At 38.6% G+C, this 230,686-nt stretch carries 197 protein-coding genes, 1 tRNA gene and 2 pseudogenes (2 of these 200 only partly in view); 102 read left to right on the top strand and 98 right to left on the bottom strand.

The annotated features are described in order from the left end of the window. From secY to H3R28_RS01100, 7 genes are all read left to right on the top strand, one after another. A protein-coding gene (gene secY / locus H3R28_RS01070) for a preprotein translocase subunit SecY (protein ID WP_198209300.1) crosses the window boundary here: on the top strand, positions 1–969 show its 3' portion. It extends 381 nt beyond the left edge of the window; only the last 969 of its 1,350 coding nucleotides appear in the window; its start codon lies off the left edge, out of view; it ends in the stop codon at positions 967–969. After that, entirely contained in the window at positions 966–1,622 is a 657-nt protein-coding gene (locus tag H3R28_RS01075; RefSeq protein ID WP_198209299.1) for an adenylate kinase, read from the top strand. The genes secY and H3R28_RS01075 overlap by 4 nt, the downstream gene beginning before the upstream one ends. A gap of 194 nt (positions 1,623–1,816) precedes the next feature. Next, entirely contained in the window at positions 1,817–2,194 is a 378-nt protein-coding gene (gene rpsM / locus H3R28_RS01080) for a 30S ribosomal protein S13 (RefSeq protein WP_198192683.1), read from the top strand. Positions 2,195–2,246: 52 nt separating this feature from the next. Continuing rightward, complete coding sequence (rpsK, locus tag H3R28_RS01085) at positions 2,247–2,639, top strand: 30S ribosomal protein S11 (protein WP_110438383.1); 393 nt, start codon at positions 2,247–2,249, stop codon at positions 2,637–2,639. A gap of 122 nt (positions 2,640–2,761) precedes the next feature. After that, positions 2,762–3,781 (top strand): DNA-directed RNA polymerase subunit alpha, encoded by a 1,020-nt coding sequence (locus tag H3R28_RS01090; protein WP_110438382.1) that lies wholly within the window; start codon positions 2,762–2,764, stop codon positions 3,779–3,781. A gap of 29 nt (positions 3,782–3,810) precedes the next feature. Further along, positions 3,811–4,236 (top strand): 50S ribosomal protein L17, encoded by a 426-nt coding sequence (gene rplQ / locus H3R28_RS01095; RefSeq protein ID WP_155565775.1) that lies wholly within the window; start codon positions 3,811–3,813, stop codon positions 4,234–4,236. Between the two features lie 163 nt (positions 4,237–4,399). Beyond that, complete coding sequence (locus tag H3R28_RS01100) at positions 4,400–4,579, top strand: DUF1328 domain-containing protein (RefSeq protein ID WP_198209297.1); 180 nt, start codon at positions 4,400–4,402, stop codon at positions 4,577–4,579. A 343-nt stretch (positions 4,580–4,922) separates the two neighbouring features. On the opposite strand, the gene H3R28_RS01105 is transcribed toward H3R28_RS01100, so the two are convergent. The 4 genes from H3R28_RS01105 to H3R28_RS01120 all read right to left on the bottom strand — a co-directional run bounded on the left by H3R28_RS01105 (position 4,923) and on the right by H3R28_RS01120 (position 14,122). Beyond that, entirely contained in the window at positions 4,923–6,470 is a 1,548-nt protein-coding gene (locus H3R28_RS01105; protein WP_198209295.1) for an efflux transporter outer membrane subunit, read from the bottom strand. Beyond that, on the bottom strand, positions 6,448–9,717 hold the full coding sequence (locus H3R28_RS01110; protein WP_198209293.1) for an efflux RND transporter permease subunit: 3,270 nt from the start codon (positions 9,715–9,717) through the stop codon (positions 6,448–6,450). Before H3R28_RS01110 ends, H3R28_RS01105 begins: the two co-directional genes overlap by 23 nt. Then, entirely contained in the window at positions 9,714–12,869 is a 3,156-nt protein-coding gene (locus tag H3R28_RS01115; protein WP_198209291.1) for an efflux RND transporter permease subunit, read from the bottom strand. The genes H3R28_RS01110 and H3R28_RS01115 overlap by 4 nt, the downstream gene beginning before the upstream one ends. A gap of 65 nt (positions 12,870–12,934) precedes the next feature. Beyond that, complete coding sequence (locus tag H3R28_RS01120; RefSeq protein ID WP_155565770.1) at positions 12,935–14,122, bottom strand: efflux RND transporter periplasmic adaptor subunit; 1,188 nt, start codon at positions 14,120–14,122, stop codon at positions 12,935–12,937. 271 nt (positions 14,123–14,393) lie between these two features. On the opposite strand from H3R28_RS01120, the gene H3R28_RS01125 reads away from it, so the two are divergent. The 4 genes from H3R28_RS01125 (at position 14,394) to H3R28_RS01140 (ending at position 16,878) form a co-directional block, all read left to right on the top strand. Beyond that, the gene (locus tag H3R28_RS01125; RefSeq protein ID WP_198209289.1) at positions 14,394–14,555 is read left to right on the top strand and encodes a hypothetical protein; all 162 of its coding nucleotides are present in this window, start codon (positions 14,394–14,396) and stop codon (positions 14,553–14,555) included. A gap of 33 nt (positions 14,556–14,588) precedes the next feature. Continuing rightward, positions 14,589–14,996, top strand: a complete 408-nt coding sequence (locus H3R28_RS01130; RefSeq protein WP_110438375.1) for a hypothetical protein — start codon at positions 14,589–14,591, stop codon at positions 14,994–14,996. A 150-nt stretch (positions 14,997–15,146) separates the two neighbouring features. Beyond that, positions 15,147–15,782 carry a ribonuclease HII gene (locus tag H3R28_RS01135; RefSeq protein WP_198209288.1) on the top strand — a complete coding sequence of 212 codons (636 nt, stop codon included), beginning with the start codon at positions 15,147–15,149 and terminating at the stop codon, positions 15,780–15,782. After that, complete coding sequence (locus H3R28_RS01140; protein WP_110438373.1) at positions 15,775–16,878, top strand: site-specific DNA-methyltransferase; 1,104 nt, start codon at positions 15,775–15,777, stop codon at positions 16,876–16,878. Before H3R28_RS01135 ends, H3R28_RS01140 begins: the two co-directional genes overlap by 8 nt. Positions 16,879–16,893: 15 nt before the next feature. Here H3R28_RS01140 and H3R28_RS01145 read toward each other — a convergent pair whose 3' ends face one another. Next, positions 16,894–17,490, bottom strand: coding sequence for a hypothetical protein (locus tag H3R28_RS01145; RefSeq protein WP_198209286.1), 597 nt, complete (start codon positions 17,488–17,490; stop codon positions 16,894–16,896). Positions 17,491–17,886: 396 nt separating this feature from the next. Here H3R28_RS01145 and H3R28_RS01150 point away from each other — a divergent pair, with 396 nt between their 5' ends. The 4 genes from H3R28_RS01150 (at position 17,887) to H3R28_RS01165 (ending at position 23,672) form a co-directional block, all read left to right on the top strand. Continuing rightward, positions 17,887–19,086: a CCA tRNA nucleotidyltransferase gene (locus H3R28_RS01150; RefSeq protein WP_155580733.1), complete on the top strand. Its 1,200-nt coding sequence runs from the start codon at positions 17,887–17,889 to the stop codon at positions 19,084–19,086. A gap of 117 nt (positions 19,087–19,203) precedes the next feature. Then, the gene (locus tag H3R28_RS01155; protein WP_155569622.1) at positions 19,204–20,961 is read left to right on the top strand and encodes an ABC transporter ATP-binding protein; all 1,758 of its coding nucleotides are present in this window, start codon (positions 19,204–19,206) and stop codon (positions 20,959–20,961) included. A gap of 27 nt (positions 20,962–20,988) precedes the next feature. Next, entirely contained in the window at positions 20,989–22,095 is a 1,107-nt protein-coding gene (locus H3R28_RS01160; RefSeq protein ID WP_198209285.1) for an HlyD family secretion protein, read from the top strand. Then, positions 22,092–23,672 (top strand): DHA2 family efflux MFS transporter permease subunit, encoded by a 1,581-nt coding sequence (locus H3R28_RS01165; RefSeq protein WP_198209283.1) that lies wholly within the window; start codon positions 22,092–22,094, stop codon positions 23,670–23,672. The genes H3R28_RS01160 and H3R28_RS01165 overlap by 4 nt, the downstream gene beginning before the upstream one ends. On the opposite strand, the gene H3R28_RS01170 is transcribed toward H3R28_RS01165, so the two are convergent. From H3R28_RS01170 to gpmI, 4 genes are all read right to left on the bottom strand, one after another. Next, positions 23,673–24,140 (bottom strand): RNA pyrophosphohydrolase, encoded by a 468-nt coding sequence (locus tag H3R28_RS01170; protein WP_155567172.1) that lies wholly within the window; start codon positions 24,138–24,140, stop codon positions 23,673–23,675. 10 nt (positions 24,141–24,150) lie between these two features. Beyond that, a complete protein-coding gene (locus tag H3R28_RS01175) occupies positions 24,151–25,710 on the bottom strand; it encodes a S41 family peptidase (RefSeq protein WP_198209281.1) in 1,560 nt (519 codons plus the stop codon). 117 nt (positions 25,711–25,827) lie between these two features. Then, complete coding sequence (locus H3R28_RS01180) at positions 25,828–27,006, bottom strand: murein hydrolase activator EnvC (protein WP_198209273.1); 1,179 nt, start codon at positions 27,004–27,006, stop codon at positions 25,828–25,830. A 285-nt stretch (positions 27,007–27,291) separates the two neighbouring features. Then, a complete protein-coding gene (gene gpmI / locus H3R28_RS01185) occupies positions 27,292–28,818 on the bottom strand; it encodes a 2,3-bisphosphoglycerate-independent phosphoglycerate mutase (RefSeq protein WP_198209271.1) in 1,527 nt (508 codons plus the stop codon). A gap of 366 nt (positions 28,819–29,184) precedes the next feature. Here gpmI and msrB point away from each other — a divergent pair, with 366 nt between their 5' ends. Further along, positions 29,185–29,568: a peptide-methionine (R)-S-oxide reductase MsrB gene (gene msrB / locus H3R28_RS01190; protein ID WP_198209269.1), complete on the top strand. Its 384-nt coding sequence runs from the start codon at positions 29,185–29,187 to the stop codon at positions 29,566–29,568. A 5-nt stretch (positions 29,569–29,573) separates the two neighbouring features. Here msrB and H3R28_RS01195 read toward each other — a convergent pair whose 3' ends face one another. From H3R28_RS01195 to greA, 3 genes are all read right to left on the bottom strand, one after another. Then, positions 29,574–30,749, bottom strand: coding sequence for an MFS transporter (locus tag H3R28_RS01195; RefSeq protein WP_198209267.1), 1,176 nt, complete (start codon positions 30,747–30,749; stop codon positions 29,574–29,576). A 359-nt stretch (positions 30,750–31,108) separates the two neighbouring features. Further along, entirely contained in the window at positions 31,109–32,311 is a 1,203-nt protein-coding gene (locus H3R28_RS01200) for a threonine ammonia-lyase (protein ID WP_198209265.1), read from the bottom strand. Between the two features lie 18 nt (positions 32,312–32,329). Beyond that, positions 32,330–32,803 (bottom strand): transcription elongation factor GreA, encoded by a 474-nt coding sequence (greA, locus tag H3R28_RS01205; RefSeq protein WP_198209263.1) that lies wholly within the window; start codon positions 32,801–32,803, stop codon positions 32,330–32,332. Positions 32,804–32,947: 144 nt separating this feature from the next. Between greA and H3R28_RS01210 the strand changes: the two genes are divergently transcribed. Next, positions 32,948–33,514: a chorismate lyase gene (locus H3R28_RS01210; RefSeq protein WP_198209261.1), complete on the top strand. Its 567-nt coding sequence runs from the start codon at positions 32,948–32,950 to the stop codon at positions 33,512–33,514. Positions 33,515–33,536: 22 nt separating this feature from the next. Here the strand turns inward: H3R28_RS01210 and carB are convergent, their stop codons facing one another. Together carB and carA are read right to left on the bottom strand one after the other, a co-directional pair. Next, positions 33,537–36,785, bottom strand: a complete 3,249-nt coding sequence (gene carB, locus H3R28_RS01215) for a carbamoyl-phosphate synthase large subunit (protein WP_198209259.1) — start codon at positions 36,783–36,785, stop codon at positions 33,537–33,539. Between the two features lie 10 nt (positions 36,786–36,795). Continuing rightward, on the bottom strand, positions 36,796–38,187 hold the full coding sequence (gene carA / locus H3R28_RS01220) for a glutamine-hydrolyzing carbamoyl-phosphate synthase small subunit (RefSeq protein ID WP_198209251.1): 1,392 nt from the start codon (positions 38,185–38,187) through the stop codon (positions 36,796–36,798). Between the two features lie 148 nt (positions 38,188–38,335). On the opposite strand from carA, the gene H3R28_RS01225 reads away from it, so the two are divergent. The 7 genes from H3R28_RS01225 (at position 38,336) to H3R28_RS01255 (ending at position 45,825) form a co-directional block, all read left to right on the top strand. Then, a complete protein-coding gene (locus tag H3R28_RS01225) occupies positions 38,336–38,791 on the top strand; it encodes a GatB/YqeY domain-containing protein (protein ID WP_198184566.1) in 456 nt (151 codons plus the stop codon). Positions 38,792–38,808: 17 nt separating this feature from the next. Further along, positions 38,809–40,635: a DNA primase gene (gene dnaG / locus H3R28_RS01230; RefSeq protein WP_198209249.1), complete on the top strand. Its 1,827-nt coding sequence runs from the start codon at positions 38,809–38,811 to the stop codon at positions 40,633–40,635. A gap of 254 nt (positions 40,636–40,889) precedes the next feature. Then, positions 40,890–42,845, top strand: coding sequence for an RNA polymerase sigma factor RpoD (gene rpoD, locus H3R28_RS01235; RefSeq protein WP_198209247.1), 1,956 nt, complete (start codon positions 40,890–40,892; stop codon positions 42,843–42,845). A gap of 264 nt (positions 42,846–43,109) precedes the next feature. Beyond that, positions 43,110–43,592, top strand: a complete 483-nt coding sequence (gene rpsF, locus H3R28_RS01240) for a 30S ribosomal protein S6 (RefSeq protein WP_122123875.1) — start codon at positions 43,110–43,112, stop codon at positions 43,590–43,592. Between the two features lie 3 nt (positions 43,593–43,595). Continuing rightward, entirely contained in the window at positions 43,596–43,871 is a 276-nt protein-coding gene (gene rpsR, locus H3R28_RS01245; RefSeq protein WP_110438356.1) for a 30S ribosomal protein S18, read from the top strand. Positions 43,872–43,885: 14 nt separating this feature from the next. Continuing rightward, a complete protein-coding gene (gene rplI / locus H3R28_RS01250) occupies positions 43,886–44,452 on the top strand; it encodes a 50S ribosomal protein L9 (RefSeq protein WP_110438355.1) in 567 nt (188 codons plus the stop codon). A gap of 173 nt (positions 44,453–44,625) precedes the next feature. Further along, a complete protein-coding gene (locus H3R28_RS01255; RefSeq protein WP_155565751.1) occupies positions 44,626–45,825 on the top strand; it encodes a cyclopropane-fatty-acyl-phospholipid synthase family protein in 1,200 nt (399 codons plus the stop codon). 16 nt (positions 45,826–45,841) lie between these two features. On the opposite strand, the gene rsmA is transcribed toward H3R28_RS01255, so the two are convergent. From rsmA to cysQ, 9 genes are all read right to left on the bottom strand, one after another. After that, the gene (gene rsmA / locus H3R28_RS01260; protein WP_198209245.1) at positions 45,842–46,693 is read right to left on the bottom strand and encodes a 16S rRNA (adenine(1518)-N(6)/adenine(1519)-N(6))-dimethyltransferase RsmA; all 852 of its coding nucleotides are present in this window, start codon (positions 46,691–46,693) and stop codon (positions 45,842–45,844) included. After that, positions 46,632–48,113: a peptidylprolyl isomerase gene (locus H3R28_RS01265; RefSeq protein WP_155567159.1), complete on the bottom strand. Its 1,482-nt coding sequence runs from the start codon at positions 48,111–48,113 to the stop codon at positions 46,632–46,634. Before H3R28_RS01265 ends, rsmA begins: the two co-directional genes overlap by 62 nt. Further along, positions 48,110–50,488: an LPS-assembly protein LptD gene (locus tag H3R28_RS01270; RefSeq protein ID WP_230880515.1), complete on the bottom strand. Its 2,379-nt coding sequence runs from the start codon at positions 50,486–50,488 to the stop codon at positions 48,110–48,112. Before H3R28_RS01270 ends, H3R28_RS01265 begins: the two co-directional genes overlap by 4 nt. Continuing rightward, positions 50,488–51,606 (bottom strand): LPS export ABC transporter permease LptG, encoded by a 1,119-nt coding sequence (gene lptG / locus H3R28_RS01275; RefSeq protein ID WP_110438351.1) that lies wholly within the window; start codon positions 51,604–51,606, stop codon positions 50,488–50,490. The genes H3R28_RS01270 and lptG overlap by 1 nt, the downstream gene beginning before the upstream one ends. Positions 51,607–51,609: 3 nt before the next feature. Then, a complete protein-coding gene (gene lptF / locus H3R28_RS01280; RefSeq protein ID WP_198209243.1) occupies positions 51,610–52,770 on the bottom strand; it encodes an LPS export ABC transporter permease LptF in 1,161 nt (386 codons plus the stop codon). A gap of 176 nt (positions 52,771–52,946) precedes the next feature. Continuing rightward, positions 52,947–54,368, bottom strand: a complete 1,422-nt coding sequence (locus H3R28_RS01285) for an FAD-binding oxidoreductase (RefSeq protein ID WP_198209241.1) — start codon at positions 54,366–54,368, stop codon at positions 52,947–52,949. An 11-nt stretch (positions 54,369–54,379) separates the two neighbouring features. After that, a complete protein-coding gene (locus H3R28_RS01290; RefSeq protein WP_198209239.1) occupies positions 54,380–54,916 on the bottom strand; it encodes a hypothetical protein in 537 nt (178 codons plus the stop codon). An 8-nt stretch (positions 54,917–54,924) separates the two neighbouring features. Then, positions 54,925–55,890 carry an L-threonylcarbamoyladenylate synthase gene (locus H3R28_RS01295; RefSeq protein ID WP_155569489.1) on the bottom strand — a complete coding sequence of 322 codons (966 nt, stop codon included), beginning with the start codon at positions 55,888–55,890 and terminating at the stop codon, positions 54,925–54,927. A 5-nt stretch (positions 55,891–55,895) separates the two neighbouring features. Further along, the gene (gene cysQ / locus H3R28_RS01300; RefSeq protein WP_110438346.1) at positions 55,896–56,699 is read right to left on the bottom strand and encodes a 3'(2'),5'-bisphosphate nucleotidase CysQ; all 804 of its coding nucleotides are present in this window, start codon (positions 56,697–56,699) and stop codon (positions 55,896–55,898) included. A gap of 196 nt (positions 56,700–56,895) precedes the next feature. Between cysQ and H3R28_RS01305 the strand changes: the two genes are divergently transcribed. The 8 genes and pseudogenes from H3R28_RS01305 to H3R28_RS09015 all read left to right on the top strand — a co-directional run. Beyond that, positions 56,896–58,374, top strand: a complete 1,479-nt coding sequence (locus H3R28_RS01305; protein ID WP_198209237.1) for a leucyl aminopeptidase — start codon at positions 56,896–56,898, stop codon at positions 58,372–58,374. A gap of 9 nt (positions 58,375–58,383) precedes the next feature. Next, positions 58,384–58,839, top strand: coding sequence for a DNA polymerase III subunit chi (locus tag H3R28_RS01310; protein ID WP_155565745.1), 456 nt, complete (start codon positions 58,384–58,386; stop codon positions 58,837–58,839). Between the two features lie 582 nt (positions 58,840–59,421). Further along, positions 59,422–60,807: a hypothetical protein gene (locus tag H3R28_RS01315; protein ID WP_198209235.1), complete on the top strand. Its 1,386-nt coding sequence runs from the start codon at positions 59,422–59,424 to the stop codon at positions 60,805–60,807. A 410-nt stretch (positions 60,808–61,217) separates the two neighbouring features. Then, entirely contained in the window at positions 61,218–61,754 is a 537-nt protein-coding gene (locus H3R28_RS01320; protein WP_155580710.1) for a hypothetical protein, read from the top strand. A gap of 19 nt (positions 61,755–61,773) precedes the next feature. Then, positions 61,774–62,307: a hypothetical protein gene (locus H3R28_RS01325; protein ID WP_155565742.1), complete on the top strand. Its 534-nt coding sequence runs from the start codon at positions 61,774–61,776 to the stop codon at positions 62,305–62,307. Further along, positions 62,291–63,589, top strand: a complete 1,299-nt coding sequence (locus tag H3R28_RS01330; protein ID WP_198209233.1) for a hypothetical protein — start codon at positions 62,291–62,293, stop codon at positions 63,587–63,589. The genes H3R28_RS01325 and H3R28_RS01330 overlap by 17 nt, the downstream gene beginning before the upstream one ends. A gap of 13 nt (positions 63,590–63,602) precedes the next feature. Next, positions 63,603–65,135 (top strand): hypothetical protein, encoded by a 1,533-nt coding sequence (locus H3R28_RS01335; RefSeq protein ID WP_198209232.1) that lies wholly within the window; start codon positions 63,603–63,605, stop codon positions 65,133–65,135. Positions 65,136–65,146: 11 nt separating this feature from the next. Further along, positions 65,147–65,584 (top strand): annotated as a pseudogene (locus H3R28_RS09015) (NADH-quinone oxidoreductase subunit B); the annotation flags it as partial. A gap of 28 nt (positions 65,585–65,612) precedes the next feature. Here H3R28_RS09015 and pssA read toward each other — a convergent pair. The 3 genes from pssA to H3R28_RS01355 are packed head-to-tail and all read right to left on the bottom strand — an operon-like array spanning position 65,613 to position 67,928. Further along, on the bottom strand, positions 65,613–66,437 hold the full coding sequence (gene pssA / locus H3R28_RS01345; protein WP_110438616.1) for a CDP-diacylglycerol--serine O-phosphatidyltransferase: 825 nt from the start codon (positions 66,435–66,437) through the stop codon (positions 65,613–65,615). Positions 66,438–66,465: 28 nt separating this feature from the next. Beyond that, a complete protein-coding gene (locus tag H3R28_RS01350; RefSeq protein ID WP_255518685.1) occupies positions 66,466–67,146 on the bottom strand; it encodes a phosphatidylserine decarboxylase in 681 nt (226 codons plus the stop codon). A 32-nt stretch (positions 67,147–67,178) separates the two neighbouring features. Next, the gene (locus H3R28_RS01355; RefSeq protein ID WP_198209227.1) at positions 67,179–67,928 is read right to left on the bottom strand and encodes a hypothetical protein; all 750 of its coding nucleotides are present in this window, start codon (positions 67,926–67,928) and stop codon (positions 67,179–67,181) included. A 62-nt stretch (positions 67,929–67,990) separates the two neighbouring features. On the opposite strand from H3R28_RS01355, the gene gloB reads away from it, so the two are divergent. Beyond that, positions 67,991–68,716 (top strand): hydroxyacylglutathione hydrolase, encoded by a 726-nt coding sequence (gene gloB, locus H3R28_RS01360; protein WP_155569481.1) that lies wholly within the window; start codon positions 67,991–67,993, stop codon positions 68,714–68,716. A 324-nt stretch (positions 68,717–69,040) separates the two neighbouring features. On the opposite strand, the gene H3R28_RS01365 is transcribed toward gloB, so the two are convergent. Genes H3R28_RS01365 through H3R28_RS01385 form a run of 5 tightly spaced genes read right to left on the bottom strand, consistent with a single transcriptional unit; the run spans position 69,041 to position 72,432 of the window. Continuing rightward, the gene (locus tag H3R28_RS01365) at positions 69,041–69,736 is read right to left on the bottom strand and encodes a 1-acyl-sn-glycerol-3-phosphate acyltransferase (RefSeq protein ID WP_232351183.1); all 696 of its coding nucleotides are present in this window, start codon (positions 69,734–69,736) and stop codon (positions 69,041–69,043) included. 17 nt (positions 69,737–69,753) lie between these two features. Further along, complete coding sequence (locus H3R28_RS01370) at positions 69,754–70,368, bottom strand: YdcF family protein (protein ID WP_198209225.1); 615 nt, start codon at positions 70,366–70,368, stop codon at positions 69,754–69,756. A 1-nt stretch (position 70,369) separates the two neighbouring features. Continuing rightward, positions 70,370–71,320, bottom strand: a complete 951-nt coding sequence (locus tag H3R28_RS01375) for an ABC transporter permease (RefSeq protein WP_196424523.1) — start codon at positions 71,318–71,320, stop codon at positions 70,370–70,372. After that, a complete protein-coding gene (locus tag H3R28_RS01380; protein ID WP_122123853.1) occupies positions 71,301–71,972 on the bottom strand; it encodes a cell division ATP-binding protein FtsE in 672 nt (223 codons plus the stop codon). Before H3R28_RS01380 ends, H3R28_RS01375 begins: the two co-directional genes overlap by 20 nt. Positions 71,973–72,006: 34 nt before the next feature. Beyond that, positions 72,007–72,432, bottom strand: coding sequence for a hypothetical protein (locus tag H3R28_RS01385; RefSeq protein ID WP_155572088.1), 426 nt, complete (start codon positions 72,430–72,432; stop codon positions 72,007–72,009). Positions 72,433–72,691: 259 nt separating this feature from the next. On the opposite strand from H3R28_RS01385, the gene H3R28_RS01390 reads away from it, so the two are divergent. From H3R28_RS01390 to H3R28_RS01415, 6 genes are all read left to right on the top strand, one after another. Continuing rightward, positions 72,692–74,263: an ATP-binding protein gene (locus tag H3R28_RS01390; RefSeq protein ID WP_198209223.1), complete on the top strand. Its 1,572-nt coding sequence runs from the start codon at positions 72,692–72,694 to the stop codon at positions 74,261–74,263. 255 nt (positions 74,264–74,518) lie between these two features. Continuing rightward, the gene (locus H3R28_RS01395; RefSeq protein WP_122123850.1) at positions 74,519–74,914 is read left to right on the top strand and encodes a response regulator; all 396 of its coding nucleotides are present in this window, start codon (positions 74,519–74,521) and stop codon (positions 74,912–74,914) included. A gap of 51 nt (positions 74,915–74,965) precedes the next feature. Then, positions 74,966–75,547: an ATP-dependent protease subunit HslV gene (hslV, locus tag H3R28_RS01400; protein ID WP_198209221.1), complete on the top strand. Its 582-nt coding sequence runs from the start codon at positions 74,966–74,968 to the stop codon at positions 75,545–75,547. 3 nt (positions 75,548–75,550) lie between these two features. Further along, complete coding sequence (hslU, locus tag H3R28_RS01405) at positions 75,551–76,873, top strand: ATP-dependent protease ATPase subunit HslU (RefSeq protein WP_122123848.1); 1,323 nt, start codon at positions 75,551–75,553, stop codon at positions 76,871–76,873. Positions 76,874–76,912: 39 nt separating this feature from the next. After that, a complete protein-coding gene (locus H3R28_RS01410) occupies positions 76,913–77,347 on the top strand; it encodes a SufE family protein (RefSeq protein WP_198209532.1) in 435 nt (144 codons plus the stop codon). Between the two features lie 115 nt (positions 77,348–77,462). After that, a complete protein-coding gene (locus tag H3R28_RS01415) occupies positions 77,463–79,160 on the top strand; it encodes an alpha-keto acid decarboxylase family protein (RefSeq protein WP_198209219.1) in 1,698 nt (565 codons plus the stop codon). Positions 79,161–79,244: 84 nt separating this feature from the next. Here the strand turns inward: H3R28_RS01415 and minE are convergent, their stop codons facing one another. The 3 genes from minE to minC all read right to left on the bottom strand — a co-directional run bounded on the left by minE (position 79,245) and on the right by minC (position 81,131). Next, positions 79,245–79,520 carry a cell division topological specificity factor MinE gene (gene minE, locus H3R28_RS01420; protein WP_155567319.1) on the bottom strand — a complete coding sequence of 92 codons (276 nt, stop codon included), beginning with the start codon at positions 79,518–79,520 and terminating at the stop codon, positions 79,245–79,247. Continuing rightward, entirely contained in the window at positions 79,520–80,332 is an 813-nt protein-coding gene (gene minD / locus H3R28_RS01425; RefSeq protein WP_110438326.1) for a septum site-determining protein MinD, read from the bottom strand. Before minD ends, minE begins: the two co-directional genes overlap by 1 nt. 91 nt (positions 80,333–80,423) lie before the next feature. Then, a complete protein-coding gene (gene minC, locus H3R28_RS01430) occupies positions 80,424–81,131 on the bottom strand; it encodes a septum site-determining protein MinC (RefSeq protein ID WP_198209217.1) in 708 nt (235 codons plus the stop codon). 264 nt (positions 81,132–81,395) lie between these two features. Here minC and H3R28_RS01435 point away from each other — a divergent pair, with 264 nt between their 5' ends. From H3R28_RS01435 to H3R28_RS01460, 6 genes are all read left to right on the top strand, one after another. Next, on the top strand, positions 81,396–82,064 hold the full coding sequence (locus H3R28_RS01435) for a glutathione S-transferase family protein (RefSeq protein WP_198209215.1): 669 nt from the start codon (positions 81,396–81,398) through the stop codon (positions 82,062–82,064). 16 nt (positions 82,065–82,080) lie between these two features. Then, complete coding sequence (locus H3R28_RS01440; RefSeq protein WP_198209213.1) at positions 82,081–83,253, top strand: glycosyltransferase family 4 protein; 1,173 nt, start codon at positions 82,081–82,083, stop codon at positions 83,251–83,253. Then, a complete protein-coding gene (locus tag H3R28_RS01445) occupies positions 83,243–84,157 on the top strand; it encodes a glycosyltransferase family 9 protein (protein WP_230882769.1) in 915 nt (304 codons plus the stop codon). The genes H3R28_RS01440 and H3R28_RS01445 overlap by 11 nt, the downstream gene beginning before the upstream one ends. Before the next feature lie 42 nt (positions 84,158–84,199). Continuing rightward, positions 84,200–86,167 carry a threonine--tRNA ligase gene (thrS, locus tag H3R28_RS01450; RefSeq protein ID WP_198209211.1) on the top strand — a complete coding sequence of 656 codons (1,968 nt, stop codon included), beginning with the start codon at positions 84,200–84,202 and terminating at the stop codon, positions 86,165–86,167. A gap of 176 nt (positions 86,168–86,343) precedes the next feature. Next, positions 86,344–86,865: a translation initiation factor IF-3 gene (infC, locus tag H3R28_RS01455; RefSeq protein WP_198209530.1), complete on the top strand. Its 522-nt coding sequence runs from the start codon at positions 86,344–86,346 to the stop codon at positions 86,863–86,865. Between the two features lie 137 nt (positions 86,866–87,002). Continuing rightward, positions 87,003–89,519 (top strand): glycosyltransferase family 2 protein, encoded by a 2,517-nt coding sequence (locus H3R28_RS01460; protein WP_198209209.1) that lies wholly within the window; start codon positions 87,003–87,005, stop codon positions 89,517–89,519. Positions 89,520–89,524: 5 nt separating this feature from the next. Here H3R28_RS01460 and glyS read toward each other — a convergent pair whose 3' ends face one another. Together glyS and H3R28_RS01470 are read right to left on the bottom strand one after the other, a co-directional pair. Beyond that, a complete protein-coding gene (gene glyS / locus H3R28_RS01465; RefSeq protein WP_198209528.1) occupies positions 89,525–91,588 on the bottom strand; it encodes a glycine--tRNA ligase subunit beta in 2,064 nt (687 codons plus the stop codon). 1 nt (position 91,589) lies between these two features. Beyond that, complete coding sequence (locus H3R28_RS01470; protein WP_110438318.1) at positions 91,590–92,480, bottom strand: glycine--tRNA ligase subunit alpha; 891 nt, start codon at positions 92,478–92,480, stop codon at positions 91,590–91,592. A gap of 201 nt (positions 92,481–92,681) precedes the next feature. On the opposite strand from H3R28_RS01470, the gene H3R28_RS01475 reads away from it, so the two are divergent. Beyond that, on the top strand, positions 92,682–93,566 hold the full coding sequence (locus H3R28_RS01475) for a DUF2076 domain-containing protein (RefSeq protein WP_198209207.1): 885 nt from the start codon (positions 92,682–92,684) through the stop codon (positions 93,564–93,566). A gap of 143 nt (positions 93,567–93,709) precedes the next feature. Here H3R28_RS01475 and H3R28_RS01480 read toward each other — a convergent pair whose 3' ends face one another. From H3R28_RS01480 to alaS, 3 genes are all read right to left on the bottom strand, one after another. Next, a complete protein-coding gene (locus tag H3R28_RS01480; protein WP_198209205.1) occupies positions 93,710–94,624 on the bottom strand; it encodes an endonuclease/exonuclease/phosphatase family protein in 915 nt (304 codons plus the stop codon). After that, positions 94,572–95,261, bottom strand: coding sequence for a carbonic anhydrase (locus tag H3R28_RS01485; RefSeq protein ID WP_198209203.1), 690 nt, complete (start codon positions 95,259–95,261; stop codon positions 94,572–94,574). Before H3R28_RS01485 ends, H3R28_RS01480 begins: the two co-directional genes overlap by 53 nt. 147 nt (positions 95,262–95,408) lie before the next feature. Further along, a complete protein-coding gene (gene alaS, locus H3R28_RS01490) occupies positions 95,409–98,060 on the bottom strand; it encodes an alanine--tRNA ligase (protein ID WP_198209526.1) in 2,652 nt (883 codons plus the stop codon). Between the two features lie 162 nt (positions 98,061–98,222). Between alaS and tenA the strand changes: the two genes are divergently transcribed. Next, positions 98,223–98,918: a thiaminase II gene (tenA, locus tag H3R28_RS01495; RefSeq protein ID WP_155580694.1), complete on the top strand. Its 696-nt coding sequence runs from the start codon at positions 98,223–98,225 to the stop codon at positions 98,916–98,918. Position 98,919: 1 nt separating this feature from the next. On the opposite strand, the gene H3R28_RS01500 is transcribed toward tenA, so the two are convergent. The 3 genes from H3R28_RS01500 to aroB form a co-directional block, all read right to left on the bottom strand. Further along, complete coding sequence (locus H3R28_RS01500; protein ID WP_155569465.1) at positions 98,920–99,342, bottom strand: GtrA family protein; 423 nt, start codon at positions 99,340–99,342, stop codon at positions 98,920–98,922. Between the two features lie 103 nt (positions 99,343–99,445). Then, a complete protein-coding gene (locus H3R28_RS01505; protein ID WP_110438312.1) occupies positions 99,446–100,603 on the bottom strand; it encodes an OmpA family protein in 1,158 nt (385 codons plus the stop codon). 301 nt (positions 100,604–100,904) lie between these two features. Next, positions 100,905–102,557: a 3-dehydroquinate synthase gene (aroB, locus tag H3R28_RS01510; RefSeq protein WP_198209201.1), complete on the bottom strand. Its 1,653-nt coding sequence runs from the start codon at positions 102,555–102,557 to the stop codon at positions 100,905–100,907. A gap of 163 nt (positions 102,558–102,720) precedes the next feature. Here aroB and H3R28_RS01515 point away from each other — a divergent pair, with 163 nt between their 5' ends. From H3R28_RS01515 to H3R28_RS01525, 3 genes are all read left to right on the top strand, one after another. Next, the gene (locus H3R28_RS01515; RefSeq protein WP_198209199.1) at positions 102,721–103,029 is read left to right on the top strand and encodes a hypothetical protein; all 309 of its coding nucleotides are present in this window, start codon (positions 102,721–102,723) and stop codon (positions 103,027–103,029) included. 14 nt (positions 103,030–103,043) lie between these two features. After that, entirely contained in the window at positions 103,044–103,937 is an 894-nt protein-coding gene (locus tag H3R28_RS01520) for a tyrosine recombinase (protein ID WP_198209197.1), read from the top strand. Positions 103,938–104,043: 106 nt separating this feature from the next. Next, on the top strand, positions 104,044–105,000 hold the full coding sequence (locus H3R28_RS01525; RefSeq protein ID WP_198209190.1) for an acetyl-CoA carboxylase carboxyltransferase subunit alpha: 957 nt from the start codon (positions 104,044–104,046) through the stop codon (positions 104,998–105,000). A 13-nt stretch (positions 105,001–105,013) separates the two neighbouring features. Here H3R28_RS01525 and H3R28_RS01530 read toward each other — a convergent pair whose 3' ends face one another. Further along, a complete protein-coding gene (locus tag H3R28_RS01530) occupies positions 105,014–105,772 on the bottom strand; it encodes a molybdopterin-binding protein (protein ID WP_198209188.1) in 759 nt (252 codons plus the stop codon). A gap of 201 nt (positions 105,773–105,973) precedes the next feature. On the opposite strand from H3R28_RS01530, the gene H3R28_RS01535 reads away from it, so the two are divergent. Further along, positions 105,974–106,885 (top strand): SMP-30/gluconolactonase/LRE family protein, encoded by a 912-nt coding sequence (locus H3R28_RS01535; RefSeq protein ID WP_198209186.1) that lies wholly within the window; start codon positions 105,974–105,976, stop codon positions 106,883–106,885. On the opposite strand, the gene H3R28_RS01540 is transcribed toward H3R28_RS01535, so the two are convergent. From H3R28_RS01540 to H3R28_RS01580, 9 genes are all read right to left on the bottom strand, one after another. Continuing rightward, complete coding sequence (locus H3R28_RS01540) at positions 106,874–107,881, bottom strand: bifunctional GNAT family N-acetyltransferase/(deoxy)nucleoside triphosphate pyrophosphohydrolase (protein ID WP_198209184.1); 1,008 nt, start codon at positions 107,879–107,881, stop codon at positions 106,874–106,876. The genes H3R28_RS01535 and H3R28_RS01540 overlap by 12 nt on opposite strands. Before the next feature lie 63 nt (positions 107,882–107,944). Continuing rightward, the gene (locus tag H3R28_RS01545) at positions 107,945–108,694 is read right to left on the bottom strand and encodes a TlyA family RNA methyltransferase (protein WP_198209182.1); all 750 of its coding nucleotides are present in this window, start codon (positions 108,692–108,694) and stop codon (positions 107,945–107,947) included. Positions 108,695–108,722: 28 nt separating this feature from the next. After that, positions 108,723–109,631, bottom strand: coding sequence for a polyprenyl synthetase family protein (locus H3R28_RS01550; protein ID WP_198209180.1), 909 nt, complete (start codon positions 109,629–109,631; stop codon positions 108,723–108,725). A 17-nt stretch (positions 109,632–109,648) separates the two neighbouring features. Beyond that, a complete protein-coding gene (locus H3R28_RS01555) occupies positions 109,649–109,879 on the bottom strand; it encodes an exodeoxyribonuclease VII small subunit (protein WP_110438302.1) in 231 nt (76 codons plus the stop codon). A gap of 101 nt (positions 109,880–109,980) precedes the next feature. Then, positions 109,981–110,205 (bottom strand): sulfurtransferase TusA family protein, encoded by a 225-nt coding sequence (locus H3R28_RS01560; protein ID WP_155565706.1) that lies wholly within the window; start codon positions 110,203–110,205, stop codon positions 109,981–109,983. 67 nt (positions 110,206–110,272) lie between these two features. Next, positions 110,273–111,694 (bottom strand): amino acid permease, encoded by a 1,422-nt coding sequence (locus H3R28_RS01565; RefSeq protein ID WP_198209178.1) that lies wholly within the window; start codon positions 111,692–111,694, stop codon positions 110,273–110,275. 331 nt (positions 111,695–112,025) lie between these two features. Further along, on the bottom strand, positions 112,026–113,843 hold the full coding sequence (gene aspS, locus H3R28_RS01570; RefSeq protein WP_198209176.1) for an aspartate--tRNA ligase: 1,818 nt from the start codon (positions 113,841–113,843) through the stop codon (positions 112,026–112,028). 152 nt (positions 113,844–113,995) lie between these two features. Next, positions 113,996–114,424 carry an Rrf2 family transcriptional regulator gene (locus tag H3R28_RS01575; RefSeq protein WP_110438610.1) on the bottom strand — a complete coding sequence of 143 codons (429 nt, stop codon included), beginning with the start codon at positions 114,422–114,424 and terminating at the stop codon, positions 113,996–113,998. A 136-nt stretch (positions 114,425–114,560) separates the two neighbouring features. Further along, a complete protein-coding gene (locus H3R28_RS01580; protein WP_232351180.1) occupies positions 114,561–117,080 on the bottom strand; it encodes a ribonuclease E/G in 2,520 nt (839 codons plus the stop codon). 506 nt (positions 117,081–117,586) lie between these two features. Here H3R28_RS01580 and H3R28_RS01585 point away from each other — a divergent pair. Both H3R28_RS01585 and H3R28_RS01590 read left to right on the top strand, forming a co-directional pair. Further along, positions 117,587–118,492 carry an N-acetylmuramoyl-L-alanine amidase gene (locus tag H3R28_RS01585; protein ID WP_198209175.1) on the top strand — a complete coding sequence of 302 codons (906 nt, stop codon included), beginning with the start codon at positions 117,587–117,589 and terminating at the stop codon, positions 118,490–118,492. Between the two features lie 292 nt (positions 118,493–118,784). After that, positions 118,785–120,359, top strand: coding sequence for a 2-isopropylmalate synthase (locus H3R28_RS01590; RefSeq protein ID WP_198209173.1), 1,575 nt, complete (start codon positions 118,785–118,787; stop codon positions 120,357–120,359). A 31-nt stretch (positions 120,360–120,390) separates the two neighbouring features. On the opposite strand, the gene H3R28_RS01595 is transcribed toward H3R28_RS01590, so the two are convergent. Beyond that, a complete protein-coding gene (locus H3R28_RS01595; RefSeq protein ID WP_198209171.1) occupies positions 120,391–120,720 on the bottom strand; it encodes a hypothetical protein in 330 nt (109 codons plus the stop codon). A gap of 479 nt (positions 120,721–121,199) precedes the next feature. Between H3R28_RS01595 and H3R28_RS01600 the strand changes: the two genes are divergently transcribed. From H3R28_RS01600 to H3R28_RS01625, 6 genes are all read left to right on the top strand, one after another. After that, positions 121,200–122,246: a rod shape-determining protein gene (locus tag H3R28_RS01600; RefSeq protein ID WP_110438296.1), complete on the top strand. Its 1,047-nt coding sequence runs from the start codon at positions 121,200–121,202 to the stop codon at positions 122,244–122,246. Between the two features lie 136 nt (positions 122,247–122,382). Continuing rightward, positions 122,383–123,291 (top strand): rod shape-determining protein MreC, encoded by a 909-nt coding sequence (gene mreC / locus H3R28_RS01605; RefSeq protein ID WP_198209169.1) that lies wholly within the window; start codon positions 122,383–122,385, stop codon positions 123,289–123,291. A gap of 2 nt (positions 123,292–123,293) precedes the next feature. After that, positions 123,294–123,875, top strand: a complete 582-nt coding sequence (locus H3R28_RS01610; protein WP_232351179.1) for a hypothetical protein — start codon at positions 123,294–123,296, stop codon at positions 123,873–123,875. 13 nt (positions 123,876–123,888) lie between these two features. Continuing rightward, on the top strand, positions 123,889–125,814 hold the full coding sequence (gene mrdA / locus H3R28_RS01615) for a penicillin-binding protein 2 (RefSeq protein WP_198209167.1): 1,926 nt from the start codon (positions 123,889–123,891) through the stop codon (positions 125,812–125,814). Positions 125,815–125,826: 12 nt separating this feature from the next. After that, positions 125,827–126,984, top strand: a complete 1,158-nt coding sequence (gene rodA / locus H3R28_RS01620) for a rod shape-determining protein RodA (protein WP_155565699.1) — start codon at positions 125,827–125,829, stop codon at positions 126,982–126,984. 2 nt (positions 126,985–126,986) lie between these two features. Continuing rightward, positions 126,987–127,379 carry a DUF3293 domain-containing protein gene (locus H3R28_RS01625; RefSeq protein ID WP_198209165.1) on the top strand — a complete coding sequence of 131 codons (393 nt, stop codon included), beginning with the start codon at positions 126,987–126,989 and terminating at the stop codon, positions 127,377–127,379. 5 nt (positions 127,380–127,384) lie between these two features. Here the strand turns inward: H3R28_RS01625 and H3R28_RS01630 are convergent, their stop codons facing one another. From H3R28_RS01630 to hrpB, 4 genes are all read right to left on the bottom strand, one after another. Then, positions 127,385–128,458: a hypothetical protein gene (locus H3R28_RS01630; protein WP_198209163.1), complete on the bottom strand. Its 1,074-nt coding sequence runs from the start codon at positions 128,456–128,458 to the stop codon at positions 127,385–127,387. Positions 128,459–128,608: 150 nt separating this feature from the next. Beyond that, positions 128,609–129,676 (bottom strand): hypothetical protein, encoded by a 1,068-nt coding sequence (locus tag H3R28_RS01635; RefSeq protein ID WP_198209161.1) that lies wholly within the window; start codon positions 129,674–129,676, stop codon positions 128,609–128,611. A 264-nt stretch (positions 129,677–129,940) separates the two neighbouring features. Beyond that, a complete protein-coding gene (locus tag H3R28_RS01640) occupies positions 129,941–131,113 on the bottom strand; it encodes a S1C family serine protease (RefSeq protein WP_155580677.1) in 1,173 nt (390 codons plus the stop codon). A 40-nt stretch (positions 131,114–131,153) separates the two neighbouring features. After that, positions 131,154–133,616: an ATP-dependent helicase HrpB gene (hrpB, locus tag H3R28_RS01645; protein WP_198209159.1), complete on the bottom strand. Its 2,463-nt coding sequence runs from the start codon at positions 133,614–133,616 to the stop codon at positions 131,154–131,156. A gap of 88 nt (positions 133,617–133,704) precedes the next feature. On the opposite strand from hrpB, the gene H3R28_RS01650 reads away from it, so the two are divergent. The 4 genes from H3R28_RS01650 to H3R28_RS01665 all read left to right on the top strand — a co-directional run bounded on the left by H3R28_RS01650 (position 133,705) and on the right by H3R28_RS01665 (position 138,671). Next, a complete protein-coding gene (locus H3R28_RS01650) occupies positions 133,705–135,786 on the top strand; it encodes a protein-disulfide reductase DsbD (RefSeq protein ID WP_198210967.1) in 2,082 nt (693 codons plus the stop codon). Between the two features lie 98 nt (positions 135,787–135,884). Next, positions 135,885–136,628: a (Fe-S)-binding protein gene (locus tag H3R28_RS01655; RefSeq protein WP_110438287.1), complete on the top strand. Its 744-nt coding sequence runs from the start codon at positions 135,885–135,887 to the stop codon at positions 136,626–136,628. After that, the gene (locus tag H3R28_RS01660) at positions 136,625–138,100 is read left to right on the top strand and encodes a lactate utilization protein B (RefSeq protein ID WP_198209521.1); all 1,476 of its coding nucleotides are present in this window, start codon (positions 136,625–136,627) and stop codon (positions 138,098–138,100) included. The genes H3R28_RS01655 and H3R28_RS01660 overlap by 4 nt, the downstream gene beginning before the upstream one ends. Further along, entirely contained in the window at positions 138,093–138,671 is a 579-nt protein-coding gene (locus tag H3R28_RS01665; RefSeq protein ID WP_155568302.1) for an LUD domain-containing protein, read from the top strand. The genes H3R28_RS01660 and H3R28_RS01665 overlap by 8 nt, the downstream gene beginning before the upstream one ends. 3 nt (positions 138,672–138,674) lie before the next feature. On the opposite strand, the gene H3R28_RS01670 is transcribed toward H3R28_RS01665, so the two are convergent. The 4 genes from H3R28_RS01670 to H3R28_RS01685 all read right to left on the bottom strand — a co-directional run bounded on the left by H3R28_RS01670 (position 138,675) and on the right by H3R28_RS01685 (position 143,177). Beyond that, a complete protein-coding gene (locus H3R28_RS01670) occupies positions 138,675–139,547 on the bottom strand; it encodes a hypothetical protein (protein WP_155568301.1) in 873 nt (290 codons plus the stop codon). Positions 139,548–139,988: 441 nt separating this feature from the next. Beyond that, on the bottom strand, positions 139,989–140,909 hold the full coding sequence (locus H3R28_RS01675; RefSeq protein ID WP_198209155.1) for an Hsp33 family molecular chaperone HslO: 921 nt from the start codon (positions 140,907–140,909) through the stop codon (positions 139,989–139,991). Positions 140,910–140,993: 84 nt separating this feature from the next. After that, positions 140,994–141,977, bottom strand: coding sequence for an ornithine carbamoyltransferase (gene argF, locus H3R28_RS01680; protein ID WP_198209153.1), 984 nt, complete (start codon positions 141,975–141,977; stop codon positions 140,994–140,996). A 9-nt stretch (positions 141,978–141,986) separates the two neighbouring features. Next, complete coding sequence (locus H3R28_RS01685) at positions 141,987–143,177, bottom strand: aspartate aminotransferase family protein (RefSeq protein ID WP_198209151.1); 1,191 nt, start codon at positions 143,175–143,177, stop codon at positions 141,987–141,989. A 118-nt stretch (positions 143,178–143,295) separates the two neighbouring features. On the opposite strand from H3R28_RS01685, the gene H3R28_RS01690 reads away from it, so the two are divergent. From H3R28_RS01690 to fumC, 10 genes and pseudogenes are all read left to right on the top strand, one after another. Continuing rightward, entirely contained in the window at positions 143,296–143,880 is a 585-nt protein-coding gene (locus H3R28_RS01690) for a regulatory protein RecX (protein ID WP_155567105.1), read from the top strand. 6 nt (positions 143,881–143,886) lie between these two features. Beyond that, the gene (locus H3R28_RS01695) at positions 143,887–144,354 is read left to right on the top strand and encodes a CHAP domain-containing protein (RefSeq protein ID WP_230873441.1); all 468 of its coding nucleotides are present in this window, start codon (positions 143,887–143,889) and stop codon (positions 144,352–144,354) included. A gap of 166 nt (positions 144,355–144,520) precedes the next feature. After that, positions 144,521–144,694 (top strand): annotated as a pseudogene (locus H3R28_RS08985) (twin-arginine translocase TatA/TatE family subunit); the annotation flags it as partial. A 140-nt stretch (positions 144,695–144,834) separates the two neighbouring features. Beyond that, on the top strand, positions 144,835–145,785 hold the full coding sequence (locus H3R28_RS01705) for a bifunctional riboflavin kinase/FAD synthetase (RefSeq protein WP_198209149.1): 951 nt from the start codon (positions 144,835–144,837) through the stop codon (positions 145,783–145,785). A 106-nt stretch (positions 145,786–145,891) separates the two neighbouring features. Then, positions 145,892–148,768: an isoleucine--tRNA ligase gene (ileS, locus tag H3R28_RS01710; protein WP_198209147.1), complete on the top strand. Its 2,877-nt coding sequence runs from the start codon at positions 145,892–145,894 to the stop codon at positions 148,766–148,768. 20 nt (positions 148,769–148,788) lie between these two features. Continuing rightward, complete coding sequence (lspA, locus tag H3R28_RS01715) at positions 148,789–149,295, top strand: signal peptidase II (protein WP_155567101.1); 507 nt, start codon at positions 148,789–148,791, stop codon at positions 149,293–149,295. Between the two features lie 74 nt (positions 149,296–149,369). Further along, complete coding sequence (locus H3R28_RS01720; protein WP_198195825.1) at positions 149,370–149,894, top strand: DUF3035 domain-containing protein; 525 nt, start codon at positions 149,370–149,372, stop codon at positions 149,892–149,894. Between the two features lie 61 nt (positions 149,895–149,955). Next, entirely contained in the window at positions 149,956–151,779 is a 1,824-nt protein-coding gene (gene mutL / locus H3R28_RS01725; protein WP_198209145.1) for a DNA mismatch repair endonuclease MutL, read from the top strand. A gap of 131 nt (positions 151,780–151,910) precedes the next feature. Then, the gene (locus tag H3R28_RS01730; protein WP_198209144.1) at positions 151,911–153,452 is read left to right on the top strand and encodes an NADH-quinone oxidoreductase subunit M; all 1,542 of its coding nucleotides are present in this window, start codon (positions 151,911–151,913) and stop codon (positions 153,450–153,452) included. Between the two features lie 119 nt (positions 153,453–153,571). Next, the gene (fumC, locus tag H3R28_RS01735; RefSeq protein ID WP_198209142.1) at positions 153,572–155,017 is read left to right on the top strand and encodes a class II fumarate hydratase; all 1,446 of its coding nucleotides are present in this window, start codon (positions 153,572–153,574) and stop codon (positions 155,015–155,017) included. A gap of 112 nt (positions 155,018–155,129) precedes the next feature. On the opposite strand, the gene parE is transcribed toward fumC, so the two are convergent. Both parE and H3R28_RS01745 read right to left on the bottom strand, forming a co-directional pair. Further along, positions 155,130–157,151, bottom strand: coding sequence for a DNA topoisomerase IV subunit B (parE, locus tag H3R28_RS01740; protein WP_198209519.1), 2,022 nt, complete (start codon positions 157,149–157,151; stop codon positions 155,130–155,132). Between the two features lie 68 nt (positions 157,152–157,219). Continuing rightward, positions 157,220–157,777: a hypothetical protein gene (locus tag H3R28_RS01745; protein WP_155568290.1), complete on the bottom strand. Its 558-nt coding sequence runs from the start codon at positions 157,775–157,777 to the stop codon at positions 157,220–157,222. Positions 157,778–158,153: 376 nt separating this feature from the next. Between H3R28_RS01745 and H3R28_RS01750 the strand changes: the two genes are divergently transcribed. Further along, positions 158,154–158,732: a hypothetical protein gene (locus H3R28_RS01750; RefSeq protein ID WP_232352089.1), complete on the top strand. Its 579-nt coding sequence runs from the start codon at positions 158,154–158,156 to the stop codon at positions 158,730–158,732. A gap of 21 nt (positions 158,733–158,753) precedes the next feature. Here H3R28_RS01750 and H3R28_RS01755 read toward each other — a convergent pair whose 3' ends face one another. Then, entirely contained in the window at positions 158,754–159,203 is a 450-nt protein-coding gene (locus tag H3R28_RS01755) for an Rrf2 family transcriptional regulator (protein ID WP_155567095.1), read from the bottom strand. A gap of 196 nt (positions 159,204–159,399) precedes the next feature. Here H3R28_RS01755 and cysK point away from each other — a divergent pair, with 196 nt between their 5' ends. Further along, positions 159,400–160,377 (top strand): cysteine synthase A, encoded by a 978-nt coding sequence (cysK, locus tag H3R28_RS01760; RefSeq protein WP_198209139.1) that lies wholly within the window; start codon positions 159,400–159,402, stop codon positions 160,375–160,377. 68 nt (positions 160,378–160,445) lie between these two features. On the opposite strand, the gene H3R28_RS01765 is transcribed toward cysK, so the two are convergent. From H3R28_RS01765 to gltX (H3R28_RS01800), 8 genes are all read right to left on the bottom strand, one after another. Further along, on the bottom strand, positions 160,446–161,603 hold the full coding sequence (locus H3R28_RS01765; RefSeq protein WP_198209137.1) for an OmpA family protein: 1,158 nt from the start codon (positions 161,601–161,603) through the stop codon (positions 160,446–160,448). Between the two features lie 298 nt (positions 161,604–161,901). After that, entirely contained in the window at positions 161,902–163,458 is a 1,557-nt protein-coding gene (locus tag H3R28_RS01770; protein WP_232347479.1) for a S41 family peptidase, read from the bottom strand. Positions 163,459–163,678: 220 nt separating this feature from the next. Beyond that, positions 163,679–166,249, bottom strand: a complete 2,571-nt coding sequence (gene topA, locus H3R28_RS01775; protein WP_198209135.1) for a type I DNA topoisomerase — start codon at positions 166,247–166,249, stop codon at positions 163,679–163,681. A gap of 172 nt (positions 166,250–166,421) precedes the next feature. Continuing rightward, the gene (gene dprA / locus H3R28_RS01780) at positions 166,422–167,591 is read right to left on the bottom strand and encodes a DNA-processing protein DprA (RefSeq protein ID WP_198209133.1); all 1,170 of its coding nucleotides are present in this window, start codon (positions 167,589–167,591) and stop codon (positions 166,422–166,424) included. Positions 167,592–167,596: 5 nt separating this feature from the next. After that, complete coding sequence (gene plsY / locus H3R28_RS01785) at positions 167,597–168,241, bottom strand: glycerol-3-phosphate 1-O-acyltransferase PlsY (RefSeq protein WP_198209127.1); 645 nt, start codon at positions 168,239–168,241, stop codon at positions 167,597–167,599. Beyond that, positions 168,238–169,530: a dihydroorotase family protein gene (locus tag H3R28_RS01790; protein ID WP_198209126.1), complete on the bottom strand. Its 1,293-nt coding sequence runs from the start codon at positions 169,528–169,530 to the stop codon at positions 168,238–168,240. Before H3R28_RS01790 ends, plsY begins: the two co-directional genes overlap by 4 nt. Continuing rightward, entirely contained in the window at positions 169,527–170,462 is a 936-nt protein-coding gene (locus H3R28_RS01795; protein WP_155565670.1) for an aspartate carbamoyltransferase catalytic subunit, read from the bottom strand. The genes H3R28_RS01790 and H3R28_RS01795 overlap by 4 nt, the downstream gene beginning before the upstream one ends. After that, positions 170,455–171,858 (bottom strand): glutamate--tRNA ligase, encoded by a 1,404-nt coding sequence (gene gltX / locus H3R28_RS01800; protein ID WP_198209125.1) that lies wholly within the window; start codon positions 171,856–171,858, stop codon positions 170,455–170,457. Before gltX (H3R28_RS01800) ends, H3R28_RS01795 begins: the two co-directional genes overlap by 8 nt. Positions 171,859–172,038: 180 nt before the next feature. Between gltX (H3R28_RS01800) and H3R28_RS01805 the strand changes: the two genes are divergently transcribed. Continuing rightward, positions 172,039–174,087 (top strand): ComEC/Rec2 family competence protein, encoded by a 2,049-nt coding sequence (locus tag H3R28_RS01805; RefSeq protein ID WP_198209124.1) that lies wholly within the window; start codon positions 172,039–172,041, stop codon positions 174,085–174,087. Between the two features lies 1 nt (position 174,088). Here the strand turns inward: H3R28_RS01805 and nth are convergent, their stop codons facing one another. From nth to hisB, 9 genes are read right to left on the bottom strand one after another with little or no spacing between them, the layout of a single operon-like run. Beyond that, positions 174,089–174,772 (bottom strand): endonuclease III, encoded by a 684-nt coding sequence (nth, locus tag H3R28_RS01810; protein ID WP_230873077.1) that lies wholly within the window; start codon positions 174,770–174,772, stop codon positions 174,089–174,091. 13 nt (positions 174,773–174,785) lie between these two features. Further along, positions 174,786–175,151, bottom strand: a complete 366-nt coding sequence (locus H3R28_RS01815) for a histidine triad nucleotide-binding protein (protein ID WP_110438259.1) — start codon at positions 175,149–175,151, stop codon at positions 174,786–174,788. An 11-nt stretch (positions 175,152–175,162) separates the two neighbouring features. Next, positions 175,163–175,507, bottom strand: a complete 345-nt coding sequence (locus tag H3R28_RS01820) for a phosphoribosyl-ATP diphosphatase (RefSeq protein ID WP_110438258.1) — start codon at positions 175,505–175,507, stop codon at positions 175,163–175,165. A gap of 26 nt (positions 175,508–175,533) precedes the next feature. Then, positions 175,534–176,292 carry an imidazole glycerol phosphate synthase subunit HisF gene (gene hisF / locus H3R28_RS01825; RefSeq protein WP_198209115.1) on the bottom strand — a complete coding sequence of 253 codons (759 nt, stop codon included), beginning with the start codon at positions 176,290–176,292 and terminating at the stop codon, positions 175,534–175,536. After that, positions 176,286–177,050: a 1-(5-phosphoribosyl)-5-[(5-phosphoribosylamino)methylideneamino]imidazole-4-carboxamide isomerase gene (gene hisA, locus H3R28_RS09020; protein WP_370552811.1), complete on the bottom strand. Its 765-nt coding sequence runs from the start codon at positions 177,048–177,050 to the stop codon at positions 176,286–176,288. Before hisA ends, hisF begins: the two co-directional genes overlap by 7 nt. Before the next feature lie 28 nt (positions 177,051–177,078). Next, positions 177,079–177,633 (bottom strand): GNAT family N-acetyltransferase, encoded by a 555-nt coding sequence (locus H3R28_RS09025; protein ID WP_347400684.1) that lies wholly within the window; start codon positions 177,631–177,633, stop codon positions 177,079–177,081. Between the two features lie 19 nt (positions 177,634–177,652). After that, the gene (gene hisH / locus H3R28_RS01835) at positions 177,653–178,312 is read right to left on the bottom strand and encodes an imidazole glycerol phosphate synthase subunit HisH (protein WP_198209113.1); all 660 of its coding nucleotides are present in this window, start codon (positions 178,310–178,312) and stop codon (positions 177,653–177,655) included. Next, a complete protein-coding gene (locus H3R28_RS01840; protein ID WP_155567085.1) occupies positions 178,309–178,671 on the bottom strand; it encodes a hypothetical protein in 363 nt (120 codons plus the stop codon). The genes hisH and H3R28_RS01840 overlap by 4 nt, the downstream gene beginning before the upstream one ends. After that, positions 178,668–179,264, bottom strand: a complete 597-nt coding sequence (gene hisB, locus H3R28_RS01845) for an imidazoleglycerol-phosphate dehydratase HisB (RefSeq protein WP_155568280.1) — start codon at positions 179,262–179,264, stop codon at positions 178,668–178,670. The genes H3R28_RS01840 and hisB overlap by 4 nt, the downstream gene beginning before the upstream one ends. A gap of 246 nt (positions 179,265–179,510) precedes the next feature. Between hisB and H3R28_RS01850 the strand changes: the two genes are divergently transcribed. Together H3R28_RS01850 and ubiM are read left to right on the top strand one after the other, a co-directional pair. Beyond that, positions 179,511–180,101, top strand: a complete 591-nt coding sequence (locus H3R28_RS01850; protein WP_198209111.1) for a nitroreductase — start codon at positions 179,511–179,513, stop codon at positions 180,099–180,101. A 20-nt stretch (positions 180,102–180,121) separates the two neighbouring features. Beyond that, entirely contained in the window at positions 180,122–181,363 is a 1,242-nt protein-coding gene (gene ubiM, locus H3R28_RS01855) for a 5-demethoxyubiquinol-8 5-hydroxylase UbiM (RefSeq protein WP_198209109.1), read from the top strand. A gap of 88 nt (positions 181,364–181,451) precedes the next feature. Here the strand turns inward: ubiM and H3R28_RS01860 are convergent, their stop codons facing one another. Then, complete coding sequence (locus H3R28_RS01860; protein WP_198209107.1) at positions 181,452–183,770, bottom strand: helicase-related protein; 2,319 nt, start codon at positions 183,768–183,770, stop codon at positions 181,452–181,454. A gap of 305 nt (positions 183,771–184,075) precedes the next feature. Between H3R28_RS01860 and H3R28_RS01865 the strand changes: the two genes are divergently transcribed. Both H3R28_RS01865 and gorA read left to right on the top strand, forming a co-directional pair. Further along, the gene (locus tag H3R28_RS01865; protein ID WP_110438251.1) at positions 184,076–184,906 is read left to right on the top strand and encodes a ferredoxin--NADP reductase; all 831 of its coding nucleotides are present in this window, start codon (positions 184,076–184,078) and stop codon (positions 184,904–184,906) included. A 3-nt stretch (positions 184,907–184,909) separates the two neighbouring features. Beyond that, on the top strand, positions 184,910–186,307 hold the full coding sequence (gene gorA, locus H3R28_RS01870; protein WP_198209105.1) for a glutathione-disulfide reductase: 1,398 nt from the start codon (positions 184,910–184,912) through the stop codon (positions 186,305–186,307). An 8-nt stretch (positions 186,308–186,315) separates the two neighbouring features. Here gorA and H3R28_RS01875 read toward each other — a convergent pair whose 3' ends face one another. From H3R28_RS01875 to H3R28_RS01890, 4 genes are all read right to left on the bottom strand, one after another. Further along, entirely contained in the window at positions 186,316–186,717 is a 402-nt protein-coding gene (locus H3R28_RS01875) for a hypothetical protein (RefSeq protein ID WP_110438249.1), read from the bottom strand. A gap of 196 nt (positions 186,718–186,913) precedes the next feature. Then, positions 186,914–187,567 (bottom strand): methionine ABC transporter permease, encoded by a 654-nt coding sequence (locus tag H3R28_RS01880; protein ID WP_198209517.1) that lies wholly within the window; start codon positions 187,565–187,567, stop codon positions 186,914–186,916. A gap of 40 nt (positions 187,568–187,607) precedes the next feature. Next, positions 187,608–188,645 (bottom strand): methionine ABC transporter ATP-binding protein, encoded by a 1,038-nt coding sequence (locus tag H3R28_RS01885; RefSeq protein WP_198209103.1) that lies wholly within the window; start codon positions 188,643–188,645, stop codon positions 187,608–187,610. Positions 188,646–188,685: 40 nt separating this feature from the next. After that, positions 188,686–189,498 carry a MetQ/NlpA family ABC transporter substrate-binding protein gene (locus tag H3R28_RS01890; protein ID WP_232351177.1) on the bottom strand — a complete coding sequence of 271 codons (813 nt, stop codon included), beginning with the start codon at positions 189,496–189,498 and terminating at the stop codon, positions 188,686–188,688. 258 nt (positions 189,499–189,756) lie between these two features. On the opposite strand from H3R28_RS01890, the gene H3R28_RS01895 reads away from it, so the two are divergent. From H3R28_RS01895 to yegQ, 5 genes are all read left to right on the top strand, one after another. Then, positions 189,757–191,148 carry a class II 3-deoxy-7-phosphoheptulonate synthase gene (locus tag H3R28_RS01895; RefSeq protein WP_122123782.1) on the top strand — a complete coding sequence of 464 codons (1,392 nt, stop codon included), beginning with the start codon at positions 189,757–189,759 and terminating at the stop codon, positions 191,146–191,148. A gap of 39 nt (positions 191,149–191,187) precedes the next feature. After that, positions 191,188–192,399 (top strand): nicotinate phosphoribosyltransferase, encoded by a 1,212-nt coding sequence (locus H3R28_RS01900; RefSeq protein WP_198209101.1) that lies wholly within the window; start codon positions 191,188–191,190, stop codon positions 192,397–192,399. Between the two features lie 31 nt (positions 192,400–192,430). Continuing rightward, a complete protein-coding gene (locus H3R28_RS01905; RefSeq protein WP_122124282.1) occupies positions 192,431–192,823 on the top strand; it encodes a hypothetical protein in 393 nt (130 codons plus the stop codon). Between the two features lie 39 nt (positions 192,824–192,862). Beyond that, entirely contained in the window at positions 192,863–194,200 is a 1,338-nt protein-coding gene (gene gltX, locus H3R28_RS01910) for a glutamate--tRNA ligase (RefSeq protein ID WP_198209099.1), read from the top strand. 116 nt (positions 194,201–194,316) lie between these two features. Continuing rightward, the gene (gene yegQ / locus H3R28_RS01915) at positions 194,317–195,675 is read left to right on the top strand and encodes a tRNA 5-hydroxyuridine modification protein YegQ (protein WP_198209097.1); all 1,359 of its coding nucleotides are present in this window, start codon (positions 194,317–194,319) and stop codon (positions 195,673–195,675) included. 159 nt (positions 195,676–195,834) lie between these two features. Here yegQ and H3R28_RS01920 read toward each other — a convergent pair whose 3' ends face one another. After that, the gene (locus H3R28_RS01920; protein WP_198209095.1) at positions 195,835–196,836 is read right to left on the bottom strand and encodes a DUF563 domain-containing protein; all 1,002 of its coding nucleotides are present in this window, start codon (positions 196,834–196,836) and stop codon (positions 195,835–195,837) included. A 383-nt stretch (positions 196,837–197,219) separates the two neighbouring features. Next, the gene (gene recG, locus H3R28_RS01925; protein WP_198209094.1) at positions 197,220–199,334 is read right to left on the bottom strand and encodes an ATP-dependent DNA helicase RecG; all 2,115 of its coding nucleotides are present in this window, start codon (positions 199,332–199,334) and stop codon (positions 197,220–197,222) included. Between the two features lie 63 nt (positions 199,335–199,397). Here recG and H3R28_RS01930 point away from each other — a divergent pair, with 63 nt between their 5' ends. The 5 genes from H3R28_RS01930 (at position 199,398) to H3R28_RS01950 (ending at position 205,308) form a co-directional block, all read left to right on the top strand. Further along, positions 199,398–199,694 (top strand): succinate dehydrogenase assembly factor 2, encoded by a 297-nt coding sequence (locus H3R28_RS01930; RefSeq protein WP_110438242.1) that lies wholly within the window; start codon positions 199,398–199,400, stop codon positions 199,692–199,694. 11 nt (positions 199,695–199,705) lie between these two features. Beyond that, positions 199,706–203,176 carry a transcription-repair coupling factor gene (mfd, locus tag H3R28_RS01935; protein WP_198209092.1) on the top strand — a complete coding sequence of 1,157 codons (3,471 nt, stop codon included), beginning with the start codon at positions 199,706–199,708 and terminating at the stop codon, positions 203,174–203,176. A 189-nt stretch (positions 203,177–203,365) separates the two neighbouring features. Continuing rightward, on the top strand, positions 203,366–204,253 hold the full coding sequence (locus H3R28_RS01940) for a LysR family transcriptional regulator (RefSeq protein ID WP_198209090.1): 888 nt from the start codon (positions 203,366–203,368) through the stop codon (positions 204,251–204,253). A gap of 107 nt (positions 204,254–204,360) precedes the next feature. Further along, on the top strand, positions 204,361–204,837 hold the full coding sequence (locus H3R28_RS01945; RefSeq protein WP_198209088.1) for a hypothetical protein: 477 nt from the start codon (positions 204,361–204,363) through the stop codon (positions 204,835–204,837). Positions 204,838–204,852: 15 nt separating this feature from the next. Beyond that, complete coding sequence (locus tag H3R28_RS01950) at positions 204,853–205,308, top strand: DUF805 domain-containing protein (protein WP_155567073.1); 456 nt, start codon at positions 204,853–204,855, stop codon at positions 205,306–205,308. A gap of 19 nt (positions 205,309–205,327) precedes the next feature. On the opposite strand, the gene H3R28_RS01955 is transcribed toward H3R28_RS01950, so the two are convergent. Then, the gene (locus H3R28_RS01955) at positions 205,328–206,281 is read right to left on the bottom strand and encodes a hypothetical protein (protein ID WP_155567072.1); all 954 of its coding nucleotides are present in this window, start codon (positions 206,279–206,281) and stop codon (positions 205,328–205,330) included. 144 nt (positions 206,282–206,425) lie between these two features. Here H3R28_RS01955 and H3R28_RS01960 point away from each other — a divergent pair, with 144 nt between their 5' ends. Further along, positions 206,426–207,400, top strand: coding sequence for a bile acid:sodium symporter family protein (locus H3R28_RS01960; protein WP_198209084.1), 975 nt, complete (start codon positions 206,426–206,428; stop codon positions 207,398–207,400). Positions 207,401–207,587: 187 nt separating this feature from the next. Beyond that, positions 207,588–207,678: transfer RNA gene (locus tag H3R28_RS01965), tRNA-Ser, on the top strand. 44 nt (positions 207,679–207,722) lie between these two features. On the opposite strand, the gene H3R28_RS01970 is transcribed toward H3R28_RS01965, so the two are convergent. Then, positions 207,723–208,166 carry a GNAT family N-acetyltransferase gene (locus H3R28_RS01970; RefSeq protein ID WP_198209083.1) on the bottom strand — a complete coding sequence of 148 codons (444 nt, stop codon included), beginning with the start codon at positions 208,164–208,166 and terminating at the stop codon, positions 207,723–207,725. A gap of 191 nt (positions 208,167–208,357) precedes the next feature. Here H3R28_RS01970 and H3R28_RS01975 point away from each other — a divergent pair, with 191 nt between their 5' ends. The 3 genes from H3R28_RS01975 (at position 208,358) to xylB (ending at position 213,273) form a co-directional block, all read left to right on the top strand. Next, positions 208,358–209,656 (top strand): tetratricopeptide repeat protein, encoded by a 1,299-nt coding sequence (locus H3R28_RS01975; RefSeq protein WP_198209082.1) that lies wholly within the window; start codon positions 208,358–208,360, stop codon positions 209,654–209,656. 152 nt (positions 209,657–209,808) lie between these two features. Beyond that, a complete protein-coding gene (locus H3R28_RS01980; RefSeq protein WP_155566980.1) occupies positions 209,809–211,776 on the top strand; it encodes a tetratricopeptide repeat protein in 1,968 nt (655 codons plus the stop codon). Positions 211,777–211,818: 42 nt separating this feature from the next. After that, entirely contained in the window at positions 211,819–213,273 is a 1,455-nt protein-coding gene (gene xylB / locus H3R28_RS01985; RefSeq protein WP_198209081.1) for a xylulokinase, read from the top strand. Positions 213,274–213,342: 69 nt separating this feature from the next. Here xylB and H3R28_RS01990 read toward each other — a convergent pair whose 3' ends face one another. Next, the gene (locus H3R28_RS01990; RefSeq protein ID WP_198209080.1) at positions 213,343–214,707 is read right to left on the bottom strand and encodes an AarF/ABC1/UbiB kinase family protein; all 1,365 of its coding nucleotides are present in this window, start codon (positions 214,705–214,707) and stop codon (positions 213,343–213,345) included. Continuing rightward, positions 214,708–216,531 carry a M3 family oligoendopeptidase gene (locus tag H3R28_RS01995; RefSeq protein WP_198209079.1) on the bottom strand — a complete coding sequence of 608 codons (1,824 nt, stop codon included), beginning with the start codon at positions 216,529–216,531 and terminating at the stop codon, positions 214,708–214,710. A gap of 209 nt (positions 216,532–216,740) precedes the next feature. Here H3R28_RS01995 and uvrB point away from each other — a divergent pair, with 209 nt between their 5' ends. From uvrB to gshB, 4 genes are read left to right on the top strand one after another with little or no spacing between them, the layout of a single operon-like run. Further along, a complete protein-coding gene (gene uvrB, locus H3R28_RS02000; RefSeq protein WP_304515638.1) occupies positions 216,741–218,930 on the top strand; it encodes an excinuclease ABC subunit UvrB in 2,190 nt (729 codons plus the stop codon). 13 nt (positions 218,931–218,943) lie between these two features. Beyond that, positions 218,944–219,831 (top strand): aldose 1-epimerase, encoded by an 888-nt coding sequence (locus tag H3R28_RS02005; protein WP_110438228.1) that lies wholly within the window; start codon positions 218,944–218,946, stop codon positions 219,829–219,831. A gap of 29 nt (positions 219,832–219,860) precedes the next feature. Then, the gene (gene greB / locus H3R28_RS02010) at positions 219,861–220,346 is read left to right on the top strand and encodes a transcription elongation factor GreB (protein ID WP_110438227.1); all 486 of its coding nucleotides are present in this window, start codon (positions 219,861–219,863) and stop codon (positions 220,344–220,346) included. Between the two features lie 15 nt (positions 220,347–220,361). Beyond that, a complete protein-coding gene (gene gshB / locus H3R28_RS02015) occupies positions 220,362–221,321 on the top strand; it encodes a glutathione synthase (protein WP_198209078.1) in 960 nt (319 codons plus the stop codon). Between the two features lie 17 nt (positions 221,322–221,338). Here the strand turns inward: gshB and H3R28_RS02020 are convergent, their stop codons facing one another. Further along, complete coding sequence (locus H3R28_RS02020) at positions 221,339–221,521, bottom strand: hypothetical protein (RefSeq protein ID WP_146206645.1); 183 nt, start codon at positions 221,519–221,521, stop codon at positions 221,339–221,341. A 204-nt stretch (positions 221,522–221,725) separates the two neighbouring features. Here H3R28_RS02020 and H3R28_RS02025 point away from each other — a divergent pair, with 204 nt between their 5' ends. Genes H3R28_RS02025 through H3R28_RS02035 form a run of 3 tightly spaced genes read left to right on the top strand, consistent with a single transcriptional unit; the run spans position 221,726 to position 224,732 of the window. Beyond that, positions 221,726–222,400 carry a class I SAM-dependent methyltransferase gene (locus H3R28_RS02025; protein WP_370552816.1) on the top strand — a complete coding sequence of 225 codons (675 nt, stop codon included), beginning with the start codon at positions 221,726–221,728 and terminating at the stop codon, positions 222,398–222,400. Between the two features lie 38 nt (positions 222,401–222,438). Beyond that, positions 222,439–223,770 carry a cbb3-type cytochrome c oxidase subunit I gene (locus H3R28_RS02030; RefSeq protein ID WP_198209074.1) on the top strand — a complete coding sequence of 444 codons (1,332 nt, stop codon included), beginning with the start codon at positions 222,439–222,441 and terminating at the stop codon, positions 223,768–223,770. After that, positions 223,767–224,732 (top strand): heme o synthase, encoded by a 966-nt coding sequence (locus H3R28_RS02035; protein WP_155565948.1) that lies wholly within the window; start codon positions 223,767–223,769, stop codon positions 224,730–224,732. The genes H3R28_RS02030 and H3R28_RS02035 overlap by 4 nt, the downstream gene beginning before the upstream one ends. Before the next feature lie 150 nt (positions 224,733–224,882). On the opposite strand, the gene H3R28_RS02040 is transcribed toward H3R28_RS02035, so the two are convergent. The 5 genes in view from H3R28_RS02040 to H3R28_RS02060 are tightly spaced (at most 30 nt apart) and all read right to left on the bottom strand, a layout consistent with a single transcriptional unit that may run on beyond the window. After that, a complete protein-coding gene (locus H3R28_RS02040) occupies positions 224,883–225,953 on the bottom strand; it encodes a TIM44-like domain-containing protein (RefSeq protein ID WP_230882850.1) in 1,071 nt (356 codons plus the stop codon). A 30-nt stretch (positions 225,954–225,983) separates the two neighbouring features. Beyond that, positions 225,984–227,321, bottom strand: coding sequence for a TldD/PmbA family protein (locus tag H3R28_RS02045; protein ID WP_198209072.1), 1,338 nt, complete (start codon positions 227,319–227,321; stop codon positions 225,984–225,986). Further along, the gene (locus H3R28_RS02050; RefSeq protein WP_198209070.1) at positions 227,318–228,583 is read right to left on the bottom strand and encodes a pitrilysin family protein; all 1,266 of its coding nucleotides are present in this window, start codon (positions 228,581–228,583) and stop codon (positions 227,318–227,320) included. The genes H3R28_RS02045 and H3R28_RS02050 overlap by 4 nt, the downstream gene beginning before the upstream one ends. 13 nt (positions 228,584–228,596) lie before the next feature. Continuing rightward, a complete protein-coding gene (gene thrC / locus H3R28_RS02055) occupies positions 228,597–229,997 on the bottom strand; it encodes a threonine synthase (RefSeq protein WP_198185195.1) in 1,401 nt (466 codons plus the stop codon). A 24-nt stretch (positions 229,998–230,021) separates the two neighbouring features. Next, on the bottom strand, positions 230,022–230,686 hold the 3' portion of the coding sequence (locus tag H3R28_RS02060; RefSeq protein WP_198209068.1) for an L-dopachrome tautomerase-related protein. The gene runs 475 nt beyond the window's last position; the window shows 665 of its 1,140 coding nt (coding positions 476–1,140); the start codon falls outside the window, past its right edge; its stop codon occupies positions 230,022–230,024.

A 230,686-nucleotide genomic window follows, 5' to 3' on the forward strand; every position in this document is an offset into this window, starting at 1 on the left:
ACGGTTTTCATTGCTTTATTCCAGGCTTATGGAATTGCCATTGGGTTGGAAAGTATGAAAAGTCCCGCAGGTTCTGCCGTTACCAATCCGGGGATGCTTTTTCTGTTAACCTGCGTCATCACGCTGGTTGGGGGAACAATGTTTTTGATGTGGTTGGGGGAACAAATCACGGCACGCGGGGTCGGTAATGGAATATCATTGATTATTTTTGCCGGTATTGTCGCCAATTTACCAACGGCTTTGGCAAGTTTATTTCAATTGGGTTACACTGGCGCTTTGTCTCCATTTTTTGTCGTTGCATTTCTTGTATTGGCAGCGGTTACAATCGCCTTTATCGTGTTTATGGAACAGGCGCAAAGAAGAGTTGTCATACAATATCCCAAACGGCAGGTTGGGCAACGCATGTATGGTGGTGATTCAACACATATGCCATTAAAAGTTAATACCGCTGGGGTTATACCGCCTATTTTTGCGTCTTCAGTTTTATTGATACCTGTAACAATAGCTGGATTTCTATCAAATGAATCGACACCTGGATGGTTGTTATATCTAGGACAGGAATTCGGTCAGGGTCATATTTTATATATGCTCTTTTATGCTGCCATGATTATTTTCTTCTCATATTTTTATGCGGCTGTATCCTTTAATCCCAAAGAAACGGCAGATAATTTACGAAAACAGGGGGGATTTATTCCCGGTATTCGTCCAGGTGCAAATACAGCAACCTATTTTGATAATATCTTGACACGATTAACAACAATTGGAGCGCTATATCTTGTTATTGTCTGTTTATTACCACAATTTTTAATCAATCATTACAATGTTCCCTTCTATTTTGGTGGAACCAGTTTGATAATCATAGTTTCCGTGACAATAGATACGGTAACGCAGGTTCAATCCCATTTGGTTGCGCATCAATATCAGGGTCTATTACGCAAATCTCGGTTTGGAAAAGGAAAAAAACGGTGAAGCTAATATTTTTGGGCCCGCCAGGGGCAGGTAAAGGGACGCAGGCTCAACGTTTGTCAGAAAAATATCATATCGCGCAAATCTCCACGGGAGATATGCTGAGGGCTGAGGTGAAGTCAGGGTCAGAAATCGGGAAAAAAGCCAAGGATATTATGGATAAGGGGTTATTGTTTCCTGATGATCTGATGGTTGAAATGATTGCAAAAAGAATTAAAAAGGATGATTGTAAAAACGGTTTCATCCTTGATGGTTTCCCTCGCAATGTGGATCAAGCAAAAGCGTTGGATAAAATGTTTGTCTCTGAACATCTGAAACTTGATGCTGTATTACTATTAAAAGTGGATGAGGAAATACTTGCAGAGCGAATTTCAAACCGGTTTAGCTGTGCAAAATGTGGTGCCAGTTATAATAAACTTTCTAAAAAACCAAAAAAAGACGGAGTCTGTGATGCCTGTGGTTCAACGGAATTTGTCTCAAGAGCTGATGATAATAAAGATACCGTTCTGGAACGTTTAAGGGTCTATCGCGGACAGACCGCTCCCTTATTGCCATATTATGAAGAAAAAAAATGCTTGTATCCCATTGATGGTATGAAAAATGTGGATGAGGTGACAAAAGATATTGATTTAATTTTAAAAAAAAATAAAATGTAAGTCTATATTTTTGTGAAAAAATTATCATACTATATTGACTCTGTTAGTATGAAAGTTATATTGATGCTTTTAAAAGTATTTCAAACACGTTAGCTATTAATGAAACAGTTATTGATCTCGTAACTGTTGCTTTTTTAGTGGCTAGCTGTTAAGAATAGACCTAAATTATTAAGGCTAATTAAGGAGTATTGGGCGTGGCGCGTATTGCCGGCGTAAACATCCCGACGAATAAGCGGGTAACCATTGGTCTGCGTTATATATACGGCATTGGGCCGACAAAAGCGCAGGAAATTTGTAATAAATTGTCAATTCCTGACGAACGTAGGGTGAACGAACTTTCAGATGATGAGGTTCTGAAAATCCGTGAGTTAATTGATAGCGAGTATCAGGTTGAGGGTGATCTTCGTCGTGAAGTTTCGATGAATATCAAGCGTTTGATGGACTTGGGATGTTACCGTGGATTGCGTCATCGTCGTGGTTTGCCTGTAAGAGGCCAGAGAACTCATACAAATGCTCGTACACGTAAGGGTAAGGCGGTTGCTATTGCTGGTAAGAAAAAAGTAACACGTTAACCCTTGGTTTGTTTTAATTTTTTATAACTAAACGGACAGGATAATAAAAGCCATGGCGAAACCCGCCACACCGCGTCTCAGAAAAAAAGAACGCAAAAACATTACTTCTGGCGTAGCGCATGTTTTGTCTACGTTTAATAATACGATGATCACTATCTCTGATGTTCAAGGAAATGCAATTTCATGGTCTTCAGCGGGTGCTCAGGGATTTAAAGGTTCACGCAAATCTACACCTTATGCAGCACAGGTTGCAGCTGAGGATGCGGGACGTAAAGCTCGTGAACATGGTATGGAAACTCTTGAAATTGAAGTGTCTGGACCGGGATCTGGACGTGAAAGCGCATTGCGTGCTTTGCAGGCGGTAGGTTTTACGGTTACTTCAATCCGGGATACCACACCAGTGCCACATAACGGATGTCGTCCACGTAAACGTCGTCGCGTTTAATCGTTCGTATATTATTTTCAATCAATAATGAATGGAAATAATATTCAAGTAACAAAAGCTGACTTCGAGGTTAAGATTTTGTTACTTTTTTTGGTAATAATTTGAATTGAAAGGCCACCACCTTGGTCCTCCAGAAAAACTGGCAATCTCTTATTAAGCCGGAGAAGCTGGAAGTCGAACCGGGCTCGGCGTCACAAAATGTGGCGACCGTGGTGGCGGAGCCGCTTGAACGTGGCTTCGGCATGACGCTCGGTAATGCGCTTCGGCGAGTACTTTTATCTTCTCTTCAAGGGGCTGCTGTTACAGCTGTTCGTATTGACGGCGTTCTTCATGAATTCTCATCAGTCAATGGTGTGCGGGAAGATGTCACGGATATTGTCCTGAATGTTAAGCAACTGGCCATACGTATGCACAGTGATGGTCCAAAACGGATGATTTTGTCCGCGGTAGGTCCGGGGCAAGTTACAGCTGGACAGATTCAGACAGATCATGATATTGAAATCATGAATCCTGATCTTGTGATTTGTACACTTGATGATGGAATAAAGTTGGGTATGGAATTTACCGTTGAAATGGGTAAAGGTTATGTACCTGCCTCTACTAACCGTCAGGAGGATGCTCCGATTGGGATGATTCCAATTGACGCGATATATTCACCTGTTCGTCGTGTTTCCTATAAAGTTGAGCCAACCCGTGTTGGTCAGGTAACAGATTATGACAAGCTGTTATTGACTTTGGAAACAGATGGTTCTGTAACGCCTGAAAATGCCGTAGCTTTGGCTGCGCGTATTTTGCAAGATCAGTTCCAGCTTTTTATCAATTTCGATGAGCCTAAACCAGTCGTGACGGAAGAGCCTAAGGAAGAGCTTCCATTCAATCGTAATTTATTGCGCAAAGTTGATGAGCTTGAATTGTCAGTTCGTAGCGCCAACTGTCTCAAGAATGATAACATTGTGTATATTGGCGACCTAGTGCAGCGGACAGAGCAAGAAATGTTACGCACTCCTAATTTTGGTCGCAAGTCATTGAATGAAATCAAGGAAGTTCTTTCTTCAATGGGATTGTCATTGGGAATGAATGTGCCTGCTTGGCCACCAGAAAATATTGAAGAGTTAGCTAAACGGCTGGATGAGCTGTTTTAAGCATAGTATGATAGAAGAGGATTGAAATTATGCGTCACGGTATATCCGGCCGTAAATTGGGTGTGACTTCATCGCATCGCCTTGCAATGTTCAGAAATATGGCCGTTGCATTAATTAAGCATGAACAGATTACAACGACTTTGCCAAAAGCTAAGGAATTACGTCCTGTTGTCGAGAAACTTGTGACATTGGGAAAACGTGGTGATTTGCATGCACGTAGACAGGCTTATGCCATGTTGCGTGACGAGACTATTGTTGCCAAGTTATTTTCTGTTATTGCTGATCGTTACAAAGCGCGTCAAGGTGGATATTTGCGTGTGTTGAAAGCGGGTGTCCGTTATGGTGATGCTGCTGATATGGCAGTTATCGAATTTATTGAACGTGATGTAAATGCAAAAGGGCTTGACAGTGGACCAAAGCCCACTGATGAAGATTCAGACGAGTTAGCTGCATAATATTAAAATACCCTTTTGATTTTTAAAAAGAGATAGAAACCTATCTCTTTTTTTGTTTGTAATGAATAAAATTGGGATTATAATTAAGTTGTAAAAAAAATATATGTTAACGCGTTAGGCTTTTGGAAGAATCTTGGGATAGATTGAAAAGGAGAGCCGGGATATGCTTAAAATTGCATTTATTTGTCTTTTAATTGCTTTATTGGCTTGGCTTCTTGGTTTTACAAGTGTGGCAATTATAGCAGCAGGAATTGCTAAGATTATATTTTTTATTGCACTGTTATTCGCTTTTTTATTTTTTATCCTTGCGTTTTTGGTTGGAAGAAAATTACTTAGTAATTAATTTCTTGAGATGTTGGGTTGTAAATTATTTTTAGTGATATGTTAAAATAATTTATTTGTTTGTTATTTTTTAGAGACTTGAAACAAAGACAGGGAAAGAGTTTGCAGTATTAAGCTTAAAATATCATCGATTTAAAAATATCTTAAATATTGGCTTTTTATAAGAAACCAATTTTATTGTGTAAATTTTTTATGGTTGTTTAATATAATTTACATGTTTGATTTTAAATCAAATATTTTAGGATTTTGGAATTGTTCAAAATTAAAAACTTTCTTCCTGAAAAAAATGAAATCACTAACAAATTATTATTTATTAAAATGATTTCATTTTTTGTATAATAGAACTAGTTTTTGTTTTGCTGTAATACAGGAGGTATAAAAGGTATATTGGAGGTTAAAGAAGATTTGCTTGGCAATCGATCATCTTTCCAGCCACCTCCAAGGTTTTCGATCAACAAGACGCTGTCCACCATTTGCTGTTGCCGTATTCCAAGAGCTGTTTGCTTATTATTTAATAAAGCGACTTGTTGAGTTACAACAGTGGTATAATCGTGAGTGCCGCTCATATATTGCGCCAGGGATACTTTAAGGGCTTTGTCAGCGTATTCAATCGCTGCTTGTTGCTGGATTTTTTGATTGGCCAGGATATTAAGGTTAGATAGTTGATCTTCAACAGATTGTAAGGCTGCAAGAATGGTTTGCCTATATTGAGCCACAGAAGAATCATATTGTGCCTCTGCCTGTTTGACCATTGAACTTCTTACCCCGCCATCAAACAAGTTTTCTGAAGCGGATGCCCCCAAAGACCAGATGCGGTTGGCAACTTGAACAAGGCTGCCCACCGGATTGCCACTATAGGATAAATTGGCTGATAAGGTTACATCGGGGAAAAACGCTGCAATAGCAGCTCCTATCTGGGCATTTTTTTCTTGCATATGGCGTTCGGCTGAAGCTATATCAGGCCTTCTTTGTAATAAAATGGATGGAACACCTACTGGAATTTGAGGTATGTTGTCATTTAAAATACCGTGAGGAATTGATAAATTTGCTGGGGGCTTTCCAATTAGAGTGGCAATAGCATGTTCGTATTGGGCTCGAGAAATACCTGCAGCAGTCAATTGTGCCCTGGTTTGCTCAAGCTGTGTCTGTGCCTGTAATAATGCCGTGGGTTCAATAACACCGGCATTATGTTGATCCTGGGTTACTTTTAAAGATTGCTCATAGGCTTTAACGGTTTTTTGCAATAAATCGATTAATGAATCTTGATATCGCAAGTTAAAATAGGTCTGGGCCAACTGGCTTTGATAAGATAGTCTGGCATTGGCAAGATCTGCAGCACTGGCTTGTGCAGCAGCAACCTGACTTTCCGTGTTACGTCGTATTTTTCCCCACAGATCGAGATCCCAGCTCGCAGAGGTTTGTAATGCATAAGTATTTCTGGTCATCCCGGTCGAATAATTAATATTTCCGCCCCCATTACCAATACTTCTTGCACCACCGCCGTTACCTTGACGATCAAAATTCGTGCCAAGATTTAATGTTGGGTATAGAGCTGCCTTAGTTTGGTCAATCAAGGCACGCGCATAACGATAATTTGCTTCTGCCTGTTTTAAATTCTGGTTGGAAATATCAACCTGTTCTTCCAGCTGATTAAGAACAGGATCATTATAGATAGTCCACCATTCACCTTTAGGAAAGGCGGCGGCACTGGGATTGGCTGTCTGCCATCCGTTAACTGGTTTTAATTCCTTGAACCGTTGTGAAATGATTGGAGCGGGGCGATGATAATTTGGTCCAACCATACAGCCGCTTAGCAAAAAAAAGAAAGTGGTCCCCACATATCGTAAGGAGAGCAGGTTGATGCCCCTATTATGCACGTTGTTGTCCCCCATGAAAAAATAGTCTCTTTAACAGACGGTTATGTCGTAATCGATCCATATAGATATAAATTACTGGGGTTGTATACAAGGTCAGAGCCTGACTGACCACTAAACCCCCTACAATCGCGATTCCAAGTGGACGTCTGATCTCGCAACCATATCCATTGGAAAGAATAAGGGGAACTGCACCAAATGCAGCTGCAACGGTAGTCATGAGAATGGGACGAAAGCGTAATTTACATGCTAGTAAAATTGCTGATTTTGTATCCATGTTTTCTGACTCTTCTGCCTTGATAGCGAAATCAACCAAAAGAATGGCATTTTTTTTGACAATCCCAATAAGTAGGATAATGCCAATCATGGTTATAATAGTAAATTCTTCCCCGAACAGATCAAGCGCCAGTAATGCGCCAACACCTGCCGAGGGAAGGGTGGATAGAATTGTTAAAGGATGGATGTAGCTTTCATATAATATACCCAGTGTAATGTAAACGGCGGCAATTGCGGCAAATATGATAATGATATTATTTTTGATGCTGCTCTGGAACTGGGCTGCATTGCCAGAAAAACTTCCTGCTATATTTTTTGGTAAATGAATTTTGACGGTTTCCGTTTTGATGAGCTGAATGGCATCGCTCAGTGATTTTCCTTTTGCCAAGTTAAATGATAAAGTCGCGGCAACGAACATACCCTGATGATTGACTGATAATGAGGTCAATGCTTTGTTCTGGTTAGTGACAAAAGATAATGGGATCATGGTTTCATGATTGGTGGAGACAGCTGAACCATTGGATGCACCATTACCCCCGGCAAGTCTATTCGCGATCTGGTTTCTAAAGTTTTCCTGCTCGATTTTATCCTCTTGACTTAAAAATGCATTCGATTTGACACGGATTGTATTTGATACGGTTCCGCCACCGGGTGATCCTCCTGCAACACTGACCCATACCTGATTCAAGGCACCGGTATGAGGGGCGTAACGCGGATCCGTTTCCATAATGACTCGATATTGGTTTAACGGATTATAAATAATTGAAGCGGCACGCTGCCCAAAAGAATCAAACAACGTATTTGAAATAAGTTGTGGTGTTAAGTTAACTCGTGCGGCTGTATCCCGAAGAATATCAATATTGATTGCCTCACCTCCCTGTTGGACATCGGAAGAGACATCTGTGATGATACCGGGATGCTTTTTTAGTGCTTCAACAAGTTTGGGCATCCATTTATATAATTCGCTAGAGGAATCTGATTGTAAAGTATATTGATAGTTTGCGTTACTTGAACGCCCGCCTACATGTAATATATTGGGAGGGAAAATATAGAATTTCGCGCCAACCATATTTTGTAATTTTTTAGAAAGTCGTGCTTGAGTTTCAAAAATATTGTTTTTTCGTAATTTTTTATCTTTTAAGGAAATAAAGATATTTCCCTGATTGACTGCTTTGCCTCCAGTAAAGGAGGAAATGGATGCAATATCCGGATCATTTATAAGTATTTTCTGAACAAACTGGATTTTTTCTTTCATGTTTTGAAAGGAAATGGATTGATCGCCCTGAAGATGGCATAACAAAACCCCGATATCCTCATTAGGCATGAAACCTTTAGGCATGGTTATAAAAAGGAAAATCATAAGGATAATCGTTGCAGGAATTGATAGGGCAACGAGAAGGGGAAATTTAAGGATGTGCGAAAGAGTGCTTTGATAGAGTTGATCACAATAATCAAATAATTTTATAAAATAATGATTAATTTTATATCCCCGTTTATTATTGTTTCCTTGGTGTCGCATAAGAATAAAAGCACACATCATGGGAGTTAGAGTCAGGGAAAGGATCATCGAAATAATCAGGGTTATGGAAAGGGTCATGGCAAATTCATGAAACAATTTTCCTATCAAACCACCCATCAGCAATATCGGCAGGAACACGGCAATCAAAGATATAGTGATCGAGATTACCGTAAACGAGACTTCCTTTGCACCATATAAAGCGGCAGCTTTGGGAGATATACCATTCTCCAAATGCCGGTTTATATTTTCCAGCACAACAATGGCATCATCCACGACAAAGCCGGTTGCGATGGTTAGCGCCATTAAGGAAAACGTATCAAGTGAATAACCCAATAATTTAAGAATGGCAAATGTGGAGATAATGGAGGCTGGCAAAACAACGGCAGGAATAATAATGGCTCGAATGTTTCTTAGAAAAACCAGAACAACCGTTATGACTAGAACAATAGATATGACCAATGTCATTTGGGTATCAAACAGGGTGGCCCTGATTGTGGTTGAACGATCAATGGCAATGTGCAGATTCACATCGGTAGGTAAGGCAGCCTTTATCAATGATAACTTTTTATGAATCAAACTGGTTGTCTTGATGACATTACTACCGGCTTGAGGGAAAATAACCAGAATGATGGAGCGTTTATCGTTATAATATCCCGCATGATGTAAGTCTTCAACGTCGTCTTTTACTGTTGAAATGTTCTCTAACATGACAGGGGCATGATTTCTGTATGCAATTATGAGGTTTCGATAGGCTTCAGCCTTTGTTGCCTGGTCATTGGTTGCTAATTGATAGCGTTTGTCACCTTCCTCAATAAAACCTTTGGGTGTATGAGCGTTGGTTGATGCCAGTGCCGCCCTGACATCTTCAAATCCAATACCGTATTTGTAAAGGGCATGCGGGTTTAGTTCAATTCTGACTGCCGGTAGTGAACTTCCACCCAGTTCAACTTGCCCGACCCCTTTGATACTTGAGAGCTGGTGTTGCAAAACAGTTGTCGCATAATCATAAAGCTGTGGCAAGGTTTTGGTCTTGGATGTCATGGCCAAGATCATGATGGGAGAGGTGGAGGGATTCATCTTGAAATAGGATGGATTGGAACGCATAGAAGAGGGGAGGTCGGCACGTGCGGCTTGTAAGGCGGCTTCTACATCCCTTGCCGCATTATTGATATCTTTGGAAAGATCGAATTGTAAAATGATCCTGACCTGGTTTTGGGTTGATTGTGAAGTCATTTCATTGGTGCCAGATATCTGTCCCAGCCTTCTCTCCAATGGTGCAGCAATCGAGCTGGCAATTTCCTCTGGTGTGCCGCCCGCTTGTTGGGCACGTATCATGATTACAGGAAAATCCACGTTGGGGAGATCAGAAACCGGTAATAGTTCGTAACCCAGTATACCTGTTAGAAATAATGTAACTGTGAGTAAAATTGTTGCAACAGGCCGTTGTATAAAGGGTTTTGCTATATTCATGATTCAGGTTTTTCATCAATTGGTTGGTGATTGGATAATGATGAAAAAAAATGATGCCCCCAGTTTTTAAATCTTTCCATATATAGATAAATAATGGGAGTTGTAAAAAGAGTGAGCAATTGGCTGGCAAGAAGCCCCCAAAAAATGCTGATACCCAAAGGATGCCTTAGTTCAGATCCGGTTCCTGTTCCCAGCATCATGGGAATAGCCGCCAACATGGCCGCCAGGGTTGTCATCAGAATGGGCCTGAATCGTAGAAGTGCCGCCTGATGAATTGCCTCCAGTGAGGATTTCTTGTCTTTTCTTTCAGCCTCCAGCGCAAAATCAATCATCATAATGGCATTTTTTTTGACAATTCCAATTAATAGAATGATGCCAATAATTCCCATAATATCTAAGTTGCATCCATCAATCCATAGTGCAAATAGTGCACCAATCGTGGCCGAGGGAAGGGTTGACAAAATAGTTATGGGATGAATGAAGCTTTCATAAAGAATGCCAAGGATAATATAAACAGCAATAATGGCCGCTATAACAAGAAACAATTCATTTTTAAGGCTCTTTTCAAATGCAGCCGCTATTCCTTGAAAACTGACCTGGAAGCTTGAGGGAAGATTCAGTTCCTTGTGGATGGAATTGATGATTTGTGTTGCCTCCCCCAGGGAATGACCCTTGTTGATGTTAAAGGAAATTGATATGGCTGGAAACTGACCGAAGTGGGTGACTAGAAGGGGTGCGGTGTCATGAGTGATTCTTGTCACCTGGGATAAAGGAACCAGACCAGAGGTTGGATTTCTTGTTGGACCAGAAGTTGAAGCGGAATTGTTGCCACTTATTCCGGGAAGATAAAGCTGGTTCAAAGAGGTCAAATGTTTTTGAAATTTTGGATCGGCTTCCAGAATGATCCTGTATTGGTTTGATTCTGTAAAAATAGTGGAAATTTGGCGTTGGCCAAAAGAGTCATATAAAACATTATCAATTGTTTGAGGTGTGATGGAATAACGAGCACCTGTGGCACGGTCAAGGGTGATATTGGCAACCAATCCCTGTGATTGCAGGTTTGAGGAGACATCGGAAAGGGCAGGTTCTTTTTGCAGACGGTTAACAATTTTAGGTACCCAGAGTTCAAGTTGCCTGTAATCCGGATTTTCGATCAAAAGTTGATATTGGGTGGCTGAAAAAGTTGTTTCTAGCGAGAGATCTTGTATGGGTCGAAGATAAAGTTGTGTTCCAACAACCTGTTTTGATGCCCGGGTTATTCTTTTGATTGTTTTTTCAATAGATGTTTTACGTTCCTTTCGGTTTTTCAAATTGATCAAGAAACGTCCCTGATTAAGGGTCATATTCTGTCCGTCAATGCCGATAAATGATGAAAGGTTATCCACGTCTGGATCGTTTAAAATTGTGTTTGCCAGAGCTTTTTGCTTGTTTGCGACCGCTTTCAGCGAGGCATTTTGAGGCATGATGGATATGCCTTGTGCCATACCGTTATCTTGAACGGGAAAGAAACCCTTGGGGATGTAGTAAGCCATTATGAGGGTTATGACAAAGGTGCAACAGGTGATAAATAAGGTTAGAGGCTGGTGTTTGAAGACAAATTGTAGTCCGGTATTGTAAAATTCTATTATTCTGTCTATCACACGATCAAAAAAATAGTTGTTCTGTTTTTTTTCGATTTCGGTCAGAATATGCGCACACAACATTGGAACCAGGGTTAGGGAAACAATGGCGGATATGATGATTGTAATAGACAGGGTAACTGCAAATTCGTAAAATAAACGACCAATAATATCCCCCATGAATAATAGAGGGATAAGGACAGCGATTAAAGAAATCGTAAGCGATATGATTGTAAACCCTATTTCTTCTGACCCTTTTAAAGCGGCTTGAACCCGGTTTTCGCCCATTTCGATATATCGTGTAATGTTCTCTATCATAACAATTGCATCATCCACAACGAAACCGGTCGCTATTGTCAATGCCATCAAGGATAAATTATCTAGTGAGAAATTAAAAAGATACATTACCGCCAAGGTTCCGATCAAGGATAGGGGAACGGAAAGACTGGGAATAATTGTTGCAGAAATATTTCTTAAAAAGATAAAGATGACCAAAATAACCAAGATAATTGATAGAATGAGCTCAAATTTTACATCATGAATTGAAGCGCGAATGGATGTCGTGCGATCGGTCAATGGCGTTAATGTTATACCAGAAGGCAATGATTTTTTTAATTGTGGTAATATTTCATTGATATTGTTAACAACCGAGATAATATTGGCCTTGGGTTGCCGTTGTACATTTAAAATCAAGGCTGGTGTTTTATTTGCCCATGCCATCAATTGACTATTTTCTGGACCGTTTATGACGGTGGCCACATCACGTAATCGAACAGGTCCATTATTGTTATAGGCGATAATTTGGCTAAGTAACTGTTCCGGATTTTTTATTTGTCCATTGGTCTGGATGGTGACGGCGCGTTTTGGGCCATCCAAATTTCCGGTGGGGGAATTGACATTAACGTTACCGATTGTTGTTCTGATACTGTCCAGATCAATTCCATATGAAGTTATTTTAGGAATATTGATTTGTACACGGATTGCCTTACGTTGTCCTCCTGATAGGGTAACCAGTCCTACCCCATTAATCTGGCTTATTTTTGTGGCCAACCTGTTATTAACGTAATCCTCAACCTCGGTCAGGGGTAGAGATTTTGAAGTAATGCCAAGCGTAAGGATAGGTGTATCAGCAGGATTTACTTTTGCATAAACAGGAGGTGCAGGCAAATCAGTGGGCAAAAGGGAGTTGGCCTGATTGATAGCTTCTTGCACTTCCTGGGCCGCGACATCCATGGAGACTGAAAGATTGAATTGTAACGTGATGACTGAAGCCCCTCCAGAGGATTGGGAAATCATTTGATTTAATCCAGGGATGGATCCCAATTCACTTTCCAATGGTGCTGTGACCGAGGTCATCATGACATCCGGACTTGCGCCCGGATAAAATGTTGAAACGGTTATTGTTGGATAGTCAACATCAGGTAACGCGGACAGGGGTAAGAAACGATAGCCTAATATTCCGCAGATCATGATGGCAATCATAAGCAGGGTTGTTGCCACGGGGCGCAAAATAAAAAGGCGTGATGGATTCATAAAAATCTCGATTTATTTATAAACTTGACAAAATTAGGAAACTGTTATGATTTTCAAGTTAATTATTATTCAGAAGATTGCGTATTTTCGGGAATGATGACTTTTGAACCTTCATGTAAAGTATCAATTCCGTCAGTAACTATTTTTTCATTCTCAACTAAACCAGCGGTTATAACCGTATGTTCACCATCATTATATCCTGTTTTGATTGTCTGTATTTTAACCGTTGAATCTTTTTGAATAACATACACAAAGGAACCATTTGGTCCTGTTTGAATAGCATTATTTGGTAAAATCAAAGCATCCTTAATAACCTTGACTAGTAAATGGGCATTTACAAATTGGTTTGGAAAAAGCTCCCAGTTTTTATTTTCAAAAATGGCTCTCAACCGAACGGTTCCTGTTGATGTGTCAATCTGACTGTCTATCACGCTTGTTTTTCCTGTGGCAAGTTTGGTCGTATTATCGGTGTTCCAAGCCTCAACGGTTAGTTCTTTTTTATTTTTCAAAGCTTCCAAGACAATGCCCAATTGATTTTCAGGTAAGGTAAAAATAACCGACATGGGGGTCATCTGGGTTAAAGTGGCCAATCCTCCGCTTTGGCCTTCGGTAATATAATTTCCCGCATCAACCTGTCTGATCCCGATGCGGCCGTCAACAGGTGCACGGATGTGACAGTAGATAAGATTTAATTCTTGCTGTTTGATTAGGGCCTGATCTGTTTTGACCTGTCCTTCAAGCTGGGCAACCTTATATTGCTGATCTTGAGCCGTCATGGGGGCTATACTGTTTTGTTTTAGAAGGGTTTGATAGCGCTTATTATCCAATTTTGCCTGTTGCAGTAAGGCCGTGTCGGCTTTTAAATTGCCTTCATATTGTGCCTTCAAAGCTTCTGAGGGACGTGGGTCAATAAGGGCAAGTAAATCATTTTTCTTAACCAATTGCCCTTCCGTGAAAAATACTTGTTGTAAATAGCCGGAAATTCGTGTTTGTACGGTAACATTGGAAATGGGAACGACTGTTCCAAGTTCAGTTAGAATAACAGGTAGATGGCTTTTCTTTACAATTGTTGCTGCAACGGGTTGTTCAACAACATAATGGGAATGCTCGGAAGTTGATGAAAATACACCATAAAAACGATATGCCACCCCAATAATGACAGCTATTAGACCGATATATAAAAATATTTTTAACCATGGATGCAAACGTGAGTGAGATTTATCAGAATTTGTTGTATTTTGGGGTAAAGTCATATGCAAGAAACTTATTTTTAATGGCAATATCTAAATTTATATAATTAAAAATCAAAATAACAAAACTAATTGTGACAAAATAAATCATTGCAGAATTTAATCAATATTAAAGTTGATTACTTCATTTTTTAATATTCCTTAACCCTGAAGATTTTATATCTCTAAAAAGCGGTATTGTAATCTAAGTGATTGATAATTTTATAGACTTTTTGGTTTGGAGTTGTCATAATTACCAATAGTCTATGAATTGTTGTTATAAAAGGTGCATAATATGAGTAATGTAAAAGATTTTATTAAAAATACTGCTGAAAAAATTGAAAATACATTAACGGATGGAAAGGCGAAATTAAAGGACGCGGTTGACCATGCCAAACAAAATTATGAAACGGTGAAAAACGAAGCAAAAGATACACTTAAAAACATAAAAAAATGATAAGATTGCAATCCTTTTTTAAAGGAGGGAACAATGTCAAAGAATATGGAAGATACTTTAAGGGAAGTTGGTGCAAAAATTGGCAGCTCGATTGATGATGCCAAAGATAAAGCACAGGATGCCTTTTCTCGTGCCCAGGATAAAAAACAGGATACTATTGATCAATTAAAAGACAAGGTTCAAAACGTCGCGGACCAGGCCAGAGAAAAAGGTCAGGATTTAAGAAATAAAGCATCTGATCAAAAAGGAAAACGTTTTGAGGATTTTGCGGGTGTTGCCGATAATGAATTTTCGCGTCTATATGGTTCTGAGGGAAAAATGGAATGCTTGATGAATTTCATTCGGAACCGTCCTGTTGCAGCATTGGTTATAGCTTTGATTGCCGGAACATTTTTATCAAGGATGTTTAAATGTTGTTGTAAACATCGTAAATGTAAATAAGCTAATAATTAAATTTAAAATTTAGACTTAAAAAAGCTGTTAATCAGAAGTTATTAACAGCTTTTTTTATTTTTTTCATTTTAGGGCTATTCATTTGCGACTCGTTGAGTATAGTAGGTTATTGGTTTAGAAACGAATTATTTGAGTAGAATGCATCATAAAGTATCAATTGCAGGCGTGGATGAAGTGGGAATGGGTTGTCTTGCTGGTCCTGTTGTTGCTGCCGCTGTAATGTTTCAGGAAAATATTCCTGAGGATATTTCAGAATTGCTTGATGATTCAAAGAAAATCAAATCTGCATTGAGACAAGAAATTTATGTGGTTTTAAATCAAATGCCGCATGTCAAGATTGGTGTGGCCGCGGCATCAGTTGATGAAATTTTCCATTTAAATATCAGGAAATCTGCCAGCTTGGCAATGCAAAGGGCTGTATCAAAACTAAATATTCTTCCTGATCTTATATTGGTTGATGGAACGATCGCTCCTGATTTTGGATGTGCCACGCAAACCATTATCAAGGGGGATGGATTTTCATATTCAATTGCTGCGGCATCAATTATCGCAAAGGTTTTGCGCGATAAGCTGATGGTTGGTCTGGCACGGAAATGGGATCGGTATGGATGGGAGCATAATGTGGGGTACCCAACGGTTATGCATCGTGAGGCCTTGAGGAAATATGGTTGTTCTCCACATCATCGCCAAGGATATATCACCGTAAGACAATTTTCGTTTTCAATGGATGTAGAGCAAAAAGAGCAAGTAAAAGGTCAAGGATTTTATGAGTGAAGCAGTAAAATTAAATATACCTTTGGATCAGATTTTGAATGGTGAATGTATTCAGGTCATGAAAACCATACCTTCTGCGTCAATTGACTGTATTTTTGCCGATCCCCCATATAATTTGCAATTACAGGGAGAATTGCGTCGTCCAGATGATACAATTGTGGATGGGGTTAATGAAGATTGGGATAAATTTAAGAGTTTCCAACTATATGATCAATTTTGTCGAAGCTGGTTGAAGGAATGTCATCGTTTATTGAGAAAAAATGGAACAATTTGGGTTATTGGTTCCTATCATAATATTTTCAGAATTGGAGCAATTTTACAGGATCTTGGTTTCTGGATCTTGAATGATATTGTTTGGCGGAAATCCAATCCCATGCCAAATTTTAAGGGAAGACGATTTACCAATGCACATGAGACATTAATATGGGCAGCCAAAGATGCTGATAGTAAATATTGTTTCAATTATCAGGCCATGAAAACCTTAAATGATGATATTCAGATGCGTTCTGATTGGTTTCTGCCTTTATGTACTGGACATGAAAGACTTCGAAATGAACATGGACTAAAATTACATCCGACCCAAAAACCAGAAAGCTTGTTATATCGCGTTATCTTGTCCTCTACAAATATTGAAGATGTTGTATTGGATCCTTTTGCTGGAACTGGAACAACCCTTGCCGTGGCAAAAAAACTTCAGCGACGTTATATCGGGATTGAGCGTCATCCAGACTATATGAAAGCCGCCCTTCGACGTGTGAACAATGAAAAGCCGTTATCGATTGAAGATATTAAAGTCACCCCTTCCAAACGAGAGATTCCTCGTGTTCCTTTTGGAAACCTGATTGAACAGGGATTTATTCAGCCAGGAACAATCTTGATGGATCGAAATAAACGCGTTTTTGCTACAGTAACATCCGATAGCACTGTTATCAGTGGAAACAAAAGAGGTTCCATTCATAAAATTGGGGCCCTTGTAACAAATTCACCTTCTTGTAATGGATGGACCTTTTGGCATTTCGAAAGAAATGGAGGATTATATGCTCTTGATATATTGCGTAATGAATATAATGCAATGACTAAATTGGCCAAATCTTAAATTCAAATGTAAAACCTAGCTTTTGTTAAAACCGAGAAAGCCGATTTCAGGTTTGGAAATATTGTTATAATGTGAATATGTGTTTGATTGGTTGAGATTTGAAACAGTTTTACGTTGATTTTGACCTTTAATGGATAAATATCCTTTTTCACTTTTAACCGAAACCGTTGATATTTCTCTATCACCATTTAGTTTTTGAGGTGAGTTATTATAGCCACGCATTGACAAAAGCAAAAAGGTGATGCGATCGCGATTAAGATCAATGGACATTTCCAGAGGTGTTTGACCCAAGACGTTGGTTGCATGTAAATCGGCACCACGGTTTAAAGCATCTTGTGCAGCGTAAAGGTTTCCGACATTGATCGCTTCAAAGAGGGATTGTGTTGGATTTTTGCTATCATCATCATTTGAATCATCATCGTCATCATTTGTTGATGTTTTGTTTGCTTGACTATTTTGCTTGTTGTTTTTGGATGAAGAAGTTACTTTTGATGTTTTTTGTTCAGGGTTGTTTTTTGCTGTCTGGGCAACGCCAGACAGGACAGGTAATGTAAAATATCCGCTGAACGCAAGGCAGAATAGCAAAGATAATAAACGAGATTGATAATTCATGTGATTATTCTCTTGATAGAAACCAAAATCCTAAAGCTAATATTTCTTTTATCAAATCAATCATGAATAAGAAACACTTTCTTTATATCATATTTCAAAAGATATTTTGCATATTAAGTTCATGGATATGCATTTACAGTTTATTTGTTATGACATAATGATAAAATTCAGAATAGGAATGATGTGGACATGATAGATTTATAACATAACCATTATTCATCAAGAAAGAATTGAAATGGGAATGATATAAATTTTCAAGAAAATAATTTTAATTTTGTATAGTTTACTGACAGGTTTGCAAAGCCGCAAAGAATTATTGATGGGTCTGTTGTTGAATTAATCTCTAAGGAATAGGATGGGTCGTTTCAATAGAATGATTATAAAAGTGACTGTTTCATGAATATTTTGGATAAATTACCCGATCAATCCAAAAAGGATTTAAAAAAATTATGGGATATTTTTCCTAATGCACGCTTAGTTGGCGGTGTGGTTCGGGATTTGCTTGTTCAGAAACCAATTTCTGATATTGATATCGCAACCATGGATCCCCCTGACCGTATAATTGAAAAATTAAGTCGGGCAGGGATAAAGGGGATACCTACAGGTATTGAACATGGAACAGTTACGGCAATAATAAATCATCATTCATATGAGATAACGACATTACGTAAGGATATTAAGACTGATGGGCGACATGCCAAGGTTGTTTGGACACAAGATTGGCAAGTGGATGCTGCCAGACGTGATTTTACAATTAATGCTTTATATTGTGATAAAAACGGAAAATTATGGGATTATTTCCATGGACAGGAAGATCTTTCATTAGGTCATGTTCGTTTTGTAGGAACGGCACATGAACGTATTGCAGAAGACTTTTTAAGGATTTTAAGATATTTTCGTTTTTATGCGCGCTATGGAAAAACTCAACCGGATTTAGATGCTGTGAATGCCATTCAGTTTTATGCGACACAGCTTGATACTTTGTCGGCAGAGCGAGTTTGGTCAGAATTAAGAAAGATTATCACGGGTCCAAGAGCGGGGGATGTATTAAATTTGATGGATAGATATGGGGTTTTAACCGTTTTAATGCCTTTTGGGTATCGTCTTGATCCGTTTCTTAAACTTATCGCGGCAGGAGTGCCTGATAATGCAATTATCCGCTTGTCTGCCTTAATTAAGGGGTCTGCCACATTAGGTACAAAAAAGTTTAAATTGTCCAATAAAGATGCTAAATTCTTATCAAGATTGGAAAAACCGTTATCCTTAAAAGCCGATGCATCGGATAAGCGGCTTGTTCAATTAAAGGCATTATATTCTCTTGACGTTCTTATTGGTCAAAGCTGGCTAGAACAGATTAAACACCAGGATGATGATTTCATTCTATGGGATAAATGGCGTAAACGGGTTATTGATATACCAACACCAGTTTTCCCCGTAAAAGGTAGGGATTTAATTGAACTGGGAGTTGAAAAAGGTCCAATAATGGGGAAAATTCTTGAATCGGTTAAAATATGGTGGATTGATGGTGGATGTTATGCTTCCGCCTTGGATTGTATAGAGTGGTTAAAAAGACACAGTTTGAAAAATACAGATTAAATATTCGATTTAATATTTTAATTTGGGTTAAAAAGCTTTCATATCATTTGCTCCATGTAAAAGTATCAAAGTGTGAATCAAGAACAGAAAAACAATAAGAAACAAACTAAAAGAAAGATGATTTTATCCCTGATACTGGGGGAAGATAAAAGTTGGCCTTTTCTTCAACGTTTATGGAGAGAGCAAATACGTTTTTATCCGAAACGTATTTTATTGATTGTTATCTCGACAATTTTTATGGCCGGATTGACAGCTTTATATCCTTTGGTGATAAAGCGCGCATTGGATATGTTTAAGGATAATGATCCTCGAATTTTGTATCAGATCCCTGCCCTGGTTGTTATGGTGACGGCCGCAAAGGCCGCATCACAATATATTCAGACGCTTTCCGTACAAGATTTGGTTTTACAGATTATACGGGGGCTGCAGAAAAAAATGTTTTTGCATCTGGTTCATGCAGATATCTCGTTAGTTGAAAAGGAAGCCCCCGCACAGCTTTCCGCTCGTTTTACTACTGATGCATTATCCATACGTGAAGCTATGATAAGAATGGTTAATGCGTTTGGAGATGCAATTACGGTTATTAGTTTGATTGTTTCGATGTTCTATATGGATTGGGAGTTGAGTTTAATCGCGGCTCTATTATATCCAATCGCTGCTGTACCTATTCAAAAATTGGGAAAGCGAGTGCGCAAAGCTTCCGGAAATATGCAGGAACAGGTTGGAAAAACCGCAGCGTTATTGAATGAGACTTTTTCACAGGCCAGAACCGTTCGTGTCTATGGAATGGAAAAGCGTGAAATCAGACGGTTAGGTCAATCATTTGATCAATTATATGATGCTACTCTAAAAATTATTCGAGGTCGTGCAAAAGTTGATCCAATTATGGAGGTTTTGGGAGGAAGTGCCGTTGCAGCGGTTTTAGGATTTGCTGGCTGGCGTGCCGCGATGGGCGGTGCAACCTTGGGGGATTTTTCAGGCTTTGTAGCGGCTTTGCTTTTGGCGGCAAGACCGTTGCGAGCCCTGGGATCTTTAAATGCAGCAATGCAGGAAGGTATATCTGGTCTAAACCGTATTTTTAATATTATTGATCAACCTATCAAAATAAAAGATAAAATGAATGCACTGCCTTTACCTAATGGAAAAGGGAAAATTCAATTTCAAAATGTGCATTTTATTTATCCAGATCGTGAAGTCGGATTGCATGGTTTGAATTTTGAAATTGAACCGGGTCAGACTGTTGCCCTGGTTGGGCCCTCGGGCGCTGGAAAATCAACGGCGTTGACTTTGATCCCTCGTCTACACGATATACAGCAGGGACAGATCATTTTTGACGGAGTTGACTTGCGGAACATCAAAATTCATGAATTGCGTTCAGCAATCGCCTATGTTCCACAAGATCCGTTGTTATTTGATATGTCTATTATCGATAATATTCGGATCGGTAATCCGTATGCAAGCAAAGAGGAGATCGAAAAAGTCTTGGAAGGGGCAGCTATCAATCGTTTTCTTGGAGATTTACCAAAAGGCCTGGATACAAATGTTGGTCATGGTGGACAATGTCTTTCAGGAGGTCAGCGTCAGAGAATTGCCCTTGCACGTGCGTTAATAAGAAACCCTCGTTTATTGTTATTGGATGAAGCGACAAGTGCATTGGATACGGAAAGTGAACATGTCATACAAAAAGCCTTGGCTAAACTGCGAAAGGATTGCACGACTTTAATTGTGGCTCACCGTTTGTCTACTATACGAACAGCCCATGTCATTATCGTTGTTTCGGATGGAAAAGTTGTAGAACAGGGAAATCATGATTATTTAATGAAACAGCAGGGCATGTATGCCAGATTGATACAGACGCAGAATCTGGATTATTAATAATTTTATCATTGTGGATGGACATTTATGACAGCGGATACAACTGACTCGAAACAGGATCTTGATTCATCTGAAGAAAAAAAATCCACCAATCCCAAAAATAAAAAAAAGGCAATCCGGTATCTAATGTTTGTCATTATGATCATTGTTGTCATTTTGATTGGTTTATATTGGTGGTTTACACGTAATGATGTTAGTACGGATGATGCATTTACCGCCGGGCGTGCCATTACGATCGCACCGCATGTCAATGGTTACGTGACTGAATTATTGGTCAATGATAATCAGTTTGTCCATAAGGGTCAGGTTTTGTTGAGGGTTGATTCAAGGGATTACAAAGCATCTCTTTTACAGGCGCAAGGTAATTTGGAAAGGGCAAAAGCCCAGTATCTTGCCTCACAATATTTATTGGAAGTTGCAAAAAAGAATTATCCAGGTCAGCTAAAAGTTGCCGAGGGACAACTGGAAGCCGCGAAAGCGCAATTATTCAAGGCCAAAACGGATTATGTTCGTCAACATAATATTGCGCGTCCTGCTACAACCCAGCAGGCGATTGATTACGCTACTTCCGCTTTTAACCAGGCAAAAGCGGAAGTGGACAGAGCTGAAGGTAATTATTTAATTGCCACTCCAGTCGAAGCCAATATTGGCAATGTCAAAAGTAAGGTTTCTGATCAGGGTGGGGCTGTCAAGGCAGCGGAAGCACAATTGGAAACGGCCGCTTTAAATGTTGGATGGACTGAAATCAGGGCACCGCATGATGGATGGATTTCCAAACGTAACGTTGAGCAGGGCAGTTATGTAACCGTTGGTCAATCCCTTTTATCCATAGTTGAACCAGAGGTTTGGGTAATTGGAAACTACAAGGAAACACAGATTACCAATGTTCGTCCGGGTCAAAAGGTTAAAATTGAGGTGGATGCATATCCATTTATGAAACTAAAGGGGCATGTTGATTCAATCCAGGCAGGAACAGGATCTGTCTTTAGTGCTTTTCCACCAGAAAATGCTACGGGTAACTATGTCAAGATTGTACAGCGTGTTCCTGTTAAAATATTGATTGATGAAGGACTGGATCCCAAGGTTCCCTTGGCCATAGGTCTTTCAGTCGTGCCAACGGTTTACACGAAATGAGTCAATCCGCTACCTTAAATACCGTAAAAGAGGAATGGAAGCCAAAACATAATCCATGGTTAATTGCCATTGTCGTAACTCTTGCCGCTTTTATGGAAATTCTGGACACGACAATTGTCAATGTATCTTTGCCCCATATCGCCGGCAGTTTATCAACAACCTATGATAATGCGACTTGGTCATTGACCTCCTATCTGGCGGCTAACGGAATTGTTTTAACAATTTCGGGATGGTTAGGAAGGATCCTTGGAAGAAAACGTTATTTTCTTATTTGTATATTCATGTTTGCCGTATCTTCTTTTTTATGTGGTATCGCGAATAGCTTGGCGCAGCTCGTTTTATTCCGTCTAATGCAAGGATTTTTTGGGGGGGGGCTTCAACCAAACCAGCAATCGATAATTCTCGATACCTTCCCACCAGATAAACGGGGGGCAGCTTTCGGACTAACGGCAATTGCCACTGTGGTTGCACCTGTATTGGGTCCATCCTTGGGCGGATGGATCACGGATAGTTATTCCTGGCGATGGATTTTCTTTCTTAACGTTCCTGTCGGAATCATAACAGTGTTTGCGGTGGCCATGCTTGTTGATGATCCGCCATGGGCCAGAAAGCGTAGTGAACGAATTGATTATATTGGAGTCAGCTTAATAACACTGGGACTTGGTTGTCTGGAAGTCATGGTGGATCGTGGGGAAAATGCTGACTGGTTTGGTTCGGGTTTCATCTGTTGGTTGGGTTTTTTTTCGGTAATTGGTATCATAGGCGCAATAATATGGTTTCTTTATACAGAAAATCCTGTTGTTGATCTAAAAGTATTCAAAGATCGTAATTTTGCAATAAGCTCAATTTTAATGGCTGGATTGGGTGGATGTCTATATGCATCAGCTGTAATTGTTCCACAATTTACGCAGCAGATTATTGGATACACGGCTTTTCTTTCTGGATTGGTTCTGACACCAGGTGGGATTGCCATCATTATTTTAATTCCTGTTATTGGCAAAGTGATCAATGTTGTTCAAATACGTTATGTAATAGCGATGGGTTTTTTCCTATTCGGCTGCGCGTTGTTTTATTCAGCCAATTTGGTGCCAAATTCGGATTTTTTGCATTTGGTCATGTACAGGATATCACAATCGGTTTGTCTCGCTTTCCTATTTGTTCCTCTCTCAACCATTGCCTTTATGACAATTGAAGAAAAATATAATGCAGATGCTTCGGCATTGTTTAGTATGACAAGAAACGTGTTGGGAGCCTTATGTATTTCTGGAGCAACAGCTTTAATCACTGAAAGAAGGCAGGTAAATCAGGCACACATGGTACATTGGATGTCTCCTTTCCATCAGCCTTTTAATGATTATTTGGCACATATGCGTGCAGTGGCTCAGCAATTGGGATATGCAACACAGGATCATGCAGAAACAGCCATGAAGTATCTTTATCAGGATTTCATTAAACAGGTGGCAATTTTGGCCTTTAACGATGTATTTATGATTTTAGGTTGTTTGGCTTTTCTTCTCGTACCATTTTGTTTTTTTCTGGATGGCTATACAGCAAAGAAAAAAAAGGCAGATAGCTAATTATATGTATTTATGAAAATATTCGGCTATTTTTTGATAAAGATCATGTTTGAACCCGGTGTTGATTTTCGCCAATTCGGAAGATGAAATCCATTTCCATTCATTGAACTCTTTTTCATTATGGGTATTTAGATCAATATCGCTATCTTTCCCCAGAAATCTAACAGCAAACCATTTTTGGGTTTGTCCTTTATACTTACGTTTAAGAGGATTGCCAATCATATTGGATGGGAAATCATAGGATAACCATTCGGGATATTCCTCCAGAATTTCTATGTTACTTGTACCAATCTCTTCCAACAATTCACGTTTAAGCGCTTCTTGCGGGGTCTCATTTTTGTCGATCCCACCTTGGGGAAAGGCCCATATCTTATCTTTTGCCAGATCATGGCGTAATGCAATGAAAATTTCTCCTTTTTTGTTAAGGATAAAAGCTGCAACATTACGACGATAAGGTAGGGCTTTCATGATAAAATCCTTATTTGGAATGGATAGCAGGATGATCGGGAACAGACTTGTCCTGATGATTGGGCTGCTTTTGTTCTTGTTTTGAAGAATTGGCTTTGTTATCGTTGGAAGGTTTTTGCTGAACGGTGTTTTTACCTTTACTGTCCAAAGAGGCCGATTTTTTTAATGGGATAGGAAAAGGTTTATCATTGGATAATCCGGCCATGGATCTTACAACTTTTAGACCCTGTTGTAACTGGAAATCAGTTGAGGGGTTCGTATAATCAAATTTTGCCCAATCTTTAGGAGGCTGGGCCGGTATTGATTTGGCAATTGCAGGTAGATCATTTCTGATGGGAGCTTTGGTTTGGTTTCCGCCTTCATTTTTGATAATATGATTTAGGTCAGCTTCACGAATGCTAAATTCTGGTGTATCGTAACTATCTTGCACCTTGATATCGGGGCTGATACCCAACCCCTGGATTGAACGGCCAGATGGTGTGTAATATCGCGCTATCGTTAGGCGGATTGCACCATTTCCAGGAATAGGCATGACAGATTGAACAGATCCCTTACCAAAGGTTTTTTCCCCTACGAGCACAGCACGATGATGATCTTGCAGAGCTCCAGACACGATTTCACTTGCCGATGCTGAACCTCCATTAATAAGAACGACAATAGGCAATCCATTGGTAATATCTTTCCCCTTGGCATTCCATCTTTGATTATCTTTAGGATTGCGTGCTTTGGTTGAAACAATGGCACCTTCCTTAATGAAGTCCCGGCTGACAGAAATAGCCTGATCAAGTAGCCCGCCTGGATCATTACGAAGGTCAATGACCAGACCTGCAAGTTTGTGGTTGCTTTCTTTTTGTAGTTTATCAAAGGCCTGACGCATATTTTTCTCTGTTTCTTCGTTAAACTGAGAAATTCGAATATAGCCTATACGATCATAAAGAGCTGACTTTATTACTTGAATGTGAATGATTTCACGGATCAGGGTTACTTTAATAGGTTTCGGTTCTTTCAGACGGATCAAAGTCAGGGTGATTTGTGTTTTAGGTTTGCCACGCATTTTATCGACGGCTGCATTAAGGGTCATTCCGTCAATATTTTTGCCATCAATCGCAATGATATAATCCCCGGGTTTTATACCGGCCCGTGCGGCAGGTGTTCCATCAATTGGTGAAACTACCTTAATATGCCCCTCATCTTCTTGTACCTCCAAGCCAAGGCCACCAAATTCACCTTTGGTTTGAATCTGCATGTTGGCAAATTGTTTTTCCGTCATATATGAACTGTGGGGATCAAGTCCTGTCAACATTCCATTCAACGCATTGGTGATCAAGTCCTTGTCCGCAACAGGCTCAACATAGCCGGCTCGAACGCGTTCAAACACATCTCCAAATAAGGTGAGTAAGCGATAGGTTTCAGCACTGTTATTTTGTACCTGATTTTTTTTTACATCTTCGGCCAATGCTTGAATGGTCAGTTGGTTATCCGACCGTATACAATTTTGAATCTGTGGTCCCAATCCAATGCCAGCGATAAAAAGTGTCGTACCTAGCAATAATCCTGTACGGAACTTCATGCTGATTTTCTCCTAATACTTGATCCTAAAGTGGAAATGTTAACCTGTCTTTTATAAATAAAATCATGTTATATGTTAAGAAATATCTTTACCATTATAAAATTAAACGAAATTATCTTATAAAAAAGGAGATGGATTGATTGCTCTCTCGCCCCGTCGTAATTGCACAAAAAGGGTGGGACGTCCGGTTTTTCCGCCTGACCAGGCCGGCATTTGACCGATCATAATCCCTTTTTGGATCGATTGTCCAATGGCTACGGATAAACTATCCATACCAGCCAACACGAACCGGTAGCTTTTTCCACAATTCAGAATGATCATGTGCCCATACCCTCTAAAAGGTCCAGCGAACTCGATTAATCCGCTGCAAGGGGAACGGACTGTTGCTTGAGATTGGGGGGCATAGGTAATTCCCTGCGCTGGACCAGTTTCTGTTTTACTTCCCCATAATGAGACAATGGGTCCGATGACGGGTGCATTGGCCTTGGATGTGGTTCTTGAATTGAGACCAGGACCGTTGTTGGCTGATGAGATCATGGCTGACTCTTTCCGTGCTTTCTGCAATCGTGCCATATTATGTGCTCTTTGCGCGCGGATAATTTCAGCTTTTAAAGCGTGTTGTGCCCTGATTTTTGTTAGATTGATCTGTCGAATTGCATCATTAAGACTTTGCGCCTTCTGAGCTGCATTAGCGGCATTCTGGGAAATCTCAAAAACCGTTTTGGCAGATTCCTGTTGAGTGATGCGGGCCTGCTTTAAAGCCTTGGTTAATTGATTTTGTTCATTTTCCTGTTTTTTGTGAAGTTGGGCAAGATTCGTGATCTGAATTGTAAATTGATTTTGTAGCTGATTGATTTCCTCTTTATGTTGCTTAAGAACTTTTGCCTGATTTTCCAGCTGCTTGGATAGGTTCTGTATGATGGACAAACCTATTGTTGCATGGGAGGATGGCGAAGGCGCCGCGAGTAATGTATCTGAGGGATATAGGGATAACCGTTCAATTAAGGGGAGGAATTTTGAAAAATTTTTTGATTCGTTTTGCAACTGTATATTCAAGGTTACAATCTTAGATTTCAGATTTGTTATTTCCTTGTTAATTTCCTGAATTCGGGTTTCGGTTGTCTGTAGTTTTTCAGTTGCCTGAACCATATTGTTATTGATTTGATGCGTTCGCTTTTTATCTTGCCGGGCTTTTAAAATTGCACGTTGTTTTTCTTTTTGAATAGTTTCCAAATTTGAATTTATTTTTTCTTTTTCTTTCAAAAGCTTTTTTTGTGTTTGTTCGCTTTTATTCAAAATTTGCTGTAATCTCGTTTGCTTTTGCTGTTGAGCACAGGCATGATGGGGTAATCCGGTAAGGAAAATACTTATCTGGATTATAAATATAAAAACATGAAATTTAAAAAATGAAGATAAATGACAGAGTTTCAGAACGGCCTCGATAAATTCAATTTATGTAAAAATATTCAATCATTGATATATTAAAATTTTACAGTGATAAAATGAAGATTATAAAAAACCTTTAGAATGAATCATTCTAAAGGTTCGTTAATGACATGCAAAACTCGGTTGATAAATATTTTATTCTTTGATCAGCACTTTACCTGTCATTTCCTTGGGCTGTGGTAAATTCATCAATTTTAAAATCGTTGGTGCCAGATCTGCCAAACGGCCGTCATGCAGTTGAACATTTTCAACACCGTCAAGGATAACGGGAACTCTGTCAAGCGTATGTTGAGTATGAGGTTCACCAGTTTTTTCATCAACCATCATTTCACAGTTTCCATGGTCAGCCGTAATAATTAGGGCTCCATGTTGTTTCCTGATGGCTGGAACAATTTTTCCTATAGCTTTGTCAACCGCTTCAACCGCTTTAATGGCAGCATCAATCTTACCTGTATGACCCACCATGTCAGGATTTGCGAAATTGACAACGATCAGGTCATATTTTTCACTGTTGATGGCATTTACAACTTTTTCAGTTAATTCGGGTGCCGACATTTCAGGTTGAAGGTCATAAGTTGCAACTTTTGGAGAGTTGATCAGAATACGATCTTCGCCAGGGAAGGGGTCTTCACGACCACCATTCAAGAAATAAGTGACATGAGGATATTTTTCCGTTTCCGCAGCCCTGAGCTGTTTCAATCCAGCGTTGGAAACGATTTCACCCAGAACATTGGTTAATGTTTCTGGTGGGAATAGCACGCCCATTTTCTTGATTAATGTATCGCTATATTGTGTCATCCCCAACACTTTAGAAAATTGGACGGTTTTCGTACGTTTAAAACCTTTAAAATCAGGTTCCAATAACGCGTCCATTAACTGACGGATACGATCAGCTCTGAAATTAAAGGATAAAACGGCATCTTGATCTTCCATTCCCTTATAATCACCAATAACTGTTGGCACGATGAATTCATCGGTAACTTTTTGATTATATGATTCAGAGATTGCAGCTAACGCATCCGTTGTGTGAGGACCCCTCCCCTCTACAATAACATCATAGGCTTTTTCAACACGATCCCAACGTTTGTCACGATCCATTGCATAATAACGTCCTGAAACAGTGGCAATCTTTACATCCTTTGGTAGTTCATTTAAAGCCGTCTCAATATAGCCCCTCGCAGATTCAGGAGGAGTGTCACGTCCATCAGTAAAGACATGTAGTGCAACTTTAATGCCATAATCGTGTAAGGCCTTGGCCAGACCAATGGCATGTTCCTGATGGGCGTGCACGCCTCCTGGTGAGAAAAGTCCGAGTAAATGGCAAGTCTTGCCATTTTTCTTCAGGGTTTCAACAAAATCCTTAAACAATGGTTTTTTCAGAATGTCTCCAGTTTTAATGGCATGGGTAATTTTTGGAAGTTCTTGCATAATGACACGGCCAGCGCCGATATTCATATGTCCGACTTCAGAATTTCCCATTTGTCCATGAGGCAAACCAACATCTTCATTACTTGCATCAAGAAGAGCATGTGGAGAATTTTTAAAAAGTGCATCAATATTGGGAATACTGGCATTGGCAATAGCATTATCTTTTTTATTTGGATTATATCCAAATCCGTCAAGGATTGTCAGCATAACGGGGCGATATTTTTTTTGAGTCATTTTTATGTCCTGTTTATTTGTTCATGGATCGTTTTGATTTTTGTTTTTGATGAACGTTATATAGTTAAAAGTTAGTTAAGTAGATAAATGAATGCAACCAGAATTTAAATTTTATCAATGATTGACTATGATCGTATAAGCTAACCATATTTTGGAAAATCATAGTATTATGATTCATAATCTGATTTCATGGGGATATTTATTTAATGCTTGAAATAATATCAGTAATTTTAATGAAATTATATAAAAATAATTAATAAATATAAGTATAATTGTTTAGATAAATTAAAATTATTTATTATTATTGAAATAATTTGCAAATAATAGATTTTTTTATAAAAAATTAAAAATATAAAGGTTTTAAAAATGAAAAAAGAGAATTCATGGATGATGAATCTAACTCCAGAGCAATTACACGTTATCAGAGATCATGGTACTGAAGCACCCGGCAGCAACCCTTTGAATTATGAATGGAGAGAAGGGGTGTATCAATGTATTGCCTGTCATGCACCCCTGTTCAAGGCAAATATGAAATTTGAAAGTGGTTGTGGCTGGCCATCTTTTTTTTCTGTAATAAATGGTGCGATCGAAACGGAAGTAGATACAAGTCATCATATGAAAAGGATTGAGGTTTATTGTGCCAGATGTAAGGCACATTTGGGTCATTTGTTTCAGGATGGACCTGCGCCAAATGGGGAAAGGTATTGTATCAACGGGATCGCACTCAATTTTGAAAGACAAATAAAATAGTTCATTTAGCCAAAAGATACGTCTTTAGTAAAAACCAGCCAGAAAAGCAGGGCACAAAGGGCAATCAGTGAAAGCGTGAGAAAAGCCTGATCATAACCATGGTATTTTGCTATTGTTCCTGCAAGATAATGACTGCATGATGCGCATAATCCCTGACATGTGAAGATGATGCCTAGTCCCGTATTAAATCGTCCTGATCCTTGCATTATCTTGGCAACGATTCCAGGGATGGCAACACCGATCAGACCAGCACCAACACCGTCAAGAATTTCGGCAGGAAGCAGAACAAGGGGATGTTGAATTGTTCCAATCAGTAATCCTCTTGCAGGTAGTGCAACAAGGGCTAAAACAAGCAGAATTCTATATTCATGCCGTTTTGCAAAAAACGCGGCAAAAATGGCCATTGGGATCATTGTTGTCTGAGCAATTATGATCGTCATGGCGGTATAGGATCCCGGTTTATTGATAATATTTTTTGCGACCATTGATTGACTTAAAAGTGGAAGCATCGCTGCATTGGCAAGATGGAACAAACCGATCGTAACAGCAAGAATAAAAAGTTTTTTATTTTTTAAGAGTTTGAAAAAGGGTTGGGGACTGGTTTGGTTGACATTTAATCCCCGTGCAATTTTATTGTCAATTTGTCTGGATGGGATTAATGCAAGGGCTGTAATAGCCAGGAATGCTGAACAGCTCATTAAAATAAAAATAGCCTTTAATCCAAAATAATAACTTGCTATTCCGGCTATAAGGGCTGCACAAGCATTTCCTGCATGGTTAAATGATTCATTATACCCAATTTGTTTATCAAAGAGATCGGGTCCCACTAATCCCATTGTTATGCTGACTGTTGCTGAAATAAGGGTTGCTCCGGCAATGGCAATTAACATTTGAGAAATGATTGTCATTGGCAAATTGGGATAATGATAGATAAAATAGCAGCCGATAATGATACTGATTGTGGCAATAATACCTATATTTTTTTTGTAACGAATATGATCAATCAGCATACTTACGGGTGTGGTGATGATTATGCTGGTTAACCCAGCCAATGTCATGACAAAACCGATTTTATTAACTTGCCAATGATTTTGCTGCAGAAACACACCTAGGAAAGGTCCTAAACCGTCCCGAACATCGGCTACAAGAAAATTAAACAGATTAAGAAAATAAAGTGGCATAAAATCTTGAAATTGTCATTGTTATGAAGAATTGATTATATATGATTTATTTTCTTTAAAAAGCAGCTTAAAAAAAATAATTAAGTTTAAAATTACTTTATTTGGTGAATACTCAATATTTTATAAATAATTTGATGAATAATAAAAGTAATTTAAAAGTGTTATAATTAATTGTATTAATTTTTATATAAAAGTTTAAGTATGACTATGAATTTATCAAAAAATATTTTTGAGTGTTTAATTCAACAGCTTTAAATAAATTTTAAAATAAATGTTTATACAGGATTTAAAATCATTGAATTAATTAAGGTGATTGAATACGAATTGGTTGAAATATATCCGTATTCAATCAATTCAGACTAAATTCTTTCGACAGTATATTTTTCTCGAAGGCTTTGTATAATTTCCTCTGCATGTTCTGCACTGCGTGCTTCCGCCATAATTTCGAGAATGGCCGATTGAACGCTTGAGGTCGAGAATAACCGTTGATGTGATACCTCTATGATATTTCCACCCTTTTCAGTTCCAATAATGTGGGAAATGTCAGCCAATACACCTGGACGATCAGGAATTGAGAATCTTAGACGTAATAGTCTTCCTTCCCGTAGGAGGGTTCGAAGTAGGGTGTTGGCCAATATACGTGTATCAATATTTCCCCCGCTGATGGGAAAGGCAATATTTTTACCCTTAAACCGTTTTGGATAGGTTAGAATGGCAGCCAGACCACTTGCCCCCGCTCCTTCGGTAATTTGCTTGGCATGTTCCGCTACAAGGGTTATAGAATCCTCAATGGCCTCCTCTGGGACGGAAATGATATCTTCCACATATTTTTCTATGATTTCAAAAGGATAAAAACCTAGTTTGCGAACGGCTATACCTTCCGCAATGGTTGCACCGCCAGGTGGTTTTAACACTTTATGGGTGGCAAAGGAATATGAAAAATAACGATCGCTTTGAACACCAATTATTTTTGTATAGGGTCTTAAAGCGGCAGCTACAACAGCACATCCTGAAATCAGTCCACCCCCGCCAACGGGAACAATCAGGTAATCAAGATCTGATTTTGTATCCTCGAAAATTTCCAGTGCCAATGTTCCCTGTCCAGCCATGACTGCGGGATCATCATAAGGATGAATGAAAACACGTCCATCTTCCTTGGCGAGTTGATTGGCATATTGGGTGGCCTCGGTAAAATCTTCACCTTCCAAAACAATCTTGGCACCCCAGGCCGCGGTTCGGTTGATTTTTGTCACAGGTGTGAATTTCGGCATGACAATAATCGCATCAATGCCTAGTAATTGTGCATGGCGTGCAACGCCTTGGGCATGGTTGCCGGCTGAAACGGTGATAACCCCCCGTTTTTTTTCCTCTTCAGTCAGCAGGGCAAGTCGGTTGGCAGCGCCACGTTCCTTGAAAGAGCCAACGGCTTGAAGATTTTCAAGTTTCAAGGTGATATCTGCATTTACTCTTTTTGACAGAGACTGACAAAATAGGGTGGGAGTGCGGATAATATTTTTATTTATCCGTTGCGCCGCATCATGGACGTCGTTAATTGAAATCATAATAGTATAAATCAGGGGTTAAGCGTAGATAACATCAAGGATTTCATAAGATCGATCTCCCCCAGGTGCAGGGACAGAGATCGTTGCTCCTTTTTCCTTACCGATCAGAGCCTTGGCCAAAGGGGATGAAATTGACAATAGACCTAATTTGATATCGGCTTCATGAAGTCCAACAATTTGAAAGGTGGACTTTTTTTCTGTTTCTTCATCAATCAAAACAACTTTTGCGCCAAATTTAACAGTGTTTCCTGATAGGCTTGATGGATCGATAACCTGAGCCGATGAAATTATCTGTTCAAGTTCCAGTATGCGTCCTTCAGTAAAAGACTGGCGTTCACGCGCCGCTTCATATTCTGCATTTTCAGAAAGGTCGCCATGACTGCGTGCCTCAGCGATCGCACGTATAATTTCTGGCCTTTCTTTATCTTTAAGTCTGCGTAGCTCTTCTTCCAGACGTCGTAGCCCTTGAGCCGTCATTGGAAATTTTTGCAAAGTTGAATGTCCTTTAAGAAACAAATTAAGAATATTATATAAATACAATTGTTATTATAAACATATTTTTCTATAAAGAAAATTTTTGTAGCATATTACATTATTTTATTTCTAAATCAATTCTCAATCTCTATATTTGATTTCATGTATCATAAAAAGTTATGCTGGGCAGATCATTCCCGATGGAAATCCCGTCTTTCAACCCATGAAGATGAATGGCTGTTCAATTCGGAATCTTTGACAAAACGGTTAATTCGTTTAAGTCAAAATCAATTTTCATTAAAGCGTCTGTCTGAACAAAAACAAAAAATCAGGGAAGATGAATGCGGGATATTAGAGGTTGGTTATCCAAGTCTGAAACAGGTCAGGCAGGTTGTTTTGGAGGGACAAGGTCAAGCCTGGATATATGCCCGTAGCATTATCCTGTCCAAAGGGGAGGATCGCAGGAGAAACCTTTTTCAGGCAATTGGCAATAAACCGCTCGGGTCTGTATTATTTCAAAAAGATGTTTTTGAAAGGTCAAAAATTGAAATAACAAAATATCCTAGAGAACTCCTGCCAATAGATTATCGCCATGTTGATTTATGGGCAAGAAGATCGGTATTCATTTGTTCCAGTCAATCAGTACTTGTGCAAGAAGTATTTTTACCGGATTTATGGAAACATATAGTTAATAAAAAAAAGCAGGTTTATAATAATCCCCTGCTTTAGTTAAGAAAATGACCTTAGAATTTTAATGATTAAAATAAGATTGCAGCGGGGCCACGTCCAGTTTGCCTTCACGCAAAGCCGCAATGGCATGGACGGCGGCGGCGGCACCTGCCATAGTTGTATAGTGGGGTATATTATGGGTCAGCGCGGAATGGCGTATGTCGAAACTATCGGCGGTTGCCTGTGCACCCTGAACAGTATTGATAATTAGCTGGACTTCTCCGGAAAGGATCGCGTCGACACAGTGTGGACGACCCTCCAATACCTTGTTAACCACCTTGGCTTCAATACCAGCATTCTTTAAGGTTTCGGCTGTTCCACGTGTGGCCAGAATTTTAAATCCCATTTCTGTCAGTTTTCTTCCCAGAGGCAATAGAGAGGGCCGATCACTATGACGTACCGAAAGGAAAACATTGCCTGTTAAGGGTAAGGTTACGCCGGCACCCAATTGAGATTTTGCAAAGGCACGTTCAAATGACGTGTCAATACCCATGACTTCACCTGTAGATCGCATTTCAGGGCCGAGAATGATATCTACATTGGGAAACCGCGCAAAGGGGAACACCGCTTCTTTAACGGCGACATGACCTCTAACAGAACGCTGTTTTAACGAAAAGGATCTCAATTTTTCCCCGGCCATGATTCTTGCCCCAATCTTGGCAATGGGTACCCCGGTTGCCTTTGCAACAAATGGAACAGTTCTTGAGGCGCGTGGATTGACTTCCAATATGAATATTTCATTATTCTTGATTGCATATTGTACATTCATCAATCCAACAATCCCCAAAGCTTTTGCCAGGGTCGTGGTTTGTGCCTGCAATTCTGTTACCAGGGCGGGTGAAAGGGTGTAAGGTGGAATAGAGCAGGCACTGTCACCAGAATGAATGCCGGCTTGCTCGATATGTTCCATTACACCGGCGACATAGACATCCTCTCCATCGGCCAGACAGTCTACATCGGTTTCAATGGCATCATTAAGATATTGGTCAATCAATAATGGGCCGGAAGATACATCGACACCAGCAGAGGAAAGAACCTCATTCAGATAACGATGCAGACTATTTCTATCATGGACAATTTCCATGGCTCGTCCGCCCAGCACATATGAGGGGCGAATAACCACTGGATAACCGATTTTTTCCGCAATTATTTCGGCATCTTCGGCATTATGAGCAATTCCATTTGACGGTTGCCGTAAACCAAGTTTTTGTAACAGGGCCTGAAAACGTTCCCGATCTTCTGCAAGATCAATAGCATCCGCTGGAGTACCCAATAGGGGGATGTTAGCTTCTTCCAGTGCTTTGGAAAGTTTAAGTGGCGTTTGTCCACCATATTGCACGATACATCCCTTTAAGACCCCTTTTTCCTGTTCGCGACGAATAAGCGCAATGACATCTTCTGCCGTTAGAGGTTCAAAATAAAGACGGTCAGACGTGTCATAATCGGTTGAGACAGTTTCAGGGTTGCAATTGACCATAATGGTTTCATATCCCGCTTCCCTTAAAGCATATGAAGCATGAACACAGCAATAATCAAACTCAATGCCCTGTCCAATACGGTTGGGGCCACCCCCCAAAATGACGATTTTTTCACGATCAGTTGGATGGCTCTCGCAAATTGGTGTATTAAAACCACCCTCATAGGTTGAGTACATATAAGAAGTGGAAGAGGCAAATTCACCCGCGCAGGTGTCAATTCGTCTGTAAATTGGATTAACGTTGAGTTTTTGACGATATTGCGCGATTTCCTTTTCTGACTTTTGTGTCAATTCTGCAAGCTGTTTGTCAGAAAATCCCATAGCCTTGATATTTCTTAGTTCAAATGGGTCAGAGGGCAATCCGTTTTTCTCGATCTGATTTTCAACAAGAATAATCTGTTGAAGTTGTTGTAAAAACCATGGATCAAAATGGCAGGCTTCATGGATATTTTCCAGTGAGATTCCCGCACGGATGGCTTGAGCGGCCACTAGAATTCGATTGGGTCTTGGTTGGGAAAGAGCTGCACGGAAAGAATCTTCGTCACCATCTCCGGGAATGGTTACCGGATTAAGTCCCGTCAAGCCGATTTCCATAGAACGCAGACCTTTTTGAAGTGCTTCCGGGAAGCTACGTCCGATAGCCATCGCCTCACCAACAGATTTCATGCTTGTATTGAGCAGGGCTGGGGTACCAGGAAATTTTTCAAAGGTAAAGCGGGGAATCTTAACTACAATATAATCAATGGTTGGTTCAAAAGAAGCAGGTGTTGTTTTGGTTATATCGTTTTTGAGTTCGTCAAGGGTGTAACCTACCGCCAATTTGGCCGCAATTTTGGCGATGGGGAAACCGGTGGCCTTTGAAGCCAGAGCGGATGAACGCGAAACCCGGGGATTCATTTCAATAATGACCATACGTCCATTTTTTGGATTCAGACCGAACTGAACATTTGATCCACCTGTATCAACCCCAATCGCTCTCAGGCATGCAATCGAGGCATCCCGCATGCGTTGATATTCTTTATCGGTGAGAGTCAGTGCCGGTGCGACGGTGATTGAATCCCCGGTATGAATTCCCATGGGGTCAATATTTTCGATGGAACAGATGATGATACAGTTATCCGCCTTATCACGGACCACCTCCATTTCATATTCTTTCCATCCAACAATACTTTCCTCAATCAGGACTTCTGTTGTTGGAGAGGCATCCAAACCCGCACTGATGATATTTTCAAATTCATCCGTGTTGTATGCAATACCGCCCCCAGAACCACCCAGAGTAAAAGATGGACGGATGACCACAGGTAATCCAATTTTCTTTAAGGATTCTCTTGCCTCTTCCATAGAATGAGCAATGGCGCTGCGAGGGCTTTCAATACCAATGGCATCCATGGTCTCACGAAATTTCAAACGATCTTCCGCCCGGTCGATAACATCGGCTTTTGCGCCAATCAACTCAACATTATTTTTTTCTAGAAAACCTGATTTTGCAAGGGAAATGGCGGTATTTAAAGCTGTCTGTCCCCCCATGGTTGGTAAAATGGCATCGGGTTTTTCTTTCAGAATAATGCGTTCTACCGTTTCAGGAGTAATTGGCTCGATATAGGTTGCATCAGCCATATCAGGATCTGTCATGATTGTCGCGGGATTCGAATTCAATAAAATTACGCGATACCCTTCTTCCTTCAGGGCCTTACAGGCTTGGGCACCCGAATAGTCGAATTCGCAGGCCTGGCCAATAACAATTGGACCAGCACCAATAATCATGATTGAAGATATATCAGTTCTTTTAGGCATATTGGTTACTCTATGATCTTTTATGGGAAGAGGAATGCTGATCCATCAATTCAACAAAGCGTTTGAAAAGATAATGGCTATCGGTTGGGCCGGGGCTTGCTTCTGGATGATATTGTACGGAAAAGGCCGGATAAATCTTTGAGGCAATCCCTTCGTTGGAATAATCGAACAAATTGATATGCGTTTCGTGTACGGTATCGGGTAAGCTTTTGGGATCAACAGCAAAACCGTGATTTTGGCTGGTAATTTCAACTTTGCCCGTCTTTAAATCTTTAACAGGTTGATTTGCCCCGCGATGTCCCTGATCCAGTTTGTAAGTTTTACCGCCCAAGGCATGAGCCAAAAGCTGATGGCCAAGACAAATTCCGAAAATTGGAATATTTCCTTTTAGCAACTCCCTTAAAACTGGAACTGTATAATGAGCTGTTGCCGCTGGGTCGGCAGGCCCATTCGAAAGGAAAACACCATCAGGGCTATAGCTCAATATTTCCTTAGTTGATACTGTAGCGGGAACAACGACAAGGTCACATCCGACATTGACAAGATTACGAAAAATATTATATTTTGCACCGTAATCAATGGCCACGACTTTATAGGCAGGCTTGTTTTGATTTTTTTTATCGCTTTTCCAGCACCAGACATCTTTTTTCCAGGAATGGGATTTTGGACAAGTAACCTCTTTTGCGAGATCCATTCCCTTTAATCCAGGCCATCTTTTAATTTGTTTCCGTAAAAATTCCAGATCAAAATTTCCGTCTTCAGGCCAGAAGATCAAAGCATTTTGTGGGCCTTTTTCACGGATAAGGAGGGTAAGGGCACGAGTGTCAATTCCATAAATTCCTGTCACATTTTGCTTTTTAAGCCAGCTGTTTAAATGACTGGTCGATCTCCAGTTGGAAGGTTCAGTAATTTTTTCTTTGATGATCAGTCCTTTTGCAACAATTGTATCTGCCTCGTTATCATCGTCGTTAGTACCTACATTTCCAATGTGTGGAAAGGTAAAGGTAATAAGCTGGCCAGCAAAAGATGGATCTGTGAGGGTTTCTTGATATCCCGTCATTCCGGTAGAAAAGCAGATTTCTCCAAGGGCAAGGTTGTTTTTTGAAGAATGGGCACCAAATCCCATTCCCCACAAGACGGTTCCATCCTCCAGTAAAAGGATGGCATTTGCTTTTGATGGGCGTTGGGTCTTTAAGCTGATAGAATTATCGTCATAATTATTTTTTTCAGGTTGCAAATCTTTTAAAGTTAATCCTGTTGCTTGTATTATTGTAGCCCAGTGTTTAGAAGGAATGGCATGAGCCTGCTTCCATTTGCGAATTGCTTCGGTAGAGACTCTGGCAATCTTGGCCGCCTTTTCAATACCGCCGAGCTTGGAAATAACTGTGTCAATATCTGTCATGTCCCTAGACCTTATGTTGGACGAATATAATTATTAATATATGTATATAGGATTGGGAAAAAAAATCCCAGCACTGAATGTAAATAAATATGATGGGAATTTTTTTCCTTATAAAAAAATGCTATACAATTTAAGAATGGAGAAAAAAATGAGTTTGCGTGAACGTTTTAAAGAAGAATTGAAAACCGCCATGAAGGCTAAAGAGGCAGGCAAAGTCACCACGTTACGGATGATTGGGGCCAAATTGAAGGATCTGGATATTAATGCTCGTCCAAAGGGCATTGATCAGGTTGGCGAAGATGAAATTATCACAATGCTTAAAAGTATGGTAAAGTCCCGTCGTGAATCTGTGGAAATGTACCAAAAGGCAAATCGTCAGGATTTGGTTGAAAAGGAACAGGGGGAAATCACGATTATTGAAACGTTTTTGCCTGCGCAACTAAATGAAGATCAAATGCGGGACGTTGTAGATGAGGCAGTGGAAAAGACAGGAGCCTCGTCTATTAAGGAAATGGGCAAGGTTATGGGTTACCTAAAGGAAAATTATGGTTCTGTTCTTGATTTTTCTAAGGTAAACGGATTGGTAAAGGCTAAACTCTCTTAATTTATTTAGGGTGATTTGTGGCGTTTGATCAAAGATTTCTGGAAGAATTGCGGCAACGTATCCCGATTCATACCGTTATCGGACGGAAAGTAAAACTTACTCGTTCAGGGCGTTTCTGGAAAGCGTGTTGTCCTTTTCATGGGGAGAAAACACCTTCATTTTATATTTATGAGGATCATTTTCATTGTTATGGATGTGGTGTCCATGGTGATGTTATTTCCTTTGTTATGCAAAGTGAGGGAAGAACCTTTGGTGAGGCAATTAAAGAGCTTGCCGCGCTGGCAGGATTGGATATTCCTGAACAGACATATCAGGACAGGCAAAGGATTGAAAAGCAGCATAGTTTATACGATGTTATGCTTGCCGCACAGGATTATTATCGTTTGGCCCTAGATACACCTTTGGCTAAGACAGGTAAGCAATATCTACTTGAACGTGGAATTCTGAAAGAAACTTTTGAAACATTTAAACTGGGATGGTCTGGAGATGGTCGTGGAGGTCTTATCCATTTCTTAAAGGAAAAAGGATATGATCTTGAACTTATTGGAGAGGCTGGACTTCTACGAAAAAAATCTGATACTGAATGGGGTGGGGAGCTATTTTTTAATCGAGTAATTTATCCCATTCATGATCGTAAGGGTCGACCTATCGCTTTTGGCGGAAGAATTATTGGCGATGGACAGCCGAAATATTTGAATAGTCCAGAAACCCCTTTATTTTCAAAGCGTCGTACCTTATTTGGGCTAAATCGTTTATCATCACTTTTTGTGAGAAAGGAGGTGGATCCATTATATAATACAGTTCTCGTTGTTGAAGGGTACATGGATGTCATTGCGTTATATCAGGCAGGATTTCATGGAGCGGTTGCACCATTGGGTACGGCTTTGACAAAAGATCAGATGGGTTTGTTATGGCGTGTAACCCCCGAACCCGTTCTCTGTTTTGATGGGGATAGGGCTGGGCACAAGGCCATGTTGCATGCAGCTGAGGAATCTTTACCGATTTTAACTTCTGAACATACATTGAATTTTTTGACACTTCCCGAAGGTGAGGATCCTGACAGTTTTGTTAAGAATCAGGGTGGAGAGGCATTTTTAAAGCTTATTCCTAAAAAACAATCCTTATGTGATGCCATATACGGGATTGTATCGGCTCATGTGGATATAAAATCTCCTGAACAACGGGCTGCGTTGAAAACGCGGCTAATTTCAATTGCTCAGCATATTGATGACAAGATTCTGTCAAAGGAATATCGCCGTATTTTATTGGATCGCTTTTATCAGCAATTCTATCCAAAAGCCGACCGATATGGAACATTTGCAAAAAAAACTGATGTAAATTTGTCAAATCGGATTCAAAAAATTGATAAGGAACAGATTGATTATAAAAGGATTTGCATTTTATTCGCTATCTTGCTGCATTATCCAGAACTTCTTTTTTCTGTGGAGTCCGCTTTTTGTCAGCTATACTTGCCTGCAAAATTTATTAAGTTGAGAGAATTTTTTGTTGGAATTCCTTTTGAAGGAACGACCTTAGATGATAGAATAAATTTCCTTGAAAAAGAGGGTTTTTCTGATTTAATTAATGCAATTAATGATGAATTTTCTATTTCTTCTTCAGATCAATTATCGCAAAAATTTGATTTACATTTAATTGAAAAACAATGGTGGCATTTCTATGGGTTATTGAATATTCAGGAACTTGAAAACCAGGTTGAGCTGGCTCGCAAAGCATGGGTTGAATCTCCAGATGAACAGCATCAGAATATTTTTGTCGCACGTGTAAAAGCCCTTGAAATTGCCAGGACAGGTTCAAACAATGAACAGGAGGATGATTTCTTATAATAATTGTTAGCTAGGGATATGATAAAGACTTGATTTATCTTTCTGTAGATATCATGTCTAATATATGTTGCTTTAGATTTGGCTGTAAATGTTGTTTAGTAATTCTTTATAGTATTCATCGTGCGAAAGTCAGTTTTGTGAGCCAATGTTAATATTAGCAAGCATATAAATTTTATAAATAATTTAAAGCATACCTTAAAGGTAAGTTTGAAGTTAAGGTTTAGGTAGAATTAGGAAGCTTTTTTGAGGCAAAAATGGCAGTCACAACACCATCTAAAATTGAAGAAAATTCAAGTGATAACGATACAAATGTTTTGGATACACAATCCGCTGTTGTAAAACGTTTGATAAGTAAAGGGAAAGAGCGCGGTTACGTAACTTTAGATGAATTGAATGCTATCTTGCCCCAAGATAAAATGTCTTCTGAACAGATTGAAGATGTTATGGCTATTTTTTCAGAAATGAACATCCAGATTATAGAGAATGAAGAAGAGGATGCGGATGGTGAAGAATCCGAAAATGAGTCAGATAAAGATGATTCGGAAGAAACGGTTGCAACTGAAACAAATACAGGTCGAACCGATGATCCCGTTAGGATGTATTTGCGTGAAATGGGGGCGGTAGAACTTCTTTCGCGCGAGGGGGAAATTGCCATTGCCAAGCGGATTGAGGCTGGACGGAACCAGATGATTGGAGGATTATGTGAAAGCCCCCTGACTTTTAGGGCAATCATTGGGTGGTATGAACAGTTAAAAACCGAAGAGGTGCTGTTAAGGGATATTGTTGATCTGGAAGCAACTGAGAATGAATATGATCAGGTTGAATTGTCAAATATGGATGATTCTTTGTCCGCTTCGCTTGATCATGATACTTCTGGCGACAGTGAGGAGGAAAATGAGGATGGTGAAGAAACGGAGAGTGGCGCAGATGAAGAAAATAATCTTTCTCTTGCAGCTCTAGAGGAAAAGCATAAGGACGAGATCCTCAAACATTTCAGTGAAATTGAAAAGAACTATCCTAAGTTATATGAGTTACAGGCTCAGCGCTTGGAAACGATTCAGGCCGGTGAAAAACTTACCAGTAAATTTGAGACAAAATATGAGGCTTTAAGGGATAAGCTTATTGAAGAGGTTCAGCAAATTCATTTGCAAAGTAATAAAATCGAATTTCTTGTGGAACAGTTGAAAACGGTTTCCAAAAAGCTTGCCAGCCTAGAGGGAAGTATGTTGCGTGCAGCGGAAAAATGCAAAATTTCCCGTGATGACTTTTTATCAAAATATCATGGTCATGAATTGAATCCTGACTGGCTTGAAGCGGTTGGAAATTTACCTGGCAAATACTGGAAACTTTACGTTGAAAAATACGGTAAAGAAATTGGTCAATATCGTGATCAAATTGCCGAGCTTTCTCAAAAGGTGGGATTGCCGGTAACAGAATTTAGACGGGTTTTTTCTACAGTTTCGTATGGTGAGCGCGATGCGTCTCGTGCCAAGAAAGAAATGATCGAAGCGAATTTGCGGTTGGTCATTTCAATTGCAAAGAAATATACGAATTGTGGATTGCAATTTTTGGATTTGATTCAAGAAGGCAATATTGGTTTAATGAAAGCGGTTGATAAATTCGAATATCGTCGAGGATATAAATTTTCAACCTATGCAACTTGGTGGATTCGTCAGGCAATTACTCGTTCAATTGCTGATCAGGCTCGAACAATTCGTATTCCTGTTCATATGATTGAAACTATAAATAAATTAGTGCGGACTTCACGACAGATGCTGCATGAAATTGGCAGGGAACCAATGCCGGAAGAGTTGGCGGAAAAACTCGGGATGCCCCTGGAAAAGGTAAGAAAAGTATTAAAAATCGCTAAGGAACCTATTTCACTGGAAATTCCAGTGGGTGATGAAGAGGATAGCCATTTAGGGGACTTCATCGAGGATAAAAGTGCTGTTATTCCATTGGATGCAGCAATCCAGACAAATTTACGAGAAGCGACGACACGTGTTCTGGCTTCCTTGACCCCAAGGGAAGAACGCGTTTTGAGAATGCGTTTTGGTATTGGAATGAATACAGATCATACGCTGGAGGAAGTTGGACAGCAGTTTAATGTCACACGTGAACGTATTCGCCAGATTGAGGCAAAAGCCTTGCGTAAATTAAAACATCCAAGTCGTAGTCGCAAATTACGGTCATTTTTGGATGATAACTAAGATCCAATAAGATTTTTTCAATTTGATACAACTCTTAAAATTGTAGTCTTCTATATAGATATTTTCTAATAAACAATAAGGAAACTAATTATTTATGGAAGATTATAGTTTATAGGACTTGCATTTTTTTATTTTTTATGGTTTCTAGAAATCTTCTTTCCTGCCAAGGTTTAACGGCTATGCCTTGGCTATACCCGCTAGATGAAAGAATATATGCCAATAATTTTTTGGTAATTGGGTTGAAGTCAGCCGAAGGGAGATATTATGCCATTATATGAATGCGTGTTTATTGCACGTAATGATGTGACTCAACAACAAGTTGAAGACATTGCTAATGGAATTGCTTCTTTGATTGAAAATGAAGAAGGTTCCGTTAAAAAACGCGAATATTGGGGATTACGCAACCTTGCTTATAGAGTCAAGAAAAACCGTAAAGGTCACTATATGCTCTTGGGCATTGATGCTAAACCAGAAACCATCAAGGAAATTGAACGTCAATTTAATCTGAATGAAGATGTTTTACGTTTTCTGACCCTAAGGGTGGAAGAAATTGATGATACACCTTCTCCAACGCTTTCACGTAAAGGGGATGAAAAGGAACGTACTTCAAATCGTTCTGTATCAAAAGCATCCGGTCGCTTTGACAGCGGTCGTAAACATGCTTCAGAAGATGAAGATGCTTCCGATCTGGTTGACGAAGAAGTGGTTGTTTCTTCAATCGAAGTTGAAGAGGATAGGGAGGCTTAATTCATGTCAGAAGAAATTCAGGTAAATATAGCTGCACGTCGTATTGCTGTTGGTGCTCGTCGTCCTTTTCATCGCAGACGCAAAACATGTCCTTTTTCATCAGCAAATGCACCAAAGATCGACTATAAGGATATTCGTTTGTTATCTCGTTTTCTATCAGAAAGCGGTAAAATCGTTCCAAGCCGTATTACAGCCGTATCCGCAAAAAAACAGCGTGAATTGGCACAGGCAATCAAACGTGCCCGTTTCCTCGCTTTATTGCCATTTGTTCAGGATTGAGGAGGAACATTAATATGTCTGCAACTGAAGTTATCCTACTTCAAAGAATAGCAAAATTGGGGCAAATGGGGGACGTTGTTAAAGTTAAGCCTGGTTATGCCCGTAACTATTTGCTTCCTCAAGGTAAGGCCATTCGTGCAACAGCGATAAATCGTGAACGTTTTGAGAGGGAACGTAGCCAGCTTGAAGCACAAAACATTAAACATCGTGAAGAAGCTGAACGCCTCTTGGAACGTTTGGAGGGACTTTCTGTAACGATTATTCGTCAGGCAGGTGAAAGCGGAAACCTTTATGGATCTGTTTCCGCACGAGATATTAGTGAAGGTGTTTCCAAGGAAGGGTTAACGATTTCCCGTCAACAGGTTGAAATTCACCATCCAATTAAGATGTTGGGATTATATCAGGTGAGAGTTCAACTTCATCCTGAAATCCATTTGGATGTTAAAGTTAATGTTGCCCGTTCCGTCGAAGAGGCTGAACGTCAGGCACAAGGTGAAGCAACGGCTGTGGAAGTTTTTGAAAATACACCACAGGATGACCCAACTGAAGCGGTTTCAGAGGAAAAAGCTGTTTCTGAATAAAACATTTTGAATATATTCTTTTTTCATGGAATTTTGATAAAACGAGAGGTTTATCCTCTCGTTTTTTTATCTGTTAATGAATAATTTTTTGCGATATCATTGATTTACAAATGGAAATAATTTTTCTCATATGATTATTCTATTTTTTCAAAATGATAAGAAATAAGCAAGATATGATGAAATTAATGGATTCAATTTTTAAGCATTTGATAAAAAAAGGATATTTGGAGGTTATTTATCCTGATAAGCATAGTAAATTTTATGGACATGCACAAAGTAAGCATTATGCTTGCGTTGAATTGCTAACACTTGAAATATGCAAACGATTACTCATAAATCCTGGGTTGGCTTTTGGTGAGGGTTATATGAGTGGCGAAATCCGTCCTGTCAATTGTTCAATTTACGATGTTCTGAATATTTTAATGAGTAATGATTTATCTCATGATCATATCGGTGAAAAAATTGCTTCCATATGGCGATATTGCAAACGGTTCTGGTCACAACTAAATCGTATTCAGCAATCCCAGAAAAACGTTGCACATCATTATGATTTAAGAAAAAATTTATATGAGCTTTTTCTGGATCAAGATTTGCAGTATTCATGTGCTTATTTTAAAAATGGAAATGAAAATCTGGCGGAGGCTCAGAAAGCAAAGAAAATACATATTGCCAATAAGCTTTTGTTAAATAAACCCAATCTAAAAATTTTGGATATCGGTTGTGGTTGGGGCGGCATGGCTTTATTCCTTGCCAGAGAATATGATGTGGAAGTAACAGGGATAACACTTTCCCAGGAACAATTGCAAGTTGCCAGAAATCGAGCCAAAGAGGAAAAGCTACAAGATAAAGTTCAATTTTATTTAACGGATTATCGGCTGGTCAAGGGATCTTTCGATCGGATTGTATCAATTGGTATGTTTGAACATGTGGGTATACATTACTATACGGATTTTTTTAAGGAAATTAAAAATATATTGATGCCTGACGGAGTTATGCTTCTTCATTCCATAGGTCGATCAGATGGTCCGGGTTCAACAAATGCATGGATTAATAAATATATATTTCCTGGCGGTTATTCTCCTTCATTGAGTGAGACATTTGCTGCTATTGAAAAAAACGGATTATGGGTAACTGATTGTGAAATCCTGCGTTTACATTATGCAAAAACCATTCATTTTTGGTTAGGGAATTTTAAAAACCATCAACAGGATATAATTGCTATGTATGATGAAAAATTCTATAGAATGTTTGAATTTTATTTATCAGCAGCAGAATTGTCTTTTTATTACCATAATCATATGAATTTTCAGTTGCAAATTTCCCCTTCCTTAACCGCCGTACCTTTGACACGAAATTATATGTTTGAAAAATAAGTGTCCAAGTTGAATTTTATGAATGTTGCTTATCAAGATAAAGACGGGCTAGCAGGTCGAATTCATTAATACTCAAAGTTTCCGCTCTTCTTGTTTCATCAATACTGGCTTTTGCAAGTAGGGTTTTTCCGTTAATTGATTTAAGAGAACTTCGTAACATCTTTCGACGTTGGCCAAAGGCGGCGGCAGTAATGGTCTCCATTGCTTTAAATAAGGCAAGGGAAGGTTGTTTTTTATATGGAATAATTTGTATCACGGATGAATAAACCTTTGGTGGAGGAAAAAAAGCACCCGGTGGAATTTGCTTAAGAATGGTACAGGACGCAATCCATTGAGAAATAACGGATAACCGACCATAAAATTCAGTATTCGGTGCCGCACAAATTCGATAGGCAACTTCTTGCTGAAACATCAAGGTAAAGCGTTCCCAGTGATTTGCCTGTTTTAACCAATTTAGTAAAAGAGCGGTTCCAACATTATAAGGTAAATTTGAAATAATTTGTCTTGGTGCTTGACATAAAGTGCTTAAATCAAACTTCAAAGCATTTCGTTCAACAATTTTAAATCGTTGCGGGTAATATTTTTTTAATTCTTGTAATAGGATAACGGCACGATTATCAATCTCTACACCTGTGACAGTTTCGGCATTACTTGATAAAATAGCACGTGTGAGTCCCCCTGGGCCTGGACCAACCTCGATAATGTTCTTATTTTCAAGATCTCCAGCAAGACCAATAATCTGTTCGTTGATTTTTGGATCAAGCAGAAAATGTTGTCCCAGTGATTTTTTAGCCAAGAGATTATGTTTATGAATTGTTTCCTTTAGAGGGGGAAGAATGTTGTTTTGATTGTTTTTTGTCGGGGTCATTATTTTGTACAGAGGTGTGATATTCGATAATAGCTTGTCTATGTAAATCGCGATCTAATTGTTGAGAGGCTTGTTCAACACGTTGATTCAATAACTGATTGGCAATTTCACTTGCAGAAATGTCGGAAAGATTTTTGCGTTCCTTTGAACAGACCATAAGCAATGAGATACCGTCAAGGGAAACTAAAGGTTTACTGATTTGACCCGGTTGCAAATCTTTAAGTATGTTAGCCATTTCAGGATTTAAGCGTTCAAGTTGAAGTTCTCCAGGATCGGAAGGTCTTATGTTTCCAGCCTTTTTATTGGCATCTTCCATTTGTTGGCATGAATGTAAAGTGTTTTTATATTTTGTTGTTTGGTTTAATGTGGCAACCTGTTGCGGGGTTGGTTGTTGAGGGTTCAGTTTGGAACTAAAAGGTAAGAAAACCTGTCGTATTTTCATCAGGGTTCCCATCTCATTACCAATGGTTCTGCGTCCGCTAAGCATTGCGATAATATAGCCGCCTGCTACCTTAATAGGATTTGAGATTGCACCAATAGGCATTTTTCTTGCAATAGCTACCACTTCTGGATCCAGATTGTCTTCTTGAACCCATCCCAATGCACCACCCTGTAATGCACTCTGGGATTGTGAAAATTGGGCCGCTACAATCGGAAAAGCAGCACCATTACGTAATTGCTGAATAATGGTTTCAGTAAATTGCAATTCTTGTTCAGGGTGACGAGCATTTTCAACCGGTACGAATATTTCGTTGATAAGATATTCAGGTTGTCCCACTTCTTGTTTAAGGGCTTTTTCACGCTGTTCAACTTCTTTCGCAGTAATTCGCGATTGGGTGCCCAATTCTTGTTGCACCACTTTTCCCCAACCAATTTGCAATCTGATTTGATCAATTAAAGTGGTTAAAGAAACTCCATCCTCAGCCAATTTATCCCTTAAGGCGTGTTCAGGCATATTATTTTGTTTTTCAATTCCTGAAATTGCCTTGGCAATCTGTTCAGGGGAAATGTTGACGCTGCGTCTTAGCATTTCTTGAATATGCAGGCGCTCGGTAATCATCTGTTTAATCAGTTGTGGACGCATATGTTGCATCACTTCAGGACTTAAATGAATTCCGGCTGTTAATTCAAAGAGTTTCTCACGATTTGCTATATCGCGCTGTGTCAATAATTGACCATTAATAATGGCGATAATTTTGTTTTCATCATCAGATGAGGTTGCTGTAGATGAGAGATCTTCACCATCATGCAAAGTTGTTGGAGGTATTGGGGAATTGGAAATGGCGTGATGTTTTATATTTGCCATGGTATGTGCAATACCGTGACCTGTAAAAACGTAACCAGCCAATAGGAATGATATGATATATTTTTTATATTTTAATACAGTTTCTGATAGCATAAACATAATAATTGTCATCATCCGTTAATTCCAAATACGCCAATTGTCTTGAAGTTTAGCATAAATAGGACCATGTCACTATTTTCTTCACCGTTAATCATTGTTTTTTGTTTGAAATAAATTACATCGGCACTAAAACAGTCGTTTCGATAACCAACAGTACCTCCATAGGCAACTGTTTCCTTTCGTGAAATGCTTCTTCTTCCAAAGGCGGAGGCATGCCAATGATCCCAATCGGTTGAAACACCCAATGTCAATTCGTTTGTTTTCTGCCAATATAATTTGGAGGCGCCCTCATGATCATATGGATTTCTATAGAAGTAATAATAAGGGGTTACAGGTTCATATATATATCCACCATTAATGCCAAAATGAGAGAATCCAAAATTGAATAAAGCGTCTGCAAAATTGACTTTACCGTCATAAGGGTCAACACGAGTTCTTCCTGTTGCGGTTAACCATTGGACAGGGGATATACGCAGGCGAGAGACTACATCAGACATATGATGATCGAGACCTGAACGTGCTGGCATGTGTCCTTGAATATGTTCCTGATAGCTTTGCCCGACAAGAAAATCGACTTGATGGCCATTCCAGGTCCAATTCCCATGTACACCAACATTGGCACGGGCGCCGCCATCCAAACGATCAGTGCCTTGAAAACGGTTTAAGGCAAAAAGGGTTGTATCTGTGAATTCATAATTCCAGCTGTCTTCATTGGGCATATAGAAATTGCGGCCACCTTTTGAATGAGGAGCGGCAATTAATTGAACAATAGGTTCTATGATTTGAGTTCCTGTTGAGTCACCTATGTGAAACTCTCTCAGGAAGGGCCAATTCATTTTAACGGCAAATGTAGGAAGTGCTTGTCCTGTAAATTGGCTTTTTCTGGTTCTGTAAAACCCGGGCTGTTCATTGAGATGTGTTCCTCGATATATATTTGAATCAACATGTAGTGTAATAAGCCATTTTCTACCTGCACTATCATCAAAAGGTCTATCCCAATTCAAGGCAACTTCACCACGTTGGTCATTAACACCACGTGGACGATAAAGAACAAAATCAGTGGTGTTTAATGAAAATCTTCCGCCTAGTGCATCAGGTTGTCCAAAATAGCTATAAGTATATCGAGGTAAAGAAAAAGGAAGATCAGAATTGTTGATAACCCCGCGATTTAATCCTTGAAAGGCTTGTACGCTAACTTTTGAATAGGATCCTTCACCAAACCCTTCAAGATACAAATCAGATTCTAAAGTATCTTGTCCATAACCGTTAATACGGTAATCACGCATGTAATTTGCAGAACTTGCGACATTGATATTTCCACCATAACGCCAGTGATCGTTTAATGCCCATTCTGTTTTTAGGAATAAATAGCCTTGTGCACCTTTTTTAAATTTATCTACAGATCGGTCGGCATAGGAATTATACCAGGCATGTTGACCAACAGTATCATCGGCAATGCCACCTTCCACTCTTAACATTCCCTTGTTGAAACGGGCGCGATAGACTGTGGAAAGCTGTGGTCCTGTTTTGGTCGCAAAAAGAGGAATAAAGGTTAGGTCAGACCATTTATTTATAGCCCAATAATAGGGAATGGTTGTGTAGGCCCCGATATATTTACTGCTCCAATTGATACTGGGAATTAGGAAACCACTACGCCGTTTTACAGATGGATCCGTAATTGAAAAGAAAGGCATGTAAAATACCGGAATTCCCCAGAAATCAATGAAAGTATCTGAGAAATCAATGCGTTGATTTTCCATATCACGGATAGCCTGATAGGATCGAAACTGCCAAAAAGGTGATTTTTTGGGGTTTTTCGCGCAAATGGGGCAGGCGGTATAAACTGATCGACTAAAATCATGGACTTTACCTCCTGTCCGACGTGCCCCGTTGGCAGCAAGTTTGCCTCCATCAGCAAGCAGGGCATAGACCTGATCCATAATTCCCTCCTGCATGTTATTTCCCAGTTGTGTATGCTGGGTAAACAAGATTTCACCATCGGGTTCGACCATGGCGACATTTCCTGATGCAGTAGCGATGTTTGTTGTCTTGTTAAAAGTAACCTTATCAGCCCTCAAGGTGTGATCATTTTGCCAAATATGCACGTCACCTTCCCAAACAACCTCTCCAGCCTTGGAATCATAGGAAACTTTGTCAGCCTGAAATGTGATGGGGTCTTTTCCACTGAAAGGTGCCGCATTGGTTTTTCCAATATTACTATGAGCCATTTGCATTTGTTGTTGGGCATTGGTGACAGAACAAAAAATCCATAAATTAGCGATAAAAGAACTGCTTAAAATACTGAATGCAAGAAAAGAGTAATATTGATTTTGAAGGATTCTTGCTTTCATGATTTTTTGAACAAGTAAGGAGGATAAGGATCTAGACATTAGCCGTCTTCCAGATGAATAAGTAGGGATATTGCGAGACACAAGCCGGCTACGGTCGGAGCCCATGCCGCGATAAAAGTTGGCAAGGCACCTGATTCTCCAAAACGTTCAGCTATTTTGGAAATAGTGAATAAGGCAAATCCCGCTGCAATACCAGAGCCTATCATTCTTGCAACACCTCCGCGTCGAGTTGATCGAGTGGCAAACCCCGCCGCAACCAACGCCATTGTACTTGCAAGTAAAGGTTGGGCTAAAAGCGCTTGAAAATGAAGCCTGTGGCTAATGGATGAAAAACCTGATTTGTCTAGCAATTTAATAAATCCTGGTAACGCCCAAAATGATAAGGTCTCTGGAGATGAAAAACTATCTTCGATATTATGTAAAGTTAAATCAGTTGGTATTTTAATAGTTCCTAATTTAATCGGGAACTTATTCGGTTTTATAGAATAAGCATTGTATAATACCCAGTAAAGATTATGTTGCAAATATCCTGATGGCGATTCAATACGATCCAGTAAATGATTCGCTTCATCTAATCTTAGAACACTAACATCGCTTAAATGTAAATTGCGGTTGATAACATGAACTTGTTGGGCATGCAAAATTGCCACACCTCGAGAGGTTAATTCTTTATCAGATTGTCTTATCCATAAAGAGCCACCTGACATATTCGTGAGTTTTCCACCACCGGTTGTTAAATAGGTTTGATCCAGAATTTCTGCCTGCCTGTAAAGTGTGGAAGAAATTGGGGATATGATTAGTGTGGAAAATAACCCAATTATAAAGGCACAGGCAGTAGGTGCCATTAGGAACTGCCATACGGAAATTCCTGCTGCCCTGGTTACAATAAGTTCAGAAGATCGTGTAAGCTTCCAAAAACAGATTATTCCCCCCAAAAGAATTCCAAAAGGAAGGATCTGCATGCAGAAGTTGGGAATATGATCCAGGGCAATATACGCAACAATACTTGTTGAAACTCCTGGTCTTGTGGCAATGCGACGTAAAAGGTCAATAAAGTCGAATAATGATACCAATCCTGTCAAGGCCAGAATCATGGAAATGGAAGCCGAAAAAAATTGTCGAGCGATATAGATCGAGATTGTATAAGCGGTGAGCATAATCTATAACTTTCGGCCGTATGAGGAAGGATGGAATGATGCATTATGATGTAATTTAGCCATCATTTCAGATCCGAATAAAGTTACACCAGCGATTATTCCTGGAAGTATGGCAATAATCCACATTAAAAAAATCAGGTTGGTATTGCGACTGGCCAAATTTTGCATAATCAGTGAGGCGGCGAGCAAACCCACAATCGTAAAAATTGCTGCCAGAGGTCTTAGAATGTTGCCAAACCGAGCAAAACTTCCTTTTAAAACACTGACAAGAGCAATGAGTGTAAAAGACATAATTGTCAGAGGTGAGGTTAATCGTCGGTGAGCCTCTACGGCAAGTTTCCCGTAATCTTTATTGGCAACCTCTTCTGGATCGGGATGTAATAACTCGTAAATTGACATTTCTGTTGCATCACGGGATCGTGCGGCATCGTTACGATTGGAGGACAAATCAATGGTATTACGTTCGAAATTTAGAATATTCAAACGGCCGGTTTTGTGATCAATGACCTCTCTGGATCCGTTAAATAACACAACTTGAGGTTGATCATTTAGAATGACCAGATTTCCTCTTTCTGCCAGAATGGTTGCCTTATTATTGGGTTGGCGATCATCTTCAATTAGTATTCCTTGTAGATTGCCGTTACTGTCTTTGGATTTAATATAAACGGTTAAATTATCAGAAGCGTTAGTGAATACTCCTTCCTCCAGCATGAATGCCGCCATTTTATTGCGAATTTTGTATTCAAATTTCCGGAAAGTGTGATAAGAGGTTGGAACAATCCAAACATTTAATAAATAACAGAAAATCATTGAAATAATGGAGCATATCAAACCTGGTCTCGCCAAGGAAAAAGAGGATATGCCAGCCGCGCGCATAACAATGATTTCACGATCACCATCCAGTCGCTGATAAATGAATTGGACAACGACAAATGTTGTTATCGGTAAAATAACGGCGACAAAAGATGGGATTAACAAACCGGTTAATTGTAGGAAAACTTTAAGGGACAGTCCTCTTTCAACAACCAAAGAGACAAAACGTAAAGACTGGGTTAGCCAGATTAGAGCTGCCAATCCACCCGTGGTGGCAATCAGGGCAATTAGTAATTGCCGTAAAATATAACGGTCAATCATAGGTAGACGCAAGAATGTAAAAAATTGCATTAGTTAATATCCTGCTTTATACCTAAAAGGCTTTCTCTAATTAAATACAAAAGTAAAATTAATTATAATAACGAATGATAATAGCAATATTTTATTCTAGGCAGATATTGCAAGAATAAAATATTACTAATTTATTTTTTTTCTGAATAAGTTGCAGATGATTTTATTCGTGATCTTTAAGATTTGGGGAATATTTTTCCAGGATTTAAAAGATTATCGGGGTCAAGTGCCTTTTTGATTTTTTGCATCAAATCAAGTTCAGTTTCGCTTTTCCATTCGGACATCATATAATTTTTAAGTTGCCCCACACCGTGTTCTGCTGAAAAAGAACCGTGTAGATCAAACACGATTTTGGATACAATATTCATTAAATTGTGACTTTTTTGCATAAATTTATCAGGATCTTCATGTTCAGGCTGAACAAGGTTAAAATGGATATTTCCATCCCCCAAATGACCAAATGGTGCGACGCGGATACCTGGATACGTTTCCTGGCAAGCTTGGGTAGCACGAACAATAAATTCAGGAATGGCTGAAATTGGAACGGAAACGTCATTTTTGATATTTGCACCAGCTCTTTTTTGGGATTCGGCTTGTTCCTCTCTCAATTTCCATAGGTTTTGCCGTTGAGTTTCACTTTCGGCCAGAACTGCATCCAATACAATTCCCTTTTCAAAAGCCTCTTCAAGAACGGTTTCCAGTAATGCTTTTAATTTATCTCCTTTTTCAGGCAGAGCCAGTTCAACCAAAATATAAGTTGATGTTTCTGTTTCAAGGGGAAAATAGATGTCCTCGATATTAGAACGAACTAATTGCATTCCTGTTGATGAAATATATTCAAAAGCTTGTAGTGCAGCAGGATTATAATTGTGAAAAAGTCTTAAAAGTTTCAAGGCTTGATGGATGTCTGCAAGGGCGCATAACGCAACTTCAGTTGATTTTGGTTTCGCATGCAGCTGGATAGCTGCCGCCGTTATAATGCCAAGCGTTCCCTCTGATCCTACAAATAATTGTTTAAGATCATAACCCGTATTGTCTTTTCTCAAATGCCGCAAAATATTTAAAATTTCGCCTTTTGCTGTAACTACTTCCAATCCTAGAATGAATTCACGTGTATTACCGTAACGTAAGGTGTTGTTACCACCTGCATTGGTGGCGATAATTCCGCCTATTTGGGCTGATCCTTGTGATGATATCATGATTGGGAGATATAAATCAGATTTGAGAGCAATATTTTGCGCCTCTTCAAGAACAAGACCCGCTTCGACGGTCATAGTGTAGTCAATTGTATTGATATCCCTGATTTTATTCATACGATTGAGGCTAAGCACGATTTGCTTTTTATCTGGAGTGGGGGAGGCTCCTCCCACCAGACTTGTATTTCCGCCCTGAGGTACAATTGCAATTTGGTAATCATTGCATAATTTTACAATTTCAGCAACCTGCTCTGTTGTTTTTGGACGGACAACGGCAAGACTGTTAGCGTGAAAAATTTCGCGCCAATCCGTATCATAGGAAATTTTTTCATTAGGATCTGTAATTATTCCTTGTGTGTCAAGAATAGAGGTCAGGTTATTGATAAAATCAGAATTATCCATAAAAACTCACATTAATTTAAATAAATTGAATTATTTGGAGGGGGTGTTGAAGAAACAGAGTGATAAATAGCGGTAGTGGCAATGCCAATTAATAAACCACAAATGAAAAAAATGATGCCAAGAATTTTTTTAAAGGGTTCCTTGGCCTGATTACTATAAAGTACTGATTGGATTTCTGCCCGTGATTGTTGCGTCAACAATAATTCGGAACGTAACGATTCGTTTTGAATCCGTAAGCTGCGAATGACAGTATCCAATCGATTAATATCTTGAGTAAGGCTGGTAATCTGTGATCGTGCTTTGATAAGATCAGCATTGTTAGTAGTGCTTTTACGACTGCGGGATGATGATTTTGTTTCAGGTTTTGGTGGGTTTTCTGCAATGGAATAAAAAATGTTTTTTATTGCTCCACCAGTAACCATATTCTTTTTTGCCCTTTTTTTCAGGGTTTCAAGGGCATTTGCTGATTGACCTGGTTCATTTTCAAGAACCAAAGCCAGGATATCGGCCAGTATTTTCAGCTCTTTTTTATCAATGTTTTCAGTCATGATTCCAACTATGGTCTAGGTGCGGCAGCACGTTGAAGTCTATCACAAATAGCCCGACCGATGCCATAATCGGGAATAGGCATAACGGCAATTTTTTGCAATCCGAGTTTTTTCCCTTCTGTATCAAGAAACCTTAAATTTGCAAATAAATTCCTCGCAGCTTCTTCAAGATTTGAAGTCGGACTTAGGTTAACCGAAAGAGGGGCCTGTAAGGTGGTTTTACCGAAGGCAAGCAATGCTTCATTTACCAAAACATGTGTGCAATTCAGACGAACTTTTAAAGAAGGTGCATAATGCGAACTTAATTGCCCAGGTGCGGTAATTTTTGTTTCTACAGAATCTTTAAAAGATAGCGGTCCGCAAATGGAACTCAGAGATTCAGCAGAAATTCCGCCAGGTCGAAGTAATTTGGGATAATCATCGCTTACATCCAAAATTGTACTTTCGACACCAATTTGACACGGACCAGAATCAAAAACAGCATCGATTTTTCCATTAAGTTCCTGATAGACATGTTGAGCTGTTGTAGGACTGACGTGGCCCGAAACATTGGCGGAAGGTGCGGCAATCGGCTTTTGACTGTATTCAATAAGCTGACGGGCTGTTAACGAATTTGGAATACGGACGGCCATTGTTGACAGATGAGCTGTTGCGGCTTGGCTGATTTGTGTGTTTTTTTGCTTGTTTAAAATAAGAGTTAATGGACCAGGCCAAAATTTAAGACCCAATTCATATGCCAGATCATTCTTTTCAACAAATTGGAAAACATGCTCAAGTTGTGCAAAATGGATAATAAGCGGATTAAAATTTGGACGTCCTTTTGCCTGATAAATTTTTGCGATAGCCTGGTTATTGGTGGCATCGGCGCCCAATCCGTAAACTGTTTCAGTTCCAAAGGAAACCAATCCGCCATCATGTAAAATCGAGGCGGCTTTGTGGATATTGAATGGCGTGTTGGTAAGTAAAAGTGTCATTGAAATTAAAAGTCTGTATTTTTTAAATAAGAATCAATCGGTATGCTTGAACAGTAGAAATTGTGATTTCTCCAATTTTTTTTACCATATTGCAATGGCTGATTATTGAAATCGTGAATAATTCCACCTGCAGCCTCGAGAATTGCCTGAGGTGCAGCGGTGTCCCATTCCATGGTTGGACTGAAACGAGGGTGTAAATCTGCCTTTCCCTCTGCAATGCGCAGGATTTTTAAGGTTGAACCAAAACGTTCAACAGATGAAGTGTTAAATAATTTCAAAAATTTTTCAAAGGATGGATTTTTTATGCATCGAGGTGAAAAAAGAACACGAAACTGTTGATTGGGTGGGGAAAGAACATGAATGGGTATAATTCGGCCAGTTTTATCAATTTTCCAAGCCCCTTTATTCACAACACCAAAAAAATATTCGTGATAAGCAGGACAGGCCACAACACCAAGAACAGGTTTATGATCCCTTATCAGACCGATATTAATCGTGAAATTGTCACTATGTTGAATGAAGCCTTTTGTTCCATCCAGGGGATCAACCAACCAGAATTCGGATTTTACCGGAATTTGTATCCCTGAAGCTATTTCCTCTTCAGCAATAACGGGAATAGAGGGAGTATATTTTTTCAGCCCCTGAATAATTATTACTTCTGAAGCTTTATCAGCCTCGGTAACAGGGCTTGAATCGTCTTTGATTTTTATGTCAAAATTCGTTTTACGAATAGAATTGATCTCGTCAGCAGCCTGTTGAGCAATGGAGATAACTCTCGATACAAGTTCTGTATCAGAAAAATGGGTCATTAAATAAAATCCAACACTAGGGTCAATTGATCTGATAAGATAGGCAGAAAGCTGAGAAAAATACTTTATAATCAGTGACAGATTGATTTCCGGTATCTTTTTTTCAAAAAATGGACGTAATTTATAGTCATAAATACTACGATCAATGATAAATTTGAATAGAATATAGTAACTTTATTTTAGGGGAGATAATTTCGTGACACTCGATATTCAGTTTACGAACCTGCATAAACCAGAAAAAGGTAATATTGTGTTATTCTCGTTTGAGAATGATGAGGGTGGTGATTCTGTAAAGGTTATTAATAAGATTATTCATAATGCCCTGGATCGGGCGATGAAGGCAGATAATTATACGGGTAAGTTTGGACAGGTTTGCAAACTTGTTTCTCCTGATGAAAATCATGATTATATCCTGGTCGTTGGTCTGGGAATGAAGGATAAGTTTTCCGTCAGTAAAGCCAAAGAAGTGGGTGGAATTGCGCTTCAGGCTTTGCAAAGGAAAGTGGAATCTTTTCATATTATGGCGGATTGGGATTTCACGGAATATGCGGGGTATCTTGTTTTAGGCGCCGTTTTGAAAAATTATGAATTTAAAAAATATTGCCTTGATAAAAGTAAAAAAGATGAATTCAGGCAATTAAAAGCGATAAAAATTATGGCTTCTGACTATGAAGGGGCGCAAAAACAATGGACCGGCTTGTCTGCGGTGGCTGACGGGGTCTATTTGACCAGGGATCTTGTTAATGAACCCGCTAATCAGTTAAACCCTGCCGAATTTGTAAATCGTATCAAAAAGCTTGAATCATTGGGCCTTATGGTTGAAGTTATCAATAAAGAGAAAATGCAAGAATTAGGTTTTGGTGCCCTTCTGGGTGTGGCTCAAGGTAGTAATAACGAACCTTATACGGTTGTAATGCAATGGAATGGAAATCCTGATGATAAAGATCCGCCTCTCGCCTTTCTTGGAAAGGGTGTCACTTTCGATTCCGGAGGGATTTCCTTAAAACCAGCGAATGGCATGGAAGACATGAAAATGGATATGGCTGGCGCCGCGACTGTAACAGGATTGATGTCTGTTCTGGCCAAACGTAAAGCCAAGGTGAATGTCATTGGTGTTGTAGGTCTGGTTGAAAACATGGTATCTGGTCATGCGCAACGCCCCGGAGATATAGTTCGCAGTGCCTCTGGACAGACAATCGAGGTTTTGAACACGGATGCAGAGGGACGATTGGTACTGGCAGATTTACTTTGGTATACGCAGGATCGTTTCAAACCGCGTTTCATGGTCAATCTTGCAACATTAACCGGAGCCATGGTTGTTGCACTTGGATATGAATATGCTGGTCTTTTTTCAAATGATGATGAACTGGCAGGTAAATTGTCGACAACCGGTCATGATTCCGGAGAAAAATTATGGCGTATGCCAATGGGCGATGCTTATGATAAAGCGATCAATTCTGATTTTGCGGATATGAAAAATATTGGTGGGCGTGATGGAGGATCCATTACCGCCGCACAATTTTTAAAACGATTCGTTAATGATACTCCATGGGCTCATTTGGATATCGCCGGAACAGCCTACACGGCAAAACCCAATTATTGCGGTCCAAAAGGGGCGACAGCTTTCGGTGTAAATCTTTTAAACCATTTTGTTGAAACTTATTACGAAAAATAAGGGAATTCGATGACCTCTGTTGGTTTTTATCATTTGACCCGAACAAGTATGGAGCAGGCGCTTCCCTCTTTGCTGATACGCACAAGACAACAAAAACAAAAAGGGATTGTTCTATGCAAGGATGATGAACAGTTGGAAAAACTGACAGAGATTTTATGGAATGTTATAGACCCTATTTGGTTACCACATGGTTGTCATGCAAAAGACTATCGGGATGAATATCCTGAATGGCAACCAATTTGGTTGACGACTTTTGAGGAAAATCCAAACCAGGCAGCCTATCTGTTTGTTGTTCATGGTCAATCAGTGAATGATATCAGTCAATTTGAACGGGTGTTCGATTTATTTGATGGAAAAGAGGAACAGTTTGTATTGGCGGCTCGTGAACGGTGGCGTAAACTGAAAAAGGCTGGACATGATTTGACTTATTGGAAACAAACAGAAAAAGGGTGGGAAAAAGGTTGATACAGTTGATCAAGCGATTATGAAATATTATTCGTAAATCATATTATTTGAAATTACTATGAGTCTTGAGGGGGTAAAATTCTGTCAACGTTAATTTTGTGTTTGATCATATTAGGAATCATTTTATTGCTTTATCAAACAAGTATACTCTATCTTGTTAACGTTGGGTTTATAAAATCTGAAAAATATTACTTTCCTAAGTTATCTTGTAGTTTTCCACTTTATGGATCTATCACTGGGGCTTTTCTTGCCTTTCTTGCACTGGTATTTCATTCCGATCCATTATCATTTTATCCTTTTATTCTAAGTGACGTATATAAAATCAGTTTCTATTTAGATGGACTATCTTGTTTTTTCCTTTTGTTGTTGTTTACGACTGCCTTTTTATTCTTATATTATCAACCGTTGTTGTCTAAAAATTGTTATTTCCTCTTTTTAAATATTATCGCCATATCCTTTTTTGTTGCAGGAAATTTCTTTTTTCTGATTTTTCTTTTATCATTAGTTTTATTGATTATTTATCAGGCAGATCAGAAGAAAAATTTGGTTTATTGGATTGCTTTTGCATGTTTGTTGGGGGTCATGAGCTTTTTACCTGTTATGAGTGATAACCAGTTTAGTCCAAGAGATATTGATTTTTCTAGGATTATGCAATCCAATAATATAGATTGTCTGTTTTTTTTATCGCTTTTGCCTATATGTTTTCTGCTTGGATTATTTGATTTTTTTCATAACGAAAAATCTGATGAAAAACTTAATAGAATTGGTGATATTTCTTTCTATTTGATTTGTTTAAAAAGCTTGATTGGATTTTATGCATTATTAAGATTTATCATCAGTGTTAATGATTACAAATTTTCCCTTATCTTGATTTTATTTACTGGATTTCTAGGCTTAACATCTGCATTGCGTTTGGGTTGGTCCAGTTTAAAAAGTGTAACTGTATACGATCGGTTACGATATTTATATTCTTTGAACAATGCATTATGGCTTGAGCTTGTTTGCATCCTTTTATTTTCAATTCATTTTCAAAAATTAGCCATACTGTCTTTGACGTATGATTTTCTTTTCTTTGGATTACTAATTCAGAATTTAGGATTTGCACTGGCTTTTCTATTAACTTTTTTTTTGAAAAGACATATCAATCAGGCACTTTCAATTTGTACCTTTTTTTGCCTAGCACTGTTGTTGTCTGGTTTTCCTCCATTTCCCGGATTTACGCTGTTATGGGGGAATTTGCAACTAGGCATGAATGTCATATTCAGTCATTATTTATTCAATATGATATTTGCATTATTTTTTATAGGATGTAATTCTGTTATTTTTCTTTTTTTGGTTCTGGGATGGATCAACTTACTTTTAAATCTTTATAAAAAAAATCGGCATCAATTTAATCTATCGTCAAAACTATCATTTAATTTTTTACAAAAAAACGGAAAAGGGATCAGGATTTATTTATCCGGTCTATTTCTTTTGTCCTTTTGCCCGGGAATAATATCGTTTCTAATCTATCCAATAAAAAAAAATCTAATTCACACGGAAAAATTATACTGGTTTGCATTCAAAAATGATGAATTGCAATTTTCGTTTTCCCCTGTTTTTCCAATGATATATTTATTAATCTTGGCGGGTTTATTTTATCTTGTGAAAGAGAAAATTAAATTTAAAGCGTTGATAAATCACACAAAAAAATATGCTGTTTCAGAACAGGATGTCTATGAGGATCATGTTGATAAAACCAGTTTCGGTTTTGGTGAAAAAACATTTATCTATATATTGACTGATATTTTACTTTTTAAAAAATATTTGGTTATAAAACGTAAAGGATATGTAAAAAGTGTAAAATTTTATCGTTGCTTTTATAATTATAGAAATTATTTTAATTTATTGATTTGGGAAAATGAGCAGAAAGTCTTTATATCTATAATTATTATCTCTTTGTTATTAATAGGATTTTTTGCTAGATGATATTTCTGTATTGGTTGATGTCCCTATCAATGATCCTATTTCATGTATTATTGATTTTAGGTATGGCACCTTTAATTATGGTGTTTATGGAAAGGTTGAATGGAAAAATTCAGGGAAAACCTTTGGAATCATCCCAATATGTATTACAAAATATCAAAATTATATATTCACGAATTTTAAATTTTCTTTTTAAAAAAATATTGTCTGTCAATACCCTGATTTATTTAATAATTATTGGATTATTAGTAACTGTGGCAATATCTATTCCGATATTTTCAACAAATATTCTGGTTAACAATAATTCCGATTTTATCTTTGTTACGATATTGTTAATATTTGTACCTTTTTTGATATTTTTTCTTGTTTTTCAAGATTGCTCTCTTTTATGTTTCAAAAAATCGCAGCGGATTATGTTCCAAACCTTCATGTATATTCCTGCAATTTTACTGATCGCTATGGTTTGCCGTTTAAATACAAAAAGTACAGAGCTTTCGCATATTGTCCTTTTTTTTCATAATTCCACAAGTTTAATAAATTTGGCCCTATGCCCTCTTTTTATATGTGCATGTTCTCTATTTTTTCTTGTTCTAGATATACCGGATTTTTTGAATTTTATTGAGAAAGATGGTTTTGATGGAGACGAAAAGGCAATCTTGTTTTATATTTCCAGTCTCCAGTTTCTGATCTGGCTATCCCTGATTGCGTTTTTAATATGGCCCCAGAGTATTGCTATCTTTGATTTACAGACAAAATCCTTGATGTATTGGTTGTTAACCGCTTTTTTTGGATTATTGGCATGGAGTGGTAAAATTGTCATAGAATGTATTGTAATTTCTATAATGAGAAATTTCTTATTTTTGTCCAAGGGTTATTACAAAATTGGTATCGCAACAGTATTGAATTTTGTGGCCGTTGTCATTTATTTTGCAGGTTTGGGCGGAATATAGAATGGTATTTGCCTTTTTTATGAGTCTGCTATTACTGATTACGATAAGCGGCATTTCCTCGTCTTCGTTACAGGCAGTTATTCATTCTATACTGACGGGATGCTGTCTTTTATCTGGTTGGCAGAATGCACTTAACAGTAAAATTACGTTATTGAGTTTTTTTATGCTTTTCACTGTGGCAATTTTTTTTACGGTCATTTTGAAAGGACAATATTTCCAGTATACTTTGAAAACCTTATTTACAGGATTATTCTTGACCATTCTTGCTGTTTCCCTTGTTGTCCATGTATTGCCGCCTTCATTGTTCCGCTTGGAATATGGAATAGTTTTATCTATAATTCTGGTTGGGGTATTTTATAGCATGAGCAGTCAAGCAATCGGAGGACAAATTGCTGGTATGCTATGTGTATTGAATGCTTTAACCCTTGTCGTTGGATTGAATAGTCAATTCTATGCATTTTTTACTCTTTTTGCTTTTTATGTTGTGTTTTTGCTAGCTTCTATTTTTATCATGCAACGTTTTGGACAGGTTGACTGTGTTCGGAAATGGTGATTTAGCAAAAATTTTGTATTGGAGTTGTGTTCTCTGGCCCGTGGCAGGAATCATAGGAATTTATGCCTGTCATCATCAGCGTGCAAAAATCCTATGTCATTTTATTGTAACAATAATCCTTTTTTTTATTACGGTTGCATCGGCATTTATTCATGATGATTTTTATCTTTCCGTTATTTGGAAACATGACGAGTTAACAAGTTTTTTAAGGGTTATGATCGCTATAGGTAGCATTATTGCATCAATAGTTTTGAAATTCATGGTTCCTGGCCAATTAAGTTCATCTGGAAAGCAAAAAAAATTATCCTATAGTCTCGGCCTCTATCAATTAATTATCTGTACCGCCATGATGGCTGTAGCTATTAATAATTTTTTTATAGCGCAGATTTGTTTGCATAGCATGATTTTCCTGTCTTTTTTGGCTTGTTTTATTCATGGTGGGGGAGAACAGATACAGGCGGCCTGGGAATACTTCCGCTATATGCTTTTTTTTATGATAATGGCTTTGATGGGTGTTTTCATTCTTGAGTTATCTGTTGGACAAACCTATCCCTTGTTACCCCGTTTTGGCAGTTTTATCCTGGCGTTTAGTATTGTTCAAATGATCGGGTTGTTTCCCGTATTCATTACTTTTCTACGTTTTGTCAATCATTTGCCCACTTTAATTGGCAGTATTATCTTTTTTATCATCCCAGTTGCTTTTCTCTCCTTATTCATAAGATTATTTCAAATCTCATCTTATCAAAACCCTCAATCATTTCTCATGATATTAGGGTTGATCAGTTTCATTATCATTATTATAAAGGAGAATGATGATCCTTTTTTGTATTCCCCGTTTTTGATCACTATTTTGGCAGCTTTGGCTGGTATTTTTTCCAATGGATTTCAGGGTTTATACAGTTTTTGCCTTTTCATAACCGTTCTGGTTATTTATGCACCGTTAGGGTATATTCTTCGAAAAAGTCCTTTTGCTGTGGATTCTAGAGGTTGGTTTGTCATTGCCATATCTGCATTTCCGCCATTTGGCATATTTTTTGCATGTGCAATTTTGATTGCGAGTTTGTTTGCACAGTTTCCCTGGTTGGGATCATGCTTGTTTTTATTGTTTTTTGTAAGAGGCTTTTTTCTGTTTAAAAAAAATAATATTCAATTATTTTCTCGAAATATTTTTACAAAAGAGGGTGGATGTTTATTGAGCCTGATTTTTTTACCCTCTTTGGTTATTCCTATCATTGCCAAATATTGGCTATTTCAAATTGCAATGCAGTTTATACAAAAGTGATTGTTTCTGAAAAATGGTTGATAAAAAAACATTTGTTCAGCGTTCCCTAAAATTAATAGATTGTCTTAAAAACCATCAAACAGATAGTAGGTTTTTCATTTCTCTTGATGAACAAGAATGGACGGAGATGCTTGCAGCATTAAAAACTGATCGGCTTATGTTTCTTACGATGTGGTGTAAGGAGGATACTGTTTTTGTTTTATTTCTTGAGAATGGATACAAGCCCATTGGCGTTCGTATTTCCGCATCAATGAACCGTTATCTGGCCTTGTCTTCTGTAAGACCCGCTGCCATTATATATGAAAGAATGATCTGGGAGTTATGGGGTAAGGAAGCAATGAATGCTGTTGATTTACGCCCATGGTTGGATCGGGGTTTATGGAATAATTGCTGGCCATTGTCAGAAAAACCAGGGCCTGTCTTATGGCCTCCGGAAAGACAAGAAAATCCATCTGTCTCTCATTTACTGAATAATGGAGGGGAGATAACGGTTATTGATCCCTCCAATGCGACAGAAAAATTGCCTGTGCTGTGGCGTTTTCTTAATATGGGTGAGCGGATTATCCGAGCTGAATCAGTGTACGGATATACGCATAGAGGAATTCTATCCAATCTGTATAATAGAAATAGTTTGGAAATATTACCTTTAATAAGCCGTATTAACGCACTTGATTCCGTTGCGCATCAGATTGCCTTTTCTCATGCGATTGAAGATATTGCAAATTTTGTCCCTTCCTTGCCTGTTTTGAGAAAACGTATCTTATATTCTGAATTATCCAGAGTTGCAGCCTATCTGCTTTATTTAACACGCTTATTTCGCGTGTTAGAAGTAGAGTTGGTTGCCAGCCGGTGTGATTTGGCGCGTGAACTTCTTATGCGTTGGAATATACATTATTTTGGGCATCGCTGGTTAATGGATTGTGTTTTTCCTGGTGCCGTTTTTTTAGGGCAAGAAAATGATAAAAAAAGACATTTTCCTAAAAAAATTAAATATTTGATTGATCAGGCATTTAATTTGGCTATAACCTTGCCTGGTCTGGGTGACTATCTTCAAAATATGGGAATTTTATCTCTAAAAAAAGCGATTGATTTCAATATAGGTGGAATTGTTGGGCGGGCTTCCGGACGGGATGTGGATTTGCGTCGGTACATGTCTGAATACCGGTTGGAATGGCTGCCACCTCCGAATTTTACAAAAGGGGACGTTGATGCACGTATGCAGTCATGGTTTGTTGAGATAAAAACATCGTTAAATATAATCGATATACTTCTAAAGGAAGAAAATAGCGAGGAAGCATTCAAATCCTCTCAAGAAATTATTATCGAAAAATTAAATGGGGAAGGGGTTGGTGTTTGTGAAGGGGTACAAGGGGATTTATGGTATTATGTGAGACTAGAAGCGGGGGTTATAAAAGACGTATTTATACGTGATCCTGGTGCCAATCAGGCCTATGTCTTGCAAGATGTATTAAAAAATGAACATTTTGATAATCATGTCTTGATAAAGGCGTCATTTGGTCATTTGGTAACAGGCGTAGATCTATAAAAGGAAAACTAGTGGTTTTTATTAAATCCTTGATCGATTCATTAACTGGAAAAATAAAACCTGTTCAAAAATTTGCCGGTCAAAAAAAACAGGATATACATGTATTTCATATTGGATGTGGAGACTGCAATGGATGCACGTTTGAACTACAGGCCTTAAAAGGGAGCGCATATGATATAAAAGATGCGGGGATAAAATTTGTTGGACATCCTGCTGATGCAGACTTGTTGTTAATATCAGGGCTGATTACTCGTGCTATGCTTCCTTATATTGAAAAAAGCTGGAAATTGATTTCTAAATCACAAGCGATTGTAACAATTGGATCATGTGCAATTAACCGACATATTTTTGCAAGTAATTATGCGATCTTGGATGAAAATGTTGGTGACGAGGAATGTATTTTGCAAATTGAAGGATGTCCGCCCTTACCTTCCACAATTATGGATTGTTTAATGAAATTGAAACGGAATACGTCTTCTAATTTTTATTCAAAAAGTCCTCCCCCTTTTTCGTCTTCACAAGAATTGTCTGGGCATCAGCTTTTAGACGATGGTAACTGCGATAACTCAGCGGAATTAGACTCAGATATAAAATCCCGCTTAAAGCCAAGGTTCCCCAAGGATCTGCTACCAGAATAGTTGCGAAGATGCAGGTGCTTAAAAATATAGGCATGACGTAAGGTGTGGGAATTTTAAAATTTTTGAATGACCAAATCGGTAAGGTAGAAATCAGCAAAAAAGATGTTATGACTAAAATTGTAATTGTCAGGATTTCGGAATGGGCGATGGAATTAAGAAAATCAATTTGATAATGCTTGCTTTCCAAGCCAAGAAAAACAGGAAATAAAACTATTCCAGCACCTGCCGGGGCAGGGACACCCGTAAAAAAATTGCTGGCATATTGAGGTTTGTTATCATCAAGTGCGGCATTAAACCGTGCCAGACGTAAAGCCATGCATACCGTAAATATTGCACAGGGAATAAAAGAATAATCCCCTCCATTTTTAAGGGACCATAAATATAAGACAAGACTTGGAGCAACCCCGAAGGACAAAAAATCGACAAGGCTGTCCAATTCTGCACCAAATCGACTTGTACCACGTAATAAACGGGCAATTCGCCCATCCAACCCGTCAAAACAGGCAGCAATTAATATGGCGATAACAGCCTCATTGAACCTTCCATGAATTGCACTGCGAATACTGATCAGACCGGCACACAATCCAAGAATTGTCAATAAGTTTGGAATAATCCGATTAAAGGAAATTCCCTTGACTCGGGGACGAATTTTTTGTCGTAACATTAATTTGTGTTCTGGGTTAAAAGAGCGTTTATAATTTTGCAACAATCGTTTCGCCGCCGATCATGGTTTGCCCAACCTCAACACAGGGTTGACACCCATCGGGCAGGTAAAGATCCACTCTGGAGCCAAATCGGATCAACCCATAAATATCACCCATATTAAATTGTTGATTTATATCGGCATTACATACAATTCTTCTGGCAATCAATCCGGCAATCTGAACAACAACCACCTTTTTTCCATCTGGTAAAGTTATGCAAATTGCGTTGCGTTCATTATGTTCTGATGCTTTATCCAGTGAAGCGTTAAAAAATTTTCCTTTGATATATGATCGTGCGGTAATTTTTCCAGCGACAGGGATGCGTTGTAAGTGGACGTTGAAAATGGAAAGAAAAATAGAAATGCGCCAGACCGGTTTGTCACCCAAACCTAAATCAACAGGAGGGTGAATATAGTTTATGGCTGAAACGGTTCCATCTGCTGGGGAAATAAGAATATCATTTTTATGGGGGATAATTCGCTTGGGATTACGAAAAAAATACCAGCAAAACCCAAAAAATAAGCTTCCTATAAGACCAATTAAATGTCCGATCCGAGCATGAATGCGATAGCCAATAAAACTTATCAAAGCAGAGATGCAGAGAAAAGGATATCCAGCTTTGTGCGGTTTACTAATATTTGTTCGGATTGAATGTAAAATAGACATCAGGGAATTCCTTAGGGGATGGTCGTTTGTTATTTTTACAATTTTCTTTTGCGATTCCAGTTGGGTTTCGGTAATTTTTGTTTTAAAATTCTTTTTTTTGAAGCGGAAAAGATTGTAATCGGGGCATAGAGATTTTTTCGGATTTCAATCAGATGGTATTCTCCTCCAAAGGGAATGAAAAAATGACCTAAAAATTCTAACAGCTTATTTCCATATAGGGAAAAGGAATTCATTATTTTAGATGGAAAATAAATAATTTTTTCATAATAAACAAGTTGAAACATATAGTCTTTTAATATTTTTTTTAATTGATAAATGTAAAAACTTTTTTTTTGATACTCAAAAAAATTAGATAAATTAAATATTCCCCACCATTTTAATTTATTAGGAAGTAAAAGCAAAATTTTGCCATCATCTTTTAAAATTTCCCAACAAGACCTTAAAGTTTTATGAATGTTATAGATGCTGATCGGAAAGAATGGATAAAAAATGATTCGGTCAAAACTGCATTTTGCGAAAGGAAAACGATTGTATGTAAAACAACATGTTTTTACTGATGGAAAATTTTTTAAATTGGATAATTCATGTAAGTTCTCTGCAAGATTACCCTGAATATGATTATGGGGTGAAGATTGCAGAATGAAATCTTGAGGAATAGTACCAAGGGTGAGTAAAGAAAGCCCTCGTAGATCTGGCCACAGGTGCAGAAACTTATCAGTAAGATAGATTACTGATCCTGGTTGAGTATTATTTGGTATAATACTAGAATTAGCCTTGGGATTCATTATTGATTTCCATAAGAATCATTTTGTTATACAAGAATAAAATATTGAAATAAAGAAAGAGAATGTCTGTTCTTATTAAGCCTATTCCTTTTTATGAAACCAATTATGCGTGGCTATTATATGATAAAAAAACCAGAAATGCAGCTATTGTCGATCCTGGTAACTTTACTCCCGTTTTTAATACTATAAAAGATAAAAAGCTGAATTTGCAATCGGTACTTGTCACGCATCATCATTCAGATCATACAGGGAGCATTCGCCAATTGAAAGACAAATTTAATTGTCAGATATATGCGCCTGATAAAGAAAGAAACAGTATTGTGGATGCTACGGATTATGTACAGGATCATGAACAGATCGACCTAGGTTTCGGTTTTTTTGAAGTTATAAACACGCCAGGTCATACTCTGGGATCTGTTTGTTATTATTCATATGATTTAGGTATAATTTTTACAGGAGATACTCTATTTAGCCTTGGTTGTGGTCGTTTATTCGAAGGTAGTCCAGAACAGATGTTTCAAAGTTTCAAACGGATAAAGTCCCTGCCTGATGAAATTATGGTCTATGCCGCTCATGAATATACTGAAGATAATGGTCGTTTTGCCCTGACAGTGGATTCAAACAATGAAGATTTGTTAAATCGTTTGAAGCAAGTGCAGCAATTGCGTTCGGAAAATAAACCATCCTTGCCTGTCATGCTGGCAATTGAAAAGAGAACCAATCCTTTTTTGATGGCCTTGACCGTTGAGGAGTTTGCACGCTTACGTAAGGCAAAAGATCAATTTTGATAGGTTTAAAAAGGAATGATTTCATCAATGTAGCTAAAATTAATGATGGATAATTTACGAATTAATGATTTCAATTTTTAATGTGTGGATATTAAGTAAGCAAGCATGATTTAGCAAGATTTAATTTTGCGATAATAATTATGGAGAATTATTAATTATCGGTAAATTATCCACATTTTGTCAAAGCATGTGTTAAATCGAAAAGGAATCATAAAGAATGGCTTGTAGGCGCAAATTATTATCTTTTCGTTGTGTTCTTTTTTTTAAAGTCATTTTATTTTCAATAAATAGATCCACCAACTTATCCACAATTCATAAAAAATGTTACATGATATTATTATCCCAGCTTTTTTCTATGGCAAATAACACTTTCTTGCGATTTGACAGGTCTGTAATGATTGGATGCAAATTAATATAAATTGTTCCAGGTTTTTTTAAGAAAGAGTGGCGCCCCCAATGTAACCCTGAATTGGTGCTAACTGGAACAATTTTAAGGTCAAGTTGACTTGCAATAGCTGCAACACCGGCTTGCAGTTTAACTTTTTTACCATATTGTGAACGTGTACCCTCAGGAAAGATAATAATTTGTCGTTGATCTTTTATAGCGTTTTTACAATTCATGACAAGATTTTTCAAAGCCCTTGCACCTCCTTGACGGTCAAGGGGAATCATTCCGGATAAGAGAAGCATTGGCCCGACAAGTGGAAGATGTATCAACTCTTTTTTCATTATATAGGCAGGACGCGGTAAAAGATTCATCCATATCAGGGTATCAAAGGCGGATTGATGCTGAGATGCTATTATAAAAGATGAGTCATTGGGTAAGAATTCCTTGCCTTTTATATCAATCTCTATTTTACAGATTTTTGTAAGACCCTTGATTGAAAGCTCAGTCCATAATTGTGCATAGGCCAAGGCATGTTTTTTTGCAAAATAACGGATATAAAAAGCAAAAAGACCCATGAACAGGGTTAGGGTAAAAAAATATATTGAGAAAAGTAGTGATCGAATAAAAGTCATAAAGGTCATGAAATCCGTTAATGTTTAATATTGATTAAATCATGCTTTGGTTTTGTCGTGTGAATTAATCCTGTATAGGCCATAAGTAGCTTATTGTATTCGATAAATAATAATCGAATAGAAGATAATTTTAAAACATTATCCTTATTGATGGTGTTGATCGAGAAGGGATAAAGAGGAATATCGTATAGAAGGTTTCTAAGTTCAAGAATGGCTCGACGCATATGGTAATTTGAAGTTATTACCGTCAGGGATTGCAAATGGTAATAATGAACCCATGCCGCTGTTTCAATGGCATTACCCATGGTGGACGTTGCATTATGTCCCAGTAAAATATGGTCTTGACATGAAATTGCAGGAAAATTCGTAATTGAATTCTTTAAATCTTGCAGGGTTGTTGTTGCTCCAACTCCAGATATAAGCAGATATTGAGAACAATCTTTTTCAAGAAATCTAATGGCTGTATGGATTCTTCCGGTTCCACCGGTCAATACGACGATACCGTCCGTTAAAGGGGGGATAGATGAGAAATTTAACAAATCATATATAAAAACAACAAAACCACTTAACCATAAAAAAATAATGATTCCAATAATCTTGATCAAAAAATTCTGAGAGATTTTTTTTTTCATTTTATGTCAAATGTCTTAACCAATAATAAACAATGAATGTTGTTGAAATCCAGCCTATAAAATAATTGCATAAAGGTAAAATAATAATTAAAATCAATAGATTAAATGGTAACAAGGTTAAAATGCTAAACCACCCCTGATAAACTGTTTCCCAGTTTGGATTACTGCTGAAGGGCAGACTAAGATAGGTTAAAAAAAACAATAAGGGAATTGAGAAAATTAAGCCGATGCCACCTCCGATAAGGGAAAGAAATGCATTCCTTCGTGCAAAACGTATGGATATATAGTGATCTGACGCGCCTAGATTATGAAGTATTTCGATTGTTTGTTTGCATTGTATCAAACCAGTTCGGGTGGCGATGGCTATTACAATGGCTGCGACAAAAATCACGGTAAGAAAAGCAAGGAATGCACAGGTTTGCAAACTATTTGCAAGAACATTTAAGCGTTGACCCCAGAAGTTACTTTGTTCAATAACGATATTGGGTTCGATTTTGCGTAAGGAAGTTTCAAGCTGGCCTGAAATTTTTGTATTATTTTTTAAATGTAATTCGATGACTGCGGGAATGGCAAGGGCAAGATTGTCAAAATCTTCATGCAGCCAAGGGGCTAATAATTCATCTATTTCATTATCATCAAGTTTGTGAAAAGAGACAAGTTCCCTGGAGGTCGAGAGAAGGGTGATAATTTGCTGGATTGATGCATTATTGTCGGAATTCTCTTGTTTTGTATTTTGAGATGAAACCTGGAAGTTATTTTGGGGAATTTGTAGAATTACTGTGGACGCTGCCCCTGTATTCCAACGATTTGCTAGATTTTGACCAGCATAGGTTCCCGCAATCATCAGGGTGGCCAAAAAGGTCATTGCAGCAACAAGGGGAATTAAAAATTGTCCGGGTAAAGCCAGATTGACTTTCAATCCATCAGTGGTTTTATGTTTTAACAGCATCATCAATTCGTATTTGTCCATTATTTAATTTTAGTCTAGGGGCAGGGAATTGATGGATGAGATTATCATTATGGGTGGCGATAATGATTGTGCACCCCAAATCATTAAGATCAAAAAAAAGATCCATTAAACGTAATACCTGTTCCTCATCCAGCGCATTGGTGGGTTCATCAGCCAACAAAATATCAGGTCTGTGAATGACAGCTCGGGCAATTGCAACGCGTTGTTGCTCCCCTCCAGAAAGGGTTCGAGGGTATAGTTCAGCCTTATTTTGCAAATTCATCCATTGGAGAATTCGATTTGTCCAACGACTTACTATGGATTCATCCGTATTCTGCAGTCGAAGGGGTAGAGCGATGTTATTATAAATGCTTAAATTGGGAATAAGTTTAAAATCTTGATAAATGATGCCTATTCTTTGTTTTAAGTGGCAAATAGTTGAACGACGGTTTTTATGTATGTTTGTTTCCAAAATTTGTAATTGCCCAGCATTAGGCATTATTTCAAGATGGAACATCTGGAGCAAGGTAGATTTTCCAATTCCTGATGGTCCTGTTAACCAGCAAAAACTACCTTGGGGAATATGGAGTGTGACATTTGATAAAATCGGACAGTCTTGTCTGTAATAAAGGCTTACCTTGTCAAGTTGAATCATTGCAGAAAGGTTTCATGGCAGATAAGGAAATGGATTATAATTTACGTCCCAAATAAACAGTAACGGTCGCACATAATGCGGTTAACATAATAAGTAAAACGCCATCGAAAATTAATTTTCCTGCAGTTAAACTATGTCCTGCAATCATAATTGAATGGGGAATCAGGTTGCCTCCATGTTTCACAAGCTCACCTGTTTGAGGATCTGATGAGGAGATAACGGCTATTAATGAAGAAGTGATGGCAGGCAATAATTTCCATATGATACCAACAACCAAGAATAACGGGGCAAAAATTTCGGCGACTTGCTGGATCAAGTAAAAGCAGAAATGACAAGCGAACCAGAGAATATTTAAAAATGGATTGGACACTTTGGATGAATTTCTTGAATCGGTATATTCTTGGCTGATGTGGCCTAGCCGTTCTTCTGATCGTGTATTATTAGAGAAAAATTTATTCACGAAACTATCCTTAAACTGAATAAAAAGAAGATACACTGTAGCATATTGATATAAATCTTATAATAAAACTCTTTATATAAATCTTTAATTTTTTGAATTAAAATAATTAATGAACAGAAACATATTAATTTTCAGTGAATTTACTTGCCATATCAGATATTCTGAGAAAAATAAGTGGAATGGTATTTTTGTAGATCCTGTTTAATTATTGATCTAGGCAAACCATATATATCAATAAATACTTTTTAGAGAATTGGGTATGGGTAACAATACGCAGCCTTCGATATTAATCATTGATAATGATTCCAGGATTTTAAAGGAATTCAAACAAATTCTGGGTCAGGATTACTCTTTATATCTTACAGAATCTTCCTATCATGCCTTGGATATGATTAAAAAGGGGGCTCATTTTTCCACCATTATCTATAATAATTTCATGCCCTGCATGTTCGGAAATATTTTTTTTGCCCGTGTTCGTAATCTTATTGTTGCTACACGTATTCTTTTGGGACCAAAAAGCCGAACGGATATTCTGATCAAGGCGTTGAATGAAGGGGGAATATCGTTTTTTATTCCAAAACCGCTGGATCCTTTCATGGTAAAGGAAATTGTAAAACGGGCCGTTAAAAGATCAGAATTTCAAAGAAAACTAATGCATGAACGTTTATTGTTAAAAGGGCTGTTGGATAATCTGCCCTATGGCCTTGCTTTCAAAGATGAGGAGGGTCGTTTCACCCGTATGAACCAGTTGGCGGCCAATCGGCGTGGATTGACCATTGCCGAATGCCTTGGAAAAACAGAAGAGGAAATTGAACCGTCTTTTACGTCGCAAGAATTGTCAAGATTTAACCAGCGTTTGAAAAAGGAGGAGCGCTTTGTGGAGATATTGGAGGTTCCCTCGAATAATTCCAAACAATCGTCACAATGGTTTATGATTACCCGTTTATTGCTGGATAGAGCAAAGGGTGAAATTACGCATCCTTCTGTACTGATGGAGCTGGATATCACTAAACAAAAAGAATTGGAAATGCAGTTGCAGCAGTCGGAAAAATTGAAGGCCCTTGGTACAATGGCTGGGGGAATTGCTCATGATTTCAACAACCTGTTGACAACAATGATCGGCTCGTTGGAGTTATCCGAAGAGCTGTTGGAGGTTTCGGGTAATTCTGAAATCATGGATACAATTAAGCAGTTACAGAACAATGCCTTGGAGGCGGCAAAAAAGGGTAGCACATTGACAGAGCGACTCTTGAGTTTCAGCAGAAGAAAGAAATTATCTTTGCAGGAAGTGGATCTCACCAAGATTATTCATAAAAATTTTGATCTATTGTCTCAAACTCTTCAGATGCGTTATGAAAGAAGGTTCAAAGAACAGATTGAAGCCAACCAATCAAATAGAATTCATCTTGAATTTAAAAATAATATATCGGGTATTTTGACGGTTAAGACAGATCCATCACAATTTGAATTGGCTGTCATGAATTTGTGTATCAATTCAGTAGATGCCATGAAAAATGGAGGTGTAATAACTATCATTTTGGATAAGAAAGATATTAGTCCGGATGAAGGCAAACGGCTTCATTTAAATCCGGGTTCTTATGCAGTCACCATCATTCAGGATGAAGGCGAGGGAATGAGTGCTGAAACCATTGCTCATATTTTTGAACCTTTTTTCACAACAAAAAAAATGGGGTTGGGAACAGGACTGGGAATGGCAATGGTTTATGGATTTGCACAACAGTCGGGGGGACAGGTTAATGTGCAAAGTCAATTGGGAGCAGGAACAAATATAAGTATATATTTACCCATATATAGTGAAATGGAAAGATAGATATTTAATAAATTTCCATCAACATATTTGAATATTAATATAAATTAATTAAATAGAAATCAAAAATTAATATTATATTATGTCACCAATCTAATATGATTTTTATATAAAACGTAGATGCATATTTTTATTCTTTAATTGCTTTTTAATATTTTTTTTAAATGATAATATAGATAACGAAGTGAATATATAGTTTTAAAATGATTATAGAGTCTGAACACTATATTTTTCCTTTTGACGTAAAGGCATAAGGAAATGTTGATTGAAGCACAAAAACAAAAAACAAAAAAAATAATTTTGGTTGCTGAGGATGACTCCATTTTACGCCCATTATTGGTGGAATTGCTGGATGAAATGCAGTTTGAGGTAATTGCCGCTGAAGATGGCACAAAGGCAATGGCATTATTACAAGATTTGGATTGTAATCATATGCATGTCGATTTACTATTAACTGACATCGGGTTGCCAGGAGTAAATGGAAACAAACTTGCTGAATTTGCGCGTAAGATCTGGCCGAATTTATCGATATTATTTATTACTGGTTATGCACATGGTATCAATACCATGACTCTTGACAATAAAATACAATTGTTAACCAAACCTTTTTCCCTTGGGGTATTGACAAAGCGTATAGAAGAATTGATTTCTTAACCAGTTCGGATAATTATTATCATATAATTTTATGTAAGGTTAACCCTAGATATGCAAAATAACACTTTATCTAAGTATGATCCTATTCAGTGGCATGGTACGACTATTTTATGTGTCCGTTACGGAAAGCAGGTGACAATAGCAGGTGATGGCCAGGTAACACTGGGTAATACAGTTGTAAAAGGTAATGCGAGGAAAGTCAGGAGAATAGGACAAAACGGTTCTATATTGGCTGGTTTTGCAGGGGCGACAGCGGATGCTTTTACCTTGCTGGAACGTTTGGAAAAGAAATTGGAGCGTTATCCCAATCAGTTGGAAAGGGCTTGTGTCGAGTTGGCTCAGGATTGGCGAACGGATCGTTACTTAAGAAGACTTGAGGCAATGCTGCTTGTGGCTGATCATGTTCATTCATACACGTTAACAGGTAATGGTGATGTACTGGAACCAGAAGACGGGGTGGTAGCCATTGGTTCCGGTGGTAATTATGCTCTGGCGGCCGCAAGGGCGCTTTTGACTGTTGATGGACTAACATCGGAAGAAATCGCACGTCGAGCCATGAAAATTGCTGGGGATATTTGTATTTATACCAATCACTCCCTTGTTGTAGAGACTTTGAACTCAGAAAGTAAATAATATATGCAAATCCCGACCTATACTCCGAAAAAAATTGTTGCAGAACTTGATCGTTATATTGTTGGTCAACATGAAGCAAAAAAGGCTGTATCTATCGCTTTGCGCAATCGATGGAGAAGAGCTCAGTTACCTGACCGGATGCGGGAAGAAATCGTTCCTAAGAATATTTTGATGATTGGACCAACGGGTTGTGGTAAGACGGAAATTGCTCGTCGATTAGCCCGTTTGTCACAAGCTCCATTTTTAAAAGTTGAGGCAACTAAGTTTACCGAAGTCGGTTATGTCGGTCGTGATGTGGAAAGCATTATTCGCGATTTGGTTGAAGCATCTTTGGTCATGTTGCGTGATGTAAAACGTCGCAATGTCGTTGAAAAGGCAAAAGATGCCGCAAATCAAAGAATAGTAACGGCGTTGGTGGGAGATGGAGCGACAGCAGAAACACGTAATAAATTCCTGCAGATGCTGGTTAATGGAGATTTAGAGGACAAGGAAATAGATATTAAAGTGGCGGATATATCCTCTCCTGTTAATCAAATGGATATACCGGGGATGCCATCGGCCCAGATTATCAATTTTACCGATATGATGAAAGGGTTCATGAACCGTTCTGAAAAATCACGCCGTATGACGGTTGCAAAAGCCCGGGAGGCATTAATTCGTGAAGAATCTGATAAGCTTCTGGATAATGATGCGCTTGTGCAAGAAGCTATACAGCGTGCACAAAATCATGGAATTGTCTTTCTGGATGAAATTGACAAGGTTTGTGCCCGTTCTTATGAAGGAAGTGGTGGGCGTGGTGGTGCCGATATTTCCCGTGAAGGGGTACAGCGTGACTTACTGCCATTAATAGAGGGAACGACTGTCTCAACAAAATATGGTCTGGTTAAAACCGATCATATACTTTTTATTGCCTCTGGTGCTTTTCATTTGGCTAAACCTTCTGACTTATTGCCGGAACTACAGGGGCGCCTACCGATTCGTGTTGAATTATCGGCTTTAACCTGTGAAGATATGCGTCGGATTTTAACAGAACCCGAACAGTCACTTTTAAAACAGTATATCGCTTTGATGGAAACGGAAAAAGTCAAGTTACAGTTTACGGATGATGCAATTGATTCAATTGCTCAATTGGCAACGGATATTAATGAAAGAGTTGAGAATATCGGTGCGCGTCGTCTGGCAACCGTTATGGAAAAACTTCTCGAAGAAGTTTCTTTTACAGCTTCTGAACGTTCAGGTGAGGAGATTCAGATAACGGCAAAGGATGTAACGGAAAAAGTTGCTTCCTTGGCGAGTAAAAGTGATTTAAGTCGTTTTATTCTTTAATTTGTAATTTGTCTGGCTGTACGAGATTTATCTATGTCAATTTCAGGTTCTTTTATTTTACCCGAAGAACAAAGCGCGGTAGAGGCAATTGATGCCATTAGGGATGAGTTTGATCTTTTTGATGATTGGACGCAGCGATATCGTTATTTGATTGAACTTGGAAATAATTTGCCTGCTTTTCCTGTTGAATGGCAAAATGATAACTTTCGTGTGGTTGGTTGTCAAAGTCAGGTTTGGTTAAATTACTCCCGGGAAGGAAATAAATATTATTTTGCTGGATCGTCTGATGCCGTGATAGTTAAAGGACTGATCGCTTTGTTATTAAGAATTTATTCTGGAAGAACAGCAGAGGAAATTTTGAAAATCGATCCTGGATTTGTCAAGGATCTGGGACTTGCAGGGGCGTTGTCAGCAAATCGAAGTAATGGGGTTATGTCGATGGTTAAAGCCATACAGCATATTGCCTCACAATAGTGTTAATTTTTTTTGAAATATTTATTTCGTAGAATTTGAGATTCTTCAATTGAGATAACAGTCTCTAAATTTAAGACTATTTTAAGAAATACATTGTAAAGTTAGGGGATAATATATGAAAAAAACAATTGGGGATTTCTTATTGGATAGATTATCTCAAATTGGGATCAACACAATTTTTGGTGTACCTGGGGATTATAATCTTCAATTTTTGATGCAGGCAGAAAAAAGAAAAGATATAAAATTTGTTGGAAATCGTAATGAGTTGAACGCGGCCTATACTGCGGATGGTTATGCACGTTTAAATGGAATTTCTGCAATACTAACAACATATGGTGTTGGTGACCTGAGTGCACTTAATGGTGTTGCAGGAGCATATGCCGAATACGTGCCAATGGTTTGTCTTTCTGGAGCGCCACCTTTACACAGTATAAATCAAAGGTCCTTTTTGCATCATACCACGGCGGAGGGTAATTATGAAGATGTCATGAATTGTTACTGCTCGTATACCGTCGCTCAGGCGCGCCTTACGCCACAAAATGCAGTGGGGGAAATTGATCGTGTATTGCAAGTTTGCAAACGGGAAAAAAGACCTGTTTATATTCAAATTCCATCGGATATAACGTTTTTCGAGATTGATGTCCCTGATGAAAAACTGGTCTGTTCATTACAAATGAGTGATTCCTTACAACTTTCAAATCTTTTGCATGGCATTAAAGAACGTCTGCGACATGCTGAACGCCCGGCTATGCTGCTGGGTAATGCCATAGATCGATTTGGACTCAGAGAACTTACGCAAGAACTTATTGAAAAATTGAATATTCCATTTGCCACCCAATCAGCGGCACAGGCAATTTTGGATCAGGGTTTATTGCAATGGGTTGGTGAATATAATGGCGGGGCTTCTGTCAGATCCGTTGTAGATATTATTGAAAATTCTGATTGCTTAATAGGAATTAACGTAAAATTTACAGACAGTAATTCTGGGTATTTTACGCAGAATATTCCAGAAAATATGATCAATATCATGCCCTTCAGCACTATCGTTGCTAAAAAAGTGTTTGAGGATGTCTGTGCTGTAGACCTTTTAAAAAGTCTGATAAAAAATGACTTATCCCGACAGTCAAATTTATTCTCTTCCATTCATAAAAATAAAAAACACTCATGGACAGTTGAAAAGGGCAAGGCATTAATCCTCAATCGTTTTTGGGCAAAAATGGATCATTTCATTCAGGAAAACGATGTCATTGTTACGGATGCAGGCACCTCGATGAGAGGTGTCAGGGGATTGGCTCTTCCTGCCGGAATTACCATTATTAATCAGCCTTTGTGGTTATCAATCGGGTATTCATTGCCTGCCTTGTTTGGTTCATTAATGGCAGCACCTAAACGGCGCCAAATATTATTTGTTGGGGATGGGTCATTTCAATTAACAGCGCAGGAAGTATCAGCTTTTTTTGCGTATGATCTCAATCCAATCATTTTTTTGGTGAATAATAAAGGTTATACAATCGAACGCAGCATTATGGGGTTATATTCCTCGTTTAATGATATTCCTGAATGGAACTATCATAAATTATTTGATGCTTTGAGTGATAATAAACCCTACTCATACTATCAAGTCAGAACTGAGGATGAATTGGAAACAAGCCTGGAAGAACTGGAGAATGATACTTTAGTACCGCGTATTGTTGAAATTATGATCGATCCTTTTGACATACCCAAAAAAGTTCAGGATTCAGCAGATCGTATTGCATCCTTCAATTATGGAAAAAGAGGTTTGAAAGAGCTTGATAAAAAAGTTCATTTCTAAATAAATGTTGAGGAGTTTTATTCTAGATCAATAACAAACTCCTCAAATACATAAAAAAAGTCTATCGATATTATCAAGTTTAAATCAAAATTTTTTTTGACGTTGTTGGGGAACTTCAATATCAATAGCCAATGTTGAACAGGCAGATCCTTGATCAATTTTGACCTGAATTTTTTCTTGATCAATGGAGATATGTTTTTGGATAACCGCCATAATTTCTTTTTGTAATTTTTGCAATAAATCTGAATCATTTTGATTGCTGGAAGAAGAACGTTCATGAGCCAGCAGGATCTGTAAACGATCCTTGGCAACGGGCGCTGAACTTTTTTTATTAAAGAAATTTGAAAATAAAAAACTCATCATCTATTCCTCTTTAACAACCAGTCAAAAAACCCTTTTTTGTCAGTCGGAATAGTAATGTCTATTTTTTCTCCTTGCAAGCGTTTAACTGCATCTACATAGGCACGGGCAGGAGCAGAGTTGGGTGCAGAAAGTGTTATCGGAGTACCTATATTTGAAGCCTTGAGAATTTCCTCACTTTCAGGAATGATACCAATCAAGGGAATGGAAAGGATATCAAGTATATCATCTGTGTTAAGCATGTCGCCATGGGCTGCCCTGTTTGTTGCATAACGTGTAATTAACAGGTGTTTGTTAATTTTTTCACCTTTTTGGGCTTTATCAGTTGTACTGTCAAGGATGCCTATGATACGATCACTGTCACGAACCGAGGATACTTCGGGATTGGTAATGACAATGGCCTCATCAGCAAAATGCATGGCCATTTTAGCACCGCGTTCAATTCCGGCCGGACTGTCACAAATTATCCAGTCAAACTTCTCTTTTAATTCCTCAATAACCTTTTTGACACCCTCTTCAGTCAAGGCGTCTTTGTCCCGTGTTTGGGAGGCGGCCAGAATGAAAAGGGTTTCGATACGTTTATCTTTAATCAATGCTTGAGAAAGCGTGGCTTCACCTTGTATTACATTGATAAAATCAAACACCACACGTCTTTCTGATCCCATTACAAGGTCAAGATTTCTTAAACCGACATCAAAATCAATGACGACAACCTTTTGTCCTGTCTGGGCGAGGGCCGCTCCAATCGCTGCGGTTGTTGTCGTTTTACCAACCCCGCCTTTACCTGAGGTAATAACGATTACCTTCGACATACTTGTTCCTTTATGATAATCCATTTTCAATATGTTAAAAATATCATTTTACGGCAAATAAAACACTAAAAATATCAGAATATAATTTTATTTACCTTGTTTTTGTTAGATTAGTTACAGTAATAACATTCTCTTTTAAAAAAACCTGTGCAGATTTATTGTTAAAAGCCTCTGGAATTTCTTCTGCTGTCATGTAATATCCGTCAATAGCCAATAGTTCTGCTGCCATATGACTGGTGAATATTCTGGCATTGGGTTGTCCACTTATACCGGCAATAGCGCGTCCCCGCAGGGTGCCGTAAACATGAATGGATCCACCGGCGCTAATTTCCGCTCCCGATGCAACAGAATTAACAACAATTATATCCCCTTCCGGAAAAAAAATGCTTTGTCCTGATCGAACGGGATCATCAGTAATATAGCAAGGAACGGATTGATTTTTAGCTGGAGAATCGATCGGGGGATTTAAATTGTCGATATTCTTTCCTCCTGTAAGAATAAAATTTCTAGGCCAATCCTTTAATGCAGAAGGATTGGATGGCAATCCTTCCATACTGATAATCTGAATATTTCTGCCTAAAAGTTCATGATAAAGTTTTTCCAATCCTTCTTCATCGCCTGTTAAGAGTTCAAGATTGAGAATAACAGGTTTGCCATAGAAAAATTGTGAAGAACGTTTAATTTGTTCGTCCAGGCTTTGTAACCAATTTACAAGAGGGGCTTTTGGTGAAAGAACCAGTGCCAAAAACGAACGGCCTCGGATCCGTAAGGGGGGCAGTGAATGCGAAGAATGATGCACCACGAGTGTATTTCCTGTTTGACAGATCAAATAAATTAATGACGTCTAAATTATTACGTTTTGATAAAGTTGAAAAATAAAATAATAATATACGAAAAAATAAATATCTTGTAATTTTTTAAAAGATGAATTTAAGCCTTTATAATTGATTAAAAGTTAAGCTATATGATTAAACTGTAGTGATAAACTGATTTTAAAATATTTTCAGTAAAAAAACATATTATGTTACACTAAAGAGATTTTGTGGAATAATGGCAAGGCTTTATGCGAATATTGTATCATCTTCCCCTTTGTCCTTTCAGTCGTAAAATTCGGCTGATAATGGCAGAAAAACGATTATCTTTTGAATTGATGACCGAAGCTATATGGAAAAAACGGGATGAATTCCTGTCGATGAATCCTGCTGGTACCGTTCCTGTTCTGGTAGAAGAAACGGGTCTGGCTATTTGTGATTCCTATGCGATCAGCGAATATTTGGAAGAAGCCTATCCTGACACGTTATTAATGGGTCGCACTTTGGCGGAAAGAGTGGAGGTGCGACGATTGGTTGCCTGGTTTGATGACAAATTCAATCGAGAAATCACTCGAAATTTACTGTTTGAGAAAATGTTCAAACGTCTTTTTGGAAATAGCAATCCCAATGCTCAGGCATTGAGAGAAGGCTACCAGAATATAAAATTTCATCTTGATTATATTGCCTATCTAGCTGAAAACAGAGTTTGGCTGGCAGGAAATAATTTGTCAATTGCTGATTTTGCCGCTGCAGCCCATCTTTCCAGCTTGGATTATATTGGTGATATTAACTGGGATAAATATCCAATGGTAAAGGATTGGTATGTTCGGATAAAATCCCGCCCCAGTTTTCGTGCCTTGTTAAATGATCGGGTAAGTGGTGTAGTCCCTCCCAAATATTATGCCGATTTAGATTTTTAATGAAATTTTAGTCGGAATGGAAAATAAACCGGTCATATTGCAAGTTCTACCAGCATTGGGTACAGGTGGGGTAGAGCGGGGGACTGTTGATATGGCAAAGGCAATCATACAGGCGGGTGGCATTGCAATTGTAGCCAGTGAAGATGGAATATGGCAGCATTATCTCGAAAAAATTGGAGCAATTTACATTCATTTACCGCTAAGCTCAAAAAATCCGTGGATAATCTGGAAAAATCATTATGCGTTAATTAAGATTATCCAGTATTATAAAGTGGATATTGTTCATGCACGTTCAAGAGCGCCGGCATGGTCCGCATGGTTGGCAGCAAGAAAATGCCATATCCGTTTTGTTACAACCTGGCACGGAGTTTTTCAGGCCAAATGGTTCGGAAAACGTTGGTACAACCAAGTAATGACCAAAGGGGAAAAGGTGATAGCGATCAGTCATTATATTGCTAATCATTTACAACAAGAATATCATGTTAACCAGCAAAAATTATGTATCATTTCACGTGGGGTTGATCTAACTATTTTTGATCCGAGTTTGCCGTTAGGTAACCGAATAAGTTCATTGGCACAGAGTTGGAGAATTTCTGAAGAGCAAAAGATCCTGTTATTGCCGGGAAGAATTACGGAGTGGAAGGGACATAAATTATTATTGCAGGCTTTTGCTGAATTAAAATTCAATCATCCGAACTGGATCTGCATTTTTGTCGGTCCCGCCAAAGAAAAAGATCATTTTTTAAAAGAGTTGCTTGCCTTAGCCGATTATTTAAAAATAAAAGATTCGATTTATTTTGTGGGAAATAGCCAAGATATGCCTGCGGTCTATGCACTGGCAAATATCGTTGTAGTACCTTCCCTTAAACCTGAACCTTTTGGACGTGTCGTAATTGAGGCCCAGGCTATGGAGAAACCTGTGGTTGTTGCCAATCATGGTGGGGCGGCAGAAACAGTTGAAGAAAATGTTACAGGTTACTTTTTTAAGCCCGGCAGTGTTAATAATTTGGTATTTGTTTTGGATCAGTTGATGGAAAAAACAGATGCAGATTTAAATTGGATCGGTCGGCTTGCCCGGGAGGCGGTTCAAAAAAAATATACTTTGCAACAGATGCAATGCAAAACCCTTTCTGTTTATAACGAGATATTACCTGCTGAAAACAAATTAAAGATCAATGATGTCAGTTAAAAGAATCTTGATTATACGTTTGGGTGCTTTGGGGGATTTTATCCAAAGTTTTTACCCATTTGCGGCCATTCGTCAGTATTATCCCAATGCAGAGATCACCTTGTTAACATCTGCATCATTTGTTGATCTGGCCAAAAGGTCACCTTGGTTTGATCGTGTTATTGTTGATGACAAACCTTCCTGGTTCAATATTGCGGGATTGATTAGGCTAGTGAAAAAACTACGGGGATATGATTATATCTTTGATTTACAAACTTCTCGTCGATCAACACGTTACTTTAGGTTCGCAGGGCAGAGACAAGGCTCGGCGATTGCAAAAACAGCATCGCATAGACATGACAATGAGGAGCGTAATCGCTTGCATACATTTGATCGCCAGAAAGATCAGTTAAGCAAGGTTGGTATAACCGATTATCCCGAGCTTGATTTATCCTGGTTTTTATCCGAAATGATTGATTTTTCCATTGATCGACCCTATGTTGTGTTAGTTCCTGGTTGCTCGGCACGACGTATGGAGAAAAGATGGCCTATTCAGTATTATGGTGAGATTGCGAATATATGTCTTGAAAAAGGGCTGGTCCCCATAATTGCTGGAGGAAAAGAAGAAAAAGAGATTTCCCGACAGATTTTGCAGTTATGTCCGAAGGCGATGAACTTGATTGGTAAAACAAGTTTGTTTCAGTTGGGTCACTTAATGAAAAATGCACAATTTTCACTCGGAAATGATACAGGGCCAATGCATATTGCCGCATTGGTGGGGGGGTGTTCTGTTGTTTTGTTTTCATCATCAAGTAATCCTGCGCTGACCGCACCACGTGGAAAACATGTCAAAATATTGTATGAGGCGGATTTAAGAAATCTTTCCGTAAAAAAGGTTGCACAAGAATTGAACTGGGTTCATTAAAGTTTATTATTAGATTTATTATATCGTTCTGGAGTTTTAAGTATGCCATCTATTACCTTGCCTGATGGATCTGTTCGTGAATATGAAGGATCGGTTACGGGTTTAAGTATTGCACAATCTATTGGAGCAGGTTTGGCCCGTGCAGCTTTAGCAATGGAGCTGAATGGCAAATTAGTCGATCTATTAACTGAAATATATGAAGATTCGTCAGTAAAATTCATTACAAAAAAAGATGCGGCGGCGTTAGAGTTAATCCGTCATGATGCTGCCCATGTACTTGCCCAGGCAGTACAGGAACTATATCCGGGAACCCAGGTTACTATTGGTCCAGCTATTGAGAACGGTTTTTATTATGATTTCGCCCGTGAAGAACCTTTCAAGCCAGAGGATCTTGGTAAAATTGAACAGAAAATGCATGAGATTATTGCGCGTAATGAACCTTTTGTCAGAGAGGTTCTGCCTCGGCAGAAAGCAATCGAATATTTTGAAACTAATGGGGAACATTATAAAGCCCAGCTCATTCGGGATTTGCCAGAAACAGAAACGATCACAGTTTATAGACAGGGGGAATGGCTTGACCTTTGCCGTGGACCGCATTTAAGAACAACCGGGGATGTCGGTAAAGCTTTTAAACTGATGAAGGTTGCTGGCGCATATTGGCGTGGGGATTCAAAAAATGCCATGCTGTCACGTATATATGGAACGGCATGGCGTGATCAAAAAGAGCTTGATGCCTATCTGACGCAATTGGAAGAGGCAACAAAACGCGATCACAGACGGATCGGAAAAGAGATGGATCTTTTCCATCTGCAGGATGAAGCCGTAGGTTCCGTATTCTGGCATCCCAAAGGATGGCAAATTTATACCGAATTACAGGCTTATATGCAGCGTGTCCAACGTCGTTATGGATATGAGGAGGTGCGAACCCCCCAACTTGTTGACCGTTCTTTATGGGAGGCATCAGGGCATTGGGACAAATTCAAGGAAAATATGTTTATTGCTTCCGTTGAAGATGAAGATCGCATTTACGCTTTGAAACCCATGAACTGTCCATGTCATATCCAAATATTCAATCATACATTGCGTTCCTATCGTGAGCTTCCCCTTCGGATGGCGGAATTTGGAGCCTGTCACCGTTACGAACCTTCTGGAGCACTACATGGGATTATGCGTGTTCGATCATTTGTTCAGGATGATGCGCATATTTTTTGTACAGAAAATCAAATTACTTCTGAAACAGCCTTATTTGTCCATATGTTGTCAGAAGTATACAAAGATCTTGGTTTCGAGAGTTTCCGCATCAAATTTTCTGATCGTCCAGAAAAAAGAGCGGGAGATGATGCGATTTGGGATCGTGCGGAAAATAGCTTGAAGGAAGCCTGTAAACAGGTTGGTGTCGAATTTGAGCTTAATAAAGGGGAAGGCGCTTTTTATGGTCCCAAACTGGAATTTGTTTTACGTGATGCGATAGGAAGAGATTGGCAATGTGGCACGTTGCAAGTTGACTATGTTCTGCCAGAACGGCTTAAGACGGCTTATATTGGAGAAGATAGCGCAAGACATCGCCCAGTTATGCTTCATCGGGCAATTTTAGGATCATTTGAACGGTTCATTGGTATTTTGATAGAACAATATGCAGGTCATTTCCCTTTATGGCTGGCACCTGTCCAAGTAGTTGTGGCAACGATTGTAAATGACGTGGAGAATTATGCCCGAGAAGTCGTTGCCCTGCTGAAAGCCCAAGGAATTCGTGTGGAATTGGATGATAGGAACGAAAAGATCAATGCAAAGATTCGTGAACATAGTCTGCAACATATTCCTGTCATTTTGGTTATTGGGCGCAAGGAGGCGGAAGAACGTCAATTGGCGGTACGTCGATTGGGTGGAAAATCACAAGAGATCATGGCTTTGAATGAAGCCATGGATCAACTGTCTCGAGAGGCATCACCGCCAGATAAAGGACGTGTTCCCTCTGCGCAGCGAAAGGCTAAATTTTATTGTGAAGACTAGATAGTTTTTTTAAAATCTATTATAGTATTTTAAGAAGTTGTTTATTATTAAATCTAGGAAATGGGTTATTTACAAGATTGATTTTTTTGATAAGTTCAATTTTCTAATTTTTGAGTAAGTAATCCCCTTTTCAATGATTTATTTATAGAAGGAGCTTAACCATAGTAAAAACATCGATAACCCCTGCGACTAATCGTGAAGGGCCCTTGGTTGATGATGAGATCCGTGCTGCACAGGTTCGCCTGGTTGGTGCTGATGGTGAAATGTTAGGTATTGTGCCAACACGTGAAGCTTTGAAAATGGCTTATGCTGTTGGACTGAATTTATTGGAAGTCAGTCCAAATGCTGATCCGCCAGTAGCGAAAATTGTTGATTACGGCAAATTCAAATATGAACAGCAGAAAAAAAAGAATGAGGCACGTAAAAAACAAAAAGTCATTGATATTAAGGAAATCAAGGTAAGACCCAATATTGATGATAATGACTATCAGGTAAAACTAAACGCGGCAAAGCGTTTTATTGCTGGTGGTGACAAGGTTAAAATCACGTTACGTTTCCGTGGACGTGAAATGGCCCATCAAGAACTGGGTGTTCAACTGTTGGATCGATTCCGTGTTGATATGGAAGAGGTTGCAAAGCCAGAACAAACTTCCAAGATCGAAAATCGTCAAATGATTATGGTTTTAGTAGCCCGTTGATGTGATAAAATATTAAATGAAGTTCAATAAAGGTATGTAAAATTTACATACCTTTTTTTATAATGATATTTATTTTTGAAAAATTATAATTTTTTTCAAGAAATAGTAAATTTAAGTTAACTAAAAGGATGGGGTTCATGAATGCTCAATCTCGCTGTACGGGTTTCTGTCAAAGAATTGAAGAGGGGGTATTTGTGGGATGGGCAATTAATGTCGTTAAACCTGAAAAACCTACAATTGTTTCTGCTTTTATCGATGATGTAAAGATTGCTGAAATTAAATGCGATATTGAAAATAAAACTATCCAGCAAAAGCTGAATTTCTTTCGCGGCGATATCGGTTTTCAATTTTCCATACCAGAAAGATACAGGGATAATAAGAACCATAAGTTGTCATTTCAATTTATTGATGAAACACCTTTTATAATCTCTGATTCAAAACAGAATAATAAGCAAGTATCCTATGTATATTTTCAATTATTAAGAAATAACGATTCTGTAGAATATGAATCTTTTATTGATGGATGGAAGAACGGTTCAATTGTTGGATGGGTTTTGAAAAAGGATTTGAAAACAGGAGAATATACAGGAAACTGTTCGATTCTTGTTGTCATGAATGGGATTGAATTACAAACGGTTCAGGCCAATAGATATCGTCCTGATGTGGCAAGTGCTTATAATGGTGAGCCAAGATGCGGTTTTGCGGTTGTTGTACCCAAAGTGCTTCGAAAATGTTTTAAGGCGGAATTTCGCGTGTATGTAATGCCTGATTATATAGAAGTGAAAAACAGCCCCTATCAAACAAGCCTTGTTGATGATTTGTTGGAACAAAAACTATTAATAATGAATCAGCATATAGATAGTCTATATAATGAAATTAATTCCCTAAAAAGTGAAATTAAAAATTTAATCGCTTATCCGGAATATATAATTGATGAATATCATCTATGGGCACAAAAATATTTCTCGAGTTTACCAAAATTACTTGATAAAAAAAGACAAAATTTGAAAGATTTAAAGATAAAACTTAAATCTCCCAAAATTTCAATTATATGTCCTGTTTACAAACCTGATTTATCTCATTTTAGGGAGGCTGTTGATTCTGTTTTATGTCAAACTTATAAAAATTGGGAATTGATTTTGATTGATGATGGAGGAAAATCAGCATCAATTCAGAGAGAAATCAAAAAATATGTTTTGTTTGATAACAGGATCAAGGCAATTACACTGACATGTAATAGGGGTATTTCCGAAGCGACTAACGAAGGATTGAAACAGGTAAAAGGTCAATGGATCGCCTTTTTTGATCATGATGACATGCTGGTTCCTGAAGCATTGGAAATGATGATAATGGAAGCGCAGTGTCATCATGCCTATTTTGTTTATTCAGATGAGGATAAGCTTGATAACAATGGTGAATTTACCGAACCCAATTTAAAACCTGATTTTAATTACCGTTATTTGTTAGGGTGTAATTATATTTGTCATTTTGTCATGATTCATGTTGATTATGTTAGAAAAGTTGGTTTTCTGTCATCGCAATATAATGGTGCACAGGATCATGATTTTATTTTGCGATTGACAGAATATTTAAAATCATCGCAAATTCATCATGTTCAGGAGATTTTGTATCACTGGCGTATTACTCCGAATTCAACAGCGGAAACAATTGCCAATAAACAATATGCGGTAAAAGCGGGTGTAGACTGTGTAAGTGATCATTTGAAACGTACGGGGCACGAAACTATGGTAAGCTCAATAGAGAATGCTACGATGTATAAGGTTGCATGGAATAAGATACCGCAATCAACTGTTACAATTATTATCCCTTTCAAAGATCAGATTGAAATTACCAAACAATGCGTTGACCGTATTTTGGACCGAACCAATTATAGCCACTATAATATTTTATTGGTTGATAACGGATCAAAAAAAACAGAAACTCTAGAGTTTATAAAAAACTATTCGCGAAAAAAGATTGTAAATTTTTTAACAGTACAAGAAGAATTTAATTTTTCACGTTTGAATAACCTGGCCGCTCAAAAAATAAAATCCGATTTTTATTTATTCTTAAATAATGATGTATTTATCGAAAATGAGGATTGGCTGGAAATCATGTTGAATGAGGCGGAATTTGCTGATGATATTGCAATTGTGGGAGCCAAACTGTTATATCCGAATGGAAGAATACAACATGGAGGCATTATTGTTGGTCCCGGGGAAGTTGCCCAACATATGAATAGGGGGATGATCAAGAATGATTTTGGTTATGTCGGACGTTCTGTATTATCACAGGAATTGACTGCAGTAACAGCGGCCATGATGTTGGTAAAGGCATCAGTTTTTCATGAGGTGGATGGATTTGATGAAATTAATTTAAAAATTGCATATAACGATGTCGATCTATGTTTGAAAGTAAGAGAGGCAGGTTATCGAATTATTATGTGCATGGATGTGATTGCCATTCATCATGAAAGCTATTCAAGAGATAGTGATGATAGACCTGAACACCAAGAACGCTTCACATATGAAATGGAATTTATGGAAAAAAAATGGGGTGAAAAGACGGTTTATAAAAATGATTCAGCCTATTCACCTCATTTTAAAGTCAAGCCCCAGCTGTTTTATGAATTAACAGACCCGGCTAAAATCTAATATAACTATTTTTCAATTTGGCTAAAATCAGCAATAAGGTTAGCTACATTATCAATTTGATTGAGAAGTTTAAGTCGATTATGACGAATGATTTCATTTGGATCATTAATAATAGTTTTATCAAAAAAGATGTCCAGTTCAGAGCGTAAGGAAGCTATAGTATTCATTGCAAATCCAAACTTCTTATGATCAAGCGCTGATTCAATCATTTGTGTAGCTTGTTTTAAATGACTGTACAGATTTGTTTCTTCATCAGTATGGAAAAGAGACGGATCGGGTTCACCTTGATGAGGGCCGTCTTTTTTGTTTTCAATTCTGAGAATGTTGCTTGCTCTTTTGACAGCGGCCAGAAGATCTTTTCCTTCGGATGATTCAAGAATTTGATTTATGGCATTAACTTTTTTGAGAAGTTCGGAAATATCAGTTAAATGATTTTTTTGTGAAACTGCTGATAAAATATCATGTCGTAAACCCTCACTTCGTAACTGAATAATAAGTCGTTCATTCATGAAATTTGCCAAAAATTTCAGATCTGAAGCTTGTTGTAAATCTTTCGGAAGTGTTGAAATGGAGAATTCAAATACTTTTTCTAAATCAAGAGAGAGATTGTTTTCACGGATGATTCTGATAATCCCCAAGGCAGCCCGTCTTAATGCAAAAGGATCACCAGATCCTTTGGGTTTTTCACCTATGGCAAAAAATGCGGTTAGCAAATCGATTTTATCCGCGAGTGCAACGATAACAGAGCATGGTTCAGTGGGTGTCTGGTCATTTGGACCACAAGGTTTGTAATGTTCCTTGATTGCAAGCGCTACGGCAGGATTTTCGTTATCATGTTGAGCATAATATCCCCCCATAATACCTTGGAGTTCCGGGAATTCACCAACCATTCCTGTTGCAAGATCAGCCTTGCAAAGTAAAGCGGCACGTTGTGCATGAATCACATCGGCGCAAAGCAGGTTTGCAAGAAAGCCTGCAATTTTGACAATACGTTGCACACGTTCGTATTGGCTGCCAAGTCTGGCATGAAAAATAACATCATTTAATGAGTTATTATATGATACAAGTGGTGTTTTACGGTCTTGTTCCCAAAAATAACGGGCATCGGCAAAACGTGCCCGCAAAACACGCTCATTTCCGGCAATGATTAAGGAACCATCATCGTCTGGTCTAATAATATTCGCTATAAAAATAAAACGTGCTGCTGGTGAGCCATCTTGATTTTTCAGTGCGAAATAACGTTGATTCACTCGCATTGAAACTTGCATTACTTCTTGTGGCAAATCCATGAAAATGGAATCAATTTTACCCATATACGCGACGGGCCATTCAACAAGTCCCGTAACTTCGTTCAAAAGTCCTTCATCAGAAACGAGTTGAAGTTTATTATTTTCTGCAAGCTTGGATATGTCTGCAAGAATTTTATCACGACGCTGTTCAGAATCGGCAATAACATAATGGAAAAACAGTGTTTCCTGCCATTGTTTTGTATTGCGGATGGTAAAGGGGGAAGGAGAAAGAAAACGATGGCCTTCAGTGATTTGATCGCTGGATAATCCATGTGCATCATCATTTTCTTTTGCCAAGGTAAAAGGAACAACCTCACCATTTAGAATACAGGTGATGCGATGCAATGGGCGAACCCATGTAAATTGGCTGCCATTTCCCCAACGCTGTGATTTAGGCCAGGGGAATTGCCATAAAAGTTGCGGAATTTTTTCTTGAATAAATTGGCTGGCTGATTGTTCAGGCTTAATTTTTTTCAAAACCCAAAAACCGTTCTCTTCAATTAAATCATTTTTTTGAGCTGCATGTTTGCGTAAAAAACCCTCTAACGCTTTTTCTGGGGCTGTAATTCGTGGTCCTCTTTCCTCCAGCTCTTGTACCGGAATGGTAGCGTCAATCTGCATAGAAACAGCGATACGTCTTGGTGTGGAGAATGTTTTAGCATCAGTGGGATTAAGATTGATCAGCGCATTATTCAGTAAACGGTTAAGATTTTCCATGGCTTGCTTTTGCATGCGTGCGGGAATTTCTTCCGATAATAGTTCAATAAACAATTCCGACATATTATTTTTCCTCTGCCAGCCAAGTTTCACAACATTGTTTTGCCAAATTACGAATGCGACCAATATAGGAAGCGCGTTCATTCACGCTGATGACTCCACGGGCATCAAGCAGGTTGAATAAGTGGCTTGCTTTCAAACACTGATCGTAGGCTGGCTGAGCAAGTTTCTGTTGGACCAACGCATTGGATTCTTTTTCTGCATCCTTGAAATGATTGAATAAAAGAGTCGTGTCTGCACATTCAAAATTGTAACGGGAATAATCTTTTTCAGCCCTGAGAAAAACCTCTCCATAGGTCAGCCCGTGATCATTGAAGGCCAAATCATAGACATTCTCAACGCCCTGAATATACATGGCCAATCGTTCCAGACCGTATGTAAGTTCAGTTGAAGGAATAGAGGTTGTTATCCCGCCAACCTGCTGGAAATAGGTGAATTGAGTGACCTCCATACCGTCACACCAAACCTCCCATCCAAGTCCCCACGCGCCAATTGTGGGATTTTCCCAGTCATCTTCAACAAAACGAATATCGTGCTCTTTTGGATTGATACCGATGGCTTTATAACTTTCAAGCAATAGTTCCTGACTATTCTCAGGGGATGGCTTCAGTAGAACCTGATATTGATAATAATGTTGTAAACGGTTGGGGTTTTCACCATATCGTCCATCTGTTGGACGCCGACAGGGTTGAACATAGGCCGCTTTCCAGGGTTTGTCGCCCAACGCTCGTAATGTCGTGTGTGGTGATAATGTTCCCGCGCCGATTTCAAGATCATAAGGTTGTAATAATGCACAACCTTGAGAATTCCAGAATTCATGTAACTTTAAGATCAGTCCCTGGAATGATAACGTTTTTTTTGTTGAAGCTGGTTGAAAGGGTGTATGCGATGGCATGAATTATATAATTCCAAAAGAATGCAAAAATAACGAATAATAAGTGTTAATTATTTTTTAGTCTATCGAAGGTTACGAATAAGATTAAATAAATAATACGATCTTGATGATATGACAAGAAAAGTGAATCATCTTCAAAAATTTGTCTTATAATTAAAATATAAAGAGAAATCCAAAGATAATTTTAAAGGTTAATCAAAGATGAATAATGACGAACAGCAATTGATCAATCAATTTTTTGAACGTGTCAGTGGGAAAAAAACAGCTTCTCCAAATACGGTTGGAACAGCCAGTCCGTTACCCCCTATTGATTCTGAAGCCAATCAACTGATTAACAGTAATTTGCAGAAATATCCTGAAGCGGGCTATCGTATGACACAAATGGCCATTGTTCAGGAAGCCGCCTTGGTTGAATCTCAGAAACGTATTCGTCAGCTGGAATGGCAATTACAGCAGATGCAACAACAGATTCAACAGCTGAAACAGGCTCAGGCCCAATCAAGTCAACCTCGTTCAGGAGGATTTCTGGGAGGGCTTTTTGGTGGCGGAAACCGATCTCAAACTCAAATGTCGCCTCAATCCCAACAAATGCCGCCAGGGTGGGGAGGAAATCCTAATCGGCCACAACCACAGCCAAATCAGTCTATGAATACACCTTATGGACAGCAACAACCTCCGGCTGTGAATTATCCCCCAGGTTATCAACGAGGAATGTTTAATCGGGGCGGAAATGGATTTTTAGGCAGTGCATTGTCGACGGCAGCTGGTGTTGCCGGGGGTATGATGGCTTATAATGCATTGAGTGGATTGTTTGGTGGCCATCATGCAGTTAATGGTGCTGCACCAATGTCTGCTGCAGATCCGAATGATCCGTTTGCAGGAACAGCAGCTGGCAGTGATCCCTTTACGGGTGAGGGTACCGCAGTTGATCCGAATTTTGATGCTGGTAACAATTCTGGTGCCGGATTTGATAATTATGCTGATGATGGTTTCAGTAACAGCGGAAATGATACAGATTGGGGTAATTCTGGAGATTCTGCTGATTGGGGCTCTGATGATGGTGGCTGGGGAGACGATAGTTTCTAATATTAACTGATTTTATTGTCTAAATCATAAAAGGGTTAACCTTTCTGGCAAGATTGATCCTTTTAAAAATTAGGTGATAAAAGGCTTTTATTATTGAGGAAATTTAAAAAATCTTAGGTGAAAAAAGAACAAATCATTTTTTTTTATAAAGACAAATTTAAAGAGACAGGACAATGATCTGACAGATCGGCATGCATCATATATTGTTTTTCTTTGTATACCAATACTTTTAACGTATTAGGAATAATGGATTCACTTAAGATGGGATCCAAAATAAATCCATCAAGAAAATAATTGCCTCCCCAGCATGGTGAAGCAAGTTGAGATGTTGGGATTGATAAACTAGATTCTGTTGACAAGGATTGAAAAAAATCATCATTAAATGACACTATACGGTTAAAATCTCCTAAAATAATGAAAGCCTGTTTATCTTTTATTCTGTCTGCAATCCATTTTTGGATAATTATTTTCTGTTGATTCAAGATATTACATGCTTTTTGTTGGGAATAAAGAGATCTTTCAGGGCAATGAGCCTTTAAATGTACAACCAGAATTCGAATATTTATGCGATGATCGTATAGGGTAAGATCAAGACCACTTCGTAAAATATGGGTTTTGTCATTCTTACTCAAAGCGGTAAGATCAGGGTTTTTTATAATATTGTAAGAAAGTTTTTTTCGAATGGCCAGGACAGGATGTTGGGCGATATTATCCTGAGTTATATAAAAATCATATTGGTCTTCAGGAAGGATTCGTCTTGCGGTTTCGACTGATCCCACTTCCTGTAAGGCAATTATATCGCTGTTCAATTTTCTTGCATATAAAGACAATCTTGTGAAATTCTTGAAGTGCCTTGCTTGAATATCATTTGGTATTTCATATTTATCAAGATCTGATTTTGATAATAACCACTCTGTGTTCCAGGTGGTTATCTTGATTGTTCTGGCATGCAGCGTAAAAGATGCAAAAAAAGCAAACCAGCAGCTCAATACAGCAATAGTTTTCTTAAGCTTTGGTATTTTGGTTGATACGATTCTGCAGCATGGAAATAGCTTCATCGACGGTCATATCATTTCTTGTTTCTTCATCTAACACATAAATCTTACCTTTTGGAATATCATAATACCATCCTTGAAGAATAATTTCTTTTTTTGCCAAGGCACCAGCAACTGAAGGATGAGTTCTTAAATGTGCAAGTTGAAGCAGGACATTGTGTTCCGTTAAACTTTGGATGCTTTCGGGGCCGACATCAGTGGCAGAAAGTGCGTCCGTAATGGCATGGGCTGTTTCGGCATATTGCAACCATTTTCTTACGGCTGGCATTGAATTCAATTTTTTAGGATGTATTAGGGCACTCATCGCGCCACAATCAGAATGTCCACAAATAATAATTGTAGAAATCTTTAGGGCGGAAACTGCATATTCAACTGCGGATGTTACTCCTCCGAAGCTGTTACCATAAGCAGGTACAATATTGCCAATATTACGCAAGACAAATAAATTTCCGGGGGGTTGCTGGGTCAGGGATTCAGGACTTATTCGACTGTCTGCACAAGTTATGAAAAGTGTTTTAGGGGATTGTCCATTGGCAAGTTGACAATATAATTCTTTACGTTCCGGATAAATATCCGTTCGAAATTTCTTTACACCTTTTAAAATATCAAGGAGGGTTAGTTGAGGGTTGTTTTCCGACATATTGTGATCTTTCATTTCGGAATGAATTGAACAGCTAACTGTATGATATTATGTACAATTTTACGGCGAAAGTATGATCATGCAGGATAAATAACCAATAATTATGATGAAAAAGCAGGCCATGATGAACCTGCCTTGAATTCAGTATCATAAAGAATTGATATGGCTTTTTATTTTCTCAAAAATATCATTTGCCTTATTAATATCAGGTCCTCCAGCCTGCGCCATATCTGGTCTTCCACCACCACCTTTACCGCCCGCAATCGAACTCGCCATTCTAACCAAATCAATTGCACTTACAGTTTTGCTTAATTCAGCAGTTACGGCAACAACGATGGATGCTTTTTGACCAAAGGATGACAATACGACAGCTATTCCATTTTGAAGCTGTTTAACAAGACTTTCAGCCAAAGGTTTTAATTCTTTTGGCGGGATTTCACCAACATCACGGAAAATAAGTTCAATGCCATTGATCGTCTCAATGTCATTTTGCATGTCTTTGCCGATTGTCAATTGGTGCTGCAATTTGGATATTTGCTGTTTTAGCTCTTTTCTTTCGTTTAATAACAACTGCACTCTATCGGTAAGTTGTACAGAGGCAGTATTAAGAAGAGAGGCTATTTCATTTAATATATTCAAATTCTGTTTGAAATAATTTTCCGCGGCCAAACCGGCAACGGCTTCAATACGTCTTATTCCGGCAGCCACCCCGCTTTCAGAAATTATATGAAATAAACCTATATCTCCGGTGCGATTGACATGGGTTCCACCGCAAAGTTCAATGGACCATGCCGTTTGTGGATTGGCAATATCATCTCCATTTCCCATTGAAACCACACGGACTTCCTCACCATATTTTTCATTGAACAATGCCATTGCACCAAGTCTACTAGCTTGTTCCGGCGTCATGATTTGTGTTCTGACCGGTAAATTTTTCCGGATTTGTGCATTAACCTTTGCTTCGACAATATCCAGTTCATTGCGTGTAATCGGTTTGGAGAGACTGAAATCAAATCTTAAGCGTTCTGCTGTATTCAGACTTCCTTTTTGGGTGACATGTGTCCCGAATTGTTCTCTCAATGCACGATGTAACAGATGGGTGGCAGAATGATGTGCCTGAATTGTCTGTCTGTAAGCAGTATCAATTTCAGCCGTGACCGTATCATTGATCTTAATCTGGCCTTTTTTTACAATTCCATGATGAAGGATCAGTTCGCCAAGTTTTTTCTGCGTATCTTTAATCTCGATAATACTGTTTTTATTGAAAATGATTCCCTGATCCCCAGCCTGACCACCACTTTCACCATAAAAGGGGGTCTGGTTTAACAAGATACTGATTTCTTTACCTTTTTCTGCTTGGTTTACTAATTGACCATCAATGATAATTGCCTGAATTTCAGCATCAGCCCTATTATTCTTGTATCCAAGAAATTCAGATGATCCAAATTTATCCTTGAGTTCAAACCATATTGTTTCAGTTGCATTATCACCGGAACCAACCCATGCGGCTCTGGCTCGGTTACGTTGTTCGGCCATGGCTTTATCAAAGCCTTCGTGATCAACGGTCAATCCTTTTTCACGAAGCGCGTCAGCCGTTAAATCCAGAGGGAAACCATAAGTATCATACAGTTTGAAAGCAATATCACCAGGCAATTTACCATGTGACGGTAATTTGCCGCTTTCCTCATTCAAAAGGGAAAGACCCCGATCCAGCATTGATTTGAAACGTTGTTCTTCATTGTATAAGGTTTCAGAAATCAAAGTTTCATAATGTATCAGTTCAGGATAGGCGCTTCCCATTTCCTCGATTAATGCAGGTAAAAGCTTGTAAAATACCGGTTGTTGAGTGCCGATCATGTGTAAATGGCGCATGGCTCTGCGCATAATACGACGTAATACATAACCACGTCCGTCTTTGGATGGTAAGACACCATCAGCAATAAGGAAAGCCGAAGAGCGAAGATGATCTGCAACGACACGATGACTGACTTTATGGGAACCAAATGGATCTGTATCAGTAATTTCAGCAGATGCCCTGATCAAGACCTGAAAAGTATCAATATCAAAATTGTCACTTTTCCCTTGCATAATTGCGGCAAATCGTTCCAATCCCATTCCTGTATCAATTGACGGACGGGGTAGGGGATTTCGTGTACCTGGTGGATTTTCAAAATATTGCATGAAAACCAAATTCCATATTTCTACGAAACGGTCTCCATCTTCGTCCTTGGATCCTGGGGGGCCTCCAAATACAGCTTCGCCATGGTCATAGAAAATTTCTGAACATGGTCCACATGGGCCTGTATCTCCCATACGCCAGAAGTTATCTGAACTGTTAATACGGATAATACGGTCATCGGAAAAGCCAGCTATTTTTTTCCATAAATCAGCTGCTTCATTATCATCCGAATAAACAGTGACAAGAAGTTTTTCCCTGGGTAATCCAAATTCGCCAGTGATTAGGTTCCATGCCAGATAGATTGCTTTTTCCTTAAAATAATCTCCGAAAGAGAAATTTCCGAGCATTTCAAAAAAAGTATGATGACGAGCGGTATATCCAACATTATCAAGATCATTGTGCTTGCCACCAGCCCGAACAACCTTTTGTGCAGTTGTGGCACGTGAATAGGGACGTTGTTCCTGTCCGGTAAACACATTTTTGAACTGTACCATTCCTGCATTTGTAAAAAGCAGAGTAGGGTCATTCTGCGGAACCAAAGATGAGGATGGTACAATTTGATGATCATTTTTAGAAAAATAATTCAAAAAGTGCGACCGTATTTCATTTGTGCTTGGCATTGTGGTGGACATGGTAGAATGAACAATCCTGATATGTTAAAATAATATTTTAAACGAACTGGATAAGAGTAATATGGAAATTAATCTAACCGTATATATTATTATTCAAAATGTTTTTTACAGTACAGCTATTTAAGCTTTTGTCATGAAAGTCAAGATTTAATGTTTGATAATGATAAAAATACGTATTCTTTATTTTCTGAAGGATTATTTGGTCGGTTACGACAGGATTGTCAGAAGGAATGGCAACAATTTATCCATCATCCCTTTGTCAAGGCGCTGGGTAAGGGAAGCTTGCCGGCAGAGGAATTTAGAAAATATCTAGTTCAGGATTATTTATATCTTCTTGATTACAGTCGTGTTGAGGCCCTAGCGATTTATAAAAGTAATTCATTATGGGAAATGCAATATTTTTTATCATTATTGAAAGGGCTTATCGAAATAGAGCTTCCATTGCATTTATCATATTGCAAGCAATGGGGAATAGAAATTGACTTTATTGAAAATGAAAGGAAATCAATCGAACTTATTGCATACAGTCAATATTTGCTTACAAAAAGTATGCAGGGTGATTTGTTAGATATCGTAATTCTAATATTACCATGTTTGATAGGGTACGGTGAAATCGGTTTGAATTTATTAAATGATCAAGAATTTGATAAAAGGGACCATCCGTATTTATCTTGGTTGGAAACGTACGGAAGTGATAGCTATTACAATCTTGTAAAGAAAAGTATTATGTTTCTGGATCAAATTGCTTTTCAGTATGGAGCGGAACAACGTTATCCAATGATTCTACGTAAGTTTAAGGAGGTTGTTCAATTGGAAACTGCCTTTTGGAACGTTGGAAAAAAATAATTTACCTTTTTGATATGGAATCATTATAAACCAATTTGCGCGATAAATGGAAATTCGCTAGCATTCCAGTCATTGCACCAATAATTAAAGGTATAAAAGCATAGTACCTAAAAAACGAATTTAGGAAAAATAAAAAGAAAACAATTCCTCTATTGCAACAAAAACCAAGAATGTTGGTCATAATAAATCGTATCCATTGTGCAAAGATAGAATGACGATGATTAATATTTCCAAATGTCCAGAGTCTGTTTATGAACCAGTTAGAACTTGCGGCTATAAAATAAGCGGCAAGGGTTGCCGAGGTTAATCCAATTAAGGGCCGTAACAAGTATACAGCTAGAATATCAATTCCCAGACCGGATGATCCAACAATACCAAATTTAATAAATTGAAAAAGTTGTTGTTTATGACCGATTGATATCAAAAAGAACCTTTAAAAATAAATTGGCCTGATTGTTTTTTAAAAATAAAAAGAGATACTTAATTTTAAGTATCTCTTTTACATTACTCAGATAATTTCTTGAAAATTATTTAAGAATAATTTCCACGCGACGGTTTTGTGGTTCACGTGTATTTGGTCCTGTTGGAACCAATGGATGAGATTCACCATAACCATGAATATCAATTGCTGTTGCTGGAACACCGTCACGGATTAATTCAGCTTTCACGCTTTTGGCACGTCTGATTGAAAGACCCATGTTATAGCGTTGACCACGAGGACCTGGATGTGCAGAAGAGTTATCTGTATATCCGTTAACTTCGATACGTGTTGTTTGAACACGTGTTGAAGCCTGAGCAGCTTCTCTTACGATTTCACGTGCACGAGGTGTCAATGCTGATTTGTCGAAATCGAAGAATACTAGGTAGGTGCGAGCTACAGATGGTTGTGGTGGAGCAACTACAGTTGGTGGAGCTGGAGGAGGTGCTGGTGGTGCGGTGTCAAATGCATAACGCAGACCCAAGATAAACTGATGATTGAAGCGGTGATCCATTTTAACGCCTCTGTGGCTGTTATAATGGTTTCCGCCAACCCAGGCACTTGAATTGTATGAACGATGATCATCCAATTGACCCATCATACGGTACTCAGTTGTAACTGCCAATCCTGGAACGCCTGGGATATCATAGGCGGCACCGACAATACCTTGATAGGCAAAGCTTCCACCTGTTCCACCGATACGGTTTTTATTGCCATTACGGTAAACTGTATCCAATGGAGCCATATTTTGCCAGAGATAACCGGCACCAATACCCACGAATGGGGTGACAGGGACGTCAATGCCGAATTGACGCAAGTCAATATCATAAAGAACATTTATCAATCCGCCATAACCTTGGTCATGTCCTTTGGTTTTGTATGCGGAAACAGGGGTTCCATGACGTCCGCTGATGTTGGAGTAGTTATAAACACCTTCAACTTCCACGCGGAGACCATTACCAAATCCCCAACCAAAAGAACCCATGGTTGTGAAACCGGTATTATGGCGCAGTTTTGATGAGGTTCCCTTACCGTTATCAAGCCTGCCACCGGCATTGGTACCATTTTTGAAATGGGCATGTTGTGTTTGAACAAGGTTATAACCGCCACCTAAGCTAACATAAGGGCCAGTAATTGTGCTAGCCATCGCTGCGGCGGGAGTAGCAACCGCGAAAGTCGTTGCAAGCAATGCAGTGCGAAGACGCATCTTGACACATCCTTCTTTTATAAGTTTCGAGCGATAGACCGCCAATTAAGGCGGAAGCTCTTTAAATTTATACTCTATAATTTACTATAATCTATATCTTTGAAAAATTAGAAGGATTTTAATGTAGTGATTATAGTTATTAATGTAATGTAACTAAAAAAACACAGAAAAGGGCTTTACCTTCTAATTTCTATAAAGATTTTCAGATATTCGGCAATTTATAAAAGATTTTATTGAATGACAATCTTTCATATATACTTTATTGATTAGAATTAATTCATGTGTTTTATATGCAACAATTTTAGTCCTGTATACAACCGTCCTCGATTAGGAGACTGTACAGCTGTTTTTCACTAACATCTTGTGATGTGAAAGCTTTTCCTATCCCATTGACAAGTATAAACGTTATTTTATTGTTTTGGCTTTTTTTATCATGTTTCAAATGATTAAGAAGATTTGATGCCCGTATGGGTTGAGAAAGCCTTTTTATTGTAACAGGTAGGTTTACAGATTCGAAATGATGAATGACACGTTGTGTGTCTTTCTCCGGACATATGCCCATTTGGGTGCATAATTTAAAGATCAGGCAGCAACCCAGTGCAACGGCTTCTCCGTGTAGTAAACGACCATCATAACCCAGTTCCGCTTCCAGGGTATGTCCCAAGCTGTGACCGAGATTCAGGAGGTTTCTGCCTGTTGATTGCTGTTCATATTCATCATTTTGAATAATCCTTGCTTTAAATTGACAAGCCATTTCGATGGCCTTGGCCAGACAGGCATGTTCTTTACTTATGACTTTTTTACCGTTTTTTTCACACCATTTGAATAATTCTGGATCATTGATCAAACCAGCTTTAACAATTTCTGCATAACCGGCCTGTAATTCTCTTTGGGGGAGTGTGTCCAAAATCTTTGTATCTGTGATAACGGCTTCTGGTTGGTAAAAGGCCCCAAGCAGATTCTTACCCACCGATGTATTGATACCGGTTTTTCCGCCTACGGAAGAATCGACTTGAGAAAGCAGGGTGGTGGGGATTTGAATGAATGGCACTCCACGTAACACGGTGGCAGCTGAAAATCCTGCCAAATCTCCTGTAACGCCACCACCAAATGCCAAAATCGTTGAATTTCGCTCAATCCCTTTTTCTAACAATGTTTGCGTGACTTTTTCATAATATTGAAAGGATTTTGTTTTTTCCCCAGGAGGAAGCAGGATAACTTCATAATTTACGTGTACTAAATCAAGACTATGGATAAGTTTGTCCAGATGAAGGTCGGCAACTGTCTGATCCGCCAGAATAAAAACTTTCTTTTGCTTTAATAAAGGTAAAATCAGTGTTCCACATTGCTGTAATATATCAGAACCAATGATTACGTCGTAATGATTTTTTGACAGGGTTATGGGTAAAATATGCATTTTACTTGAATTTTCTAGAGCTGAGATAACAAGATTAATTGTTGTATCAATGTCTTTATCCCTACATTCAACGACAATATCTGCCTCGGCATAGACGGGGTAACGTTTTTCCATAAGGGAGGAAAGTATTTCTTTTTTATTATCGACATTCAATAAGGGACGGTTGGTATTTTTGGAAACGCGCTTGAAAAGTGTTTCCAGATCACAATGTAGCCAAAGGGTGGTTGCTTTTTCCTTTAAGGTTTTTCTTGTCTCCGGATGCATGTAGGCCCCACCACCTGTTGCGAGAATCAAGGGGGCTTGATCCAATAAACGTTGGATAACCTGGTTTTCCACACGACGGAATTCCTCTTCTCCATATTGTTCGAAAATATCGGCGATACTGCATCCAGCCGTAGTTTCTATTTCTTTATCCGAATCGATGAAGGGTATGGAAAGCAAGTCTGCGATTTTTTTACCAATCGTTGTTTTTCCAGCCCCCATCAGACCGATTAAAACAAGTGGTCGATTTAGTAATTTGCTAGGTATATCAGTCATGTGGTCGATCAAATACAGAAATAAAAATTGATAAATTGAGATTTTATTTAATTTTAGAGAGAATTTATAAAATCCAGACTATTAAAAATTAATTGTAGTATGGTATGAAATCAAGCTGTTATTATTAAAACATCAACGAGTAATTTTACATCAGGAAGCCATAATGCGTCGATTATTTGTTATTCTCTTTGGATTAATAGTTATATTGCTTGTGGCAGGGGTAGTGTTTTTTTGCTTGCAAACACCCGAAATGCCGATCAGAGAAGTTCACAAGGTTATTTCCATTCCCAAAGCCCAGCAACATACAACTTTGCCATCTGTACCTGTTGTCCCTGGCGCTCCTCCTATTATCGTTCCCTACAACAATGCAAACGCTCATAATGCTTCAACGCCTGCTCCGATAAACACTCCAACAATTCCCCAGCCTGGAAAAGTTCCTGGAAATGTGTTGAATACAATGCCCAATCAATAGATTTTGAATAAATCATGAACAGGGATCTGATTGATTTCTTTTTGGAAATGTTGGTGGCAGAGAGAGGGGTTACTGCAAATACATATCAGGCCTATCAAACTGATTTAAAAGATTTTATGGATTATTTGCAAGCCAGAAATCTAGAAATGGATAGGGTTTCTAAACGTGATATTCATCAATATTTTGAATTTTTGGGTCAAGAGGGAAAAACAGCGCGAACAGCAATAAGAAGGTTGTCATGTCTGCGTCAGTTTTATGGTTTTTTGGTTCAGGAGAATATTCGCTCCGATGATCCCACTTATTTAATGCAATCCCCCTGTTTGCCACAATCATTACCTAAATATCTGAGCGAACAGGAAGTTTTTAACCTGTTATCAGCAAGTGAATTCCTTGACGATTACAGACGGTCACTTGTTGCCAAGGCAGCTTTGGAAATTCTGTATAGTTCGGGATTACGCATATCTGAGTTGTTATCTCTGCGCAAGGACCAGATTCAGCAAGCAACAAAAATTTTGCGAATATACGGAAAAGGCAGACGTGAAAGGTTAATACCTGTTTCAGATGCAGCGGTAAAAGCGGCATTGGTGCTTAAAAAAAATGATGCGAGTTTAAAGAGTGTCTTTCTGTTTCCTGGACGAAACCCGCAAAATCATTTAACGCGGCAGGGGTTTGATAAAATATTGTTCGAAGTTGCATTAAAGGCCAATCTTGATCCTGGCAGGCTGTCTCCCCATGTTTTACGTCATTCATTTGCCAGTCATATGTTGGCACATGGGGCAGATTTGCGTTCATTGCAGATGATGTTGGGGCATGCTGATATTTCGACGACACAAATTTATACCCATTTACAGACTGAACACCTAAAAAAAATAGTGCAGGATTTTCATCCCCTGAGTATGAAAAAATAATTTTATTAAAAAAATATTGTAATTTATACAATTAAAAATTTATTTGATTGATAATATACATTACACTGATCTGTTATTAACGTTTAATTGGTAATCTTTTATAATCATGCGTCAATTTTTGGACTTTGAAAAATCCGTTGCAGAACTCGAAAATAAAATTTATGAATTGCAACGTGTTGAAACCGCCACAGAAATTAATATTGCCGAAGAATTGCAAACGCTTACGGAAAAGGCTGAAAAACAGCTGCGAGTTATATATAACAAACTAACACCCTGGCAAAAAGTTCAGGTGTCACGACACGCGCAACGTCCGCATGCTTTGGATTATATCAAAGGTATGATTGAAAACTTCATGCCATTGGCAGGGGATCGTCTTTATGCAGAAGATCATGCCATTATCGGTGGATTGGGAAGATTCAAAGGGCAATCTGTTGTTGTGATCGGGATAGAGCGAGGTTCCGATCTTGATACAAGACTAAAGCATAATTTTGGGATGGCCAGGCCTGAAGGATATAGAAAAGCTCAACGTTTAATTAAACTGGCAGGACAATTTAATTTACCGATTATCATGTTGATTGACACGCCAGGAGCATGGCCTGGAATTGATGCGGAACAACATGGTCAGGCTGAAGCCATTGCAAAATCAATTGAGACATGCCTTAGGGCAACAACTCCCATTGTTTCCGTTATCATTGGTGAAGGTGGATCGGGAGGGGCAATCGCTCTGGCAACGGCTGACAAAATTCTGATGCTTGAACATGCGATTTATTCAGTTATTTCTCCTGAGGCTTGTTCCTCCATATTATGGCGGGATGCATCACAAGCGGCTCAGGCGGCAGTTGCATTACGTTTGACGGCTCAGGATTTGTTGAAATTCAAATTAATTGATCAAATTATCGAGGAACCGGTTGGTGGAGCGCAACGAGATCCAGAAACTGCGATCAGTAATGTTCAAAAGGCGATTGAAGCTGCATTTGGCGAACTCGCCTTAGTTCCAGAACAGGTTCTTCAGGCTAAACGTAGAAATAAGTTTCTTGCCATGGGGCGTGAGGAAATAAACTAGTTAAAACCAGGGTTCAAATGGGCTCACCTTCGTGTGGGTCGTATCCCATCCGGATAAACAACTGATGGATTTGTTGAGCGGCACGCTGAACGGCATCTTGGTCCTGACCTTTGACAACCAATGCTATTCCATTTTGATCTTCATTTTTATAAAATGGATAGGATCCAATATCAAGGTTATGAAATTGATCCTGTATATGTGCTAGATCATGTGCAATTTTGCCTTCAGAGGCATGAAAAGCGTAACAGCTTTTTGAAACAATTGGCTTGCCATGGTGTAAGGTGGGCAATATTTGATCAAACATTGCACGCATGATTTGGGGAACGCCAGCCATAACATATACATTGTTGATTACATATCCCGGCGCTACGGATACAGAATTGGGAATGGGCGTAGCCCCTAGTGGGAAACGAGCCATTTTTCTATGGGCGTCATTATATTTTTCCTTGCCAATATGTTCTTCCAATAATCGGGATATTTCTGGATGAATTGGATTGGGTACACCAAACGCCTCTGCTATAGCCTCGGAAGTTATATCATCATGGGTAGGACCGATTCCCCCTGTAGAAAACACATAATCATATGCAGCACGTAATTCATTAACTGTTTTGATGATTATTTTTTGATCATCAGGAATGATACGGGTTTCTATGAGTTTAATTCCGGAACAGGTTAATCCTTTCGCAATATAATTTATATTCACGTCTTGGGTACGGCCTGAAAGAATTTCATTTCCGATAACCATAATTGAAGCAGTTGGATTTAGAGTCATTTTACAAAAGTCCAATTGTTAAAACAGTTACAATATTTAAGTATTGAAAAATTACAGAGAATTATATTTAAAATTAAGAATTGTTTAAGAAAATTCCAAAGTAAATGTTTAGTATAAACAGTTTTATGTTAAAATAATTATTATTGCAAATATTGAATTTTTTTTGTTTAATTTAAAAAGCCTTTCAAAAAGGGGTTTATAATGATTACAATTAATTCGTCATGTCCATCCGCCATTTGGGAGACCCAATCAGAATTGGGGGAGGGGGTTATGTGGAATGCCTCTGAAAAAGCGGTTTATTTTGTTGATATTGAGGGCAAAAAAATTCATCAATACCGCTTAAATGACAATCAGAAGAAAAGCTGGAATACTCACAAGAAACCTACATTTTTTTTTCCAACCAATCGATCTGTTTATTTATGCGGTATGGAAGACGGTTTATATTGGTTTAGCCTATTTAATGGCAGTGTGACGTTATTTTATCCCTTAGAGGAAAAATTTCCAAATAATCGAATTAATGATGGATATATTGATGCCAAAGGTCAACTTTGGTTTGGATCAATGGATGAAAAAGAAAAAAAATTAACAGGATCCCTCTATTTGTTAAAATGGGATCAGGCTAAACCTTATGTAATAAGGCAGGATAGGGAATATGCGGTACTTAATGGGCCTGTAATTGATGAAGACAAACAGATCCTATATTGCAGTCATTCCAATGCACATGAAATTTTTTCGTTTGATATTGAAGATGGACAAAAACTTGCAAACAAACGACTTTTTGTAAAAGAAATGGAAGGATATCCTGATGGCATGGCGCTTGATTGCGAGAACAATCTGTGGGTTTGTCTTTATCAAGGACATAAAATAAATGTCTATTCCTCTGATGGACATAAATTGAAATCAATAGATTTTCCTTGTCCGAATTTAACCAAAATAGCTTTTGGTGGTAATGATTTAAAAACGGCTTTTGTTACATCGGCACGTGCCAAAATATCAAAAAAAGATCTTGAAAAATATCCAAAAGCTGGTGCCTTATTCACTTTTGACAATAATATCACTGGAAAAAGGCAGAATATTTTTCATATTCCTGACGAGGTAAGATTAGAAGAGTAAATCCTTCAAGAGTGGAATAAATGGTTTGTCAGCCTCCAAGACAAGATAATGGTCAAGCTCATTGGCGGTAACCCATGCAAGTTGCTGTTTTTCTCTTGGTATGGGGTCATTTTTCCAACGATGACATACATATAATGGCATCAATAAATGAAAATCCTGATACTCATGGGATGCGAAAGTGAATGGGGCGAGACAGCTTTTAGAAATATCGACATTTATTTCTTCTTTCAATTCTCGAATCAATGCTGTTTCAGGTGTTTCCCCGGGTTCAACTTTTCCGCCTGGAAATTCCCACATTCCTGCCATTGATTTTCCCTCCGGACGACGGGCGAGTAAAAGCCTACCTTCAATATCAATAAGTGCGGCGGCTACAACTAACAATATTTTTTTTTCTTTTGATGTATAAATATTTTGATTGGGTGTGAGATTGTTGGGACAAATATCTTCCCGTTGTAAAAGGAAATATGAGACGGGTTGTTCAACAGCACGAGCTAAAAATTTCTCCTTGCCCTGACCATAGGGTTGAAAATCACATTTTTTCAAAACCGCTATAGAGGCAATATTGTCATCAGCGGCAGTGGCATGAATGTAATTGATATTTAGATTGGCTAACGCCCAATTTGTTAAGCGTTTCAAGGCTCGGGTAGCGATATTATTACCCCAGTATCTCTGAGCAACCCAATATCCTATTTTGGCAGATTGTTCTGCCATATTCAGGGTTAAACCTATACAACCTACAACTGTGTCCGGATTGGTTTGTGTATCGATAATTGAAAAGTGATAGGATTGTCCTGCCTTGATTTGCTGAAGGGTGGCTTCAAACCATTTTTCCAATAATTCTTGTGAGTAAGGAAATGGCACGTCACTCAGCATTTTTGCAATATTCCAATCATTAATATGATTATGTATGCTTTTGATATCCTTTTTTTGGATCAATCGTAAAAGATATTGATCAATTTGTAAGGTTGGAATGGATAAATGCTGATGTATAACCATTTATAAACACTTTGATTCAAAAAATTAACTTTAAATAATATAAGGGAAAAGTTGTTTTATGATTTACGGGGATTCTTTACGTGCGGCTATTAGAAATTCCTTATTGCCTTCAGGGCCGGTAATGGGACTAGTCTCAATTCCCAATACTTGCCAGTTGGGCAGATTTTGCCACCAATTATTAATGTCCTGGCAAATTTTTGTATGAATCTCAGGATCGCGGACAACTCCTTTTGATCCAATATGTTTGCGTCCAGCTTCAAATTGGGGTTTGATCAACGCCATTGCCCATCCGCCAGTTTGACACAGGGATAAGGCGGCAGGTAAAATTGTTTTTAGACTAATAAAGCTTGCATCACAGACGATGACTTGAATGGGATCCGGAATTATTTCTGATGTAAGATAGCGGGCATTACACTTTTCTTTCACAATCACGCGTGTATTCTGACGTATTTTCCATGCCAATTGTCCATGCCCAACATCGACTGCGTATACCTTATTCGCTTCATTCGTTAATAAAACATCGGTAAACCCTCCTGTGGAGACCCCGATATCAAGGCAATTTAACCCTCTGGGTGATAAATTGAATGATTTCAATCCATGATCCAGTTTTAGACCACCACGCGATACCCAAGGATGTTCTTGATTTTTAATGGTAAGTTCAATGGTTTCAGATACGATATCCCCTGCCTTTTGAATTCGACGATCTTTCGTAAAAACCAGCCCCGCCATAATCAAGGCCTGCGCTTTTGTACGACTTTCAACCATGCCTCTTTCAAAGAGAAGTATATCGACGCGTTTTTTAGTGTTAGCCATTATTGAATGGGTAAATGTTTATTGTAAATCAATTTCTTCTGGTAATAACATAATTTGCCAAAGCGCGTAAATTATCGGCGGCGGATCCGAAAGGTTCTAAATGACGGATAGCTTTACTGATAAGTCTGTTTGCTTCCTTTTTTGCATCTTCAATTCCAAGCAAAGAAACGAATGTTGATTTTCCTGAGGCATTATCCTTACCGGCTGTTTTACCAAGTTCCTCTGCACTTGCCGTGGCATCAAGAATGTCATCAGCGATCTGGAAAGCTGTTCCCAAATCTCGACCATAGCTGATGATATGATTGCGCAAGTCGGTATTTGCCTGGCCTAAAATGGCTCCAGCTTCAGCGGAATAACAAATTAGGCGGCCTGTTTTCATGGCATGCAAATTGATTACCTCAGGAAGGGTCAGATGACGATTTTCACCTTCCATATCAATAACTTGTCCACCGACCATCCCATTGGATCCACTTGCTTCAGCAAGGGACTTAACCAGTTCAATACGAATATTCGGGTTTTCGCTGACATCTTCCCACGTTAAAATTTCGAAGGCTTTGGTTTGTAAAGCATCACCGGCAAGAATGGCAATCGCCTCACCGAATTTAATATGGGTGGAGGGTTTTCCCCGACGCAGATCATCATCATCCATTGCCGGTAAATCATCATGAATTAATGAATAGGCATGAAGCATTTCAACAGAAGCGCCCACATAAAGCGCGCTTTTCATTGGGATATTGAAGAGAGAAGCGACTTCTGTAACAAGATAACCCCTTAATCTTTTCCCCCCCCCAAGTACAGCGTAGCGCATTGCCTCAATCAGATTTGCCTCACCCCCCTTCATTCTGGGAAGAAATTTATCAAGTGTTGTTTCAAGGCTTTGGGCACGTGATGAAAGCGATTGATTAAGAGACTGATTTTGTGCTTCAACAGAAGTCATGGTAATTAACCCTAAATTTATTCAATAGTTTCAGTATCAAGGCTTTGGTTATCTTTTTCGACAATCATTTTTACCCGAGCCTCGGCTTCATTCAATTTTTTTTCACAATAACGTCGAAGTAAGGCACCGCGTTCATAAGATACGATGGCTTCTTCAAGTTTTTGTTGTCCAGTTTCCAAATTATGAACGATTTTTTCCAATTCATTCAATGCATCCTCAAATGAAAGGGAAGAGAGATCATCTGTCATGTTGAACTTCCAACAAGTTTATATCTGATAAATATTATTTCTTTATACCTCTTTTGAAAAAAGAAACCAATTTATAGATTTAAAAATTGTTTTGTGCAATTTTACTTTTTTTTAATTAGAAAAGATAAATTATTTCCCTGTTCTGAAAAAGCAATCAGTGAATGACCAGTTTTACGACAGAATTCATGAAAATCCTTGATTGTATGACGATCTGTCGCCAAGACACGTAAACAATCCCCAGGTTCAAGAGTTTGTAAAACCCGATTAGCCTTCAAAATAGGTAAGGGGCATCGCAACTCTTTGAGATCTAAAATAATTTCACCCATATCAAACCCTGTAACTATAAATTAAAAAATATTATCAGAATTATAAATATGAGCAAATTGATGAATTTTAAACCACAGATTTGATTTTATTGTATCGACACATAATGATTCGACAGATACTTATCAAAATTAAGGTAAGGCAGCTGAGTGTAATTTGATTTCGACTGTCATGATTAAAAAACATGGCAAGAATCACCATGGCAAACGACATGATTGTAAACCAGGATAGATAAGGGAAAAACCACATCTTAAATGTTAGTTTTTGTTTGGTTCGTTCCAATTTTGAGCGAATTACGATTTCAGATAAACCTATTGCAATATAGACAAACAGGATAATGGATCCAGCGCAGCTTAAAATATAAGTGAAAAAAACTTTTGGCGAAATTACCGAGAAAATCGAAATTATTATACCGATGATGGAGGCGGTAATAATTGCTCTTTTGGGAACGCCATTTTTATTGGTATGAATTAGCCATCTGGGTGCATCATTAAATTCTGCCAGCTCAAAGAGTGTACGGGAGGTTGCGTAAATAGATGAGTTTAAGCAAGAGAGAATAGCAATCAGGATGGTCATTGCCATAATATCCGAGGCATAAGGAATTTCAAGCTTTTGCAAAACCATTAGAAAAGGTGATATCCCCGGGATTACATAATTCCAGGGCAGGATAGAGACAATAATTCCAATTGAAATAACGTAAAAGGTGATAACTCGGAAAATAATTGTTTTACTGGCATAAGCGACATTCTCCGCAGGTTTATCGGATTCAGCTGCCGCTATGGTAGCCACTTCCGATCCAGTAACTGTAAATAGAATGGTTGGAATGATTGTGAAAACGGCAAGAATGCCTTTTGGAAAAAAGCTTTGGAAATGCCATATATTATTAATTTTTGTTGTGTAATATCCACCCAAATGGCTTATTGCTATACCGCCAAGAATAATAAAGGCCGTAATGGCTAGGATTTTAAGCAGGGCAAACCAGAATTCAAATTCACCATATCCCTTGACAGAAAATAGATTGGTTATCATCATGATAATAACCAATAAAGGTCCCAGAACCATAGTTGCCAGAAATGTGTATTGTTCGGGAATATGCATGTAATGTAGTAAAATAATTCCACCGGCTATGGCCTCGGCAGCAATGGCAGAAATCCAGAAAAGCCAATACCCCCATCCTAATATAAATGTAACATGATCGCCAAGTCCACGGCGGATATGATTGAGAAAGGAACCTGCCTCTGGTTTTTCAATAACCAATTCGCCAAGCATTCGCATAACAAAAAAAATGAGAAATCCAGTAATGACATAGGACAAAAGAACAGCAGGTCCTGTTTGCTTAATTGAGGCAGAGGCACCTACAAAAAGACCGGCCCCAATAATACCACCGATAGAGATCATGATAATATGGCGGCGTTGGAGGGTGTGTGCTAATTGCCCATCGGAATATGAAAGGACTGTTTTTTCTTGAGATTTTTTTTCTTGCAATGCCATTTTCCCATATTAAAATTTGTAGATTGATTTTGTAATAATAAAAGTTATGTAATATTTAATCCTGAAATAGGAGGTATAAAGGAATTTTAATTATCTTTAAAGATAGATAATTGTTATTATATTTCGCGATTTGAGTTTTTAAAGGTTGAGTATTATAAAGAATTAATCACGATAATGTTACTTATGTAATTTTGTTATAGATAAATTTCATTATTGATACCTAAATTTAGAACGTCTGAAATTTTTCAATAAAGTATCATTTCGAGATTTTCAACAATTTAATTGTTTCTAGCCACTCTATAAAATATATTGGAGTGGCTGAAATTATCATTTATTTTTTATCTGTTTCAACAGTTTCATTAGATTTTTTTACTGCCACTTTTGGTAAACTGATTGTCAAGGACAATTCTTTTAATCGTTCTGCAGAAATCGGGGCAGGCGCTTCCATCATTAAATCCTCACCTTGTTGATTTAATGGGAATAGAATGACCTCACGAATATTGGGTTCATCCATCAGAAGCATGACCATGCGATCAATACCAGGTGCGGCACCTCCATGAGGCGGAGCTCCATAACGGAATGCATTTAGCATACCACCAAAACGCTTTTCGACTTCTTCCTCTGGATATCCGGCAATTTCAAAGGCTTTGATCATGATGTCAGGTCGATGATTTCGAATTGCACCTGAAGAAAGTTCAATACCATTGCAGACGATATCATATTGATATGCATTAATTTCCAAAGGATTCTTGTTTATCAGTGCTTCAAGTCCACCCTGAGGCATGGAGAAGGGATTGTGAGAGAAATCAATCAATCCGGTTTCTTCATTGATTTCATACATAGGGAAATCAATAATCCAACAGAACCGGAAGGCGTTTTTCTCGATTAGATCAAGTTCTGTTGCAATTTTTGTTCGAACAGAACCGGAAAATTTAACCATATCAAGGCCTTGTCCAGCTACAAAGAAAACAGCATCGCCACTTTTTAAATGACAGGCCTGGCGGATCATTTCACAACGTTCTTCATCCAAATTTTTGGCAATTGGTCCTTTTGCCCCATTGTCTTCAAAGATGATGTATCCCAAACCACCCGCTTTCTCTTCTCTGGCCCATTTATTCAACTTATCAAAAAAAGAGCGGGGAAATGATCCTGCACCAGGAGCGGGAACAGCACGAACTTCTCCTCCTGCCTCAACAATTTTTGCAAAGAGACCAAAACTAGAATTTTTGAACGCTTCGGAAACATCAACAAGTTTTAAGGGGTTTCTTAAATCTGGTTTATCACTGCCATATTCTTTCATGGCTTGTTTATAGGGAATACGTTCAAAGGGTGCTGAACTTACAGTATGTGTAGGTGCAAATTCCTTGAAAATGCCCTCCATAACAGGTTCCAGCGTTTCAAAAACATCTTCTTGAGTGACGAAAGACATTTCAAAATCAAGTTGATAAAATTCTCCCGGAGAACGATCCGCACGTGCAGCCTCGTCACGGAAACAGGGGGCTATTTGGAAATAGCGGTCAAAACCAGCCACCATTGCAAGCTGTTTGAATTGTTGCGGTGCCTGTGGCAATGCATAAAATTTTCCAGGATGTAGACGGGCAGGAACCAGAAAATCCCTGGCACCTTCAGGTGAAGAAGCTGTCAGGATAGGAGTTTGAAATTCAGTGAAACCCTGTTCAATCATTCTATGGCGAAGGCTTGCAATAATGTTTGACCTTAACATCAGATTGCGATGAACCCGTTCTCGACGCAGATCGATATAACGATATTTTAAACGTAAATCTTCCGGATAGTTTTCGTTGCCAGTCACTTGAAAAGGCAATACGTCAGCTTCGGAAATAATTTCAAGATTTTCAGCCTGAATTTCAATTTGTCCTGTTGGCAGTTTTGGATTAACGGTTTCTCCTTCACGAGCGACAACCATACCTGTAATGCAAATAACGCTTTCCACTCTCAATCTTTCCGCAGTGTTCATCAAAGGTGAATTGGTGGGAATAACAATCTGGGTAATACCAAAATGGTCGCGCAAATCGATAAAAAGTAAACCCCCATGATCTCTTTTACTATGAATCCATCCAGAAAGCTTGACAGTTGATCCAACATCCTGGGATCTTAGAGCGGCACAATTATGAGTGCGGTAGCGATGCATTGATATATCCTGTTTAAATTAAAATAATTAATTTTTTGATTATAAAGTGATTAATCAATTGCTTTACACGTTTTTAAAAAATTATAAAAGGACATCATATAATTCTGTTGATTAATATGATAAAAAAAGTGAATATTTTGAGCTTTAGGTTTTCAGACTAGTTCAATATATTTCAAAATTGCTTCAAGTTGTTTTGGATTTTTAAAAAGATCGTTTAAAGAATATTGATTGAGTGTTTTATAAAAATTATTCATTGCCTCGATTAAAAATGCAGGCAGGTTGCAAGTACATTGAATAAGGCATTGATCGCATTTGACATAGGTTTCATCTTCTTCTGTATTGCGAATAATGTCCCCAAGTTTGATACTGCCAGCATCTTTGTTTAAAGTTAATCCTCCATTTCTTCCACGCAATGTTTTGATAAACCCTTGTTTACCCAATCTATGGACAATTTTCATTAGATGATTTTGTGAAATCGAATAACAAGTCGCAATTTCATGGATAGAACAAAGTCGATCATGATGAACATGTAAATAGATCAGGGTTCTTAACGCATAATCTGTATATCGGGAAAGTTGCATAATATGTTGATAACTTTTATTGTTTCGAATATGTATATTATATATACATTTACAAAAAGTTTGAATGAATTTTTGTTTTGGCATAATAATAAAGGCTTAAAAGTAATTCTTTTAAGCCTTTATAAAAAAACGAAAATTACCGTTTCCACCAGCCGGAACGTGGCGTTTTGGTCGGTGTGTCATCTATGACAATGGGCTGAATTAAGGGTTGTTCGTTATTTTCATCAGCTTCCTTGGTTTTTTTGGGTTTTCGAAGCGTTGTTTTTTTGGCTGTAGTTGTTTTACGTGCTCTGGTAGTTTTTTTGATCTTCGTTTCCTTTTCCTCTTTATTATCCGAATTATCCGATTTTTCCTCGGCTTCGTTTTCTTTTGACTCTTTTTTGCTTGATGCTCTTTTACGTGTCGTTTTGGTGGTGCCTGTGGATTTGGTGGTTTTAGTAGCCCGTCGACGTTTTGGAGCAGGTTTTTCCTCTTTTATTTCCAGATTATCTGAAGTTTCATCCTCTTTATTTACAGCGTCAGAATTATCAATAACTTGATTTATCAAAGTTTCAGTTTCTTCATGCTGATTCTGGCTTTTGTCAGCATCAATTTCAATTGAAACAAAGGTTGGAGTCACAGTTATTTCTTCAGGTTTTTCATTGATGACAGGTTCTGGTATGGGTTCAGCCTCAAGAATGGGAGTAAAGTCATTATTTTTTTGAGCCTTACCTTGTCCTCTTTTATAACGGTTACGACGGGAATGATGGGGTTGTTTTTTATCCCTGGAGTTACTGTATGTTTTTTTGTTTTCCTTATATTGTTCCGAATAAGAATCGAGATTTGTATCGTCTTGTTTATGCTCTATGGAGACAGAATTTTGACGTAATGCTTTTGATTCAGGTTTTAGATCAATAACTTTATTCTCTATCTCATCTTGTCTATAATCTGTTTTTGAATTTGTCTGATATTCAAGATAGGATTGGATTGGTATTTCCCTGACAAAAAGATTCTCCTGAACTACATTTGGTGTAGATTGAAGTATTTCATCATCAGGTTCCATATCAAGTGAGGAATCAGTTTTGCTTGAAAAACGGGCATTATGAGAGGACAGGGTTGAATCAATTGCAAATTCAATCTTGATTTTATATTTCTTTTCAATATCCGCCAGCCATTTGCGTTTTTGGTTGAGAATATTCAAGACAATTTCACCGGATGAAATGGAAACGGTTAAAATTCCTGGTTTGATTTTACGAGCTTCTTCATCAATCTGTCTGATGATTTGTAAAGAAATATTGGCGTCACTTCGAATAATACCTGTTCCATTACAAGCGGAACATGGAGTGAAGGCAAATTCAGCAATAGAGGGACGTAATCTTTGACGGGTCATTTCCAGTAAGCCAAAGGAGGAGATGGAACCGATCTGAATTCGTGCACGGTCTTTGTGAAGTAGAGATTTCAAACGACGTTCAACAATATAATTATGCTTCTTGTTTTCCATATCAATGAAATCGATAACGATTAATCCAGCCAGATCTCTCAACCTTAACTGGCGTGCAATTTCGTTGGCGGCTTCCTGATTGGTTCTCAATGCAGTTTCTTCAAGATCTTTTTCCTTGATTGAACGGCCTGAATTTACATCAATAGCAACCAAAGCCTCTGTTTGATTAATGACTAAATATCCCCCTGATTTTAGTTGGACAATCGGGGAAAGCATTTGATCAATCAAATTTTCAACCTTGTAATAAGAAAAAAGAGATTGTTTTTGATCTCTCCACAGATGAAGCTTATGTACATTTTGCGGCATCAATGCACGCATATAATCTCTCGCTTGAGACCAAGCATCCTCGCCATCTATCAAAATCTCATTAATATCTTGTGTATAATTATCACGTAATGTCAATTTCAATAAGTTAGAATCTTCATAAATAAGAGCTGGTGCAATCGACTTCATGGTTAGATTGCGTATTTCATCCCATAAGTGAAGCAGATATTCCCCATCTTTTAGTGTATCTGCTTTTGGGCATTGAGCCCCTGCAGTACGGATAATCATTCCCATATGTGATGGGATATTCAGTTCAGTGATAATATCCTTCAACCGTTTTCTTTCAGATGGTGAAGTGATTTTTCTAGAAATTCCGCCATTCCGTAAGGAATTTGGCATTAAAACACAATAGCGTCCTGCCAAAGATAGATAGGTTGTTAAAGCCGCGCCTTTATTTCCACGTTCTTCTTTTACCACTTGAACGAGGATAATTTGTCTTTTATGAATAACTTCCTGAATTTTATAGTTCTTGATTATGCTATTATGGGAATGAACCATGTCTTCATAATAGGAAGGCTGATCTGGATCCAATTCTTGATCCGGATTTGGTTCTTCCTCCATTTTATTTAATTCTTGGATTTCCAGCAGTTTTTTTCGGTCTGCAACGGGAATTTGATAATAATCAGGGTGAATTTCATTAAAAGCTAAAAAACCATGGCGATTTCCACCATAATCAACAAAAGCAGCCTGTAGACTGGGTTCAATTCTGATTACTTTAGCTAGGTAGATATTACCTTTTATTTGTTTCTTTGCTGAATTTTCAATATCATATCCCTCGATGTAATTGCCATCAAGGACCACGACGCGTGTTTCTTCTTTATAGCTGGCATCAATCAGCATTTTTTTATTCATGTTTTACTAATACTCCGGTGATTGTAGTCACAATCCATAGTTTTTTGAAGAAATGCTTTTTGTTGGAAACATGTTTTTAATTATCGTCTTAAGGGAAATGTAACCATGAAGCATTTTTAATTAGGAATTTCGATCATTTTTTGTTTATTTCTGAATTGTTATAAGATTTAAAATAATTTTAAATTCTAGATTTCTTTCATTAAATTTTCGTAAATATTAAATGGACATATTTTCGCTATCAAAAATAAACAATAATTTATAGGACTTTATAGGTTATTGATTTGTTATTAAAAATAAAGACCTACAATTATTTTAATATCTCAAAACGCGCTATGAAAGCAAAGGTTTTTTGTTGCTAAAAACGTGATTTATGGCTTTTGATCAAAAAAATGTAGAATTATTGCAATAATGTCGAATTATACACTGAATCCTATTTCGGGTATACAGATTCTTAGACATGAATTAACATTATTAATATACATTTTGATAAGGTAATATAGATTGAAATGGCTTTAAATTTTTCCAGACGAAATACGTTATTAATGTCAATAGGAGTTTTGTTTCCTTCCTTTTCATTTGCCATGAAACAAAAAAGACAAAAAAGAATTGGAGCAACTGGAAAAGGTCGTAATCAAGTTAAATCCACTTCCAAGGTGAAGACATTCAAAGGTAAAACCAAGGCGCCAGCTATCATTGGCAAAGCCAGATCAGCTTTACCATTAATTGTGCTGGATCCTGGTCATGGTGGAAAAGATCCTGGGGCCATAGGATATTCTGGAACCTATGAAAAACATGTTGCATACGCTACGGCTGTGGAACTTGCCAATCAGTTGAGACGCTCCGGACGATATCAAGTTTATCTGACAAGAAGCTCAGATCATTTTATTCCCTTGAATGGACGTGTAGATTTTGCCCAGAAAAAAAGGGCGAACCTTTTCATATCGATGCATGCGGATGCCTTGCGGAATTCATCTGTGCGAGGTGCAAGTGTCTATACTTTATCCAATCATGCATCTGATGCACAATCTGCTGCATTGGCTTCAGTTGAAAATCAAGCTGATCGTTATGGTGGCCCCAATATTCATGTAACTTCTCCAGCGGTGGAAAAGATATTGGCCAGTCTGGTTAAAATGGAAACAAAAAAAGAATCTGCAGCAATGGCGCAAAATGTTGTCTTATCGTTTAATTCCCGTGTTGGTTTGTTGCCTAATCCCAAAAGACATGCCGCTTTTGTGGTTTTAAAATCAGTAAACATTCCATCAATTCTTGTTGAAATGGGGTTTATGTCTAATCGTAAAGATGAGGCTGCTTTACGTCAGTCTTCATATAGACAGTTAATAGCCATGTCCATGAAAAATGCTGTTGATCGGTATTTTACAATTGGCGGAAGTGTAACACATTTAACGGGCTAAAAAATAGGACTTGCTTTTTTTGGGGAAAAGTGATGTCATATCAGCATGAAATTTATGGTATTCTCTCTTATGGAAAAAAATTTTTTCTATTTTAAAAATAGAGAACGGATATCTGTGTTTTGTTTGATCTTTCAACTTAGCAGCCCCTAGGTAAGATAACCTTGTAAAATAGGTTATCTTATTTAGGGGTTTTTTTGTAATTTCCTTTAAAAATTTATTTTTTCATAGGCAAACTGAGGGCGTGAGTTGCGTCCAGAATATGCCTGTAAACGATTATGAAGGTTCATCGGATATGAATATAAATCATCCATCATTTGGAAAAATTGACAAAAATAGAGTTATTTTTTTTGATACAACGTTACGTGATGGTGAACAGTCCCCTGGTTTTTCAATGAATTTGGATGAAAAACTGAGAATGGCTAGAATATTGACTGAATTAGGAGTTGATGTAATCGAGGCAGGATTTCCCGTTGCGTCAACAGGAGATTTTGAAAGTGTTTACAGAATTGCTGAGCTAATCAAAGATTCAGTTATTTGTAGCTTGGCACGTTCAGGTGGTAAAAATGATATTGAAAAGGCGGGGGAAGCTTTAAAACCGGCCAAGCGTAAACGTATTCATAATTTCATTTCGACTTCTCCACTGCATATGAAATATAAATTGCGTATGGAACCTGAAACCGTTTTGGAAATTATTGCCGATGGAAATAAAAAGGCCAGACAATTTACAGATGACGTTCAATGGTCAGCGGAGGATGGATCACGCACAGACCCAGATTTTTTATGTCGCTGTGTTGAAGTGGCCATTAAAAATGGAGCGACAACAATTAATATTCCTGATACGGTTGGTTATTCAACTCCTGAAGATATGCGTCGTATATTTAAAGATTTGTTGGAAAGGGTTCCAGGTGCTGATCAGGTCATTTTTTCTTGCCATAACCACAATGATTTGGGACTAGGGGTGGCTAATACTATCGCATCACTGCAAGGTGGAGCAAGGCAAGTTGAGTGTACTATCAATGGAATTGGTGAACGGGCCGGGAATGCTGCCCTGGAAGAAATAACAATGATTTTACGGACACGTCACGATGAATTTCCTTATGATAACCGGATAATTTCGAATAAATTATTAAATGCCTCGCGGACTTTATCAACGATTACCGGGTTTGATGTGCAACCGAATAAGGCAATTGTAGGTAGAAACGCATTTGCACATGAAAGTGGTATCCATCAAGATGGAATGTTGAAAAATGCAGAAACCTACGAGATCATGACACCTGAAAGTGTAGGCTGGAACCGTTCCTCTTTTGTTTTGGGTAAACATTCGGGTCGAGCTGCTTTTAGGGACAAATTAAAATCATTGGGATATGATGAATTTTCTGATGAGAAATTAAACGAGGCGTTTCAGCGATTCAAGACGTTGGCTGATCAAAAGAAGACGGTTTACGATGATGATATTTCGGCTTTGGTTGATGATGAAGTCAGAGATCATGAATTTATCCGGTTTATTGATATGTCCATTAAAAGTGGGATAAGAGCTTCTGAGGTTTTATTGACTCTTGAAGTTGACAAACAAAATAAAAAAATCGAATTTACGGGAAATAGCGGGTCGGTTGACGCAGCTTTCAATGCGATTAGGAAAATTTTCCCTCATCCTGAAGCAACATTATCCCTATTTTCGATCGGGGCTGTTACGCAGGGAACGGATGCACAGGCAAAAACAACTGTAAGGTTGGAAGAAAATGGCAAAACAGTTGATGGTCAAGGAACAGATGTTGATACCGTGGTTTCTGCTGTTAAGGCCTATGTCCATGCTTTAAATAAATTGTTAACAAAGCGTCAGAGACAGAAACCAGAAAACGTTTCTTAAAAATGGAACGGCGTTTTGACGCCGTTTTTGATTAACGACGGGGTGAATTGTAATTATTAACTGGTTGCTGACGATATTGTTGGTTTTGATAGTACTGATTATTATAATTGGGTCCTGGACGATTAGGTGTTGTTAAAGCGCCAACACCTGCCCCTAACGCTCCACCAGATAAAGCTCCAATAGCGGCTCCTCTTCCCCCTCCTGCAAGGGCCCCGATGGCTGCTCCGGTTCCACCACCAATAAGTGCACCAGTTCCTGCCCTTCCACCAGCACTATAGCCATTATCACAGGCAGTTAAAAAAGAAACAGATAATATAACGGTTGAAAACCCCAAAAAAGTTTGTTTGCTAATTCTAAACATTTATAAATTCTCCTTGTTATTTATTTATATAAAATATGTTTTTTGTCATTTTTATGAAAATTTGATTTTTGATTATTAAAATTAATTTTTAAAAAGACATAAAAAAGTCAGAATAAAACGTATAAACAGTGAAACATAAATAATATGCTAAGGGGGGTTTAAATAATTATATTTTCGATTCGTTTTTATTTTTAAAATGAATTTTTATTTAAATGAGAAAAATATTAGTCAAAATAGGTAATTACATTGTAGGAAATGATTTTTTTACATTTTTTTTTAGTGAACGATACTTTAAGGTAAAAATAATATATAAGGCTAAATAGCATTTGCCAGATAACGCTTGCTCCATTGGTTGTAAATGAGTAAGTCGAAAGGAAATACTGTGAAAAGTAGGGGTTGGTAATTTCTATCAAATTGTGATGATAGAAATTTAAGACAAATTTTTGTTAGAATTATAAGTTTGTTGTCGGGAGTTTTGGATGTTTTCTCGTCTGTTTGGTTTTATGTCTGCAGACATGGCAATTGATCTTGGAACGGCTAATACACTAGTCTATGTCAAAGGTCGTGGAATAGTATTGAATGAACCATCAGTTGTTGCCATTGCTGATGTTCGTGGGAAAAAGCAGGTTTTGGCCGTTGGGGAAGAGGCCAAAAATATGGTGGGAAGAACGCCTGGTAATATAACTGCTATACGGCCAATGCGGGATGGTGTCATTGCGGATTTTGAAGTTGCGGAGGAGATGATTAAGCATTTCATACATAAAGTGCATAATCGTCGTATGTTTGCCAGCCCGCAAATCGTAATTTGTGTTCCATCGGGATCAACGGCCGTTGAAAGGCGGGCTATCCAGGAAAGCGCAGAAAGTGCAGGTGCTCGACGGGTTCAGCTGATTGAAGAACCTATGGCTGCTGCAATTGGGGCCGGTTTGCCAGTTACGGAACCCTCTGGCAGCATGATTGTTGATATCGGAGGAGGTACGACCGAGGTTGCAGTAATTTCCCTGGGGGGAATTGTTTATGCGCGTTCCGTTCGAGTTGGTGGTGACCGAATGGATGATGCCATCATTGCCTATATACGTCGTAATCATAATCTTTTAATTGGGGAGAGTTCAGCGGAAAAATTGAAAATGGAACTGGGAGCCGCTATTCCCGATTCCTCCAAGGAGGATGGCGGTCCTTGGCGTGAAGTAAAAGGCCGAGATTTGATGAATGGAGTGCCAAGGGAAGTTTTGGTTTCCCAGGAGCAAATTGCCGATAGTTTGGCTGAACCGGTTTCTCAAATTGTCGAGGCAGTATCCGTTGCTTTAGAGAATACCCCTCCAGAACTGGCTGCTGATATTGTTGATAAAGGGATTATGTTGACAGGTGGGGGCAGTCAATTGCTTCGACTGGATGATGTTTTGCGACAGGCGACAGGGTTACCTATTATTGTTGCAGAAAATCCATTGGACTGTGTGGCTTTGGGAACAGGACGTGCATTGGAGGAAATGAAAAAGCTTAGGAATGTTTTAACAACTATGTATTAGTTGTTACGTCAACACAATTGAGAAAATATAAAAAATAGCGTTAATATTAATAAGCAATATACAGTTTGGTATATTGCTCATCTTATATATTAAGTAGCTGGTTTAAAATGAAAAATAACGTAAAAATATTACGATAATGATTCCTATATCCATTCAAATCAAGCAAGCGTTGGCAAAATTAATCTTACCATTCTTATTTGTAATGGCGAGTTTAATCATGTTGCTTGGCCAGGCAAAACCCAAATTAATAGAAGATATACGGTTAAAAGTTATTGATTTTCTTTTGCCTGCCTATGTTTTGGTGGAGAGACCGTTTGATATTGTTCATGGTTTTTTTCTGAATGTTAATACAGTTAAAAATATTTCTCAGGAAAAAAAGAAACTTGAAGAGGAAAATGAGCAACTTAAGGGATGGTATCATGTTGCAATAGGATTGGCAGAGGAAAATGTTGAATTGAAAAATCAATTGCATTGGATACCCGATCCGACAATATCCTATATTACCGCACATGTTGCCGCAGATGGAAGCGGAATTTATCATAAGGCAGTTTTGGTGATGCTACAACCGGGGCATGGCGTGCACGCCGGTGAAATTGCCTTGAGTGGTTTCGGTTTGATAGGTAGAGTGACAGAAATTGGTGATCGTTCTGCCAGGATACTCTTAATCAATGATCTTGCCAGTCGAATTCCTGTTAATTTAATGAGTTCACATGTACAGGCGATTATGGCTGGTGATAACAGTCTTTATCCCAAATTGATTTTTTACCCGGAAGATAAACCTCCAACTGAAGGGGAGAAAGTTTTGACTGACAATAAAGGAAACGCTTTTCCGACTGGAATTCCTGTTGGTTTCGTACATTATCTTGAACCTGGACATCCCGTTGTTGTGCCTTACACTTCATTGGAAAGCCTGAGAATTGTTCGAATTTTTGATTTTAAAAATTATGATATCATTCCACCTGATGCACCGGGACGTGTAAATCTGGCTAAAAAGAAGATGAAAACCAGGCCCGTCGCCAATCCTGAATTACTAGGCCATGATTAGGAATGATTAAAAAAGAAAAATCATCTGAAAGTAAAACACATAAAAGGCATCCAGGGATACGTCCTTCTTTAACGAGGTGTCAAAAAATTGATGCTGTCATTCGTTGGATGGTTCCTATGGGATTTAATCTGTTTGTAATTTTAATCTTTTCAGTTCCCTTGAATATTCCTGGCCGTAATGAACTGTTATTGGCTATTGTGATATCATCGGTTTATTTTTGGTCAATTTATCGTCCAACTTCCATGCCGGCAATTGGTGTTTTTTTTCTGGGGTTTCTTATTGATCTCCTAAACTTTTCCTCACCTGGTGTTGTGATTTTCATTTTACTTATTGTTTATGGAATGGCAATCACGCAGCGTTTTCGTCTGGCAAGATATAATTTTTTAATAGTCTGGTTAATTTTTTCAATAATTGCATTGAGTGTTTTTTTTATACAATGGCTGTTGATTTCTTTGTTAAGTTTAAAGCTGTTTTCAGTTTCATACTTTATATTTGAGATGGTTTTTGCTATAGGATTTTATCCGCTCTTATCAATCATGTTTACCTGGGCCCATCGTACCATAGCTGATCCCGAACAGGTGTAGAACAACTTGTAAAATGAAGAAAAGATTACCCTATCGTATCAGAAATGTATTGTCAGATACGAATTCGCGACGTGTATTTACGCGGCGGGCAATTTTGATTCTAGCGGCTCAAACAGGGATCTTGTCTTTATTGGCTAATCGTCTTTATAAATTGCAGGTTGTAAATGGCGATCGATATATAAAAATGGCTAAGAAAAACCTTATAAGCAAAAGGTTATTGTCTCCACCTCGTGGACGTATCCTTGATCGTTTCGGGGCCATTCTTGCCAATAACAAGATAAATTGGAGGGCCATGCTTATACCCGAAGAAACAGACAATGTTTCTGATGTGATAGAACGGTTTGCTGATTTAATTTCCTTGGATGAGCATGATTACGCCCGTATACAATGGAATTTGGATCATCAACGTCGTTTTATACCCATTATGTTGAAAGATTTTCTGTCTCGTGACGAAATGACGATTATCGAGGTGAATTCGCCTTCCCTACCAGGTATTGTCATTGATGTGGGTACTAAAAGACTTTATCCATTGGAAGGTTTGTTGGCTCATATTGTCGGTTATGTAGCGCCCCCAAATGATAAAGACATTGCACAGAATACCATTTTGGCGTTGCCAGGTATGCGAGTGGGTCGGTCCGGGATCGAGCAGACTCAGGAAAATGATCTATGTGGAAAGGCCGGTGAGGTTCAGGTTGAAGTAGATTCCGTGGGACATATCATTACAGAATTAGGCCATGTTGATAGTATCCAGGGCCAGGATGTGGCCTTGACCATTGATGTTGAATTGCAAAAGGAAATTTCCTCAATCGTCGCGGACCAATCCGCCAGCGCAGTTATTTTAGATTGTCGGAATGGGGAAGTGATGGCAATGGTCAGTAATCCATCTTTTGATCCTTCCTTATTTGACAGTGGTGTCAGTCATGCACAATGGAAGACCTGGATTCAAGATGAAAGGAGTCCCTTAACAAACAAGGCAGTGGCAGGTTCTTATCCTCCCGGTTCAACCTTTAAACCTGCTGTTGCCCTAGCTGCGCTTGAAGCTTCAACGATTACGGAAAATACGCGTATTCATTGCCCGGGTTATTATGATTATGGGGGAAGCCGATTTCATTGCTGGAATAAATATGGACATGGGTCACTCGATTTGCATGGTGCCCTAAAATATTCTTGTGATGTATATTTTTACGAGGTTGCCCGCAGGACGGGAATGGAAGCAATTCATGCCACATGTGATAAGCTCGGTTTGGGAGTGGGGTTGCCGATTGAGTTGACTCATGTGCGTTCCGGGTTAATTCCCACTCCTAAATGGCGTGAGTCCCGAGGACATCACTGGAATGTAGGTGATACAATCGTCAGCGGTATTGGACAGGGATTTGTTCATGTAACCCCATTGCAGCTTGCCACTTATGTGGCGAGAATTGCCACGGGTAAAAAAATTGATCCGCATCTTATTAGGAAACGTAATAATATTTTGGTTCCGCAAGCAGATCCAAACTATTGGCAAAAACTGGATATCAAGCCTGATTTTCTAAAAATGATCAGATTTGGAATGTATGCTGTAGTCAATGAAAACAAAGGTTCGGGTGCAAAAGCAAAAATGGATTATCATGGTATGTTATTGGCTGGAAAAACGGGTACGGCACAGGTAAAGAGTGTTTCCCGTGCATTGAGAGAAAGTGGCCATTTCAACTCTGCTAATTTGCCATGGAAATATCGTCCTCATGCGTTGTTTATTTGTTTTGCCCCTTATGATGATCCACAATATGCGATCTCTTTAATTGTTGAACATGGTAATGCTGCGGCTTCTGTTGCGGCGCCTTTGGCACGTGAGATGATGGTTGCAACATTAAAGTGTGATCCTGCAAAAAATTGGGAAAAAGATCAGTCTAAAAATACAAGAACGGAAACAGATGATTCAAAACCATCTGAAGTTGAATGAAGTATAGACATAATGGTTTTTGAGAAACGTTTATTAAGAGCAGAACCAAATTTTAGAATTCTGGGCAAGCTTTGGCGAGTTAACTGGTTGTTTGTTGGAATGATCTGCCTTCTTGCAATGGTTGGTTATTTTGCCCAATATTCCGCTGGGGGAGGATCTTCCCATCCTTATGCTCATTCACAATTTGTTAAATTTTGCGTGGGTTTTATAATCATGATAGGGTTGGCGTTAACTCCTCCGCAAATATTGGTAAAACTGGCTTGGCCTCTTTATGGACTGGCTGTAATGTTATTGGTTGCAGTATTGCATATGGGGCATGTGGGTAAAGGAGCAGAGCGCTGGATTATAATTGGCGGTATTGCCTTGCAACCTTCTGAATTAATGAAAATTGCCTTGGTTCTTTTATTGTCCAGCTGGTTTTACAAAATTAGCTGGAAGCAGATGGCAAATCCATTACGTTTGATTATTCCTGCAATCCTTGTATTATTACCTGTTGTTCTTGTATTAAAAGAACCGAACTTGGGCACAGCGGTTATTATAGGTTGTATAGGGGCTGTTATTTTTTTTGCGGCAGGTATGCGCTGGTATTTGATTCTTTTGTTACTAACACCGATCCCGTTTGTCATAAAGTTGGTTTATAATCATTTGCATGATTATCAGAAAGCGAGGATTACCACTTTTATGCACCCTGAAAATGATCCATTAGGAGCGGGATATAATATCATCCAGTCAAAAATAGCATTGGGATCTGGTGGAATGTGGGGACAGGGATATTTGCATGGTACACAGGGGCAATTGAATTTCTTACCAGAAAAACAAACTGATTTCATCTTTACGATGATTGCAGAGGAATGGGGTTTTGTGGGGGGAATCTGTGTTATAGGGTTATTACTGTTAATTATTGTGGGGGGCATGGTTATCGCCATGCGGTCACGTAATCAGTTTGGTCGCTTGCTTGCATTGGGGATCACGATGAATTTCTTTTTTTATTGTGCAGTTAATCTTTCAATGGTTATGGGTGCCATACCCGTGGGGGGTGTGCCGTTACCAATGGTATCCTATGGAGGGTCAGCCCTGCTGACGGTAATGTTTGGATTTGGTCTTTTATTATCTGTACAAGTTCATAAAAATTCAACATTTGGTGAAGATCAATCTTATAAAAAGATATAACAATGACTGGAATATTACCTGCGACAAATAAAATTAGATCTAACTATATTAAAAGTATATATCAGGCTGGAACTGTTAAAATCAGAATAGGGCACTATCCTTTAAATTTACCCAAACGCTATAAAAGTAAGAAACTGGTTATGATGAGTGCCTGTAACCCGGGAGGAAGAATAAAGGCCAAGGGATGGAACAAGCGCATGATGCAAAAACTTTCCTTGTATTTGTCAGGCTATGATTACAGAAAAGGGACAGGAACTTTAAGAAATTTTTCAGAGCCATTATTTATGGTTACCATGGATCCCATCAAGGCGATCGTATTGGCAAGAAAGTTTCGTCAAAACGCGATTGTTGTTATACAAGATCAACGATTATCGCGTTTGGTATTTCTGAATTGATGGAACTAGAAAACAAAGTTCACCGCCATTTGAGGCTGAACAAAATTATTTGCATTATGCCCATCCACGGTTAAAGCCGTTCCAACAATAATACCTATGCGGGTGGAGGGGTTGTATTCGATTGCTGGTGCAACCTGAATGTCATGGGAGGCACCATTTACTTTATGTTGATAGGAATTGGGTTTATCAAGGTAACTCCCTTTTATTCGAGTGCCCTTTGCCCAATCATAAACAAGGTCAAAAGCCATTAACCATTTTTTATCCAGACCATACTCCAGGGAAAAACCTGTATTGCCAAAAAGTTTTGATCTTGCATTTCCACGAAATCCAGTATCAGTGCCGTAACTGCTAATATTGCGGAGATTAACGGAATTCAGAGGTTCCCTGCCCATACCCCAAACACGAACTCGAATGGCTTTATCAAATACCTGATATGCGGCTTGGGACTGCAATCCAAATCTCAGCGTATAATTGCCTGTTCCTGCACCGTCCAAATGACGACCAAGATTGTTATAATTGCCTGTTGGAAAGATCATGCCAAGGACAGTAGTTAGGCTAGGTTGGTAATGGGCATCTTCTTGATCAATCCAACGATATTGAATCTCAAAAGGTAAATCCGAGAAATGAACTGTACTAGCTGTTGTGTGACCGTTCCAGGTATAGCGGATCTGGGGCACAATCTGAACTGACAGGCGATCGGTTGCTGCATATTTAACCAATGTATAATTCAGGGTATTGTCAGTTCTATGTTTGGAATTCATGGTTTTTCCATTTGCCTGATAGGCACCACGGCTTATTGTGTTTTGCAAATACGGTTCGACAACAAAAGTCCCGGCATTGACCAATGCCCCGGATGGTGCCAACAAGGAACCCGTATATCTTTGTTCCTGTAAAATTTTGGAACCTGTATCTTCCTTGTTTTCCTCTTGTGTAGCTTCAAGCGCAATGTCGTTCGGGACAGCGTATACGTTAACAGAAGGGTTGAGTAAACCGAGAAAACCAAAACAAAAATAACTAATTTTAATTCTGTTTTTAAGCATACGAAATAGAATACAGGAATTGCTGAAAATTTGAGTCATAAAATGGCTCCTAGTCAGGGATAATTCATAATGCTTCTATAAAATGACCTTATAATTGTTATAAATTATAAGGTTATCAGATAGTTGCTTATTCTATATAGTTCAATCGCTTACGGTTGCAATATTGATGAAAAGTTAAATTTTATCAGATTAAAAAACGATGTTCACGGCACATTGAGGTTGAATGAAATCATTGGTATTATGGCCGTCAACGGTCAATGCCGCACCAGCGATAAGTCCAACGGCCGGTGTAAAGTTATATTCTATACCAGGAGCGATTTGAAAATCATGAGAGGCACCTGTGATATGGCGTAAATAACGCTGGTGATTATAATTTCCCCTAATATGTGTCCCCTGAGCCCAATCATACTGAAAGTCAAAGGCCAATACCCATGCTTTGGTTATTCCAAATTCAAATGAAAATCCGGCGTTGCCAAATAAGCCACCTCTGACTGTGCCTGCAAAACCCTGATCTGTACCATAGTTGCTTATCCCCTTGATATTTCGGTGACCAATAGGTTTTCGACCTACACCCCACCAGCGGAAGCGTATGGCGCGATGAAATATTTTATAGGCAGCTTGGGAATGAAGACCAAAACGTAGGGTATATTGTCCACTTCCAAAAGCATCAAGGGAACGGTTCAACTGATCAAAATTGCCGGTTGGAAAATTCATGCCCAGGAAAGTCGTGAAGCTGGGTCGATAATGTGCGTTATCCTGGTCAATCCAGCGATATTGAAATTCTACAGGCAAGTCAGAAATATGTACACTGCTGGATGTGGTTTTACCGTTCCAGGCATAATTAACCTGTGGGGTTGCCTGAATGGTCAGATTATCGGTAATGGCGTATTTAATCAAAAGGAAACTGTCCGCTGAATCTGTCCTGTGTTTGCTATTTTTGACGCTGCCATCGGATTGATAGGCCCCACGGCTGATTGTAGATTGGAGATACGGTTCCAAAGCAAGGATACCTGCCTTGGTAATGGCACCTGAAGGGGAAAGAAGGGAACCCGTATATCGTTGTTCATCCAATACATTGACACTGTCGGATATATTATTGATTGATGAATTGTTTATATCGGATTTAGATGCATTGCTTGCATATGTGTAATGTGAAGTAAATATCACAGAAATGCAAATTAACGAAAAATTTATTTTAGTATTATTGCAAAACAATAAAAATTGAGATACAGGGGTTTGTATGAAACGACGATGCATCAAAAAATTCCTCAATCAAAGTTATGGGGAAAACATAAATTATAACGATTTTTTATGATTAAATAATTTCAAGTGATCAATTAATAGTATTTATAACCATTTGTAATTAGTAAAGATTAAATATTATATTTGTTAAAATGGATTAAAATATTCATTTAATTATTATCTTAAGATAAAATTGATCACCAATGTAATAAAATTATTCGTATTCATGATATCAATCTATAAAAAAATTTTATTTTAGCAAGAGATAAAAAAAATTTGTTATTCTACATCATCTTTTGGTCGATGACCAACCGTAACATCAAGTTTGATGGTTTTCTTGTTGCGCCTTATTGTCAGTTGTAAATTTGATCCAGGATGTGCAATGGCCACTGTTTTAATAAAAGTACGAATTGTGTCTACATGCTGATCGTCGATTAATTCAACACGGTCATTAATTTTGATTTTTGCCTTGTAGGCCGGGCCATCCAGATCCAGATCAATGATTTTCACTCCATTGTGTCCAGAATCCTCTTCAAGGGTAACACCAAGCCATCCGCGGTCAATAAATCCTGTTTTACATAGTTGAGTAACAATGGGGGCAGCGATTTCAGAGGGGATACCAAAACCAATTCCAACAGAACTGCCGGTAGGGGAAACAATTGCGGTATTCAAGGCGACAACTTGTCCGGCAAGGTTAAAGGATGGTCCTCCAGAATTTCCCGGATTCATTGGAGCATCCAATTGCAAAAAATCGTCAAAAGGGCTGGAACCAATATCGCGGCCACGAGCTGATACAATTCCGGCAGTGACGGAAGAACCAAGGCCGAAAGGGTTTCCTGCAGCAAGAATCCAGTCACCAACCTCCACTTTGCGACTGTCACCCCATTGTACATAGGGAAGGGGATGATCGCTATCAATTTTGATGACTGCTATATCTGTAAGGGAATCATTACCGATAACTTTTGCTGTGAAACGTTTTCCATTCGTAAGATAAACTGTTATGTTGTTGGAAGTCCCGATTACATGCGTATTGGTTACTATGATCCCATGGGGATCAATGATAAAACCAGACCCAGCTTCTGTAACCCTACGGTTGCGGGTATGTTGACGTTGCCTGAATTCTTTTTCAAATGGTGTTCCCTTTAAGGAGGGTGGTATATGAATGTTTCTGGATTGTTTTGTATATATATTTTGGGAAACCGAAATGTTAACAACGGCTGGTACAACTTTTTTCACTAGCGGGGAAAAGGTCAGAGGCCCATTTTCTACAAGTGGTGTTGCGGAGGCCGTAAATGTGTCGGATGGAATGACTGTTTTTGATGGTTCAATATCTTTTTTATTTATATCCTGCGCATAGACGGGAAAATTGAATAAAACAATAATGAGATAAGTCTTGAGATTGAGACCTAGCTTTTTTTTTATCTGGTTTGAATATTCAATTGGTACAAACATTATTAATCTATTCAAAAAATTTAAGTTATTAAATAAACTATTATTCGTCATTCATGGGATTTTCTGGCCAGTGATGTTTGGGATAACGCCCCTTCATATCTTTTCTCATATCTTTCCAACCCTCTTTCCAAAAATTTTTCAAATCACTGGTTACTGCTTGAGGTCTATTGGCTGGGGACAGAAGACAGCATTGTAATCGAATTTGTCCTTTTGCAATAGAAGGAGTATCTTTTATACCATAAAATTTTTGTGCATGTGCCGAAATAATGGGTGCGGGTTGTGTATAATCAATATAAAATTTATTATGATTCAATATAATAAATTCAGGAAATAACCGATTTAGTTTTTGGCAAATATCATAACCAAGATAGGCTTCGAGAATATTTTTTAAGTCTATTTTTTTTAGATCTTTCAAATTATTGATTTGTGTGATCCAGGGGGATAACCATTTTTCAATATGCACTTCAAGCTTGTCATCAGTTAAATCCGGAATTTTTTCTTCTGCTAAATATTGTCTTGCCCATGAAGCACGTGACTGTAATTGTTTTGTAGCCTCGTTCCAGTTCAAAGCCTTATAAAAATTGTTTTTAACATAGCCAAGCAAGACCGGATAAGCCTTTTCGGCTGGGGCTATATCGTTTCTGTCTTGTAAAATAAGCCGCCCAAATTTTACTTGTTTTCGGGCAATGACTTTTCCATTGGTTGGGTCAATAGAAATATTTTCTACCTGACGGGACTGATTAAGGATAAAATCGGGAAAAATATCGGAATTCATGCGTGCTGCCAGACAGATTCTGGCTTTTTTCTGAGTATGGATATTTGCAACAATTAATAGTTTTTCCTTTGCCAATATATCTTGTTGAGAAAGATATGCACTGCCACCGCCTGCCAATCGGAATGATCCAATTTCATCACGTTTTTGTGCCAATCGGTCGGGAAAAGCGGCGCATAATAATTTGGCAGGATTTCCAAGAGATTTTTGGGTGAGTGGTATTTTTAATCTTTTGCGATATTCCTGGCTTATACGGTGGATACGGTGCCATAACTCCTTATCATGTTGATTATGCGGTAGGGTTTGTAGCCAGTTCAGACGAGTTTGGATATCGCAGGATTGGTCATGATTTTTACGAAAAGGATCACGCTCTTCCAGTAATGCAGCCAGATCAGCCGCCAATGCCTTTTCTTCATTTGAGTTTGCTCTTAACATCATTGACGCCAAACGTGGATGCGCACCGAATTGAATAATTTTTTTACCAAAATCAGTGATGAGCCCTTTTTCATTTAACGCACCTAATAAAGTCAGTAAATTGTTGGCCGCCTCAAGAAGGCCATTGGAAGGAAAATCAGGAAAGACCAATTCCTTTATTGAGGTTCCCATAAGGTCTGTCCATGTTTTGCAAATCAATAAGAATTCACTTAATTCACTTGATAATATTTCAGGAGAATCATGCGGGATAAAACTTCGTTCCATCGCTTGGGTCCATAGACGATAGACAATTCCTTCAGCTTCACGTCCAGCCCTTCCAGCCCTTTGATCAGCTGCTGCCCTAGATATTCTTCGTGTTAAAAGTCGTGTTAGTCCAGTGTCTCCGTCCAATTGAGGAGCACGACGAAAACCTCCATCAATGACAATCCTTACGCTAGGAACGGTTAGGGAAGTTTCAGCAATGGAAGTGGTCAAAACTATCCGCCTTTTATCTTTGGCACTGACAGATCGCAAGGCCTTGTCCTGTTCTGTGGAATGTAATTCGCCATACAGAGGAAGAACTTCAGCATCTGGTAATGTAAGTATATTCATTGTGCGATGAATTTCGGTAACGCCTGGTAAAAATACCAGTATATTACCCTGATTTTTGTAATAAACATTCTCTATTTCCGCAGCGGTTATTTTGGGCAAATCTTTTATTGCATGAATATCTCTTTGTCGATGATGTATTGTTACAGGATGTATTCTTGATTTATTTTCAATAATCTGACAGTTTAATATTTTTTGTAGTTGAGACAAGGATGGTGTAGCCGACATTGCGATGAGCCTTAAATCCGGTCTCAGGTTTTTTTGAAGATCACGACACAAGGCAAGACAGAGGTCAGACTCAAGGGAACGTTCATGAATTTCGTCAAAAATAATAGCGGCAACTTGGTCAAGAAATGGATTGTTCAAAAGATGTCTCAAGAACAGTCCATGTGTAACAACCTCTATACGGGTTTTTGAACTGGCCACTTTTTCCATGCGGGTTCTGTAACCTATCGTTTGGCCAATGGTTTCATGATATAGACAGGCCATCTGTTTTGCTGCGGCTCGGGCGGCAATGCGTCGTGGTTCCAGCATGATAATCCTATGTCCGTTTCGCCATGGAGCCTGTAATAATGACAAAGGTACAAGGCTTGTTTTTCCTGACCCTGGTGAAGCTACAAGAATACAGTTCTGATGGGTAAGTAGATGATCATGGAGTTCTGGTAAGGTATTCTGTATTGGTAGGGAAATGGGATCAGGTTTAAACATAAGTTGAGACTAGTCGATAAAATGCCTTGGTGACATGAATGATTATTAATTTTGTTTATCTCATCTTTAAGATAAAAATGGAATATTATTGACAGGGACAGGATTAAATCAAGTGCGATTCTGGATTACTATATTATTGATTGTAATAGGGTTTAACACGCATGTTATTTGGGGTAAAGAAAGCGATAAAATCTTTAAAGCGCATGTTGAGGCAAGTATCATCAGTGCAAGCGATTTCAATGATGATGTTGATCGGTCTTTACTAGCCCTTAAAATCAAACTGGAGCAAGGGTGGCACACTTATTGGCTGAATCCGGGAGATGCGGGAGATCCTGCTTCGTTACAAGTTTCAATCAATCATGATAGAAAAATTATATTTCCAAAAATAGAATGGCCTGTTCCCAAGCGGTTGTTTGAAAAAGGTTTATTGTCTTACATATATGATGGGGAAGTTATTTTACCTTTTTATCTTCATATTCCAGAATCCTATCGTGCCAAAGATCTGCATCTTCATATCAAGGCTACGTGGTTGATTTGTGCCAATATCTGTGTTCCCGTGCAGGCCGAATTTACAATTGATCTACCAAAAGGAAAAATCAATCAGGCAAATGAAGCGATCTTAATTCAAAAATCACTGAATAATAAACCCAGGCCTTTGCAACATAATTTATTCATTACACCAAATGGAAAATTGTGGGGCAATAAAACAGATCCTCTGTTTGATCAAGTGCAGGATGCTTGGTTTATGCCAGAAAGATTGGGATTGATTGATCAAGATCAAAAACAGCATTTTAAAATCAATCCAGAATATTTTGAATTGAAATTGCCCCTATTATCTAAAAAACCGCTTGATCAGTCCCTAGCTGGTATCTTGGCATTGAAGGATTACAATGGCAAGATTCATTACTGGTCAATTCATCCCATAATTAAAAAGAAACCTGTCTCACATATTCTGAATCTATTTTTATTGATCAGCAGTGCCTTTCTTGGTGGGTGCCTGTTAAATTTCATGCCTTGCGTTTTTCCTGTCATTGCCATGAAATTATTATCCTTAAGTCGTTTGGGAAATAAAAACCGTGCCTATCAATACCGGTCATGTCTGTCATACACGGCAGGGATCTTGAGCAGTTTTACGGGTATATCGCTCATATTTATAAGTCTGCGCTGGATAGGAAAACAGATAACATGGGGTTTTCAGTTTCAATCGGTTTCATTTTTGATAATTCTATGCTGGTTATTATTTATCATTGCCTTAAATCTTCTGGATGCCTTCACAATAAATTTTTCATTTTATTCAAGAACAAATTCATCCTCTTACCTTTCTGATTTTCTTACAGGTATTCTTGCTGTCTTGGTTGCAACACCTTGCACCGCACCATTTATGGGTATAGCTGTCGCAGCCGCCTTAAATAGTTCAGCCGAAAAAACTTTTTTTATATTTTTAGGAATGGGATTGGGTCTATCCTTTCCCTATTTGCTATTGGTTTTTATTCCAAAATTGACCCGTTTTTTACCGAGACCAGGAATATGGATGGAAATATTGAAGCAATTTTTGGCATTTCCCCTATTACTTAGTTGTGTGTGGCTGGTATGGGTAATTTATCAGCATGATCAGTCCATATCTTTATTAACTGTTTTGTTAGGCTGTGTTTTAATTGGATTTGGAGCATGGTTATTGGGTAAAAATCAGCTATTGCGATATAAAACTGCTACACGTGTATTTCAAAGGGTTACCAGTATCACGCTTATTCTGATTTTCATTTTGTTAGGAGGTATGATCACGGAAATGAATCTTGTGCAATCCTCTAATGAAACAGTGGAAAATAGGGAATATATGGTATTTTCATTAAAGAATGTTCAGCAATTGCAGATTGATCATAAAGCTGTATTTGTTAACATGACGGCAAGTTGGTGTCTAACATGTCTCGTGAATGATAAGGTTGCCTTATCCAACCGAAAAGTAAGAGATTATTTCCATCGTCATCATATTCAATATGTGATTGGTGATTGGACACATCACAATAATGAAATCAGTCGTTTTTTAAAACAGTTTGGACGGGAAGGGGTTCCACTTTATATCTATTATCCTGCCTATGGAAACCCTAGGGTGTTGCCCCAGATCCTGACCCCGGGTTTGGTGATAAAAAATATTGAAAATGTTAAAAATTAAAAATCGAAATAATAATTACAAGTAGTGAAACAACTCATAAAGTGATAAATTGCCATTGAAAATATAATAATTATAAATGGATATCAAGGTTTGCACAAATGAAGGTAGGGTTATTTATTCCATGTTACATGGATGCATTGGAACCTGAAGTTGGCATTTCAACTTTAAAGTTATTGGAACGTTTTGATCTGGATATTACATATCCTTTTGATCAAACCTGTTGTGGTCAACCCATGACTAATACGGGGTGTCATAAAGAGGCTGCCGCGACTGAAACCCTGTTTGTGAGGAATTTCTCGCAATTTGATTATATCGTCATGCCATCGGGAAGCTGTACGCATCAGGTTCGTTCCAATTTTGATGCCATCGAACAGACCGATGAGGTAAAACATGTAAGAACGCATACTTATGATCTGGTTGAGTTTCTGCATGATATTCTCAAGATTGATTCTTTTCCCTGGGCGTTTTTTCCCTACAAGGTTGCCATTCATAATAATTGCAATGCATTGAGAGGACTAAGACATGCGAGCATGTCAGAATTACGGGAACCATATTTCTCAAAACCCAGGGATTTGCTTGAAAAGGTAAGAGGAATTGAATTTGTTGAATTGACACGCCCTGATGAATGTTGTGGTTTTGGAGGAACCTTTTCAGTTTTTGAGGAGGGTGTTTCAGCAAAAATGGGTCAGGATAAGGTTATGGACCAATATAATAGCGGTGCAGAATACGTAATTTCCGCAGACAGCTCTTGTCTCATGCATCAGCAGGGATGCGCGCAACGGATGAAAATTCCCGTGAAATATGCCCATATTGCACGCGTTCTGAATGGAGATCTACAATGAATGTCAATATTAATTCAGACGTGAATGATGCGGCGCTTCAACATGAAGTTGGCGCAAGGGGTGCGGTTGTCAAAGGTAATAAACCCATAGATCAGCTTGAAGCCGCCAATCGCTTTATCGCTGCGCAGGCCCACGAGAAAATGCATGATAACCGTTTATGGGATTTACGTAAAAAGCGTGATGCGCAAATGCATCTTATCCCAGAATGGGAGGAACTTAGACAGTTGGCTTCGGATATCAAGGAGCACACGCTTGAACATCTTGCTCATTATCTCGAAATGTTTGAAAAAAATGCCAAAGATAATGGTATTCATGTTCATTGGGCGCAAAATGCTGAAGAGTGTAATTCGATTGCCATCGAGTTGATGAAAAAACGCCAGACCAAAATTTTAGTGAAAAGCAAATCCATGCTTGGGGAAGAATGTGGTTTGCGAAAGGTTGTGGAAAAGGAGGGGATCAACGTAATTGAAACGGATCTGGGTGAACGGATCCAGCAATTGGACAATGAGGATCCAAGTCATGTTGTTGTTCCGGCTGTTCATAAATCCCGTACGGATGTTTCCAGGGTTTTTACCAAAACTCTTGGGGCACAGGCGGGTAATAATGATATACATTATCTTGCCGAAACCCAGCGCGAAACAAATCGCCCCTTGATCCTGAAAGCTGAAGCTGGCATGACAGGAGGAAATTTTTTGGTTGCTGAAACGGGTGCGGTGGTTGTTTGCACGAATGAAGGGAATGCCGATCTTTCTGCCAATACACCCGGGTTGCATATTGTAACGGTCGGAATTGAAAAAATAGTTCCAGGGCTTGAACATCTGGCAGTATTCATTCGTTTATTGTCACGTAGTGCGCTAGGTTCCCCAATAACACAATATACATCTTATTTCCGGGGGCCCAGACATCATGGCGGGGAAATGCATGTTATACTGGTCGATAATACGCGTTCCACCCGTTTAGCTGACAAGAAATTCAAGGCAGGCTTGAAATGTATACGATGTGGTGCCTGTATGAACACATGTCCCGTGTTTCGTCGTAGTGGTGGATTAAGTTATGGAAGTACCTATGCAGGGCCAATTGGTTTGATACTTAGTCCGGGATATAATGCCCATAAATTTCGCAACCTTCCCTTTGCCTCAACCTTGAATGGCAGTTGTTCTAATGTCTGTCCTGTTAAAATCAATATTCATGAACAAATTTTTGAGTGGCGAGAGACATTGGCAGAAAAGGGTGAATTGTCCCTTGCAAAAAGAATATTGATGCAGGCCGCCGGGAAAATTTTGGGCAATCCGGTCCTGTATAGGGCCGCGATAAAAAATGCCGATCGGGCATTGAAATATCTCCCACATTTTATTGTTTACAATAATCTCAATAAATGGGGAAAACAGAGGGACTTGCCACCTGCACCCAAGGAGACCTTTCATAGCTGGTATGAAAAGAATTATCTGAAAAAGGAAAGCGTTAATGAATAGTCGTGATATCATTTTGGGCAAAATTCGCAAGGCCTGTGTTGATGAATATGTTAAGCCTCCTTCTGTTCCCCTGTTTCACCAGAATGATCTTGATTTGATAAAAAAATTTAAGAAAGTTTTTGAGCAGATGGGGGGTGAATTACTGGAAAATCATGCCGATAATCCTTTTGAGTCGATTTATGAAAAACTTTCAAACGCAAAGAATATCTGTTCTGTTGTTAAGGAAATAAAGGGTGATTATAATATAACGGATCAAACGCCTCCGAATAGTTTGCATGATATTGACTATGCAGTTGTCAGGGCAAGTTTTGGTGTGGCTGAAACAGGATCTGTTTGTCTTACCGAAAAAGATCTGGTTGTAAATACTTTGGGTTATTTGCCGCAACATCTGGTCGTTTTATTGAACAGCTCCGAAATCGTGGAAAACCTGCATGATGCGTATGCACGTCCGGAATGGAGGCGAAATCATTATGCAGCACTACATACAGGTCCCTCGGCCACCGCAGATATTGAAGGGGTATTGATCCATGGCGCCCAGGGTGTACGTTCACTTTCCTTGTTATTGCTTTAGAATCTAGTATTTTTTGGAAATGGCTGATTGAGGCAGTGTTCCCAATACCCCAACAGGATATTTACCTTTAGTTGAAGAAACAGGTTGTGTATCATGGACTGGGGGTGCGGCAGATTCATTGTTGGGAATGCCATCAGGGAAAACAGCATTTAAATCTGCGTTTGAAGCAGAAGGTTTGTTGGTGGCAGGTGCTATATTCCTGTGATCGGGAGGGGACATATCATGTTTTACAGCGGTTGAAGATGCCTTATCATTTAAATCCTGTGTTTTAATTGAGTCTGAAATTGGTGTGCCTGTGGCATCAACAATCCAGGGCTCCAAATGATTGCGAATTTGATATTCTAGTTCCACATTGACATCTTGCATCATTTTTTGGGTAATATCATATAAATTTGCTCGGCTATCTAAGTCTCCCTTATTATGATCAGTCTGGTATGTATGATTTGTACTGACCTGAATTGAGCCAACTTTTCTATTATTGTTGTTATAAATATCGAGACGAATATCAATTTGCCCGTATACGGCATCATCACTGTTTTCTTGCAAAGAAGCTCGGCTGATTGTAAATATAGCCTTTCCGGATGTGCCTCTTGCTTTAAGACGATTATTAACCATGTTATTCAAGGCCATGGCCGGAGGGGTCGGGCTTAAATTGGAAATATCCCTTGGATATTGATTTGCGTTAGAATGATCCTGTATGCTTATTTGTCCAACATTCAGGAATATAGGGGTTAGATAATCATATGTTAGTGGTGCATATTGAGTGGTATCTTTATGTGCACAAGCTGATAATATCACGACCGGACTAATCCATAAAAATGCAGATAAATAAAATTTAAATCGATATGATAACGATTTGCGTAATTCGAATGACATGACAACCCCTTGATATTTATAAATTCATTAATTGCTGGTTACGTTAAAACAGGTTAATTATACGTATATATTTAACCTGTTTATCATGATATAATCCTATTCCAAAATTTAGTCATGATAACAAATCTTTTGAAAAAATTATATCATATCATATTACTATTCCAATTTTATGAATGATATAATTTGTTTAGAATAAAATATGACAATGATTATGATACAAGAGAGTTAAAAGCTTATTTGTTTGAAACAATACGAAGAAATCATAATTTTATTAGGTGTTATTTATTAAAACAGTTTTTTATCTGTTTTTTGGTCATTTAAAAATTAAAAAGTGAATATTATAATTAGTAAAAATTCTATAGAATTCACATTTGTTTATATTCAACAAATAGAAAATTTTAACATTATTTTGAATTTGCTTATTAATCGATATTATTTTTATTAGATTTCTTTACGAGAAAAAATAAAATCGTAACAGCAAAATTCGCATGTCATGATAATTTTTTCATTTTCTGCCATGCTATCAAGTTCATCTTTGGAAAAATTGTTCAAGACCTCTTGTAACCTTGATCGGGAACAACGACAACCATAAGCGACACTTTTCGGCTTGCCAACAGAAAATTCCAAACTGTTGAAAAGACGATAAAGTAATTTTTCTGAAGCCAGATTTTTATCAAATAACTCTGAAGCTTTTAAAGTATTGGCTAAAATACATATTGTTTCCCATTCTTTTTCATCATTTTCAGCGGTTGGCTTCAAAATGATTGAATTTTCATGGGCAATTTTTTCAAGAATTAGGCCGCCAGCTTGCCATTTATTTTGATAGCATTCGCAATATAATTGAATTGAATAGGGAAACTGCTCACTATTTTCAAAATAGTGACTGGCCATTTCTGCAAGTGTTTCTCCTGTCAGTTCAACCATCCCCTGATAATTGTCTTTTTTGTCTTGTTGGTCTACGGTCAGAACGAATAATCCTTTTTTCAAAAGTGTTTTTGCTGATGCATTTTCAGTAAAATCATTTATTTTGTCTTTGTCATAACGAATATAGAAGCGTAGCTCGCCTTTATGGGTACAATCAGCAACCAACATTGACACGACTCCCTCTCCCTTGATTTGCAAAGAAAAAGATCCCTCAAATTTTAATGATGAAGCCAGGCCAGCAACTAATGACAAAGCTTCACCTCCCAGTTTGGTGATACAGTCTGGGTAGTTGTGGCGTTCAAGAATGGAATGAGCTACAGGTCCCAAACGAATGAGCCTTCCTCTTGCCGAAGGGAAGAAAAAAGGCGTAATTCCCTTGCCGTAGGTAATATCTGGAACATTGGGTCGATCATTATTGGAATGATGAAGGTTTTTCATGGTTATCTTCTCAAGATAAAAGCGAATAGCCGAGAAATCTTTTTTGAAAAGATAGGCTAAATATTGTCTATTTCAAGAATGGAATTAACGGGAGCCGTAATCACGCCAATTATCACCCATCAAAGCCCAAATCAGAATGGCTTTATGTGCATGAAGACGATTTTCAGCTTCATCGAAAACAACTGATTTTTTACTTTCAAAAACCTCAGCGGTTACCTCTTCACCGATATGGGCAGGCAAGCAATGCATGAAAATGGCATCATGTGCGGCTAGTTTCATTAAATCGAGATTAACTTGATAAGGATGCAATAATTTCAAGCGTTGTTGTTTTTCAGAATCATTATCAGACATGCTAACCCAGGTATCGGTAACAATACAATCCGCATCTTTAACTGCCTTTTTTGGATCTGTGGTCAGCTGAATGTCTGCCCCCATTTCTTTGGCCCATGACAGTATGGTTTTTGAGGGTAATAAATCGGGTGGGGTGGCTAATTTAAGAGTAAAATCAAATTGTGCGGCAGCTTCAATGAAAGAATTTGCAACATTGTTACCATCGCCAACCCAGGCAATTACACGTCCCTTGATAGGACCTTTATGTTCTTCAAAGGTCATGACATCAGCCATGACTTGTCCCGGATGCGAGGCGGGAGTCAGTCCGTTAATAACGGGGACTGAACTTAATTGTGCCAATTCGGTCAAATGTTCGGTACAGCCTGTTCGAAGAACTATGCCATCCACAAATCTCGAAAGAACACGGGCAGTGTCGGCAATGGTTTCGCCCCGGTCAATCTGCATTGTACTGGTTGATAAAACAATCGGATTACCGCCCAGTTGATGAATTCCCACCTCAAAAGATACGCGCGTACGGGTTGAAGGTTTGGAAAAGATAAGTGCGATTGAACGTCCTTTCAGAGGTTGGGCAGGATGTGAGGGATATTTTCTATCTTCCTGCATTCCTTTGATTTGAGAGGCGAGGGTGATTATATCTCTTAAATTTTGTTTACTAATATCTTTGAGTTCTAAAAAGTGTTTTATTTTTTTTGATTGAGAAATAATTGGGTTATTCATAGAAATTACTCATTGAACAGATTTCAGGTTTTTACGTAATTGCTCGGCAGCATTTCTTAACCGGTGAATACCATCTTGGCATTCCTCCTTGGTTATAATTAGGGGAGGAATTATGCGAATGACATTATTTCCTGCCAATACGGTCAGTAGATTTTGCTCTAGGGCCGCATTTTGTATCTCGTTTACAGGAATGGTTCCCTTTAATCCCAATAAAAGACCCTTTCCGCGAACTTCAGCGTAAACATCTGGATAAATCTCGGTTAATTGTTGCAGTTGTTCCTTTAGATACAGTCCTGTTTCCCGTATATTTTTCAGGAATCCAGGTTTCAATATGATATCCATAACTGCATTTCCAGCCGCACATGCAAGAGGGTTTCCTCCAAAGGTTGATCCATGCGTTCCAAAGGTCATGTGTTTGGCGATTTTTTCCTTGGCAAGAAAAGCGCCCATGGGTACGCCCCCGGCGATACCCTTTGCCAATGAAAGAATATCAGGTTCAATATCTGTCCATTGATAGGCAAAAAATTTACCTGTTCTGCCAACTCCGCACTGAACTTCGTCAAATCCTAGGAAAAGATCATTCTCATCACAGATTTGTCGCAATGTCTTTAGAAAATCAGGAGAAATAACAGTGATTCCACTTTCGCCTTGTATGGGTTCGATCAGAAATCCTGCCGTATTCTGGTCAATGGCTTCTTTCACCAGGTCAATATCATGTATTGGAATATGTTTGATCCCAGGTATTTTAGGCCCGAAACCCTCCAGATATTTTTGATTGCCTGTCGCATTCAAAGTTGCAAGAGTTCTTCCATGAAAAGCGTGGTTAAAACAGATGATATCTGTTTTTTCTGGATGGTTGTTTTTATATTGGGCGCGACGAATAGCCTTTATGACTCCTTCGTTTGCTTCTGCCCCAGAGTTGCAAAAAAACACACTGTCGGCAAAACTTATTGCTATTAATCTTTCGGCTAATTTTATTGCCTGAGGAATTTGGTATAAATTGGAAACATGAATGACTTTTTTTGCCTGTTCCGAAATAGCTTTACACAAAAGGGGATGATTATGACCTAGAGATGATGTTGCAATTCCAGCCCCGAAGTCCAGAAATCGTCGCCCATCAACCGTAAAAAGCCACACGCCGTTTCCATGGTCAAAGGCAAGGTTTGCACGATTATAGGTGGGCATCAAAGCGGAAATCATAATCTCTCTTGTCGATTTTATTGAAGGAAACAGACATAATTAATGATTGAGAAAAAAAAGTCAATTTATTCCTAATATAATCAAGGGTAATTGATTGGATAATGTTTAAAGGGAAGTGATGCAAATCATGTCAAACAGGATACAGCTTCCTGACTTAAAAGAGTATGCACTGAATTATCTTGCCCGTTATAATAATACCGAGGCAGGATTGGTTAAACTTTTAAGGCAGAAAGTCAATCGTTGGATTAAACAAATTCAAAAGGAGGACGATCAAGATTACGATGAAATTCTCAAGAAGGCATACGATAAGATTGATCAGATTGTCAATGAATTGAAGCAAAATGGCGGTATTAATGATGACAGATTTATTTTTTCCAAAATGCCATCCTTGATCCGTGCGGGTTGTTCCAAAAAACAAATTCAGGGACGTTTTATACAAAAGGGAATCAATCCCTCCTTAATTCAGTCCTCCTTGCAAGAATATCATGATGATCATCTTGAGCTGCTATCCGCTTTGGCCTATGCACGGAAAAGGAAGATTGGACCATTTCGTCAGCGTTTGTTAAAAAAAACAGCTGAACTGAAGGATCGTGAACAAATGATCCTTGCAAGGCGTGGATTTTCGTTTACAATCTCAAAAGAAGTTTTATCGATGACCCATGCAGAGGCAGAAGAATGTATCAATAAAATACGTTCTTTATAGGGGAAAATGAAATCAGGATTTTTTGTTCGCGTCTTAATCATGTTTTTTGGAATTCTACCTTTGCTGGCTGCCTGTGGAGGGGGAAGAAGCTATCATGGCTCCTTGCAATGTGCACCCTATGCCCGCAAGATCACTGGTGTTGAACTTCAGGGGGCAGCCTATAGTTGGTGGTATCAGTCGAGAGGGAAATATTATAGAACCAAAAGGCCAGAACCGGGGGCAATATTGGTTTTTCGTAAAACTTCCAGATTGCCTTATGGGCATGTTTCTGTCGTAAAAAAACTTCAGGATTCACGCACGATTATTGTTGATCATGCCAATTGGGAAGCGCAGAGAATTGATCACAAGGCGCCAATTATAGATGTTTCATCACGTAATGACTGGTCTTTGGTAAGGGTTTGGTGGGCTCCTACGGGAAAGATCGGGATCAAGCGATATGCGACATATGGTTTTATTATTCCCAACAAGTCGTGATCAAGGCAACAAAAAACCGCGTGATTTGCAATTTGGTGTTAAAAGTAAAATATAGTATGATAATTTTAATTAAATTATGATATTTCCTGTGTTTAAGTTAGAAAAAGTCGATTGAATTTTCCGAAAATTGTCTGCATGTGTAAGTTGTGTAAGGAATAAATATATTATGGGCAGTATGAGTATTTGGCATTGGCTGATTGTATTGATTGTGGTTTTGCTGGTTTTTGGATCAGGAAAGATTTCAACATTAATGGGGGATCTGGCCAAGGGTATCAAGATTTTCAAGAAAAATATTGCCGACGATGAAACCTCTTCTCCACAAAGCAAGACAATTTTGCCAGATGTCGACAACAAAGGGGATACCTCTGTTTCCTTTAACGATAATAAGGAAAAAACCCCTGTATCATCCGAAACACAGAAATAAGGTTTTGTTGTTTCAGAAGAGGTTTTAGATTAATAACGAAAGAAAATTTGCCGTTTATGACGACTATCTATACAAACGGACAGGCAATTCCGCTATCAGCCCAGGGTTCTGTAACAGCTTTGGGCAATTTTGACGGTGTGCATCGTGGGCACGCTTATTTATTGGAGACTTTAAAAAAACAGTTTCCAGACCGTTCTTTATCTGTAGTAACTTTTGAACCTCATCCAAGACAGCTTTTCGAAGGCAGGGAAATTTCATTTCGATTGACGAATGCAGAAGAACGAAATGCAGCCTTGTCTGCTCTGGGTGTTGCAAATATTTTTCAGATAACATTTGATCAAGAATTTGCTGCGCTAGATGCAAAGAATTTTATTCATCAAATTCTTTATAAATCATTCGGGATTTTTCATGTGGCTTGTGGTGAGGGTTTTGTATTCGGGCACAATCGTCAAGGAAATACCGATTTTTTGATTTCTGAAGCGGATAAACTGGGTATTGGCGTTACGATTGTAAAACCTTTGCAGGAAAAGGGAACGGTAATTTCGTCCAGCCTTATCCGTTCCTGTCTGAAAAATGGAAATCCTGAAAAGGCTGCCCATTATTTGGGTAGGATCTGGTGTATTCAGAATATAGTGGAGCATGGGGATAAAAGGGGCAGGACAATTGGTTTTCCAACTGCGAATTTACAATTGGGGGAACAGGTAGAGCCTAAATGCGGGGTTTATGCGATTAAAATTCGGTTGGCCAATGGGAGAATGCATGAAGGAGTGGCCAATCTCGGATACCGTCCAACAATTGGAAAACAGACCAGAGCCTGTCTGGAAGCCCATTTGTTTGATTTTAACCAGGATATTTATGGTCAAAAGATTACTGTTTATTTGTATCATTTTATTCGTGATGAAAAACGTTTTCGTGATTTGAATGAATTGAAAAAACAAATAGCCCGGGATGCAAATAATGCGAAAGAATTTTTTAAAATAAAAAATGACTCTGTTAATTCCTTGTAAAAAAGAATTATTAATAATGATAAATTTTATTTTTTAGAAATTGGTTTTATTTTATAAAATCAAATATTGTCTTAATCTACTTTAATTTTACAGTTAGAACGAAATCATGGCTGAATCCAAATCTACCGATCTGTATAGAGATACAGTATTTTTACCTTCAACCTCATTCCCAATGCGTGGGCGGTTACCTCAACGGGAACCTGAAATTTTGAAACGTTGGAAAAAAATAGGATTGGATGAGGCTATTGTCCGGCAATCGGATCAACGGATTTTGGAAGGGAAAAAGGTCTTTACCCTGCACGATGGCCCTCCCTATGCCAATGGACATTTGCATATCGGACATGCACTTAACAAGATTATCAAGGATGTGATTAATCGTTCCCACCGTATGAATGGAGAGGTTGTTCGATATATTCCCGGTTGGGATTGTCATGGTTTGCCCATTGAGTGGAAGGTAGAAGAGAAATATCGCAAGGCAGGTAAAAACAAGGATGATATCCCGGTATTGCAATTTCGGGCAGAATGTCGCAGCTATGCCCAAAACTGGTTGTCAATTCAATCATCCGAATTTCAGAGACTTGGGGTTCAGGCAGAGTGGGATCACCGATATGCAACAATGGATTTCAGTTCAGAGGCAGCCATTGTTGAAGAAATTGGTCGTTTTCTATTAAATGGTAGTTTATATCGTGGCCTGCGTCCTGTTATGTGGAGCCCGGTTGAAAAAACGGCTCTGGCTGAGGCCGAGATTGAATATCACGATCATACATCGACAACTATATTTGTAGCTTTTCCTTTTGTCAAAGATCCAACCCCCCAGCATTTATTGGAAAATGTTTCGGCTGCTATCTGGACAACGACTCCATGGACAATTCCTGCGAACCGAGCCATAGCTTACAATAACGATATAACCTATCAGATTATCAGTGTTAAAGCAGTTGACGCTGATTCCCACGTGTCCATTGGAGCTAATTTTCTTATTGCACAGGATTTGCTGGCCTCATTTTGTGAACAGGCAGGTATTACGGAATTCAAGGAAGAGGCATCGCTTGAAGGAACCGCGTTGGCAGGTGCAGTTGCAGCGCATCCCTTGCGGGGAAAAGGCTATGATTTTGATGTTCCTTTATTAGCAGGCGAGTTCGTCACGACTGAAGCGGGAACAGGATTGGTTCATTGTGCTCCCGCACATGGTGAAGATGATTTTTATTTATGTCAGCAACATCAAATTGGTGTAACGGAATATGTTGAAGATGATGGGCGTTACGCTTCGGATGTCCCTCTATTTGCCGGTATCCATGTTTTCAAGGCGGCTGAAGCTGTTTGTGAAGAGTTAAACTTATCCAGAGATGAGGCAAGGAATGCAAACAAACCATTTACTGGTCTTGTTGCCCAATCCTCCATCGTGCATTCTTATCCTCATTCCTGGCGATCACGGGCCCCGATTATTTATCGTGCTACCCCGCAATGGTTCATAGCAATGGATGATAATAGAAAAATTCGTGAGAATGCATTGTCAGTTCTAGAGGATGTTACATTTGTTCCCGCACAAATCCGTAACCGTTTGACCAGCATGATTGCCTCGCGTCCCGACTGGTGTATTAGCCGGCAACGTGCCTGGGGTGTGCCAATCGCCGTTTTTGTCAATAAGGCAACCCGTGAGGTTTTAAGGGATGCTGAAGTTATGCAACGGATTATAGAAGCTTTCAAAAAAGAAGGTGCAGATGCATGGTATAATTCTTCTCCCTCGCGTTTTCTTGGTGAAAATTACAATAGTGAAGAATACGAACAGGTGTTTGACATTGTGGATGTTTGGTTTGAAAGTGGTTCAACGCATGCTTTTGTCTTGGGTAGGGACAAACTTAATTTTCCTGCGGATTTGTATTTGGAAGGTTCCGACCAGCATCGTGGTTGGTTCCAGTCATCGTTGCTAGAATGTGTGGGAACACGTGGAGTTGCACCTTACAAGGCCATTGTCACTAATGGATTTGTAATGGATGAACAGGGACGTAAAATGTCAAAATCCCTCGGTAATGTTATTGCACCCCAGAATGTCAATGATGAACTTGGCGCAGACATTTTGCGTTTATGGGTAATGAACTCTGATACGAATGAAGATCTTCGAATTGGAAAAGAGATTTTAAAACAGCAAGGTGAATTATACCGACGTTTAAGAAATACGTTACGTTGGGTTCTTGGAGGTTTGGAAGGGTTTTCAGATAAGGAAAAACTTGATTATGAGGATCTTCCTGAACTTGAGCAATGGGTTCTGCATCGTATTTATGAAATGAATCAGGTTATTCAAAAAGCTATTCATACTCATGAATGGGTTGGGGTTTATCCTGCTTTACACTATTTTTGTACAAGTGATTTGTCGGCTTTCTATTTCGATATCCGCAAGGATTCACTTTATTGTGATAAAAAAGAGGATATACGTCGTAGGGCGGTTCGAACCGTATTGGATGTATTGCATAGATGTTTATGTACTTGGTTGGCACCGGTGTTATGCTTTACTGCAGAGGATGCATGGACTGCTCGCTTTGGTGAGAATGCAACTGTTCATTTGGAAGAATTTCCTCTCATACCTGTGAAATGGTCGAATGATAATCTGGCAAAACGTTGGATTCAATTACGCTCCATTCGTCGTATCATTACAACGGAAATTGAAAATATGCGTCGGGAAGGGATTATCAAGTCTTCGCTCCAAGCTGCTGTAGAATTGAATTTTTCAGAGGAAGAAGCTGCCTTGTTTGGCCATTATGACTGGGCTGAACTGGTTATTGTGTCCCGGGTTGATATCAATATTATACCGGGTTCGGCATCTTTGTATTCAGTGGAAACCAAACAGGGTGGAGAGGGTCATGCCGCACCTCTTATTCGGGTAGCAACAGGACATAAATGTGCACGTTGCTGGAAAGTTCTCGATGAAGTGGGAGGCAATTCAAGTTATCCAGAATTGTGCTTGCGTTGTATCGATGTTGTTTCGTAATATTTGGTTTAGGGATTTTCATGAATAAAAGTTCCGTTGTCGTGCAAGTTAATCATTTGAAAAAATGGTATTGGGGATTGGGAATGCTGTTTCTGATATTCTTGCTGGACCAGATCAGCAAATACTGTATTCTCAATATAGTAAATTTGCCCCAAAAAGGTTCTGTTCCCGTGATTCCATTTTTCAACTTCACTATGGTATGGAACAGGGCAATTACTTTTGGCATGTTGGGCCAGTTTGGTTCATGGGGATCCGTTATTTTTTCTGTTTCCGCCTTTGTGATTGCGGCAAGTTTATTCATATGGATGATTCGTGCCCGTAAAATCTGGGTTATCATGAGTCTGGGTGCCATTGTTGGCGGAGCGTTGGGAAATATCTTAGACCGTTTGCGCTTTGGCGCAGTGGTTGATTTTATTCACTTTCATGTTGCAGGGTGGTCATGGTATGTTTTCAATGTTGCAGATAGCGCAATTGTTTGTGGTGTGATTATCTTGTTAATGGATGCTTTTTTTGGTTGGGAAGAATAGTTTAATATGATACGAAATAGATTCATATTATTAACTATTATTGCTTTTACGGATTTTGTTAAGGAATAAGACGGATGATAATGCGTAAATCAGGTTTGAAATTTTTATTGCCCATGGGATCCCTAATCGGTATTGTTGTCTTGCTTTCTGCCTGTTCCGGTCAGGATGTTTCCCGTGCATTTGGTATCAAAAGATCAATGCCTGATGAATATACCGTTACGACTCGCGCGCCTTTATCAATGCCACCTAATGATAGTTTGATGAAGCCTGATGAAAATGGAGTCAGACCTCAAGAACAGTCCATACGTCAGCAGGCATTGGAAATTCTTTCTCCCGATGTTGCCTTGGAAGGCATGAAAGATGTTCCAAGCCAGGGCCAAACCCGGTTGATTCAGGATGCTAATCAATCAGCTGATCAGGAACGTCATAATGAGTTGGTCACGCAGAATGGTTTTGTTGACCAGGTCATGTTCTGGAAAAATGGCAAGCCTTCAGATTTGGCTGTTGACAGTGTGGCTGAAAATAAACGATTGCATAATAACTTGAGTTTGGGTTTACGTCCTGATGACGGGGCAACACCAACGACGACACAAAAATAGGTTTTTTGACAAAAGAGGGTTATAAAAAAGATTTGCAATTCTCCAAGTCATTATTAGAATAATGATTATTCGCCCTTTATCCGAACATACAGTTAATTTAATTGCTGCAGGAGAAGTTATTGAGCGTCCTGCCGCCGTTGTTAAAGAACTTGTGGAAAACGCGCTTGATGCAGGGGCAGGCAGAATTGAGATCAATCTTGACAACGGTGGTATTGATCATATTCAGGTCATTGACAATGGTTGTGGAATAGAGGCTGATGACCTGCCTCTTGCAGTTTCAAGACATTGTACTTCAAAATTGTTTGAAGATGATCTTGTAAATATTAAAACATTGGGATTTAGGGGAGAAGCTCTGCCTTCCATTGGGGCCGCCGCCCGATTGAAAATTATTTCGCGTGTCAAATCGGCGGAAAGTGCGTGGCAGATCTCGGTTGAAGGTGGTAAGATTGTAAACCCCAGTCCGTCCGCTGGTCAAATGGGAACACAAGTTGTTGTAGAAGATTTATTTTATGCGCTTCCTGCACGACGTAAATTCTTGAAAACCGCTCGAGTTGAATATAATCGGTGTGAAATGATTATACAGCGTTTGGCCATCTCTCACCCCGATGTTTCATTCACTCTTATAAAAGATGGTAAGACCGTTTTGAATCTACCGATTCAATCGCAAAAAGATCGTATTTTGGCAGTGTTTTCTGATATTCATGATGAAGAACTGATTATGTTGAATTTCGATCGGGGGGATTTGAAATTATCTGGTTTCATCAGTGCTCCATCTGTAAATCGGGCAACAACAAATGGTCAAATTATGGTTGTTAATGATCGGCCTGTTGCTGATCCAATAATGCAAATGGCTATTCGTGTTGGTTATCGTCAAGTTCTTGAAAAAGGACGTTATCCTGTCGCCGTACTTTTTCTGCAGCTACCCTTGGATCAGGTAGATGTGAATGTACACCCTGCCAAAACTGAATTGCGTTTTGCTGACGAAGCTGCAGTTCGAGCCTTGATAATTGGTAGCATTCAAAAGAGTCTGGCTATTGGTGCGGGAGTTGCAAATGTTAATCCTGAATCTTTGCATGTTTTTCCCACCACACAATATTATCCCAAAAAAGCTTCTATTCAGTATCCCGCGTATCAGCAAAGAATGGGTAAGAACAATAAAGAATTTATTCAAGAAGAAGATGTATGTGCTGGGGACAGTTTTGAATTGGGAGCAGGATTATCTTTCAAGGATGTTGGCGATACGTTATCAAGATTCTTTGATAAAAAATATCAAAAAACTACTGCAACCTTGCCTTTAGGATATGCCGTGGCACAAATTTTCAAAACGTATATTGTTGCGGTAACAGAACATGAAGAATTTGTCATTGTTGATCAGCATGCAGCTCATGAACGTTTAACTCATGAGGCTTTACGTCAACAGTATTTAGAGGCTGGAATACAAACACAGCCTTTACTCATACCGGAAGCAATTGAATTTTCTGCTGTTCACTATCGTTGTCTTATAGGTTTTAAGGACAGTTTGGCAGATTTGGGGATAGAAATAGAATCTTTTGGGGAAAAAACGATTCTGGTCAGGGCTCTGCCACAACTTTTGGGAAGCATTTCCGCACAGTCGCTTTTGATTGATCTTGCTGAAGAATTGCAGGATAAAGAACAGATATCGGTTAATGATATTGAATCTGTCCATACCCAACTTGATGCTATTCTTGCCAGAATGGCATGTCATAACAGTGTAAGGGCAGGCCGCTCTTTAAATGAGGAAGAGATGAATGCCCTTTTACGTCAGATGGAGGCCACTCCAAGGGCAGGAAGCTGTTCACATGGAAGACCGACATGGCTGAAATGGAGCAAAAAAGATATGGAAAAATTATTTCATCGCTCTTAATAAATTGATATTAAGGAAAAATTAATTTTAAGTAATATTGACAAAAATAAAAACTTTCTGGGCAATGTGGTCAGAAAGTTGTATATAATCGAACAATTGTTACGTTTAAATAGATTAAAAAAGAGAATACCGTGCATTCAGTACTGCTTACATTAGTAACGTATTTGCCTTTGCTTGGGGCTTTGGTCATCTTTCTTATGCGTGGATCCTTTGAAGAGGTTGCACGTACTTCCCGTTGGATTGCTTTATGGACAAGTATCATAACATTTGGTCTGTCAATTGTTATGTGGAGTGAATTTCATCCTCGACACGATGGATATCAATTTGAAATTCAAAATTCATGGATTTCGGGATTTGGTGTTTCCTATCATGTTGGCGTGGATGGGATCAGTTTATTTTTTATTATCCTATCAACTTTATTGACCCTGATTGGAATAATGGCCGCATGGCAGATGATCACGGATCGTATCCGTGATTATATGGTTGCTATTTTGGTGTTGGAAACGACATTGGTTGGCCTGTTTTCCGCCCTAGATATGGTTGTATTTTACTGTTTTTATGAAGCGACCCTGCTGCCAAGCAGCATGTTAATTGGAATCTGGGGAGGTCCGAAACGGATTTTTGCCTCTTTGCAATTCTTTCTATTCACGTTTGCTGGTTCTTTATTTATGATGATTGGGATTTTGTGGATATGGGTGAATACAGGTACCACGGATATTCCCATTTTAATGCACGCATCTTTCTCACCTGCTGTCCAGGGGTGGTTATTGCTGGGTTTTATCCTCGCGTTTGGAGTCAAATTGCCTCTCTTTCCTCTGCATGCCTGGTTACCAGCCGCATATGTTGAGGGTCCGGCGTCGACCACCTTGCTGGTTTCTGGCGTCATGTCTAAGGCAGGCGCCTATGGATTATTAAGATTTTGTGTTTTAATGTTGCCTGAGGCATCTCACCGTTATGCAATGCTGATTATGGGATTGAGTATATGTGCGATTATTTATGGTGCAATAATCGCTTATAAACAAACAGATATTAAACGGATTATAGCCTATTCATCATTTTCTCATATGGGTCTTATTGCCATAGGATTTTTCTCTCTGACACCAGAGGGAATTGATGGCGCCCTATTACAGGTTCTTACTCATGGGGTAACTATTGCTGCACTTTTTTTATGTGTTGCCGCTGTCACCTATCGTATTGGTACAAGAGATATCGAGGCGTTTGGAGGTATCGCTAGTAAAATGCCCAAACTGGCCTTGCTTGGAATGATCTTTATCATGGCAAATGTTGGATTGCCTGGTACGGGTTCGTTTGTGGGTGAATTGCTGGTCATGATTGGAGTTTTACATATATCATTCTGGGTTGCTTTCCTGGGAGGATCAAGCATGATATTAGGTGCTGTTTATATGCTGGTCATGTATCGCAATGTCATATTTGGAAAAATTGTTAATCCGGTTATCAATTCAATTCGGGATCTAAACGCAAGAGAAATGACAATCTTGGTACCATTAGCCGTAATTATCCTGTGGATGGGGATTTATCCAAACAGTTTCTTATCGGTTTTTAATCCGGTAGTGACTGCCTTTACAAATTCAGACCGTATAGCAGAATTGATGAATCATGGTCATATTGTGGCCGATAATATTAATAATATGCACAGTATTTTTGTTCGCTAAGATTTGATAGTCTAAGCGAATATATTTGATTAATACCCACGTTGCCTCTCTTGGCTTATGCGTGGGTTTTTTTTATGATTTATAGTGATTATTTTAATAATTTTTTTAAAAGGTAAATTATGATCAAATCTGTTTCTGGAAAAGTGGCAATTGGAATTGATAAAAAAGGATTGCGTCAAGAAAGTGATTCAATGGGAAAAATAGAGGTCCCTGCGGATCGTTATTGGGGAGCACAGACTGAACGTTCCTTGCATCATTTCAATATTGGTGGGGATGTCATGCCGCGTGAGGTCTATCATGCCTACGGTATTGTTAAACATGCAGCCGCAGAGGTGAATTGTGAAGCGGGCCGTTTGGATGAAACGAAGGCAAAAGCAATCATTCAGGCTGCTGAAGAGGCAGCCGAGGGTGCGCTTGATGATCATTTTCCGCTTTGTGTCTGGCAAACGGGTTCAGGTACACAAACCAATATGAATGTAAATGAGGTGCTTGCCAATCGGGCCATTCAGCTTTTAGGGGGGGAGATCGGTTCCAAAAAACCTGTTCATCCCAATGATCATGTGAATATGGGACAGTCTTCCAATGATAGTTTCCCGACAGCTATGCATGTCGCTATGGTAATGGAATTGGAAAAGCATCTTTTTCCAGAATTACAAAAATTACATAATGCCATTGAGCACAAAGCTAAGGAATGGATGGATGTTGTAAAGATCGGTCGTACCCATTTACAGGATGCAGTTCCTTTAACCGTTGGTCAAGAATGGTCTGGTTGGGCTGCTCAATTAAAGGAAAGTTTACATCGTTTAAAATCAGTAGAGAAAGAATTGTTTGAACTGGCTGCAGGTGGAACAGCTGTTGGAACAGGATTGAATGCGCCAAAAGGTTTCTCCAAAGCAATTGCTAAAAAAATCGCTCAAATCACCAGCTATCCTTTTGTAACAGCGCCCAACAAGTTTGCCTCCTTGGGTGGACTTGACGCTATGGTGGCCACGATGTCTGCGTTACGTGGCGTTGCGGTTGTTCTATTAAAAATAGCAAATGATACTCGTTGGCTCGCTTCAGGACCACGATGTGGACTTGGAGAACTTCATTTGCCTGAAAATGAACCGGGGTCGTCAATTATGCCTGGAAAGGTCAATCCGACTCAATGTGAGGCAATGATCATGGTTTGCATGCAGGTCATGGGTCTTGATGCTGCCGTTGCCTTTGCTGGCTCACAGGGTAATTTGCAGTTAAATGTAACGCGTCCGCTGGTTATCATGAATACGCTACATGCCAGCCGATTGTTAAGGGATGCAGCTAAAGCCTTTCGTGAATTTTCAGTCGAAGGGACAACATTAAATAATGCGCGTATTCAAAAATATATTGATAATTCATTAATGCTTGTTACAGCTCTGGCACCTGTCGTTGGATATGATGGGGCGGCTAGAATTGCACATATGGGAGATGTTGAAGGATTAAGTCTTAAAGAGGCGGCTTTAAAATCGGGATTGATTGATGAAAAGCAGTTTGACGAGCATGTAAAACCTCGGTTGATGGCTGGACATGGTGTTGAAGGTGCCTAAATAAAAAGATTTAATTTTCTAGGCATCGATAAAATGTTTTAACAACGAATAGAAAGGAATTTAATAATTCCTTTCCATGGCAGATAAAACGAATATTTATAATATAATTGAATTAAATATCCAGTAAATCAACAGAACCGGCATGCTCCTGTATGAATTGGAAGCGCATTTCTGATTTTCTTCCCATTAAATCAGAAACACGTGTTTCCGTGATTTCTTTTTCATCATGAGGAATGATGACTTTCAATAGGATACGGTGTTTGGGATCCATTGTCGTTTCCTTTAAATCCTTGGGTGGCATTTCACCCAAACCTTTAAAACGAGAAACTTCAATTTTACCTTTTTTTTGGTTCAACCTTGATAAATTACGGTCTTTATCCTTATCATCCATGGCATAAATAATTTTATCTCCTTGGCTAAGACGGTATAAGGGTGGTTGAGCCAGATAAATTTTTTCTTGAAGAATAAGTTCTGGAAGTTCTTGATAGAAAAAAGTCATCAATAAAGAAGCAATATGCGCACCATCAACATCCGCATCTGTCATGATAATGATGCGACCATAGCGTAGTTTATCGATATCAAATGCGGAACCTATGCCACAACCCAAGGCTTCTATTAAATCTTTTAATTCCTGATTATTATTTAATTTTTGATTGGAAGCACTTGCAACATTGAGAATTTTACCTCTCAAAGGTAAAATTGCCTGAGTTTCGCGATTACGGGCTTGTTTGGCCGATCCTCCAGCAGAATCTCCCTCTACGATAAAGATTTCTGTTTGATTGGTATTAGAACTTGTGCAATCGGTCAGCTTACCTGGTAATCTTAAACGTTTTGTTGCGCTTTTTCTTACTGTTTCCCGGTTTTCTTTACGTTGTAAACGTTCTTCAGCTTTATCAAGAAGGAAAGAGAAAAGTTGATCTGCCTGATATGGATCGGCTGCCAACCAGTGATCAAAACGATCCCGTAGTGCGGTTTCAACAAGTTTGGTTGTATTTTTTGAGCTTAGTTTCTCTTTTGTTTGTCCCTGGAATTCTGGATCTCGAATAAAGATGGACAATTTTGCCGCAAGAGATCCCAGCATATCATCAGAAGTGATGATTGAGGATCTTTTATTGGACCGGTTTTCCCCCCATGTCCGAATTCCTTTTAACAGGGCATTTTTGAAGCCCTGTTCATGGGTTCCACCCAATGGCGTCGGTATGGTATTACAAAACGATGTCAAACCGCTTTCACCTTTTTCCAGCCATGCCAAAGACCATTCAATTTTGCCTGTATTTTCACCTTTTGAATCATTGGGTAAATTGACGTCACCGGACCATATAGGACAGATCAACTGGTCCGAGTCGGTTTCTTCTTTCAAACTGTCTTCAAGTCCATTAGCAAAATGCAGGATTGTCTCCCTTGGAATATCAGTGTTATTCACTAATTCAGGATCACACGACCAGTTTAGGGTGACACCTTTATAAAGAAACGCCTTGGAGCGGCACAGTTTATACAACTGTTTCGGTGAAAATTGCAGTTTGCCAAATATCTCGGTATCAGGAATAAAACTGATTTGGGTTCCTCTGCGATTTTGTACATAACCACATTCAATTAATGGAGTAATCGGTAATCCGCGTTCATAGGTTTGTTTCCACAGCATCTTATCACGGGCAATTTCGATTTCCATCCAAGAAGATAAGGCATTGACAACAGAAGATCCTACTCCATGAAGACCCCCAGCAGTTTTATAGACTTTATTGGAAAATTTTCCTCCTGCATGAAGCGTGGTTAGAATCACTTCCAAGGCTGATTTATTTTTAAATTTTGGATGAGGGTCAATAGGAATTCCGCGTCCATTATCGCGAATGGTTAATTTGTTATCCTGTTCAAGTTTTATGTGAATGGTGTTTGCAAAACCGCCAACGACCTCATCCATGGCATTATCCAATATTTCAGCTGCCATGTGGTGCAGGGCGTTTTCATCCGTACCACCAATATACATACCAGGCCGCTTTCTGACAGGCTCCAAACCTTCAAGAACCTCTATGTCTTTGGCGTTATAATCGCTGGTAACAGATTTTATCCCTTTTACATTTTTCTTGTCTGCAAAATGGGTTTTAGAAGAATTGTTTGAAGAAAATAAATCGTTCATAATAAGTGTATTTCGCATAAAAACACGTTTTTACAAAATGTTTTCTTCATGACTCTTAAATTTTGAAATTATTTCTTGTGAACAGCCGCTTTGCGTATGATTCGTCTTTTTCTAACGACTTTGCCTTTTTTATGTGTTGCTGGTGCCTGACAGATTTCATAAGATGCTGGTTGGAGAATATCTTTTGCCTCTGCATATTGAGACAATTCACTTGCCGTTTTCAATGGTTTGATTTCATCAAACATGGACATTCTTTGAATGCAGAAAATTGTTCCCGCTTTAAGTCCCTGAGAGGATTGTACGTTGGCTAGCTGTGTGATGTAATCATCATATGCTTTTTGATATGCCTTTCCTGAGCGTTTTCCGTAACTTGACCGGAAATACCCCTTCAATTTAACTTCCTCACTGCTAACAATCGGGCGGAATTGATTGATAAAGGCGTTATATTGATTTTGAGCCTGACATGAAAGGGCTGTCACCATTAATTCGCTTTTCAAGCCTTCTATATTAAAAGCTTCGTGAGAAGGGGAATTATTGCAAGTGGCCGTTGAAGCCCATGATGGATTCGAAAACATTCCCGCAGCGATTAATCCAGAGAAGAGAAAACGTTTAACTAATAGAGACATTGAGTGCTCCAAATCGGATATGAACTAAAAAGATTGGTTGGGTAGTTAAAAGAATATTGGATTTATTCTATAAAAGTTTATTGCAGTTGTATATGACATTATTAAATCGGATATAACAGGAATTGTACATAATGCAATAGTTTATATTCACATTTTGCAATAATAAACGAAAATAAAAAAGTCAAAATTCATCTAAAATATCATAAAGTTATTGGTGATTTTGTTTTTATCTGGTAGTGATCTTTGTAAGTGGATGTGTAATTGATACAAAAGGTAGGTATAAATTCTTACATCTTTTTTACCAATCCGGGTTTAAACTAATATTCTCATCAAGTTTGTAATTGTAAACTGCCAAGTTATAGGTAGGATTTAATAAATGGAGGCTAGTTTCGTGCGTTTGCGTTCATCTTTTATTTTGGCTTCATTGGGAATTGCTTTGGCAGCTTGTCAACATAATCAGCAACCAGTGGCCCAACCCGATAGGGAGGCTGCCAATCCTTTTAAATATTCAAAAAAATCATCTGTTTGTCAAATAACACCTATAGTCAAAGAAGCGGATGGAAGTTGGAAAACGACGATGACAGTTCGCAGCGATGATGGTCAATGTGAATTCAATATTGTGCAACCTGACTCCAAAAACAACTTCATCTCTTTTGGTATTGCAACTGTTCCTGAACATGGCAAGACATTTGTTTATAATTATGATAAAAGAACCTATATAAGATACACGCCATCTTTGGCATATGCAGGAACAGATAGATTCATTGTGAATCTTTTACATCAGGATGGGGGCAATAAAACGGTTTTGTCAGTAGATGTAACAGTAGACAATACAGGTGTTCAGATTCCTAAACCCGCTATAGAACCCGCGAACAAAAATACGACCTCTCGAAAAAAGGCAACACGTCATAGAGCTGTCTCCCATCATCGAAAAATCGTAAGAAAAGCTAAATAATGATTTGAATTTACCATTACGTTAAATAGTAAAATTAATAGCTGAGGGACGAGGACGCTTCATTCCTTTTTCCTCGGCTTTTCTGATGAGATCTTGCATCGTTATTGAAGCTATTTCCTTCATGATTTTTTGATCAATAGATTGCCATAATGGTTTGATAACTTGTTGAAAAAGTGGAAACGTAAATTCTTCATATTTTTCTTTTTCATCAACCGAAATGGCCTTAATGATATCAGCGATTGAAAGTAGTCTTTTTGGTTTAGCCAGATGATACCCACCTCGTGGTCCACGAGTACTTTCCAAGATTGAAGCTCTGGATAAAAGTTGTAAAATCGGTTCAATACTTCTTTTTGGTAGTTTTGTCCTTGAAGAAATGTCAGAAGCACTTACGGTATTATTGTGACTTGAGTAAAAGGCGATATCTGTTACAATAAGAATAGCGATAATGGCACGATCTTGTCTTAAGAGCATTAAATATTTTTCCTAAGGTTTTAAAGAAATATTTAGTTAATTTAAAATTTATATCCTAATATTAATAGTATATAATAATTATTTAAGATGAAAAATAGTATTTTTTATAAATAAAATCTGTGATGTGGAAATATTTTGCATAAATAGGTTATTTATAGCGATTATTATCCTTAATCAACGAGTAATGGGAATTGTTATGACAAAAAATAATCGTTTTGGGTTGGCACAACCTAGAGGTAAAATTTATAATTCTTTGATTGATACAATTGGTGGGACACCGCTTGTAAGGCCAGGAAATCTAGTAAAGCAGGATAATATCGAAGCTGATATTTTATTAAAGCTAGAATTTTTTAACCCTTTATCTTCAGTCAAGGATCGAATTGCCGCCGCAATGGTATATCAGGCGGAAGAAGAAGGGATTATTAGTCCTCATAAAAGTGTACTAGTTGAACCAACATCAGGCAATACAGGAATTGGCTTGGCATTTATAGCGGCAGCGAAAGGTTATCGGCTGATCGTTACAATGCCTGAAAAAGCATCGATTGAGCGTCGAAAAATGATGCGTTTTCTTGATGCACAGGTTGAGCTGACCCCAAGTCATCTGGGAATGGCTGGGGCAATTGCTCGAGCAAAAGAAATTGTAGAAAATACACCTCATGCCTGGATGCCAAAACAATTTGAAAATCCCGTGAATCCACTTGTCCATGAGTATACCACTGCGGAAGAAATCTGGCAGGATACGCAAGGAAAAGTCGATATTGTTGTTGCCGGTATCGGAACAGGTGGAACCATTACAGGAATTGCCAGAGGATTGAAGAAACATAATCCAAAGGTGGAGATATTTGGTGTTGAACCTGCAGAAAGTGCTGTTCTTAACGGAGAGGAGCCTGGTCCTCATGGTATTCAGGGAATAGGGGCAGGATTTAAACCAGGTATTTTGGATACCGATTTACTTAAACAGGTTCTGATGGTTTCAGAAAGTGACGCTCTTGCCACGTCAAGACGCGTTGCTCGATTGGATGGTATTCCTGTGGGTATTTCTTCAGGTGCAGCTCTGTTTGCGAGTATTCAGTTGGCAGCCCGTAAAGAAAACAAAGGTAAAGTCATTGTAACGATTGTTCCTTCATTTGCGGAACGTTATCTATCAACATCTTTGTTCAATGGATTGGTTTAAATCCTTATTTAAAACCGTATCGTAAGGGAAATCCGGAATATGTGATATTCCCTCCACGATGAAACTATTTAGCGTAAAATTATTTCCACACGTCTGTTACGTGCCTCCCGTACATTGGGTCCTGTTTGCACTCGCAAATTTTGTGATCCATATCCATGTATATCAATATTGCCGGCCGGAACGCCATTTCGTATCAATTCGGATCTGATTTCCTTGGCTCTTTTTAAGGAAAGTTCGATATTGTATTTTTTTCCCTTAATATCGGGACTAGCAGATGTATCTGTATAACCATCCGCTTCAATACGGGTGTTTTCCACGTTATTGTAGGCTTGGGCAGCCTCTCGGACAATAAGTCGCGCTCGATTACTCAGGCTGTAACTATTCCAGTTAAAAAACACAAGATATAATCTTGATTTTCTGGCCTTAGGAACTACAGGGGTTTCATCAACAGGTGTTGCAGGAGGAGGGGCAGGGTTAAATTCATAACGTAACCCGAGTAAAATGGAATGGTTAAAATAGGTGGTTGTATCCCGATTGCCTTTGGTATGACCATAAGGATGGGTAATGTTTCTTCCTCCTTGGGTACCCCATACATCGGCGGTATGACTTTGGGGTGCCAGCATTGTCCAGAATCGATATTCTGTAATGAAGGACAATCCAACAATCCAAGGGGTTGGAAATGATAGCCCTCCAATTCCCTGGTAAGCGAATTGCCCGAATGTACCTCCCATGTGTTCAGTAAGACGATGATCCGCGGTGCGAAGTTTTACCCCATTCATTGTAGACCATCCATAACCAATTCCCGCACCGAAATATGGGAATATATAAGGGCTTCCCACATCCATATCAAAAAGGGCGTTAACCATAAATCCATAAGTTTGCTGGCGTCCCTCACCACGGGCTTTATAGGAACCGAGATTTTGATATTTCAAAGGATTGTTGCGATAATTTCCCTCCACTTCAACTCGAAAACCGTTTCCAAGACCATATCCTAGACTCGTTACTGCAGTGGCCCCTGGTGTATATTTATCGCGACCATCAGGCATAATGGGATTTTGACGCACAACTTGATCTTGATTGATACTAAGCCCGCCAGCACCCGTTACATACAAACCTTTAACCGGTTGTGCTTTTATCGTGGTTGAGGGCATGAGAAAAGTGGTTAAACATAAAAGGGTAGAAATATTAAATATAGATGCAGCAAATAGAGGGAATTTCAAACTCATCTTAATTTTTCACTCCTTAAATCTAGCTATCAGCTGCAAATTGTTTTAGTAAAATATTCTTCGAACTGAAATACCCTTTTTTTAGTGAAGAAAGAAGTAAAAAAAATTTTTTGTTCGAAAAATATATCAAATGTCATTGAAACAACACATGGTTTAAATTTACTTGAATAGAAGCAATATACTATTTTCAAACTTAAATAAATACAAGAGAGCAATTTTTAATTGTTATCATTTAGCAATGTAATAATCAAAAAAAATATCAATACCGTGAAAAATCCAATTTGGTTGTCTATACAACTTAATCATTCGGGATCATATCAAGTGCTTTTTGGTAAAGCTTTGGGTTAAGAAGCAAATCATCGGCAATCTCAAGATCAATATCTGAACCGATGGCAGGGGGACAGGCATTTCTAATTTGAAGAATGTCCTTTGCTTCAACCGGAAAACGTGATTGTCTGGAAAAGATAACATCACGTGCATAGGAAGATTGATCATTAATTAATTCATTCATTTGTTTTTGAGTGAATTTAACTCCACGACTTGTGCATATTTGCGGAATGATGCCCAAGCCCTGAATTGGCCATCCCAAGGGGGCGATAACCCTGCTCCATGTAACGAAGAGCTCTCCTCCATCAGGTAATTGTGCAATGGTTTGTACAAGACCTTTACCCAAAGTTGTGCTGCCGATTACGACGGCTCTCTTATGATCGGATAACGCAGCGGTTAAAATTTCGGCAGCACTTGCAGTTCTGCCATCAACCAAAATAACAATGGGAACATTATTGGTTATGTCTCCTCCCTGTACTGCCCATACGTGATTGGACTCTTGATCTCGTCCTTGTGTCGTTGCTGCAATACCATGATCCAGCAATAATGCAGAGCTTGTTATGGCCTGTTGCAAAACACCTCCTCTATTTCCTCTGAGATCAAGAATCAGGCCCTTTAATTTCATATCTTGAACAGCTTGATCAAGATACTGATTGATTTCTTCCGCAGTGAAAGTTGAAAAGGAGGTTATTTTCAAAATAATTATGTTATCATTTGTAAATGCAAATACGGTCGCTGGTGGAACAATTTCTCTTTTCAAATGTACGATTCTTGTTTTTTTTCTACCGTGTGAGCCCAAGACAAGAGTCAAAGATGAATTGTTGCTGCCCTTTAGCCAGTTATTAATTGTATCAACAGATTGTTTATAGGTACGTTTGCTATCTATTTTATAGATACGTTCACCTACGTTAAGTCCTGCTGACCAAGCGGGACCATTGGTATTGATAGAGCTGATAACGATATAGTTTTTATCTTTGGAGATGGTAATTCCGATATTTGCCTCACCATCTCCTCGTTGATTACGATCCGTGGATGCAAAATTGGGAGCGACATATCTTGAATAGGGATCCATATGATCAAATAATTCATCAAAAAAAGCTTGGGTAAGACCTTGATTGTTTGCCAATTGAATTAAATTGGAATTTTCCCATCCCTTGGTAGAAATATCCGTTATGGTCTTTGCCCATTGGGGTATATCGTTATCTGCCGGCAAGGGATAGTTAGCCAGAATTTTTTGAGACTGTTGAAGAACAAGCTTATCTTCGATTTCATGAATTGATAAAGAGGGGTCAACGGCATTTAAGCCATTCAGTCCCCATAAAGACAATTCTTTTATCGTATGTTCTTCCAGTATTCTGGGTTGTAGAAAAGTCAATGCGGTGGCGATGACATTTTCGTAGCTATGTTGATTAAACGGGGCGATATCTTTTGGTTTTGTGGATGTAGTAGATTGTGCGTATATAGGGGTATAGGTATTAAATGCAAGAATTATATACAGACAATAAAATAAAGGTTTGTATTTTTGCAAAATGAAATATAGAAAACATATCGCATTTTGCGTCAGTCTAAAGAAACAGAAATGTCGTATTAGGAGGAAAATGATTGTTCTCCAAAGACAATAAAATATTTTAAATATAAGGTTAGCCAATATTAAAAAAGCTATAGCAACTTTAAGATTATTAAAACCTAAATATAAAAATAACAAAATCTGTCACGTAAAAAACACAATAATCTAGTTAAAAATCATATTATTTTTTTGTTTTTTTTACTGTTTTTTTCTTTTTTGTTGGCGTTTTCTTTAACTCTTTTCCTTTTTCTTCGAGAAGTTTCAATGCGTCCTCTAGGGTTGTATTATCTCCGTTATCACCTTTTGGTAGGGATGCAACAGATTTTTTATGCTGTATATAAAATCCGAAACGTCCTTTTCTTAATAAAACAGGTTCCTTATCTTTTGGATGAAGCCCCAGATTACGGATAGAAGCCATTTTTTTTGCAAGAACCTCCAAGGCTCGATTCAATCCTACTGATAAAATATCTTCATTTTTATCCAAGGCGGCAAAAATATTTCCCATTTTGATATAAGGGCCAAAACGTCCCAATCCGATTTCGATTTTTTCACCTGTCTCAGGATATTCTCCAAGTAATTTTGGAAAAGATAACAGAGCAATGGCCTGATCCAGGGTAAGTGTGTTTCCATCAATATTATTTGGAATAGCGGCACGTTTGGGTTTGATCTTTTTATTTTCAGGATCAGCCTCACCAGATTGTATATATAATCCGTAAGGTCCTTTACGAAGTGAGATTACTTCACTATTTTCTGGATTATTTCCAAGGATTTTGCTGCCTTCTTTTAAAATCTCATTATCTTCTTGATCAGCATTATCCAGACTTAACTTTCTAGTATATTGACATTCAGGATAGTTGGTACATCCTATAAACGCCCCATAGCGACCCAGTTTTAGATGAAGTTTGCCATTTTCACAGGCAGGACATTTTCTGGGGTCGGACCCGTCCGTTGTTTCGGAAAAGAAGTGAGAGCCAAGATCATGATCAAGCGCATCAATAACATCAGAGATTTTCAGTTCTTTTGTTTGCTCGATGGCATTGGAAAAATCGTTCCAAAAATCCTGTAAAACTTTTTTCCAATCTATTTTACTATCGGAAATTTCATCAAGTTGTCCCTCTAACGTGGCGGTAAAATCGACATCAACGTAACGTTTAAAGAAAGATGTTAGAAAAGCAGTAACCAAACGTCCACGATCCTGAGGAATAAAATAACGATTTTCAAGAGTAACATAACCTCTGTCACGTAAAACCCCGAGAATGGATGCATAAGTGGATGGACGACCAATACCCAGTTCCTCCATTTTTTTAACAAGTGAGGCTTCACTATAGCGTGGAGGAGGTTGGGTAAAATGCTGACTAGGCAAAATTTCTTTGGTTTGAAGAGTCTCTTTTTCTCTTAAGGGGGGTAGGAGTGACCCTTTGTTGTTTTTATTTTCCACCTCATCTTTATCTGTATCATCAAAACTTTCTGTATAAACTTTTAAGAAACCCTCAAATGTTATTGTTGATCCCGTTGTTTTAAAGCAATTTGCCTGGTTTTCATCTGTTATTGTTATGGAAATTTGATCAAGTTCTGCGGATTCCATCTGACTGGCAAGAGCTCTTTTCCAGATAAGATCGTAAAGCTGTTTCTGATCAGCTGTTAAATAAGAACTGATTTGTTCAGGAGTGAAATTGATATGTGTAGGTCGTATGGCTTCATGTGCCTCTTGGGCGTTTTTTGCCTTACTTGTGTATTTGCGTGGTGATTTTGGTACAAATTTTTCGCCATATTCGGTATTGATATGATTACGAATGGCCTGAATTGCTTCATTTGCCATTTGTACTCCATCGGTTCTCATATAGGTAATCAAACCAACGGTTTCCCCCTTGACTTCAATTCCCTCATAAAGTTGTTGTGCGGTACGCATCGTGTTTTGTGCGCTCATTCTTAATTTTCTTGATGCTTCCTGCTGTAATGTCGAGGTGGTAAAGGGGGGGGATGGATTCCTTCTTGTTTTTTTTCGCTCTATGGTACGAACGCTAAACTGTTGATTATTTAAATATGTACAAGCCTCTTTTGCCAGATTTTTCGTATTTAGATCAAATTGTTCAAGTTTTTTGTTTTTTAAATGGGTAAGTTTTGCCGTGAAATCCTTATTGGATGAAGAGATAAAAGTGCCATGAATGGTCCAATATTCTTTGGATTGAAAAATCTCGATTTCAGCTTCACGTTCGCATACAAGACGCAAGGCAACAGATTGGACTCGTCCTGCACTTCGGGATCCAGGTAATTTTCGCCATAAAATTGGTGATAATGTAAAGCCTACCAGATAATCAAGTGCACGTCGTGCAAGATATGCTTCAATCAAAGGTTGGTCCAGTTTCCGGGGATGTTGAATAGCGTATTGAACTGCCTGTTTGGTAATTTCATTAAAGGTAATACGCTCGACATTAATATTTTTAAGTAATTTCTTTTCATTCAGGATGGATTGGACATGCCAGGAAATTGCTTCCCCCTCACGATCGGGGTCAGTGGCAAGATAAAGTGTTTTGGCATTTTTTAAGGCCTGGGCAATCGCCTTGATCTGCTTGTTTCCACGTTCATCCGTTTCCCAATCCATGGCAAAATTTTCAGTCGGCCTAACACTTCCATCCTTCGGAGGAAGATCTCGGACATGCCCGAAAGAAGCGAGAACAGTGTATTTGTTTCCAAGATATTTATTTATGGTTTTGGCCTTGGCAGGCGATTCAACAACGATGACGTCTGTCATTTTCTCTCCAGACGGATTAGTAAAAATGATTTCTTCAATTAGAAACAGAATACTATCTTTTCTTTAGTAAGAAGCAACTGCTATTTTGGTTTTTAATTAATTTTTTTAAATGGATGTGATTTACATATTAAAACGAAAATAGAAGAAAAATTCAAGAATTCGTTTGATTTCCTCATTTTAAAATATAGCCATTATGGCAAAGAAAAATTTTTTGCTGGATTTCAAGCAAGGTAAGAGTACTTTGAATTTCATTGGTAGGGTAATGAACATTTCTCAAGATTAGATCGATAGGTGTAGGGGTGGCAGAAAGCAGAAAGAGAATATCATCTTCAATTGTTCTTGAATTGTTTTTATCAGGTATATTGACCTGTGGAGGATTCTTGTTCTGGAGGGATATGTTTTCAGCTGCGGGAGAATAGGTGAAAAGATCTGTATTGGAAGGGGTGTTTTCTTGGATAAGGGGATGGGGGAGTTCGGATATTATATCCATGGCATTTTCTGTTAATATAGCCCCCATTCTAATCAAGTTATTGCTTCCTTTACAACGTGGGTCAATGGGAGATCCTGGTACTGCAAAAACGGGACGGTTATAATCAAGCGCTTGTTTAGCTGTGATAAGACTGCCGGAATGCTGGGCAGCCTCAATGACAATACATCCCCAGCTTAATCCAGCAATAATACGGTTTCTGCGTGGGAAATGCATGGCTTGAGGTTGGGTTCCAATAGAAAATTCAGTTAAAACAACCCCTTTTTCTGCTATTGATTTTTGAAGGTCTTTATGTTCTGTTGGATAAAAAATATCGATTCCACAACCAATTACGGCAATGGTGAAACCTGTGTATAAGGCCCCTTTATGAGCTGCTTTGTCAATACCTCTGGCTAGACCAGAGGTTATGCCAATTTGATGTACGGATAGATCAGCCGCAAGATTTTCTGCCATTTTAATGCCATGTATAGAAGCATTACGCGCCCCGACAATAGCAACATTTCTCTTTTTTAATAACTCGATATTGCCCATGGCAATCAGAATAGGAGGGGCATCTTCAAGCATATCAAGCAAGGGCGGATATTCCAGAGTTCCACGAAGAACGAATTGTCCCCCCAATTCAAGTGTTTGATCAATTTCTCTATGAAGTATTTTATTATCAGGAACTTGAAATTTTTTTGTTGAATCTTTTGAACGTTTTAATTTTGGTAAAATTTCCAAAACAGCTTCAGGGGTTTGATAATGGTCAAGTAATTGTCGATAACGGATTCCACCGATCCCTTCCGTTCTAGCAATTTTTAAATATGGAAGTAATTGTTTTACAGATAGGGTGGAAGATAATGGTTTCTTGGACATTTAACTTAATTTTTTTGTTTTTTTTCACCAATACGAGGTTCTGTACCGTTGCTGAGACGGTATATGTTGGTTCTATGACGAAAAAATATGAGTAAACTTATAAGAAGGGCGGGAAATAAAAGAGGGGTTTTAAGATCAAGATGATTGAAAATCATAATGAATAAAGGCCATGCAACAAATGCGGACAACCCTCCTATAGAGGAAATTCGGGACAGTCTGGCGGCAAGTAACCATACAATACATGATAATAGACCAGCAATAGGGGTTAAGGCAAGGCTGACACCTAACCCTGTAGCAACACCTTTTCCACCTTTGAAATTTATCCAAACGGGAAAACAATGGCCGACTACTACAAAAATTGCGGCAAGGGATTCGGCCTGAACTGTATAGTTGATGGCAAAAATATAGGAACACCATATTGCAAAAGAACCTTTCCCCATATCGAGTAAAAGAGTTAAAACCGCTAGTTTTTTTTTGCCTGTACGTAAAACATTTGTGGCGCCAATATTGCCTGAACCGATTTGGCGAATATCTCCCATTCCACCAATATAGCTAATCAACATTCCAAAAGGAATGCTGCCAATCAGATAGGACAAAAAGATAATGCCTGCCATTAATGTCCATGCATATTGGGGTATATGCCAAATCATAGGGTCTCTCTTTTGTAAATACAGCGTCCCATTTTCCAGGTTCCAAGGACGACACCTGGAAGGACACGATTGTCAAATGGGGTGTTTTGAGCCCGTCCTGGTAATTTTCCCGCTTCAACCTGCCAGGTTTGATCCGGATCAAACAAGCATAAATCTGCAACATTTCCTCTGGCAAGCGTTCCGATAGGTTGACGCAGGATTTTCGCAGGATTGTTACTTAAAAGTGAAATAGCCTTTGCGAGGGGCAGATTGCCATTTTTGACTTGAATAAGGGTAACACTTAAAAGGGTAACTAGCCCTGTTCCGCCCGGAGCCGCCTCTGCAAAGGGTAAACGTTTGTCATCCACATCTCTTGGAAGATGATCCGAGGCGATTGCATCAATGGTTCCATCTGCCAATCCCTGACAGATTGCAAGACGATCCGCTTCGGAACGGAGTGGTGGGGAAAGTTTGGCATAGGTTCTAAAATCACCAATGGCCTCTTCATTCAAGTCAAAATAGACTGGGGCGGTATCACAGCTGATATTCAATCCCTTTGATTTTGCCTGTCGAATTAGATTAAGTCCCTCCGCGGTGGAAATATGTCCAAAATGTAATCGACAATTTGTTTGTTCCGCCAATCGTAAATCACGGGCAATCATAATTGCTTCAGCCGCAGTTGGAACAGAAGGCAAACCAAGTCTTGTTGCCAGCTCTCCCTGGGTAGCACTGCTATTTTTGGCCAGACTGGGGTCTTCGGGATGCTGAATGATCAATCCGTCAAATCCACTTGCATAGGCCATGGTCTGCATCATCAAACGGGTATCTGCAAGCGCCTTGTCTCCGTCCGTGAAGCCAATGGCGCCAGCCTCTTGAAGCAAGCCTATTTCTGCAAGTTCCTTTCCCTCACAACCAACTGTTAATGCACCATAAGGAAGAATGGACACCGATTTTGTTATTTCACCCTTGGCCTTTAGCAGGGTTACCAACGCGGGATTGTCGATGGCGGGGTTACTATTGGGTAGAATTGCCATGGTGGTTATCCCACCTGCAGAAGCCGCTTCTGCTGCGGTGGCAATGGTTTCCCTATATTCAAATCCAGGTTCTCCCACGGTTACACGCATATCAACAAGACCAGGACAAAGAATGGATCCTTTTCCATCAATGACGTCGCAATCTGATGGTTGCCCTTCTGTTTCCGGAAGGTCTATACCGGCAATTTTATCATTTTTGACAAGAAGTTTTCCCGGTTGATTCAATCCTGATTGAGGGTCAATTAAATGGACATTGGTGAAAAGAATTGGTTTCATGGCTGCGCCTTTATGTGAGAGAATTTTTCAAGAACTGCCATTCTTACGGCAACACCCATTTCGACTTGTTCCTGTATGACGCTTTGATGTGGATCATCGGCAACATGACTGTCAATCTCTATTCCCCGGTTTAATGGTCCGGGATGCATGACCAATGCATTTGACTTTGCAAGGTTTAACCGTCTTCGATCCAGTCCAAAGAAACGAAAATATTCACGGGTACTTGGAATTAATCCAGCACTCATTCTTTCTCTTTGAAGACGCAACATCATGATAACATCAACATTTTTAACCCCTTCATCCATTGAGTAATAAGGGGTGGCACCCATTTTAGCGATTGTTGAAGGCAATAAGGTCCTTGGACCAATAACCCTTACATTGCAACCCATTGTGTTAAGAAGGATTATGTTTGAACGGGCAACTCGGCTATGAGCTATATCTCCACATATTGCAACAGTCAAACCTGTCAATTTTCCAAAGTGGCGACGAATTGTTAATGCATCAAGCAAAGCCTGAGTGGGATGTTCATGAGTTCCATCGCCGGCATTGATGACACTTGCATCGACTTTTTGGGCAAGAAGCGCAGGGGCACCAGATTGTGCATGTCGAATGACAAGCAAATCAGCTCGCATAGCGTTTAAGGTATAGGCCGTATCCAGTAATGTTTCCCCCTTGCTGACCGAAGAAGTGGAAACGGACATGTTAATGACATCAGCACCCAGACGTTTCCCCGCCAGTTCGAAAGATGTACGAGTGCGGGTACTATTTTCAAAAAACAGGGTGATTAACGTACGTTCTCTCAACAGATTGCGAGGGGTCTTGCGAGAACGGTTTAGTAAGGCATAGTTTTCTGCCCGATCCAGTAATATTTCAATTTGGTCTTCGGGAAGTCCTTCTATACCAAGAAAATGCTGTCCAAAGGAATTAACCATTAATTACAGCTCCTAATCTAGCCAAAACCTCATTTTTGCCTAATGCGAGAAGTGTATCATCAATTCCTGGCGACATGGTGCTTCCTGTTACAGCCGCCCGTAAAGGCTGGGCAACTTTACCCAATTTCAGGTTTTCCTTTTCAGCAAATGCATGTAGACAGCTATTGACAGACTCTTTTGTGAATTCAGGTAGTTCATTCAGTTCCACGACAAGTTTACTCAACAAGGCACGATTATTTTCATTCAATAATTTTTGTGCCTTGTCCGTAAAATTTAATGGAATTGACATACAAAGGAAAGAAGCATTTTCAGCTAATTCATTTAGATTTTTTGCGCGTTCTTTCAATCCAGGCATCAATAATTTGATTTTCTGTTCATTATTCTGGCTTAAATCAAGGTCTTTTCGTCCCTTCAAACGAGACAATACATCTTTGGTTAGTCTTACATCATCTGCCTGTCTTAACCAGTATCCATTAACATGTGTTAATTTGGCATAATCCATTCGAGATGGAGAACGGCCAACACCATCCAGATCAAATAACCTAATTTGATCTTTCCGACTGAGTATTTCCTCATCTCCATGACCCCAGCCTAATCTAAGCAGGTAGTTACATAAAGCCTCAGGCAAATATCCTTCATCACGAAATTCAACAACCGAACTTGCACCATGTCGTTTGGACAATTTCGCACCATCGGGACCATGAATAAGGGGAAGGTGGGCAAATTTGGGAATATTCCATTCCATCGCGCGATAGATCATTAATTGTCTAAAACTATTGGTTAAATGGTCATCGCCACGAATGACGTGGGTGATATTCATGTCATGGTCATCGCAGACAACAGCGTGTTGATATGTTGGTGTTCCATCAGCGCGTAGTATAATCATGTCATCCAGTTCGATATTGGCGACGGTGACCTCTCCTTGAACAAGGTCTTGAATAACGGTTTCACCTTCTTTGGGGGCCTTGATGCGAACGGTATAAGGTGCATTGGAGGGTGCCTCGGATGGATCACGGTCACGCCAGTATCCGTTATAACGGGGAGGTTTTCCCTCAGCCAGTGCCTTGGCACGCATTTGAGCCAAATCCTCTGGTGTGCAGAAACATTTATAGGCTTTTCCTGTCTCGAGAAGATGAAGGACGATTTCCTGGTGTCTTTTAATTCTTGTCGATTGAAAAACAGGCGGTTCGTCAGGTGTTAACCCCATCCATGCCAGTCCATCAAGAATAACATCAACAGCTTCTTGAGTAGAGCGCTCTCTGTCAGTATCTTCAATCCGTAATAAGAATTCGCCATGATGATGTTTGGCATAAAGATAGTTGAATAGTGCAGCGCGAGCATTGCCAATATGAAGCAATCCCGTTGGACTTGGAGCAAAACGTGTACGAACGGTCATGGGTATCTTTCTTGCACGTAGAATGAAAAGTGAATTGAAATAATGTTTATATTAATTATTAAAAATAAAGATATGAAGTCTAGAAAAAAAATATTTTTATGGAGTTTTTGAACTATCTTAGACAGCATAAAAAATGTCATTGCTCTGTTGGCAAGGGAAACTGACCATTCGAAATTATGGATGCCTGTGATATTGGGTCTTGGAAGTCTGATTTATTTCACTCTTACGAGCGAACCAGATTTATCTTATGGTTTTATATTTTCAATATTCGGTTTGATAGGAATGGCAGTCATTCGATGGCGTTATCCCCTTCAACTGAATCTCTATATTTTTCACTGTGTTGTTTTTTTATTGGGATCAGGGTTTTGTCTTGCATGGTTACAAACACATCGACAGGAACCTTTTTACCGTTTGCCAACGCATGCGGCTACAATGAAAGGAAAAATTCGTCGAATAGAGATTTTATCAAGTGGAAAAACCCGTGTTTTAGTGCATCGTGTTCATTTTTTATCATATCCAGAATCTGAACAGAAAGAATGGCATCGATATATTCAAATTACATTATTCCATACCGATCATTCCCAAATTAATGTCGGAGATTGGATAGAGGTTAAAGCGATGCTGAAGCATCCATTTCCTCCAGTTAGAATGGCGAGTTATGATTTGCAATTTCATGATTGGTTTAAAAATATTGGTGCTTATGGATATGCTATCGCTCCTATTAACGTAATTAGAAAAAGCGATAAAACCTCAATACAATTGATACGTGAAAAAATAGCCTGTCGTATCAGGATTTTATTGCCTGGTGAGACTGGTGCAATTGCGCAAATTCTATTAACCGGAATTGATGTGAATTTATCTCAAGAAAACAGACATGTTTTTGCTGTGGCCGGACTGGCCCATTTATTGGCCATTGCTGGTCTGCATCTGGGAACGGTGATGTTGATTGTTGGCGGTACAGTACGCTGGCTTTTATTGCGAAGTGAATATATTGCCTTGCATTGGCCAGTGAAAATGATTGCGTTATCAATTGGATGGATTGCAGGTTGTATCTATCTTCTTCTTACAGGATTTCATTTGCCGGCAATTCGTAGTCTGATAATGGCAAGTTTGATCGTTTTCGCCCTGTCTATGGATCGTCGAAGTTTATCAATGCATAATTTGATGCTGGCAGCATTGATGATTTTGATTTTTTCACCCTCATCGATCATGAACGTATCCTTTCAGATGTCTATGGCAGCTGTGATGGCTATAATTACAGGATATGGTTGGGGATATGACCGTTTTTTTAAAAAATCCAAGAACACTCGTGGTTTAAAAAAAATTTTTTTCTATATTTCAGAGGCTGCATGGATCAGTTTCCTGGCTGGCTTGGCAGTATGTCCAATTGTTATGGCTCATTTTCATGAACTGAATTTATATTTTATTTTGGCAAATTTGATTGCGGTTCCTGTAACAATGTTTTTGATCATGCCAACTGGATTACTATCCCTGGTAACTATCGGGACAGGAATTGATTATTATTTTTTACATTTGATGGCGTATGGAATTAATTTGGTAATTAATACAGCCCGAATTGTTAATGATTTCCCTTATGCGGTTATATGGGTTAAGGATATGCCTGGATGGGGGTTGACATGCTATTTTATTGGATTATGCATTATCTGTTTATGCGTGACTCGATTAAAAAGTACCGGCATTCTTCTGATTACGATAGGGATTATATCCTGTTTATGGGGTAAAAATCCTGATCTAGTAACATCTGCGGATGGACAAATGATTGCCATTCGACGAACTGGGTTTATTTGGGTAATTTGTCAGCATGGATGCAACAAATATACGATTGAGGGATGGAAACAATACTTGGGTGTATCAAAAGTGAGAATTCAATTTTCTCACAATCATGACAGAAATATTCTTTGCAAGGATTTTTATTGCAAATTGCTGGATGAACATGTTTTGATCATATTAAAAAAACCTGAGAATTTCTTTTTCCAAGCTGAAATATGTCATGCTATGCGGTTGGAAATTTCTTTATTATGGGAACAGCGTTTATGTCCTGATATATCATTTGTTGATAAAGAAAAAAACTGGGTATATGGATCACATAGCATATGGTTGAATTCAAACAAGATCAAAAATGATTTGTCATTAAGAGGCAATCGTCCATGGGTTATGGAACCAATTCAACGTGGTATTCCGAATTTACCCGAAGCTTTGAGTGAATAAATCAAAACGGACTTATGTTTTTATCTTGGTAATGGCATATTTGCACAACAGGACAGTGCCAGCATTCAGGTTTTTTAGCCTTACAGCAATAGCGTCCATGTAAAATCAACCAATGATGTGATTTCGCAATCAATTCTCGGGGAATATTTGTTACTAGATTTTTTTCAACATCGAGGGGTGTCTTGCCGGGAGCTAGACCCGTGCGATTGCCTATTCGAAATATATGCGTATCAACTGCCATGGCAGGTTGATCAAAAGCAACACTTAATACTACATTTGCTGTTTTTCTTCCAACACCGGGTAAAGCTTCCAAAGCCTCTCTTGTTTGCGGGACTTGCCCATTATAATTTTCGATCAATTGTTTGGAAAGCGCTATAACATTTCGGGACTTGGCACGCCATAAACCGATGGAATTGATAAAGGGAACTAATTTTTCCTCACCAAGAGCAACCATTGCTTCAGGTGTAGATGCAATCTTGAACAATTTATTTGTGGCTTTATTAACAGATATGTCAGTTGCCTGAGCCGACAAAACAACGGACACTAAAAGCGTGTAGGGTGAAGAATAATTCAGTTCAGTTTTAGCGTCCGGACGTGCCTTGGCAAGAAGACGAATGAATTCCTTGATTTCTTTCTTATTCATTGCCTTTGCTAAAGGTGTTTCTTTATCTGCTTTAATAATCATGGAAAAATTTTAATTAAGCAAATGGTAACTTTTTCCCACCAAGAATATGAAAGTGAAAATGGAAAACTTCTTGGCCGGAATTCCTGCCAATATTGCTGATAATGCGATAACCATCTTTGTCAAGACCCAATAAATTGGCTACATGTGCAACAGCCTTGGTAAAAGCCACAATTTCCTCGGGGGCTGCACGTTGAGAAAAATCAGCATAGGAGGTATAAGGGTTTTTGGGAATGACCAAGGCATGAATTGGTGCCTTGGGGGCTACATCGTGAAACGCCAACACATATTCATTTTCATAAATTGTTTTTGCTGGAATTTCTTTTTTCAAAATTTTAGCAAATATATTTTGAGAATCGTAACGAACTGAAGTTGAAGCCATTGTTTCACCTGTTATTTTGAAGATTTTAAATTACGAGAAGCCTTTTCCTCGATCCCGCTTATTTTCTCTCTTTTATGAAGTTCCGCCCAAACATCTTCAGGCGATATATCTGTTATAACCCACATGGCCAACAAATGATACAAAACATCGGCACTTTCACTGATCAGGTTTTGTGGATTTTTTGTGGCACATTCAATCAGGCATTCAACAGCTTCTTCACCGAATTTCTGTGCAACCTTGTGTGACCCTTTTTTCAGTAATTTGGCGGAATAGCTTTTTTGAGGGTCATTATTTTTTCTTTCTTCAATCTTTTTATATAGACGATCAAGAATTTCACCATTTAGATTGGATTTCATACCTTGTTTCCTTTATTAAATACAGATCAGGAAAGGCGGACAGGAATGTTGTTTCCTGCCAGAGACTTTTTTACCTGCTCAATCGTAAATTGGCCAAAATGAAAAACGCTGGCTGCAAGTAATCCTGTTGCTCCTGTTTGTGCGCCTTCGGTAAAATGTTGTAATTGACCCACACCCCCCGAAGCAATCACAGGGACATTAACATTACTGTTAATTGCTTTCAGAAGATCAAGATCAAAACCTTTTCCCGTACCATCACGATCCATGCTGGTAATTAAAAGCTCACCAGCACCACGTCTGGTCATTTCCTTTGCCCATTGAATGACATTAATACCCGTTGGATTACGACCACCATGACTGTAGACCTCCCATGAACCTTTATTATCAGATCGTGCGTCAATAGCAACAACGATACATTGACTGCCAAATTTATTAGCTCCATCATTAACAAGATCCGGATTTTTAATGGCTGCGGAATTAATGGCGCATTTATCCGCTCCTGCTAAAAGAAGCGCACGTATATTGTCCGGTGTACGAATACCCCCGCCAACAGTCAAAGGAAGAAAAATTTTTTCCGCTGTACGATTCACCACATCAATGATGGTGTTTCTGTTTTCATTGCTTGCGGTTATATCCAGAAATGTCAATTCATCGGCACCTGCCTTATCATAAACCAATGCCTGTTCAACGGGATCACCGGCATCACGTAGGGAGACAAAATTGACTCCCTTGACCACTCGTCCGTTCTTAACATCAAGACAGGGAATGACACGGGTTTTCAACATGTTTCCAACACCTTTAAAGCGTCATTGATCCGAATGCGTCCATCATAGAGGGCTCGACCAACAATTACCCCCTCTATTCCTGGCTCCTGATTGGCAACGTTTCGTAACGCCTCAATATGTGCAAGGTTACCAATGCCTCCACTGGCGATAATCGGTATCTGGAGATGATGGGCAAGATTGGAAGTTTGTTCAAGATCAAGTCCGGATAACATGCCATCTCGTTCAATTTCAGTAAAGATGATAGCAGAAGCACCGCTGTCCTGTAAGCGTAAGGCGAGGTCTAGGGCTTTCATTTCAGAGGTTTCCGCCCAACCTTCGGTGGATACATATCCTTTTTTGGCATCAATACCAATCACGATTTGACCAGGAAAGGATTTGCAGGCCTGATAAACTAGTCTGGAATTTTTAACAGCGACACTACCGAGAATAACTCTTTTTATGCCCTTATAAAGCCAATATTCGATAGCATTTAGGTCCCGTATTCCACCTCCAAGTTGAACAGGCACCTGAGAATTGGCAAGAATGCTTAAAATAGCTTCTGTATTAACAGATTTTTTTGCAAAGGCACCATCAAGATCAACAACATGTAACCATTTACAACCCTGATTATTCCAGTTTCGAGCTTGTTCACCGGGATTGTCAGAATATATCGTTGCCTGATCCATTTCACCCTGACGTAATCGAACACATTGACCATTTTTCAAATCAATCGCGGGATATAATGTTAGGGGATGGACTGCTGAAGAAAAGCTGGACATAAATAAGTTACACTTCATGAAGTTAAAATTATGGTAGGTTCAAAAAGGATTTATATAAAAAATATCCCCTGAAAATTTGCCCGTTGATTTTTCGATAATAAGGGTGGGTTGCCCAATGATGATATCCATTTTTCAAATAAAACTGAAATAATTTTTTCTGACTTTCATCAATTTGCACATTAATGATCGGGAAACCTAGTTGGGCAATGGTCTGTTCGATTTTTAGAAGTAAACGTTTACTGACGCCGACATTTATGGCATAGGGTGCAACTGCAAAAATGGTGATTTCTGCAGCAATATAGGGAGATTCCTCTTCTTTTAGTGGTGTTTCAACCTCGCAAAATGCGACAATATGTCCATCCATTCGACCTGTGAAAAGAGTTTTTTCGGGAACAAGTAACGATCCCTTTATATAGCTTTCCAACAATTGTCTTGGTGGTGCCTTAACCCAGCGACAATGATAACCAGCCAGTATTGCGGCTTCCAGAGATTCACAGATTGCATGCAAATCATCATCATTATCAAGGGTGGTAATTTGTTCTAATTCGATTTTTGGAAGTAGGTTTGAGTTGATGTTATCCATTGTAATTAATAAATACTTGCTAAGCGGGGGTAGGATTCCATCTTAGGAAATTTGCCAAAATATGTAATCCAACCTGTTGACTCTTTTCGACATGAAACTGCGTGCCAATCGCATTCTTTTTGGCGATGATGGCCGGAATGGATATGCCATAATCGGTTGTAGCGATAATATCCTTGTTATCTTCAGCGGACAAAGCATATGAATGGACAAAATATGCATGATCACCTGGATTTATTCCATTCATAACAGGATGTGCATTTACTTTAAAATTTAGTTCATTCCATCCCATATGGGGTAAAGGTAAATCTGTTGTATCGATAGGTTTTATTTTACCCTGGATCCATCCCAAACCTTTGGTTGTTTTATGTTCTAATCCCTGTTCAGCCATTATTTGCATGCCAACACAAATTCCTAGGAAAGGGGTCCCTTGCCGAACTTTGGCATTTAACGATTCAAGCAAACCGGGAATGGATTGCAATCCATTCATGCAATCTGCAAACGCTCCCTGCCCAGGTAATATAAGACGGTCCGCATTTTGAATATGTTCTGGTTTGTTGCTGATTTCAACATCAACAGGCAGATTGATCATGTGGGCCGCCGCAATCAGGGCGCGTTGAGCGGAGGCAAGGTTTCCGCCGTTATAATCAATAACAATAATGCTGTCGGGTTTATGTTTCATGAATTGATATAGTTTGTTAAACGGTGTTTTTTATCAAGTAAACGAAGAAGGGCAAATTTCTTATTGGGTGCGGCAATTACGGTTTGAAGATACCATCCTGCCCATTGCAATTCCGTTCTTTGAAAGTGGAAGGCAAAGCAACCTACTATAAAATGTACCAAAGCCATCAAGAAGAAAGATGGATGTATCCAGATAATCAGTGAAAAACAAATGCTTAAAAGAATTAATCCATGAATCCAGCTTTTTTGCACAAAAAGACCAACAGGTCCAAGTATAAATACGAGCCAAGAAAAACCCTCAGGCACCAGTTTTAATTCGGAAGGTTGGTTTTGGTTTGCATAGACAGTAAAATATTTCACAACACACCTTTGGTTGATGGAATGGAATGCAAAGCACGTGAATCGAATTCGCAAGCCATTCGCAAAGCACGTGCAGTTGCTTTAAATGTTGCCTCGGCAATATGATGGGAATTACGACCCGCATGCAATATTGCATGCAGGTTCAAATGGGCGCTCATCACAAACCCACGAAAAAATTCTTCAAATAATTCGGTATCCATCTTTCCTATCTTTTCTGTTGGAAAAGACACGTTCCATGCCAGGTATGGGCGACCAGAAATATCGATAACGACTTCGCTCAAGGCCTCATCCAGAGGAACAGAGGCTTGTCCAAACCGACAGATTCCTTTTTTCTCTCCAATCGCGTTCTGGAATGCTTGACCCAAAGTTATGCCGACATCTTCCACTGTATGATGAAAATCAATATGTAGATCGCCTTTGACCATTATGTCCAAGTTAAACAAGCCATGTTTGGTAAGAGCTGTCAGCATGTGGTCAAAAAAACCGATTCCCGTTTCGATATTGGACTGACCTGCTCCATCAAGATTCAGGGTGAGCTGGATATCTGTTTCCGAGGTTTTGCGATGTACGGATACCTGTCTTTGCGTATTCATAAAAGATAACTTTAAAATATAAATTATATTTGACATTCAATTAATAACTTGCTTTTGCCGGAATGCCAAGATTAAAGAGTAAGAAATGAAATTATGAAATCATGAATTTCTTATGAATAAAACTTAAATTCATAATACTTTTTACGTATTTTTGTCTCGGGGAAATTACAGTAAGTTTAGATTTGATATGAAACTTACATTATAAATGGTAAAATTATAAATAACTTTATTGTAATGGATAATTTTATGTCAAATATTGATTTTCTGCTTTCTCGTTTTTCATGTGGTTCATTAACTCAACCTGCGCCAAATGACGATGAATTGCATCAAATTTTATCAACAGCGATGCGGGCTCCTGATCATGGGCGCTTACGTCCCTGGCGTTTTGTGATTATTGGTAAAGAGTATCGAGAAAAATGGGTAAGATCATTGGAAAAGATCCTTACAAAACCGGATTCTTGTTATCCCCCCGCTTATATAACCAAAATATTGCAAAATTTTTCGAATGCCCCTTTGATCTTGGCACTTGGATTTCGTCAATTTCATGATGACAAGACGTCTATCTCCCTTGATGAACAGTTGATGGCAGCATCAGCGGCAACCATGAATATATTGAATGCTGTCCATGTTCTGGGATTTGGTGCAAAATGGATTACAGGCCCCATTGATGTTCCTGAAATTACGGAATTATTGGGACTGAAAAAACCGTATAGAATGATCGGGTTTATGTTTATCGGAACACCTGTGGAAGGATCTGAGGCACCTCCACGGGTTTCAGTGGATGATTATGTCGCTAACTGGCAGGGAAGTGCAGTAAATTTCAAAATTGATTCATAAATAGTTAAAGAGATGAAACGATGTTAAAAATTAAAGATATGATGGATGTTGTTGTGATTGGCGGGGGTCCTGCAGGATTAAGTGCGGCATTGTCCCTGGAAGGGATTGGACTGAAAGTCACTGTTATTGATCCAGCCCCAATGACAGCTTTGCAAGAACCTTCTTTTGATGGTCGTGAAATAGCTTTGACCCATCATTCCGTTTCATTGATGAAATCAATGGGGATATGGGACCGTATTCCTCAAGATGAAATTTCTTCACTCAGGGAGGCTAGGGTTGAGAATGGGGAAGAAAACAATCCTTTGATTTTTGACACGCAGGGAAAGGGCGAAGAGGCTCTTGGTTATCTTGTCCCAAATCATCTGATCCGAAAGGCAACATTTGAAGAGGTTCAATCTCGTGAAGGGATTACTGTTTTATCCAATACACGCTGTAATCAATTAAATTGCTTTGTTGATTATGCCCGGGTTGAATATTCCAATGCAGATCAGGACGATGCAGTTTTTTCTACAAAACTGGCTGTTGTAAGTGACGGACGTTTCTCCAAAATAAGGGACAGTCTTGAAATTGGATATTTGCTGCATGATTTTCATCGACATATGATGGTATGTCGTATGAAGCATGAGTTGCCTCATCATCAAGTTGCCTTGCAATGGTTTGACAAAGGACAGACTGTTGCCTTACTGCCATTGAATAATAATGTCACTTCTGTTGTATTGTCTCTTCCTCCTGATGAAATGAATCGGGTCAGATCGTTGGGAGCCGAACAATTCAATCTGGAAATAATGAAACGCATACATGGACGGCTTGGAAAAATGGAGCTTGTTTCCACCCGGCATGTTTATCCTTTGAAAACTGTATTTGCCAACCGGTTTGAAACAAGACATGCTGCCTTGGTTGGCGATACGGCTATTGGAATGCATCCTATCACAGCCCATGGTTACAATTTTGCCCTGATTGCCCAGGAAATCTTGGCAGATGAAGTTTTGGCAGGTTTAAAAAGGGGAGAGGAAATCGGCACATCGAAACAATTACGTTATTTCGAAAAACGGTTAAGAATCAAAACCATGCCGATGTTTACCCTGACAAACACTATTGCAACGCTTTATACACGTGAAGAAAAGGGATTGTGGAAATTAAGGAGGTTAGGTATTAAAACGGCCAATTTACTAAAGCCTGTTAAGAATAAAGTCGTGGATACCCTAATTGATAAAACCACAACATTGCCTTCTCCAAAATCGATTTTATCGAAAAGATTTTGATTAATTCACTTTTAAAATAAACAGGATGAAATAGTAATAATTTATTGTATCATCTTGTTTCATTAAAGAATTTGTAAAAATCAACAATTTACAATTCAATTTTCCTGCGTTTTTGGCGAAGGACTGATTCAATCCATTCATTTAATTTCTTCGTATTTTTCTCGGCATTTTCCAAATCTGGGTAAAAATCGGGAAAACGCAAGGATAGCCAGCGCCAACTTACCAGGCGTTTATGCATTTTTTCAGCGCGTTCAAGTTCGCGTCGGGATGCCTGGGCTGGATTGGGTAATTTTCCAGATCCAGGAGCGGGTATGGTTTTGCCGGCAGCATGATCCGCTGCCCAATGAGTAAGCCGTTGAATGCCATTGTCACGGTCATCGACCGGACATGTTGAATATGTCCAGCGATCTTTAAGGGAAAGACCATCCACTCCCTCCAGTGAGGATGCAATCGCGAATGTTTCCTCCATTTTTGCCAATCGATAATTGGGATCATCAGGACGTAAAACAGCCCGTTTCAAGCGTGTCAATACACCGAATAAACTCGTTGAATTGATTTCATTGGCAATTGCTTGAACAATATCACTGTCAGGTTGCACCAGGGGCCGCAAATCATTTTCCTGGATTGGAGGGGCCTCCAGATTACGATGGATGAAGGCAGGATCGCCCGCACCAGCCATAATACCTACAATTCCGTTTTCATGCTTGCCATATCGACCTGCACGTCCGCTTATTTGCTTGATTTCCTGGGATGTGAGGGGGCGCCTGTTTTGACCATCGAATTTAAAGATCGTGCTGAATATAACACGTTTGATGGCTAAATTTAATCCCATACCGATAGCGTCTGTTGCGATTAAAATATCTGCCTCGCCATTATTGAAGCGTTTTGCTTCCGCCCGCCTGACTTCCGGACTCAAGGCCCCATATATTACAGCAACGCGGTGACCTTTCTGCATTAGAAGGGAACGTAGATCCAAAACCTCTCTTCTTGAAAAGGCGATAAGTGCATCACCCGTTCTCAATTTTGATAACCTGATTGGCGAACTGGCAGTGATAAGGGGACTTTTTCTTTGTAGAATAATCTCGTCACAGGGATCATCACATAAATTGGCAATGCGTTTGACAATAGGGATACATTCTGGTGAACCCAGAACAAAAACATGGCGTGCCGGAACGCCCATAATTGCAGCCGTCCATGCTGCGCCACGATCAGGATCTGTCAGCATTTGCGCCTCATCAATCAACGCCACATCAACAGGATTGTCCATCGGGCACATTTCTACAGTAGCTGCCAGAAAACGGCTTCCAGGGATAATATTGCGCTCCTCACCCGTTTTCAAGGATGCCTCAATATCACGTTCCGCCAGGGCTTCCTTGAATTCATGCGCCAATAAACGTAGTGGTGCTAGGGCAATTCCACTCTCACTTTTAGCCATTGTTTCCAAGGCAGTATAAGATTTTCCACTGTTGGTTGGTCCAGTCACAATGGTGATATGTCTTTTCAGGGAGCGGGCTGTTATAAAATGCCCTGCATATCGATCCATTGCCGCTACATTGGCCAATACCTTGTTTTTGATATTGAGATCACCAAGGTTTATATATTTACCCTTTTTTCCCTTAGGGATTTCTTCGATCCAACTTGAAATTTGATTGCGTAATTTTCTCAATTCAACAGGATCAAATTTCCAAATATCTTTTCCGCGTTTCTTTATTTTCTGGGCAATTGGAATTCTGTTCTGTCCAATCCATTTTAGGGCATCCCTGGACGAGCAATGCAATATTGCAGGTATATCCTTGAAGCTTACAAGGCTATTTTCCCATTCCCTTTGTCGTTTTATCTCCTGTTTCTTACGGGCTTTGGCTGTTTGTAGTAACTGTTCATCTTTTTCTTTATTGATCTTATAATCTGTCAAAATCTGATCAATAAAACTATCTTTATCCTGTATATCAAAAGCCATGGCAACGGTATCTGCCATAATTGTCAATTGTTTATTATCGAATGTTCTCGTTGAAACATTATTGGTTTCAAGCTGTAAATTCTGAATTGCCTCATGGGCATTGCCGCTTGATTGTTTCAAACGGTTTCCTAGGGCAAGCCGCAATACATTTTCAAAATTAGTTTCATTGGGTTCAGGTGTGTGAATAAACGAAACCGCCCATGCAATATCTTCGGGTTGAACCCAAACATATTTTTTTTGTTGGACAAGCTGGGTTAATTTTTTGGCCCATCCCTTTCTACGAATATTACAGAGAAGTTTTATAAAATTTGCTGGTGCAATCGTGTCAGAGTCAGTTTCAAATTGACGTTCAATGAGTTTTTTTAGACGATTTTCCTCTTGAGGCGTAATATCTAGCCGGGTTTCTTGTAAGACTTTGTAAAGGGCAAGTTCAGCAGGGGATGAGTTCATATGATTTAACAGATTAAAAAATTGAATTTTATTATTTAGTACATATCTAGAATACAAGATAAAAGATAATATAGGTTTTTCGCAACATATTGTACTTATAATATAAGTTTTTTTATTTTAATGCCTTATATTTATGTATAATTTGAAAAAATTGATTAAATAAGATTGAATCAAAAAATTTTATCAGTATTTTCTTATTAGAGATAATTTTAAACACGGTAATTTTTTAAAAATGACGAATTGGGTTTCAATATATAAGATAAATTTCATATAAATTGACCAATATTGCAGGAGATTAGTAAATAATGACAGAATCAGTGATGATTGATGATTCTTTTCGTCTTTCCCCGCCCTCTAAAGAATATAGTCACTTAAATGCTGAAAAGGTTTTATCTGTTCATCATTGGACGGACCGTCTTTTTTCTTTCACTTGTACGCGCACCTCAAGTTTAAGATTTGAAAATGGTCAATTTTGCATGATCGGAATCGAGGTAAATGGCAAACCTTTATTGCGAGCTTATAGTGTTGCAAGCGCTAATTATGAAGAACATCTTGAATTTCTGTCAATCAAGGTTCCTGATGGTCCCTTGACTTCACGTTTATGTCATATGAAGGTCGGTGATACGGTTCTTATTGGACGTAAACCAACGGGAACCCTGGTGCTTCCTAATTTGAAACCCGGTCGAAACTTATATTTCTTTTCAACGGGAACCGGATTGGCACCTTTCATGAGCCTTATTCGTGATCCAGAGGTATACGAGAATTTTGAAAAAGTGGTCCTGACCCATACTGTACGCATCAAAGGGGAACTGGCTTATCATAATTATATTTTAAATGATTTGCCAAATAATGAATTTCTGGGAGAATATGTGAAAGAAAAACTGGTTTATTATCCTACAGTTACTCGTGAGGAATTTCCTGTAAGAGATCGTATCACGACCCTGATTGAAAATGAGAAACTGTTTTCTGATATTAATTTACCTGTTATGGATCCCGAACATGATCGTGCTATGATTTGCGGTTCTCCAGAAATGTTGGCGGAAACCAAGTCAATTCTTGAAAAAAGAGGTTTTGTAGAAGGCAACGGTTCATCACCTGGTTCCTTTGTAATTGAAAAAGCATTTGCGGAGCAATAATTCATGAAATACGACTTTGACCTTATTGTTATAGGAGCAGGTTCAGGCGGTGTTCGCTGTGCCCGTATTGCAGCTTCCCATGGTGCCCGTGTTGCGGTTGTTGAGAAACAATATTGGGGTGGTACCTGCGTAAATATTGGCTGTGTACCAAAAAAGCTTATGGTTTATGCAAGCAATTTCAACAATCAGGTCAAAGATAGTCACGGATATGGATGGGATACGGTTCCCGGACACCATCATTGGCCTGAATTTATTGAGGCAAAAAACAATGAAATAAAACGGTTAAATAATATTTATATTTCCATGTTGGAAAGGGCGGGGGTGACTCTATTTACAGGTCATGCCTCTTTCAAAGATGACCATACTCTTAAAATCTCATCTTCTGTATTATCTGATGAAAATGCAGAAGATAAATTTATTACAGGCAAGCATATTGTTATTGCAACAGGCTCATCACCCACGAAACTTGATATTGAAGGAAATGAATATGCCATTACTTCAGATGAAGCTTTTTATTTGTCAAAACGTCCTGAAAATATTGCCATCATTGGATCTGGATATATTGCACTTGAGTTTGCCGGCATATTTGCCGGACTGGGTTCAAATGTGGATTTGATTTATCGTCAACCTGTCCCCCTCAGAGGATTTGATCAGGATATACGTCAGGCTGTCTATGATGCGATTGAACAGCGTAAGGATATTATTCAACATGTCAAAGCCCATCCAAAAAAGATTATTAAACAAGGTGAGCAATATCATCTTTATCTTGATAACGGAGAAGTGGTGCAAACAGATTGTGTATTTTTTGCCACTGGTCGGCATCCCAATTTGTCAGGATTAAATCTTGAAAAAATTGGGATTGAAAAGGGGAAAAAGGGGGAAATCATTGTTAATGAAGATTTTGAAACTCGAATTCCCCATATTTATGCCATCGGTGATGTGATAGATTTTGTTAATCTTACTCCTGTAGCCATTGCTCAAGGACATGCCCTGGCTGATCGTTTATTCGGAAATAAAATTCGTAAAAGTAACTATGATTATATTCCAAAGGCTGTATTTTTTAATCCACCAATTGGAAGCATTGGTTTAACTGAAGAAGAGGCTGCACTAAGAGGAGCAGTTGATATCTATATCTCCAATTTTACGTCAATGCGCTATAGTTTAACGGAACGTAAGGTTAAAACCTTTATTAAAATGATCGTTGATCAATCGTCGCAAAAGGTTGTTGGACTTCATATTGTCGGAGATGACGCACCAGAAATGCTGCAAGGATTTTCAGTTGCAGTTGCGGCAGGTTTAACCAAGGCAGTTTTTGATGAAACAATCGGTATTCATCCAACCTCTGCGGAGGAAATTGTAACCCTTCGTCAGGTTGCAAGGGTTACAGATAAACAAAATTAAAAGTTTGATTATCGGGGGGTTAACCATCCATTTCCTGTTGAATCCCCTAATTTCCCCTGTCCCATTGGGCCACTTTCCTGATACGCGGTACCATATTTTGAAAGATTGGCACCACTTACCTTGTCTTTCGATTCAGCCAAAGCTTGTTGATGCTCGGGATCTGGTCCATTTTGCATGTTCATGGAAGGTGCATAGGTATAACCGGGAGGTGGTTCACGGTGTCCTCGAACGGTAATATGTTCACCCCCTTTTTCAGCTTCCTGGGATTTCATTTGAACGGATTGTTTGGATAAGCCTGGTAAAGTTCCGCTTTCTTCTTGATTGATTGGCGTAACTTGTGCATAAGTTTTGACAGATAGTAAAGTCGTAGAAAGTAAAACTGTATACAATCCAGTTTTAAACCAATTCATTATAATTTATCCTTTATGGCTTTAAAAAATAGCTGATATAGATTTATAATTTACGTTCTTGATATAATATACCAAATTTGAAAAGTTAAGCCCGTGATGAAATGGATGGGTTTGTTCTTCAATCTATAACATAAATTGAAATAAAAACATAATTGATGATTTCAGAAATATCAGTAATTTTAATTTTATCTAAGAATTAACGGTGATTATATTTCCCTGCAAGATAATCTCCCAACCATTGAATTCCTGAAATCATGAGCACCAATATAACGATTACAATTCCCATAATATCCGATCTGAATTGTTGATATCCATATTGTATAGCATAATGACCCAATCCACCTGCCCCAATGGTCCCAGCCATGGCGGATATTCCAATAATCAGGATTAGAGTCACGGTAAAACCGGAAATGAGTCCCGGTAAAGCTTCAGGCAATAGAACCTCTTTAATAATTGTAAAATTGCTTCCTCCCATTGCTTTAACTGCCTCAATAAGATTACGGTCGACTTCCTTAAGGGAAACTTCCGCTATTCTGGTAAAATAGGGAATAGTTGCAATAGTTAACGGAACAATTGCTGCAGTCGTGCCAATAGCGGTTCCAACAAGAAATCGTGTTACGGGAATTAGGGCCACCAGCAATATTATAAAAGGAATGGATCGGAATATATTAATAACGAATCCAATCGATCGATTACATATCGGTGCGGGTCTTAAACCGTCAGGTGCGGTGATAACCAGGAAAAGGGCGAGAGGTAATCCACCTGTCAAGGTTAGCAAACCACAAGCTAGAGTCATTTCCAATGTCTGGCCAATAGCAATATATAACTGTTCAAGTTGATATGTTGAAATATGAGTGTACTGACTTATGAGATTATTCATTTGATCAAGATTAAAGACAGACATAACCAACCTTTTCAACTGTCTCAACGCCCATACTTGTAAGAGCTGTTATTGTTTGTTGCCATTGATCCGCAGGAACGGCAAGAAATGTCGTGCCAATTGGTGTTTCACGTATATGGGTTATGTTTCCTTCCAACAGTACTGCGGAAATTTGATAATCTTTTTGGAGATTAGCTATTAAGGGATCTCTTACAACCCTGCCCATCATGATGACATGTAGAATGGCATGGTCATTCCTGCCAGGGTTGGAATGAATATTTTGGGATATACTTTGGGGAAGGGCAGGCTGTTCCTCTTGCAATAATTGTTGGGTTGTTTCCGATTGTGGATGAGCAAAAACTTGACCTACTGCTCCCTCCTCGATGATTTTACCTTTTTGCAGAACAAAAACTCTATCCGCTAAAAGGCGGATAACACTCATTTCATGAGTGATCAAAACAATTGTAAGTTTTAGTTTCCGATTAATTCGTAATAAAAGTTCAATTATTGAACGTGTCGTTTCTGGGTCAAGGGCAGAGGTTGCCTCATCACATAACAAAAGGGCGGGATTGGCTGCCAGGGCTCTTGCTATTCCAACACGTTGTTTTTGCCCACCCGATAACTGGGCTGGATAATTGAGGGCCTTGTCAGGAATGCCAACCAGCTCGAGCAATTCTTTTGCTTTCTCAATTCGTTTGGCTTTAGGTATCCTAGCAATTTTCAAGGGAAGGGCAATATTATTTAAAACATTTTTAGAATTAAGTAGATTAAAATGCTGAAAAACCAGCCCAATTCGCTGTCTTAATGGAATAAGAGCTTTTTCAGGCAAATGGGCTATATCTTTTCCTTCAATCTTGACCTTACCGCTTGTTGGTTTTTCCAACCCCGCCAAACATCGTAGCAGAGTTGTTTTTCCTGCTCCAGAATGTCCGATAATTCCAACTATTTCTCCTTTTTGAATGGAGAAAGTAAGGTTGGATAATGCGGCATGATTGCCAAAATTTCTGCAAACATTGTCAAATTCAATAACGGGTAAATCTGAAGTCATAAATTTTTATCAATTAAACTGCATTGAGGAAAAGAATGTGTCACCATGCAGGTAATATAGCGCCGTGAAATTTATCTTCCATTGCCTTTTTCACGGCATTAGATTGAAAACTCTTCAGCAACAATTTCATTTCAGGGCGGTTTTCATCCCCTTTACGTACAACCAAGATATTGTCATAAGGACTGTCTTTAATATCCTCTCTAAGTAAAGCAGATTTTGGATTGATCCCGGCCGGTATGACGAAATTCGTATTGACCGCGGCCATTGTGACATCATCTAGGGCACGGGATAACTGGGCGGCGTCAAGATCAATAAGTTGAAAATGATGTGGATTACTGATGACATCCCCAAGTCTAGGTAATGCCGGAGCATTCTGCCGTAGTTGTATGAGATTGGCTTTCACTAAAAGATTAAGAGCCCTGCCTTGATTTGAAGGATCATTGGGAATGGCGATTTTTGCTTGGTCAGGAAGATCACGGATGGATTTTATTTTATGTGAGTAAAAACCCAGTGGTTCCGCCCATGTTTTTCCAAGAACGGCCAATTTATAATTTCTTGCCTGAATTTGCGCATCCATGAAGGGAACTGTTTGGAAAGCGTTGGCATCAATATCTTTACCAACAAGCGCTTCATTCGGAATATTGTAATCGTCAAAATTGACCAGTTGAATATCAATGTTTTTTGTTTTTGCAACTTCCTTGGCGGTAAGGGCCAGTTCCTCTTCAGGACCACTAATGATACCGACACGAATAGTTTGAACGGTGGAGGCAGCTTTAGTTTCATGCGGAATACCCGAATAAAGGATAAATGCGGTTAAGCTGGCAAGAAAAGCCCGGCGAGAGAAAATCATCATTAACTGTTGTTCCCATTCGTTCAAGGTCAAAGATATTTAAGGAAAGTTTTATATAAAAATCGTGTATCTGTATAGAGTATATTATATGAAACACCATACAATATTAAAGCTGCTGGTTAATTATTTTATAAATATGGTTAATTTTTTATATTAAAAGATAAATAATATGTTTTTTTAGGAAAATGTTATTGTATGTTTGAATGTAAAATATTAGATAAAATATTTGTAATTTGAGCTTTTTTTGAAACAGGATTTACAATGGATAGTAAGATATTGTCTGATGCTAATGTAAATAAGAACTGGACACCAGATTCTTGGCGTTCATTTCCAATTAAACAGGTGCCAGAATATCCAGATCAATCCGTATTGAAATTAATCGAAGATAAATTATTCCAATATCCACCTTTGGTTTTTGCAGGTGAGACGCGTAAACTGAAACAGCAATTGGCAGCAGCAGCGGAAGGTAAGGCATTTGTATTACAGGGTGGGCCATGCGCTGAAAATTTTGAGGAATTTACGGCTGATATCATTCGGGATATGTTCAGGGTTATTCTTCAAATGGCTGTCGTCCTGACGTTTGGAGCAAAAGTTCCTGTTGTAAAAATTGGTCGCATTGCAGGTCAATTTGCCAAACCACGCTCTTCATCACATGAAAATAAGAACGGTATGAGTCTTTTATCATACCGTGGCGAAATTATCAATGGAGCTGAATTTACGAAAGAGGCCCGTACTCCAGACCCGAGAAGAATGGAAATTGCCTATTTCCAGTCAGCTGGGACCTTGAATTTGATCCGTGCATTTGCAAATGGTGGCTATGCTAATCTAAATGAAGTCCATCGCTGGAATCTGGATTTTGTCAAGCGCCTGCCTCTGGCAAAACAATACAACAAATTGGCCAATCGAATAGATGAAACTCTAGCGTTTATGAAAGCTTGTGGCTTGACATCACAAAATACGCCGCAAATTCATGAAACAGAATTTTACACATCTCATGAAGCCTTATTATTGCCCTATGAACAGGCTTTGACACGAATTGATTCAACATCTGATGACTGGTACAATTGTTCGGCGCATTTTTTATGGATAGGTGATAGAACACGTCAACCTGATGGTGCGCACGTTGAATTTTTGCGAGGCGTTAAAAATCCGGTTGGTATCAAGGTTGGTCCATCTGCCGATTTGGAAGATTTATTAAAATTGTTAGATATTTTGAATCCAAACAATGAACCGGGACGTATTTCTCTGATCAGTCGCATGGGGGCTGCAAAAGTTAGGGATTATTTGCCCAAGATAGTTCAGGGGATTAAAGATTCTGGCCATATTGTTACATGGCTTTGTGATCCAATGCATGGGAACACGATTTCAACAAGTAACGGGGTCAAGACACGTTCATTTGATTCAATACTTGCTGAAGTTATAGGTTTTTTTGATGTAATGACTTCTTCAAACGCTATTCCGGGTGGTATTCATGTTGAAATGACCGGAACAAATGTTACGGAATGTATCGGTGGAGCCCATCATCTAAAGGAGTCTGATCTTGCAAAACGATACCAGACATTTTGTGATCCTCGTTTAAATGCTGAACAGTCTTTGGAAATCGCTTTTCTGCTTGCTGATGAGTTGACCAAAAGAAATTTTGCGGCTCATTAACAGGAATATTGTTTTGTAATATTATTGAAAGTCAAATGGATGACTGATGGATTAGAGAAAAAGAACGTGGATAAAATTCTGTCATCTACCTTGGCTGTGACAGTACCTGGTAATAATGAGGAAATATTAGATCGTACGGATATGTATTTTGTTCGTACACAAAAAATAATCGAGCAATATGGGGATACAGAAGTTGTTTATGCCGTTTTTTTACGACGTCCTGTAATTTCTGCACCTCGTATTGCTCTTGAATGGCTAGAGCATATTATCGCCAGGGAAAAAATTAATGCCAGTTATAAACTGGCATTTCCAGAAGGGGAATGGGTTGGAGCAGGGTTGCCGATACTATACTTAAAGGGATCCTTTAAACAGCTTGTCACACTGGAAACCATATTATTGCAAAAACTCGGCGCCTGTTGTGTTGCCGCCTGCAATGCGTTTCAGATGACCCAACTTTTGCCAGATACAAGCTTCATCGCGATGGATGCGCGACATTGTGCCGGTTATGAAATGCAGGAGTTGGTGGAGTATGCTGCATGGGTTGGTAGCAAGGCAGCGCAAAAAAAGAACGGAGCGAAAGGATTTATCGGGACTGCGAGTACGATAACCTCAAAATTTTATGGATTACATCATGGACTTGGAACAATGCCGCATGCCTTGATCGGTTATGCCGGTTCAACCCTTAAAGCTGCTGAAATGTTTCATGGGCAGTTTCCAGATCAGGAACTTGGTGTATTGGTTGATTACTTTGGTCAAGAAATTACGGATGGATTGGCGGTTTGCAAGGCTTTTCCAGAATTGGCGGCCCAGGGTAAAGTTTTGCTGCGCTTGGATACTCATGGTGGACGATACATTGAAGGACTGAATAGACAGTCATCATATGAACTGTTAATGCGATATGCTCCTGAAACAATCCAACGCTATTGTTCCGAAAAAGAATTGACATATCTGGCAGGAACAGGTGTCTCTGCGGCTGCAATATGGTATATGCGTAAAAAACTTGATGAGGCTGGATTTGATAGGGTTAAGATCATTGCCTCTTCAGGGTTTGATATCGAGAAATGTCGTATCATTTCTGAAGCAAGAGCCCCGGTTGATATTGTCGGGACCGGTTCATTCATTCCTGTTTTATGGAATGAAACATATGCAACTGCCGATATTATTGCTTATAATGGCAAACCTTTGGTTAAAAAAGGTCGGGAATTTTTGATTAATCTTGCCCGACAGTATATGCCTAACTTGGGAATATGATAATTTATAATATATGATTGGGGTAAATAATTTGCAAAATCAAGAAGATCAGAACAAAGAAGACAAGAGAGAATATAATGTGCAGATCTTTGATCTTTCGAGTGAGCAAAAAAATAAGGTCACTGAAGTGGTTGCCGGTTTTTACAGTTTGGAACATGCCAATGCATTCGCCAAAACTTATGTTCGGGACAGTGTTGAAAGATGCCGTATTCCGGGAGCTTCACGACAGGAAATCTTTGATGCTTGGTCAGCTTTTGGAGAAGATGCGAAAGTTGTTGATTCACAAGAAAAAGAGAATTGGGATTCTTCGGATTCCATTATGATGTTTATTGAAAATGTTGCTACGCCAATGGAAAGGGACTGGCGTGCGCTTGATCCACGTCGTTTGGTGGAAGAGGATGATTTTCCTGAAGACGACAAATAATATAAGTTTTCTTTGTTAATTAAAATACAAGTACAGATTATGAAATTACGTTTTGCCCCAAGTCCTACTGGTTTAATGCATGTAGGAAATGCCCGTCTAGCAGTTGCTAATGCACTTTATGCCCGTCATCATGGTGGAACCTTTATGTTGCGTATTGATGATACGGATGTTGAACGTTCCAAGGAGGAATATGTTCGGGAAATATATCAGGCATTAAAATGGTTTGGGATTAGCTGGGATGAATTCATGCGTCAATCTGAACGTATGGATCGTTATCAATTAGCAATAGAAAAATTAAAACAGTCCGGGCATTTGTATCCATGCTTTGAAACCAAAGAGGAGCTTGATTTTAAGAGAGAGTTGCGTCGTCGGCAAAATAAGCCTCCTATTTATGATCGGGCAATGCTTAAGCTTACGTCTGAACAACGAAAAGAGGCAGAGGCAAACGGAAAAAAACCTCATTGGCGCTTCATGCTTTCTGGGCGTGAAATGAAATGGAAAGACTTGGTTATGGGTGACTGTCACGTCAAATTATCCTCCATTTCCGATCCAGTCATGATCAAGGCAGATGGTACCGTTTTATATACTTTGGCATCAGTTGTCGATGATCTTGAAAGTGGCATTACGCATATTATCCGGGGTGAGGATCATGTGACAAATACAGGTGTTCAACTGGATTTGATTGAAGCATTGTCTGATCATCCAAATACCATCCAGTTTGCCCATCTACCGTTACTGCTTGACGAGGATGGGGGTAAGCTTTCAAAACGATTGGGAAGTATCTCCTTGCGCCGATTGCGCGAGGACGGATTGGAGGCAAAAGCAGTGGTTTCCTATCTGGCAAGATTGGGGACATCAAGAGATCCACAATTGTTGTCTGTTGACGAATTGGCAAAGGATTATGATTTATCCTCATATTCGCGTTCACCAGCAAGGTTCGATATTCAACAAATGTTGGCATTGAATAAAAAGTGTTTGCATACAATGGAATTTTCAGAAGTCAGAGATCGATTGCCTGAAGCTGTTACAGAAGAATTCTGGAATATTGTCCGACCCAATATCGATATATTGTCTGAAACGCGATATTGGTGGGATTTGGTTCATGAGGATATTATTCCTGAAGTTGCGGATGAAGATAAATCATATCTTCATCTGGCCTTGGAATGTTTGCCAACTGAACCTTGGGGGCAAGAGACCTGGAGCCAATGGACCAATATTTTGAAAGAGGTTAGTGGCCGAAAGGGAAAATCTCTTTTTCATCCATTGCGTCTGGCATTAACACGAGAGGATAAAGGGCCGGAGATGAGAGGGCTTTTACCGCTGATTGGGCGAGAAAGAGTGGTCAGACGGTTAACGGAGGCATGTTCTCTTGCCTAGATAAATTAAATTATGAAGATAAATAATTTTATCTGCATATAGCTTTTTTAAAAGGTTGAAAAATTTTTTGGCCTTGTTAAAAAGGCTTTTTTATTTCATTAAAGTTTTACCTTGTTATGCGTCAATCTTTGAAAACAGAACTTTTAAGTCCAGCCGGTACGTTAAAGGCCATGCGATATGCATTCGCATACGGTGCAGATGCGGTCTATGCAGGACAGCCACGTTACAGTCTGCGAGTTCGCAATAATGAATTCAATCACCAAAATCTTAAAATCGGTATTGATGAGGCACATGCTCAAGGAAAATCTTTCTATGTGGTGGTTAATATTGCACCTCACAATGCAAAGTTAAAGACATTTATCAAAGATTTGGAGCCTGTTGTCACCATGGAACCTGATGCTTTGATCATGTCTGACCCTGGACTAATTATGATGGTGAGGCAACATTTTCCTCAAATGGCCATACATTTATCCGTCCAGGCCAATGCTGTTAATTGGGCCACGGTTAAATTTTGGAAAGAGATGGGATTAACACGGGTTATCTTGTCACGTGAGCTTTCCCTCAAGGAAATTGAAGAAATTCATCAACATGTTCCAGATATCGAATTGGAGGTATTTGTGCATGGGGCCCTTTGCATGGCTTATTCAGGTCGGTGTCTATTGTCCGGATATATTAATCACCGTGATGCCAATCAGGGAACATGTACAAACTCTTGTCGCTGGAAATATGATGTTGAAGAGGCAACTGAAAATGAATTGGGAGAAATTGTCAATAAAAACCAATCTGAAACATGTTGTAAATCTGGTGATGTTCCGCCAACCTTGGGTGAAGGGGAGACAACGGATAAAGTTTTCATTCTGCGCGAAGAAAAACGCCCTGATGAGGAGATGACAGCCTTTGAGGATGAACATGGCACTTATATCATGAATTCAAAGGATCTGAGAGCAATCCAGCATGTTGAAAAGTTGGTTAATATTGGTGTTTATTCCCTTAAAATTGAAGGGAGAACAAAATCTCATTATTATTGTGCCCGTACTGCTCAAATATATCGCAAGGCAATTGACGATGCCTTGGCAGGTCGGCCATTTGATATGAACTTGATGACAAGTTTGGAATCCCTGGCTCATCGTGGATATACTGAAGGTTTTTTACGTCGACATAAACATAATGAATATCAAAATTATGAAACAGGCTCATCAATTTCTGTGAAACAGCAATTTGCTGGTGAATTCACTGGTAATTTCAGGGATGGTCTTGCCGAAATCGCGGTTAAAAACCGTTTTGAAATTGGTGATCAACTAGAAATAATGACTCCTGGCGGAAATGTTAGCTTTACTTTAGAAAAAATGGAAAATACGAAAGGGGAAGCCATTAAAATCGCACCAGGAAATAGTCATATTGTCTATATTCCTGTCCAGAAAAATCTTTCTCTCGAATATGCGTTGCTTATGCGATATCTGAAAACTGAATCATAATTGAAGATATTAAGTTTATTAATCATTGGGGGGATTTATTAAACTACGGAAAAGATTTTTCCTAAAGGGTGAACTGTTAAAATATTATAATATCTCGTAATTTACCTTACCTTGATCTTTGTTTGTTAGTATTGCATTTAATGATCAGATGAAGGAATTCTAATTTATCAATTGATTTATAGCACTGGATAAATCATTTTCTGTTAAAGGTTGATCACTTAAATTTATGCAACCATAACGTTGATTTTTAACTGCGGTAAGAAGATAGAAACAATTACGCAGATGATTTTGGTTATCCAGTTTTCTATTTAACTCCAATAGAGCTGTATCTTTTTTTGCAAAGACCATATTTGCTAAAGCTGCACCATGAGGGGCGATAATCAGATCAGCCTGACGAAAAAGATTTACTTGTGCAGCAAAATCCATGTTTTCAAGAAATACTTTTTCAATTGATTTTTCATTCAAAACTTTATCAATAATACGCTGTTCATCAAAACTAATTCGAGGATTTGGATGATGCTCCCTTGAAATGTAAAAACGTTTGGGTAATGAAGCATTGACAGGGGGCTGGATTGTATCGAATAAGGTATAAATTTCATCAAATGTTAGATATAATTCCGGCATCAGGGGATTATGCCAGAAAAAATGCAGATTTTTTACAGGGTAAATACCATAATTCATAAAAGTGGCACGATTAATCAATCCACTATATTCAAGGCTTTGAACATAAGTTGTTGGTGAGAAAGCACATTGCCGATTGTCGAATAGGCTATGTTCAGATGGTAAGGCAAGAATTGTATCAGGTGACAATATGGAATTGGCTAATTGTGTTTTGGAGATTCCATACAATAACCAATGATAATAATTAAAGCAAGCAGCGTCAAAACCCACAAAAACATTATCTAAACTGGACTTTTGTTCAATGTCTGGAAATAAAAAGCCAGAATGATTTTCACTAGGTGGCAATTGTTGTTTCATTAAAAAACAAGAAGGTTCATCAACGATATATCCTTCGGATGTTACGATTACTCCGTCAAGTCCCGGGAAAACGATAAAATATGCGTTTTTAAGAGTAAATAGAGTCAAATACGTAAGAGGTAAAGTTATTTGATCATTATTTTTAGGATTTGATCTTACGTTATAATAAGACAACCCTCGCATGAAATCCCTTTTACCTGTTATAGTATTAAAATTTTTGGGAAGAGATAAAATGGCAGGGAATGAAATACAAATTTTTTTTTGCTTTGATATTTTTTCAAATGAACGGAAATCTTGTTTTAAAATTAAATTATTTGAAATCATTATATGAAACTTTAATTTTTTTGAAATAAATGAAAATATAAAAAAAAGAAAGGAAATATTTGTCAATATGTTATAACATTATTGATTTGTGGCAAATTAAATATGAAATTATTTCAATAATTGAAGAATAAATTTATGTTAATTTAATTATCTTAAAATGATGTTTCCTCAGATTTTTTGAATTACAAATTATTATTTATTGAAAATTGTTTTGTTTTATTACAGTGATGCTATTCTGGAAATCATCCTGCTTTGATAAGGTTTTGAATATTATTTTTTTCAAATAACATGAGTAAAACTTGTATTGACGTTTTTTCATCAATAGAGGCTTGAGTTTCTTTGTTATACCAGTATTCAGCAGCTTTACAGGCTGTATTAATCCAATGATCCAACATGATTTCATTGACCATTTTAAAATTGGGTAAACCGGATTGTCTACGACCTGTTACCTCTCCGCCGCCCCGTATCCTGAAATCCTCATCAGCTATCAGGAAGCCATTCTCTGTGTCGCGTATGAGGGATAATCTTTTTTTCGCTATATAACTAATTTTATCATCATGTAAAAGAAGACAGTATGACTGTTTTTCTCCTCTTCCAACACGCCCACGTAATTGATGCAATTGTGCAAGACCAAAACGTTCTGCATGTTCAATAACCATGATATTAGCATTGGGAATATTGACGCCAACCTCGATGACTGTGGTGGCAACTAGTATTTTGGTTTTATTCTGTGCAAATTTATCAAGTTCAGCTTGTCTTTCGCCGGTATCTTGTTGGCCATGCGCTAGGCCTACATTCTCGATACCAAAATAATGCTGTAGTCTTATGTAACGATCTTTGACTGCAGCCAGATCCATAACTTCGCTTTCTTCAACTAGAGGACAGACCCAGAATATTTGACAACCTTTTTGAATGGCTCTTTTGATACCCTCCAAGATTTTATCAATTTTGCTTAATGCATGCAGCGTGGTATGGATAGGTTTCCGATTTGCAGGTTTTTCTGTAAGACGACTGACCTGCAATTCTCCCCATCTTGTCAGTAAAAGGGTTCTTGGAATAGGGGTTGCTGTCATTACAAGTGTATCTGTATTTTCCCCCTTTTCTCCCAGTCTAATGCGTTGTTCAACACCGAAACGATGTTGTTCGTCAATAATGACAAGCGCCAGGTTATGAAAAACAACTTGTTCCTGAAACAAGGCATGTGTACCGATAGCAATTTTTGTTTTTCCGGTTTTAATTTTATCGAGGGTTTCCTTGCGAGCTATTCCTTTTATGGAACTGCTTAAAAATGAAATTTCAACAGGAGCAAGTTTCATAAAGGTTTCATAATGTTGTCTGGCAAGAATTTCAGTGGGTGCCATAATAACACTTTGGAATCCCGCTTCAACAGCCTGTAAGGCGGCCATTATAGCAATAATGGTTTTACCGGAACCGACATCTCCCTGTAATAATCTTAGCATGCGATAAGGGCGTTCCATATCTGTCTGAATTTCTTTGAATGCCTGTCTTTGGGAAAATGTCAGTGAATATCCGAATTTTTGTAAAGCGTAGCAAATAAGATGATTATCACCAATCAGGGATTTTCCTGTGGTTAACTGATTTTTATGTTTTATTTTTGTAATGGCTAATTGTTCCGCGAATAACTCATCAAATGCCAAACGGGAACGTGCCCGACTTTCAACAGCTTCATAGGTTTGATTTTCAAAAAAAGTGGGGAAATCTCCTGGAAAATGTAGTAAGTGAAGCGCTTCTTTAAAACTTGGCCAATGGTGTTGATGTAAAAGGGAAGGATTGATCCATTCGGGCAATTCGGGACATAGGTTTAATGCCAGCCGTAAAGCTTTTGAAAGATTTTTTGGGAAAAGGCCTGCTGTTAAGGGCCATACAGGTTCAATTAATGGAATGGCCTGTTGATTATATATAGGTTCAATATAATGTGGATTGGTTATAATCAGTTTGTTATTTTTATTTTCTAAAAGACCTGAAACAACAAATATTGTATTAAGGGTCAGTTTTTTTGCTTGCCACGATGAAAAAAATATCAGTTCAGCTATGGCACTGCCATCGTTAACAAATATACGCCAAGGTTGTTTATGATGACGGGGTTTTTCAATATGGGTAATTTCTATTTGAAGTGTAACTATTTTTCCAGGGATTGCATTTTGCAATTTGGGGCGATATCGTCGGTCAATTATTGAAGTGGGCAAATGAAAGAGTAGATCAATAATTCGCTCACCATCAATTGCATGGGTCATTAACTTGCTCAATTTCGGACCTATACCTTTAAGGCTGGATAAGGGGGACAATATAGGTTTTATGGAAAGATAAAGGGAAGGTGGAATAGAGGGGGGACTCATGATTATTTTGGTTATAAGAGTGTAGAATTGTTTAAATTTAGATATCAGTATAGGATATGTTAAATGGTAGAGCAAAAAGAAAATATAAGTTCACTTGAGGCACGAAAACGCAGACTGATTTATCGTGCAACTCATAGAGGGACCTTCGAGGCTGACTTAATCATCGGTCAGTTTGCGATGATGAATGTACCAGCAATGACAATTATTGAAATTGAGGATTTTGAAAAAATAATGGAATTGGCTGATACAGATCTGATGTTATGGTTGACAGGTTTCGAGCCTTACCCAAAAAAAATTGAGAGTCCTGTTTTTCTTTCGCTATATCATTTTGCTCAACAAAATAAACCGAATAAACATTAAGGAGAAATCGCATGGGGGGAGCCTCAAAAAAGCAATTTAAAAATTTTTTGCCGATATGGGGAGCTCCCGAGGGATATGATGCCTTTTTATTAAGTAAAATTGCTCAGGAATGTTATCAAAAAGATAATCATGTTCTGGTTCATGTCGCACGGAATGATATAGATATGAACCGGTTGGCTGATTTACTCTATTATATCGCACCTCAATTAAATGTTTTGAATTTTCCTGCCTGGGATTGTTTGCCTTATGACCGTGTATCCCCGAACAAGGCAATAACCTCGGAACAGGTAGCAACATTGACGCAATTACTTGAACCCTTGACCGGGCCAAGGATCATATTGACGACAATACCCGCACTGTTACAAAAAATAGCACCCAGATCAGTCTTTGCAGGACGTGCTCTGACCCTTAAACAGGGTGAAAGTCTGGATCAGGAATTTTTAGTCGAACTTCTTGTTGCGCAGGGATACAATCGTACGGATACAGTTATGGAACCGGGTGAATTTGCCTTGAGGGGTAGTTTATTTGATATTTTCCTGGCTGGGGAAGAAGAGCCTGTCCGCTTGGATTTATTCGGAGATGAGATAGATTCAATTCGCTGTTTTGATCCGATTACGCAACGTTCAACTCGGAAAGTTACGGAACTTGTTTTAAGACCTACCGCAGCTTATTCTCTGGATGAGGAAAGCATATCAAGGTTTCGTACGAAATGGCGAGAACTGTTTGGTCAGGGATCAATGAGTGATCCTATTTATGAAGCCGTTTCGGAAGGCCGAATGGTTCAAGGACTTGAACATTGGTTACCTCTTTTTCATGATAAGATGGAAACGTTTTTTGATTATGTTTCTGATGTTAAACTGTCTTTTTCATATCAGGCCGAGGAGGCATTGCAACCAAGGCTGGAAATGATTGCTGATCATTATGAAGCCCGCAAACAGCCAGTAAGAAATGGCGAAGTTGTATATCGTCCCTTACCACCTGATTTGCTATATCTTACTCAATCTGAATGGAATCATATAGTCACGCGATATAAAGGGGTGTATTTTTATCCTTTTGCAATGCCTGACGGATCCAGTGGAATGGATGCAGGGGGAAGGCCAGGTATAGTTTTTGCTAAAAGTAATCTGACAGTCGAAGCCGATAATGTTTTTCATATGTTCAAGTCAAGATTCAGGGAATGGTACTCATCTGGACGGAAAACATTGGTTGCCGGCTGGACAAACGGATCAAGAGAGCGCATCGCCACATTATTGAAAGAACACAAAATCGCCGTTCAGAAACTGGAAGGGTGGCAAGAAGTTAAAAATTTCAGGGAAGCTTCTGTTGGATTATTGACTTTTGGTTTGGATCGCGGATTTGTTGCCGATGATTTCATTCTTGTTTCTGAAGCCGACTTGTTAGGGGAAAGAATTTCACGTCCACATAGAAAACGGAAAAAAGCCGAGCAGTTCATTTCAGAAGCTTCTGAAATTAGCGAGGGAGATCTTATTGTACATCAGGAATATGGAATTGGTCGTTATCAAGGACTGGTTAATCTGGAAATCGGTGCTGCGCCACACGATTGTCTGGCACTTGTTTATCATGGTGATGAAAAATTATTCTTACCTATCGAAAATATTGAGTTATTGAGCCGTTATGGATCTGATCAAACGGGTGTGGCTCTGGATAAACTGGGAAGTCCTGCATGGCAAAAACGTAAAGCCACAATGAAGGCTCGTATTCGGGACATGGCTGGTGAGTTATTGAAAACAGCTGCGGCCCGCTTGATGCAGGAAGCGACGATCGAGACCCCTCCTGAAGGATTGTGGGAAGAGTTCTGTGCACGGTTTCCCTTTATTGAAACGGATGATCAGGCAAGGGCTGTTGCTGATATTATTCAGGATCTTGCTTCCGGACGTCCCATGGATCGTTTGATTTGTGGTGATGTTGGTTTTGGTAAGACAGAAGTGGCATTACGTGCCACTTTTATTGTGGCCATGAATGGAGGCCAGGTGGCGGTTGTGGTACCGACAACCCTATTGGCACGTCAACATTATCAAACCTTTGTGAAACGTTTTGAGGGATTTCCGGTAAAAATTGCCCAACTTTCCAGAATGGTGACATCAAAAAATGCGGCACAGATCAAAAAGGAATTGGCAGATGGCAATGTCAATATAGTGATTGGTACACATGCTTTACTAGCCAAGACGATCAAGTTTGCAAATTTGGGTATGCTTATTATAGATGAAGAACAGCATTTTGGTGTTGCGCACAAAGAGAAATTGAAAACCTTGCGTGAAGATATTCATGTATTGACATTATCTGCCACCCCATTACCAAGGACGTTGCAATTATCATTGACTGGAATGCGAGAGATAAGTCTAATCGCAACGCCTCCAATTGATCGTTTGGCTGTTAGAACTTTTATCATGCCCTTTGATCGTATCGTTATTCGAGAAGCTATTCAAAGGGAGCGATTCAGAGGGGGGCAAATATTCTGTGTTGCACCGCGTGTTCAGGATCTGCAAAACCTGCAAGATCAACTTTTGGATATAGTTCCCGATTTACGGTTGGTACAAGCTCATGGGCGGTTATCCCCTACAGAACTTGAACGGGTGATGACTGAATTCAATGAAGGTAAATATGATGTATTGCTTTCGACCAATATTGTTGAAAGTGGACTGGACATGCCAACTGTCAATACACTGATAATCTATAAGGCTGATCATTTTGGATTAGGTCAGTTATATCAATTGAGAGGTCGTGTGGGACGGGGAAAGCAGCGTGGATATGCGTATTTGACATGGCCACAGCATCATTTTCTTTCCAAGAATTCTGAAAAGCGACTGGAAATAATGCAGTCACTGGATAATCTTGGGGCAGGATTCACTTTGGCATCTCACGATCTGGATTTGAGAGGGGCGGGTAATCTGCTGGGAGAAGAACAGTCTGGTCATATTCGGGAAGTTGGCGTTGAGCTATACCAGAAGATGCTTGAAGAAACAGTGGCAAGCCTCCGTGCAGAAAAAAATAATCAGTTATTGGAAAATCAGGATTGGACACCCAATATCACTTTGGGATTACCTGTTCTGATCCCGGAAACCTATGTGACGGATCTATCAGTAAGATTGGGTTTATATCGACGAATAGGCAATCTGGAAAATCATGATGATATTGAAGCCATGCAAGTTGAATTGATAGATCGTTTTGGGACCTTGCCTGAAGAAGTAAGCAATCTGCTTCATGTAATGAAACTGAAAAAACTTTGTAAAAAAGTTGGTGTTAATCGCATTGAGGCTGGACCGAAAGGGGTTGTTGTTCAGTTTTTTAACAATCAATTCAAAAATCCTGAAGGATTAGTACAATGGATAGCCGGTATTAAAGATCAGTCTGTGAGATTGCGTCCTGATGGTAAATTGATATATTTGCGAGAAACCCCGTTTGCAAAACGGATTCAGCGTTGTCAATTCTTATTAAGCAAGCTTGTTGAAATTTACCGATAATAAAACGTCATTTCCTAAATTAGGCAGACTGAATTTAGCTAGAAATGACATTTTGAAGCATTCATGAATTTATTTATTAATAAGACATAATTTATTAAAATCATTGAATATTTTTTAATCCAATGATAATGTTACGTAATTTAAATGTTTTTTTAAGAAATAAATAAGGTTAAGTAGAGAAATTAGATTATGTTGCAAAAAAATGTCAATGATCTTTTGGTTTTTTTAACAATTGCTAAAGAAAGAAGTTTTACAAAGGCAGCATCAAAATTAGGTGTATCCCAATCCGCATTAAGTCATACCATGCGAAATCTTGAAAAAAATCTGGATGTGCAATTATTATCCCGTACTACACGAAGTGTAGAGCCAACCAAGCTTGGTGAGATTTTATTGAAAAATATTGCGCCGAGATTAGAGGAAATTGTTGAAGAGCTTGGCAAGATTATTGATTTGAAAAAAAGGCCTTTTGGAAATATCAATCTTTTAACAGATGAACATGCTGCAAACTTTGTTGTATGGCCTCATTTGCGAAATTTTTTGCGACATTATCCTGATATAAAATTTAATGTAGAGGTTTCCTCCAATCTTCAAAAAGAAATTCATGGAAAATATGATGCAAAAATAAGCCTTGGCGAAGTTGTAGACAAAGATTTCTTATCAATAAAAATTAGCGCACCTGTCCAAATAGCGGTTGTGGCGTCACCATTATATTTACAAGATAAAAAAATTCCAAAAACGCCGGATGATTTGCTCAAACATCAATCTATAAACTACTTTCTTTCTTTTATGCAAAATCAGTATGATTGGGAATTTGTTGTAAAGGGTAATACACAAATAATCCATATGGAAGGTCAATTTTCTTGTAATACCCTAACCCAGGTCATACAGGCCACACTGGATGGTTTTGGTTTTGCCTATATACCCTTGAAAGAGGTTTATCACGCCATTCAGCAAAAACATCTTGTACATGTTTTATCTGAATACTGTCCCTCTTTTTCAGGATATTATCTGAGATACCCCAATCGAAACAATTTTACACAGGCATTTTCTTTGTTATTGCAAAGTTTTGAACATTAAATTTCGCTATTTATATTATTACCTTGCAAATTATAATTGCACTTTTATTTTTTTCAAATTAAATTGATGTAAAAAATATACATATTAATTAATTCAAGAGAAACAAGATGTCAGATTTAATTTTGGCGCGGGCTTTACATGTATTGGCAATTGTAATTTGGATAGGTGGGGTATGTATGGTGACAACGGTTCTTCTACCAACCATTCGTAAAAATTTTTCATCCAGCGAACGATTGTCTATATTTCATCGTATTGAAAGCCGTTTTGCTACACAGGCTCGTTTTACAACTTTGATAGCCGGATTATCCGGGTTTTACATGGTATGGCGAATGCAAATATGGAATCGGTTTGAGCATATAGAATTTTGGTGGATGCATGCCATGTTTTTGGTGTGGTTAATCTTTACAACCATGTTATTTGTAATTGAACCCTTTATACTCAATAAAAAATTAGGGAATAGTGGCCAGCAACAACCCGATAAGGTATATGTTAAGGTTCAGAGATTACACTGGTTTTTATTAATCATCAGTTTCATTGCAATCATTGGTGCAGTCATGGGAAGCCATGGTTTCGCTTTTTTTTGAGAAATAAATAAAATAATGAAGATGCATAATATTCGATTGGGTCGGGTGATTTCAATTTTTATATCGAATTGGTGGGATGCTATACTTCATTATTTTTATTTCAGTGGCAGGACAAGCAGATCAGGTTTTTGGTGTTTTGCAGTTTTAAATAGTCTAATTCTATATTTTTTATTTTGTATAGATGAATATTTTCATTTGATTTACAGAGTGACTTTTCATTATTATTATTGTGATATCCATCTATTTTTTTTAATATATTTTTTATTAACGATCTTTCCATCATTTGTACTGTTCATACGTCGCCTGCATGATCTTAATTTGTCAGGTTGGTGGGTTTTGTTGATGATTATTCCCTTACCCTATCTATACCTCAATTTTTTAATTCAGATTATTTTTCTTGTTATGGCAAGTTTTCCCGGTTCAGAAAATAATCGGTATGGTATCAAGCCCATTAATCAGGTTACTGTTTAATTCATATTCTTTGTTTAAATTACCATACGGGAATGGGAACATTATTAACCTTGAACAGATTTCCCTGCCAGTTTATATCCCATTCAAGATTATTGTTTCCGACAGAACGTCCAGCAAATTTAGCCAAAATCAATGCTGTCTTTAGATTATTTATACGAGTAGAACCACTATTTGCAATCAATTTTTCCATATTGCTTACAGTGATTTTACCTTTTGCTGATTGAAAGTTGAGCTCTCGGTCAAGTAAAGCGTTTCCATACGCAGTAATATGGGTTAAATTGTTCTGTATCATTAAATTATTGATTTTTAATGGTAATGACAGGTCATAAAATTTATCCTCATTATTGCCACTCGCGGCGGCTAAAATTAGGGGATAATATTTTGAAGGGGTATTCAGATTCAAAATGCCTTCTCTTGGAAGGAAAATGTTTGATTTTTGAGAGGGATTTATTTCATTCAGACCTGAAAAAAACAGTTTCAAATTTACATTGTCAGCGATATTTTGAACTTGCAACCGTATTTCATCAGCTTTGTAGGCATTGTTTAAATTTTTTATTAAAATGTTTCGCCATATAATGGTAAGTTGTTCGTTTTGTTTAAGTTGTTTTAATATAGGTGTAATAGAATCAGTATAGTAATTTTTGTTACAGGAATTGATTTGATATTTCAGAAATACGGTCAACAATCCGGTCGATGTGATATTGGTAACTCTTTGCAACTGATCTTTGGACAAGGTTTTACCGCTCTGGTTTACCATTAACTGTTTGCTATTCAGGAAAACATTGGAATTATCCGGAATTTTGACAGTATAATTAGTAACTTGTAAAGAATTGATATGATGATCAACAGTGTCTGATGATATATTTGAACAGTATGAATGCCAAGTTACAGAAGCGAAAGCTACTGCATTATTAAATAGTGAATAAATAAGTATCAGCACGAAAAAAGGCAAAGACTTTAAAAATATACTCATAACCATAGAAACATTTTTCATTTTCAAAAAAGAATTAAACTATATCGATATTAAGAAAGATATTAAAGGGTTATTTACAAAAGATTGAAAATTATAATAGTTGGATAATGATTTGGATCAAAACTAAAAGATTAAGGATTTTCAATGCCGAAATATCTGGACCCGTTTTTAATTTTACTATTAATGACCGTTGCAATGGCAAGCTTTTTTCCATGTCACGGTTCGGGTGTTCTTTTTTTTAACAATCTGGCTGTAATAGCCATTGCTCTTATGTTTTTTTTGCAAGGTGCAAGGTTATCTCGTCAAGCAGTGATTGAGGGTATTTTTCACTGGAGATTACATTTACTAATTTTTGCATGTACGTTTGTCATTTTTCCTATACTGGGATTAGGCTTGCATTATTTATTCCCAAAAATGTTATTGCCTGACTTATGGATGGGCATTCTTTTTTTATGCTGTTTACCATCTACAGTACAATCGTCAATTGCATTTACATCAATCGCAAAAGGAAATGTGCCGGCTGCAATATGTTCAGCTACTGCCTCAAATATTCTGGGAATTTTCATAACTCCTTTTTTGGTTGGATCAATATTTTCAAATCACCATCAGGCTATTTTTTCAAGAGATAATCTTAACATAGTTTACCAATTGTTATTACCCTTTATCATGGGACAGATCCTGCAGCCGTGGATAAGGGAATGGGCATTAAGAAATTCTCGTCTTTTATCCTGTTCTGATCGTGGGTCAATCCTGATTGTTGTTTATACAGCTTTTAGTCAGGCAGTGAATATGGGTTTATGGTACAAATTATCCTTGTATCAGCTTATGAAACTGATTTTAATTGACGTGGTTTTACTAGATACAATTTTAATAATTTCTTTTTTGCTATCGAAACTTTTTAAATTTTGTTGGCAGGACCAAATCAGCATTGTTTTTTGTGGATCAAAAAAATCTCTAGCTTCCGGGGTTCCAATTGCAAACGTGTTATTGCCTCCCTCAATGGTGGGAATGATAATATTGCCTTTAATGATTTTTCATCAAATTCAGCTATTTGTAATTGCGATCATTGCCCAATATTGTAATAAAATATCCGATAAAAAGAAGGTTTATAAAACATAATCAAGAAATACCTGATATGTTTGTCACTCTATCAAAGATTTTTGGCGATTTAATGTTTTATTTTATTATTAATCTAAACAAATTAATCTTATAATGAAATTTCATTTTTAAAATCAGTTTTATTAATAAAAGTAAAAAAAATGCTTGCCAAATCCACGTTAAATCATATATGAAGTTTTCATAAGTCGGAGAGGTGGCCGAGTGGTTTAAGGCAGCGGTCTTGAAAACCGCCGTGCGTGAATAGCGTACCGTGGGTTCGAATCCCACCTTCTCCGCCATTCAATAAATTGTTATCCTGTATAGTTGCATATCTTTAGAATAATTATTCAATTGAATTATATTTAAAATTAAAATCTTTCAATGCGATTTGCATTGGAATAAATGGTATGTTTTTTTTAATGAATTTTTCTCCGGACAAATAAAAATCAAATTTTTTATAAAATTCAACCGCGGTTATTCTTGCATTCAGCGTCACAAATTCAATTTTCTTTTGTTTCAGCTCATTAAGAACAGTTGTGAAAAGTTTTGTCCCAATACCTTTTCTTTGAAAAGAGGGGGAAGTTGCAAATTTACGAATTTGATAATTGTTTTGCAATTTTGGATAAATGGAAAAACAGCTGACAACCTGGTTATCAAGAATATATCCAACATGTTTTGAATATTGATCTTCTGGGTCAATACATTCCTCCACTGTTAATGAAGGCCATAAGACTTTCTGTCTGAGAGGAAGACAATCTTCAAGAGAAATTGGTTTAATGTTTTTCATGATCAAATTTTCTTAAAAATTCAAATTGGATGATTCATAGGAAATATAAAGTTGTTACTGAATAAGAGGCAAGTATTAATTTAGTGTGAACAAGTATTTTCGAATTATAAATAACTAATTTTACTATTGATTATCTTCGTTTTCAGAATTATTTTGGATCTAAACATTCAATTTGAATCGATAGGGTTCATATGATTTTTTTTATAATTATTCTTTTATGTACAGGTTTCATTGCATTATTTTATATAATCAATAAATCCAATAATAAAAAAAATCATCGGATACAAACTGAAACTTCACCTGCAATACGAAACAATCCTGTTGATATAGGTTTAATGTATTTTAACGGGGATGGTGTTTCACAAGATTACAAACAAGCCTTGGAATATTTTGAAAAAGCTGCTGCATCGGGATATGCGCAAGGTATTTTGTATAAGGCTATAATTTATTACGAGGGCTTGGGTGTTAAAGCTGACGTTGAAAAAGCTTTTGAATTGTTTGAAAACGCGGCCCAAAAAGGTAATACAAAGGCAATGATGATACTGGGGCAGATTTATATGGATGCCCAAATTGTCGAGCAAAATTATCAAAAGGCCAATGAATATTTTTTAATGGCCGCCCGTCAGGGTGAGGGTGAGGCTTTATTCAATCTAGGTTTAATCTATCTTGATGGTAAGGGTGTTGATAAGGATTATAGTAAAGCAAGAGTTTATTTCGAACAGGCCGCCCAAAAAGGTAATATGGAGGCAAAAACTAATCTGGCGTTCATCTATATGAATGGTCAAGGTGTTTCGAGGGATCTTGAAAAAGCACGTGAATATTTTGAACTGTCTGCTAATCAGGGAGATCGTAAAGCGGAATATAATCTAGCTTTGATGTATTGGAATGGTGAAGGTGGAGAAAAAAATACTAATAAAGCCAGAGGATATTTTGAGAAAGCCGCCTATCAGGATGACGTTGAGGCACAATATTTTGTAGCCAATCTGTACTTTACTGGAAATACGGTCGAATTAGATTATAAGAGGGCTTTCAGCTTTTATAACAAGGCCGCGATGCAGGGTTACGTCAAGGCGCAATTCATGCTTGGACAAATGTATGAGGAGGGTAAGAGTGTCCTCCAGAATATTGACAAAGCCGTGTATTGGTATGAACAGGCAGCCGATCAAAATGATATGAATGCTCAATATAATTTGGGATATCTTTATTTAACTGGAAAGACATCAAGAATAAATCTTCAAAAGGCCTATGATTATTTTAAAAAAGCTGCGGAACAAGGTTATGTTTTGGCTCAATTTAATTTGGGAGTCATGTATTATAAGGGAGATGGTGTTATCCAGGATAATCATAAGGCTGCGGCATGGTTTCAAAAAGCTGCCGATCAAAATCATAAAAAATCACAGTTAATCCTTGGAAAAATGTATTTAGAGGGAAGAGGAATACCTCACGATCATCAAAAAGGGATGGAGCTAATTCGATTAAGCGAAACATGATATCTGTAACTGGTATATTTCATTATCAGGTTTTAAGATGAGATAAAGCGGGATACCAGTCTGTAATAAATTGATTTGTTAAGTTTATTTTATCGATTAAATTCTTTATAATTCAGCCTTAATTCATTTTCTTTTTTGTTATTGTTGGGTTTATGTCCAGATCTAAGATTGCCTTTATCGGTAAAAGTGCAGCAGTAATTTGCATAATTTTTGTGTTTTTGTGCATCTGTTTCTATAAAACGATTCGTCAGGGATTTATTGAGGCACAATTTAATCGTGCAAATCTTTATATGCAGGGTGAGGGTACGTCTCAGAACTATAAAAAAGCACGTGAATATTTTGAGCAATCAGCTGAGGCGGGAAATGTCGAGGCTCAATATATGCTGGGTGTGATGTATGAATATGGCGAAAACACCGAGCAGAATTATCAAAAAGCTATTCAGTTATATCGCAAGGCAGCCCGTCACGGATATGTAAAGGCCCAATATGTACTTGGCAATATGTACAAGAATGGCAAAGGGGTAAAAAAAGATCTTTCACGTGCAATTCGCTGGTATCAAACCGCTGCAGACAAGGGGGAAACAAATGCGCAGTATCAATTGGGTATCATTTATCTTGAGGGAAATGATAGAAATGTAACTAAAGGTATAGAACTGATCAAAAAATCTGCCGATCAGGGAAATATTCATGCCTTGTATTTTCTTGGAAGTCTTTATCTGGAAGGGAAAAATATTACAAAAAGTCCGAAATTGGCTCAACGATGTTTTGAACAGGCCGCCTATAAAGGTTATGCTGACGCCCAATATAAACTTGGCAATATGTATGAAAACGGGACTGGGGTTGATAAAGAATATTCCAAGGCTCTTTATTGGTATGAAAAAGCCTCGAAAAAGAATGTGACAGCTCAATACAATCTCGCAATGATGTATATGGTGGGTAAAGGGGTTAATCCAAATTCGCAATTGGCATTATCTTTATTGCAGCAGGCTGCTGAAAAAGGATATTCGGAAGCACAATATAAATTGGCGATTTTGTATGAAGAGGGAAAAATTGTTTCCCAGGATTATTCCAAGGCACTGAACTGGTTCAACATGGCGGTCAATTCCGGAAATAATGACGCAATTTATGCCCTAGGGGAATTATATCTGGAAGGAAGAGGGGTTAACAAGGATTTTCAGAAAGCCTTTGACCTTTTTAAAAAAGCGGCACAGGCAGGAGATAGTAAGGCACAATTTCAATTGGCCACTATGTATGAAAAAGGCAGCGGAATTCCGAAAGACCCGTCAGCAGCTGTTGATTGGTATAAAAAATCTGCAATACAGGGGAACGCTCAGGCGCAATTCTATCTGGGTAAATTATATGAACAGGGATTTTTCATAGAAAAAAATTATGATCAGGCCAAATTCTGGTTTGAAAAGGCTGAAGCGCAAAATAATATTCATGCGATCTATACTCTAGGTTTGATGTATGAAACAGGTCAAGGGGTGAAAAGGGATATCAATAAGGCCATTCAATACTATCAAAAGGGTGCAAATCAGGGAGATGCACAAACCCAGTTTGTTTTGGCAGAATTATATAAAAATAATGATCAGATTGACAAGAACTACTCCAAGGCCATTTATTGGTTTAGGGAGGCGGCTGAACAGGGAAAAGTAAAGGCTTATTATAATCTGGGTCAACTTTATGAAAATGGATTGGGGGTTCAAAAAGATGACAGTCAGGCTTTCCAATATTATATGCAAGGCACTGCGGCAGGAGATCTAGATTCCCAATTCATTCTTGCCAAGATGTATTATAAGGGGGTTGGTACAAAAAAAGACGTATCTGAGGCAATTAAACTATTTGATATCTTGGCTAGTAATGGAAATTCCGAAGCGGCCCGTCTTTTGGGACAGATATATCTGACTGGACAGGATGTTAAGAAGGATATTGGCAAGGCAGAATATTATTTGCAAAATTCTGTTAAGGAAGGGAATGCCCAGGCAATGTATAATCTTGGAATGGCTTTTCTGTCTGGTAAGGATTTTCCAAAGAATAAGGGGAAGGCTAAAAAACTTTTGAATGAAAGTTGCAATAAGGGATTTTCAAATTCCTGCGTCACGCTTGGAACAGTCAAATAAGTGATATTATTTTTGTATTATATTTCATTATAAAGGATGGTTATGTATATCGGGATTGACCTTGGAACATCAGGTATTAAAGGTATTTTATTGAATGATAACCATCAGATTGTCGCCAGCCATACTGAAAAACTGAAAGTTTATCGTCCCCATCCCCTTTGGTCAGAACAAAATCCAATTGATTGGTGGGAGGCGACAGACAAGGTTTTTTTGTCACTATCGAGTCAATATTCCTTGAAAGATGTAAAGGCGATAGGGTTGACGGGTCAAATGCATGGGGCAGTTTTGCTGGATAAAAATGGTAAAATATTGCGTCCTGCTATTTTATGGAATGATGGGCGTAGTTATCGGGAGTGTAATGAAATTGAGGAGAATGTACAAAATTCAAGAGAGATAACAGGCAATATACTGATGCCTGGTTTTACTGCACCCAAGATAGCTTGGGTTCGCAAACATGAGCCGGAAGTATATCAACAAATTGATAAAGTCCTATTACCCAAGGATTATCTTCGCTGGTTGATAACGGGAATTTATGCATCTGATATGTCTGATGCATCTGGAACTATGTGGCTTGATGTCAAAAATCGTCAATGGAATGATGATTTATTAAAGGCATGTGGGTTGACGCGAAAAAATATGCCTCAATTGTTTGAAGGCAATCAGGCAACCGGAACGGTTAAACCTGAATTAGCGCAACGATGGGGAATGACTTCAAAAGCTTCGGTTATTGCCGGTGGTGGTGATAATGCCGTTGGAGCAATTGGGGTTGGTATCTGGCGAAAAGGTCAGGCTATGCTTTCTTTGGGAACATCCGGGGTATATTTTGTCGCGAGTGATGGGTTCTTGAATAATTGTAAACAGGCTGTTCACAGTTTCTGTCATGCATTGCCGAACACCTGGCATCTAATGTCTGTTATGCTGAGTGCTGCTTCCTGTTTGGATTGGGCTGCTCGGATTATGGGAATTCAGACAGTGCCTAAATTGCTGGAAATGGCAGGACAGGCCTCTTCAATTCCATCATCCGTTATTTTTCTTCCCTATCTTTCGGGTGAGCGAACGCCTCATAATAATCCCCAGGCAAATGGAATGTTGTTTGGCTTAACCCATCAACATGATCGGAAGGATATAGCCAAGGCAGTAATAGAGGGGGTAAGTTTTGGATTGGCGGAGGGTATGGAAGTTTTACATGCCACGGGTTTAAGGCCAGACCATATCAGTTTGATTGGCGGAGGGGCAAGAAGCTCTTTTTGGCGTCAATTGCTGACTGATATTACAGGAGAAACGTTGCAATATCGTGAAGGTGGAGATGTGGGGCCAGCATTGGGTGCCGCAAGATTGGCAATGTTGAGTTGTCATCCTAATGTAGCATTTGGAGATTTATTGCCAGAACCTTCCATACAGGCAACCTATGTTCCCAATCAATCTGTCAGTGCGCAATATCAAGAAAAATATCAAAAATTCAAAAAATTATATCATGCAGTTAAAGGTTTGTATTAAATCTTTTAACTGCCTGATATCTACAGTGATCTAGCAAATTTTCCATACTAAATCACTGTAGCCGTTATTCTATTCCAAAGGGGGAGGAACACGGGCCAATTCTATTGCCTTTCCCTGTTCCTGATCCAGTTTGTCAACATCAAAATCTGCAATGATTTCCTGAAATAATTGATGCCAGTTTAATTTTGCATTTAATCTTGTAAATAAACTTCCAAGTCCTATCGCAGAACGATCAACCAGAACAAATTCTCGTGGTGGTGTCACTCCCCCAGCCTGTTGAAGCCCTTTATGTACTTTATTGGCCAATTTACGTCCCAAATCCGGATCTGTATCATCTTGTATATAACGGTCTTTATCCTGGGTAAGGGGGGCATAGAGAAAACTTGCCCATTCATTTAGAACAGTCATTGTCTCTTTGGAAATGTTTTTAAATCCCCATGAGGTATAGGCCTGATAGGCTAATTCTTCATTGTTAGTTTCTACGGCATGGCAAAGATCAATAACACCCTTGACAAATTTACCTTGAAAAATTCGTATCGAACCGAAATCAAGAAGACACAGTTGATTTTGATGATTGATAAGAAAATTTCCCATATGCGGGTCACCATGAATGACACCATATTGATAAAAAGGAATATACCAGGCTTTAAAGAGTGCGCGGGCAATATTGTTCCTATGAGCCTGATCTAATTCAGGTGTGATGAGGGATCTTAGATTCTTTCCCTCTATCCAATCCATGGTTATAAGACGTTCAGTGGAAAGATTTTCAATTACATTTGGTATAACTGTTGTGTCATTATTTTTGAGCATATAGGAGAAAAGTCTTAAATTGGCCGCTTCTCTTTTATAATCCAGTTCTTCCTGTAAACGTGTAACAAGTTCTTTGTAAACCTCATCCTGTTTAATTGCATTGTCCAATCGATGGTATAAAGCAATTAATAGACGAAGTTGCTTGAGGTCTGATTCAACAGTGCTAATCATGTCTGGATATTGTAATTTACAGGCAACTTCCCTTCCATCGTGCAATTTTGCCTTGTGGACTTGACCAAGACTGGCTGCGGCGACAGATTCATGTGAAAATTCGTCAAAAGCGGTTTCCCAGTTCGGACCCAATTCTCCCCTCATGCGACGACGGACGAAAGACCATCCCATCGGAGGGGCATTTGATTGTAACTGTGCCAATTCATCGGCATATTCATCAGGCAGGATATTGGGAATGGTACTGATTAATTGCGCCACCTTCATCATGGGGCCTTTGAGATTCCCAAGAATGTTTTTCAACTCTTCTGCATGGGAAGCTTTGTTAATCGGTATTCCCATTTTTTCACCAGCCAACCGTGCGGCAATTCCCCCCACCGCCCGGGTAGAATTGACCATACGTTTCATTCCACTGAATAAACTGGTTTTATCAAGATTATCGTTATTATGCACCATCTAAATTTGTTCCAGTTCATCTATGAAATCATTGATTACATTCAATCCTTTTTGCCAAAAGGCTGGATCAGAGGCATCCAATCCAAAAGGCGCCAAAAGTTCTTTATGACTTTTTGTTCCACCCGCCTTCAGCATTTCAATATAAAGGTCCTGGAAGTCGGGAAACCCTTCCTGATAGACATTATAGAGTGCATTTACCAAACAATCACCAAACGCATAGGCATAAACATAAAAAGGTGTATGGATGAAATGCGGTATATATGTCCAATATGTATTATAGTCTGGTGTAAATTCAAAAGCTGGACCAAGGCTTTTTTGTTGCGTTTCAAGCCAGAACTGACCAATTTGTTCAGGTAAAAGCTCGTTCTCATGTCTGGCTTCGTGAACCTTGCGTTCAAATTGATAAAATGCAATTTGTCTTACTACTGTGTTTAACATATCCTCAACCTTACGGCTTAAGAGAATATGACGATGTCTGGGATCTGTTTGGTTTTTTAAAAGGCTCTGGAAAGTCAGCATTTCTCCGAATACACTGGCTGTTTCAGCAAGGGTCAGCGGTGTATCAGATAGAATATATCCCTGTTTTGCAGCAAGAATCTGGTGAATCCCGTGCCCCAGCTCATGGGCCAATGTCATGACATCTCGGCTGCGACCATGGTAATTAAGAAGAATATAGGGATGAACCGATGGAACAGTGGGATGGGCAAAGGCACCAGAGGATTTCCCGGTACGTAGTGTGGCATCAATCCATGGACTATGTAAAAACTGATCAATCATTTTGCCCAGCCGAGGATCAAATTCATGATACGCTTGATAAACGATTGTCTTCGCGTCTCTCCAGCATATAGGTTGATCATGATCTTCCGGTAAGGGAGCATTACGATCCCAATGATGTAATTTGTCCACACCCAGCCATTTTGCTTTTAAAAGATAGTAACGGTGTGACAGATTTTGATAATTATTGGTAACAGCGGTAACCAGCGCATCAACGACACTGTCTTCAATCTGGTTATCACAATTTCGTTGTGAGTCTGGACGGGAAAAACCACGCCATTGGTCAGAGATTTGCTTATCCTTTACCAACGTATTTGTAATAATCGAGAAAAGTCTCAGATTTCTCGAAAATACCGAACTCAATCCCTGGGCTGCATCTTTTCTTTCTTTTGCCTGTGAAGATGATAATTTATTCAAAGCCTCACCTAAAGAAACGGTTTTATCTTTTAAGGGGATTTCCAGGGTCGCCAATGTTTCGTCATATAATCTTGACCATGCATTGGCTCCCGTAACTGCTTTTTCATGGAAAAGCTTTTCGATTTCATTACTTAACTGATAAGGGCGCAATATACGGATTTTATCAAGAAACGGTTTCCACTGCAGTAATTCGTTGTCTTGCAATTTATTCTTGACATTTTCCTCGCTAAGCTGGTTCAATTCCAAGGTAAAGAAAAGAAACTGCGTGCTTAATCCAGTTATTTTTTCATGGATATCCTGATAAAATTTGGTATTTTGAGAATTGGTCGAATCAGTTGCGAAAATCAGTTGAGCATAAGATCCAATTCTTCCCAATATTTCATTGATTATTTCATAACTTTTAAAAGCATGGTTTAATTCCTGACTTGATGTCTGGTATAAATTTCCCTTCCATTTTTCAGAAAATTGTGTGATGAGGGTTTGAGCTTTTTGCAGATCATTCTTTAATTCTTGACAATCGGGTGATGGGTACAAATCTGTCAGGTCCCAAGAAGGAAGTTGATCCGATTTTTTCTTTTCGGATTTTAGTGTATCATGATTCGGTTGATTGGTGTGATAAGATGAATTAGACATTGTATCTCTGTTTGATTTAAATGAATGATCTTTTATATAAATGGATTTTATCGAATATTTCAGGCGATGAAAACAGACATTTGTTTTTTTGATCTATGAACTGGGATTGTTCATTTTAGTAGCCTATTTATTATGCTATATAATATAGCAAATACAAAGTCTTAATCTTAAATCAAATATAGAAATCATAACAAAATCAGATAATTTCCATGAAAAAACCAAAAAGAAGCGGAACTGTCATTTTTCATCCAGAAAAGATTCCGGCAAAGCCGAAAATGAACAGGTTGGAAATTGTATCGCAATTTCAGCCCTCAGGAGATCAGCCAAACGCCATCAAACAACTTACTGATGGAATTGAGGCTGGAGATCGTGACCAGGTCTTATTAGGTGTAACAGGTTCAGGCAAAACTTTTACCATGGCCAAGGTTATTGAGGCCGTGCAAAAACCAACCTTGATTTTAGCACCCAATAAAACGCTTGCAGCGCAGCTTTATGGAGAAATGAAAGAATTTTTTCCAAATAATGCGGTTGAATATTTTGTCAGTTATTATGATTATTATCAACCGGAAGCCTATGTGCCTCGATCTGACACTTATATAGAAAAAGATAGTCAGATCAATGAACAGATTGACCGTATGCGACATGCGGCTACACAGGCTTTACTAGAACGTAATGATGTTATTATAGTTGGTTCTGTTTCCTGTATTTACGGTATTGGATCTCCAGAAACCTATTCTCATATGGTTGTGCGGGTTGAGGAAGGTGGAGTGGTAAATCGTGAGGATTTGCTAAAAGCTTTGGTAGAACAGCAATATCGTAGAAATGATATGGCCTTTCAGCGGGGAACGTTTCGTGTAAGAGGCGAAACAATAGATATTTTTCCCGTTCAAAACGCTGATCGTGCCTGGAGAATTCAGCTCTTTGGGGATGAGGTTGAATCAATTAACGAATTTGATCCTTTGACCGGGGTTAATACAGCAAACTTAAAGTCGATAACTATTTATGCCAATAGTCATTTTGTTACGCCAAGACCAACCTTGAATCAGGCAATTAAAAATATCAAGGTTGAGTTGAAGGAAAGAATTGATCAATTTGTAGCTGAAGGCAAATTGTTGGAGGCCGAACGTATTCAACAGCGTACAACTTTTGATCTTGAAATGATCGAAACAACAGGATTGTGTAAGGGTATTGAGAATTATTCCCGTTATCTTTCAGGACGCAATCCCGGTGAACCTCCACCTACTCTTTTTGAATATCTGCCAGAAGATGCCTTGCTTATCGTGGATGAAAGTCATGTAAGTGTACCTCAGATAGGAGGAATGGAACGGGGGGATTATGCACGTAAAAAAACGCTTTCGGATTTTGGTTTTCGACTCCCTTCTTGTATGGACAATAGACCACTTAATTTTGCGGAATGGGATTGTTATCGTCCCCAGAGCATTTTTGTCAGTGCGACACCAGGTCCCTGGGAGTTAGAGAAAACAGGAGGCGTGTTTATTGAACAGGTCATACGTCCAACCGGTTTGACTGATCCTGTTACTGATATAAGACCAATTGAATTGCAAGTGGATGATCTATTGTTCGAGGCAAATAAGGTCATCAAGAAGGGTGGGCGTGTTCTTGTTGCAACGCTAACCAAAAAATGGGCTGAAAAATTAACTGATTATATGAGTGAAGCTGGTATAAAGGTACGTTATCTTCATTCAGATATCGATACTTTGGAGCGTATAGAGATTATAAGAGATTTGCGTTTGGGTGTGATAGATGTTCTGGTAGGGATCAATCTTCTAAGGGAGGGTCTGGATATACCAGAATGTCAATTGGTGGCCATTCTTGATGCTGACAAAGAAGGATTTTTAAGGTCAAGAACCTCTTTGATACAGACGATTGGACGGGCAGCAAGAAATGTTGATGGACGTGTTTTATTATATGCGGATAAAATGACGGACAGTTTAAAATATGCGATCGAAGAAACTTCAAGACGTCGTGAAAAACAGACACAATGGAATGAAGATCATAATATTACGCCAGCAACGGTAAAAAAGAAAATTGGAGAGATCATTGCTTCTGTTTATGAACAGGATTATGTAACGGTTTCCCCAACAGAATTTTCTGATATTCATTCTCTGATAGGGAAGGACTTGAAAGGAACCATAGCAGAATTGGAAAAAGAAATGCGTAACGCTGCCACCAATCTTGAGTTTGAAGAGGCTGCTCGTATACGAGATGAAATAAAGAGATTGGAAGATTTAGATATGGGATTAATTTCTGATATTGAACCGACAATCCGTACCAGAGAAGAGGGGAGAATCCTAAAAAGCAATTTTAAACCAAGACCTCTTGGACCTGGTGGGGGAGGCTATGGTCCATCGAGGCGTCAAAGATCAAAGAAACATTAAATAGGGATGCGGGATGCTGGAAATTAAGGCGGGAAATAATAGAATTGGCATATATCCTTCTTTGGGTGGAGCCATAGCATATTGGTTGAGAAAAGATTTATTGATTTTTTATCCAGTCGAGCGTTCGCCCTTGACGAGACATTCTGACCAGATTATTGCAGCCTATCCAATGTTGCCTTATTCTAATCGTATTGCAAACGGTAAATTTAAATTCAATAACAGTGTTTATCAATTAACCCCCAATGCGTCGAACGGAAAGGATTCCATTCATGGTAATGCATGGCAAAGGTCTTGGGATCTTGAATCCTTTACGGAAAATAGTGTTGTTTTAACTTTGAATTATAATCCGGATAAGGGATCTCAAAAGGAATGGCCCTATGCATATTTTGCCAGGTTGAGATATTGTGTTTATGAAAGCGGATTGTTTATACAAATGTCATGTAAAAATACTGATATTTGCAAACAACCCATCGGGATGGGCTTTCATCCCTATTTGCCAAGAAGAAATCTTGTCGAAATTGGTTTTTCAGCACCGTCTGTATGGAACAATGGTCCGGATGGATTGCCAGAGGGTCGCATGTTGAACGAAGATCAATGGAACTTTGATCAAATGCGTATTTTGAAACAAGACGATTTTCTGGATAATTGTTATGTGAACTGGGATCGCGAAGCGTTTATCCGCTGGAAATATAGTAATAGTTTCTTAACGGTTTCTGCCAGCGTTATTTTTCGGCATTTTGTTGTATATACCCCGCCAGACCAATCTTTTTTTACTATGGAACCGGCAACTAACATGAATAATGCAATCAATATGCCAGAAATTTCTGATCGCGGCTTGTTTATTTTAAAACCGGGGCAAATTTTAAAAGGCAGGATATTCTATTCCTTTATGGGAATATAGAAATTATTTTAGAATTTAGGTTTGTTTATATGTCTTTACCTTATATCACCCCTTGGGGTTATACACGTTTGAAAAAGGAATTATTACAACTATTGCATGAAGAGCGTCCAAAAATAGTGGAAATTGTTTCATGGGCAGCCGGTAATGGAGATCGATCTGAAAATGGAGATTATCTTTATGGAAAAAAAAGATTGCGTGAGATTGATCGTCGGGTTCGATTTTTATCCAAACGGTTAGAGAACGCACAAATTGTAAACCCCATTGATCAACAGGGAAAAGATCGGGTTTTTTTTGGTGCTACAGTGCGTTATTTAACTGAGGATGATTGTGAGCATAGGGTTACTATTGTTGGAACAGATGAAGCAATCACGGAAAAAGGGCAAATAAGTCTAGTATCCCCTGTAGCTAGGGCATTAATGCGTGCTAGAGTAGGGGATGAAATAAGATTGCAAACCCCTGTTGGTGAAAAATACCTTGAAATTTTAGAAATCACTTATGATGCAGAGTCAGAATAGAATGGATATTTAAAAATGTTAAAAATCGCGGTACAAATGGATCCTTTGGAAAAAATAAATATTCATGGAGATTCAACATTTGCATTGATGCTCGAGGCACAGGCTCGTGGTTATTCACTTTTTGTTTATTCTGTAAATAGCTTAAGTTTGTTCAACAATGAAAAAAGTAAGTATGTAACAGCACGAGGTCGAAAAGTTAATATTCAAAAGGTTACAGGTGATCATGTAAAATTTGGAGAAGTGGAAACCGTGAATCTGGCAGATTTTGACGTGCTGTTGATGCGCCAGGATCCACCTTTTGATATGGGATATATTACTGCCACACATATTCTGGAACGTATTCATGGTGTGAGCAAGGACAAGGTATTTGTTGTAAATAATCCAAAATCCGTTCGAAATTCACCGGAAAAATTAATGGCTACATTTTGGCCTGAATTAATGCCTCCCACGCTTGTTTCACGTGATGTCGAAACAATTCGGATGTTTAGGGAGGAATACAAAGATATTGTTGTTAAACCGTTGTTCGGGAATGGGGGTGTAGGCGTTTTCCGCATTCAGGATGAGGATGAGAATTTTAATGCATTGTTAGAAATGCAGTTTTCAATATCCAATGAACCCCTGATGGTGCAACGTTATGAGCCTTCCGTTAAAAGGGGAGACAAAAGGATCATTTTAGTTGATGGGGAACCTATCGGTGCAATCAATCGAGTTCCGCAAAAAGGAGATATGCGATCCAATATGCATGTTGGGGGAGTGGCGGAGAAAACTCAATTAACTGAACGGGATCTTTATATTTGCTCTAAAATAGGTAAAACCCTGAAAGAGCAGGGGTTGATTTTTGTTGGGATAGATGTATTGGGGGATTACCTTACTGAAATTAATGTCACCTCACCAACAGGGTTACAAGAGCTGGACCGTTTTAATCAAATGAATTCTGCCGCTTGTATCTGGAATGTTATTGAATCCTATCTATAATGAAAAAGAATTAAAGATTATTTTTCTTTGTTATCACTGGATTGATCAGAATTCGATTTTGAAGGCATTGGCGGTATCGGGTCATCCTTGCCAAATTTGTTATCAAACCACTCGTATATTTCACGATGTTTTAGGTAAGTAAAATTATAGCTCCATAGTATGATTGATCCAATCGCGAGGATCCATACCACAATTGTCATTAACATTTTAACGCTTAAGTCCTAATTATATTTTATTTAATTTGTTAATAAAATGGAGTATAGACATAATTCGGGAAACAATAAAGAGTGTTCGATGAATTTTGATTATCCAAAGAAAAATTATAAAAAATAATACTTTAATTTTAAGGTAAATAAAAAAAATTTCTATTTTTATGAAATTGGATTATAAGGTGTTATTTTTGTATTATTTTGTTATTTCACCAAATTTGGAGCAATAGCGTGTCTCCTTTACCTCATACTGCCTTAAATGCAGATGCAGTTAAGCTTGCCTATCGTCGCTGGGCCAAGGTTTATGATACTGTTTTTGGTACAGTTTCTTCATTTGGCCGACGATGTGCCGTTGAAAAGGTTAATTCTTTACCGGGGAAAAAAATATTAGAGGTGGGTGTCGGAACTGGTCTGGCTTTACCTTCTTATCATAATGATAAAAGAGTGACGGGTATTGACCTTTCAACCGATATGCTGGAAAAGGCCAAACAGCGTGTGAAAAAAGAAAAAATCGATAATGTTGATGCATTGTTGGAAATGGATGCTGAAGCAACGACTTTTGAAACGGATTCTTTTGACATTGCGGTTGGCATGTTTGTTGCCTCGGTTGTGCCTCATCCAGACCGATTGTTTAAGGAATTACAACGTGTAGTGAAGTCTGGTGGACATATTCTTTTTGTGAATCATTTTATAGCTCAAAAAGGACTCCGGTCATATGTTGAACGAATTATGGCTCCTGCATCCAAGGCATTGGGTTGGCATCCCGATTTTGCCATTCAGTCCTTGTTACCACCAGAAGTGTTAAAAAGGGCTGAAATAAATTCGGTCCCGCCTTTAGGATTATTTACTTTGGTTAGTTTTGAAAGATAGATATACTCTAAAAAAAGTGTATTTGTGGAAAATTATTAATGAAAATCAATTATAAAGTAGGAATGAGTGCCATTATTTTGGCTATCTTGGCAGGATTAAGTGGAGGGATCACCGCTTTATATTACCAACTGAATGAATTTCTACCTTTATTATTTCAAATTCATGACCAAACTGCCGCCATCAACATTTTCCAGACTCATGCCAGAATGATGGTTTTTTTTGTCTTACAGCCAGCGTTAATGGTAGCCTTCGGTTCATGGTTCTTTCCTGTTTTAATTGGAAGCAGAAATTTTGCGTTTCCATTAATCAATATCCTTTCAATTATTTTATTATGGACAGGATTTTTCTTTAATTTTTTTTCCTTTTTTAATTCAGAAACTGGATTGATGGGCTTGATAAGCCTGGTATTTTGGTCAATTGGTTCGGTTTTATTTTCAATTAATGTCCTTGTTACTTTTATTAATAATCGTGGGAAGGATATTAAATATTACTCAATTCCCCTATTTGCCTGGATGCATGTTATAAGTGCGAGTTTTTTATTGGGAGTGGGATCAATATTATTGGGGATATTAACACGAGATTATTTCAATTATAATATGCAGTTGGATTGGGCGATTTCACAAACTGTAAAAAATTTCGTTTTCCCCATGGTTGTAGTTTTAATCTTGCCATCATTTGGTATCTTATTTCATATTTTTCAGACAATCTCGGAAAACAGAATCAAATCGGATAAAATTTTATTAATTGGCATTACAACAGCATTCTCTCTTCTATTATTTTTATTTTGGAATAAATCCATATTTACAGAAGTCTACTTTCAGACAGATTCATTTGTGAACATCGAAACTATATTTGCCGTTGGTTTATATGGATTGATATGTGTTTTAAGTATTTTTGCATTGAACTTGTTTAAAACAGGCTTAAAAAACATATCAACACCTATGCTGTGGTCGTTGGGCTGCTTGTTCCTTTTACTTTTTGCCTGGCCATATAAAGGATTAATTCAAGGAATAGATCAGATTCATTCAACTCTAACTTATGCAATTATATTATCAATTTTTGCAGGGTTTTATTTTTGGATGGGTAAAATTTTTGGCAAACAATATTCAGAATCATTGGGAATTTCACATTTTGTGATTACAATGATTGGAATTGTTCTGACATTGAAAATAATCCCATTAGGTAGAAACACAGTTTTTTGGGGTGACATATTTATGGGACTATCCATATTTGTTTTTCAGGGTGTGATTATCAATGCCATATTTTATAACGTGGTTAAACCTGTAGCCAATTATTGGGGTAAAGGTGCAATCACGAATGAATGGAAATTGCCTTCTCCCATGTTTACTGCAAACAAGCAAAACAGATGAGTAAAATTCAGATTGAGAATAATGCTGTCAACCAGCGTATACGCTTCGACCCACTAATTGTTGGAAGCAATGTCAGGGATTGGTTCCTTCTGTTAAAGCCAAGGGTTATTTCTTTGGTTGTTTTTACAGGAATTGTCGGCATTATTTTGGCACCTGGATATGCAAACCCTTTTATTTCTTTGATAAGTATTATTTGTATTTGTCTTGCGTCAGGAGGTGCTGGTGCCATTAACATGTGGTACGATCAGGATATTGATCGTGTTATGAACAGGACTATAACCCGTCCTTTGCCCTCGGGGAGGGTTCAATCTTCAGATGCTTTGATTTATGGGGTAACTGTATCCATTATCTCTGTCATCCTTATGTTTCTGGCCACAAATTTTTTTGCAAGTTTTATACTGGCGTTTTCAATATTTTATTATAGTGTGATTTATACAGTTTGGTTAAAAAGATCAACCCCGCAAAATATTGTTATTGGTGGGGCAGCGGGTGCTTTTCCTCCCTTGATAGGTTGGATAAGTGTAACTGGACAGATCCAATTATTCCCAATAATACTGTTTTTGATTGTTTTTTTCTGGACACCTCCCCATTTTTGGTCTTTATCCCTATATGCTTGCAAGGATTATGGACGGGCTGGTATTCCCATGCTTCCAGTTGTAAAAGGGGCCAGACATACACGGTGGCAGATTTTCATATATACTATTTTGTTGGCCATTGTCAGTTTATTGCCTGTGTATTTTCATTTCACGCATAGCGTCTATATGGTGGCAGCGTTGATATTGAATGTCGGATTTATGTTTATGGCCATTTGTGTTTTACTTGAAAAACAGGATCATTCAGGAAAAAGTTTAAGAAGTGATAAAGCGGCAAGATGGTCTTTTCGTTTTTCTTTGATTTATCTTTTCTTTCTATTTTTAGCCTTGATTATAGATCATTATATTTATGATTTATGGGGTGTCTAATATCAATCATGATATATTTTGAAAAAAAAATATCCCTTGAAGAAAGGCAGGAAAAAAAACGCCGTAACATTCAAAGGAATAAAATTTTATTTTATGCATTTTTGGGATTAAGTGGAATTTTATATATTATCACCTTAATCAAAGTTTAAATTATTTCTGTTGTTGGATGGCAGACAATAACCACCAATTATGATCAACCGATCGTACGAAAGTCCAAAGTTCTGTTACCGTTACAGGCTGATTCGGATTACCTTCTACAACGTTTCCGTTATTGTCGGTCGTTATATCGATTAGCGAATAACGCATAGCCACGGTAGCATATTCACGTGTACCTTCAGTCCAAACTTCGGAAAGATCCCCTTGTTCAAATTGTACATTTGAAGTGCTGTTATGCAGACCTTTACTAGCCAAATCGGTAAGTTGCTCATTGAAATAAGACACCATCTCGGGAGTGGCAATTTTTTGCATACTTCCCAAATCCTGATGATTCCAGGCTTCCTGTATTTCGATGAGTCGTTGTTGGAAAACAGTATAATCGTTTTGATTAAGTTGTATATTTGATTCCTTGATATATTCCTTAATCGGATTTATTGAATTATTGTTTCCTTGTCCTTTATTAATGGCAGAATTTTTGCGAAAATAACGGATACCAAACCATACCAGAAGCCCAAGAACTATAATCCATACAAGAGATCCTGATGAATTATGCTTTTTGGGTGTCTGTTGAGACATTGGTGTCGGATGTGATTGCATTGTATTGGGATCTGACGGATTCATGTTCTGATCAGTATTTTGATTGGCATTAGCAGCGGGAGTTTGGGCGTTGGTTTGATGATGACCCATCAACATATCATAGGCTGCCGCTCCGGCAACTCCTCCGGCAACTCCTTTAAGAAAATTTCCTCTTTGCGGAGCTGTTGCGTTATTGGGGGATATCTGTCGCGTAGTTGGAGCTGACGGTGCTACAGGGCGCGCATTAAAACCTGAATTATTAGTTGCTGGAGGTCTCGTCATGGTACGTTGAAAAGATTGTCCTCCATTAGGTGTTATTCTAGTATAGGAAGGTGAGCTGAAGGTTCTGCTTCCCCTGCTACCCATGGAAAACCCTCGTCCTGCTCTTGCTTCAGCTTGATGAGAGGAAGAAATGAGGAGCGGGGGGCTAATCAAAGCAGCACTTAATAAAAATAACAGTGTACGGCTGTGTAAGGTCGCACGTTTCATTTTATTGATCCATCTCTTAAGGTTATGAAATTATTGTCCAGCAATACTGATTTCATCAATCCGTAGAGTTGGACTATTGGTAGTATATCTGAAATCAAGATCGTTTGCGACGTGAAGTTTTGAAAACATGTCCATTAGATTGCCAGCAAGTGTGAATTCCATAATTGGTTCAGCAATTTTTCCATTTCTGATCATAAACCCACTGGCGCCACGACTATAGTCACCTGTGACAATATTGACCGATGAACCTAATAGTTCTGTTATGTAAATACCTTCTGCAATATCTTTCATCAATTCTTCGGGGGTTTGTTCGCCAGGCTGAATATACAGATTGGTTGTCGTTGGTGTGGGTGGAGATGATGGGCCTCTGGTTGCGTGACCGTTGCTTTGCAGACCGAGTTGTTTTGCTGTACGATTGTCTAACAACCAATTGGCTATTTTACCAGAATCAACCAGTTTCAATTCTTCAGGAAACAATCCTTCAGCATCAAAAGGACGAGATGCCAACCCTCTTATTTTGTATGGATTATCAATAATGGTTATATTTTCGGGAAAAACAAACTGTCCCATTTTCTCTTTCAAAAAAGAAGTTCCTTTTGCAATTGCATGACCATTTAATGCACTTGCCAGATGAGAAACAATGCTGTTGGCAACCCGAGGATGAAAAACGACAGATAATATACCTGTTTTGGGTTTGGAAGGATTTAATTTGGCCAACGTTTTACGGGCGGCATTTTCACCGATGATTTTGGGGGACTGTAAATCCTGAAGATGAACAGAGGAATGAAAGTCATAATCTCTTTGCATTTCTGTACCGGTTCCTGCCAGAACACAAACAGCCAGCGAATGAGAGGTACGTTGATAAGATCCCAAAAAACCCTTACTGTTTGCCAGGGTCATAGCTGTCTTGCCATAACTGCAGCTTCCTCCCATACTATTTGTTATTCCTTTTATGGTTATTGCGGCAGTTTCCACGGCTTTGGCTTGCTCAATCATCTGTTTGGTTGATTGTTCTGTAGGGTCATACAGATCTAGCTTTTGCGGTTCAATATAATTTTTTCCTGAGGGTGCGGGCAATTCGGCATAGGGATCCTCTGGCAATATTTTTGCCATTGAAATAGCATGCTCTACCAGCTTTTCCATATTCTGTTGTTGCAAATCAGTTGTTGAGACTGTTGAAACGCGTTTGTTTACTAAAACTCTTAATCCAACTGTTTTTGATTCGGAACGTTCAAGCTCTTCCACCTGACCATTTCTGACCTGCACACCAACGGATGTAGATTCAAGATAGATTGCATCCGCATCGGTCGCCCCTGCCTTTTCAGCCTTTAAAATCAGGTTTTTGATAAAATCTTTATGATCTGTCATTGTGCAAGACTTTCGGTAATACTTGATAGAAATGGAACGTTTTCAATAGGACCCAGTGCTGTTAGCGTGGGAACACGGGTAAAAATGTGTTTTGCAGCTTGGCATATGTCATCAAGGGTGACAGCATCAATGCGTTTGGAAATTTCCTGGGGGGAAATGATCCGGCCATAAATCTGTAAATGACGTGCAAGTTGTTCACAACGGCTGTTAGTGCTTTCCATTGACATTAACAGGGAAGACTTTAATTGAGCCTTGGTGCGTTGTAATTCCTCGGGCTTGATGTATTTTTGAATATTTTTCAATTCTTGTACAAGAACAGGCATTAATTCCTTGACCTGTTCTTTACCAGTACCTGTATAAATACTGAATATTCCATCATCCTGATGGGTGAGGTTATAAGCGTAGATTGTGTAAACAAGCCCTCTTTTTTCTCGTATTTCCTGAAAAAGACGAGAGGACATTCCGCCACCGAGAATAATAGACAAAAGAATGGAGGCATAATAACATGGATGTTTGAATGTAAATGATGGAAAGCCCAGAATAATATGTGCCTGATCCAAGTGTTTTAATTTTCTGAATTCCCCACCTTTATATAGGGCTGCAACAGGAGAGACTGATTTTTTTTTTGGTAAGTCTTTGAAATATTTGTTTACATACGCAACAATTCTATTGTGTTCAATATTACCAGCTGCAGAGAAAATAATATTTTCCGCATTATAATGTGAATTCATATAGTGTTGCAGATGTTCTTTTTGCAAAGATCTGATAATACTGCTTGTCCCAAGAGTGGGACGTCCCATTGGTTGATCGGGATAAGCGGTTTCCTGGAAATAATCGAAAATGATTTCATCAGGTGTATCATTAACTTGACCGATTTCCTGAAGAATAACACTTCTCTCTTTTTCAAATTCTTCCGCATCAAAAATACTATGGGTCAAGATATCGCCCAGAATATCTGTCCCCAGTTCCACATCATCCTTTAAAAGTTTAAGATAATAGGCTGTAAGTTCGCGGGCGGTAAAGGCATTGATGTGTCCACCAACATTTTCAACCGTTTCCGCAATAACGGATGCAGAGCGCGAGTGTGTACCCTTGAAAGCCATATGTTCCAGAAAATGGGATATTCCATTTTCTTCAGCCTTTTCATATCTTGTCCCGACTGAAACATAAGCTCCCATGGAAACGGTTTCTACATGTTTCATCTGTTCAGTCACGACCAACATGCCGGAAGGAAGACGTGTGATATTTATGGCTTGATTCATAACTATCCTAAAATTAAAAATTATTTTGATAGGCTACAGTGCGGACTGAATTTTCAATCGCTTGTAAATCTGCAGGAAGAATTTGATAGTTTTCTTTTCTTTCATATAAATCCGCCATTGCAAGTGGCAGTGGAGGAAGAATTCCTGTTGCCTGTTTAATCGCATCAGGGAATTTGGCCGGATGAGCTGTTGCAACAGCTACCATAGGGACATCTTTTTCAAGATATTTTTGTGCGGTTATTATTCCGATTGCAGTATGTGGGTCTGCAAGATACAGTGAATCTTTGAAAATTTTTGTAATGGCTTTTTTCGTTTCTTCATTATTCAGTGACATTCCCTTAAAATTCTGAGTCGCTTTTGTCCAGGATTGTTCAGGAATATTCATTTTTCCATCCTTGCGGAAATTTTGCATGATTTGACAGCATTGCGCTGCATCACGATCAAGCAATTCAAAAAGCAACCGTTCAAAATTCGAAGAAATCTGGATATCCATTGAGGGAGATAAACTCGGTTTTACCTCTTGTATACTCATGTCATTATTTAATAAAAAGCGTGTTAGGATATCATTATGATTGGAGGCGACTCCTAAAAATCTAATGGGAAGCCCCATTTTCTTTGCCGTCCATGCAGCAAGTATATTGCCGAAATTTCCTGTTGGGACAGTAAAGGAAACCTCACGGTCAGGAGCGCCTAAACATAGTGCCGCATAAATATAATAGGGAATTTGTGCGGCGATACGTCCCCAATTAATGGAATTTATGGCAGATAAATGCATTTCTTTACGGAATGGCATGTCCGCAAACATGGACTTGACTAAATCCTGGCAATCATCAAAGGAACCTTTAATGGCAATATTATTGATATTGGGTGAAAGGACGGTTGTCATTTGACGACGCTGAACTTCTGAAGTGCGTCCATAGGGATGTAAAATAGTGACCGTAAGATATTTACTGTCCTTAAAAGCCTCTATTGCTGCAGAGCCTGTATCGCCTGAGGTCGCACCTACAATTGTGATATGCTCCTCTCGTTGACTGAGAACATAATCAAACAGGCGTCCCAAAAGCTGCATCGCCATATCTTTAAAAGCCAGGGTGGGACCATGAAAAAGTTCCTGAACAAAAAGGTTGTGTTCGAGCTGAACCAAGGGGACAATTGCTTTATGGTTAAAGCTTGCGTAGGATTGTTTGCATAAATCCAAAAGGATGGGAGCAGGTATATCATCCCCTGTAAATAAACCAATAATTTTTGCGGCAAGTTCTGAATAATCAAGCTTTCTCAATTCCCTAAGATCATTATGGGAAAGGTGTGGCCAGGTTTCAGGAATATATAAGCCTCCATCTTCTGCAAGACCCGTAAGGAGCGTATGAGAAAAATTTAAAATTGGGGCTTGTCCCCGTGTGGATATGTAACGCATGGTAACCTGTTTTTTAGATAGAGTTTATTTTAAGGGTGGAAGGTCAATTTTGTAAATCGTCAAAGGCCATTTAATCGTTGAATGATTATTATGATCCAGTGCCGAATGATGGATAAACTGATTTACAGGAGTATATAGGGTTTTATTCTGTAGAACAAAAGGATGAGCGGGCCATTGTAGGCGGGGATCCGTAACAATTTTATTTAAAATGCGTCCCTGGGTAAAACGATAGATACTGTTTGTGGATATGTCAGTAAAATAAAGATTGCCTTCATTATCACATGTGATCCCACCTGAAGAGGGAGTTTCAAGCCATAAAATCATCGCTTCATTTAATTCGGATTCCGAATATGTAGGATCATTGAGATACATGGTGTCGATACGATAAAGTGGTCCACTGACAGCCTGATAATAAAGTCTTTTTCCGTCGGGGGTGATTGCGATTTGGTTAACGTTGAAAAAAGAATTCTGATCGCTACTTGGACGTATAAGATTATGATTGACGATAATGGGTTGTCGAGAATATAGGCTGGATGAATTGCTTAAGACACGTCTGGCTTGATTATTGTTTAAATCCATAATAATCAAGGCGGGAGCACCTTTATCTGCAAAATAAGCATGATGGTCGTGGACAGCCAACGCATTAAAAACCGATTTAGGCAAAATGACAGAGGAAGGAATGGGATAGG

It is taken from the genome of Commensalibacter sp. M0268 (assembly GCF_016101925.1).
GTDB classification, from domain to species: Bacteria; Pseudomonadota; Alphaproteobacteria; order Acetobacterales; family Acetobacteraceae; genus Commensalibacter; species Commensalibacter melissae.

What these genes read in the sequence shown, in the direction of transcription:
- rpsK (WP_110438383.1), top strand. Translation starts at nt 2,247, where the DNA reads ATGGCGAAACCCGCCACACCGCGTCTCAGAAAAAAAGAACGCAAAAAC.
- rplQ (WP_155565775.1), top strand. Translation starts at nt 3,811, where the DNA reads ATGCGTCACGGTATATCCGGCCGTAAATTGGGTGTGACTTCATCGCAT.
- H3R28_RS01100 (WP_198209297.1), top strand. Translation starts at nt 4,400, where the DNA reads ATGCTTAAAATTGCATTTATTTGTCTTTTAATTGCTTTATTGGCTTGG.
- H3R28_RS01105 (WP_198209295.1), bottom strand. Translation starts at nt 6,470, where the DNA reads ATGGGGGACAACAACGTGCATAATAGGGGCATCAACCTGCTCTCCTTA.
- H3R28_RS01110 (WP_198209293.1), bottom strand. Translation starts at nt 9,717, where the DNA reads ATGAATATAGCAAAACCCTTTATACAACGGCCTGTTGCAACAATTTTA.
- H3R28_RS01115 (WP_198209291.1), bottom strand. Translation starts at nt 12,869, where the DNA reads ATGAATCCATCACGCCTTTTTATTTTGCGCCCCGTGGCAACAACCCTG.
- H3R28_RS01120 (WP_155565770.1), bottom strand. Translation starts at nt 14,122, where the DNA reads ATGACTTTACCCCAAAATACAACAAATTCTGATAAATCTCACTCACGT.
- H3R28_RS01125 (WP_198209289.1), top strand. Translation starts at nt 14,394, where the DNA reads ATGAGTAATGTAAAAGATTTTATTAAAAATACTGCTGAAAAAATTGAA.
- H3R28_RS01130 (WP_110438375.1), top strand. Translation starts at nt 14,589, where the DNA reads ATGTCAAAGAATATGGAAGATACTTTAAGGGAAGTTGGTGCAAAAATT.
- H3R28_RS01135 (WP_198209288.1), top strand. Translation starts at nt 15,147, where the DNA reads ATGCATCATAAAGTATCAATTGCAGGCGTGGATGAAGTGGGAATGGGT.
- H3R28_RS01140 (WP_110438373.1), top strand. Translation starts at nt 15,775, where the DNA reads ATGAGTGAAGCAGTAAAATTAAATATACCTTTGGATCAGATTTTGAAT.
- H3R28_RS01145 (WP_198209286.1), bottom strand. Translation starts at nt 17,490, where the DNA reads ATGAATTATCAATCTCGTTTATTATCTTTGCTATTCTGCCTTGCGTTC.
- H3R28_RS01150 (WP_155580733.1), top strand. Translation starts at nt 17,887, where the DNA reads ATGAATATTTTGGATAAATTACCCGATCAATCCAAAAAGGATTTAAAA.
- H3R28_RS01155 (WP_155569622.1), top strand. Translation starts at nt 19,204, where the DNA reads ATGATTTTATCCCTGATACTGGGGGAAGATAAAAGTTGGCCTTTTCTT.
- H3R28_RS01160 (WP_198209285.1), top strand. Translation starts at nt 20,989, where the DNA reads ATGACAGCGGATACAACTGACTCGAAACAGGATCTTGATTCATCTGAA.
- H3R28_RS01165 (WP_198209283.1), top strand. Translation starts at nt 22,092, where the DNA reads ATGAGTCAATCCGCTACCTTAAATACCGTAAAAGAGGAATGGAAGCCA.
- H3R28_RS01170 (WP_155567172.1), bottom strand. Translation starts at nt 24,140, where the DNA reads ATGAAAGCCCTACCTTATCGTCGTAATGTTGCAGCTTTTATCCTTAAC.
- H3R28_RS01175 (WP_198209281.1), bottom strand. Translation starts at nt 25,710, where the DNA reads ATGAAGTTCCGTACAGGATTATTGCTAGGTACGACACTTTTTATCGCT.
- gpmI (WP_198209271.1), bottom strand. Translation starts at nt 28,818, where the DNA reads ATGACTCAAAAAAAATATCGCCCCGTTATGCTGACAATCCTTGACGGA.
- msrB (WP_198209269.1), top strand. Translation starts at nt 29,185, where the DNA reads ATGAAAAAAGAGAATTCATGGATGATGAATCTAACTCCAGAGCAATTA.
- H3R28_RS01195 (WP_198209267.1), bottom strand. Translation starts at nt 30,749, where the DNA reads ATGCCACTTTATTTTCTTAATCTGTTTAATTTTCTTGTAGCCGATGTT.
- H3R28_RS01200 (WP_198209265.1), bottom strand. Translation starts at nt 32,311, where the DNA reads ATGATTTCAATTAACGACGTCCATGATGCGGCGCAACGGATAAATAAA.
- H3R28_RS01210 (WP_198209261.1), top strand. Translation starts at nt 32,948, where the DNA reads ATGTATCATAAAAAGTTATGCTGGGCAGATCATTCCCGATGGAAATCC.
- carB (WP_198209259.1), bottom strand. Translation starts at nt 36,785, where the DNA reads ATGCCTAAAAGAACTGATATATCTTCAATCATGATTATTGGTGCTGGT.
- carA (WP_198209251.1), bottom strand. Translation starts at nt 38,187, where the DNA reads ATGACAGATATTGACACAGTTATTTCCAAGCTCGGCGGTATTGAAAAG.
- H3R28_RS01225 (WP_198184566.1), top strand. Translation starts at nt 38,336, where the DNA reads ATGAGTTTGCGTGAACGTTTTAAAGAAGAATTGAAAACCGCCATGAAG.
- rpoD (WP_198209247.1), top strand. Translation starts at nt 40,890, where the DNA reads ATGGCAGTCACAACACCATCTAAAATTGAAGAAAATTCAAGTGATAAC.
- rpsF (WP_122123875.1), top strand. Translation starts at nt 43,110, where the DNA reads ATGCCATTATATGAATGCGTGTTTATTGCACGTAATGATGTGACTCAA.
- rpsR (WP_110438356.1), top strand. Translation starts at nt 43,596, where the DNA reads ATGTCAGAAGAAATTCAGGTAAATATAGCTGCACGTCGTATTGCTGTT.
- rplI (WP_110438355.1), top strand. Translation starts at nt 43,886, where the DNA reads ATGTCTGCAACTGAAGTTATCCTACTTCAAAGAATAGCAAAATTGGGG.
- H3R28_RS01255 (WP_155565751.1), top strand. Translation starts at nt 44,626, where the DNA reads ATGATGAAATTAATGGATTCAATTTTTAAGCATTTGATAAAAAAAGGA.
- rsmA (WP_198209245.1), bottom strand. Translation starts at nt 46,693, where the DNA reads ATGACCCCGACAAAAAACAATCAAAACAACATTCTTCCCCCTCTAAAG.
- H3R28_RS01265 (WP_155567159.1), bottom strand. Translation starts at nt 48,113, where the DNA reads ATGATGACAATTATTATGTTTATGCTATCAGAAACTGTATTAAAATAT.
- H3R28_RS01270 (WP_230880515.1), bottom strand. Translation starts at nt 50,488, where the DNA reads ATGTCTAGATCCTTATCCTCCTTACTTGTTCAAAAAATCATGAAAGCA.
- lptG (WP_110438351.1), bottom strand. Translation starts at nt 51,606, where the DNA reads ATGCTCACCGCTTATACAATCTCGATCTATATCGCTCGACAATTTTTT.
- lptF (WP_198209243.1), bottom strand. Translation starts at nt 52,770, where the DNA reads ATGCAATTTTTTACATTCTTGCGTCTACCTATGATTGACCGTTATATT.
- H3R28_RS01285 (WP_198209241.1), bottom strand. Translation starts at nt 54,368, where the DNA reads ATGGATAATTCTGATTTTATCAATAACCTGACCTCTATTCTTGACACA.
- H3R28_RS01290 (WP_198209239.1), bottom strand. Translation starts at nt 54,916, where the DNA reads ATGACTGAAAACATTGATAAAAAAGAGCTGAAAATACTGGCCGATATC.
- H3R28_RS01295 (WP_155569489.1), bottom strand. Translation starts at nt 55,890, where the DNA reads ATGACACTTTTACTTACCAACACGCCATTCAATATCCACAAAGCCGCC.
- cysQ (WP_110438346.1), bottom strand. Translation starts at nt 56,699, where the DNA reads ATGACCCATTTTTCTGATACAGAACTTGTATCGAGAGTTATCTCCATT.
- H3R28_RS01310 (WP_155565745.1), top strand. Translation starts at nt 58,384, where the DNA reads ATGACCTCTGTTGGTTTTTATCATTTGACCCGAACAAGTATGGAGCAG.
- H3R28_RS01315 (WP_198209235.1), top strand. Translation starts at nt 59,422, where the DNA reads ATGAGCTTTTTACCTGTTATGAGTGATAACCAGTTTAGTCCAAGAGAT.
- H3R28_RS01320 (WP_155580710.1), top strand. Translation starts at nt 61,218, where the DNA reads ATGTTCCAAACCTTCATGTATATTCCTGCAATTTTACTGATCGCTATG.
- H3R28_RS01325 (WP_155565742.1), top strand. Translation starts at nt 61,774, where the DNA reads ATGAGTCTGCTATTACTGATTACGATAAGCGGCATTTCCTCGTCTTCG.
- H3R28_RS01335 (WP_198209232.1), top strand. Translation starts at nt 63,603, where the DNA reads ATGGTTGATAAAAAAACATTTGTTCAGCGTTCCCTAAAATTAATAGAT.
- pssA (WP_110438616.1), bottom strand. Translation starts at nt 66,437, where the DNA reads ATGTTACGACAAAAAATTCGTCCCCGAGTCAAGGGAATTTCCTTTAAT.
- H3R28_RS01355 (WP_198209227.1), bottom strand. Translation starts at nt 67,928, where the DNA reads ATGAATCCCAAGGCTAATTCTAGTATTATACCAAATAATACTCAACCA.
- gloB (WP_155569481.1), top strand. Translation starts at nt 67,991, where the DNA reads ATGTCTGTTCTTATTAAGCCTATTCCTTTTTATGAAACCAATTATGCG.
- H3R28_RS01365 (WP_232351183.1), bottom strand. Translation starts at nt 69,736, where the DNA reads ATGACTTTTATTCGATCACTACTTTTCTCAATATATTTTTTTACCCTA.
- H3R28_RS01370 (WP_198209225.1), bottom strand. Translation starts at nt 70,368, where the DNA reads ATGAAAAAAAAAATCTCTCAGAATTTTTTGATCAAGATTATTGGAATC.
- H3R28_RS01375 (WP_196424523.1), bottom strand. Translation starts at nt 71,320, where the DNA reads ATGATGCTGTTAAAACATAAAACCACTGATGGATTGAAAGTCAATCTG.
- H3R28_RS01380 (WP_122123853.1), bottom strand. Translation starts at nt 71,972, where the DNA reads ATGATTCAACTTGACAAGGTAAGCCTTTATTACAGACAAGACTGTCCG.
- H3R28_RS01390 (WP_198209223.1), top strand. Translation starts at nt 72,692, where the DNA reads ATGGGTAACAATACGCAGCCTTCGATATTAATCATTGATAATGATTCC.
- H3R28_RS01395 (WP_122123850.1), top strand. Translation starts at nt 74,519, where the DNA reads ATGTTGATTGAAGCACAAAAACAAAAAACAAAAAAAATAATTTTGGTT.
- hslV (WP_198209221.1), top strand. Translation starts at nt 74,966, where the DNA reads ATGCAAAATAACACTTTATCTAAGTATGATCCTATTCAGTGGCATGGT.
- hslU (WP_122123848.1), top strand. Translation starts at nt 75,551, where the DNA reads ATGCAAATCCCGACCTATACTCCGAAAAAAATTGTTGCAGAACTTGAT.
- H3R28_RS01415 (WP_198209219.1), top strand. Translation starts at nt 77,463, where the DNA reads ATGAAAAAAACAATTGGGGATTTCTTATTGGATAGATTATCTCAAATT.
- minE (WP_155567319.1), bottom strand. Translation starts at nt 79,520, where the DNA reads ATGAGTTTTTTATTTTCAAATTTCTTTAATAAAAAAAGTTCAGCGCCC.
- minD (WP_110438326.1), bottom strand. Translation starts at nt 80,332, where the DNA reads ATGTCGAAGGTAATCGTTATTACCTCAGGTAAAGGCGGGGTTGGTAAA.
- H3R28_RS01435 (WP_198209215.1), top strand. Translation starts at nt 81,396, where the DNA reads ATGCGAATATTGTATCATCTTCCCCTTTGTCCTTTCAGTCGTAAAATT.
- H3R28_RS01440 (WP_198209213.1), top strand. Translation starts at nt 82,081, where the DNA reads ATGGAAAATAAACCGGTCATATTGCAAGTTCTACCAGCATTGGGTACA.
- H3R28_RS01445 (WP_230882769.1), top strand. Translation starts at nt 83,243, where the DNA reads ATGTCAGTTAAAAGAATCTTGATTATACGTTTGGGTGCTTTGGGGGAT.
- thrS (WP_198209211.1), top strand. Translation starts at nt 84,200, where the DNA reads ATGCCATCTATTACCTTGCCTGATGGATCTGTTCGTGAATATGAAGGA.
- H3R28_RS01460 (WP_198209209.1), top strand. Translation starts at nt 87,003, where the DNA reads ATGAATGCTCAATCTCGCTGTACGGGTTTCTGTCAAAGAATTGAAGAG.
- glyS (WP_198209528.1), bottom strand. Translation starts at nt 91,588, where the DNA reads ATGTCGGAATTGTTTATTGAACTATTATCGGAAGAAATTCCCGCACGC.
- H3R28_RS01470 (WP_110438318.1), bottom strand. Translation starts at nt 92,480, where the DNA reads ATGCCATCGCATACACCCTTTCAACCAGCTTCAACAAAAAAAACGTTA.
- H3R28_RS01475 (WP_198209207.1), top strand. Translation starts at nt 92,682, where the DNA reads ATGAATAATGACGAACAGCAATTGATCAATCAATTTTTTGAACGTGTC.
- H3R28_RS01480 (WP_198209205.1), bottom strand. Translation starts at nt 94,624, where the DNA reads ATGAAGCTATTTCCATGCTGCAGAATCGTATCAACCAAAATACCAAAG.
- H3R28_RS01485 (WP_198209203.1), bottom strand. Translation starts at nt 95,261, where the DNA reads ATGTCGGAAAACAACCCTCAACTAACCCTCCTTGATATTTTAAAAGGT.
- alaS (WP_198209526.1), bottom strand. Translation starts at nt 98,060, where the DNA reads ATGCCAAGCACAAATGAAATACGGTCGCACTTTTTGAATTATTTTTCT.
- tenA (WP_155580694.1), top strand. Translation starts at nt 98,223, where the DNA reads ATGTTTGATAATGATAAAAATACGTATTCTTTATTTTCTGAAGGATTA.
- H3R28_RS01505 (WP_110438312.1), bottom strand. Translation starts at nt 100,603, where the DNA reads ATGCGTCTTCGCACTGCATTGCTTGCAACGACTTTCGCGGTTGCTACT.
- aroB (WP_198209201.1), bottom strand. Translation starts at nt 102,557, where the DNA reads ATGACTGATATACCTAGCAAATTACTAAATCGACCACTTGTTTTAATC.
- H3R28_RS01515 (WP_198209199.1), top strand. Translation starts at nt 102,721, where the DNA reads ATGCGTCGATTATTTGTTATTCTCTTTGGATTAATAGTTATATTGCTT.
- H3R28_RS01520 (WP_198209197.1), top strand. Translation starts at nt 103,044, where the DNA reads ATGAACAGGGATCTGATTGATTTCTTTTTGGAAATGTTGGTGGCAGAG.
- H3R28_RS01525 (WP_198209190.1), top strand. Translation starts at nt 104,044, where the DNA reads ATGCGTCAATTTTTGGACTTTGAAAAATCCGTTGCAGAACTCGAAAAT.
- H3R28_RS01530 (WP_198209188.1), bottom strand. Translation starts at nt 105,772, where the DNA reads ATGACTCTAAATCCAACTGCTTCAATTATGGTTATCGGAAATGAAATT.
- H3R28_RS01535 (WP_198209186.1), top strand. Translation starts at nt 105,974, where the DNA reads ATGATTACAATTAATTCGTCATGTCCATCCGCCATTTGGGAGACCCAA.
- H3R28_RS01540 (WP_198209184.1), bottom strand. Translation starts at nt 107,881, where the DNA reads ATGGTTATACATCAGCATTTATCCATTCCAACCTTACAAATTGATCAA.
- H3R28_RS01545 (WP_198209182.1), bottom strand. Translation starts at nt 108,694, where the DNA reads ATGGCTAACACTAAAAAACGCGTCGATATACTTCTCTTTGAAAGAGGC.
- H3R28_RS01550 (WP_198209180.1), bottom strand. Translation starts at nt 109,631, where the DNA reads ATGACTTCTGTTGAAGCACAAAATCAGTCTCTTAATCAATCGCTTTCA.
- H3R28_RS01555 (WP_110438302.1), bottom strand. Translation starts at nt 109,879, where the DNA reads ATGACAGATGATCTCTCTTCCCTTTCATTTGAGGATGCATTGAATGAA.
- H3R28_RS01560 (WP_155565706.1), bottom strand. Translation starts at nt 110,205, where the DNA reads ATGGGTGAAATTATTTTAGATCTCAAAGAGTTGCGATGCCCCTTACCT.
- H3R28_RS01565 (WP_198209178.1), bottom strand. Translation starts at nt 111,694, where the DNA reads ATGGCATTGCAAGAAAAAAAATCTCAAGAAAAAACAGTCCTTTCATAT.
- aspS (WP_198209176.1), bottom strand. Translation starts at nt 113,843, where the DNA reads ATGCATCGCTACCGCACTCATAATTGTGCCGCTCTAAGATCCCAGGAT.
- H3R28_RS01575 (WP_110438610.1), bottom strand. Translation starts at nt 114,424, where the DNA reads ATGCAACTTTCCCGATATACAGATTATGCGTTAAGAACCCTGATCTAT.
- H3R28_RS01580 (WP_232351180.1), bottom strand. Translation starts at nt 117,080, where the DNA reads ATGAATAAAAAAATGCTGATTGATGCCAGCTATAAAGAAGAAACACGC.
- H3R28_RS01585 (WP_198209175.1), top strand. Translation starts at nt 117,587, where the DNA reads ATGGCTTTAAATTTTTCCAGACGAAATACGTTATTAATGTCAATAGGA.
- H3R28_RS01590 (WP_198209173.1), top strand. Translation starts at nt 118,785, where the DNA reads ATGAATATAAATCATCCATCATTTGGAAAAATTGACAAAAATAGAGTT.
- H3R28_RS01595 (WP_198209171.1), bottom strand. Translation starts at nt 120,720, where the DNA reads ATGTTTAGAATTAGCAAACAAACTTTTTTGGGGTTTTCAACCGTTATA.
- H3R28_RS01600 (WP_110438296.1), top strand. Translation starts at nt 121,200, where the DNA reads ATGTTTTCTCGTCTGTTTGGTTTTATGTCTGCAGACATGGCAATTGAT.
- mreC (WP_198209169.1), top strand. Translation starts at nt 122,383, where the DNA reads ATGATTCCTATATCCATTCAAATCAAGCAAGCGTTGGCAAAATTAATC.
- H3R28_RS01610 (WP_232351179.1), top strand. Translation starts at nt 123,294, where the DNA reads ATGATTAAAAAAGAAAAATCATCTGAAAGTAAAACACATAAAAGGCAT.
- mrdA (WP_198209167.1), top strand. Translation starts at nt 123,889, where the DNA reads ATGAAGAAAAGATTACCCTATCGTATCAGAAATGTATTGTCAGATACG.
- rodA (WP_155565699.1), top strand. Translation starts at nt 125,827, where the DNA reads ATGGTTTTTGAGAAACGTTTATTAAGAGCAGAACCAAATTTTAGAATT.
- H3R28_RS01625 (WP_198209165.1), top strand. Translation starts at nt 126,987, where the DNA reads ATGACTGGAATATTACCTGCGACAAATAAAATTAGATCTAACTATATT.
- H3R28_RS01630 (WP_198209163.1), bottom strand. Translation starts at nt 128,458, where the DNA reads ATGACTCAAATTTTCAGCAATTCCTGTATTCTATTTCGTATGCTTAAA.
- H3R28_RS01635 (WP_198209161.1), bottom strand. Translation starts at nt 129,676, where the DNA reads ATGCATCGTCGTTTCATACAAACCCCTGTATCTCAATTTTTATTGTTT.
- H3R28_RS01640 (WP_155580677.1), bottom strand. Translation starts at nt 131,113, where the DNA reads ATGTTTGTACCAATTGAATATTCAAACCAGATAAAAAAAAAGCTAGGT.
- hrpB (WP_198209159.1), bottom strand. Translation starts at nt 133,616, where the DNA reads ATGTTTAAACCTGATCCCATTTCCCTACCAATACAGAATACCTTACCA.
- H3R28_RS01655 (WP_110438287.1), top strand. Translation starts at nt 135,885, where the DNA reads ATGAAGGTAGGGTTATTTATTCCATGTTACATGGATGCATTGGAACCT.
- H3R28_RS01660 (WP_198209521.1), top strand. Translation starts at nt 136,625, where the DNA reads ATGAATGTCAATATTAATTCAGACGTGAATGATGCGGCGCTTCAACAT.
- H3R28_RS01665 (WP_155568302.1), top strand. Translation starts at nt 138,093, where the DNA reads ATGAATAGTCGTGATATCATTTTGGGCAAAATTCGCAAGGCCTGTGTT.
- H3R28_RS01670 (WP_155568301.1), bottom strand. Translation starts at nt 139,547, where the DNA reads ATGTCATTCGAATTACGCAAATCGTTATCATATCGATTTAAATTTTAT.
- H3R28_RS01675 (WP_198209155.1), bottom strand. Translation starts at nt 140,909, where the DNA reads ATGAAAAACCTTCATCATTCCAATAATGATCGACCCAATGTTCCAGAT.
- argF (WP_198209153.1), bottom strand. Translation starts at nt 141,977, where the DNA reads ATGAATAACCCAATTATTTCTCAATCAAAAAAAATAAAACACTTTTTA.
- H3R28_RS01685 (WP_198209151.1), bottom strand. Translation starts at nt 143,177, where the DNA reads ATGATTTCCGCTTTGATGCCCACCTATAATCGTGCAAACCTTGCCTTT.
- H3R28_RS01690 (WP_155567105.1), top strand. Translation starts at nt 143,296, where the DNA reads ATGCAAATCATGTCAAACAGGATACAGCTTCCTGACTTAAAAGAGTAT.
- H3R28_RS01695 (WP_230873441.1), top strand. Translation starts at nt 143,887, where the DNA reads ATGAAATCAGGATTTTTTGTTCGCGTCTTAATCATGTTTTTTGGAATT.
- H3R28_RS01705 (WP_198209149.1), top strand. Translation starts at nt 144,835, where the DNA reads ATGACGACTATCTATACAAACGGACAGGCAATTCCGCTATCAGCCCAG.
- ileS (WP_198209147.1), top strand. Translation starts at nt 145,892, where the DNA reads ATGGCTGAATCCAAATCTACCGATCTGTATAGAGATACAGTATTTTTA.
- lspA (WP_155567101.1), top strand. Translation starts at nt 148,789, where the DNA reads ATGAATAAAAGTTCCGTTGTCGTGCAAGTTAATCATTTGAAAAAATGG.
- H3R28_RS01720 (WP_198195825.1), top strand. Translation starts at nt 149,370, where the DNA reads ATGATAATGCGTAAATCAGGTTTGAAATTTTTATTGCCCATGGGATCC.
- mutL (WP_198209145.1), top strand. Translation starts at nt 149,956, where the DNA reads ATGATTATTCGCCCTTTATCCGAACATACAGTTAATTTAATTGCTGCA.
- fumC (WP_198209142.1), top strand. Translation starts at nt 153,572, where the DNA reads ATGATCAAATCTGTTTCTGGAAAAGTGGCAATTGGAATTGATAAAAAA.
- parE (WP_198209519.1), bottom strand. Translation starts at nt 157,151, where the DNA reads ATGAACGATTTATTTTCTTCAAACAATTCTTCTAAAACCCATTTTGCA.
- H3R28_RS01745 (WP_155568290.1), bottom strand. Translation starts at nt 157,777, where the DNA reads ATGTCTCTATTAGTTAAACGTTTTCTCTTCTCTGGATTAATCGCTGCG.
- H3R28_RS01750 (WP_232352089.1), top strand. Translation starts at nt 158,154, where the DNA reads ATGGAGGCTAGTTTCGTGCGTTTGCGTTCATCTTTTATTTTGGCTTCA.
- H3R28_RS01755 (WP_155567095.1), bottom strand. Translation starts at nt 159,203, where the DNA reads ATGCTCTTAAGACAAGATCGTGCCATTATCGCTATTCTTATTGTAACA.
- cysK (WP_198209139.1), top strand. Translation starts at nt 159,400, where the DNA reads ATGACAAAAAATAATCGTTTTGGGTTGGCACAACCTAGAGGTAAAATT.
- H3R28_RS01765 (WP_198209137.1), bottom strand. Translation starts at nt 161,603, where the DNA reads ATGAGTTTGAAATTCCCTCTATTTGCTGCATCTATATTTAATATTTCT.
- topA (WP_198209135.1), bottom strand. Translation starts at nt 166,249, where the DNA reads ATGACAGACGTCATCGTTGTTGAATCGCCTGCCAAGGCCAAAACCATA.
- dprA (WP_198209133.1), bottom strand. Translation starts at nt 167,591, where the DNA reads ATGTCCAAGAAACCATTATCTTCCACCCTATCTGTAAAACAATTACTT.
- plsY (WP_198209127.1), bottom strand. Translation starts at nt 168,241, where the DNA reads ATGATTTGGCATATACCCCAATATGCATGGACATTAATGGCAGGCATT.
- H3R28_RS01790 (WP_198209126.1), bottom strand. Translation starts at nt 169,530, where the DNA reads ATGAAACCAATTCTTTTCACCAATGTCCATTTAATTGACCCTCAATCA.
- H3R28_RS01795 (WP_155565670.1), bottom strand. Translation starts at nt 170,462, where the DNA reads ATGGTTAATTCCTTTGGACAGCATTTTCTTGGTATAGAAGGACTTCCC.
- gltX (WP_198209125.1), bottom strand. Translation starts at nt 171,858, where the DNA reads ATGACCGTTCGTACACGTTTTGCTCCAAGTCCAACGGGATTGCTTCAT.
- H3R28_RS01805 (WP_198209124.1), top strand. Translation starts at nt 172,039, where the DNA reads ATGCCTGTGATATTGGGTCTTGGAAGTCTGATTTATTTCACTCTTACG.
- nth (WP_230873077.1), bottom strand. Translation starts at nt 174,772, where the DNA reads ATGATTATTAAAGCAGATAAAGAAACACCTTTAGCAAAGGCAATGAAT.
- H3R28_RS01815 (WP_110438259.1), bottom strand. Translation starts at nt 175,151, where the DNA reads ATGGCTTCAACTTCAGTTCGTTACGATTCTCAAAATATATTTGCTAAA.
- H3R28_RS01820 (WP_110438258.1), bottom strand. Translation starts at nt 175,507, where the DNA reads ATGAAATCCAATCTAAATGGTGAAATTCTTGATCGTCTATATAAAAAG.
- hisF (WP_198209115.1), bottom strand. Translation starts at nt 176,292, where the DNA reads ATGTTGAAAACCCGTGTCATTCCCTGTCTTGATGTTAAGAACGGACGA.
- hisA (WP_370552811.1), bottom strand. Translation starts at nt 177,050, where the DNA reads ATGTCCAGCTTTTCTTCAGCAGTCCATCCCCTAACATTATATCCCGCG.
- H3R28_RS09025 (WP_347400684.1), bottom strand. Translation starts at nt 177,633, where the DNA reads ATGGATAACATCAACTCAAACCTACTTCCAAAAATCGAATTAGAACAA.
- hisH (WP_198209113.1), bottom strand. Translation starts at nt 178,312, where the DNA reads ATGAAACATAAACCCGACAGCATTATTGTTATTGATTATAACGGCGGA.
- hisB (WP_155568280.1), bottom strand. Translation starts at nt 179,264, where the DNA reads ATGAATACGCAAAGACAGGTATCCGTACATCGCAAAACCTCGGAAACA.
- H3R28_RS01850 (WP_198209111.1), top strand. Translation starts at nt 179,511, where the DNA reads ATGTCAAATATTGATTTTCTGCTTTCTCGTTTTTCATGTGGTTCATTA.
- ubiM (WP_198209109.1), top strand. Translation starts at nt 180,122, where the DNA reads ATGTTAAAAATTAAAGATATGATGGATGTTGTTGTGATTGGCGGGGGT.
- H3R28_RS01860 (WP_198209107.1), bottom strand. Translation starts at nt 183,770, where the DNA reads ATGAACTCATCCCCTGCTGAACTTGCCCTTTACAAAGTCTTACAAGAA.
- H3R28_RS01865 (WP_110438251.1), top strand. Translation starts at nt 184,076, where the DNA reads ATGACAGAATCAGTGATGATTGATGATTCTTTTCGTCTTTCCCCGCCC.
- gorA (WP_198209105.1), top strand. Translation starts at nt 184,910, where the DNA reads ATGAAATACGACTTTGACCTTATTGTTATAGGAGCAGGTTCAGGCGGT.
- H3R28_RS01875 (WP_110438249.1), bottom strand. Translation starts at nt 186,717, where the DNA reads ATGAATTGGTTTAAAACTGGATTGTATACAGTTTTACTTTCTACGACT.
- H3R28_RS01885 (WP_198209103.1), bottom strand. Translation starts at nt 188,645, where the DNA reads ATGACTTCAGATTTACCCGTTATTGAATTTGACAATGTTTGCAGAAAT.
- H3R28_RS01890 (WP_232351177.1), bottom strand. Translation starts at nt 189,498, where the DNA reads ATGATGATTTTCTCTCGCCGGGCTTTTCTTGCCAGCTTAACCGCATTT.
- H3R28_RS01895 (WP_122123782.1), top strand. Translation starts at nt 189,757, where the DNA reads ATGGATAGTAAGATATTGTCTGATGCTAATGTAAATAAGAACTGGACA.
- H3R28_RS01900 (WP_198209101.1), top strand. Translation starts at nt 191,188, where the DNA reads ATGACTGATGGATTAGAGAAAAAGAACGTGGATAAAATTCTGTCATCT.
- gltX (WP_198209099.1), top strand. Translation starts at nt 192,863, where the DNA reads ATGAAATTACGTTTTGCCCCAAGTCCTACTGGTTTAATGCATGTAGGA.
- yegQ (WP_198209097.1), top strand. Translation starts at nt 194,317, where the DNA reads ATGCGTCAATCTTTGAAAACAGAACTTTTAAGTCCAGCCGGTACGTTA.
- H3R28_RS01920 (WP_198209095.1), bottom strand. Translation starts at nt 196,836, where the DNA reads ATGCGAGGGTTGTCTTATTATAACGTAAGATCAAATCCTAAAAATAAT.
- recG (WP_198209094.1), bottom strand. Translation starts at nt 199,334, where the DNA reads ATGAGTCCCCCCTCTATTCCACCTTCCCTTTATCTTTCCATAAAACCT.
- H3R28_RS01930 (WP_110438242.1), top strand. Translation starts at nt 199,398, where the DNA reads ATGGTAGAGCAAAAAGAAAATATAAGTTCACTTGAGGCACGAAAACGC.
- mfd (WP_198209092.1), top strand. Translation starts at nt 199,706, where the DNA reads ATGGGGGGAGCCTCAAAAAAGCAATTTAAAAATTTTTTGCCGATATGG.
- H3R28_RS01940 (WP_198209090.1), top strand. Translation starts at nt 203,366, where the DNA reads ATGTTGCAAAAAAATGTCAATGATCTTTTGGTTTTTTTAACAATTGCT.
- H3R28_RS01945 (WP_198209088.1), top strand. Translation starts at nt 204,361, where the DNA reads ATGTCAGATTTAATTTTGGCGCGGGCTTTACATGTATTGGCAATTGTA.
- H3R28_RS01950 (WP_155567073.1), top strand. Translation starts at nt 204,853, where the DNA reads ATGAAGATGCATAATATTCGATTGGGTCGGGTGATTTCAATTTTTATA.
- H3R28_RS01955 (WP_155567072.1), bottom strand. Translation starts at nt 206,281, where the DNA reads ATGAGTATATTTTTAAAGTCTTTGCCTTTTTTCGTGCTGATACTTATT.
- H3R28_RS01960 (WP_198209084.1), top strand. Translation starts at nt 206,426, where the DNA reads ATGCCGAAATATCTGGACCCGTTTTTAATTTTACTATTAATGACCGTT.
- H3R28_RS01970 (WP_198209083.1), bottom strand. Translation starts at nt 208,166, where the DNA reads ATGAAAAACATTAAACCAATTTCTCTTGAAGATTGTCTTCCTCTCAGA.
- H3R28_RS01975 (WP_198209082.1), top strand. Translation starts at nt 208,358, where the DNA reads ATGATTTTTTTTATAATTATTCTTTTATGTACAGGTTTCATTGCATTA.
- H3R28_RS01980 (WP_155566980.1), top strand. Translation starts at nt 209,809, where the DNA reads ATGTCCAGATCTAAGATTGCCTTTATCGGTAAAAGTGCAGCAGTAATT.
- xylB (WP_198209081.1), top strand. Translation starts at nt 211,819, where the DNA reads ATGTATATCGGGATTGACCTTGGAACATCAGGTATTAAAGGTATTTTA.
- H3R28_RS01990 (WP_198209080.1), bottom strand. Translation starts at nt 214,707, where the DNA reads ATGGTGCATAATAACGATAATCTTGATAAAACCAGTTTATTCAGTGGA.
- H3R28_RS01995 (WP_198209079.1), bottom strand. Translation starts at nt 216,531, where the DNA reads ATGTCTAATTCATCTTATCACACCAATCAACCGAATCATGATACACTA.
- uvrB (WP_304515638.1), top strand. Translation starts at nt 216,741, where the DNA reads ATGAAAAAACCAAAAAGAAGCGGAACTGTCATTTTTCATCCAGAAAAG.
- H3R28_RS02005 (WP_110438228.1), top strand. Translation starts at nt 218,944, where the DNA reads ATGCTGGAAATTAAGGCGGGAAATAATAGAATTGGCATATATCCTTCT.
- greB (WP_110438227.1), top strand. Translation starts at nt 219,861, where the DNA reads ATGTCTTTACCTTATATCACCCCTTGGGGTTATACACGTTTGAAAAAG.
- gshB (WP_198209078.1), top strand. Translation starts at nt 220,362, where the DNA reads ATGTTAAAAATCGCGGTACAAATGGATCCTTTGGAAAAAATAAATATT.
- H3R28_RS02020 (WP_146206645.1), bottom strand. Translation starts at nt 221,521, where the DNA reads ATGACAATTGTGGTATGGATCCTCGCGATTGGATCAATCATACTATGG.
- H3R28_RS02030 (WP_198209074.1), top strand. Translation starts at nt 222,439, where the DNA reads ATGAAAATCAATTATAAAGTAGGAATGAGTGCCATTATTTTGGCTATC.
- H3R28_RS02035 (WP_155565948.1), top strand. Translation starts at nt 223,767, where the DNA reads ATGAGTAAAATTCAGATTGAGAATAATGCTGTCAACCAGCGTATACGC.
- H3R28_RS02040 (WP_230882850.1), bottom strand. Translation starts at nt 225,953, where the DNA reads ATGAAACGTGCGACCTTACACAGCCGTACACTGTTATTTTTATTAAGT.
- H3R28_RS02045 (WP_198209072.1), bottom strand. Translation starts at nt 227,321, where the DNA reads ATGACAGATCATAAAGATTTTATCAAAAACCTGATTTTAAAGGCTGAA.
- H3R28_RS02050 (WP_198209070.1), bottom strand. Translation starts at nt 228,583, where the DNA reads ATGAATCAAGCCATAAATATCACACGTCTTCCTTCCGGCATGTTGGTC.
- thrC (WP_198185195.1), bottom strand. Translation starts at nt 229,997, where the DNA reads ATGCGTTACATATCCACACGGGGACAAGCCCCAATTTTAAATTTTTCT.